The sequence below is a fragment of the Flavobacterium sp. WC2416 genome, from assembly GCF_041200095.1.
In the GTDB taxonomy this organism is placed as follows: domain Bacteria; phylum Bacteroidota; class Bacteroidia; order Flavobacteriales; family Flavobacteriaceae; genus Flavobacterium.
In genome coordinates this window covers 749,730-980,415 of the sequence record NZ_CP165626.1, presented here as the reverse complement: position 1 = coordinate 980,415, position 230,686 = coordinate 749,730, and the positions used below count along the sequence as shown (strand labels likewise).

The 230,686-nt window shown below is 34.4% G+C and carries 157 protein-coding genes and 2 tRNA genes (1 of these 159 running past the window's edge); 82 read left to right on the top strand and 77 right to left on the bottom strand.

The features are described from left to right. Positions 1–73: 73 nt before the first annotated feature. Both AB3G39_RS04015 and AB3G39_RS04010 read left to right on the top strand, forming a co-directional pair. Positions 74–907, top strand: coding sequence for an AraC family transcriptional regulator (locus tag AB3G39_RS04015; protein ID WP_369766083.1), 834 nt, complete (start codon positions 74–76; stop codon positions 905–907). 161 nt (positions 908–1,068) lie between these two features. Further along, entirely contained in the window at positions 1,069–2,109 is a 1,041-nt protein-coding gene (locus tag AB3G39_RS04010) for an ion channel (RefSeq protein WP_367772287.1), read from the top strand. Between the two features lie 49 nt (positions 2,110–2,158). On the opposite strand, the gene AB3G39_RS04005 is transcribed toward AB3G39_RS04010, so the two are convergent. Then, on the bottom strand, positions 2,159–2,602 hold the full coding sequence (locus AB3G39_RS04005; RefSeq protein ID WP_367774071.1) for a nucleoside deaminase: 444 nt from the start codon (positions 2,600–2,602) through the stop codon (positions 2,159–2,161). A 122-nt stretch (positions 2,603–2,724) separates the two neighbouring features. Between AB3G39_RS04005 and AB3G39_RS04000 the strand changes: the two genes are divergently transcribed. Both AB3G39_RS04000 and AB3G39_RS03995 read left to right on the top strand, forming a co-directional pair. Beyond that, entirely contained in the window at positions 2,725–4,506 is a 1,782-nt protein-coding gene (locus AB3G39_RS04000; protein ID WP_369766082.1) for a 1-deoxy-D-xylulose-5-phosphate synthase, read from the top strand. 35 nt (positions 4,507–4,541) lie between these two features. Next, a complete protein-coding gene (locus AB3G39_RS03995; protein ID WP_369766081.1) occupies positions 4,542–5,504 on the top strand; it encodes a DUF3078 domain-containing protein in 963 nt (320 codons plus the stop codon). A gap of 2 nt (positions 5,505–5,506) precedes the next feature. Here the strand turns inward: AB3G39_RS03995 and AB3G39_RS03990 are convergent, their stop codons facing one another. After that, complete coding sequence (locus AB3G39_RS03990) at positions 5,507–6,853, bottom strand: deoxyguanosinetriphosphate triphosphohydrolase (RefSeq protein WP_369752645.1); 1,347 nt, start codon at positions 6,851–6,853, stop codon at positions 5,507–5,509. 233 nt (positions 6,854–7,086) lie between these two features. Between AB3G39_RS03990 and AB3G39_RS03985 the strand changes: the two genes are divergently transcribed. Further along, the gene (locus AB3G39_RS03985; RefSeq protein ID WP_369769705.1) at positions 7,087–8,142 is read left to right on the top strand and encodes a flavin monoamine oxidase family protein; all 1,056 of its coding nucleotides are present in this window, start codon (positions 7,087–7,089) and stop codon (positions 8,140–8,142) included. A gap of 212 nt (positions 8,143–8,354) precedes the next feature. Here AB3G39_RS03985 and AB3G39_RS03980 read toward each other — a convergent pair whose 3' ends face one another. After that, on the bottom strand, positions 8,355–8,816 hold the full coding sequence (locus AB3G39_RS03980) for an Lrp/AsnC family transcriptional regulator (RefSeq protein WP_367755547.1): 462 nt from the start codon (positions 8,814–8,816) through the stop codon (positions 8,355–8,357). Positions 8,817–8,969: 153 nt separating this feature from the next. Between AB3G39_RS03980 and metE the strand changes: the two genes are divergently transcribed. After that, the gene (metE, locus tag AB3G39_RS03975; RefSeq protein WP_369769704.1) at positions 8,970–11,294 is read left to right on the top strand and encodes a 5-methyltetrahydropteroyltriglutamate--homocysteine S-methyltransferase; all 2,325 of its coding nucleotides are present in this window, start codon (positions 8,970–8,972) and stop codon (positions 11,292–11,294) included. Positions 11,295–11,340: 46 nt separating this feature from the next. Here metE and AB3G39_RS03970 read toward each other — a convergent pair whose 3' ends face one another. From AB3G39_RS03970 to AB3G39_RS03950, 5 genes are all read right to left on the bottom strand, one after another. Further along, positions 11,341–11,841: an RDD family protein gene (locus tag AB3G39_RS03970; protein ID WP_369769703.1), complete on the bottom strand. Its 501-nt coding sequence runs from the start codon at positions 11,839–11,841 to the stop codon at positions 11,341–11,343. A gap of 607 nt (positions 11,842–12,448) precedes the next feature. Next, a complete protein-coding gene (locus AB3G39_RS03965; RefSeq protein ID WP_369752649.1) occupies positions 12,449–13,087 on the bottom strand; it encodes an NYN domain-containing protein in 639 nt (212 codons plus the stop codon). A gap of 205 nt (positions 13,088–13,292) precedes the next feature. Continuing rightward, positions 13,293–15,710 (bottom strand): ribonucleoside-diphosphate reductase subunit alpha, encoded by a 2,418-nt coding sequence (locus AB3G39_RS03960; RefSeq protein ID WP_367755559.1) that lies wholly within the window; start codon positions 15,708–15,710, stop codon positions 13,293–13,295. A 179-nt stretch (positions 15,711–15,889) separates the two neighbouring features. Then, entirely contained in the window at positions 15,890–16,867 is a 978-nt protein-coding gene (locus AB3G39_RS03955; protein WP_187018179.1) for a ribonucleotide-diphosphate reductase subunit beta, read from the bottom strand. A gap of 343 nt (positions 16,868–17,210) precedes the next feature. Further along, a complete protein-coding gene (locus AB3G39_RS03950; protein ID WP_369766077.1) occupies positions 17,211–17,777 on the bottom strand; it encodes a DUF3109 family protein in 567 nt (188 codons plus the stop codon). A 289-nt stretch (positions 17,778–18,066) separates the two neighbouring features. Between AB3G39_RS03950 and AB3G39_RS03945 the strand changes: the two genes are divergently transcribed. The 4 genes from AB3G39_RS03945 to AB3G39_RS03930 all read left to right on the top strand — a co-directional run bounded on the left by AB3G39_RS03945 (position 18,067) and on the right by AB3G39_RS03930 (position 20,398). Beyond that, a complete protein-coding gene (locus tag AB3G39_RS03945) occupies positions 18,067–18,648 on the top strand; it encodes a MarC family protein (RefSeq protein ID WP_367772298.1) in 582 nt (193 codons plus the stop codon). A gap of 126 nt (positions 18,649–18,774) precedes the next feature. Then, entirely contained in the window at positions 18,775–18,978 is a 204-nt protein-coding gene (locus AB3G39_RS03940) for a hypothetical protein (protein WP_367755567.1), read from the top strand. A gap of 5 nt (positions 18,979–18,983) precedes the next feature. Continuing rightward, the gene (locus AB3G39_RS03935) at positions 18,984–19,589 is read left to right on the top strand and encodes an FAD-dependent oxidoreductase (RefSeq protein ID WP_367772300.1); all 606 of its coding nucleotides are present in this window, start codon (positions 18,984–18,986) and stop codon (positions 19,587–19,589) included. A gap of 137 nt (positions 19,590–19,726) precedes the next feature. Beyond that, on the top strand, positions 19,727–20,398 hold the full coding sequence (locus AB3G39_RS03930) for a lysophospholipid acyltransferase family protein (RefSeq protein ID WP_369752651.1): 672 nt from the start codon (positions 19,727–19,729) through the stop codon (positions 20,396–20,398). A 49-nt stretch (positions 20,399–20,447) separates the two neighbouring features. Here the strand turns inward: AB3G39_RS03930 and AB3G39_RS03925 are convergent, their stop codons facing one another. Genes AB3G39_RS03925 through AB3G39_RS03910 form a run of 4 tightly spaced genes read right to left on the bottom strand, consistent with a single transcriptional unit; the run spans position 20,448 to position 23,922 of the window. Then, on the bottom strand, positions 20,448–21,278 hold the full coding sequence (locus tag AB3G39_RS03925) for an alpha/beta hydrolase (protein WP_369766076.1): 831 nt from the start codon (positions 21,276–21,278) through the stop codon (positions 20,448–20,450). Between the two features lie 45 nt (positions 21,279–21,323). Beyond that, positions 21,324–22,892, bottom strand: a complete 1,569-nt coding sequence (locus AB3G39_RS03920) for a S41 family peptidase (RefSeq protein ID WP_367772306.1) — start codon at positions 22,890–22,892, stop codon at positions 21,324–21,326. Further along, the gene (locus tag AB3G39_RS03915; RefSeq protein WP_367774073.1) at positions 22,893–23,324 is read right to left on the bottom strand and encodes a cytidine/deoxycytidylate deaminase family protein; all 432 of its coding nucleotides are present in this window, start codon (positions 23,322–23,324) and stop codon (positions 22,893–22,895) included. It abuts the gene before it with no gap. 4 nt (positions 23,325–23,328) lie between these two features. Further along, complete coding sequence (locus AB3G39_RS03910; protein ID WP_369766075.1) at positions 23,329–23,922, bottom strand: HupE/UreJ family protein; 594 nt, start codon at positions 23,920–23,922, stop codon at positions 23,329–23,331. A 186-nt stretch (positions 23,923–24,108) separates the two neighbouring features. Between AB3G39_RS03910 and AB3G39_RS03905 the strand changes: the two genes are divergently transcribed. Beyond that, positions 24,109–24,546, top strand: a complete 438-nt coding sequence (locus AB3G39_RS03905; protein WP_367755578.1) for a TerB family tellurite resistance protein — start codon at positions 24,109–24,111, stop codon at positions 24,544–24,546. A gap of 46 nt (positions 24,547–24,592) precedes the next feature. On the opposite strand, the gene fbp is transcribed toward AB3G39_RS03905, so the two are convergent. Next, a complete protein-coding gene (fbp, locus tag AB3G39_RS03900) occupies positions 24,593–25,612 on the bottom strand; it encodes a class 1 fructose-bisphosphatase (RefSeq protein WP_367772310.1) in 1,020 nt (339 codons plus the stop codon). A gap of 168 nt (positions 25,613–25,780) precedes the next feature. Here fbp and AB3G39_RS03895 point away from each other — a divergent pair, with 168 nt between their 5' ends. The 4 genes from AB3G39_RS03895 to AB3G39_RS03880 all read left to right on the top strand — a co-directional run bounded on the left by AB3G39_RS03895 (position 25,781) and on the right by AB3G39_RS03880 (position 31,732). Then, positions 25,781–26,260, top strand: a complete 480-nt coding sequence (locus tag AB3G39_RS03895) for an N-acetyltransferase family protein (RefSeq protein ID WP_369766074.1) — start codon at positions 25,781–25,783, stop codon at positions 26,258–26,260. Between the two features lie 30 nt (positions 26,261–26,290). Continuing rightward, positions 26,291–27,547 (top strand): aspartate kinase, encoded by a 1,257-nt coding sequence (locus AB3G39_RS03890; RefSeq protein ID WP_367772314.1) that lies wholly within the window; start codon positions 26,291–26,293, stop codon positions 27,545–27,547. A gap of 84 nt (positions 27,548–27,631) precedes the next feature. Continuing rightward, a complete protein-coding gene (locus AB3G39_RS03885) occupies positions 27,632–31,063 on the top strand; it encodes a hypothetical protein (RefSeq protein WP_369766072.1) in 3,432 nt (1,143 codons plus the stop codon). Positions 31,064–31,147: 84 nt separating this feature from the next. Further along, complete coding sequence (locus tag AB3G39_RS03880) at positions 31,148–31,732, top strand: hypothetical protein (protein WP_369752654.1); 585 nt, start codon at positions 31,148–31,150, stop codon at positions 31,730–31,732. Positions 31,733–31,831: 99 nt separating this feature from the next. Here the strand turns inward: AB3G39_RS03880 and AB3G39_RS03875 are convergent, their stop codons facing one another. From AB3G39_RS03875 to AB3G39_RS03865, 3 genes are read right to left on the bottom strand one after another with little or no spacing between them, the layout of a single operon-like run. Beyond that, positions 31,832–33,772 carry an OmpA family protein gene (locus tag AB3G39_RS03875; RefSeq protein ID WP_369752655.1) on the bottom strand — a complete coding sequence of 647 codons (1,941 nt, stop codon included), beginning with the start codon at positions 33,770–33,772 and terminating at the stop codon, positions 31,832–31,834. Positions 33,773–33,782: 10 nt separating this feature from the next. Next, the gene (locus tag AB3G39_RS03870) at positions 33,783–34,709 is read right to left on the bottom strand and encodes a type IX secretion system membrane protein PorP/SprF (protein WP_369766259.1); all 927 of its coding nucleotides are present in this window, start codon (positions 34,707–34,709) and stop codon (positions 33,783–33,785) included. Positions 34,710–34,757: 48 nt separating this feature from the next. Then, a complete protein-coding gene (locus tag AB3G39_RS03865; protein ID WP_369769702.1) occupies positions 34,758–54,299 on the bottom strand; it encodes a gliding motility-associated C-terminal domain-containing protein in 19,542 nt (6,513 codons plus the stop codon). A 593-nt stretch (positions 54,300–54,892) separates the two neighbouring features. On the opposite strand from AB3G39_RS03865, the gene AB3G39_RS03860 reads away from it, so the two are divergent. Further along, positions 54,893–55,963, top strand: coding sequence for a glycosyltransferase (locus tag AB3G39_RS03860; RefSeq protein WP_369752663.1), 1,071 nt, complete (start codon positions 54,893–54,895; stop codon positions 55,961–55,963). Between the two features lie 61 nt (positions 55,964–56,024). Here AB3G39_RS03860 and phoU read toward each other — a convergent pair whose 3' ends face one another. The 9 genes from phoU to AB3G39_RS03815 form a co-directional block, all read right to left on the bottom strand. After that, complete coding sequence (gene phoU, locus AB3G39_RS03855) at positions 56,025–56,693, bottom strand: phosphate signaling complex protein PhoU (protein WP_367755595.1); 669 nt, start codon at positions 56,691–56,693, stop codon at positions 56,025–56,027. A 58-nt stretch (positions 56,694–56,751) separates the two neighbouring features. Further along, a complete protein-coding gene (gene pstB, locus AB3G39_RS03850; protein ID WP_367755597.1) occupies positions 56,752–57,504 on the bottom strand; it encodes a phosphate ABC transporter ATP-binding protein PstB in 753 nt (250 codons plus the stop codon). A 1-nt stretch (position 57,505) separates the two neighbouring features. Then, positions 57,506–58,384, bottom strand: coding sequence for a phosphate ABC transporter permease PstA (pstA, locus tag AB3G39_RS03845; protein WP_367772322.1), 879 nt, complete (start codon positions 58,382–58,384; stop codon positions 57,506–57,508). A gap of 1 nt (position 58,385) precedes the next feature. Next, positions 58,386–59,594 (bottom strand): phosphate ABC transporter permease subunit PstC, encoded by a 1,209-nt coding sequence (gene pstC, locus AB3G39_RS03840; RefSeq protein WP_367772323.1) that lies wholly within the window; start codon positions 59,592–59,594, stop codon positions 58,386–58,388. A 185-nt stretch (positions 59,595–59,779) separates the two neighbouring features. Next, complete coding sequence (locus AB3G39_RS03835) at positions 59,780–60,646, bottom strand: PstS family phosphate ABC transporter substrate-binding protein (RefSeq protein WP_367755603.1); 867 nt, start codon at positions 60,644–60,646, stop codon at positions 59,780–59,782. A 141-nt stretch (positions 60,647–60,787) separates the two neighbouring features. Then, complete coding sequence (locus tag AB3G39_RS03830; RefSeq protein WP_369766070.1) at positions 60,788–61,999, bottom strand: porin; 1,212 nt, start codon at positions 61,997–61,999, stop codon at positions 60,788–60,790. A gap of 564 nt (positions 62,000–62,563) precedes the next feature. Continuing rightward, complete coding sequence (locus AB3G39_RS03825; protein WP_369752665.1) at positions 62,564–63,574, bottom strand: hypothetical protein; 1,011 nt, start codon at positions 63,572–63,574, stop codon at positions 62,564–62,566. A gap of 221 nt (positions 63,575–63,795) precedes the next feature. After that, positions 63,796–64,863 (bottom strand): sensor histidine kinase, encoded by a 1,068-nt coding sequence (locus AB3G39_RS03820; protein ID WP_367772329.1) that lies wholly within the window; start codon positions 64,861–64,863, stop codon positions 63,796–63,798. Positions 64,864–64,930: 67 nt separating this feature from the next. Continuing rightward, positions 64,931–65,614 (bottom strand): response regulator transcription factor, encoded by a 684-nt coding sequence (locus AB3G39_RS03815; protein WP_367755611.1) that lies wholly within the window; start codon positions 65,612–65,614, stop codon positions 64,931–64,933. 177 nt (positions 65,615–65,791) lie between these two features. Here AB3G39_RS03815 and AB3G39_RS03810 point away from each other — a divergent pair, with 177 nt between their 5' ends. From AB3G39_RS03810 to AB3G39_RS03795, 4 genes are all read left to right on the top strand, one after another. Further along, positions 65,792–68,539, top strand: a complete 2,748-nt coding sequence (locus AB3G39_RS03810) for a TonB-dependent receptor domain-containing protein (protein WP_369766069.1) — start codon at positions 65,792–65,794, stop codon at positions 68,537–68,539. Positions 68,540–68,771: 232 nt separating this feature from the next. Further along, entirely contained in the window at positions 68,772–69,986 is a 1,215-nt protein-coding gene (locus AB3G39_RS03805) for a hypothetical protein (protein WP_369766068.1), read from the top strand. A gap of 109 nt (positions 69,987–70,095) precedes the next feature. Continuing rightward, complete coding sequence (locus AB3G39_RS03800; RefSeq protein ID WP_369766067.1) at positions 70,096–70,434, top strand: T9SS type A sorting domain-containing protein; 339 nt, start codon at positions 70,096–70,098, stop codon at positions 70,432–70,434. Between the two features lie 123 nt (positions 70,435–70,557). Further along, entirely contained in the window at positions 70,558–71,538 is a 981-nt protein-coding gene (locus AB3G39_RS03795) for an acyl transferase (RefSeq protein WP_369766066.1), read from the top strand. A gap of 44 nt (positions 71,539–71,582) precedes the next feature. On the opposite strand, the gene tyrS is transcribed toward AB3G39_RS03795, so the two are convergent. After that, positions 71,583–72,881, bottom strand: coding sequence for a tyrosine--tRNA ligase (gene tyrS, locus AB3G39_RS03790; RefSeq protein WP_369766065.1), 1,299 nt, complete (start codon positions 72,879–72,881; stop codon positions 71,583–71,585). Positions 72,882–72,974: 93 nt separating this feature from the next. On the opposite strand from tyrS, the gene AB3G39_RS03785 reads away from it, so the two are divergent. Beyond that, positions 72,975–73,979 carry an NAD-dependent epimerase/dehydratase family protein gene (locus AB3G39_RS03785; RefSeq protein ID WP_369766063.1) on the top strand — a complete coding sequence of 335 codons (1,005 nt, stop codon included), beginning with the start codon at positions 72,975–72,977 and terminating at the stop codon, positions 73,977–73,979. Here AB3G39_RS03785 and AB3G39_RS03780 read toward each other — a convergent pair. Genes AB3G39_RS03780 through AB3G39_RS03770 form a run of 3 tightly spaced genes read right to left on the bottom strand, consistent with a single transcriptional unit; the run spans position 73,971 to position 76,557 of the window. Next, on the bottom strand, positions 73,971–74,468 hold the full coding sequence (locus AB3G39_RS03780) for a DUF4296 domain-containing protein (RefSeq protein ID WP_367755625.1): 498 nt from the start codon (positions 74,466–74,468) through the stop codon (positions 73,971–73,973). The two genes, AB3G39_RS03785 and AB3G39_RS03780, sit on opposite strands and share 9 nt — an antisense overlap. A gap of 10 nt (positions 74,469–74,478) precedes the next feature. Next, positions 74,479–75,819: a dihydroorotase gene (locus AB3G39_RS03775; protein WP_367755627.1), complete on the bottom strand. Its 1,341-nt coding sequence runs from the start codon at positions 75,817–75,819 to the stop codon at positions 74,479–74,481. Positions 75,820–75,831: 12 nt separating this feature from the next. After that, positions 75,832–76,557 (bottom strand): polyprenol monophosphomannose synthase, encoded by a 726-nt coding sequence (locus AB3G39_RS03770; protein WP_367755629.1) that lies wholly within the window; start codon positions 76,555–76,557, stop codon positions 75,832–75,834. Positions 76,558–76,661: 104 nt separating this feature from the next. On the opposite strand from AB3G39_RS03770, the gene AB3G39_RS03765 reads away from it, so the two are divergent. From AB3G39_RS03765 to AB3G39_RS03755, 3 genes are all read left to right on the top strand, one after another. Continuing rightward, positions 76,662–77,333, top strand: a complete 672-nt coding sequence (locus AB3G39_RS03765; protein WP_367772342.1) for a DUF4271 domain-containing protein — start codon at positions 76,662–76,664, stop codon at positions 77,331–77,333. 13 nt (positions 77,334–77,346) lie between these two features. Next, complete coding sequence (locus AB3G39_RS03760) at positions 77,347–78,096, top strand: uroporphyrinogen-III synthase (protein ID WP_367755633.1); 750 nt, start codon at positions 77,347–77,349, stop codon at positions 78,094–78,096. Positions 78,097–78,258: 162 nt separating this feature from the next. Then, positions 78,259–78,729 carry an Lrp/AsnC family transcriptional regulator gene (locus AB3G39_RS03755; RefSeq protein ID WP_367755635.1) on the top strand — a complete coding sequence of 157 codons (471 nt, stop codon included), beginning with the start codon at positions 78,259–78,261 and terminating at the stop codon, positions 78,727–78,729. A gap of 66 nt (positions 78,730–78,795) precedes the next feature. On the opposite strand, the gene AB3G39_RS03750 is transcribed toward AB3G39_RS03755, so the two are convergent. Both AB3G39_RS03750 and leuS read right to left on the bottom strand, forming a co-directional pair. Then, on the bottom strand, positions 78,796–79,485 hold the full coding sequence (locus AB3G39_RS03750) for a zinc metallopeptidase (protein WP_367755637.1): 690 nt from the start codon (positions 79,483–79,485) through the stop codon (positions 78,796–78,798). Positions 79,486–79,659: 174 nt separating this feature from the next. Continuing rightward, positions 79,660–82,539 (bottom strand): leucine--tRNA ligase, encoded by a 2,880-nt coding sequence (leuS, locus tag AB3G39_RS03745; RefSeq protein WP_369766062.1) that lies wholly within the window; start codon positions 82,537–82,539, stop codon positions 79,660–79,662. A 166-nt stretch (positions 82,540–82,705) separates the two neighbouring features. Between leuS and AB3G39_RS03740 the strand changes: the two genes are divergently transcribed. The 4 genes from AB3G39_RS03740 (at position 82,706) to truB (ending at position 85,380) form a co-directional block, all read left to right on the top strand. Next, on the top strand, positions 82,706–83,581 hold the full coding sequence (locus AB3G39_RS03740; protein WP_367755641.1) for a cell division protein FtsX: 876 nt from the start codon (positions 82,706–82,708) through the stop codon (positions 83,579–83,581). Between the two features lie 78 nt (positions 83,582–83,659). Continuing rightward, entirely contained in the window at positions 83,660–83,902 is a 243-nt protein-coding gene (locus AB3G39_RS03735; RefSeq protein WP_369766061.1) for a DUF3098 domain-containing protein, read from the top strand. Next, the gene (locus AB3G39_RS03730) at positions 83,903–84,688 is read left to right on the top strand and encodes an undecaprenyl-diphosphate phosphatase (RefSeq protein WP_369766060.1); all 786 of its coding nucleotides are present in this window, start codon (positions 83,903–83,905) and stop codon (positions 84,686–84,688) included. After that, on the top strand, positions 84,688–85,380 hold the full coding sequence (gene truB / locus AB3G39_RS03725; RefSeq protein ID WP_367772348.1) for a tRNA pseudouridine(55) synthase TruB: 693 nt from the start codon (positions 84,688–84,690) through the stop codon (positions 85,378–85,380). Before AB3G39_RS03730 ends, truB begins: the two co-directional genes overlap by 1 nt. Positions 85,381–85,961: 581 nt before the next feature. On the opposite strand, the gene AB3G39_RS03720 is transcribed toward truB, so the two are convergent. After that, a complete protein-coding gene (locus tag AB3G39_RS03720) occupies positions 85,962–86,570 on the bottom strand; it encodes a thioredoxin family protein (RefSeq protein ID WP_369752674.1) in 609 nt (202 codons plus the stop codon). Positions 86,571–86,675: 105 nt separating this feature from the next. Here AB3G39_RS03720 and AB3G39_RS03715 point away from each other — a divergent pair, with 105 nt between their 5' ends. The 4 genes from AB3G39_RS03715 to AB3G39_RS03700 all read left to right on the top strand — a co-directional run bounded on the left by AB3G39_RS03715 (position 86,676) and on the right by AB3G39_RS03700 (position 91,479). Next, complete coding sequence (locus AB3G39_RS03715) at positions 86,676–87,455, top strand: patatin-like phospholipase family protein (protein WP_367755650.1); 780 nt, start codon at positions 86,676–86,678, stop codon at positions 87,453–87,455. 69 nt (positions 87,456–87,524) lie between these two features. Continuing rightward, a complete protein-coding gene (pyrH, locus tag AB3G39_RS03710; protein ID WP_367772350.1) occupies positions 87,525–88,232 on the top strand; it encodes a UMP kinase in 708 nt (235 codons plus the stop codon). Positions 88,233–88,300: 68 nt separating this feature from the next. After that, on the top strand, positions 88,301–88,864 hold the full coding sequence (frr, locus tag AB3G39_RS03705) for a ribosome recycling factor (RefSeq protein WP_367772352.1): 564 nt from the start codon (positions 88,301–88,303) through the stop codon (positions 88,862–88,864). Between the two features lie 116 nt (positions 88,865–88,980). Beyond that, on the top strand, positions 88,981–91,479 hold the full coding sequence (locus tag AB3G39_RS03700) for a DUF5686 family protein (protein WP_369769701.1): 2,499 nt from the start codon (positions 88,981–88,983) through the stop codon (positions 91,477–91,479). 4 nt (positions 91,480–91,483) lie between these two features. Here AB3G39_RS03700 and AB3G39_RS03695 read toward each other — a convergent pair whose 3' ends face one another. After that, positions 91,484–93,760: a cation:proton antiporter gene (locus AB3G39_RS03695; protein ID WP_369766058.1), complete on the bottom strand. Its 2,277-nt coding sequence runs from the start codon at positions 93,758–93,760 to the stop codon at positions 91,484–91,486. Positions 93,761–93,963: 203 nt separating this feature from the next. Here AB3G39_RS03695 and AB3G39_RS03690 point away from each other — a divergent pair, with 203 nt between their 5' ends. The 3 genes from AB3G39_RS03690 to AB3G39_RS03680 all read left to right on the top strand — a co-directional run bounded on the left by AB3G39_RS03690 (position 93,964) and on the right by AB3G39_RS03680 (position 100,487). Then, complete coding sequence (locus AB3G39_RS03690; RefSeq protein WP_367772357.1) at positions 93,964–96,375, top strand: RND family transporter; 2,412 nt, start codon at positions 93,964–93,966, stop codon at positions 96,373–96,375. A 327-nt stretch (positions 96,376–96,702) separates the two neighbouring features. After that, positions 96,703–97,533: a mechanosensitive ion channel family protein gene (locus AB3G39_RS03685; protein ID WP_369752677.1), complete on the top strand. Its 831-nt coding sequence runs from the start codon at positions 96,703–96,705 to the stop codon at positions 97,531–97,533. A gap of 320 nt (positions 97,534–97,853) precedes the next feature. Then, the gene (locus tag AB3G39_RS03680; RefSeq protein WP_369769700.1) at positions 97,854–100,487 is read left to right on the top strand and encodes a glucosidase; all 2,634 of its coding nucleotides are present in this window, start codon (positions 97,854–97,856) and stop codon (positions 100,485–100,487) included. A gap of 119 nt (positions 100,488–100,606) precedes the next feature. On the opposite strand, the gene AB3G39_RS03675 is transcribed toward AB3G39_RS03680, so the two are convergent. Further along, positions 100,607–101,380 carry a TlpA family protein disulfide reductase gene (locus AB3G39_RS03675; protein WP_369769699.1) on the bottom strand — a complete coding sequence of 258 codons (774 nt, stop codon included), beginning with the start codon at positions 101,378–101,380 and terminating at the stop codon, positions 100,607–100,609. Between the two features lie 81 nt (positions 101,381–101,461). Next, positions 101,462–101,920: an RNA methyltransferase gene (locus AB3G39_RS03670; RefSeq protein ID WP_369769698.1), complete on the bottom strand. Its 459-nt coding sequence runs from the start codon at positions 101,918–101,920 to the stop codon at positions 101,462–101,464. Between the two features lie 246 nt (positions 101,921–102,166). Between AB3G39_RS03670 and asnS the strand changes: the two genes are divergently transcribed. Continuing rightward, entirely contained in the window at positions 102,167–103,603 is a 1,437-nt protein-coding gene (asnS, locus tag AB3G39_RS03665; protein WP_369769697.1) for an asparagine--tRNA ligase, read from the top strand. Positions 103,604–103,664: 61 nt separating this feature from the next. Continuing rightward, positions 103,665–105,131, top strand: coding sequence for an RNA polymerase factor sigma-54 (rpoN, locus tag AB3G39_RS03660; protein WP_369766053.1), 1,467 nt, complete (start codon positions 103,665–103,667; stop codon positions 105,129–105,131). Between the two features lie 123 nt (positions 105,132–105,254). Here the strand turns inward: rpoN and AB3G39_RS03655 are convergent, their stop codons facing one another. Next, on the bottom strand, positions 105,255–105,848 hold the full coding sequence (locus AB3G39_RS03655; RefSeq protein ID WP_369769696.1) for a thymidine kinase: 594 nt from the start codon (positions 105,846–105,848) through the stop codon (positions 105,255–105,257). Between the two features lie 232 nt (positions 105,849–106,080). Between AB3G39_RS03655 and AB3G39_RS03650 the strand changes: the two genes are divergently transcribed. From AB3G39_RS03650 to AB3G39_RS03625, 6 genes are all read left to right on the top strand, one after another. After that, positions 106,081–107,178, top strand: coding sequence for a hypothetical protein (locus tag AB3G39_RS03650; RefSeq protein WP_369769695.1), 1,098 nt, complete (start codon positions 106,081–106,083; stop codon positions 107,176–107,178). A gap of 6 nt (positions 107,179–107,184) precedes the next feature. Beyond that, positions 107,185–107,907: a 16S rRNA (cytidine(1402)-2'-O)-methyltransferase gene (gene rsmI, locus AB3G39_RS03645; RefSeq protein ID WP_367755678.1), complete on the top strand. Its 723-nt coding sequence runs from the start codon at positions 107,185–107,187 to the stop codon at positions 107,905–107,907. Positions 107,908–107,917: 10 nt separating this feature from the next. Then, on the top strand, positions 107,918–108,262 hold the full coding sequence (locus AB3G39_RS03640) for a HopJ type III effector protein (protein ID WP_369769694.1): 345 nt from the start codon (positions 107,918–107,920) through the stop codon (positions 108,260–108,262). 85 nt (positions 108,263–108,347) lie between these two features. Next, positions 108,348–110,036 carry a single-stranded-DNA-specific exonuclease RecJ gene (recJ, locus tag AB3G39_RS03635; protein WP_369769693.1) on the top strand — a complete coding sequence of 563 codons (1,689 nt, stop codon included), beginning with the start codon at positions 108,348–108,350 and terminating at the stop codon, positions 110,034–110,036. A gap of 14 nt (positions 110,037–110,050) precedes the next feature. Beyond that, complete coding sequence (locus tag AB3G39_RS03630; RefSeq protein ID WP_369769692.1) at positions 110,051–111,325, top strand: MFS transporter; 1,275 nt, start codon at positions 110,051–110,053, stop codon at positions 111,323–111,325. Positions 111,326–111,460: 135 nt separating this feature from the next. Then, on the top strand, positions 111,461–111,817 hold the full coding sequence (locus AB3G39_RS03625) for a hypothetical protein (RefSeq protein WP_369769691.1): 357 nt from the start codon (positions 111,461–111,463) through the stop codon (positions 111,815–111,817). Here the strand turns inward: AB3G39_RS03625 and AB3G39_RS03620 are convergent. From AB3G39_RS03620 to AB3G39_RS03610, 3 genes are all read right to left on the bottom strand, one after another. After that, on the bottom strand, positions 111,814–112,572 hold the full coding sequence (locus tag AB3G39_RS03620; protein WP_369766049.1) for a UDP-2,3-diacylglucosamine diphosphatase: 759 nt from the start codon (positions 112,570–112,572) through the stop codon (positions 111,814–111,816). The genes AB3G39_RS03625 and AB3G39_RS03620 overlap by 4 nt on opposite strands. 23 nt (positions 112,573–112,595) lie before the next feature. Further along, positions 112,596–113,048: a 6-pyruvoyl tetrahydropterin synthase family protein gene (locus tag AB3G39_RS03615; RefSeq protein ID WP_367755698.1), complete on the bottom strand. Its 453-nt coding sequence runs from the start codon at positions 113,046–113,048 to the stop codon at positions 112,596–112,598. Positions 113,049–113,255: 207 nt separating this feature from the next. Continuing rightward, positions 113,256–114,029, bottom strand: a complete 774-nt coding sequence (locus AB3G39_RS03610; RefSeq protein ID WP_369766048.1) for an enoyl-CoA hydratase/isomerase family protein — start codon at positions 114,027–114,029, stop codon at positions 113,256–113,258. Positions 114,030–114,153: 124 nt separating this feature from the next. On the opposite strand from AB3G39_RS03610, the gene AB3G39_RS03605 reads away from it, so the two are divergent. Both AB3G39_RS03605 and AB3G39_RS03600 read left to right on the top strand, forming a co-directional pair. Next, positions 114,154–114,227 (top strand) — tRNA-Ala (locus AB3G39_RS03605). Between the two features lie 43 nt (positions 114,228–114,270). After that, the gene (locus tag AB3G39_RS03600; protein WP_367772392.1) at positions 114,271–114,519 is read left to right on the top strand and encodes a GIY-YIG nuclease family protein; all 249 of its coding nucleotides are present in this window, start codon (positions 114,271–114,273) and stop codon (positions 114,517–114,519) included. A 92-nt stretch (positions 114,520–114,611) separates the two neighbouring features. Here AB3G39_RS03600 and AB3G39_RS03595 read toward each other — a convergent pair whose 3' ends face one another. The 3 genes from AB3G39_RS03595 to AB3G39_RS03585 are packed head-to-tail and all read right to left on the bottom strand — an operon-like array spanning position 114,612 to position 117,403. Then, entirely contained in the window at positions 114,612–115,547 is a 936-nt protein-coding gene (locus AB3G39_RS03595; protein ID WP_369766047.1) for a lipid A deacylase LpxR family protein, read from the bottom strand. Further along, positions 115,548–116,291: a monofunctional biosynthetic peptidoglycan transglycosylase gene (gene mtgA, locus AB3G39_RS03590; protein ID WP_367772396.1), complete on the bottom strand. Its 744-nt coding sequence runs from the start codon at positions 116,289–116,291 to the stop codon at positions 115,548–115,550. Next, positions 116,291–117,403 carry an NAD(P)/FAD-dependent oxidoreductase gene (locus AB3G39_RS03585; RefSeq protein WP_369766046.1) on the bottom strand — a complete coding sequence of 371 codons (1,113 nt, stop codon included), beginning with the start codon at positions 117,401–117,403 and terminating at the stop codon, positions 116,291–116,293. The genes mtgA and AB3G39_RS03585 overlap by 1 nt, the downstream gene beginning before the upstream one ends. A gap of 156 nt (positions 117,404–117,559) precedes the next feature. Between AB3G39_RS03585 and AB3G39_RS03580 the strand changes: the two genes are divergently transcribed. After that, positions 117,560–119,461 carry an alpha/beta fold hydrolase gene (locus tag AB3G39_RS03580; protein ID WP_369766045.1) on the top strand — a complete coding sequence of 634 codons (1,902 nt, stop codon included), beginning with the start codon at positions 117,560–117,562 and terminating at the stop codon, positions 119,459–119,461. A gap of 78 nt (positions 119,462–119,539) precedes the next feature. Continuing rightward, positions 119,540–120,736 (top strand): aminopeptidase C, encoded by a 1,197-nt coding sequence (locus tag AB3G39_RS03575; protein WP_369752696.1) that lies wholly within the window; start codon positions 119,540–119,542, stop codon positions 120,734–120,736. Between the two features lie 86 nt (positions 120,737–120,822). On the opposite strand, the gene accC is transcribed toward AB3G39_RS03575, so the two are convergent. The 6 genes from accC to pdxA form a co-directional block, all read right to left on the bottom strand. Continuing rightward, complete coding sequence (accC, locus tag AB3G39_RS03570; protein WP_367755712.1) at positions 120,823–122,169, bottom strand: acetyl-CoA carboxylase biotin carboxylase subunit; 1,347 nt, start codon at positions 122,167–122,169, stop codon at positions 120,823–120,825. A gap of 90 nt (positions 122,170–122,259) precedes the next feature. Beyond that, complete coding sequence (accB, locus tag AB3G39_RS03565) at positions 122,260–122,736, bottom strand: acetyl-CoA carboxylase biotin carboxyl carrier protein (RefSeq protein WP_367755714.1); 477 nt, start codon at positions 122,734–122,736, stop codon at positions 122,260–122,262. A gap of 23 nt (positions 122,737–122,759) precedes the next feature. Next, positions 122,760–123,758: a beta-ketoacyl-ACP synthase III gene (locus AB3G39_RS03560; protein ID WP_367757876.1), complete on the bottom strand. Its 999-nt coding sequence runs from the start codon at positions 123,756–123,758 to the stop codon at positions 122,760–122,762. A 175-nt stretch (positions 123,759–123,933) separates the two neighbouring features. Next, positions 123,934–124,128, bottom strand: a complete 195-nt coding sequence (gene rpmF, locus AB3G39_RS03555) for a 50S ribosomal protein L32 (protein ID WP_007137315.1) — start codon at positions 124,126–124,128, stop codon at positions 123,934–123,936. Between the two features lie 9 nt (positions 124,129–124,137). After that, positions 124,138–124,683 (bottom strand): DUF177 domain-containing protein, encoded by a 546-nt coding sequence (locus AB3G39_RS03550; RefSeq protein ID WP_369752697.1) that lies wholly within the window; start codon positions 124,681–124,683, stop codon positions 124,138–124,140. 87 nt (positions 124,684–124,770) lie between these two features. Then, positions 124,771–125,817 (bottom strand): 4-hydroxythreonine-4-phosphate dehydrogenase PdxA, encoded by a 1,047-nt coding sequence (gene pdxA, locus AB3G39_RS03545; RefSeq protein ID WP_367755720.1) that lies wholly within the window; start codon positions 125,815–125,817, stop codon positions 124,771–124,773. 58 nt (positions 125,818–125,875) lie between these two features. Here pdxA and AB3G39_RS03540 point away from each other — a divergent pair, with 58 nt between their 5' ends. The 3 genes from AB3G39_RS03540 (at position 125,876) to AB3G39_RS03530 (ending at position 128,469) form a co-directional block, all read left to right on the top strand. Then, positions 125,876–126,463: a riboflavin synthase gene (locus AB3G39_RS03540; RefSeq protein ID WP_369766044.1), complete on the top strand. Its 588-nt coding sequence runs from the start codon at positions 125,876–125,878 to the stop codon at positions 126,461–126,463. 267 nt (positions 126,464–126,730) lie between these two features. Beyond that, complete coding sequence (locus AB3G39_RS03535) at positions 126,731–127,447, top strand: DsbA family protein (RefSeq protein WP_369766043.1); 717 nt, start codon at positions 126,731–126,733, stop codon at positions 127,445–127,447. Between the two features lie 35 nt (positions 127,448–127,482). Next, on the top strand, positions 127,483–128,469 hold the full coding sequence (locus AB3G39_RS03530) for a Gfo/Idh/MocA family protein (RefSeq protein WP_369766042.1): 987 nt from the start codon (positions 127,483–127,485) through the stop codon (positions 128,467–128,469). 49 nt (positions 128,470–128,518) lie between these two features. Here AB3G39_RS03530 and AB3G39_RS03525 read toward each other — a convergent pair whose 3' ends face one another. Then, positions 128,519–129,115 (bottom strand): T9SS type A sorting domain-containing protein, encoded by a 597-nt coding sequence (locus AB3G39_RS03525; protein ID WP_367772413.1) that lies wholly within the window; start codon positions 129,113–129,115, stop codon positions 128,519–128,521. Between the two features lie 186 nt (positions 129,116–129,301). On the opposite strand from AB3G39_RS03525, the gene AB3G39_RS03520 reads away from it, so the two are divergent. Further along, positions 129,302–130,174, top strand: coding sequence for an AraC family transcriptional regulator (locus AB3G39_RS03520; protein ID WP_369769690.1), 873 nt, complete (start codon positions 129,302–129,304; stop codon positions 130,172–130,174). A gap of 34 nt (positions 130,175–130,208) precedes the next feature. On the opposite strand, the gene AB3G39_RS03515 is transcribed toward AB3G39_RS03520, so the two are convergent. The 13 genes from AB3G39_RS03515 to AB3G39_RS03455 all read right to left on the bottom strand — a co-directional run bounded on the left by AB3G39_RS03515 (position 130,209) and on the right by AB3G39_RS03455 (position 155,668). Further along, the gene (locus AB3G39_RS03515; protein ID WP_369766041.1) at positions 130,209–132,614 is read right to left on the bottom strand and encodes a glycoside hydrolase N-terminal domain-containing protein; all 2,406 of its coding nucleotides are present in this window, start codon (positions 132,612–132,614) and stop codon (positions 130,209–130,211) included. 15 nt (positions 132,615–132,629) lie between these two features. After that, positions 132,630–134,135, bottom strand: coding sequence for a family 43 glycosylhydrolase (locus AB3G39_RS03510; RefSeq protein ID WP_369766040.1), 1,506 nt, complete (start codon positions 134,133–134,135; stop codon positions 132,630–132,632). 22 nt (positions 134,136–134,157) lie between these two features. After that, positions 134,158–136,107, bottom strand: coding sequence for a sialate O-acetylesterase (locus AB3G39_RS03505; protein ID WP_369766039.1), 1,950 nt, complete (start codon positions 136,105–136,107; stop codon positions 134,158–134,160). A 1-nt stretch (position 136,108) separates the two neighbouring features. Next, on the bottom strand, positions 136,109–138,340 hold the full coding sequence (locus AB3G39_RS03500) for a glycoside hydrolase family 3 C-terminal domain-containing protein (RefSeq protein WP_369766038.1): 2,232 nt from the start codon (positions 138,338–138,340) through the stop codon (positions 136,109–136,111). A gap of 42 nt (positions 138,341–138,382) precedes the next feature. Beyond that, positions 138,383–140,053, bottom strand: a complete 1,671-nt coding sequence (locus AB3G39_RS03495; protein WP_369766037.1) for a glycoside hydrolase — start codon at positions 140,051–140,053, stop codon at positions 138,383–138,385. After that, the gene (locus AB3G39_RS03490; protein WP_369766036.1) at positions 140,054–142,060 is read right to left on the bottom strand and encodes a glycoside hydrolase family 97 protein; all 2,007 of its coding nucleotides are present in this window, start codon (positions 142,058–142,060) and stop codon (positions 140,054–140,056) included. Positions 142,061–142,221: 161 nt separating this feature from the next. Continuing rightward, entirely contained in the window at positions 142,222–144,621 is a 2,400-nt protein-coding gene (locus AB3G39_RS03485; RefSeq protein ID WP_369766035.1) for an alpha-xylosidase, read from the bottom strand. A gap of 30 nt (positions 144,622–144,651) precedes the next feature. Continuing rightward, on the bottom strand, positions 144,652–147,132 hold the full coding sequence (locus tag AB3G39_RS03480) for a glycoside hydrolase family 2 TIM barrel-domain containing protein (RefSeq protein ID WP_369766034.1): 2,481 nt from the start codon (positions 147,130–147,132) through the stop codon (positions 144,652–144,654). Between the two features lie 111 nt (positions 147,133–147,243). Beyond that, positions 147,244–148,083, bottom strand: coding sequence for a hypothetical protein (locus AB3G39_RS03475; protein WP_369766033.1), 840 nt, complete (start codon positions 148,081–148,083; stop codon positions 147,244–147,246). A gap of 23 nt (positions 148,084–148,106) precedes the next feature. Beyond that, complete coding sequence (locus AB3G39_RS03470; protein ID WP_369769689.1) at positions 148,107–149,693, bottom strand: RagB/SusD family nutrient uptake outer membrane protein; 1,587 nt, start codon at positions 149,691–149,693, stop codon at positions 148,107–148,109. Positions 149,694–149,704: 11 nt separating this feature from the next. Continuing rightward, complete coding sequence (locus AB3G39_RS03465) at positions 149,705–152,752, bottom strand: SusC/RagA family TonB-linked outer membrane protein (protein ID WP_369769688.1); 3,048 nt, start codon at positions 152,750–152,752, stop codon at positions 149,705–149,707. Positions 152,753–152,843: 91 nt separating this feature from the next. Beyond that, positions 152,844–154,166 carry a xylose isomerase gene (gene xylA, locus AB3G39_RS03460; RefSeq protein ID WP_369766030.1) on the bottom strand — a complete coding sequence of 441 codons (1,323 nt, stop codon included), beginning with the start codon at positions 154,164–154,166 and terminating at the stop codon, positions 152,844–152,846. After that, positions 154,163–155,668, bottom strand: coding sequence for a xylulokinase (locus AB3G39_RS03455; protein ID WP_369766029.1), 1,506 nt, complete (start codon positions 155,666–155,668; stop codon positions 154,163–154,165). Before AB3G39_RS03455 ends, xylA begins: the two co-directional genes overlap by 4 nt. A gap of 338 nt (positions 155,669–156,006) precedes the next feature. Here AB3G39_RS03455 and AB3G39_RS03450 point away from each other — a divergent pair, with 338 nt between their 5' ends. The 3 genes from AB3G39_RS03450 (at position 156,007) to AB3G39_RS03440 (ending at position 158,535) form a co-directional block, all read left to right on the top strand. Continuing rightward, a complete protein-coding gene (locus tag AB3G39_RS03450) occupies positions 156,007–156,726 on the top strand; it encodes an NUDIX domain-containing protein (protein ID WP_367755736.1) in 720 nt (239 codons plus the stop codon). A 103-nt stretch (positions 156,727–156,829) separates the two neighbouring features. Continuing rightward, positions 156,830–158,104: a Y-family DNA polymerase gene (locus AB3G39_RS03445; RefSeq protein WP_369769687.1), complete on the top strand. Its 1,275-nt coding sequence runs from the start codon at positions 156,830–156,832 to the stop codon at positions 158,102–158,104. After that, positions 158,095–158,535, top strand: coding sequence for a LexA family protein (locus tag AB3G39_RS03440; RefSeq protein WP_367772419.1), 441 nt, complete (start codon positions 158,095–158,097; stop codon positions 158,533–158,535). The genes AB3G39_RS03445 and AB3G39_RS03440 overlap by 10 nt, the downstream gene beginning before the upstream one ends. A 57-nt stretch (positions 158,536–158,592) precedes the next feature. Here the strand turns inward: AB3G39_RS03440 and AB3G39_RS03435 are convergent, their stop codons facing one another. The 10 genes from AB3G39_RS03435 to AB3G39_RS03390 form a co-directional block, all read right to left on the bottom strand. Then, the gene (locus AB3G39_RS03435; protein WP_367772421.1) at positions 158,593–160,278 is read right to left on the bottom strand and encodes a sodium/sugar symporter; all 1,686 of its coding nucleotides are present in this window, start codon (positions 160,276–160,278) and stop codon (positions 158,593–158,595) included. Positions 160,279–160,645: 367 nt separating this feature from the next. Next, positions 160,646–161,665, bottom strand: coding sequence for a UDP-glucose 4-epimerase GalE (gene galE, locus AB3G39_RS03430; protein WP_369769686.1), 1,020 nt, complete (start codon positions 161,663–161,665; stop codon positions 160,646–160,648). Positions 161,666–161,699: 34 nt separating this feature from the next. Next, on the bottom strand, positions 161,700–163,922 hold the full coding sequence (locus tag AB3G39_RS03425; protein ID WP_367772425.1) for an alpha-galactosidase: 2,223 nt from the start codon (positions 163,920–163,922) through the stop codon (positions 161,700–161,702). A 90-nt stretch (positions 163,923–164,012) separates the two neighbouring features. Continuing rightward, positions 164,013–167,147, bottom strand: a complete 3,135-nt coding sequence (locus AB3G39_RS03420; protein ID WP_369766026.1) for a glycoside hydrolase family 2 TIM barrel-domain containing protein — start codon at positions 167,145–167,147, stop codon at positions 164,013–164,015. A gap of 382 nt (positions 167,148–167,529) precedes the next feature. Next, positions 167,530–169,047, bottom strand: a complete 1,518-nt coding sequence (locus AB3G39_RS03415) for a RagB/SusD family nutrient uptake outer membrane protein (protein WP_369766025.1) — start codon at positions 169,045–169,047, stop codon at positions 167,530–167,532. Positions 169,048–169,057: 10 nt separating this feature from the next. Continuing rightward, entirely contained in the window at positions 169,058–172,132 is a 3,075-nt protein-coding gene (locus AB3G39_RS03410) for a SusC/RagA family TonB-linked outer membrane protein (protein WP_367772430.1), read from the bottom strand. Positions 172,133–172,293: 161 nt separating this feature from the next. Further along, positions 172,294–173,346: a galactose-1-phosphate uridylyltransferase gene (galT, locus tag AB3G39_RS03405; protein WP_369766024.1), complete on the bottom strand. Its 1,053-nt coding sequence runs from the start codon at positions 173,344–173,346 to the stop codon at positions 172,294–172,296. A 1-nt stretch (position 173,347) separates the two neighbouring features. Continuing rightward, positions 173,348–174,517: a galactokinase gene (gene galK / locus AB3G39_RS03400; RefSeq protein ID WP_369752709.1), complete on the bottom strand. Its 1,170-nt coding sequence runs from the start codon at positions 174,515–174,517 to the stop codon at positions 173,348–173,350. A 115-nt stretch (positions 174,518–174,632) separates the two neighbouring features. Continuing rightward, positions 174,633–177,074: a DUF4982 domain-containing protein gene (locus tag AB3G39_RS03395; protein WP_369769685.1), complete on the bottom strand. Its 2,442-nt coding sequence runs from the start codon at positions 177,072–177,074 to the stop codon at positions 174,633–174,635. Between the two features lies 1 nt (position 177,075). Then, positions 177,076–178,101 (bottom strand): aldose epimerase family protein, encoded by a 1,026-nt coding sequence (locus AB3G39_RS03390; RefSeq protein WP_367772438.1) that lies wholly within the window; start codon positions 178,099–178,101, stop codon positions 177,076–177,078. A gap of 126 nt (positions 178,102–178,227) precedes the next feature. Between AB3G39_RS03390 and AB3G39_RS03385 the strand changes: the two genes are divergently transcribed. Continuing rightward, a complete protein-coding gene (locus tag AB3G39_RS03385; protein WP_367755762.1) occupies positions 178,228–179,226 on the top strand; it encodes a GntR family transcriptional regulator in 999 nt (332 codons plus the stop codon). Between the two features lie 32 nt (positions 179,227–179,258). Here the strand turns inward: AB3G39_RS03385 and AB3G39_RS03380 are convergent, their stop codons facing one another. Next, a complete protein-coding gene (locus tag AB3G39_RS03380; RefSeq protein ID WP_369752712.1) occupies positions 179,259–183,215 on the bottom strand; it encodes a two-component regulator propeller domain-containing protein in 3,957 nt (1,318 codons plus the stop codon). A 387-nt stretch (positions 183,216–183,602) separates the two neighbouring features. Between AB3G39_RS03380 and AB3G39_RS03375 the strand changes: the two genes are divergently transcribed. The 11 genes from AB3G39_RS03375 (at position 183,603) to fsa (ending at position 200,690) form a co-directional block, all read left to right on the top strand. Then, positions 183,603–186,614, top strand: a complete 3,012-nt coding sequence (locus AB3G39_RS03375; RefSeq protein WP_369752713.1) for a SusC/RagA family TonB-linked outer membrane protein — start codon at positions 183,603–183,605, stop codon at positions 186,612–186,614. A gap of 18 nt (positions 186,615–186,632) precedes the next feature. Then, positions 186,633–188,159, top strand: coding sequence for a RagB/SusD family nutrient uptake outer membrane protein (locus tag AB3G39_RS03370; RefSeq protein WP_367772442.1), 1,527 nt, complete (start codon positions 186,633–186,635; stop codon positions 188,157–188,159). A gap of 78 nt (positions 188,160–188,237) precedes the next feature. Further along, a complete protein-coding gene (locus tag AB3G39_RS03365; RefSeq protein WP_367772443.1) occupies positions 188,238–189,410 on the top strand; it encodes an endo-1,4-beta-xylanase in 1,173 nt (390 codons plus the stop codon). A 59-nt stretch (positions 189,411–189,469) separates the two neighbouring features. Continuing rightward, positions 189,470–190,525, top strand: coding sequence for a glycoside hydrolase family 43 protein (locus AB3G39_RS03360; RefSeq protein WP_369752714.1), 1,056 nt, complete (start codon positions 189,470–189,472; stop codon positions 190,523–190,525). A 4-nt stretch (positions 190,526–190,529) separates the two neighbouring features. Then, on the top strand, positions 190,530–192,281 hold the full coding sequence (locus AB3G39_RS03355; RefSeq protein WP_367772445.1) for a sugar-binding protein: 1,752 nt from the start codon (positions 190,530–190,532) through the stop codon (positions 192,279–192,281). Positions 192,282–192,456: 175 nt separating this feature from the next. Then, positions 192,457–194,277 (top strand): glycoside hydrolase family 2 protein, encoded by a 1,821-nt coding sequence (locus AB3G39_RS03350; RefSeq protein WP_367772447.1) that lies wholly within the window; start codon positions 192,457–192,459, stop codon positions 194,275–194,277. An 11-nt stretch (positions 194,278–194,288) separates the two neighbouring features. After that, positions 194,289–195,329 carry a family 43 glycosylhydrolase gene (locus AB3G39_RS03345; RefSeq protein ID WP_367772449.1) on the top strand — a complete coding sequence of 347 codons (1,041 nt, stop codon included), beginning with the start codon at positions 194,289–194,291 and terminating at the stop codon, positions 195,327–195,329. 33 nt (positions 195,330–195,362) lie between these two features. Continuing rightward, on the top strand, positions 195,363–196,544 hold the full coding sequence (locus tag AB3G39_RS03340) for an aldose epimerase family protein (protein ID WP_367755779.1): 1,182 nt from the start codon (positions 195,363–195,365) through the stop codon (positions 196,542–196,544). Positions 196,545–196,566: 22 nt separating this feature from the next. Beyond that, positions 196,567–197,568, top strand: a complete 1,002-nt coding sequence (locus AB3G39_RS03335; protein ID WP_367772451.1) for a glycoside hydrolase family 43 protein — start codon at positions 196,567–196,569, stop codon at positions 197,566–197,568. Positions 197,569–197,966: 398 nt separating this feature from the next. Further along, a complete protein-coding gene (locus AB3G39_RS03330) occupies positions 197,967–200,006 on the top strand; it encodes a transketolase family protein (protein WP_369766016.1) in 2,040 nt (679 codons plus the stop codon). 27 nt (positions 200,007–200,033) lie between these two features. Continuing rightward, positions 200,034–200,690: a fructose-6-phosphate aldolase gene (fsa, locus tag AB3G39_RS03325; protein WP_369766015.1), complete on the top strand. Its 657-nt coding sequence runs from the start codon at positions 200,034–200,036 to the stop codon at positions 200,688–200,690. 205 nt (positions 200,691–200,895) lie between these two features. Here fsa and AB3G39_RS03320 read toward each other — a convergent pair whose 3' ends face one another. Next, entirely contained in the window at positions 200,896–201,585 is a 690-nt protein-coding gene (locus tag AB3G39_RS03320) for an NUDIX domain-containing protein (RefSeq protein ID WP_369766013.1), read from the bottom strand. Positions 201,586–202,176: 591 nt separating this feature from the next. On the opposite strand from AB3G39_RS03320, the gene AB3G39_RS03315 reads away from it, so the two are divergent. The 12 genes from AB3G39_RS03315 to AB3G39_RS03260 all read left to right on the top strand — a co-directional run bounded on the left by AB3G39_RS03315 (position 202,177) and on the right by AB3G39_RS03260 (position 221,513). Further along, positions 202,177–205,224 carry a SusC/RagA family TonB-linked outer membrane protein gene (locus tag AB3G39_RS03315; protein WP_369766011.1) on the top strand — a complete coding sequence of 1,016 codons (3,048 nt, stop codon included), beginning with the start codon at positions 202,177–202,179 and terminating at the stop codon, positions 205,222–205,224. A gap of 30 nt (positions 205,225–205,254) precedes the next feature. Then, a complete protein-coding gene (locus tag AB3G39_RS03310; protein ID WP_367772459.1) occupies positions 205,255–206,817 on the top strand; it encodes a RagB/SusD family nutrient uptake outer membrane protein in 1,563 nt (520 codons plus the stop codon). A gap of 89 nt (positions 206,818–206,906) precedes the next feature. After that, a complete protein-coding gene (locus tag AB3G39_RS03305; RefSeq protein ID WP_367772461.1) occupies positions 206,907–208,451 on the top strand; it encodes an alpha-N-arabinofuranosidase in 1,545 nt (514 codons plus the stop codon). A gap of 11 nt (positions 208,452–208,462) precedes the next feature. Further along, positions 208,463–210,076, top strand: a complete 1,614-nt coding sequence (locus AB3G39_RS03300) for an arabinan endo-1,5-alpha-L-arabinosidase (RefSeq protein ID WP_367772463.1) — start codon at positions 208,463–208,465, stop codon at positions 210,074–210,076. A gap of 44 nt (positions 210,077–210,120) precedes the next feature. Beyond that, complete coding sequence (locus AB3G39_RS03295; RefSeq protein ID WP_369766010.1) at positions 210,121–211,116, top strand: glycoside hydrolase family 43 protein; 996 nt, start codon at positions 210,121–210,123, stop codon at positions 211,114–211,116. Between the two features lie 10 nt (positions 211,117–211,126). After that, on the top strand, positions 211,127–212,113 hold the full coding sequence (locus AB3G39_RS03290; RefSeq protein WP_369766009.1) for an arabinan endo-1,5-alpha-L-arabinosidase: 987 nt from the start codon (positions 211,127–211,129) through the stop codon (positions 212,111–212,113). Between the two features lie 20 nt (positions 212,114–212,133). After that, positions 212,134–214,098 carry a glycoside hydrolase family 127 protein gene (locus AB3G39_RS03285; RefSeq protein WP_369766008.1) on the top strand — a complete coding sequence of 655 codons (1,965 nt, stop codon included), beginning with the start codon at positions 212,134–212,136 and terminating at the stop codon, positions 214,096–214,098. A gap of 86 nt (positions 214,099–214,184) precedes the next feature. Continuing rightward, a complete protein-coding gene (locus AB3G39_RS03280) occupies positions 214,185–216,170 on the top strand; it encodes an alpha-L-arabinofuranosidase C-terminal domain-containing protein (protein ID WP_369766007.1) in 1,986 nt (661 codons plus the stop codon). A gap of 167 nt (positions 216,171–216,337) precedes the next feature. Continuing rightward, complete coding sequence (locus AB3G39_RS03275; protein WP_369766005.1) at positions 216,338–218,029, top strand: ribulokinase; 1,692 nt, start codon at positions 216,338–216,340, stop codon at positions 218,027–218,029. Next, positions 218,013–218,714 (top strand): L-ribulose-5-phosphate 4-epimerase, encoded by a 702-nt coding sequence (locus AB3G39_RS03270; RefSeq protein WP_367772475.1) that lies wholly within the window; start codon positions 218,013–218,015, stop codon positions 218,712–218,714. The genes AB3G39_RS03275 and AB3G39_RS03270 overlap by 17 nt, the downstream gene beginning before the upstream one ends. An 87-nt stretch (positions 218,715–218,801) precedes the next feature. Continuing rightward, entirely contained in the window at positions 218,802–220,310 is a 1,509-nt protein-coding gene (gene araA, locus AB3G39_RS03265; protein ID WP_369766004.1) for an L-arabinose isomerase, read from the top strand. A 21-nt stretch (positions 220,311–220,331) separates the two neighbouring features. Further along, entirely contained in the window at positions 220,332–221,513 is a 1,182-nt protein-coding gene (locus AB3G39_RS03260; RefSeq protein WP_369752726.1) for an aldose epimerase family protein, read from the top strand. Between the two features lie 379 nt (positions 221,514–221,892). Here the strand turns inward: AB3G39_RS03260 and AB3G39_RS03255 are convergent, their stop codons facing one another. Together AB3G39_RS03255 and AB3G39_RS03250 are read right to left on the bottom strand one after the other, a co-directional pair. Further along, the gene (locus AB3G39_RS03255; RefSeq protein ID WP_369769684.1) at positions 221,893–223,812 is read right to left on the bottom strand and encodes a glycoside hydrolase family 97 catalytic domain-containing protein; all 1,920 of its coding nucleotides are present in this window, start codon (positions 223,810–223,812) and stop codon (positions 221,893–221,895) included. 233 nt (positions 223,813–224,045) lie between these two features. Further along, positions 224,046–224,125: transfer RNA gene (locus tag AB3G39_RS03250), tRNA-Leu, on the bottom strand. A gap of 289 nt (positions 224,126–224,414) precedes the next feature. Between AB3G39_RS03250 and AB3G39_RS03245 the strand changes: the two genes are divergently transcribed. From AB3G39_RS03245 to pth, 3 genes are all read left to right on the top strand, one after another. After that, entirely contained in the window at positions 224,415–225,356 is a 942-nt protein-coding gene (locus AB3G39_RS03245; RefSeq protein ID WP_367755845.1) for a ribose-phosphate pyrophosphokinase, read from the top strand. A 42-nt stretch (positions 225,357–225,398) separates the two neighbouring features. Beyond that, positions 225,399–226,013 carry a 50S ribosomal protein L25/general stress protein Ctc gene (locus tag AB3G39_RS03240; RefSeq protein WP_369752731.1) on the top strand — a complete coding sequence of 205 codons (615 nt, stop codon included), beginning with the start codon at positions 225,399–225,401 and terminating at the stop codon, positions 226,011–226,013. 285 nt (positions 226,014–226,298) lie between these two features. Then, complete coding sequence (gene pth, locus AB3G39_RS03235; protein ID WP_369766002.1) at positions 226,299–226,973, top strand: aminoacyl-tRNA hydrolase; 675 nt, start codon at positions 226,299–226,301, stop codon at positions 226,971–226,973. A gap of 52 nt (positions 226,974–227,025) precedes the next feature. On the opposite strand, the gene AB3G39_RS03230 is transcribed toward pth, so the two are convergent. Then, complete coding sequence (locus tag AB3G39_RS03230; protein ID WP_369766001.1) at positions 227,026–229,701, bottom strand: reprolysin-like metallopeptidase; 2,676 nt, start codon at positions 229,699–229,701, stop codon at positions 227,026–227,028. Positions 229,702–229,919: 218 nt separating this feature from the next. Between AB3G39_RS03230 and AB3G39_RS03225 the strand changes: the two genes are divergently transcribed. Next, positions 229,920–230,686 carry the 5' portion of a bifunctional riboflavin kinase/FAD synthetase gene (locus tag AB3G39_RS03225; RefSeq protein WP_369766000.1) on the top strand. It continues 166 nt past the right edge of the window, so 767 of the gene's 933 nt are visible here — the first part of the coding sequence; the start codon lies at positions 229,920–229,922; its stop codon lies beyond the right edge, outside the window.

Below are 230,686 nucleotides of genomic sequence, written 5' to 3'. Positions count from 1 at the left end.
AGATTTTGCAAATTTATTTATTAAGCAATGGAATAAATTGTAGATTTACACTATAAACTTGTAGTTATCCGTTATGAAAAAGTTAAATCAATTTGAGTCATTAGTTATTGATGAATTTGAAGAAGAAAAGTTTCACCTCCCAACGCATAGTCACACCTATTACGAAATCATCTACATCTTAAAAGGAAACGGAATTCATCATTTAAACAAAAATCTATTACCCTATAGAGCTGGAGATTTATTTGTGATTTCACCTGATGATGAACATTATTTTGACATTAAAAAAAGTACTCGATTTGTCTTTATAAAATTCACCGACACTTATTTTAACTCAAACAAAAAACTTTCTTGTGACGAGTTTCTTTTAAACACACCAGAGAATTTCATGCGAGACCAATCTCTAAAAGAAAATGTTTTGAGATTCGATGAAACTTGCAAAATAATACTAAAAAATACAATCGAAAACATCACTAAGTACAATTGCAAAACAAACATTTCAAGTTCACCAATCATTTTCTATCAAATACTTTCTATTTTTGGGCTAATCAAGGAAACTATGCGCAGCATGAATATGCAAATCACAGGAAACGCTATTGATAACGATCAAATCATTTCCTATATTCATCAAAATATTTACAATCCAAAACTAGTTCAAATCAAAACAATTGCCAATCATTTCAATATATCCCATACGTATTTTGGTACTTATTTTAAACGCAATTTTTCTCTAACTTATAGAGACTATATCAATAACCTAAAAATACAACTAATTGAAAAAAGAATAATTCATAAACAAATGTCAATTAAACAAATTGCATATGAATTTGGTTTTACTGATGAAAGTCATCTCTCAAATTATTATAGAAAACAAAGAAATAGGAAACCCAGTGAGATTAAAAAGGATTAAATCACAAATCAAAGTCAATTTAATTTGAGTCTTTATTTTCACCTTCTAAGAACGACACTATATTAACTGTTTATTCCCTATATTAGTTGCCTAACTATAGCTAAACTACTAGACAAGACCAACATTAATGTTGAATTTTTGATAAGATTAAAATAAATACTATGAACTATTTTGTTTTTTTTCTAGGAATCATTCTCCTTTTGGTAACTACTTCCGATTTAATAAATACATCATTATCCGTTCGTGGAGCCGGTTTTATTTCAAAAAGGTTATCCAAATCTATTTGGAGTCTATTATTGGTCATTAATAAAAAAACAGGACGCAAAAAAGTTTTAGAACTTGGAGGAGCTTTTATTTTAGTTTCGATTCTGATTAACTGGCTTTTTCTTATATGGATATCGGCTAGCTTGTTGTTCATTAGTGATCCTAATTCAATTATGAATGTTGAAACAAATTCGAAAACGACAATTATTAATAAGATTTATTATACTGGCTATACACTATCTACTTTAGGTTTAGGTGACATGGAATCCTCAGGTGAATTTTGGGACATACTTACTGCCATACTTTCTTTTACAGGTTTGATTTTGATTTCTATAGCGATTACCTATTTAATTCCAGTGGTTTCAGCTGAAATAATGAAAAGAAAAATAAGTGTTTATATCAATACACTTGGTGGATCGGCAGAAGAAATTCTATTGAATTATTGGAATGGAAAAGATTTTAAAGAGCTGGAACAACCTTTTATAAGCCTCATAGATTCTATCATTTTACACGCCCAAAATCATAAAGCCTATTCTGTCTTGCACTTTTTTCATTCCTCAGACAGAAAAGAAGCCTTTGTTCTCAATCTTACGAACCTTGACGAGATGCTTACTATATTACTTTATAATATTCCAGTAGACCAACGACCTTCAAAAAACATTCTTATTAGATTGAGGAAAGCCATTTCTAGCTATCTCGTTACTCTTCCAGCCACTTTTATAGTACCTGGTAAAGAAATCCCACCCATACTAAAACTTACAGCCCTTGAGAATAAAGGAATAAAAATTATATCCGGTGAAAAGGTAGATTTAGAATATGAAAAACTAAAAACCAGACGTCAATTATTACTGTCACTTATTAAAGATGATGGCTGGGAGTGGGCTGATCTAAAAACCAGCGGCTATAATCATGCAATAAATACGGGAGAAACTTACTAAATACTTGTCTAACCTTTAATCAAATTATCGCTTTTGGGTTTTTAAAAAATCACTTCCTTTTTCCAGCAAAAAACCGCTTCATCAATTCGGCAGCTTCATCTGCTAGAACACTATGAACAACAGTTGTTTTTGGGTGTAGTTGCGTTCCCATTTTTTGAAAACCGCGCTGCAAATCACTGGCTCCAAAAACAATTTTAGAAATCTGGCTCCAATACAAAGCTCCGGCACACATCTGGCAAGGCTCCAGCGTAACATAAAGCGTGCAATCTTTCAAATATTTTCCCCCAAGATAATTAGCCGCTGCCGTTATGGTTTGCATTTCAGCATGTGCCGTCACATCGTTCAATAATTCTGTCAAATTATGAGACCGGGCTATAATTGTATTATTAATCACAATAATGGCACCAACAGGAATTTCTCCTTTTTCAAAAGCTATTTCGGCCTCATTCAAAGCCTTTTTCATAAAATATTCGTCGGTGAAAATGTTTTCCATAATAATAGCTACAAATTCACAAATTTTAAATTCTTTGTGAATCATCCTTATGTTTGTTAATCTTTATCTAACAACTTTTTTATCGAATGTAAAAATACAATTTCAAATCGTACATTTGCTTTATGTCAGCTAATTTACTTTCAAAGATAAATACCCCAACCGATTTACGCCAACTTGACGAAGCGCAACTTCCTCAGGTAGCTAAAGAATTACGTAATTTTATCATTGATATTGTATCCGTAAAAGAAGGTCATCTAGGGGCTAGTTTGGGCGTGATTGAACTTACGATTGCCTTGCATTATGTATTAAATACTCCAGAGGATTTATTGATTTGGGATGTAGGTCATCAAGCGTACGGACATAAAATATTGACTGGTAGAAGAGAAACTTTTCATACCAATAGGCAATTAGGCGGTATATCTGGCTTCCCTAAAAGAAGTGAAAGCATCTATGATGCCTTTGGCGTAGGTCACTCCTCTACTTCTATTTCGGCCGCATTAGGAATGGCAATTGCTTCAAATTTAAACGGAGACTTTGAAAAACAACACATAGCAGTCATTGGGGACGCCTCCATCGCCTCCGGAATGGCTTTTGAAGGATTAAATCATGCTGGCGTTACCGATGCTAATTTATTGGTAATTCTTAATGATAATGCTATTGGCATCGACCCTAGTGTAGGTGCTTTAAAAAACTATCTAACTGCTGTAAAAGAAGGAAAGAATCCAAGACAAAACAACATGATTAAGTCCCTGAATTTTGACTATTCAGGACCTATTGATGGTCATGATATTTTTGCAGTTATCAAAGAACTAAAACGATTACAAAAAATAAAAGGCCCAAAATTCCTTCATGTGATAACTACAAAAGGAAAAGGGCTAAAACAAGCTGAGGAAGATCAGGTAAAATACCATGCTCCTGGAAAATTTGATGCCAAATCGGGAGAAATTCATTTAAAGTCGGAAGAAAATCTTGCTCCAAAATACCAAGATGTTTTTGGTTTAACCGTATTAGATTTAGCCAGAAAAAATAAAAAAATTATAGGTATCACACCAGCTATGCCCTCAGGAAGTTCCCTAAAATTTATGATGGAAGCACTTCCTGAACGTGCTTTTGATGTTGGAATTGCAGAGCAACATGCAGTAACACTTTCAGCAGGAATGGCTACTCAAGGCATGATCGTTTTTTGTAATATATACTCGACCTTTTTACAGCGCGCTTACGACCAAGTGATTCATGATGTCGCAATACAAAACTTACCTGTTATATTTTGTTTGGATCGTGCTGGTTTAGTTGGCGAAGATGGCGCAACGCATCATGGTGTTTTTGATATTTCGTATTTACGCTGTATTCCAAATATGATTATTTATGCCCCTTTAAATGAAATTGCCCTTCAAAACATTTTATACACTGCCCAGTTAGGTCTAAAAAACCCTATCGCTATTCGCTATCCTAGAGGCCGTGGCGTAACACCTGATTGGCAATCCAAACATCTAGGAAATTATGAAGAAATCGAAATTGGAAAAGCAACTTGTTTAAAAAAGGGAAGCGAAGTAGCCGTACTTTCTAATGGAACCATCGGAAAAAATGTCATCGAGGCTTTGGATAATTTAAATAATCCAGAAACAATCTCCCATTTTGACTTTCCTTTCGTTAAACCTTTGGACGAAAAGGAACTACACATTATATTTAAAAAGCATAAATCAATCATAACGATAGAAGATGGGTCAATAACTGGAGGATTTGGATCAGCAGTTTTAGAATTTGCATCTCAAAACGAATATACTACTAAAATAAATACATTAGGAATCCCTGATCTATTTATTGAGCAAGGAAGTGTATTAGAACAACAACAAATTTGCAAAATTGACGTTAAAAGTTTGGAATTAATTTTTTCAACTAAATGAAAATAATTATTTTGCGCCCTTTAACGAATCGACCCATGACCAAACTACTTTCTTTCGCTTGTCTTCTATTTTTGTTCTCTATTAACACCTTTTCACAGAAAATTATAACCACTATACTTCCTGAACCTAAAGTAAAAGACACGATTACACATTGGGTTAAAAAAAACAAAATAGGTTTTGACATATCAGAGATTGCCTTTGTCAATTGGAACGCTGGGGGAACTAGTTCTATTTCCGGTTTATTGAAAACCAAATTTAACCGAATATACACCAAGGACAATTACAATTGGTCAAACGAACTGATTATGCGTTACGGGTTGAATAAACAAGATGGGGTTGAACTTCGCAAAACAGATGATGTCTTCCAGTTTAATTCTGCTTTTGGATATAGAAATGACACTATTTCAAACTGGTATCATACCGCCAAATTTAATTTTAATACTCAGTTTACGGATGGTTACTCCTACCCAAACAAAGAGATTTCTGTTTCAAAACCTTTTGCTCCAGCTTATGTATTTTTAGGTCTAGGAGCTGAATATGCTACAAAAAAGAAAGACAGAATGCTTTATCTATCCCCTTTTACTTCTAAAATGACTTTTGTTATGGATCAAAGATTAGCCAATCAAGGATCTTTTGGGGTTGAAAAAGCAATTTATGACATTAACGGAAATCTAATTAGACAAGGAGAAAAATCAAAAATTGAGCTTGGTTTTTTATTGACTGGATATTATAAACAAGAAATTTTAAAAAACATCACCCTTGAAAATCGTTTAAGTTTATATTCTGATTACATCCATCACTTTGGGAATATTGATGTAGATTACGATTTATCGCTGGATTTAGTCGTAAACGAACATGTGAGAACCAACATAGGGGTTCATCTTATTTACGACGACGATATTAAAGCTAAAGAAGATGTTGGTGGCGTACAAGTCACTGTTGGTCCTAAACTTCAATTAAAACAAGTATTAGGAGTTGGGATTGTTTATCTTTTCTAATACTAAATTCCTTTTTTTCCGTTAATGGTATTGAATAATTCTAATGCATTTCCGTCTGTTAATAAGGAAATATAATGACAGATATGCAAGAGTCTTTCGTACAGATTTTCTTTTTCTAAATGATGCTTTTCAGGTAACATCTTTAAAATAAGTTCATCATAATTAGACGCCTTCCCATTAAATTTATTATCATATGCAGTAATGAATTTATCTAGTAATGTTTGAATAATTTGGTAGCCTACAATTTCCTTTTCAATCACTTCGCGACTTTGATAAATATTATTCACACTGATTTTGATGATATCATCCATTTGTGCTTTGTATTTACTTTTATCGGTCAAAGCATGCGGGAATTTTCCATTTAAAATTGCTTCTTCATTATCCACAAAAACTTTTACAGCATCATTGATTAAACTACCAATAGCTAAAGCACGTAAATAACTGATTCGGTCTTCCTTTGTTTCTAATGTTTTGTATTTTGAAGTATCAATACTGTCTTTTACCAATTTGATTAAATATTCCAAGGCAAAATCCTCAGAAACTAATCCCAAATTAATTCCATCTTCAAAATCAATAATCGTATAACAAATATCATCCGCGGCCTCTACTAAATAAGCCAGTGGATGTCTTTCAAATCCAATATCACTGCCCGACTTATTAGGAATCATACCCATGTCTTTAGCCACATGTTCAAAAAACTTTTTATCCGTTTGGAAGAATCCGTATTTTTTATCAGCAATATTTTTGGTTGGTTTTTTAGGCAAACTTTCCTTTGGATATTTCATAAAAGCACCAAGTGTCGCAAACGAAATACGAAGTCCGCCTTCAATTCCTGGTCGGCTTGCTGTAAGCACCGAAAAACCATTGGCATTTCCTTCAAAATCAATTAAATCCTGCCATTCTTTGTTAGACAATTGGTCTTTGTATTGTTTACCCTTTCCAATTGAAAAATACTCTCCAATTGCTTTCTCTCCAGAATGACCAAAAGGAGGATTCCCTATATCGTGAGCCAATGAAGCTGCTGCTACAATAGCGCCAAAATCATTCATATGGTAGCCATGAACTTCTTTTAAATGTGGGTATTTATCAATTATTTTTTTACCTACTAATCGACCTAAAGAACGTCCCACAACTGAAACTTCTAAACTATGCGTCAATCGAGTGTGTACAAAGTCGGTTTTCGAAAGGGGAATTACCTGTGTTTTATCTTGTAAACTTCTAAAAGCGGCAGAGAAAATAATACGGTCGTAATCTACTTCAAAACCCAAACGGGTGTCATCTTGTTCAATACGTAATCTTTTGCTTGTGTCGCCTTGTCGTTTTAATGATAAAAGTTGTTCCCAGTTCATACTGTTTTTGTCGAATTTGAATATTTGGATAATTATTCAAAGATAGAGAAATACCAATAACTAAAAATAGGTTTATCTTGATTTATAAAAGAGCCCAAAGAAAACCTTGCCTTAAATGGAGTTATCATTTAAAAATGATTAAAAACAACAATAAGATTATTTAATAAATTGATACTACAAAACCATTTTTAAACAAACAGATTGTATTTTTACAACCAATAACTACTAGAGCAATGTCCAAAAAAATAATCATATTGGGAGCAGGATTAAGCGGATTATTAACTGCTTATCGCTTACAAAACAAAGGTTTTGAAATCGAAATTATCGAAGCCAGAGAACGCGTAGGCGGACGAATTCACACCATAAATACAGATACCGCTCAGGTCGAAATGGGCGCGACCTGGTTTAATGCTATTCATGTTAACTTTAGAAATCTTTTAAGCGAACTAGAATTGGATTATTTTGAACAATTCATGCAAGGCACTTCCTATTTCGAACCATTTTCGGCAGCTGCAGTACAAGAAATCCAGATTCCAGAAAATAGCCCAAGTTATCGTGTTTCGGGTGGCACAAGCCAACTTATTGACACCTTAAAAAACAAACTAACAACTGTTCCTATTCACTTAAACGAAACCGTTTCTAGTCTTGACTTTGAAAATGAAAAGATTCAAATTAAAACTCAAAATCAATCTTTCGAGGCTGATTATGTGATTTCGACTTTGCCACCAGCTTTGTTTACAAATGAAATTATCGTTACTCCTGCTCTTCCACAAAAACTAACTGATATCGCAAATAAAACGCATACTTGGATGCAAGATTCTATTAAAGTTGCTTTTGTCTATGCAGTACCGTTTTGGCGCAATAAGAATTATTCGGGTACTTTATTTAGCAATGTGGGTCCAATAACCGAGTTCTACGATCAATCAAATGTTTCCTTAGATAAATTTGCCCTTTGCGGTTTTATTAGTTCTGGAATGGAAATGTATTCTAAAACAGAACGTTTAGAAAAATTAAAAACACAATTGGTTAAGGTTTTTGGTAAGGATGCATTAGATTTTACGTCTTATCACGAAACAGTTTGGGCACAAGAAAAACAAACCAAAAGTACTAACCAAATTGGTTTTATGTATCCGCATCAAAACAATGGACATCCTTTATTTAGAGAATCTTACTGTGAAAATCGTTTGTTTTTTGCAGGGACAGAAACAGCAAATCAATTTCCTGGTTATATGGAAGGGGCTGTAATTGCTGCCGAAAATGCGGTTAATGCTATTTTAAAATTAAAATAAAGTCTTTTAATTAATGGATTTGGTTTTCACCAAATTGATACTTCCAATGGAAATTTACTTAAAAACTACCAATTGTAATCGCTAGCCCCGATTGTAGCGACATCCTCTAGTGTAAGCGAAAGCAAACACTAGAGATATAGCGAAAAGCGGGACCATTGTTGCTAAAACCAATAAACCGTCTGCTCCTAAAACGACAAAAAATATTGTTGCTATTAAAAATTCAAGGCCGTACTATGCTTAATTTCCCCCATTACAAAAATAGTTTGGGTATTCCCTATATTGTCAATCGTGGACAATTTATTCATTACAAAGTCCTGATAACTTGCCATATCCTTGACTAATATTTTCAGCATAAAATCATAATCTCCAGCAATATTGTACGATTCTATGATTTCAGGAAGTGCAACAATATCTTTAACAAAATTGCTACCTACATTTCGAGCGTGCTCTTTTAATCGTACGTTACAAAAAACAATCATACCCAAATTCATTTTTTGTTTATCCAATAAAGCGACATATTTCATAATATATCCTTCCCTTTCCAATCTTTTTATACGCTCGTAAACTGGTGTTGCGGTTAAGAACAACTTACTCGCTAGGTCTTTTATGTTGATATTAGAGTCTTCTTGAAGGTGTTTTAGAATTTGTATGTCGGTTGCATCTAGATTTTCCATAGTGTTTTTTACTGCTAATGTTATTTATTTAAATACTAAACAAAATTAAATACTGTATTTTTTACAATATACAGTTCATATTACTTAGTTAAAGGCCAAAATTAAGTATTTAATACTAAGCTTATACCTTTGTTTAGAAATAAATACTAAAAAATGAAAACAAACAATTTAGGTTATCCAAGAATAGGCAGCAACAGAGAATTAAAAAAAGCAAGTGAATTATACTGGTCTGGTAAAATCACAGCCGAAGAACTTATTTCTACAGGAAAAAACATCCGAAAAGAAAACTGGGCACTTCAATTTAATGCTGGAATTGATTTAATTCCGTCAAATGACTTCTCTTTTTACGATCAAGTACTTGATTTATCTTTAACGCTTGGCGTTATTCCCGAGCAGTATAAAGCTTTCGCAAAAGAGAATTCGGTGCTCGATTTATATTTTGCTATGGCAAGAGGCGCTCAAAAAGAAGGTCAAGATGTTGTAGCCATGGAAATGACCAAATGGTTTGATACTAATTACCATTATATTGTACCTGAATTTTCTAAAAATCAAGAATTCGAATTGTTTTCAGAAAAAATTATTGACGAATACAAAGAGGCAAAAGCAGCAGGATTTCAAACTAAACCTGTAATTATAGGACCCGTTTCTTATTTACTTCTTGGAAAAGAAAAGCAAGAAGGTTTTCATAGAATTGACCTCATCAATAAACTACTTCCTGTTTATTTTGACATTTTACAAAAATTACAAGAGGAAAAAGTAGAATATGTTCAGTTTGACGAACCTTTTTTGGCTTTAAATCTAACGGATATTGAAAGAGCCGCATTAGTGTATGTATATACTAAAATCAATGAAAAATTCCCAAACATCAAAATCATTCTTGCCAACTATTTTGATTGCTTCGGAGAAAATTTAGCAACTGCTTTATCCCTTCCAGTTCATACTTTCCACTTGGATTTAGTGCGTTGTTCATTGCAACTAGACGATATTCTAGAATCTAATTTATTAGCAAAAACAACTTCGCTTTCACTAGGAGTTATTGACGGTAGAAACATTTGGAAAAATGATTTCAAAAAATCGTTAGCACTAATCCAGAAAGCTAAGGATGCTCTTGGAACTGACCGTATTTTTATTGCTCCATCTTGCTCTTTAATTCATTCGCCATGTGACCTAGATTTAGAAACCAATGACGAAACGCTCACTCCAGAAATTAAACAATGGCTGGCTTTCGCCAAACAAAAAGTGGACGAGGTTGTTGTTCTAAGAAATTTAGCTTCGAACGAAATTACGGAGAACGATCAAGCTGTTTTTGAAGAAAATACATTGGCAAATAACAACAGAAAAAAAGCAACAATCATTCACAATGAGGCTGTAAAAAACAGAGTTGCTAGTATTGTCGAAGAAGATTCGAGAAGAAAAAGCCCTTTTTCGGTGAGAAGACAACAACAAATTGACGCTTTACAATTACCGTTGTTCCCAACCACCACTATTGGTTCATTCCCACAAACTCCTGAAGTACGTAGCTGGAGAGCCAAATTTAAAAAAGGAGACTTATCCCAATTGGAATATGACGACCTTCTTCGAAAAGAAACCGAAGAAACCATCCGTTTTCAAGAAGAGTCTGGCATTGATGTTTTAGTACATGGTGAATTTGAGCGTAATGATATGGTGGAATATTTTGGAGAACAACTCGATGGATTTGCTTTTACAAAAAACGGTTGGGTTCAAAGCTACGGAAGTCGTTGTGTAAAACCACCCGTTATTTATGGTGATGTATCTCGTCCAAAACCTATGACAGTCAAATGGGCCGAGTTTGCACAATCCTTAACACCTAAATGGGTTAAAGGAATGCTTACAGGACCCGTAACTATCTTGCAATGGTCATTTGTACGTAATGACCAACCAAGATCAGAAACCTGCACGCAAATTGCCTTAGCGATTCGTGATGAAGTGGTAGATCTAGAGCAAGCAGGAATCAAAATCATACAGATTGACGAACCAGCCATTAGAGAAGGATTGCCATTGCGCAAAGAAGAATGGGCAGCCTATTTAGATTGGGCCGTAAAAGCTTTTAGAATTTCGGCAAGTGGTGTAAAAGATGACACTCAAATTCACACACACATGTGTTATAGCGAGTTCAATGATATCATTCAGAATATAGCCGATATGGATGCGGATGTGATTACAATAGAATGTTCCCGTTCCCAAATGGAATTACTAGACGCCTTTGCTTATTTCAAATACCCAAACGAGATTGGACCTGGCGTATATGACATTCATTCACCACGCGTTCCATCGAGTCAAGAAATGGTTCATTTATTAGAAAAAGCAGCTGCCGTGATACCTATTGATCAATTGTGGGTCAACCCAGACTGTGGTTTAAAAACACGCCATTGGAATGAAACCAAAAAAGCATTGATCGAAATGGTTGCCGCAGCTAAAAAAATGCGAATTGCCGTTACCAATACCGCCACTATTTAATTGAAAGCAAAAACCCTAGTGTCTCATACGCACTAGGGTTTTTTGATTATTCGGCTCTACCAAATTCTTCTGGATGATTAAAGTACTGTATGCTTTTCGCTAATTTCCTTTTCTTAACTACATAAGTCCCTGAAAAGCGATCATGCCATCCCCAAGAAACGGATCCTAAGTAGGACAAGCCCTCAAAAGGGATAAAACGACAAATAGTTCGAATAAAAATCATATCGATTGTAGGCTTTAAACCATCACTTTTAACCACGATAGTTCTGGTAACTAATTTAGCTAGTGTTCTTGAGAAATAAACCTCGGTTAAAAAATAATAAAGAAACAGTATTAACAAGCCATAGGATAAAATTGCGGTCCAACTTAGGGTTTCAACCCAATCAGAGACCGTAAATTTATTAGCAACATCTGCTATCAAAATAATGGATGTCCCTACGCTTAAAATAATAATATAAATGAAAAGTAAGTCAAGTAGTAGATTCAAGAAACGCTGCCCTTGACTAGCAAGCAAATGATCTGTAATTGTAAATGTTTTATTTTTCATAATTGCTTTTTTTAAGAATTTAAAAAAGAATTTTAATAAACCATAACCTACTCAAATATAGTGAATTATTCTTAAAATATTAATCAGAATATTCACGATTATGAAGTATAATCAATCTATTTTATAAAAAATAAAGAATAGGCAGAACAAAAAAAAGCTACCTAAAAAGGCAACTCTGTATTTTAAAATATAATCCTCGATCTAGCAAAAGCCAACACGAGTTAGTCTTCAATTCATTTTTTAAACACATCCATGAAAAAACTGTCGGCAATAAAAAGACGATTGCATTCTATAAAAAAGGCTAAAATAAATATCTCGATATTACTAGCTTGTTTTGAATAAACAATCAATTCATTAGTACAAGTAGCATAAAATAAATGTATCATTTTTTTGCTTATTTCCTTAGTTTTTTCAATTGCTCTCATAATTCTGCCATTTGATATTACAAATATACCTCCTATGCAGCTCAATCATTTTATAGAATTATTTGTTAGTTTTATATAATTATACCTCACAAAAAGAACGGTTTAGCTTTTTGAGTTGCAATTAAAAACCGAAATAACTCCAAATAAAGAGCAGCTATCAAAATTGATAGCTGCTCTTTATATTATGACCAATGTTTTGGCTTTTTCAAAACATATCCATCTTTCTTTATAACTTCTAGTTGAAATTGACTATCTACAAGTTTTTTTCGACCAATAGTTAATGACCCTTTTGCAACCAATGAAACAGATTGATTATGCCTTTTTGGTGGAAAAGCAGCAAAAACTCTTTTGTTCTTAAAAATTTCATGTACTGCTCTCATTGGAGGAACTAAATCACTATCGCCAGAAATCAACATTGCCATATCATATTTATCTTGATAAGCGTCAATCAAAATTTGTGTTGCAATATTAACATCAGTCATTTTCTCGTTAAATTTAGGCCAAACATTTTGACATCTTTTACATTCAATTTTATCAGACTGATAATTTCCAAAAAAAATATTAACGCCGATAGCCTCAAGTGCTTCAATGTATGTATTTTGTCTTTTCTGCTTTTCAGGATTATTACTTACCCTACTAGTAAAATACTTAACCTCTACTAAAACCTGATTAGATTGCAATAAATTATTAGACAAAAGAATCAAATCCAGCCACTTACAATAATCAAGCCCAGCTTCTAACATCCCAAAATATAAGTTAAAACCATCTATATAAACGATAACTCTTTCTTTTTTTGTTAAAACATTTGTTTCACTCATCATTTTTTACTTATATTTGCAACACATAAACAACACTAAAGATAGCATCTTTAGTCCGACGCCTCTCTTGAGGCGTTTCTTTTTTTATACCCATAGTAATCTTATCAATTTCTCACAATAAGAATTGATGAAATCACATTTAAAATACATAAAGAACCCTTGCAATTAAATACTAATAAGCAAGGGTTTTGTTTTTTATAACTAAATATTAACTACCACACATTTCACAATCGTCTGGACCTGCATTTTTAGCCAGTTCAATCATTGCTCTGTATTCCTCGGCACTCATGGCCGCTGGTTCTACTGCTTCCACTGCAATTGCAACTTCTTGTTCTTTAATTTCTATTGGTTCTGTTTTTTTATCGTTGTTCAATGTAAATTTAATCGCATCCACTGCCGCTTTCGTTCTTAAATAATACATTCCTGTTTTCAATCCAGATTGCCATGCATAGAAATGCATAGAAGTCAATTTAGAATAGTTAGCATTTTGCATAAACAAGTTCAATGATTGAGATTGATCTACAAAATAACCACGTTGACGTGACATATCTATAATATCTTTCATTGACATTTCCCAAACAGTTTTATACAGTTCTTTCAAATCTTGCGGAATGTTTAAGTCCTGAACTGAACCGTTATTACGCATCAATTCTTGTTTCAACGTTTCGTTCCATAAACCACGTTCTACTAAGTCATGTAACAAATGTTTGTTCACTACAATAAACTCACCCGAAAGTACTCTTCTAGTATAAATATTAGACGTATAAGGTTCAAATGCTTCATTGTTACCTAAGATTTGTGAAGTAGAAGCTGTTGGCATAGGCGCTACCAATAAAGAGTTACGAACTCCATGTTCAACCACTTCTTTTCTTAAAGAACCCCAATCCCAACGACCAGATAGTTCTTCATCTTTCATTCCCCACAAATTGTGTTGGAATTCTCCTTGAGAAATTGGTGACCCTTTGAAAGTAGAATACGGCCCTTCTTCTTTGGCCATTTCCATTGAAGCCGTTACAGCTGCAAAATATAAAGTTTCAAAAATTTCTTGGTTTAGTTTTTTAGCCTCATCAGATGTAAAAGGCAAACGCAACATAATAAATGCATCCGCTAATCCTTGTACTCCAAGACCAATTGGTCTGTGACGCATATTAGAGTTTTTAGCCTCTTCAACAGGATAATAATTCCTATCGATTACTTTATTTAAGTTTCTTGTAACACGTTTGGTCACTTTATACAAAGCGTCATGATCAAATTTTCCATTCTCAACAAACATTGGTAATGAAAGTGAAGCTAGGTTACAAACCGCTACCTCATCTGGAGAGGTGTACTCCATAATCTCCGTACACAAGTTAGACGAACGAATCGTTCCTAAATTCTTTTGGTTTGATTTACGGTTAGCCGCATCTTTATATAACATGTATGGCGTTCCAGTCTCGATTTGAGATTCTAGAATTTTCTCCCACAATTCATGCGCTTTGATCGTTTTTCTACCTTTACCTGCTTTTTCATAATCAGTGTACATTTTTTCAAATTCTTCACCATACACATCATACAATCCAGGGCATTCGTTAGGACACATTAAAGTCCAATTCCCGTCTTCTTGTACACGCTTCATGAATAAATCTGAAGTCCACATCGCAAAGAATAAATCTCTAGCACGCATTTCTTCTTTTCCAGTATTCTTTTTCAAGTCTAAGAAGTCAAAGATATCCGCATGCCACGTTTCGATGTAAATAGCAAAACTTCCTTTACGTTTTCCTCCACCTTGATCTACATAACGTGCTGTATCATTAAACACACGCAACATAGGAACAATCCCGTTTGACGTTCCGTTAGTACCACGTATATAAGAACCTGTCGCACGAACATTATGAATAGAAAGACCTACTCCACCTGCTGATTGAGAAATTTTTGCCGTTTGCTTCAACGTATCATAAATTCCATCAATACTATCATCTTGCATAGCCAAAAGGAAACAAGAAGACATTTGAGGTTTTGGAGTTCCTGAATTAAACAAGGTTGGCGTAGCATGTGTAAAGAACTTTTTAGACATTAAGTCATACGTTTCTAAAACAGAATCTAAATCATCCAAGTGAATCCCCACAGAAACACGCATCAACATATGTTGTGGTCGCTCTACAATTTTCCCGTTTATTTTAAGCAAATAAGAACGTTCTAATGTTTTGAAACCAAAATAATCGTAGTTAAAATCTCTATTATATATAATATGTGAATTTAAAAATTCAGCATTTTCTTGAATTACTTTATGTACTTCTTCTGATAATAATGGTGCTTTTTGACCATTTCTTGGATTAACATAATGAAACATTTCGTTCATCGTTTCTGAGAACGATTTGTTAGTATTCGAATGTAAATTTGAAATGGCAATTCGAGCCGCTAATTGAGCATAATCAGGGTGTGCGATAGTCATTGACGCTGCTGTTTCAGCTGCCAAATTATCCAATTCTGATGTCGAAACCCCATCGTAAAGTCCTTCAATAACACGCATTGCCACTTTCACAGCATCTACCAAATCATTTAAACCATAGCATAGCTTTTTAATTCTATCCGTGATTTTGTCAAACATTACTGGTTCTTTGTGACCATCTCTTTTAATTACATACATAAGCTCAATTGTTTTTTAAAAAACAGAAAATCCCTTTTCTATTTTTTGGGTATTTGTTAATTTTTTTTGGGAAGCTAATCCCGCTCTCATTCCTATCTTTGTGTTTTTTAAAGAAAAAAACACAAAGGATATTCCCTTCCATCGGGGCTAGCTGCCACCGGTAACCTAAAAGCTAATTTCTAAAAATCAGCATCAAAAGATATTTTTTGAGCATCACCATCCGTGTTCATCACACCTGATTTTTGATATTCAGCCACTTTCTTTTCGAAGAAATTGGTTTTCCCTTGCAACGAAATCATATCCATGAAATCAAAAGGATTTGTAGTATTGTATTCTCTTTCACAACCTAATTCCACCAATAATCTATCAGCCACAAACTCTAAATATTGAGTCATCAAAACTGCATTCATCCCTATCAAACTCACAGGAAGTGATTCCGTAATAAATTCTCTTTCGATGTTTAACGCATCTACAATAATACTTCTAATTCTTTCTTTTGGCACTTTATTCACCAAGTGATGGTTGTGTAAATGCACTGCAAAATCACAATGAACTCCTTCGTCACGAGAAATCAACTCATTAGAAAAAGTTAATCCAGGCATTAATCCACGTTTTTTCAACCAGTAAATAGAACAAAATGCTCCCGAGAAGAAAATCCCTTCTACTGCTGCAAAAGCAATTAATCGTTCTGCAAATGAATCCGATTCAATCCATTGTAAAGCCCAATCTGCTTTTTTCTTAATGGCAGGGAAAACTTCTAATGCATTAAACAATTCATCTTTCTCAGCTTCATCTTTTACATAAGTATCAATTAATAAAGAATACGTTTCACTATGAATATTCTCCATCATGATTTGAAAACCATAAAAGAATTTTGCTTCCGCATATTGTACTTCGTTTACAAAATTTTCAGCTAAATTTTCATTTACGATACCATCTGAAGCAGCAAAAAAAGCTAAGATATGTTTTACAAAATAACGCTCGTCATCAGAAAGTTTATTATTCCAGTCATTTAAGTCTTGTGATAAATCTATTTCTTCAGCTGTCCAAAAACTAGCTTCCATACTTTTATAAAATTCCCATATATCATGGTGCTTGATAGGAAAAATTACGAAACGATTTTTATTCTCTTGTAATATTGGTTCAATTTGCGACATTGTAGTTGTTTATTTTTTGAAAATTTATGTATTCCGTGGATTACAAAGATTGGAAAATATTGCCATTATTAAAAGCCAAACTTATCCACAATCGGCACTAGTTTTTAACAAACATAAAAATTAGGATTCTTTTTTGACGTAAATACAATTGACTGAAAAACAGTATTTTAAAAATTTAAAAGTGTCGTTAAGCACCGTAATACATAGGATTTTTAAAATCCAAATACAATGATTTAACAATGTTTTTTTGTTAAATTTTTTCCTTCCAAATAAAAATTAATAGACAATTTGTTTCGGATAATCGAATCGAAAACAAAATACTTTAATCTAAGATGCAAATGAATTAAAGTTTCATCTCAAGAGCCACTTTTTCAAGCTCTAAATACCAATCCTCACCAAATTTTCGAACTAAAGCCTCTTTTACAAATTTATAAACAGGTACTTCAAGCTCTTTACCTAGTGAACAGGCTGGATCACAAATATCCCATTTGTCATAATTAACAGCGGCAAATTCAGTGAAATCTTTTACACGTATTGGATATAAATGACAAGAAACAGGTTTTTTCCAGTCAATTATTCCTTGATTGTAGGCTTGTTCAATACCACAAAGTGCCGTTTTACCATCAAAAATAACATAAGCACAATCTTTATTGTCAATCAGTGGCGTTTCAAGATCACCATCCGTTCCGTTTACCCAAACTCCTTGTGCCTCGATAGCTTCAATTCCTTGTTTACGAAGAAACGGTTTTACTTTTGGATAGATTTCTTCCAGAATTTTTGTCTCCTCTAAACTTAGTGGTGCACCAGCATCTCCGTCTACACAACAAGCCCCTTTACAAGCGGACAAATTGCAAACAAAATCTTTGCTTAATATATCTTCTGAAACGATGGTTTTTCCTAATTGAAACATGCTTTTTTTTATAACTATTGAGAATGCAAAGGTAGCATTAAAGTAATCAAGTTGCAAAGGAAAGCGTCATAAGCAATAAAACCACTGCGGTTTAAACCACTATTATTAAAGACCATAAATAAACCCGTACAGCAACTCTGTTTTTTATTTAGGAACAATTTCTTTTTTTAACACAAATAGTTCATTTTTAATCAATTTACATCAAAAAAAGAGAGAGAAATAGCTATCTCCGTAAAGCATTTAAAAATCAAAAATAATTGTACTTTTGTGCCCATAAAAAATTAAAAAAATGTTTGAGTTAAGTTGGAAAGAAATTGCTACCGTTGGAATGGTATTGTTTGCCGTAATTGATATTTTAGGAAGCATTCCTATTATTGTTGATTTACGTACTAAAGTAGGGCATATCCAGTCTGAGAAAGCCACTATTGTAGCCATGATCATTATGATTCTATTTCTTTTTGCTGGAGAAGAATTGCTAAACATAATTGGAATTGATGTCAATTCATTTGCAGTGGCTGGTTCTTTTGTATTATTTTTTCTAGCTTTAGAAATGATTTTAGGTATTCGTTTATATAAGGACGAAGAGGAATCTACAACTGCTTCAATCGTTCCCATTGCCTTCCCATTAATTGCTGGCGCTGGAACCATGACCACTTTGTTATCCTTAAAATCTCAATACCATACAATCAACATCATTATTGCCATTTTACTCAATATGATCGTCGTTTACCTAGTTTTAAAATCATCTTCAAAAATCGAGCAAATGCTTGGAAAATCTGGCTTAGGTGTCATCAGAAAAGTTTTTGGAGTTGTTTTGCTGGCAATTGCTGTTAAATTATTCGGCGCTAATGTTAAAGGTTTGTTTGTCTAATATTTTTTTTTATAAATTTACCCCCTAATGTACTCTGTAAATATAATCTGATTTTTAAGAGAAAAACATTTTTTAAAAAGAACACTCTCAATATTTTTTATATTTTCGGAACAAAAAAAAAACATTATGAAAATCTTTACTAACATATTAGTGTTTCTAGCATTGGCACTTATTGTTTTCAATATTACTTTGTTAGACTTCAAACACCCGTTTCAAGGAGATAGCGTAGTTGCTTTCATAGGAATTGCCGCTTCGTTTTGTGCTGTATTAATTCTTTTAATTTTTAGAATGTCTAAAAAGATAGAAGAAAAAATGAATGATAAGTTATAACACCTATGTTCGATGTATTAATTATTGGTGGTGGAGTTTCAGGGATATCTTGTGCACTTGTCTTAGGTTCTGCAAAAAACAAATCCTTTGTCACTGACAAGCAAATTGGAGTTATCACTCATCAAAAAGCATCTTCGCTTCAGGACGCCCTTTTTAATAATGCCTATGGAATTGCTCCAGGAACATTAGGGACTACTCTACTACAAGAAAGTACACAACATTTATCAGAGGCTTATCCTCATATAAAGCAAATACCAAACGAAAAAGTCCTTAAAGTTGAAGGGGTTTATCCAGAGTTTACTATTACTACAAATAAAAACACCTATACAAGTAAAATTGTTGTTATTGGTATAGGATCCGCAAATACGTTTGCTATTGAAGGATTAATGCAATATGTAGAACCACACCGAAAAGCACTACCCGAAAAACAACGAATCCAGCTACAAAATTCAGATCATAAAGTCGCTGATGGAATTTATGTTATCGGAACTTTGGCAGGATGGAGAAGCCAGCTGGCTATTGCTGCAGGAAGTGGCGCTGCGGTAGCTACAGATATTCTTACTTTATGGAATAACGGCATCCAAACCCATGCGCACGACAGCATTAGATAAATAGAAATTAGCATATTAGAAAATTAATAGTAGATTTACCTTTTTTATAAATCAACACTATGTTTTCATTTCTACTTGGCCTACTCAGACTTATCGTTTTTATCCTATATATTTCCTTTTTTTCATTAACCTTTTATTTGGCAAGTTTTTTTTGGAGTGAAAAAACTACAAATCGCAATGCCCTAATCCTACGTGATTTTATAATAAAAACAACAAATCAAATTTTAGGAATCCGCACTATTGTTTATGGTGAATTACCGAAAACTCAAGGGTTAATTGTAGCCAATCACCGTTCTTATTTTGATCCAATAGTAATTGTAAGTCATATTCATGCTTATCCTGTAGGCAAAAAAGAAGTAGCGTCATGGCCACTTATTGGCTATCTCTGTAAAATATCAGGAGTGATTTTTGTTGAACGAGAGTGCCAAGACAGCAGACAGAAAACGTGTGACATGATCAAGAAAACACTAAATGAAGGATCTTCAATAATTAATTTCCCTGAAGGAACAACTGATATTTTACCCACCACATTACCTTTTAATTATGGTTCGTTTAAAACTGCAACTCAAATAAAAGCAGCAATAATTCCTGTTGCAATAGACTATAAAGTAAAATCAGATGCCTTTGTAAATGACGACACTTTTATCCCTCATTTTTTAAAATGTTTTGGAAAACCAACTACCGAAATAAAGATTACTTATTTCCCACCAATCTATTCCGATGATGCTGAATTTTTATTAAATACATCTAAAGTAATGATTGACAAAGAACTTATTCGCTTTAGAAAAGATTGGGATAGTGAAAAATAAAAGACCTTAAAAAGAATCAATTTACTAAGAAACCGATACGGAATGAATCTTATTTCTTCTCCAAAATTTCCTTTGTAATAGCATTAACTTCTTTTATCAATAAAGGAAAAGCAGGCTCAGGCATGGAGACATGATCAAATCCTTCGAGCTTGTATAACGTAGTACGTTTGTGACCTGCAAGTTTCATCATACGCCACATATAGGCATTTTCTTCATAACGTCCCAACATTTCCAATTCAGGATCACCCGTAATAAGTACTAAGGGTGGCGCATCAGGACGAACAAAATAAAGAGGTGCATATTCATCTATTAAAGGCTGAATATCATTCATCCCTTTTTCTTTACGAATGGTAAAATGAGTAATTGTATGCCCACTAAAAGGAATGTTTCCTGCTATTTTATTGGCGTCAATGCCATACTTACTTAAATACTTTTTATCAAGACCTACCATCATAGTAAGATAACCGCCAGCCGAATGCCCCGATAAAAAAATTAAATTCGGATTCCCTCCATAATTACTAATATGTTGAAAAGCCCACGCTATCGCCGCAGCAGCATCCTCAATATACACTGGTGCTTTCACTTTGGGTGAAAACCTATAGCCTACTCCTATTACTGCGAAACCTTTTTCTAATAATGCAGTTGGTATTTCTTTATGTCCTCCAGTAAGTCCTCCTCCATGAAACCAAACCACTGTAGCGAAATTGCTCGTTTTTTTAGGATAATAAATATCCAAAGTACATTGAGAGTCTATATATTTATCACTTTTACTTAGTGAATCTGAATAATAATGAATGTCTTTTTCTAACGAATATTGTTGTTGTGCAATTCCCGAAAAAGTCGATAATAGTACCAGTAAAAAAAAGAGTTTCTTCATCATTATTTTTAAAATTAAAATCTTACCCTAGCACAAATTGAGATGTATTTATTTTAAGACTGCTTTTATCATTGCGTCTTCTTTTAAAATCACCTCATAATAACTGCTCTCTCCATAAAACTGTCTAGCTAGTTCGGCTGTAAGGTATCGCTTCACAATCGCCTTGTTTTTGACAAATTTTATATCCAACCCATTTTTGGAAAGAAACTTTTGGAAAGCATTAAAATACAAATCGGTTTCGTTCATTTTTGCAACAAATTGCTCTAAAGACAATCCTTTAAAAACAGTACGGTTTTTGTCTAATTGTTCGAAAACAAAATTTCCAACAATTCCAGATTGCATGAGATAAACAGTGTTCTCATTTCCGTGTTCTAAAGCAATAGGAACAAAAACATCAGGAACAATCCCTCCTCCACCGTAAACTAGTTTCCCTTTTGGCGTTTTGAATTTAAGACTATCCACTACTTTAATACTGTCTTTCTCGTACAATTCCCCATTAGCAAATCGAGATTCCGACTCCTTAAAATAGGATTCATTCCCTTTTGTGTACGGTTTTTGTATAGAGCGACCAGTGGGGGTATAATATCTAGCAACAGTTAATCTAACTGCCGAACCATCGTCAAAATCCATTTCACGCTGTACTAATCCTTTCCCAAAAGAACGACGTCCCACAATAGTTCCTCGGTCATTATCTTGTATAGCACCCGCTAAAATCTCACTTGCTGAAGCACTATTCTCATTAATTAAAACAAAAACATTTCCAGTTTCAAAGTCTCCTTTTTTTGTTGCATAGGTTTTATCAACCTTCCCTTTTTTATTTTTGGTGAAAACAATTAACTCTTTATCTTTCAATAATTCATCAGCAATTTCAATGGCTTCTTCCATGTATCCACCACCATTATCCCTAAGATCAATAACCAATGTTTGAGCACCTTCTTTTTTCAATTTCAACAAACCAACTTTAAATTCCTCATAAGTGGTTTCTGCAAATCGGTTTATTTTTATATATCCTGTTTTGGCATTTAGTAATAATGAAACATCCACACTTTTTAAAGGAATGACATCTCGGATAATATTTAATTTTAATTTTTTATGCTCCGATTTTCTATAAATAGTGAGTGATACTTCCGAGCCTTTCTCTCCTTTTAAATAGGAATATAAACTATCACTAGGTAATTTACGACCAAATAATTTTGTCTTATCGGCATATAAAATTCGGTCACCCGCTTTGATTCCCGCTTTTGCCGAAGGGCCATTTTCAACTGGTTTTATTATCGCTACTGAATCATTATACATGTAAAAATTAACGCCAATTCCCACAAAATTACCTTTCATGTTTTCTGCAACTTGCGCTTGCTCACTTGGCGGAACATATACAGAATGTGGATCTAGTTGTCCTAAAATATTATCAACTGTAATATTCACAATTGAATCCGTATTTACATCATCAACGTACTCATTATCAATGAAATCAATTAATTTATTGAGTTTGTTTTTAGAACTACTTTTTGCTACTAGAAAATCATCATTGGAATTATTAAAATACTTACCAAGAACGATCCCCAACGACAGCGTTGCACAAATAATTATAGGCAAATATATTTTATTGATGTTCATTTATTCTTCTAATAATGGAATATGTTCGACCACCACACCCGCTTTCTTTAAAAACTGAATTCCAGAATCATCTCGATATCCTTTGTGATACACTACTCTCTTTATACCCGATTGATGTATCAATTTACTACATTCTTTACAGGGTGAAAGTGTAATATACAAAGTTGCTCCTTCGCAGGATTGAGTAGATCTTGCCACCTTTAATATGGCATTAGCTTCTGCATGTAAAACATCCCAACGTGTTAATCCTTCTTCGTCTTCACAACAATTTTCAAAACCAGAAGGAGTTCCATTATATCCATCAGAAATTATCATTCGGTCGCGAACAATAATAGCACCTACTTGTTTACGCTTACAGTAGGACAAAAGCCCCCACTCTGTTGCAATTCTGAGGTAGGCTTTATCGTACTTATTTAACTTTTTATCTTCCATTTTATTATCTAAACCAAATTTCATTTTCAATAATCATAGGCAATACTACCCCTATTATAAATGCTGACATAACCAAAGTCCAATCTCTTTTAGAAAACCTAAAAATGGTTTGAACAATATATGACAAAACTAAAACAATAAAAACAACTACAATTTGTGCCGACTCAATACCTAAGGAAAATTCTCCTAATGGCAGTAATTTAGAGGTTGCCGTTCCGCCAAGAATGGATTTAAAATAATTTGAAAATCCCAAACCATGAACAATCCCAAAGAACAGTACAATAAAAAATACCAAATTAATGCTTTCTTTCTTGTTCGACTTACCAGCTGTAAAAAGGTTAAATAGCGCCGTTACTAATATGGTTATAGGAATTAATAATTCTACAACATTAACTTTAATAGCAATAATTCCAAATACAGAAAGAATCAAGGCCATAGTATGCCCAATTGTAAAAAGGGAAACTAAGAGTATAATTCTTTTCCAATCTCTAAAAGAGAATGGAACCGCCAAAGCGATTAAAAACAAAACATGATCATAAGAATGTATATCTAAAACATGTTTTAATCCTATTTGAAAATAAATCCAAAATTCTGACATAGGTTTTTTTATTAAATTGATAAAGGGGTTGTAAACTTACGATTTATTTTGAAAATGTTGGATTCGAAATCCCAATTCCAAGAATAATATTATAATTAAAACTAAGGTTGTTAAAGAAAAATTAAAAAGAAAATTAATAATTTAAAAATTGAATTATCTTTGTCGAATATAAATAAAAAATTAACTATGTCATTTTCAGATTTATTTGATAACGAATTCAAACAAAGAAACAAAGGTCACTTTGCTTCTATAGTAAGATTAGCATTAGCTGATGGTGTTTTTGCTCCAGAAGAAAAAGAGTTTCTAGACAAATTAGCCATAAGACTTGAAATATCTGCAGCAGAATACGAAGAAATTTTAGAGAACCCAACAAAATACCCAATCAACCCTCCTTACTTAAACTCTCAAAGAATTGAGCGTTTATTTGATTTGGCTCGAATCGTAAATGTTGATCACCATTTAGGTGACAACCAAGAAGTGATGCTAGAAAAACTTAGTTTAGGTATTGGATTCACACCCGAAAACGTAAAAGCTGTTGTTGCAACAGCACTTTCATTAGCAGATGAAAAAGCAGATTTAGATACTTTCATACTAGAAATAGAGAAAGCGGAAAAAATGAACTAATTATATAAAAAAAGCTTCCGAAATTTCGGAAGCTTTTTTTATATTTTTAATACTTACTCAATTTGGCTTCAAGCATAAACTCCTCTGCTTTTTCAACCATATTGTAACTCCCACAAAAGAAAGGTACTCTTTCATGCAATTCTGTTGGTTCAATTTCCATTATTCTTCCAAAACCATCAGACGCTTTTCCTCCAGCTTGTTCAACAATAAAAGCCATTGGATTACACTCATAGAGTAATCTTAATTTTCCTTTTGGAGCTTTAGAACTTGTAGGGTAAATATAAATACCTCCTTTGATCATATTCCTATGAATATCCGAAACCAAACTTCCTATATAGCGAGAAGTATAAGGCCTGTCTCCTTCTTCGGATTGACAATACTTAAGATAATTTTTTACTCCTTGTGGAAAATGGATATAATTCCCCTCATTTATGGAATAGATATTTCCATCTTCAGAAAACTTCATATCAGGATGTGATAAGTAAAACGTCCCAATAGCGGGATTTAAGGTAAAACCATTTACTCCATGACCTGTAGTATAAACAATCATCGTTGATGTTCCATAAATAACATATCCAGCAGCAACTTGATTTGTACCAGGTTGCAAAAAATCTTCTAAAGTAACAGGTGTTCCTATAGGAGTTATTCTTCTATAAACCGAAAAAATAGTTCCAACAGAAACATTTACATCTATATTAGAAGAGCCATCTAATGGATCCATGAGCACAACGTATTTATTGTTATGACTATGATCACTTCCTTCAACTGTTATAAATTCATCATTTTCTTCAGAAGCAATACCACAAACAATTTCCCTATTGATTAAAGTTTGAATAAAAACTTCATTGGCATATACATCTAATTTTTGCTGATCTTCTCCTTGAATATTTTGTTCTCCAGCTGCCCCAATAATATCAACCAGACCTGCTTTATTAACTTTGTAATTGACAACCTTGGCTGCCAAACGAATGGAATTGATAATCCTTGATAATTCACCTGACGAATATTGAAAGGCATTTTGGTTTTCAATGATGAATTCTCCTAGTGTTGTGTTGCGTTCTTTCATTACGAAATCGTTGTAGTTTTTTTGAAGTCACAAATATCGTTTTTTTTGTGAAAATGAATTGAATAAAATTTAGTTAGTTTGCGTCTATTGTATATTTGTGTAAAAAAAAGAAAAAACAAGTGTTTAAAAAGCTTTATTTTTAGCAAATAACCTAAAAAATAAGAATTCATGAAAATTAGAAAAGGAAAATCAGAAGATATGGTTGCGGTACTTGACCTTATTCAAGAATTAGCTATTTTTGAAAAAGAACCAGATGCGGTTTTAATAACTGCTGAAGATTTAGTAAGAGATGGTTTTGGTGCTAATCCCTTATTTCATGTTTTTGTAGCCGAAGTAGATTCGGAAATAGTAGGTATTGCTCTTTACTATTATCGCTATTCTACATGGAAAGGAAAAACACTTCATCTAGAAGATTTAGTGGTAAAGGATAAAATGCGCGGAACAGGATTAGGCTACGCATTATATTCTGAAATTATAAAACAAGGAAAAAAAGATAACGTTCGTAGAATTGAATGGAATGTTCTTGACTGGAATACACCAGCAATAGATTTTTATGAAAAATCAGGCGCTAAAGTATTAAGAGATTGGGATAATGTTCAAATGGATGAAGAAGGAATTAATGACTTTCTAGAAAACAAGTTAAAATAAAGTATAAGATTACATTTTTTAAAAATTATTATGAGAGTATTCAAATTTGGTGGAGCTTCTGTAAAAGATGCTGAGGGAATTAAAAATGTTTATGACGTTTTACAAAAAGTAGGTTACGAGGATGTTTTATTAGTAGTATCTGCAATGGGAAAAACTACTAATGCCCTTGAAATGGTTATCAAAAACTATTTTGATAAATCGGCTGAATTACAATCTTCTGTTCAAGAAGTAAAAAAATATCATAATCAAATCTTATTGGATTTATTTGAGGATGATAAAAATAATGTGTTTGAAGCTGTAAAATTACAATTTGCTGATTTAGAATTTTTCTTATCTCATAATAAATCACCTAATTACAACTTTGTTTATGACCAAATTGTAAGTTATGGTGAATTGATTTCTACTACCATTTTGAGTCATTTCATGAATTTCATGGGTATAAAAACGCAGTGGATAGATGTTCGAAATTTTATAAAAACAGATTCGAATTACAGAGATGCCGAGGTAGATTGGGAATTGACACAAAAAAATATTTCGAAAAATGTAAAAAGAAAAATTTTAAACATTACTCAAGGATTTTTGGGATCAGATGACAACAACTTCACAACAACATTAGGTCGTGAAGGGTCTGATTATACTGCTGCCATTTTTGCTTATTGCCTAAATGCCGAAAGTGTTACCATCTGGAAAGATGTTCCTGGTGTAATGAATGCGGATCCTAGGTATTTTGAAAATGCCAGTTTATTAAACCAGATATCGTATCGTGAAGCAATTGAGTTAGCCTTTTATGGAGCAACCGTTATTCACCCAAAAACATTACAACCTTTACAAAAAAAGGAAATTCCATTATATGTAAAATCATTTATCAATCCTTTACTAAAAGGAACAAGTGTTTCAAAAGGAGTTGCATTAGAACCTTACCTGCCTTGTTTTATTGTAAAAAGAAACCAATTGTTAATTTCTCTTTCTTCAATTGATTTCTCTTTTATCATGGAAGAAAATATCAGTGAGATTTTTGCTTTATTCCATCAGTTTAAACTTAAAGTGAACTTAATCCAGAATTCGGCTATTAGTTTCTCTGTATGCGTTGAAGATAAGTTTGATAATTTTACAGAAATGAATGCTATATTGTCTAAGAAATTTAAAGTTGACTTTAGCCAAAACGTTACTTTATATACCATTAGACATTTTAACGATGCTGCTGCACAAACAGTAGAACAAGGAAAAAAAGTAATTTTGAAGCAAGTCAGTACGGAGACGATGCAAATTGTAACTAGCGAAAATTAAATATCATTTCTTTTGCGCTGTCTTTTTACAAGACGAAAATTATATAGAATACACTACTTTTGACATATAGACGTTATTCTCTTTATGTTAAAAAAAGCACTGCTAATACTAATGATTATTTGTTTTTCTGGGATTTATGCCCAGGAAAACAAATCATTATATCAAAGCAAAAAAATTGCGCCATCTAAGGATACCATCCATATAGAAAACGAAAGTCTAAACTCCAGTTTTCTAAAACTACTGAACGCAAATAATCAACTCATTGATTCTAAATCTTACAAAGTAGATTTTAAAAAAGGAACACTAATTTTAAATGAGGAAGTCTACAACAAGACAGATTCCATCACTGTATATTATTTAAAATACCCAGAATTTCTAACCAAAGTATACCAGATTTACGATTCCAGCAGATTGGTAAGTACTGATATTGATTCGGAAAAACAGTATAGAATTGATCCAACTCCTATTCAAGAAAACGTGCCGTTTGATGGATTAAGTACATCCGGAAGTATTACGCGTGGCGTTACTATAGGAAACAATCAGAATACTGTTTTAAATTCAAATTTAGATTTACAAATTACAGGAAAAATATCCGAAAAAGTAAATTTAAGAGCTTCACTTCAAGACAGCAACATCCCTTTACAAGATGGGGGTTATTCTCAAAAATTAGATCAGTTTGACAATGTTTTCATGGAACTATATAGTGATAAATGGAATATAAGAGCTGGTGATGTATTTCTAGAAAATCATAAATCTCAATTCCTTAATTTCAATAAAAAAGTACAGGGACTTTCGACATATTTTGAATTTGGAAGTGACGAAAACAAAACTAATATTTTCACATCAGTAGCGCTTGTTAAAGGGCAATACGCCAAAAGTAATTTTATTGGTATTGAAGGAAACCAAGGTCCGTACAAATTGAAGGGTCAAAACGGTGAGCTGTATGTGCTGGTTGTATCTGGTTCGGAAAGAGTTTATGTCAATGGAACTTTGCTGAAAAGAGGAGAAAATAACGATTACACCATTGATTACAATGCCGGAGAAATAATCTTCACCCCTCTTTTTACAATAACTTCCGAGATGCGAATTGCAATCGAATATCAATATTCTGACAGGAATTACACTCGCCTTGTAACTTATGTTGGAGCAACTCATGAAAATAAAAACTGGAGTTTTGGCAGTTATATCTATTCTGAGAATGATATAAAAAATCAACCTCTACAACAAAATTTATCTACAGAACAAGCGCAAATATTAGTAAATGCAGGTGACAATACTAGTTTAATGGTAGCTCCTTCGGCATATGCGGATAGTTATTCGAATAATAAAGTACTCTATGCAAAAAAGATAGTAAATACTATTGAAATTTTTGAATACTCTACTAATTCAGAAGATGAATTATTCAATGTTCGATTTAGTTCAGTGGGCATAAATAAAGGAAATTATGTCTTAAAAGACGCATCTAACCTCAGTCGAATTTATGAATATGTTCCTCCAATAAATACTATTCCTCAAGGTGATTATGAGCCCATCATTCAACTAGTGGCACCTACTAAAATTCAAGTAGCAACATTTTTAGGAAAATATAATCCTTCTGAAAAAACTTTAGTTGATTTTGAACTTGGAATTAGCAACAACGATCTAAATTTATTCTCAACTATTGATGACTCGAATAACCAAGGTATAAGTGCTAAAATAAACACGAAGCAACGTCTTTTTTCAAAAAAATGGACAATAGATGCATTTGCAAATTATCAATTCACTCAGAAAAATTTTAAAACTGTCGAGCGTCTTTACACCATAGAATTTGACAGAGACTGGAACCTAGGCGGATCAACTATAGGAAATCAAAGTTTATTGGTCACGGGGTTAAATTTTAATTTAAGTCCAAATAATAAAAATCAAAGCAACGGCATTATCAATTATCAATTTGAAAAACTGGATTTCTCAGATAGTTTTTCAGGAAATAGAAATCTTCTAAAGGGTCAGTTTCAGCTTAAAAACTGGAGCTTTCAAAACCAAAGTAGTTACTTAAAAAGTGATGCAATAACTAATACTTCAAAATTCATTAGAAGTCAATCTCAAGTACGCTACCATTTTTATAAAAACTGGATTGGAAGTAGTCAACGTTTAGAAGACAACCAAGAAAAAAACAAATCAACAAATCAATTTACATCATTAAGCCAAAAATTTTCTGAATACGGTTTTTTTGCAGGACGTGGTGACAGCACCGCAGTCTATGTTCAATTCGGTTTTCTAAATCGGGTGAATGATAGTATTCAAAATAATCAATTGCAAAGAGTAAACAGCTCAAAAACGTATTATTTGAAATCTAAATTAATTCAAACTAACAAAAGTGATTTGTCAATTTATGCCAACTATAGAGTTTTGGATTATAACGAAGAATCCAAAAAAAGTGAGCCTTCCTTAAATTCACGCATACTGTATAATGACCGCTTTTTTAATCAATTAATTCAAAGTACCAGCTCGTACGAAACGAATTCTGGCACACTTCCTCAACAAGAATTCACTTACTTAGAAGTACCTGCCGGGCAAGGAGTCTATACATGGAATGATTACAATAATAACAATATTCAAGAATTACAAGAGTTTGAAATTGCCGCCTTTATTGATCAAGCAAAATACATTCGGGTTTATTTACCAAATAGAGTTTATATAAAAACACATCAAACTAAGTTTTCACAATCCTTGATATTAAATCCAAATCAATGGCAAAATGAGGATAACTTTAAACGAATACTCTCTTATTTTTATAATCAAACTTCTTATCTCATCGATCGAAAAACAAAAAATGAAGGAGATAATTTCGAATTTAATCCATTTAAATCTTCACAAGAAAATGTGTTGGGTCTGAGTTCGAGTTTCAGAAATAGTTTGTTTTACAATCGAGGAAAACAACAGCATTCCGTAACCTATACCTATCTTCAAAATCAAACAAAAAATCTACTTTCAATTGGATCACAACAATCCAAGAACAATTCTCATCAAATCCAATATTCCCATTTATACCAAAAAAGTTGGTTGTTTAGTACATTTGCAAAAACAATAAAAACTTCAATACTATCCGAAAACTTTTCTGAAAAAAATTATACCATTACCGGATATCAACTGGCTCCTAAAATCAGTTATTTATTTTCCAAAAATACAAGTTGGGATATATTCTATGAATTACAAAACAAAGAAAACACCATTGGAAATTTAGAAACGTTAAATCAAAATCGTTTTGGAACATCTTTTTCTTATGCCAATGATAAAAAAATCACGATGAATGGAGAAGTTTCCTTTTATCAAAATAAATTTACTGGTAATGAATTCTCCTCAGTAGGTTTTCAAATGCTCGAAGGACTACAAACAGGGCAAAATATTACTTGGAGATTACTCTTACAAAAAAACATAACAGAGTTCCTTGATATTAACTTGAATTACCAAGGAAGAAAGAGTGAGTCTAGTCCAGCAATACATACTGGAAACATTCAACTGAGAGCCTACTTTTAAATTAATTGGCTTAATTATTGTGATTTTATTTTCGTAATAATTAATTTATTACTTTTATTCTTTAATCTTAAAAAACAGACTATTATGAAAAAATTATTGTTGTTTTGTTTAGCATTTGTGTTGTCAAATAGTTTTTATGCACAAGAAGCGGTGGCTAAAAAGAAAGTCACTAAAGCTACAACAGAAAAGGTAGAAAAGGCAGACAAATCAGTGGCTAAAGCGGAAGCAGAAAAAGAGGCCAAAAAGCAAGCTGCTAACGAAAAAAGAAAGGCGACTATTGCTGCTAAAAAAGAAGCGGAAGCAAAGGCAAAGCTTGATGCAGAGAAAGAAGCAAAAAAGCAAGCAGCAAATGAAAAGAGAAAAGCTACAATTGCTGCAAAAAAGGAAGCTGTAAAAACAACTACAAAAATCGAAACTGAGAAAGAGACTAAAAAACAAGCAACTAGTGTAGCTAAGAAAAACCTTAGAGTTGCTACTAGCTCAGCAAATAAAAGTGCAAAAGCAACGACTAAAAAAGTAAAACCAAAAATTAAGGAAACTACAGAAAAAGCACCAAAAGTAGCTGATAAAATTACTGGTGAGTACAATGGTAAAAAAGTTTATACTGGACCTAGAGGAGGAAAATATTATATAAACAAAAACGGGAACAAGACTTATATTGAAGAGTAATATTCCATTTTTAATTAAAAAAAAGAGGCTTTTTCAAAATGGAAAAGCCTCTTTTTATATTAGTTCTATTACCAAAAGGCAATAAAAATATTTCATTTATTATTCCATCGAAATAACAACAAATTCACTGCGTCTATTCGCTTGATGCTCGGCTTCTGTACATTGAACACCATCTGCACATTTATTTACCAATTGAGATTCTCCATATCCTTTAGCTGTTAATCGACTTGCATCTATACCATTTTTAATCAACCAATCTCTAGTTGACTTGGCTCTTCTATCAGATAATGCTTCATTATATTGTGCTGTTTGTCGGCTATCAGTATGTGAGCGTATATCAATTTTAATTTTAGGAAATTCATTCATTACAGCAACTATTTTTTCTAACTCAAAAGCTGCATCTTTTCTTATGAAAGATTTATCTAAGTCAAAATAAATAATTGGAATATCTAAAGTTTTGGCAAGATCAGTGCCCACTCCTATTGGTTTGATTCGTTTTTCTAATTCAAGAGACAAATAACTTTCTCCATTTACTTTTTCAATAGAAATCGAACCTTCCTTCGTTTCATAATTACGTTTCTCAGCACGTACGTAATACGTTTTTCCACATTCAACTTCGAAACTATACTGCCCTCTTTTATTAGTTACATTTCCTTTTAACAACTGATATTTCTCATCAAACAAACTCATTTTTGCATCTTCAAGGAAATCTCCTGACTCTTTATCAGTGATTGTTCCTTTTAAGATTTGTTCACATGTCAGCTTCTTTGTTTCAGAAAATTTATAGATATCATCATATCCCTTTCCTCCTTCTCTATTAGATGTAAAAAAACCGATACGGCTTTTGCTATCAATAAAAAAACCAAAATCATCTTTAGGTCCATTAATTGGAGCACCTACATTTTGGACTTCGTTAAAACTTTTGTCCTTTTCAATTTTAGCAACATAAATATCTAACCCTCCAAGTCCTGGACGGCCATCAGTAGCAAAATACAACTCGTTATCATCACTGACGAAAGGAAATGTTTCTCTTCCTTCAGTATTGATTTTTGTGCCTAAATTCTCAGGAGTTGAATATGTTCCGTCTTCATTAATTGTTACTTTAAATAAATCAGACTGTCCAAAAGTTCCTGGCATATCTGAAGCAAAATATAACGTTTTATCATCATTACTTAGAGCAGGATGAGCAACACTGTATTGATTGCTATTGAATGGTAATTCGGTGACATCCTTCCACTCTCCGTCTTCTAAAGTTGCTTTATATATTTTTAGTAAAGTAATTCTTTTACTGTCTTTTCCTTTTTTGCCGTCTAGAAAATTATTTCTGGTAAAGTACATTGTTGAACCATCTTTTGTAAAAACGGGTGTAGATTCATGAAACTTTGAATTAATTCTGTTTCCAAAGCGTTTTGGTTCTTCTAATTTTCCATTTGATTGTACTTCAGAACTATACAAATTAGTAAAAGATTGATTGGTCCACTTAAAAACTTTTTTAGAAATCCCACCAGTATCACGAGCTGAAGCAAAAACCAATTTGTTACCTGAAAAAGAGGTCCCATAATCTGAAAATTCCGAATTGATTCCGGCATCCTCGACGTTAAATCGGCCCGAATTTGCTTTAATTTCTTCTAAATAATCTTTATGCTTTTCGTATAATTTAGCTCTTAAGTCATTTCCAGACTTCTTGTTAAACTGATCAAGCATTTTGTCTGCTTTAGCATATTCTCCAATTGACTTAAGTGCTTGTGAATACCTATAAAGATATTCTGGCTCTTGATTCTCATTCAGCAAAAAAAGTTCACCGTACCACTTGGCAGCCTTATCTAATTCTGCATTGAAATAATAAGCATTACCCAATTTTTGAAACATTTTTTCGTCTTTGTACCCTTTTTCTGCTACTCTTTCATAAGTTGAAATTGCATCAATGTAAGCATACTGCTCATATTTTTTATCAGCTGCAGCTACTTTGGCTTTTTGAGCATGTCCCTTAAGACTTAGCAGACTTAAAAGGACAATGTAAACGTAGGATTTAATTTTCATAATAAATTAATTAAAAGAATCTTGGAGATACTATTCTATCGTACTTATTGAACAATTCATATCTTAAAAAGATTTCATGTGAACCAGAATTATAATTAGCAAGTTTCGTAGTTTCTAAGTCATAACCATAACCGATAAACCAAGAATCACTAGCTTGAAAACCAACCATAGCACTTATAGCTGCACTCCATCGATAAGCAATCCCTGCTACAAATTTTTCGTTTATCAAAAAATTTCCTGATAAATCAACTTGTAAAGGAGCCCCTTGTACCACTTTAGTTAGGATCGATGGTTTGAATTTCACATCTCCGGTTAAGTCAAAAACATGTCCAGCTATTAAATAATAATGTATTTTTTCTGTAGCTATATGTGTATTTGAACCAGTCCCTGCATAACGATCAAAATGTTTCGTCTCTAACAAGTTAGGCGCAGAAATACCAAAATATGTATCGTCAGAATGATAATACAAACCAACTCCTATATTTGGCGAGAATTTATTATCCACATTAGCGGAAAAAATATTATCACCACTGTCATACTGGTTCAATTTGTTAAAATCAATGTTCAGTAAATTAGCTGTTGCCTTCAAACCAAACGACAACCTATATCGATCTGAAGTTTCAATACTATAGGAGAAATCAGCTGCAACATTGGTTTCATCAGACGGTCCTATTTTATCACTAATAATTGATAATCCTAAACCAATATTGCTTCCTTCAATAGGTGTGTTTATAGATGCTGTACTAGTAACCGGTGCGCCATCTAGACCAACCCATTGGGCTCGATGCAAAATAAACACATTCATCGACTCTCTTGATCCAGCATACGCCGGATTAATATTAATCGTATTGTACATATATTGGGTAAACTGTGCATCTTGCTGTGCATAAATCGATCCCGATAATAGAAGTAAAACTAATAATAACTTTATTTTCATCATTTTTTATTTTAAGCCTTGAGAAATTAAATTTCTTAGGGAATAGATTTATCTATTTAAATACAAATATCCAGCTTTTTCATGACCTATAGCATCGTTATCTTTATATTTCAAAATATAATAATAAGTACCTGTAGGTAATCCTTCTGATTGGCTAATAGTTACACGCCCTTCTGAGAAACCTTTAAATGATTTATCAGTGTTATTGTAACCAACTCTTTCAAATACAAGAACTCCCCAACGGTTATAGATCTCAACCTTATTTTCAGGATAACATTCTAGACCATCAATTCTAAAGAAATCATTATTACCATCGCCATTAGGAGACACTGCATTAAACACTTCTATAACACATTCTAAAGCTGGTAAAACAATTGGTTCTTCATTAAGTTTCGTTTCAATTTGTGTATCGTCTTTCACAATAGTTCCATTTAAAATTGACCCTGTTACATTCGCATAGTTTGTAACTAATCCAAGTTGAATATCTCTTAACGTTACAGGATAAACACCACTATATGCTGTGTTATTGGTTTCACCAGCACCTAAGCTAACTATTGGACTACCTGTTAAAATCAATCCTGTCAGATTATCTGTAACAGTGACATTAGAAAGAGCCATATTTCCAGTATTAGTGATAAGGAAACTATAAGATATTGTCTCTCCTACTTGAGCAAACCCATCATTATTGCTATCGTTGAAAACTCCAGTTTTTATAATTGAAATACTTGGTGACTCCGTTTGACCTGCAGCCACGGTTACAGTTACTGTAGCCGTATCACAATTCGTTGGGTTCAATACCTCACAGATAGTATATGTTACTGTATAGTCTCCCGCTGGTGTATTTGGTGCAATACTTACTGTTCCATCTGCATTTACTGTTAATGGTCCGTTTGGCGTGCTTGTCAATACAACATCTGATGGATTAACTGGTACCCCGTTTAAGGTATCGTTTGTCAATACACTTGGTACTGTTCCACCTGTTGTTCCATTGATTGGGCCTGCAACATCAGCTACTGCATCGATTGGTGCTGCAACTACATGTACTGTTACCGTAGCCGTATCACAATTCGTTGGGTTCAATACCTCACAGATAGTATATGGTACTGTATAGTCTCCCGCTGGTGTATTTGGTGCAATACTTACTGTTCCATCTGCATTTATTGTTAATGGTCCGTTTGGCGTGCTTATCAATACAACATCTGATGGATTAACTGGTACCCCGTTTAAGGTATCGTTTGTCAATACACTTGGTACTATTCCGCCCGTTGTTCCATTGATTGGACCTGCAACATCAGCTACTGCATCGATTGGTGCTGCAACTACATGTACTGTTACCGTAGCGGTATCACAATTCGTTGGGTTCAATACCTCACAGATAGTATATGGTACTGTATAATCTCCCGCTGGTGTATTTGGTGCAATACTTACTGTTCCATCTGCATTTACTGTTAATGGTCCGTTTGGCGTGCTTGTCAATACAACATCTGATGGTTTAACTGGTACCCCGTTTAAGGTATCGTTTGTCAATACACTTTGTACTGTTCCACCCGTTGCTCCATTGATTGGACCTCCGTTATCTGATACTGCATCGATTGGTGCTGCAACTACATGTACTGTTACCGTAGCCGTATCACAATTCGTTGGGTTCAATACCTCACAGATAGTATATGGTACTGTATAATCTCCCGCTGGTGTATTTGGTGCAATACTTACTGTTCCATCTGCATTTACTGTTAATGGTCCGTTTGGCGTGCTTGTCAATACAACATCTGATGGATTAACTGGTACCCCGTTTAAGGTATCGTTTGTCAATACACTTGGTACTGTTCCACCCGTTGCTCCATTGATTGGACCTCCAATATCTGATACTGCATCGATTGGTGCTGCAACTACATGTACTGTTACCGTAGCGGTATCACAATTGCTTGGGTTTAGTTTTTCACAAATCGTGTATTGTATCGTGTACTCTCCTGCTGGTGTTCCTGCAGCAACACTTACGCTTCCGTCGGTGTTTACGCTTAAGGCGGTAGTCGCTGTCGATGTTATTACTACATCTGCTGGAACTACTTTTACTCCATTTAAGGTATCATTAATCAATACATTGATCCCTGCGTCTCCTCCGTCTTTTCCATTGATTGGACCGGCAACCACATCGTCAATTGCATCGATTATCGCTTTTCCAACGGTTACTGTTACCGTAGCGGTATCGCAATTGCTTGGGTTTAGTTTTTCACAAATCGTGTATTGTATCGTGTACTCTCCTGCTGGTGTTCCTGCAGCAACACTTACGCTTCCGTCGGTGTTTACGCTTAAGGCGGTAGTCGCTGTCGATGTTATTACTACATCTGCTGGAACTACTTTTACTCCATTTAAGGTGTCATTATCCAATACATTGATCCCTGCATCTCCTCCGTCTTTTCCATTGATTGGACCGGCAACCACATCGTCAATTGCATCGATTATCGCTTTTCCAACGGTTACTGTTACCGTAGCGGTATCACAATTGCTTGGGTTTAGTTTTTCACAAATCGTGTATTGTATCGTGTACTCTCCTGCTGGTGTTCCTGCAGCAACACTTACGCTTCCGTCGGTGTTTACGCTTAAGGCGGTAGTCGCTGTCGATGTTATTACTACATCTGCTGGAACTACTTTTACTCCATTTAAGGTGTCATTATCCAATACATTGATCCCTGCATCTCCTCCGTCTTTTCCATTGATTGGACCGGCAACCACATCGTCAATTGCATCGATTATCGCTTTTCCAACGGTTACTGTTACCGTAGCGGTATCACAATTGCTTGGGTTTAGTTTTTCACAAATCGTGTATTGTATCGTGTACTCTCCTGCTGGTGTTCCTGCAGCAACACTTACGCTTCCGTCGGTGTTTACGCTTAAGGCGGTAGTCGCTGTCGATGTTATTACTACATCTGCTGGAACTACTTTTACTCCATTTAAGGTATCATTAGTCAATACATTGATCCCTGCATCTCCTCCGTCTTTTCCATTGATTGGACCGGCAACCACATCGTCAATTGCATCGATTATCGCTTTTCCAACGGTTACTGTTACCGTAGCGGTATCGCAATTGCTTGGGTTTAGTTTTTCACAAATCGTGTATTGTATCGTGTACTCTCCTGCTGGTGTTCCTGCAGCAACACTTACGCTTCCGTCGGTGTTTACGCTTAAGGCGGTAGTCGCTGTCGATGTTATTACTACATCTGCTGGAACTACTTTTACTCCATTTAAGGTGTCATTATCCAATACATTGATCCCTGCGTCTCCTCCGTCTTTTCCATTGATTGGACCGGCAACCACATCGTCAATTGCATCGATTATCGCTTTTCCAACGGTTACTGTTACCGTAGCGGTATCGCAATTGCTTGGGTTTAGTTTTTCACAAATCGTGTATTGTATCGTGTACTCTCCTGCTGGTGTTCCTGCAGCAACACTTACGCTTCCGTCGGTGTTTACGCTTAAGGCGGTAGTCGCTGTCGATGTTATTACTACATCTGCTGGAACTACTTTTACTCCATTTAAGGTATCATTAGTCAATACATTGATCCCTGCGTCTCCTCCGTCTTTTCCATTGATTGGACCGGCAACCACATCGTCAATTGCATCGATTATCGCTTTTCCAACGGTTACTGTTACCGTAGCGGTATCGCAATTGCTTGGGTTTAGTTTTTCACAAATCGTGTATTGTATCGTGTACTCTCCTGCTGGTGTTCCTGCAGCAACACTTACGCTTCCGTCGGTGTTTACGCTTAAGGCGGTAGTCGCTGTCGATGTTATTACTACATCTGCTGGAACTACTTTTACTCCATTTAAGGTATCATTAGTCAATACATTGATTCCTGCGTCTCCTCCGTCTTTTCCATTGATTGGACCGGCAACCACATCGTCAATTGCATCGATTATCGCTTTTCCAACGGTTACTGTTACCGTAGCGGTATCGCAATTGCTTGGGTTTAGTTTTTCACAAATCGTGTATTGTATCGTGTACTCTCCTGCTGGTGTTCCTGCAGCAACACTTACGCTTCCGTCGGTGTTTACGCTTAAGGCGGTAGTCGCTGTCGATGTTATTACTACATCTGCTGGAACTACTTTTACTCCATTTAAGGTATCATTAGTCAATACATTGATCCCTGCATCTCCTCCGTCTTTTCCATTGATTGGACCGGCAACCACATCGTCAATTGCATCGATTATCGCTTTTCCAACGGTTACTGTTACCGTAGCGGTATCGCAATTGCTTGGGTTTAGTTTTTCACAAATCGTGTATTGTATCGTGTACTCTCCTGCTGGTGTTCCTGCAGCAACACTTACGCTTCCGTCGGTGTTTACGCTTAAGGCGGTAGTCGCTGTCGATGTTATTACTACATCTGCTGGAACTACTTTTACTCCATTTAAGGTGTCATTATCCAATACATTGATCCCTGCGTCTCCTCCGTCTTTTCCATTGATTGGACCGGCAACCACATCGTCAATTGCATCGATTATCGCTTTTCCAACGGTTACTGTTACCGTAGCGGTATCACAATTGCTTGGGTTTAGTTTTTCACAAATCGTGTATTGTATCGTGTACTCTCCTGCTGGTGTTCCTGCAGCAACACTTACGCTTCCGTCGGTGTTTACGCTTAAGGCGGTAGTCGCTGTCGATGTTATTACTACATCTGCTGGAACTACTTTTACTCCATTTAAGGTATCATTAGTCAATACATTGATCCCTGCATCTCCTCCGTCTTTTCCATTGATTGGACCGGCAACCACATCGTCAATTGCATCGATTATCGCTTTTCCAACGGTTACTGTTACCGTAGCGGTATCGCAATTGCTTGGGTTTAGTTTTTCACAAATCGTGTATTGTATCGTGTACTCTCCTGCTGGTGTTCCTGCAGCAACACTTACGCTTCCGTCGGTGTTTACGCTTAAGGCGGTAGTCGCTGTCGATGTTATTACTACATCTGCTGGAACTACTTTTACTCCATTTAAGGTGTCATTATCCAATACATTGATCCCTGCATCTCCTCCGTCTTTTCCATTGATTGGACCGGCAACCACATCGTCAATTGCATCGATTATCGCTTTTCCAACGGTTACTGTTACCGTAGCGGTATCACAATTGCTTGGGTTTAGTTTTTCACAAATCGTGTATTGTATCGTGTACTCTCCTGCTGGTGTTCCTGCAGCAACACTTACGCTTCCGTCGGTGTTTACGCTTAAGGCGGTAGTCGCTGTCGATGTTATTACTACATCTGCTGGAACTACTTTTACTCCATTTAAGGTATCATTAGTCAATACATTGATTCCTGCGTCTCCTCCGTCTTTTCCATTGATTGGACCGGCAACCACATCGTCAATTGCATCGATTATCGCTTTTCCAACGGTTACTGTTACCGTAGCGGTATCACAATTGCTTGGGTTTAGTTTTTCACAAATCGTGTATTGTATCGTGTACTCTCCTGCTGGTGTTCCTGCAGCAACACTTACGCTTCCGTCGGTGTTTACGCTTAAGGCGGTAGTCGCTGTCGATGTTATTACTACATCTGCTGGAACTACTTTTACTCCATTTAAGGTATCATTAGTCAATACATTGATCCCTGCATCTCCTCCGTCTTTTCCATTGATTGGACCGGCAACCACATCGTCAATTGCATCGATTATCGCTTTTCCAACGGTTACTGTTACCGTAGCGGTATCGCAATTGCTTGGGTTTAGTTTTTCACAAATCGTGTATTGTATCGTGTACTCTCCTGCTGGTGTTCCTGCAGCAACACTTACGCTTCCGTCGGTGTTTACGCTTAAGGCGGTAGTCGCTGTCGATGTAATTACTACATCTGCTGGAACTACTTTTACTCCATTTAAGGTATCATTAGTCAATACATTGATTCCTGCGTCTCCTCCGTCTTTTCCATTGATTGGACCGGCAACCACATCGTCAATTGCATCGATTATCGCTTTTCCAACGGTTACTGTTACCGTAGCGGTATCACAATTGCTTGGGTTTAGTTTTTCACAAATCGTGTATTGTATCGTGTACTCTCCTGCTGGTGTTCCTGCAGCAACACTCACGCTTCCGTCGGTGTTTACGCTTAAGGCGGTAGTCGCTGTCGATGTAATTACTACATCTGCTGGAACTACTTTTACTCCATTTAAGGTGTCATTATCCAATACATTGATTCCTGCGTCTCCTCCGTCTTTTCCATTGATTGGACCGGCAACCACATCGTCAATTGCATCGATTATCGCTTTTCCAACGGTTACTGTTACCGTAGCGGTATCACAATTGCTTGGGTTTAGTTTTTCACAAATCGTGTATTGTATCGTGTACTCTCCTGCTGGTGTTCCTGCAGCAACACTTACGCTTCCGTCGGTGTTTACGCTTAAGGCGGTAGTCGCTGTCGATGTTATTACTACATCTGCTGGAACTACTTTTACTCCATTTAAGGTATCATTAGTCAATACATTGATCCCTGCATCTCCTCCGTCTTTTCCATTGATTGGACCGGCAACCACATCGTCAATTGCATCGATTATCGCTTTTCCAACGGTTACTGTTACCGTAGCGGTATCGCAATTGCTTGGGTTTAGTTTTTCACAAATCGTGTATTGTATCGTGTACTCTCCTGCTGGTGTTCCTGCAGCAACACTTACGCTTCCGTCGGTGTTTACGCTTAAGGCGGTAGTCGCTGTCGATGTTATTACTACATCTGCTGGAACTACTTTTACTCCATTTAAGGTGTCATTATCCAATACATTGATCCCTGCATCTCCTCCGTCTTTTCCATTGATTGGACCGGCAACCACATCGTCAATTGCATCGATTATCGCTTTTCCAACGGTTACTGTTACCGTAGCGGTATCACAATTGCTTGGGTTTAGTTTTTCACAAATCGTGTATTGTATCGTGTACTCTCCTGCTGGTGTTCCTGCAGCAACACTTACGCTTCCGTCGGTGTTTACGCTTAAGGCGGTAGTCGCTGTCGATGTTATTACTACATCTGCTGGAACTACTTTTACTCCATTTAAGGTATCATTAGTCAATACATTGATTCCTGCGTCTCCTCCGTCTTTTCCATTGATTGGACCGGCAACCACATCGTCAATTGCATCGATTATCGCTTTTCCAACGGTTACTGTTACCGTAGCGGTATCACAATTGCTTGGGTTTAGTTTTTCACAAATCGTGTATTGTATCGTGTACTCTCCTGCTGGTGTTCCTGCAGCAACACTTACGCTTCCGTCGGTGTTTACGCTTAAGGCGGTAGTCGCTGTCGATGTTATTACTACATCTGCTGGAACTACTTTTACTCCATTTAAGGTATCATTAGTCAATACATTGATCCCTGCGTCTCCTCCGTCTTTTCCATTGATTGGACCGGCAACCACATCGTCAATTGCATCGATTATCGCTTTTCCAACGGTTACTGTTACCGTAGCGGTATCACAATTGCTTGGGTTTAGTTTTTCACAAATCGTGTATTGTATCGTGTACTCTCCTGCTGGTGTTCCTGCAGCAACACTTACGCTTCCGTCGGTGTTTACGCTTAAGGCGGTAGTCGCTGTCGATGTTATTACTACATCTGCTGGAACTACTTTTACTCCATTTAAGGTGTCATTATCCAATACATTGATCCCTGCGTCTCCTCCGTCTTTTCCATTGATTGGACCGGCAACCACATCGTCAATTGCATCGATTATCGCTTTTCCAACGGTTACTGTTACCGTAGCGGTATCACAATTGCTTGGGTTTAGTTTTTCACAAATCGTGTATTGTATCGTGTACTCTCCTGCTGGTGTTCCTGCAGCAACACTTACGCTTCCGTCGGTGTTTACGCTTAAGGCGGTAGTCGCTGTCGATGTTATTACTACATCTGCTGGAACTACTTTTACTCCATTTAAGGTATCATTAGTCAATACATTGATTCCTGCGTCTCCTCCGTCTTTTCCATTGATTGGACCGGCAACCACATCGTCAATTGCATCGATTATCGCTTTTCCAACGGTTACTGTTACCGTAGCGGTATCACAATTGCTTGGGTTTAGTTTTTCACAAATCGTGTATTGTATCGTGTACTCTCCTGCTGGTGTTCCTGCAGCAACACTTACGCTTCCGTCGGTGTTTACGCTTAAGGCGGTAGTCGCTGTCGATGTTATTACTACATCTGCTGGAACTACTTTTACTCCATTTAAGGTGTCATTATCCAATACATTGATCCCTGCATCTCCTCCGTCTTTTCCATTGATTGGACCGGCAACCACATCGTCAATTGCATCGATTATCGCTTTTCCAACGGTTACTGTTACCGTAGCGGTATCACAATTGCTTGGGTTTAGTTTTTCACAAATCGTGTATTGTATCGTGTACTCTCCCGCTGGTGTATTTGGTGCAATACTTACTGTTCCGTCGGTGTTTACGCTTAAGGCGGTAGTCGCTGTCGATGTTATTACTACATCTGCTGGAACTACTTTTACTCCATTTAAGGTGTCATTAGTCAATACATTGATTCCTGCGTCTCCTCCGTCTTTTCCATTGATTGGACCGGCAACCACATCGTCAATTGCATCGATTATCGCTTTTCCAACGGTTACTGTTACCGTAGCGGTATCGCAATTGCTTGGGTTTAGTTTTTCACAAATCGTGTATTGTATCGTGTACTCTCCTGCTGGTGTTCCTGCAGCAACACTTACGCTTCCGTCGGTGTTTACGCTTAAGGCGGTAGTCGCTGTCGATGTTATTACTACATCTGCTGGAACTACTTTTACTCCATTTAAGGTATCATTAGTCAATACATTGATCCCTGCATCTCCTCCGTCTTTTCCATTGATTGGACCGGCAACCACATCGTCAATTGCATCGATTATCGCTTTTCCAACGGTTACTGTTACCGTAGCGGTATCGCAATTGCTTGGGTTTAGTTTTTCACAAATCGTGTATTGTATCGTGTACTCTCCTGCTGGTGTTCCTGCAGCAACACTTACGCTTCCGTCGGTGTTTACGCTTAAGGCGGTAGTCGCTGTCGATGTTATTACTACATCTGCTGGAACTACTTTTACTCCATTTAAGGTGTCATTATCCAATACATTGATCCCTGCGTCTCCTCCGTCTTTTCCATTGATTGGACCGGCAACCACATCGTCAATTGCATCGATTATCGCTTTTCCAACGGTTACTGTTACCGTAGCGGTATCACAATTGCTTGGGTTTAGTTTTTCACAAATCGTGTATTGTATCGTGTACTCTCCTGCTGGTGTTCCTGCAGCAACACTTACGCTTCCGTCGGTGTTTACGCTTAAGGCGGTAGTCGCTGTCGATGTTATTACTACATCTGCTGGAACTACTTTTACTCCATTTAAGGTATCATTAGTCAATACATTGATCCCTGCATCTCCTCCGTCTTTTCCATTGATTGGACCGGCAACCACATCGTCAATTGCATCGATTATCGCTTTTCCAACGGTTACTGTTACCGTAGCGGTATCGCAATTGCTTGGGTTTAGTTTTTCACAAATCGTGTATTGTATCGTGTACTCTCCTGCTGGTGTTCCTGCAGCAACACTTACGCTTCCGTCGGTGTTTACGCTTAAGGCGGTAGTCGCTGTCGATGTTATTACTACATCTGCTGGAACTACTTTTACTCCATTTAAGGTGTCATTATCCAATACATTGATCCCTGCATCTCCTCCGTCTTTTCCATTGATTGGACCGGCAACCACATCGTCAATTGCATCGATTATCGCTTTTCCAACGGTTACTGTTACCGTAGCGGTATCACAATTGCTTGGGTTTAGTTTTTCACAAATCGTGTATTGTATCGTGTACTCTCCTGCTGGTGTTCCTGCAGCAACACTTACGCTTCCGTCGGTGTTTACGCTTAAGGCGGTAGTCGCTGTCGATGTTATTACTACATCTGCTGGAACTACTTTTACTCCATTTAAGGTGTCATTATCCAATACATTGATCCCTGCGTCTCCTCCGTCTTTTCCATTGATTGGACCGGCAACCACATCGTCAATTGCATCGATTATCGCTTTTCCAACGGTTACTGTTACCGTAGCGGTATCACAATTGCTTGGGTTTAGTTTTTCACAAATCGTGTATTGTATCGTGTACTCTCCTGCTGGTGTTCCTGCAGCAACACTTACGCTTCCGTCGGTGTTTACGCTTAAGGCGGTAGTCGCTGTCGATGTTATTACTACATCTGCTGGAACTACTTTTACTCCATTTAAGGTGTCATTATCCAATACATTGATCCCTGCGTCTCCTCCGTCTTTTCCATTGATTGGACCGGCAACCACATCGTCAATTGCATCGATTATCGCTTTTCCAACGGTTACTGTTACCGTAGCGGTATCACAATTGCTTGGGTTTAGTTTTTCACAAATCGTGTATTGTATCGTGTACTCTCCTGCTGGTGTTCCTGCAGCAACACTTACGCTTCCGTCGGTGTTTACGATTAAGGCGGTAGTCGCTGTCGATGTTATTACTACATCTGCTGGAACTACTTTTACTCCATTTAAGGTATCATTAGTCAATACATTGATCCCTGCATCTCCTCCGTCTTTTCCATTGATTGGACCGGCAACCACATCGTCAATTGCATCGATTATCGCTTTTCCAACGGTTACTGTTACCGTAGCGGTATCACAATTGCTTGGGTTTAGTTTTTCACAAATCGTGTATTGTATCGTGTACTCTCCTGCTGGTGTTCCTGCAGCAACACTTACGCTTCCGTCGGTGTTTACGCTTAAGGCGGTAGTCGCTGTCGATGTTATTACTACATCTGCTGGAACTACTTTTACTCCATTTAAGGTGTCATTATCCAATACATTGATCCCTGCATCTCCTCCGTCTTTTCCATTGATTGGACCGGCAACCACATCGTCAATTGCATCGATTATCGCTTTTCCAACGGTTACTGTTACCGTAGCGGTATCGCAATTGCTTGGGTTTAGTTTTTCACAAATCGTGTATTGTATCGTGTACTCTCCTGCTGGTGTTCCTGCAGCAACACTTACGCTTCCGTCGGTGTTTACGCTTAAGGCGGTAGTCGCTGTCGATGTTATTACTACATCTGCTGGAACTACTTTTACTCCATTTAAGGTATCATTAGTCAATACATTGATCCCTGCATCTCCTCCGTCTTTTCCATTGATTGGACCGGCAACCACATCGTCAATTGCATCGATTATCGCTTTTCCAACGGTTACTGTTACCGTAGCGGTATCACAATTGCTTGGGTTTAGTTTTTCACAGATTTGGTAAACTAAACTGTAGTTTCCTGCTGGTGTTCCTGCTGCTACAACTACATTAGTTCCTGATAAGGTAATTCCTGTATTGGTTGCTGATACAAATGTTGTAGTCACTTTAGTTGGATCAACCAAAGATCCGTTTAAGGTATCGTTAGAAAGTACATTTGTTAATGATGTTCCGCCTATGAAGCCGTTTACACTTGCTCCTGCATCATCAATTGCATCGATTATCGCTTTAGTTACTGTTACCGTTACTGTAGCTTGATCACAATTCGTTGGGTTTAATTTCTCACAGATTTGGTAAACTAAACTATAGTTCCCTGCTGGTGTTCCTGCTGCTACAACTACATTAGTTCCTGATAAGGTGATTCCTGTATTGGTTGCTGATACAAATGTTGTAGTCACTTTAGTTGGATCAACCAAAGATCCGTTTAAGGTATCGTTAGAAAGTACATTTGTTAATGATGTTCCGCCTATGAAGCCGTTTACACTTGCTCCTGCATCATCAATTGCATCGATTATCGCTTTAGTTACTGTTACCGTTACTGTAGCTTGATCACAATTCGTTGGGTTTAATTTCTCACAGATTTGGTAAACTAAACTATAGTTCCCTGCTGGTGTTCCTGCTGCTACAACTACATTAGTTCCTGATAAGGTGATTCCTGTATTGGTTGCTGATACAAATGTTGTAGTCACTTTAGTTGGATCAACCAAAGATCCGTTTAAGGTATCGTTAGAAAGTACATTTGTTAATGATGTTCCGCCTATGAAGCCGTTTACACTTGCTCCTGCATCATCAATTGCATCGATAACTGCTTTAGTTACTGTTACCGTTACTGTAGCTTGATCACAATTCGTTGGATTTAATTTCTCACAGATTTGGTAAACTAAACTGTAGTTTCCTGCTGGTGTTCCTGCTGCTACAACTACATTAGTTCCTGATAAGGTGATTCCTGTATTGGTTGCTGATACAAATGTTGTAGTCACTTTAGTTGGATCAACCAAAGATCCGTTTAAGGTATCGTTAGAAAGTACATTTGTTAATGATGTTCCGCCTATGAAGCCGTTTACACTTGCTCCTGCATCATCAATTGCATCGATTATCGCTTTAGTTACTGTTACCGTTACTGTAGCTTGATCACAATTCGTTGGGTTTAATTTCTCACAGATTTGGTAAACTAAACTGTAGTTCCCTGCTGGTGTTCCTGCTGCTACAACTACATTAGTTCCTGATAAGGTGATTCCTGTATTGGTTGCTGATACAAATGTTGTAGTCACTTTAGTTGGATCAACCAAAGATCCGTTTAAGGTATCGTTAGAAAGTACATTTGTTAATGATGTTCCGCCTATGAAGCCGTTTACACTTGCTCCTGCATCATCAATTGCATCGATTATCGCTTTAGTTACTGTTACCGTTACTGTAGCTTGATCACAATTCGTTGGGTTTAATTTCTCACAGATTTGGTAAACTAAACTATAGTTCCCTGCTGGTGTTCCTGCTGCTACAACTACATTAGTTCCTGATAAGGTGATTCCTGTATTGGTTGCTGATACAAATGTTGTAGTCACTTTAGTTGGATCAACCAAAGATCCGTTTAAGGTATCGTTAGAAAGTACATTCGTTAATGATGTTCCGCCTATGAAGCCGTTTACACTTGCTCCTGCATCATCAATTGCATCGATAACTGCTTTAGTTACTGTTACCGTTACTGTAGCTTGATCACAATTCGTTGGGTTTAATTTCTCACAGATTTGGTAAACTAAACTGTAGTTCCCTGCTGGTGTTCCTGCTGCTACAACTACATTAGTTCCTGATAAGGTGATTCCTGTATTGGTTGCTGATACAAATGTTGTAGTCACTTTAGTTGGATCAACCAAAGATCCGTTTAAGGTATCGTTAGAAAGTACATTCGTTAATGATGTTCCGCCTATGAAGCCGTTTACACTTGCTCCTGCATCATCAATTGCATCGATAACTGCTTTAGTTACTGTTACCGTTACTGTAGCTTGATCACAATTCGTTGGGTTTAATTTCTCACAGATTTGGTAAACTAAACTGTAGTTCCCTGCTGGTGTTCCTGCTGCTACAACTACATTAGTTCCTGATAAGGTGATTCCTGTATTGGTTGCTGATACAAATGTTGTAGTCACTTTAGTTGGATCAACCAAAGATCCGTTTAAGGTATCGTTAGAAAGTACATTCGTTAATGATGTTCCGCCTATGAAGCCGTTTACACTTGCTCCTGCATCATCAATTGCATCGATAACTGCTTTAGTTACTGTTACCGTTACTGTAGCTTGATCACAATTCGTTGGATTTAATTTCTCACAGATTTGGTAAACTAAACTGTAGTTCCCTGCTGGTGTTCCTGCTGCTACAACTACATTAGTTCCTGATAAGGTGATTCCTGTATTGGTTGCTGATACAAATGTTGTAGTCACTTTAGTTGGATCAACCAAAGATCCGTTTAAGGTATCGTTAGAAAGTACATTCGTTAATGATGTTCCGCCTATGAAGCCGTTTACACTTGCTCCTGCATCATCAATTGCATCGATAACTGCTTTAGTTACTGTTACCGTTACTGTAGCTTGATCACAATTCGTTGGGTTTAATTTCTCACAGATTTGGTAAACTAAACTGTAGTTCCCTGCTGGTGTTCCTGCTGCTACAACTACATTAGTTCCTGATAAGGTGATTCCTGTATTGGTTGCTGATACAAATGTTGTAGTCACTTTAGTTGGATCAACCAAAGATCCGTTTAAGGTATCGTTAGAAAGTACATTCGTTAATGATGTTCCGCCTATGAAGCCGTTTACACTTGCTCCTGCATCATCAATTGCATCGATAACTGCTTTAGTTACTGTTACCGTTACTGTAGCTTGATCACAATTCGTTGGGTTTAATTTCTCACAGATTTGGTAAACTAAACTGTAGTTCCCTGCTGGTGTTCCTGCTGCTACAACTACATTAGTTCCTGATAAGGTGATTCCTGTATTGGTTGCTGATACAAATGTTGTAGTCACTTTAGTTGGATCAACCAAAGATCCGTTTAAGGTATCGTTAGAAAGTACATTCGTTAATGATGTTCCGCCTATGAAGCCGTTTACACTTGCTCCTGCATCATCAATTGCATCGATAACTGCTTTAGTTACTGTTACCGTTACTGTAGCTTGATCACAATTCGTTGGATTTAATTTCTCACAGATTTGGTAAACTAAACTGTAGTTCCCTGCTGGTGTTCCTGCTGCTACAACTACATTAGTTCCTGATAAGGTGATTCCTGTATTGGTTGCTGATACAAATGTTGTAGTCACTTTAGTTGGATCAACCAAAGATCCGTTTAAGGTATCGTTAGAAAGTACATTTGTTAATGATGTTCCGCCTATGAAGCCGTTTACACTTGCTCCTGCATCATCAATTGCATCGATTATCGCTTTAGTTACTGTTACCGTTACTGTAGCTTGATCACAATTCGTTGGGTTTAATTTCTCACAGATTTGGTAAACTAAACTATAGTTCCCTGCTGGTGTTCCTGCTGCTACAACTACATTAGTTCCTGATAAGGTAATTCCTGTATTGGTTGCTGATACAAATGTTGTAGTCACTTTAGTTGGATCAACCAAAGCTCCGTTTAAGGTATCGTTAGAAAGTACATTCGTTAATGATGTTCCGCCTATGAAGCCGTTTACACTTGCTCCTGCATCATCAATTGCATCGATAACTGCTTTAGTTACTGTTACCGTTACTGTAGCTTGATCACAATTCGTTGGATTTAATTTCTCACAGATTTGGTAAACTAAACTGTAGTTCCCTGCTGGTGTTCCTGCTGCTACAACTACATTAGTTCCTGATAAGGTGATTCCTGTATTGGTTGCTGATACAAATGTTGTAGTCACTTTAGTTGGATCAACCAAAGATCCGTTTAAGGTATCGTTAGAAAGTACATTCGTTAATGATGTTCCGCCTATGAAGCCGTTTACACTTGCTCCTGTATCATCAATTGCATCGATAACTGCTTTAGTTACTGTTACCGTTACTGTAGCTTGATCACAATTCGTTGGATTTAATTTCTCACAGATTTGGTAAACTAAACTGTAGTTTCCTGCTGGTGTTCCTGCTGCTACAACTACATTAGTTCCTGATAAGGTGATTCCTGTATTGGTTGCTGATACAAATGTTGTAGTCACTTTAGTTGGATCAACCAAAGATCCGTTTAAGGTATCGTTAGAAAGTACATTCGTTAATGATGTTCCGCCTATGAAGCCGTTTACACTTGCTCCTGCATCATCAATTGCATCGATAACTGCTTTAGTTACTGTTACCGTTACTGTAGCTTGATCACAATTCGTTGGGTTTAATTTCTCACAGATTTGGTAAACTAAACTGTAGTTCCCTGCTGGTGTTCCTGCTGCTACAACTACATTAGTTCCTGATAAGGTGATTCCTGTATTGGTTGCTGATACAAATGTTGTAGTCACTTTAGTTGGATCAACCAAAGATCCATTTAAGGTATCGTTAGAAAGTACATTCGTTAATGATGTTCCGCCTATGAAGCCGTTTACACTTGCTCCTGTATCATCAATTGCATCGATAACTGCTTTAGTTACTGTTACCGTTACTGTAGCTTGATCACAATTCGTTGGATTTAATTTCTCACAGATTTGGTAAACTAAACTGTAGTTTCCTGCTGGTGTTCCTGCTGCTACAACTACATTAGTTCCTGATAAGGTGATTCCTGTATTGGTTGCTGATACAAATGTTGTAGTCACTTTAGTTGGATCAACCAAAGATCCGTTTAAGGTATCGTTAGAAAGTACATTTGTTAATGATGTTCCGCCTATGAAGCCGTTTACACTTGCTCCTGCATCATCAATTGCATCGATAACTGCTTTAGTTACTGTTACCGTTACTGTAGCTTGATCACAATTCGTTGGGTTTAATTTCTCACAGATTTGGTAAACTAAACTGTAGTTCCCTGCTGGTGTTCCTGCTGCTACAACTACATTAGTTCCTGATAAGGTGATTCCTGTATTGGTTGCTGATACAAATGTTGTAGTCACTTTAGTTGGATCAACCAAAGATCCGTTTAAGGTATCGTTAGAAAGTACATTTGTTAATGATGTTCCGCCTATGAAGCCGTTTACACTTGCTCCTGCATCATCAATTGCATCGATAACTGCTTTAGTTACTGTTACCGTTACTGTAGCTTGATCACAATTCGTTGGGTTTAATTTCTCACAGATTTGGTAAACTAAACTGTAGTTCCCTGCTGGTGTTCCTGCTGCTACAACTACATTAGTTCCTGATAAGGTGATTCCTGTATTGGTTGCTGATACAAATGTTGTAGTCACTTTAGTTGGATCAACCAAAGATCCGTTTAAGGTATCGTTAGAAAGTACATTCGTTAATGATGTTCCGCCTATGAAGCCGTTTACACTTGCTCCTGCATCATCAATTGCATCGATAACTGCTTTAGTTACTGTTACCGTTACTGTAGCTTGATCACAATTCGTTGGATTTAATTTCTCACAGATTTGGTAAACTAAACTGTAGTTCCCTGCTGGTGTTCCTGCTGCTACAACTACATTAGTTCCTGATAAGGTGATTCCTGTATTGGTTGCTGATACAAATGTTGTAGTCACTTTAGTTGGATCAACCAAAGATCCGTTTAAGGTATCGTTAGAAAGTACATTCGTTAATGATGTTCCACCTACAAATCCGTTTACTGAACTTCCTGTATCATTAATCGCGTCAATCACAGCTGCAGAAACAGGTACAGTTACTGTAGCTGGGTCACAATTTGTTGGATTCAATACCTCACAAATTTTGTAAACTAAACTGTAGTTTCCTGCTGGCGTTCCAGCTGCTACCAATACATTTGTTCCTGATAAGGTGATTCCTGCGTTAGTTGAAGATACGAAAGTCGTATTCACTTTAGAACCAACAACCGCTACTCCATTTAAAGTGTCATTGGACAAGACATTAGTGAATGAAGTTCCACCTACAAATCCGTTTACTGAACTTCCTGTATCATTAATCGCGTCAATCACAGCTGCAGAAACAGGTACAGTTACTGTAGCTGGGTCACAATTTGTTGGATTCAATACCTCACAAATTTTGTAAACTAAACTGTAGTTCCCTGCTGGTGTTCCTGCTGCTACAACTACATTAGTTCCTGATAAGGTGATTCCTGCGTTAGTTGAGGACACGAAAGTCGTATTCACTTTAGTTGGATCAACTAATACTCCGTTTAAGGTATCGTTAGAAAGTACATTAGTGAATGAAGTCCCACCTACAAATCCGTTTACAGTTGTTCCTGCATCATCAATAGCGTCAATTGGAGTGTTTATCGGTACAGGTGTAGAGGTAGAAGTATTATTATATGGATTCGGATCTATATTGTCAGTCGTAATTGTTGCTGTGTTAGCATAATTCCCTGTAAGGTTAACAGTGGCAACTATTGTTAACGTTTCCGTTTTATTTTTGTTTAAAGTTCCTATAGTCCAAGTAGATGACGACGAAATAGTCCCAGCTGAAGGAGTTGCACTAATTAGCGTATAACCAGATGGGATAACATCACTAACAACTACATTTGAAGCATTATTAACTGTACTTAAATTTTGTGCAGTTATTGTAAAAGTGATAGTACCTCCTTTATACGGAGTCTCATTACTTGCTACTTTTATAACAGCAATATCAGTAGTACATAAGTCAACATTAACAGGAGGAGATTCAACAACTTCTCCACAAGATAATGTGGCTGCAACAGTATAAGCTCCAATTTGTGATGCTGTGTATGTATTTGATGTTGCTCCAGATATAGCTACCCCATTCAAATACCATTGATATGGTCCAAAACCAGCATCAGCAGTTAAGAGTGCTTCACCATTTGAACAACCATTTTTTGTTTTGTATGTTACCGTTGGCGTATTAGGTTGTTCCACAAAGTTTGAAAAGAATGCGGACATTGAAAATCCACCACCTTGCTGAATTAGCGAAACAACAATTCTACTAGTTGATGATATCGTTATTTTATTGGGCGTATTAATTTGAGCACTGGTGAAATCAATAAGATACCAACCAGTATTTCCTAACTGTCTTCTAGCACCAACTGCTGCTGTCTCTATATTACTACCGTTTAAATTAACCGGAGCTGTAGCACTTTGAATTAAAACATATCCAAAATAAGTTAAATCAGTATCGTCGTATTTTTTAAACTTTGATGTTTCAACAAAGTAAGAACCTCCACAGGCAGATGTTGGAGAAATGGCACTAATATCCACTTCACATAATTGAGCTGATCCAGTGAATACGGCTACTTTTTTATCACTAAGGATACGATTCGCTGAATAGGGAGTAGAACCATCACCATTATAAAAAGTATAAAAATCTCCTGCATTAACTAAGGTTATATTGCTGGAGCTAATAAAACTTCCACTAAGAGCATATTTGCTTATTGTAACAACGGTATTAGCTTCACTCGCTACAATAGTTGATTGCTCTGATGTAACTGGAATCCCATTAGTTGTATTAGAACCTTGGGTTCTTACAAGGAAATATTCCTTACCTAAAACACTTACTGGAGGAATTTGACATAATGTACCATCACCACATGTATCAGGATTATCAAGTATAGCCCCTGTATTCATAACGACACCTGCAGATGTTTCAACCAAAGACCCAATTGCTGCTTTAAATAAATAACTTTGACCCGCTTGCAAAGTGGTTAAAGTAGTACCATTTAACTTTACAACAGTGTTGTTTACAATGGCCATAACACTGTATGTAGGCAATTGATTTTGTATGCTCGTTTCCCATTGAAATGGACCTAATGTCCCATTTCTATAGTACCCGACTCTGAACTTAATACCAATTCCAGGATTACCATAACTTGTCAAAGAAGCATTTCCTTTAATGTATTTATCGGGATTATTCCCATTAACATTAGGAATATTATCCGAAGCTATATTTCTCAAATTAACAAGTGTTGGAGCACTACTTGTAATTATTAATCCAGCATTTGTTAAAACTGTATTTAGACTTAAATAATTTAACCCAACAGGATTTCCTGCAAACCTATATACTGCTGGACTCCCACTAATTGTACTTATAGTAGCAACAGTAGTTCCATCACTCTTTTTAATAGTGACATTAACCGTAGAAGTTGATTGTGTCGAAATTACAAGAGCATTTGCATCCGAATAATAATTCCAAGGAGCAGGTGCAATATAATGCGTAGTGTAAAATTGCGAATATGAATTTATGGAAACCAGAAGACAGATAAGAAAAAATATTATTTTCCTTAAAGTCACTATCTTTAAAGTAGTTTTGTACATAATTTATAGTAGGTATTTAAATTATTCTAATGATAAATTGGGGCAAAATAATAAAATAAAACAGCTTTTTTTTTACGTACAAAAAGCACGATACAAAATGAAGGAATTTTATTAACAATATATTGTGCAAAACTAAAAAAAATAAATTAAAAAAAAATTAAATTCCTTAAAATACATATATACCCGATTAAATGTAAATAAAAGCAGGTGTTTGATTACACGCAAAATAGCAATTAATACGGGACTAACTCATTATTAACTTTCTTACAAAAAACCGATCTGAGAATTCCTTAAAATTTATGCCTTTATAATGCAAATACAATAAAAATATCCATATTAAAAAACTGAATTTTGTAAGAAAAAAAGCTAAGGATTCATTACAATCCCTTACATTTTACATTATTCCATCTTAACTTACCATCATCTGTTAAATTAAAAAGCCAAAAATAAAAATTCGAGTCGCTATTACCTTTCATTTCCTAAAACACTAATCCCAAATGACTGCTTCCTTAATCATTTGGTAATATTTAAATCAATTCAGAAGTAATTCACTTTATGTACCTTTAAAAAAGCAAATAAAATGATTTTAAAAAATGATTGACTACTCTTCAGCTTCCCATAAAACAATATTAATCACACCTCTAAATTGGGGTTTAGGACACGCATCAAGGTGTATACCAATTATAAAAGCGCTGCAAGAAAACAACTATATCCCAATTATCGCTTCAGATGGGGCAGCATTGCACTTATTGCGTAAAGAATTTCCCTATTTAAAAATGCTTGAATTACCTTCTTACCAAATAGAATACCCTAAGAATAGTACTTATTTTAAATGGAAGCTTTTTCTTAATTCTCCAAAAATGATGGTAGCAATTTGGAAAGAAAAAAAAATAGTTGCAAAATGGATTGACCAATACGAAATTGATGGAATTATATCAGATAATCGATTAGGGTGTTATTCGAAAAGAATACCTTCTGTTTACATTACACACCAAATAAATGTATTGACAGGCAAAACAACTTGGATAACTAGTAAACTGCATCAGAAAATAATCAAAAAATATTCAGAATGTTGGATTCCAGATGTAGAAAAAATACCAAATTTAGCAAGTAAATTAAGTCATTTAAAAAAATCAAATCTAAATTTGAAATATATTGGCCCACTTAGCCGAATGATAAAAAAAGAGCTTCCAACTAAATATGATTTAATGGTGATCCTTTCTGGTCCTGAACCTCAAAGAAGTTTATTGGAAGAAAAAATAAAAGTCGAACTTAAACGATATAAAGGAGAAGTTATATTCATTAAGGGAATTATTGAAAAGGAACAAACAAAGGAGAAGATTAAAAACATACTCTTTTATAATTTCATGAATAGTCGCCAATTAGAGCAAGCTTTCAATGAAAGTGAGATCATTCTTTGTCGTTCTGGCTACACAACAATTATGGATTTAGTAAAACTTGGAAAGAAAGCTTTTTTTATTCCAACACCAGGACAATACGAACAAGTTTATCTAGCACAAAAATTAAAAGAGGAAGGGCTCGCTCCATTTGCCAATCAAGACGAATTCAAAATCGAAAACTTATTCGAATTAAACAAATATAGCGGACTTCAAACTATTAATAATAAAATAGATTGGGAGAACTTATTTGAAGTTTTTCAATAAAAAAAGCTGACTTTTACATCTAAGATTGATACAAAAGTCAGCTTTCAATTATAAAAATAAATTATTTTTTGTCGTTTAATTTTTCATGCTTAATGGTTTTAGCATTAATCATAAAGTAAACAGACTCAGCAATATTAGTACAATGATCTGCAATTCTTTCAAGATGTTTTAAAGCCATGATAAGATTGGTCCCAGATACAACTGTTTTAGAATTGTTCTTCATTTCACCAATAATATTTTCAATAGCTTCCCCACTTTTATCTTTGATACTATTATTCAAGAAGAATATATCATCAATTTTAGACTCATCCAAAACTTCAAAACATTGATTCGTTTTCAGTATTATCATTTCAACTTCACCAGTAATTTCAGCAATATTAAATTTAGATATTAATTCATGCTTTTCCTTTATACTTTTTGACAACTTAATGATACTCATCGACAAATCACCAATTCGTTCAATCTGATTGCTCATTTGCATTGCAGACATAATAAATCTTAAATCAGAAGCAACTGGTTGTTGTAACGCAAAAACACTTTGACAAATATCATCAATTTTGACATCTAGTTTATCAATTTTACTTTCCGTTTTTTTTACTTCTTTACTTTCAGAACCTGGTTCAGATAGTAATGATTTTACAGCTTCACTCACTTGAGACTCCGCTAAATTTCCAATTTTTATTATGATGCTTTTAAGCTTACCTAATTCTGTTTCTAAGTGTGATGCCATTTTTTAAAGATTTAAAGATTTAAAGTTAAACGATTCTGAAATCAAATCAAAATCAATCTTATCCAAATCTTCCTGTTATATAATCTTCTGTTTGCTTAATTGCTGGTTTAGTGAAGATTGTCTTTGTTTTATCATACTCAATCAATTTACCCATATAGAAAAAAGCAGTATTATCACTAACACGACCTGCTTGTTGCATGTTATGGGTAACAATAACTATAGTATATTTATTTTTTAATTCATAAATAAGCTCCTCAATTTTTGAAGTCGAAATTGGATCTAATGCAGACGTAGGTTCATCCATTAACAAAACCGAAGGTTGAATAGCTAAAGCTCTAGCAATACAAAGGCGCTGTTGTTGTCCTCCTGAAAGTTCAAAAGCAGACTTTTTAAGTTTATCTTTCACTTCATCCCAAAGTGCTACTTGCTCAATAGATGTAATTACTCTTTCTTCAATTATTTTTTTATCCGTAATACCATTAACTCGTAATCCATAAGCAACATTTTCAAAAATTGTTTTTGGAAAAGGGTTTGGTTTTTGAAAAACCATTCCAACATTTTTACGCAAATCATCTACGTTTGTTTGTTTTTCATAAATATCAACTCCATCAATAAGAATACTCCCTGTCATATGAGTATTATCAATCAAGTCATTCATTCTATTTAATAGACGTAAATAGGTAGATTTCCCACAACCTGAAGGACCGATTAATGCTGTAACGGTATTTTCCTTCATTGAAATTGTAATGTCGTGCAACGCTTGAAATTCCCCGTAATTAAAATTTACGTTTTTTGATTCTATTTTATGCATGTTAATTCGTTTTTACTTTTTTTCCATAATATTTACGAAGTGCATTCGCTAATAAATTAGAAATTAATACAATTATAATTAAAACAAGTGCTGTACCATATGCCATAGCTCTTGAAGCTTCTATATTAGTTCCACTAGTTGAAATCACATATAAATGATAAGGCAAAGCCATTGCTTGGTCAAAAATTGACGTTGGTAATTTTGGTAAAAAATAGGCTGCTACTGTAAATAAAATTGGAGCAGTTTCTCCAGAAACTCTTCCTATAGATAAAATTAATCCAGTAATAATGTTTGGGAATGCTATAGGAAATACAATCTTACTTGTCGTTTCCCATTTACTTGCCCCTACTCCATAACTCGCTTGTCTAAAAGTATCTTCAACTGCTTTCAATGACTCCTCAGTAGTTCTAATAACAATTGGTAAAACTAACAATCCTAACGTTAATCCACCTGCTAAAATAGAATCCCCAAAACCCATTTTATTTACAAATAATGACATTCCAAAAAGTCCAAAAACGATTGACGGTACACCTGCAAGATTGTTTGTCATTTGTTTGATTATTTTCTTTATCCAGCCATCTTTTACATATTCATTCATATAAATTGCTGCCAAAACACCAACTGGAAAAGCAAATACCATACTTACTAAAACTAAGCAAAGCGTACCAACTATTGCTGGAAAAATTCCGCCTTCTGTCATTCCATTTTTAGGCATTTCAGTAATAAACTCCCAACTGATTACACCAATGCCTTTTACCACAATAAAAGCTAATATTACGAATAAAAGAGCAACTATCGCATAACTAGTAACACTAAATATACCAAAAGCAATATTTTGATTTCTTCTTTTCCTCTTTGCTAAACTACTTTGTTGACTCATTTTAATGTTTTTTATGAGATTTTCTATTTGTAACAACCTCTACTAGCATATTTATTATAAAAGTGATAATAAATAAAATACAACCCAAAGCAAATAAAGCCTCATAATGCAAACCACCATTTGGAGCCTCACCTAATTCAGCAGCAATAGTTGCAGGGATAGTACGTACTGGTTCAAGAAGCGTATGAGGAATTACAGCTGCGTTACCTGTAACCATCAAAACAGCCATCGTTTCTCCAATGGCACGACCAATACCTAATATTGCGCCCGCAGTTATTCCCGAAGCGGAATTTGGAATTACAATTTTATAAATGGTTTGCCACTTGCTTGCACCCAAAGCTAAACTCGCTTCTTTCATAGCACGAGGCGTATTGCGCATAGCATCTTCAGAAATAGTAATAATAGTTGGCAAAGCCATAATAGCTAGAACTACACTACCTGCCAGTCCTGTTTCTCCAACAGGTAAATTAAAAGTACTTTGAATTAACGGAACAATGATTACCAACCCAAAAAAACCATAAACAACTGATGGAATCCCTGCAAGTAACTCAATAAGTGGCTTTAGAAGACTACGTGTTCTTTTCTTAGCAATTTCACTTAAGTAAATAGCTGCCGCTAATCCTATAGGCAAAGCCAATAAAATAGCACCAAAACTAACCCACAAAGTACCGTATATTAATGGCTTTACTCCCATTTGTGCTATAGGCTGTGCCGTAGGAAACCACTCTTCCCCTGATAAAAATTCAGAAACTTTAATTTTATCAATATCTAACTCTCTTCCCTTAAAATCTTTTGCTTTATACTTATCAGAAAAAAATGCAATTATACCTGGTGTTTTTGCTATAAGTTCATTGATTTTATCAGGAAAGAATTCAAAGTTTTTCCCTAATTCTTCATCAGTATAATAATCAGTTATATCTCCCGCTCTAAATAAAACAATTGGTTCATTCTTGCCTCCAAGCTGACTCCAATTGGTGATTTTTTGATCATAAATATCTTTTATCTCTGAAGGTTTTAGTTTTTTAACTGGATTATCAACTGACACTGCTAATAAAAATCCATCATCAATGGGTTTTTTACTAAAAACTCCAGCTCCTTCAATAAATAGAAAAAAGACAATCAAAATAACTGTAATACTAGTAGCAGCACTACTTAGCATTAAAATTGTTTCAATAACCTTTTCTTTAATCTGTTTAAAATTTGTTTTCAAATCAGTATATTTTATTTTTAGCAAAACTACGCTAGGTAAACGTCCCTAATGTTTTCACATCATTATCCTTATGTTAACTTAATGTTAAGCGATTGTAATGGCTTTTAAAAGTACAACTCTTTTTTTTAATAAAAAAAGGCCGTCTTAAATAAGACGGCCGTTCTTCATTTATAAATTAACCTTTATTAATTCAATGGTACATAACCTACTTCTGAAACCACTTTTTGTCCTTCAGGTGAAAGTGCAAAATCAACAACAGACTTTACTTTTGCTGCATTAGTTTTATCAAACATATAAAACAATGGTCTAGAAATTGGATATGATTTATCTTTCGCACTTGCTACAGATGGCTCAATAAAAGTTTTACCTTGGTCATAAGAAACAGCCAATTGTTTTACTTCTTTAGTCTCATAAGCTAATCCAATATACCCAATAGCTCCCTTAGTTTGACCAACCGCTTGAACGATAGCCCCAGTAGCTGGTAAACTTAAAATGTTAGTTGCGTAATTTTTCTTTTCCATTACTTCCTCCTTAAAGAACTCATACGTACCAGAAGAAGATTCTCTTGAATAAGCTACAATTTTCGCATCTTCACCACCTACTTCTTTCCAGTTTTTAATTTCACCTGTAAAGATTTTTTCTAATTGCTCACGTGTCAATTGAGAAACTTTGTTAGCTGGATTTACAATAACAGTTAATGCATCATAAGCAATAACCACTTCTTCAATATCTTTTTTTAATTCAGCGAATTTTAATTTCTCTTCTGTTTTCATGTCTCTTGAAGCCATTGCAATATCAGTAGTACCATCAATCAAAGCTGTCAAACCAACACCTGAACCACCACCTACAACAGTAACACTAACGTCCGAATTTGATTTCATCAAATCTTCAACTTCTTTTTGAGCCAAAGGTAAAACAGTATCGCTTCCTTTCATCGTAATAGACACACTAGCTGCTTTAGCTTCAGTTCCTTTATCTTCAGTTTTTGCTTTACCGCAACTTAACATCCCTATTAAAGGTAACATTAAAAATAATTTTGTGTTATTTTTCATAATGGTTTTTTAAATTTTTGACAAATGTACTAACTCTATGTTAAGCTAATATTAAGTAAGTATTATCCAATCTTTATTTTTTTTCTAAAAATACAATTGAAAACTAAAAAACCGCTTAAAAACGGTTCTTTATTAAAATAGCTATATTCCTATCTCCACTTGTACACGAGCATACCAGCTACCAGAAGTATTTCCTGTATAAAACTTTTCATTTTCATACGAAAATTCAGTCTGAATTTTTAATTTGTGATCTAAAATATATTTAGACAAACTGATTGCATACTCATCTACATTAGGACTTATTGTTTCAATATCTGCACCCAGTTTTTGAGTAGAATACCTACCCGCTAATGAATATTTAGAAGGAAACACATAACTTAATTGCGTATCAACTCCATGACCTACAAAAACTGCTTGTTTTTTAGTGACATCTAAAGGATTCACAGTAATTGCATTATCCGTCATTCTAGACATATAAGCTGTTGATGCCGTCCATCCATTGTATTTAAACATCGCGTCAAAAAATACTGATTGTAATGTTCTCGCTTCAAATAGATCATTACCTAATTGGCCTTGAGATCTACCTGCATTATTGTTTTGACTAAAAGCCCCTGATAGCATTAATTTTGGCGTTTTCTCTCTCATTAAATCCCCTTCAAAATGAGATCCGTTTTTTGTAAAAGAACCTAGAGGAAACAATTCAACTTTACCTGTTAAGGAAATACCATCATTTAAACTTTTAGTATAATTTCTACCTTCCCCTTTTGTAATAGCTCCTTTTAATGCATACGAAAAGTGATTTGCATCTTCTTTTGAATAATCAAGAAACAAACCAAAATCACGATCTATGTTAAACTTTGAATTGTTAATTGTACGATCTGTAAATTCTAAAGATCCTGATGAAACTACCCTTTGATTGTTTCCTGGTAACTTTGTTTGTCCAAATCCAATTGTCCAATTTTTTGCAGGTTTGTAAAAAAGCACCCCGTCCAGAATTACATTTCCACTATTTCCAGATAATGCCATGTCTCTTGCAGAAAATCCAAGTTCCACCTTATACCCGAACTTAGGATTATACACAAAACCATCTAGTTTTAATCTCATTCTTCTAATTTCTCCCTCAACAACACCCGTTTCTCCTTCACTTTTATGAAACCCTGCTCTACTTTGAATTCTAAAGCCTATATTCACCTGAAACAAACTATCTTTTGCGGTAAACCCTAGTTTTTTACCCGAATTTAGGTATTGTGTAGACTCTGTTTTTTTGTCTGTTATCTTTTTTTCAACTGTACCTTCCTGAGCTGATGCAATAAAAGAAAACACCAGCATGATACTTAATAAAAAATTTTTCATTTTAACAATTTGTTATTTTATTATTATTTTGGTGCAAAACTAATGTTAATTAAAGCCTCAGATATTAAGACAAGGTTATCATAATGAAAAGTAATCGTGATATAACTAATAAAAAACAATGAAAATCAGCAATAAAACAACTCCATATAACAAAAAAATCTAGTAAATACAGTGCTTTACAACCTATATTTTAGTTAACATTATATTAACATTGGTAAAAAAAACACTTGATTTACCAGTTTTCATTTATAAGTATTTTCTTTAATAAACCTAAAAAACAAAAAAAGTGTGTCGTTTTAAACAACGACACACTTTTTTTAAGTAGTAAAAATCTTATTATTTTATTGTTTCCATTAATTTCACAAAGGTCAATTTAAACAACACTACGCTTTCTTTTTAAATAAATAGAATTTTAAATTTCTTTGCAACTTCTCCATTGCAGAAATAAATTTAAAAAGTCACCAACAGCATTTTATAAATTCTGTTGGTGACTTTTATATAAAACTAAATTTAAGCAACCCTAATTTAGCATCCCTAAAAAAATATAATTTTTATAAAAAAGACTTATAAATTAAACTCTGCATTTATAAATACTTTTGACTGAGAAGGTACACCAGATTGCTCAAAATTATACCCTTGATAATCTAATGCCAATTTCAATCCTTTAGAAGGAGCATATTGAAAACCCGTAATCATTAAATTACCATCTTTAGCTGCATTCCAAACAGTTGTTGCTCCAGATAACATATTTGATTTCTCGTGATCAAAACGACCAAATATTTCGATTTTCTTGTTTATTACATAAGTTGAATAAAAAGACACAACTCTTAATTCATGGTCAACAGCAGGAACTGCAAAAGATGTACCGTTTAACAATTGATTGTATTCCGCACCAAATCTAAATTTACCCGTATTATATCCTGCAAATAACGCCATTGTTGTAACTGCTTTAGATCCAGTTGCGCTTTGAGTATCGAAATATACTTTTGTTATCAAACCTTTTATCGGAGTATAAACTAAACTACTCCCAATTCTTTGATTACCATTAGTATCCTGTATGTTTCTAAAACCTTCACCATTGACAACAAGAACATTCCATTTCAAATTTTTAGTTAAAGTAAATTCAGCATTAACACCTAAATCAGCACTACTACCTATTCCGTCTAGATCATCAGAAACTCTATATATATAACGGTAACCCCAAAAATCTTCTTGATCATTAAATTGTTTCAAACCAATCATACCCATACTCAGTTTTACACCAGTGGCTACTTTCCAGTCTAATTGTGCTATTTTCAAAAACGCAGTATAAGCACTACCTGCTGTATTATTTCCTACATCAAATATAACTTTAGCAGCTATTTTATCGCTAAAATCATATTTATAACCCAAATAGGCTCTGTCTAATGCAAAGGCACTTTTTTTGACTGCATTAGGAGTAAAATCTTGGCTGTAATTCCAAAATACTTTGAAAATAGGTGCGCCACTTGGGACAAAATCTTTATCAGCAGTTTGAGCCATTAATGACAATGACGAAATAAAGAAAACACATAAAAATAACGAGATATTTTTCACAATAATTTTTTTTGATTTTATTGTGCAAATATCCTATTTTATGTTAAGCTAATTTAAAATTTATGTTATTTTATTACGTCCTAAATGTTATTAAATTGTTACCAAATTTTTATAACATACTTACGTACAAAAATTTAGCACACATTAAAAAATTTAGATCAAATAATAAAACCCAATGTTTATACTAATTAAGTGACTAAATATTTCATTATGAAAAGGGATTATTTAACCTGTTTTACTACTTTTTCAAGGGTAAAAGAAAATTCAGATCCAATACCAAATTCACTTTCCACATAAATTTTTTCTTTATGTGCTTCTATGATGTGTTTTACTATTGCTAAACCTAAACCGGAGCCACCCTCTGAACGAGATCCACTTTTATTCACTCTATAAAAACGTTCAAAAAGTCTAGGGATATTTTGTTTTTCAATACCTTCTCCATCATCACTAACACGAACCAACACTTTTTCTTTAGTCAAGTTTACTACTGCAACTTCGGTGGTACCATTTACTTTTCCGTATTTAATTGAATTAACAATTAAATTTTCAATGATTTGTTGAATTCGATCTTTGTCTCCTCTAACTAAGTTAGGTAAAATATGATAGTTTTCGAAAGCCAAAGTAATCTTCTTCTTTTCAGCTTTCATTTCTAATAAGTCAAAAACATTTTGAATTAATTCTACAATATCAAATTCAGAATATTCAAGATTAAGATCCCCAACTTCCAATTTGGTAATCATATCTAAATCTTCTACAATATAAATAAGACGTTCCACTCCTTTTTCGGCACGCTTTAAATATTTTTTTCGAATCGCTTTATCATCCATCGCTCCATCCAGCAATGTAGATATATAACCCTGTACTGTAAATAATGGTGTTTTAAGCTCGTGCGATACATTTCCCAAAAATTCTCTTCGGTATTCCTCTCTCACTTGAAGTAATTCTATCTCCAATTTTTTATCGGTGGCAAATTTTCGTACTTCCCTAGTCAGGGTTTCCATATCTGTGGTGATGGGCTGATTGATAAAGCTGCTGGACTCTAATAATGACACTTCATCATAGATCTTTTTTACACGTCTATATATAAAACGTTCTACCCTATATTGCAAAACAATAAATGAAAAAACATAAAGGATTAAGGTAAAAATAAAACCAAACAACCACAGCTTTTGTATAGTATAATTAAATATAGAAGTCACCAAAAGCATTACAAATCCTGTTGAAAAAAGACTGATATATAAAGCAGATTTTACGGCAAACTTATAGGTTTTTTTAAAACTTAATTTCATTTATTACTTGCATTGTTTTTTTAACTAAGAATAGAATTGAGATTATTCGAATTAATAATCACTCTAACTATACTTCAAACTTGTATCCAACTCCTTTTATTGTTTTAAAAAGATCTTCTCCAATTTTTTCTCTAAGTTTTCTAATATGTACATCTATTGTTCTACCACCTACTACAACTTCATTTCCCCAGACTTTATCCAGAATTTCGTCGCGCTTAAATACTTTTCCAGGTTTAGAAGCTAATAAATAAAATAATTCAAATTCTTTTCTAGGCAAAGCAATTTCAATATTGTCTTTAACTATTTTATATTCTTCTCGATTTATTTCGATTCCACCTACATTAAGTGTTTCGCTATTTTGCTCTTTTTCTTTCAATCGACGCAATAAAGCTTTCACTTTACTAACCAATAACTTTGGTTTTATGGGTTTTGTTATATAATCATCAGCTCCTGCGTCAAATCCAGCAACCTGAGAATAATCTTCACTCCTTGCTGTTAAGAAAGTAATGATTACATTAGATAATTCTGGAATCTTTCTAATATTCTCACAAGCTTCCATTCCATCCATTTCAGGCATCATCACATCCATTATGATTAAGTCTGGTAATTCTTTTTTTGCTTTTGCAATTGCTTCTTTACCATTTGAAGCGGTAAAAATTTGATACCCTTCTTGATTCAGATTATATCCTACGATTTCTAAAATATCCGGTTCGTCATCAACCAATAAAATCTTTGTGTGTTTTTTCTTCATTTGAGCAAATTTACGCTTACGAATGTAAATATAACAATAAATGAATTGTTAAAAATAACTATTAACCGTAATTTAATTTGGTAACTATTTAGTAATACTGTGGAAACAAAATCTTAATAACCCAGTAACACGAACTTTACAAAGACACTATTACTTTGCAAAAAATTAAACACAATTATGAAACTGAAATTATTCATTTTAACGCTTTTTATCAGTACCCTAACTTTTGCACAAACTAAAGGTACTATTTCTGGAGTACTAACTGATAAAGATTCAAACAACGAAACATTACCTTTTGCTAACGTATTATTAAAAGGCACATCTATAAATGCAACGACCGACATTGATGGAAAATACACTGTAAATGCACCAGCAGGAAATTATGTAATACAATTTAGCTTCATTGGCTATGAATCTATAGAAATTCCAGTTATCGTTAAAAGTGGCGAAACTATTGCACTTAATCAAGCACTTGGTTCTTCTAGTTACAAATTAGACGATGTTGTTATTACAACAAATGTAAACAAGCAAAAAGAGACCGCTCTATTATTAGATCAAAAGAATGCTGTTGAGATAAAACAAAGTATTGGCTCTCAAGAACTAGCTAGAAAAGGCGTTAGTGATGTTGCTACAGCTGTCACAAAAACTACTGGAATAACTAAACAAGAAGGATCTGGAAATATTTTTGTAAGAGGATTAGGAGACCGTTATAATTCAACTACAATGAATGGATTACCTATACCATCAAACGATCCTGAAAAGAAAAACTTAAATCTTGAAATTTTCTCCACTGACATCGTTGAGTATATTTCAATAGACAAGGTATACAATGGTAAAATCTACGGAGATTTTGCGGGTGGAAACGTAGATATTATTTCAAAAGATTACAAAGGAAGTGGTTTTTTAAAATTAGACATTGGAACAAAAGTAAATACGAATGCTTTAGCCGAAAACAATTTTAAACTTCAAGGTGGAATGAGCAGAACGGGGTTTACAAAAAAAGGAATCCCTACCAATGCATTAACACAATATAACTACAGCTCTCTAAAAATGCAAGACTATACTCCAATTGCAAGTTCATTTGGAATTTCTGGAGGAAAATCATTTGATGTAGGTTCAGAAGGAAAACTTAGCTTTTTTGCAACAGCATCATTCAATAACGATTTCTCATCTAAAAGTAATGGAACTGCAAAGGCAAGTGTAAATGGTAACGGAATCACTAATAAAAACTTCGAAAAATATAGCGAAATGAAATATGAAACCAATACTACTGGAATGGCTAATATTGGTTACAAAATAAACAATAATAACAAAGTAAGTTTCAATACACTTTATATCAATACTTCTACGCAGTCAAAAGAAGAGTATTATGGGTACATTGTAGATATCGCTAACGATGGAAACGGTTTAATTCGTCGTTTCAATTATGAGAAAAATAGTTTATGGATTAACCAAATATTAGGAGACCACAAGATTGGGGATCGTTCTAAATTAAATTGGGGTGTTTCATACAACATCATTGACGGAAGCATGCCAGACAGAGTTCAAAATATTTTCAGAAAAGAAGCTACTGGATATCAATTATCAAGTATTTCAGCTCCAGACAATCACAGGTATTTTCAAAAATTAAAAGAAGACGAACTAGCTGCAAACGCTTCATATGATTATAAATTCAGTAAAAATGCATCAGGTGATTTTCTAGGAAAAATTACAGTGGGTGCAAATGAAAGAATTAAATCAAGAGGTTTTCAAGCAACTCAATTCAACTTTAAGGCTAACAATGGGTACACCAATACTGTTGTAGATCCAAATAACCTAGATTTGTTTTATAACCAAGATAATTTCAATAATGGCTATTTTTCTATAGCAACATTTCGTGGTAATTCACAAGTATTTAATGCATTAGATCCTCAAACTTACGGTGGCGACCAGATAATCCATGGTGCTTTCTTAAATACGGAATATACATTCAATAAGTTAACTGCAATAGTAGGCTTAAGAGGAGAACAAATTACTCAAAAAGTAAATTGGTACACTCAGTTAGGTGGTATTGGTAATGATAAATTGGAAAAAACAGCGTTTTTACCAAGTGTAATCATGAAGTATGAATTAAACGATAAACAAAATTTACGTTTAGGAGCAAGTAAAACGTACACTTTACCTCAGTTTAAAGAAAGAGCATTATTTGTTTACGAAGAAGTATTACAAGTAAAAGTAGGAAATCCATTCTTGTATGAATCTGATGATTATAACTTAGACCTTAAATGGGAAATGTTCCCTAAAAGTGATGAACTAATTTCGGTTACTGCTTTTGGAAAATATATTTTGAACCCAATGAACGAAGTAACAATTTCTTCTTCTTCAAATGATATCTCATTTATCAATACAGGAGATTATGGATATGTTGCGGGTGGAGAAATTGAGTACAGAAAACAACTTTTTAATTTTGACACTGAAAATTCTAAAAAACTATCCGCTGGTATTAACGCTTCTTATTTATATAGCAACCAAGAACTAAATGCTGGAAAGGTAAATAGTGAAACCAACTACCAAGTTGACTTTACAAATAAGAAAAGTAAATTTACAGGAGCATCTGATTTACTATTAAATGCCGACTTAACTTTATTTAACGAATGGAATAATAAAAACAGCAACCTAAACACAACTTTAGCTTACTCTTACTTTTCAGACAGAGTAAATGCTATTGGAACAAATGGTAAAGGAGATTTAGTAGACAAAGCATTTGGCTCATTAGACTTTATCGCAAAATCTAAACTTACTGAACAATTAGGACTAGGATTAGTAGTGAAAAACATTTTAGACCCGTCAATCAATAGAGTACAAGAAAATGCTACTGGTGATGTAAATGTACTTTCATATAAAAAAGGGATGACATTAAGTCTAAGTCTGAACTATCAATTTTAATTAAAAAATCAAAATAAGGAACTTATAAAGAACAGCTAATTGCTGTTCTTTTTTTTTACTCAATTCTTTAAGAAATCACAAAAGCAACAAACCATAAGGTTACTTAAATAACATTGGCTTAATGTTCAATTGTCCTTTTATTAAACAAACAATTACATTTAGATAACATCCAAAAAAAGTTCTTATTGCATCTTTGTACCAACAAAATAACTAAAATATTATTTAAAGAATCATGAAAAAAACAACTTTAAAATTATTCGGATTTTTAGCATTAACTGCAGGTTTAATGACTAGCTGTTCATCTAATGACACTCCTACACCTACTACACCTCCTTCTTCAACTTTTGTTGCTGACGCAACAAATTTCCAAGGAACGATATCTGACGGTGAAGTAACTTTAGACGCGACAAAAACATACAAATTAACAGGTAAAATTCAAGTAAACAGCGGAGCAACATTAATTATTCCTGCTGGAACAGTTATCGAAGGTACAGGTGGAACTTCTGCATATATAGCAATTGCTCAAGGTGGAAAACTAAATGTAAACGGTACAGCTGCTAAACCAGTTGTTATGACTAGTGGATTAACTACTAAAAAAGCTGGAGACTGGGGTGGATTAGTTATCTGTGGTAAAGCACCAATCAACCGTGTAACTGGTGGAACAAGTACTGCTCAATCAGAAGTAGCTGACTTAAGTTACGGTGGAACTGTTTCTAATGACAATTCAGGATCAATCAAATACCTTAGAATTGAATATGCTGGAGCTGCTTTTAACAGTGAAAAAGAATTTAACGGACTTTCATTATTTGGAGTTGGTTCAGGAACTACAATTGACTATGTAGAATTTTTCCAAGGAGCTGATGATGGAGTTGAATTTTTTGGAGGAACAGTAAATACTTCAAACTTAATTTCTATCGGAAATGAAGATGATCAATTTGACTGGACTGAAGGATGGTCTGGAACAAACACAAACTGGTACGGAAAATTAGATTTTGGAAAAGGGAATAGAGGAATCGAAGCAGATAACTTTGAATTAGGATATTCTAACACTCCTATCGCTAACCCTTCTATCACTAACTTAACTCTTGTAGGACCTGGTAGCACTCCAACAACTGGAACATGGTTAGAAAATGATGCAATGAAATTAAGAAGAGGAACTAAAGGGATTTTTACAAACTTAGTATTTAGCGGATGGGCTGTAGGTTTCAACGTTGAAAATGACGAAACTATTGCTTGGATTCCTACTGCTTTAAAAGCAGTTAATGTTAACTTCATCGCAGATGTTGCTGTAAAAACTAAAGGAAAATTAAATGCTGTAGCACCTGCAACTAGCGGAGTTAGTGTTGATGTTTCTGCAATTGTAACTGCAGAATCTACAACTGCAACTGGAGCTGGAAATGGAGTTGGAATGCCAGCTTGGGCTGCTGGATGGTCTGTAGGTTTCTAATCTAAAAAGAACCAAATTTATATTAAAAACACCTTTCAATATGAAAGGTGTTTTTTTTTGGTATAGTATTTGTATTTTTTTAGTATATTTACTAAACAAAATTAAGCTGATGGCAAAAAATTACTTTTATACTATACTCTTATTGGTTTTTTTCTTTTCCATGAGCACTAACGCTCAAGATGTAAAGCAACAACCAAAAACTCAAGAAACTTCTGTTATTGAAGGTTTGAACTTGTACCCAAACCCTGTGAGCAATGGTAAAGTATACATTTCTACAAAAAATGACTTAGAGAAAGAAGTTATCATTTTTGACCTCCTTGGAAAAAAAGTACTTCAAACTACGATCAGCTCAAGAGAGTTAAGCATCCCAAACATTTCACCTGGTGTTTATATTATCAAAATAAATGAAAACAATGCTTCGGCAACAAGGAAGCTCATCGTAAGATAAAAATTACTTAAAAAAACATAATTTAAAAGCTTCAATTGAAATTGAAGCTTTTTTTATTTTATAGCCTTACTCATTTAGAACTATTAAAGCGTTTTTAAAATTTATACCTTTGTAAAAAAAAACTTGATTACAACTGACACTATATTTGCAATTTCTGGTCAAAAGCAATTTGAAAAAATAGCTTTAAAAGTATTCCGTTTTCAATATGAGAATAACTTGGTCTATAAAGAATTTTGTAACTTATTGAATGTTGAAGTTTCAAAAGTAAAATCAATACAACAAATTCCATTTTTACCTATTCAATTTTTCAAAAGCCACCAAGTTCTATCCAACACAAATGCTATTGAAGAAACATTTACAAGTAGTGGTACAACAGGAATGATCACTAGTAAACATTTAGTGACAGATGCTTCCATATATGAAGAAAGTTATCGAAAAGCGTTTTCGGAATTTTATGGAAACATTGAAGACTATGTTGTCTTAGCTCTATTACCTTCTTACCTAGAAAGAGAAGGCTCTTCATTGATTTATATGGTCGAAGATTTAATTCAATTATCAAAACATCCTGAAAGCGGTTTTTACCTTCATAATCATGATGAATTAATCCAGAACCTCATCACATTAGATCAATCAGGTCAAAATGTCATCTTGATTGGTGTTACCTATGCATTATTAGACTTAATAGAAAAACAGTCCTTTCAATTACAGAATACAATTATCATGGAAACGGGCGGGATGAAAGGGAAACGCAAAGAAATGATTCGCGAGGAACTTCATGAACAACTGTGCAATGGTTTTGGAGTACCTGCAATCCATTCTGAATATGGTATGACTGAATTACTCTCTCAAGCTTATTCGTTGGGTAACGGAGTCTTTGAATGCCCTTCTTGGATGCAAATCCACATTCGTGATACCGAAGATGCTTTGACTTATATTGAAAACGGAAAAACTGGCGGAATCAACGTCATTGATTTGGCTAACATTAATTCCTGTTCCTTTATTGCCACACAAGATTTAGGCAAAAAAAATCCCAACAACTCTTTCGAGGTATTGGGACGTTTTGATAATTCGGATATTCGAGGTTGTAATTTAATGGTTTTGTAAAAGTTGATGCGGTTATTTGTTTAATCGGTTATCCGAATAAACAGTTAAACAATCCTTACCACAAAATAATTTTTCTTCCCACTTTGCAACAATACAAATTGATTGTTAATTAAATCTTTTGAAGACAAAACAAAGTCCTCTTTTACTTTTTCTTTATTTACTGAAATTGAATTTGCCGTTAAAGCGCGTCTGGCTTCCCCATTCGATTTAAAAAACCCTGTTTTATCATTTAAAACAGTGATAATATCAATTCCAGCGTCCATTTCATTTCTCGCAATTTCAGCTTGAGGAACCCCGTCAAAAACTTCCAAGAAAGTAGCTTCATCTAGTTCCTTCAAATCATCAGCAGTCGCGTTTCCAAATAAAATAGCCGATGCTTTTATCGCTTTCTCTAGGTCTTCTTGAGAATGAACAAAAACGGTTAACTCTTCAGCTAATTTGCGTTGTAATACTCTTAAATGAGGCGCTGTTTTATGTTCTTCAATTAAGCTATCGATTGAATCTTTATCTAAAAATGTGAAGATTTTAATATATTTCTCCGCATCAACATCAGTCGTGTTCAACCAAAATTGGTAGAATTTATAAACCGAAGTTTTATCAGTAGTCAACCAAACATTTCCACCTTCAGATTTTCCAAATTTAGAGCCATCTGCTTTCGTAATTAAAGGGCAAGTCATCGCATACGCTTTAGCTTCCTCCCCTACATTCATACGACGAACTAATTCCGTTCCAGTTGTGATATTTCCCCATTGATCAGAACCTCCCATTTGTAACAAACAGTTGTACTCTTTATGTAAATGGTAAAAATCATACCCTTGAATCAATTGATACGTAAACTCGGTAAATGACATCCCTTCTCCTTCACCCGCTAATCTTTTCTTAACAGAATCCTTAGCCATCATGTAGTTTACCGTAATTCTTTTACCCACATCACGAGCAAAATTAATAAAGGATAAATTTTTCATCCAGTCGTAATTATTTACTAAAACTGGAGCATTTATCTCATTCGAATTAAAATCCAAAAACCGTGATAAAACACTTTTTATACCTTCAACATTATAGTTTAATGTGGCTTCATCTAATAAGTTTCGCTCATCCGATTTTCCTGATGGATCTCCAATCATTCCAGTTGCGCCTCCTACTAAAGCAATAGGTTTATGTCCAAAGTTTTTTAAATGAACCAAAAGAATTATAGGAACTAAACTCCCAATATGCAATGAATCTGATGTGGGATCAAATCCGATGTAAGTCGTAGTCATTTCTTTCAAAAGTTGTTCTTCTGTTCCAGGCATGATATCGTGAACCAATCCACGCCATTGTAATTCGGAAATAATATTTTTCATTTTCTAAAAATCAATTTTCACAAAGATAGTTTTAATTGCATAATTTGAAAATCAATCGGTCTAAAAATCAAACAATCTATTTATCTTTACAAAATGGTATTAGTAACAGGAGGAACAGGGTTAGTAGGAGCGCATTTACTGCTGCATTTAATAGAATCTGGAAGCACAGACAATAAAAAAATACGCGCCACTTATCGTGAACTAAAAAGCATCCAAAAAACAAAATCTTTATTTGAAAGTTACAATAAAGCCCCTTTATTTGATGCTATCGAATGGATAAAAGCTGATATTATAGACGTTCCTTCGTTAGAAGAAGCCTTTCAAGAAATTGAATATGTATATCATTGTGCTGCCGTAATTTCATTTGACCCAAAAGACGAAGCCCTTTTACGAAAAACCAATATCGAGGGGACTGCAAATGTGGTTAACTTATGTCTTGTCAATAAAATTAAAAAATTATGTCATGTAAGTTCTACAGCTGCACTTGGTGATTTAACTGGAAATGAATTAATTATTACTGAAGAAACGGAATGGAATCCCGAAAAACCCCATAGCGATTATGCTATTTCAAAGTATGGTGCCGAAATGGAAATTTGGCGTGGGCAACAAGAAGGACTAAACGTTATAATAGTCAATCCAGGCGTCATTATAGGTCCTGGTTTTTTAAATCAAGGAAGCGGACAATTATTTGAAAAAATAAGAAACGGATTGTCATTTTACACCACCGGTTCCACTGGATTTGTCGCCGTAAGTGATGTGGTTAAAATCATGACACAATTGATGAAAAGTACTATTACAAACCAACGGTTTACAGTAATTTCTCAAAATATAATTTTTAGAGATCTACTAAATATGATTTCGGACGCTTTGAATACAAACAGACCTAAACATCATGCCAATCCTTTTTTATTAAGTCTTGCTTGGAGAGCAGATTGGTTTTTATCAAGTATTTTTCAGAGCAAAAGAAAAATCACTAAAGCAACTGCCAAAGCATCTTATTCCATAAATGAATATTCGAATGAAAAGGTAAAAACTGCCTTAGAATATCATTTTCAAGAAGTGGAAGAGTATATTAAAAAAATTACCCCTTTATTTTAAAATGTGATAATCCGTTAAAACAGTATCTCTTCGAGTGTTATTTTTATTAACGGTACTGATTTTCTTTTTCAAGGAATCTCCTTTTTTAGACAAAGGATTCGTTATGCCTTTTATGGAATCTAATTTTATTTTATTCTTGTTCTCCACCTTTACTAGTGAATCTACAATCACTTTCCTACTGTCAATTCGCTTAATTACTTGATCAAACATCCCTTTGTATTCCACATAATTTGAGGCATAATAGACATTACTTTGCGCAAATTGAAGACTGTCAATTTTATATTTTTTATAAATATAATCTGGAGCGTTTATTTTATTAGTGTTTAAAGACGTCGGGTTTTGGTACTTAATCGCTTCTAAAAGTGCCAAATCATACATAATATTCACCATCTTCCCTTTTTCAATAAGACCCTCCGGTTTAGTAATCACTTCCTCTTTACAACTCAGAAATGTGACTACAATTAATAAAAATGACAGCAGCTTTTTCATCTATTTTCTTTTAACGATCAAATAACAATCTTTTTCCAGCACGAATCTCTTTCACTTTAAAAGCGGCATAAACTAATCTTCCATTTACAAAAGTATGGGTAACTCTTGACTTAAAAGTAAAGCCCATAAACGGAGACCAACCACATTTAGCCAAAATATTTTCTTTCTTTACACTCCAAGGAAGGCCAGCATTTACAATAACTAAATCCGCATAATATCCTTCTTTTATAAATCCGCGTTTCTCAATTTTGAAAATTTTTGCCGGATTATGGCACATTTTTTCCACAATCTTCTCCACACTTATTTTTCCTTGATGAAACGCTTCAAACATAGCCACGACAGCATGTTGAACTAAAGGACCTCCCGAAGGTGCTTTTAAGTACGATTGTTTCTTCTCCTCCAATGTATGTGGTGCATGATCCGTAGCAATCACATCAATTCTATCATCGAGTAACGCTTCCCAAAGTACTTTTCTATCATTAGCAGTTTTTACTGCAGGGTTCCATTTTATAAGATTTCCTTTGGTTGCATAATCATCATTGGTAAACCACAAATGATGCACACAAACTTCGGCAGTAATTTTCTTTTGTTCTAATGGAATTTTATTGGTAAATAAATCCATTTCTTTTGCAGTCGAAAGATGAAAAATATGCAAACGAGCACCCGTTTTCTTGGCTAAAGCAACTGCTTTAGAAGAAGAAATATAACAAGCCTCTTCTGATCGAATAAGGTGATGTGCCGTAACAGGTACATCGTCGCCATACTCTGCTATATATTTTTCCAAATTATTCTTAATTGTCGCCTCATCTTCACAATGAACAGCAATAAGCATCGGAGTACTTGAAAAAATCTTTTCTAAAGTAGCTTCGTTATCCACCAACATATTTCCTGTTGAAGAACCCAAAAATATTTTTATTCCAGCAACATTCTTAGGATTTGTTTTTAAAACTTCTTCCAAATTATCATTGGTAGCCCCCATCATAAACGAATAATTCGCATAGGACTTTTCAGCAGCAATTTGGTATTTTTGTTCTAATATTTCTTGAGTAACTGCATTAGGAACCGTATTAGGTTGCTCAATGTAAGAGGTGATTCCTCCCGCAACAGCTGCTCTGGATTCCGATTCAATATCCCCTTTGTGAGTCAATCCTGGCTCTCTAAAATGAACTTGATCATCAATAGCTCCAGGCATCAAATAGTTACCTTCAGCATCGATAATAACATAATCAGATGACTTGGCACTTATGCTTTCTGAAATCTCAACAATTAAGTCATTCTCAATTAAAACATCGCCTTCAAAAATTACCCCTTCATTTACTATTTTGGCATTCTTAATTAAAACCCTATTCATTGTATATTTTTCTTATAAACTATTAACTAATTTTTTTAATCGCAGAGAAATCACTCCAAACACAGCTTCAACAATAATTGAATTACTCATTTTGGATTCTCCTTTTGTTCTATCTGTAAAAATTATCGGCACTTCAACGATGCTGAATTTTTTACAAAAAGTACGGTATTTCATTTCAATTTGAAAGGCATAACCAACAAATCGGATTTTATTGAGGTTAATTCCCTCAAGGACTTCTCTTTTATAACAGACAAAACCCGCAGTAGCATCATGAATTTTCATTCCCGTGATAATACGCACGTAAACAGAGGCAAAATAAGACATTAAAACTCTGTTTAAAGGCCAGTTAACCACATTTACTCCAGTAACATATCGAGATCCTATAGCTAAATCTGCATTGCCAAAATGGCAAGCATTATATAACTTTTCTAAATCGTTAGGGTTGTGAGAAAAATCAGCATCCATTTCAAAAATAAAGTTGTATTTTCTCTCCAATGCCCATCTAAAACCATGAACATAAGCAGTTCCTAAACCTGATTTCTTTTTTCTGTTTTCCAAAAATAATCGACCATCAAACTCTTTTTGCAGTAAAACAACCTTGTCTGCAGTTCTATCTGGAGAATTATCATCAACAATAAGAATATGAAAAGGCTTGTGCTGTGAAAGCACCGATCTGATAATGCTTTCGATATTTTCAATTTCGTTATAGGTTGGAATTATAACAATACAATCGTTCATATATCTCGTAATTTCACCGCAAAAGTAACCTTTTTATGCGATTTGATTCATAATAAATTTATAATAAAAAGATTGATATAAAAAATTAGTAATTTTGCACCATTATGATTGATCACTTACTTCATCCAAGGATAACTGAAAACAAAGATTGGGCAACTGCTTTGTTTGTTTTGGCTTTTGCTATAATTGCCTTTACCAAATCTGTTTATGAAAACCGTTTTGAGGATTTTATGAATTTAATCTTCTCTGATAAATACTCAAAGGTTTACAGAGATAGTAGCAACTTAAATAGCAGCTTTACCATTTCATTATTCTTTGTACAAGTAATTTCGTTTGCTTTTTTCATACAGCTCTCATTAAGCGTTTTAGGCAATGCCTCAAAGACGGATTGGCTCCTGTACATCCAAATAGTTACTTTTTTAATTTTCTTTATTTTAGCCAAATATTTGATTGAAAAAATCATTGCTACCGCATTCAATATTGAAGAGTTTGTCGAACAATTTAACTTGCAAAAAGTAACTTATAGGACCTATATTGGCTTAATTATACTTCCTATCAGTGTTATTCTGTTTTATTACGATACAATCTCTAGAAATATTTTACTAATAATAATACTCATTTTCTTGATTTTCAATGTATTAGCTTATTTGATTTCAATAAAAAACTATCAAAATTTAATATTCGGTAAGTTGTTTTATTTTATTTTATATCTTTGCACTCTCGAAATAGCCCCTTATTTTTTTATGTATTATTGGTACACTAAAGGGGGCGCTTAGAAAACGTTAATATATGAAAGTGAAAACAATTTTGGTGTCACAACCCGAGCCTAAAGTAGAGAATTCTCCTTACTTTGAACTCCAACAAAAGCATAAAGTTAAAATTGATTTCAGACCTTTTATCCATATAGAAGGAGTTAATGCCAAAGAGATTAGACTTCAAAAAATCGATCTCAATCATTATACTGCAATTATTTTAACTAGTAGAAATGCGGTTGATCATTTTTTCAGAGTTGCTGATGAAATGCGTTACAAGGTACCTGAAGGATTGAAATATTTTTGTCAATCAGAAGCCGTTGCTTTTTACCTACAAAAATATGTCGTTTATAGAAAACGTAAAATTTATGTTGGACCTAAAGATTTCGCAGATTTATCTCCATTGATTAAAAAATATAAAGACGAAAAGTTTTTACTACCTGCTTCTGATCAATTGAATGCTGACGCGCCTATCACTTTAAACAATTTAAAAGTGGATTGGACTCAAGCTGTTTTTTACAAAACGGTAATGAGTGACTTATCTGATCTTGCTGATGTTTATTATGATGTATTGGCCTTTTTTAGTCCAACAGGAATTAAATCATTATATAAAAACTTTCCAAGCTTCGAGCAAAACAACACAAGAATTGCTGTTTTTGGTAGCACAACTCAAAAAGAAGCTTTGGATCACGGATTAAGAATTGATATTCTTGCTCCTACACCTGATACCCCTTCCATGACAATGGCCTTAGAAAAGTACATCATCGAAGCCAACAAAGGAAAATAAGATACTTTTATTTTACATACTACAAAAAGCCGCTATATTTGCGGCTTTTTGCATTTTAAATTTTAAATTAAAACCGAGCTAACACGAAACATATTCTTTTTTTATTTAATTTTGATTTACAATTATAACTAAAAATCATTTTTTGGTTCTAAAATTAAACTTATGAAAATAAATTCCCTTCAAGTTGAAATAGACGGTATAGACAAAGAGATTCTTAGAGATTTAATGAATGACGCCCGCAAACCCATTCTTCAAATCGCTAATAAAATTGGGATTTCAGGAGCAGCCATTCATCAACGATTGCGAAAATTAGAGCAGTCTGGTGTAATATCTGGTTCTAAATTTACAGTGAACCACAAAATATTAGGATATAACACTATGGCCTTTGTCGGAATATACCTTGATAAAGCGGCACGCAATCCAGAAGCCGTAAAAGATTTAAAAAAAATTCCCGAAGTACTAGAATGTCATTACACGACAGGAAACTGGTCCATACTAATAAAAATGATTTGCAGAGATAACGAACACTTAATGCAATTATTAAATACTAAAATTCAAGCTATCGAAGGGGTTTCAAGAACAGAAACCTTCATCTCCCTTGACCAACAAATCGACAGACAGATTCAACTTTAAATTAAATTACAGCAAAAAGCGCCTTGTTTAATAAACAAGGCGCTTTTTTTATTTTCGAGAAAGACATTAATTCCTTCTACTTCCTCCCATATAAATGGAGACATAATATAATAAAGTTGCAATAGAACCTAAAGCTGCTACCACATACGTTCTCGCAGCCCATTTTAACGCATCTTTTGCCCCTGCTTGTTCTTGTTGTGTAAGCATTCGTTTGTTCTCCAACCAAGCTAAAGCTCTATTACTCGCATCATACTCAACTGGCAATGTAATTATCGAAAATACAGTGGTTGCCGCAAACAATACGATTCCAACCAATAATAATTGTGGAAAGGTTTTCATCATTAAAATCCCTCCTAGTAAAATCCACTGCATATAGCTTGATGCCACATTTACAAATGGAACCAATTTAGAGCGCATGGTTAACCATTGATATCCTACAGCATGTTGTACCGCATGCCCACATTCGTGAGCAGCAACAGCTGCCGCAGCGGCATTGCGCTGATTGTAAACTGCTTCGCTTAGATTCACTGTTTTATCCATCGGGTTGTAATGATCTGTTAAACGACCCGAAACCGATATTACTCTCACATCACGAATTCCGTTATCAGCTAGCATTTTCTCAGCAATCTCAGCACCTGACATTCCGTTTTGCAAATGCAATTTTGAATATTGTTCAAATTTACTCTTTAGTCTTGAACTTACTAACCAGCTGAAAAGCATAATAGCTCCCGCAAGAATTAAATAACCCATTCCCATATTTTAGTGTTTTAGTTTTTATAAATTTACTAATGAAATAGCAAAATCTGAACCAAATTTAAAGAATGTCAATTTGACATCCGTTAAATAAAATCTAAATAAAAAAATCCAAATTCCAGCAGATGTGGAATTTGGATTTTGATATACAATCAATTTATGTAACGTAATAATAATTTACCCAACCAAATTAATAATTTTACCCGGAACAATAATCACCTTGTTTGGCGTTCTCCCTTCTAATTGCTTTATTGTTCTTTCGTCTTTCATAACGATTTCTTCAATTTGCTCCTTAGTTAAATCTAAAGGTAATACGATTGTGAAACGCATTTTCCCATTGAAAGAAACGGGATATTCTTTTTCTGATTCTACTAAATGTTTCGGCTCGAAAACAGGAAAAGGAACCGTAGCAATAGAACCTGTATTTCCTAATAATGACCATAATTCCTCCCCAATATGCGGCGCATAAGGCGAAATTACAATTGCTAATGGTTCTAGAATCGCACGAGAATGACATCCTTGAGTAGACAATTCATTCACACAAATCATAAATTGAGAAACCGAAGTGTTGAAAGAGAAATTCTCAATATCATCTGCTACTTTCTTAATGGTTTTGTGCAAGGTTTTTAAGTTGTCTTTTGTTGGTGCTTCATCAGTAACAATCATGTTGTGCTCATCAAAATACAAACGACACAATTTTTTCAAGAAACCAAAAACTCCCGAAATTCCTGCAGTATTCCAAGGCTTAGCTTGTTCAAGCGGTCCTAAGAACATTTCGTACAAGCGCAAAGTATCAGCACCATATTCATTACAAATATCATCCGGAGTCACGACGTTGTATTTCGATTTAGACATTTTCTCTACTTCGCGACCTACAATGTACTTACCGTTTTCATCACAAATGAATTCAGCATCTTTATAATCTTCTCTCCAAGCTTTGAATTTTTCAACATCTAATTCATCTGAAGAATTAACCATTGAAACATCTGCATGGATTGGTTGCACATTTTGTCCTTCGATTTTATTTTTAGAAACAAAGGTATTCGTTCCCTCCACTCTATAAACAAACGCACTTGTTCCCAAAATCATTCCCTGATTGATCAGTTTTTTGAATGGTTCTTCGGTAGGTGCAAAACCTTTGTCTTTTAAAAATTTATTCCAAAAACGAGAATACAATAAATGTCCTGTTGCATGTTCGCTTCCGCCAATATATAAATCAACGCTTTCCCAATACGCCAAGGCTTCTTTGCTTGCAAACTCCTTTTCATTGTGTGCATCCATATAACGCATCCAGTAAAATGAACTTCCTGCCCAACCTGGCATGGTGTTCAATTCTAATGGAAATATCGTTTTATGATCTACTAAATCCGTATTAACTACTTTATTTGTTGTTGTATCCCAAGCCCAAACCAAAGCATTTCCTAAAGGCGGCAAACCATCTTCAGTTGGTAAATATTTCTCTACTTCTGGCAAAACAATAGGCAAATGTTGTGCATCAATCATTTGCGGCAAGCCATTTACATAATAAACTGGAAAAGGTTCTCCCCAATAACGCTGACGAGAGAAAACGGCATCACGCAAGCGGTAATTGATTTTTCCGTATCCTTGATTTAATTTTTCTAAGGCTTCAATTGCTTTTTTAGTCCCTTCCTTATACGTCAACCCGTCTAAGAAATCAGAATTAGCAATAATCACATTGTCTTTGGATCCATAGGCCACTTCTGAAATATCAACATTTGCAAAAATATTTTTGATTGGCAACATTCCGCTTTGCCCTTTGAAGAAATTAGCAAAAGCATAATCTCTTTCGTCTCCGCAAGGAACGGCCATTACAGCTCCGGTTCCATATCCTGCCAAAACGTAATCCCCAATCCATACTGGAACCGGTTCTTTGGTAAACGGATGCTCCGCATAGGCACCAGTGAACACACCTGAAATGGTTTTCACATCCGCCATACGCTCTCTTTCGGAACGTTTTGATGATGCTACTATATATTCGTTTACTTTATCTGCATATTGTGTAGTGGTGATTTCTTGAACCAAAGGATGTTCTGGAGCTAATGTCATAAACGTTACTCCAAAAATAGTATCAGGACGCGTTGTAAAAACTTCGATCCCTCTTTCTTCTTGGCTCTTGTCTCCTGCTATCACCTTGAAAGTAACCATTGCTCCTACTGATTTTCCTATCCAGTTGCGCTGACTTTCTTTGATGCTTTCACTCCAATCGATATCATTTAATCCTTGCAACAAACGTTCTGCATATGCTGAGATTCGCATGCTCCATTGTGTCATTTTTTTACGAACTACAGTAAAACCACCACGCTCTGAAACACCATTTACAATTTCGTCATTAGCTAGAACTGTTCCTAATCCTGGACACCAGTTTACTTCGGTTTCTGCTAAATAAGTTAATCTATATTGTAATAGGATTTTTTCTTGTTCTTCTTTTGCTAAAGCATTCCATTCACTTCCAGAAAAAGGAACAATTTTATCATCACAAACGGCATTGACAGTTGCATTTCCTTCTTTTTCGAATATAGCAACCAAAGTCGAAATGTCTTCTGCTTTATCCGATGCGTTATTGTACCAAGAATTGAATAATTGGATGAAAATCCATTGCGTATGTTTGTAATAATCCGGATTTGAAGTTCGCACTTCACGACTCCAATCGAATGAAAAACCTATTTTATCCAATTGTTTTCTGTAACCTGCAATTTGATTTCCTTCTTTATCAAAACCACCGTCAATATTAACGCGAGTCGTATCTTCTGGACGTTGACCCGTTTGAATTGCATATTGTTCCGCTGGTAATCCAAAACTATCATAACCCATTGGGTGCAACACATTAAAACCTTGATGTCTTTTGTATCTTGAATATACGTCAGAGGCAATATAACCTAAGGGATGTCCTACGTGTAATCCTGCACCAGATGGATAAGGAAACATGTCTAAAACGTAATACTTTGGTTTTACAGAATTATTTGAAGCGGCAAATGTTTGATTTTCTGCCCAATACTTTTGCCACTTGGCTTCTATTTCGTTCGGATTGTATTTCATACTAGGAATTACTGAGTTACAAAGTAACTGAGTTATATTTTTTTGTTATTATGAATCTTTTCAGGTGCCAAATTTACGTTTATTGTACGAAAGTTGAAACTTTGGGCGTTATTAACTTCAAATAAAGAAATTCTTTATTATTTTTACCCCATAATTAAAGTAAACTATGAGTTCTTCATTTGATAAGTTTCAAAAACGCAGGTTAATCTCCTCTTATTTTTCGGTAGTGCTAAGTGTATTCTTGGTTTTATTTCTACTAGGAATTTTAGGATTGTTCATTATAAATTCTCAAAAATTAGCCAATGATTTTAAGGAGAAAATTGCCATGACGGTCTTCTTTAAAAATGAAGCTAATGACAGTATACTAAAATCTTTTGGAGGTGAACTGAAAAAAGCACCTTATGCAAAAACGACTGTCTATGTTACCAAAGAGCAAGCTGCAAAGCAACATACGGATATCATTGGAGAAGATTTCATGACATTCCTAGGTGAAAATCCTTTACAAAACTCGTATGACATTCACCTTAAAGCGGATTATGTAGAGAAAGATAGCATTGCAAAAATTGAAGCCAAACTGCGAAAAAATCCTATGATTTCTGATATTGTTTACGACAAACAGCTAGTAAACCTTGTTAATGACAATATTAAAAAAGTGAGTATGTGGATTTTAATAATCAGCGGATTCTTGACTTTTATTGCTGTGTTACTAATCAATAGTTCATTACGCCTTTCAATTCATTCTAATCGATTCATCATAAAAACCATGCAAATGGTAGGAGCTACAAAATCATTTATTAGAAAACCATTTGTGATGCGTAGCATTAAACTAGGTATGATAGGTGCAGTACTAGCCATTTTATCATTAATTGGCGTATTAATTTATGTAGAAACGAGTTTTCCTGACTTAGGAATTCTTGACAACAAAGTGCTTATTGCGCTTGTTTTATTAGGCGTTTTGGGAATTGGTATTTTAATCACTTGGTTAAGCACCCATTTTGCCACACAACGCTTCTTAAACTTAAGAACAGACGACCTTTATTAATTTAAGATTGCTCACCAGTTTGCCTTTTAGGCTCGGGACAGATTAACGATTTTTGATTCTAGAATTTAAAAAAACAGCATGAAAGATAACAGCCCAAAACACGAATTCCTTTTTGAAAAAATAAACTACAAAATTCTATTAATTGGAATTGGAGTAATTGCACTTGGATTCATCCTAATGTCAGGTGGCGGAAGTGACGATCCAAATGTGTTCAGCGAAGCAATTTTTGATTTTAGAAGAATTCGTCTAGCTCCAACAACCGTTTTAATTGGTTTTGGAATTACTGTATATGCCATATTAAAAAATCCAAAAAAAGCATAAATGAATACATTACAAGCTATTGTTCTTGCCATAATTGAGGGAATTACGGAGTTTTTGCCCGTTTCTTCTACAGGACATATGATTATCGCTTCTTCCTTTTTCGGAATTGCTCATGATGACTTTACTAAACTTTTTACTATTGTCATCCAGTTGGGAGCAATTCTTTCAGTAGTAGTTTTGTATTTCAAACGCTTTTTTCAAACTTTTGATTTTTATTTTAAACTTCTAGTTGCTTTTATACCTGCAGTAGTTTTAGGACTACTATTAAGCGACAAAATAGATGAATTATTAGAAAGTCCACTGACTGTTGCTATCTCCCTTTTGATTGGAGGAATCGTTCTTTTAAAAGTGGACGATTGGTTCAACAATTCTGAAGATACTGAAATCACTTACATGCGAGCTTTAAAAATTGGGTTTTTCCAATGTTTAGCGATGGTTCCTGGAGTTTCACGCTCTGGAGCAAGTATCGTAGGTGGAATGTCACAAAAACTTGCTCGTACATCAGCAGCTGAATTTTCGTTCTTTTTAGCTGTTCCAACAATGCTAGGAGCTACTGCAAAAAAATGCTATGATTATTATAAAGCTGGCTTTGTAATAAGTCACGATCAAATTAATTTACTAATCATTGGGAATGTTATTGCTTTTATAGTAGCACTTTTGGCTATAAAAAGTTTTATTGATTTTTTAAGCAAAAAAGGATTTAAAATATTTGGCTACTATAGAATAGCAGCCGGAATTATTTTATTGATTATCCATTATTTCATACATCCCTTGACAATTATTTAATGACTGAAGAAGACTACTTAAACGGACAAATTTTATTGATTGACAAACCCTTGACATGGAGTTCTTTTCAGGCGGTGAATAAATTAAAATATGCTCTAATCAACAAACTAGGTCTTCCAAAAAAATTCAAAATTGGTCATGCAGGCACTTTAGATCCGTTAGCAACTGGATTATTATTAGTATGCACCGGAAAATTCACCAAACGAATTACGGAACTTCAAGGTCAAGCCAAAGAATATACAGGAACATTCTTTATAGGAGCTACTACTCCATCTTATGATTTAGAAACTGAAGTTGACGCCACTTTCCCAATAGAACATATTGACGAGGCTTTAATTCACGAAACTGTAAAACAGTTCCTTGGCGAAATTGACCAAAAACCACCCATTTATTCGGCTATAAAAAAAGACGGAGTTCGCTTATATGAACACGCTCGTGCTGGAGAAACAATTGAAATCGCCTCAAGAAAAACGACTATACACGAATTTGAAATTACTCGAATTGCGCTTCCTGAAATTGATTTTAGAGTAGTATGTAGTAAAGGAACTTACATACGTTCCTTGGCTTTTGATTTTGGTTATGCTATGAAATCTGGCTCTCACTTGACCGCTTTAAGAAGAACGAAAATTGGTGATTATAATGTGGATGATGCTATAGATGTCACTTTATTTGAAGAAAGCTTAGAATCCTAAATGCTATAAAAAGCAAAAACACATGACAAATACATAAAAGAATTTGCGATGTGTTTTTCTTAAAAGTAAAGTACTTTTATTCCATACTTTTTTTGTCTAAATGGCTTTCACCATTGGTTTAATAATTAGTTATATTTTCTCCACCAAAAAGTAAAGTTGACAAATAATCATAAAACCTTTCAAATAGCTTTTTCATAAGGATGTTTTTTAAATTGTGATACAATATTTAAACACCAATAAAAAAAGTAAATCAAATAATAGACCTGGGTTGGCACTGGCCAAAATACGAATTTTTTATTAAAACACAAAAAAAATAAAGTTAATTATTACCCTAAAATGATGTGTAAGTTCTTGTGCTTTAATTCATAATAAAAAAATTGATCAAGCTAATGTTTTCAAGTACTGTGAGAAAAATTACTTTGTAAAAAATAAAAAAAAAGATACTATTCTACATTATTTTTAGCTTATTTTCAACCCACAAAACTTTGTTTTTACTTTTAATACCTTCACAAAAGTGTCGTCAACTTTCATTTAATAATTTTTTTTCCAAAATAAAACAGCAAGTATTGCTTTCAAAAATCTTATTGATCTAAATCTATCATCATATCAATAATTTCAGATTGAGTAGATAATCCTTTATCATGCAAATACCACAATTGCAAATCAGCTTTAGCAGTTTCATCTATTGCTCCATGTTCTTTTTTATAATTAGCGATTAAATCCGTGGCACCCTTAGGCCTTGGCCCCCAATGCGCAAGTGCCGAACCCGTTTCTCTATTTATCAAAATTAATTTTGGAATTGCTTTTGCTTTATTAGTTAAAAACAAATTCATTAACTCTTCATTTTCATCACGCAAAACGATTCTTAGCTCAACGTTCCCTTCGGAAGCTACTGCCATTTTATCAAAAATAGGAAGCAATTGTGCTGCATCACCGCACCAACCTTCGGATATAACCAACCAAAGGTATTCTCCTTTTAATTCTTTTAATTTAATCGAAACTTCTGTTAGTATTTTCAATGTTTTTTCTAATCGATTCATTCGAGTTTCATTCAAAATACTATAATGTGTCAATTCTTTGGATTGCTCATTACCTGTAGATTTTTCTTCTCGTAATAAATCAGTAACTAACTTTCTATATTCTAAATAAGAATGACTATTAAATAATGCTTTAGCTATTGTGGATTTCATAATTCTTTTGTTTACGTAAAGTTACCATAATTTACTTGTTATAAATAATACAATAAACCTTTTTTAGAAGGCAAAAAGTGTATTTTTATATCAAATAAAAAAAGAATGAATTTAAAAACACAATCACTTGGTCTTGTCCTTTCTGGAGGCGGATCAAAAGGATTAGCACATGCTGGCGTTATTAAATTTTTGGAAGAAAAAAACATTCGACCTAATCGCATAGCAGGTACAAGCGCAGGATCTATCGTAGGGGCATTATACGCTTGGGGCAAAACACCCGAAGAAATACTAGAATTTTTCAAATCAATATACTTATTTCATTGGCGACACTTAACTTTTACAAAGCCCGGTTTCATAGACTCAGAATCTTTTAAATCTGATTTTCAAACCATCTTCGAGGACGCCGCTATTGGAGATATGAAAATTCCAATTCAGATTACTGCAACTGATATGGTAAAAGGAAGGTTGAAAATTTTTGAACCAGAAACAAAAATTATTGATGCCATTTTAGCATCATCTGCATTTCCAGGAATAATATCACCTTACATCATCAAGGGAGAGCCGTATAGCGATGGCGGTATATTGAATCATTTTCCTTCAGACATTTTACAAGGGCAGTGCGAAACCATCATAGGTGTTTATGTGAGTCCTATTCAAAAAATCGTAGCTAGTGACCTTCATTCGATAAAAGCTGTTACTACAAGGGCTTTTGATATCCTTTCGGCAAATTCAAATGTTCATAAATTCAACAACTGTGATTGGGTCATAGAGCCCGAGGAATTAAGCCTGCATAGTACATTTGAAATGAATAAAATAAAAATGGATACTATTTTCAACATAGGATATGAAGCTGCAAAAAGTTCTTACGAGAAACTTAATTTATAAAATTTAAGCCACAGTATTTCAAAAAAAAAAGTATATGACTATATTTGCACCAAATAACTCAACAAACACATGAAATATAAAAGAATTCTTCTGAAATTAAGTGGCGAAGCATTAATGGGAGATAGACAATACGGAATTGATCCTGTAAGACTTGCTGAATATGCTGAAGAAATCAAAAAGATTCACGATAAAGGAGTGGAAATTGCCATTGTAATTGGTGGTGGAAATATTTTTAGAGGAGTTGCTGGAGCCAGTAACGGAATGGATAGAGTTCAAGGTGATTATATGGGAATGCTTGCTACTGTAATTAACGGAATGGCGTTACAAGGCGCATTAGAAGATAAAGGAATGCTTACTCGTTTACAAACAGCATTAAAAATTGAAGCTATTGCAGAACCTTATATCAAAAGAAGAGCAGTACGCCATTTAGAGAAAGGTAGAATTGTAATTTTTGGTGCAGGAACTGGAAACCCTTATTTTACAACTGATACCGCTGCTGTACTTCGCGGTGTAGAAATTCATGCCGACGTAATCCTAAAAGGAACACGTGTGGATGGTGTTTATGATTCAGATCCTGAAAAAAACCCTTCAGCAGTAAAATTTGACACTATCTCTTTTGTTGATGTAATTAAAAAAGGGTTAAATGTAATGGATTCGACAGCTTTCACTTTAAGTCAAGAAAATAAATTACCAATTGTAATTTTTGACATGAACAAAAGCGGGAATCTGGAAAAAATCTGTGAAGGCGAAAACATAGGAACCGAAGTAAATATATAAGTTAATGGTTCGACATTTTACTTTTAGAAAATCTAAATGTTAAAACTTGAATCCCAAAACCTAAAAAAATGACTGAAGAAATTGAATTTATATTAGATAGTGCCAAAGAATCCATGACGGGTTCTATTGCTCATTTAGAAAAAGAATTTTTGAATATCCGTGCTGGAAAAGCATCTCCAGCAATGCTTGGAAGTGTTTTTGTTGATTATTATGGATCAGCAACGCCACTTTCTCAAGTGTCAAAAATCAGTGTTCCTGATGCACGAACAATTACACTGCAGCCTTTTGAAAAAAACATGTTGCATACCATTGAAAAAGCAATTATGATTGCTAACATAGGCTTTAACCCAATGAATAATGGTGATTTAATCATTATTAGCGTTCCGCCTTTAACAGAAGATAGAAGACGTGATCTAGCTAAACAAGCCAAAGTAGAGGCTGAAGATGCAAAAATTGGTATTAGAAATGCTCGTAAAGATGCAAATACAGATATTAAAAAATTAGAAAAAGACGGAACATCAGAAGACATTTGTAAAAGTGCTGAAGAAGAGGTTCAAAACATCACTAATAGTTTCATAAGAAAAGTAGACGAACTTCTTGTAACAAAAGAAGCTGAAATCATGAAGGTATAAGCTTACCTAATATTAAAAATTAAATCCGTCTTGTTTCTAGAAATAAGACGGATTTTTTATTACTACTTTTGCTCTAATAAAAAAGGATAATATCCGTTTTTAAATAAACCGTTTTTATGAGGCAAATTTGTTTTCTTTTTTTCTTTATTAGCATATCACTTCATGCGCAATTTCAAGCAAATGGAATTGTAAAAGACTTTTCAACAAACAAACCTTTGCCTTTTGCTACTATTACAACTAATGACGGAATCAATTTCATTTCGGATGTAGATGGCAAATTTAGCATTTCATCGAAAAAAGAAATTAGTAGTTTTACCGTTTCTTATATTGGGTATTTAAAAACTTCGGTTGCAATTGTAAAAGATAAAAAATACTATGCAATCTCACTTTTGCAAAAAGCAAATGACCTCAGTGAAGTAATTATAGGTTACGAAAACCCTGCACTAGCCATTATAAGAAAAGTCATTGCCAATAAAAGAAACAATAATCCCCAAGAAAAACTAAGCAGCTTTGAATTTAAATCTTACAACAAACTAGTTGTGACAGCAAATCCTGATTCCATTTCGGGAAAATTAGACTCTGTTTTTGTACAAAAATCAATTGGGAAAGAATTTACTAAAATCGATTCATCCAATTATAAATTTAAAGAACTAATAAATAAACAACACCTTTTTCAAACCGAAAAAGTATCACAATTACAATTTAATAACAATACACTAAAAGAAACGGTTTTAGGCACAAAAATGGCTGGTTTCAAACACCCAATTTATGAAATCCTTGCTTTCAACCTGCAATCTTTTTCTATCTACGACAATAGCTATGAACTATTTGAAACTAAATACAACAGTCCAATAGCAACTGATGCATTACTAGATTATAATTATAGACTATTAGATACTGTAGCTATAAATGGTCGACAATCCTACGTGGTTTATTTTAAAAATAAAAAAAGAAGTAAAGCTACTGGACTTGAAGGCGTATTGTACGTTGACCAAAATAGTTTTGCCATATCTAAAGCCATTATGCGTATAAAAGGAGTTCTTGATATTAGTGGTATCCATGAATTTCAATATATTCCTGAAGAAAATATATGGTTTCCCATTCGTAAAACTTTTAAAATTGTAAAAGGAAAAAACGACGATGATATAAAAATCCTGGGAGGAACCATTCAATTTAATGGTGATGACGAGAAAGATTCCAAAGCTAGAAAAAAAGTAGCTTCAGACTATACGTACTTAATTTCAAATACTAATAATTTTGACATTAAATACAATGTTCCTATTACTATTACGAAGCCTTTTATAGCCGTTGAGATCAATGACGAAGCAATTCATAGACCTGAAACTTTTTGGGAAAATTACAGAAAAGACAGTTTAGACATTCGAAGCCAAAAAACATATTTAGCTTTAGATAGTATTGTAATAAAAAAGCGGATTGAAAGTCGCCTCCGTTTTGGTCGAAAAATCATTAATGGGTACCTGCCACTTGGTTTTTTTGATATGGATTTGCGAAAAATAATTAGCTATAACAACTACGAAGGATTCCGATTGGGGTTTGGAGGCATAACTAACGAACAGTTTTCTAAAAAATTCAGAATAGAAGGTTACTCTGCTTATGGAACTAAAGATGGAAATTTTAAATATAAAATAGGAATGGCTACGCGTGTTGATAAATCGTCGAATTCGTGGATTGGTGCGTCCTATACTGATGATGTAAAAGAAATTGCTAGCACTTCTTATTCTATTGAGAAAAGACCTTTTAAACTCTATGATCCCAGACCAATTAATATTAGTACTTTTTACAATTATGTGAGCTGGAAAACTTTTTTAGAAACAAACCTCCTTCCTAAAACCGAAAGTATATGGGAAATATCACATTCGGTTGTGGAACCAAAATTCAATTATGTTTATAATTTAAACAGCAATTTATATACTCAATATGTAATGACTACAGCTATGGTTTCCTTGCAATGGAATCCATTTAGTGATTACATGCAAACCCCTACCGGTAGAATTGAAATCGAAAAACGTTTTCCTAAATTCACTTTTCAATACACGCAAGCTTTACCGAAAATATGGGGAAATGATTTTGAATTTAGTAAGATTGATTTCAAAACAGAATTCGAAAAAAAATATCTGAATGGTCAAAAAACAAATTTACTTCTGGAAGCAGGATATGCCATGGGAGATGTACCTATAACGCATTTATACAACACATCCCCTAACAACATTACTAAAGAAACTATTATTCAACGAATTACTTTTGCAGGTAAAAATAGTTTTGAAACCATGTATTTCAATGAGTTTTTCTCGAATGAATTTGTTTATTTTCAATTCAAACATGGTTTTAACAGAGTGAAATTGTTTAAAAAAGTCAGACCCTCATTAGTTCTAGTTTCTAGAATGGCATGGGGGAACTTACAAAAACCTGAGCAACATGTTGGTTTAGACTATAAAACACTAAACAAAGGATATTTTGAGTCAGGCATAGAACTCAACCAAATATTTAATGGGCTTGGCTTAACTGCATTTTATCGTTATGGGCCCAACCAGCTTCCTAAATTTGAAGATAATATTGCCATAAAACTAAGCTTCGTGCTGAATTTAGGTCTTTAAAAAACTACGGTTTAATAATTAATACCGAAGGTACCCCAATCAACCAATCATGATCAGAGTCTAATAATGTTTTCCAACTTTCTAGACTAATTAACATTAAATCCTGTTTGGCTAAAAACGCTAAACTAACCGTTCTTTCAATTAATACCTCAAGGTTATTTGTATGTTTTTGTTCTAAAGAATGCACGGCACTTTGAAGTACAAAATTATTTTGTACATGGCCATTAACATCTAAAATTGTGATTTTTGAATTGTTATTCTTTATTAATTTTTGAGCATAATCAATTAAAAAGGAATCTTCGGATCTGAAAATTGGAATAAAAACTTGATCAATATCCTGAAACTCTTTATCAATCAGAATCCCCAAAGGCATTCTTGTTTTTGAAACAATCTGTCTGGTTCTTTCATCAAAAGGAGAGTTTTCAAACAAGCCTTCTTTACCCGTGAATTTATCTAGCAGGCGATCCGGATTTATAATCCTGGAGGTAAACCCAACTACTTTTCCTAATAAGGTTCCTTCAAAAATAGATTTACCTAAACCTACCAATAATAAATCATAGTCTCCTTGATTGGCTACATCAGCAATTTCAGTTTCTATATCATTAGTCACCTTAAATATGGTATTAATTTCCAAATTTAATTGCTCTGATTCCTCAAAAATAGGTTCAAAACTATTTCTCTCCTTATCTTCCATGTTAAAAGAATGCAACTCATCGCTTAACGATAAATGTAGTGCCGTAATTGAAGAACTGTTTTTTTGTTTTTTGGTTAAACTGTTAGCTAATCGCAAAAGTGATTTTCCTTTTTCATTATTCCCAAAAGAAATCAGAATTCGGTATTTAGTGTGAAGAATCAGCTCCTCTTCTTCAGAAACATTTTTACTCTTAAAAAGAAAATCAATTAGATCTAATGCTGGTCCAGTCATAAAAGTAGTCACTAAAGCCATGATAACCATCATTGTAAATACTTCTGGAGTTAACACTTTTAATTCCAATCCAATATTTAAAACAATCAACTCCATCAACCCTCTTGTATTCATCAGTGCTCCAATAGTCAAACTGTCTTTCCAGTTTTGGCCCACAAATTTTGCAGCTAATGCACTTCCTAAAAATTTTCCGACAACAGCAACTAGAATAATCGCTCCAGTAACCTTCCATAAATAAGGATCATTGATTAAGCCTACTTCGGTTTTTAGACCTGTGAAAACAAAAAACAGAGGCAGTAAAAGAATCACCGCAACATCCTCTACTTTATCAATAAAAATCATTCGAAATTTAGCAGCATCAGGCATAATAGAACCCATCATAAACGCACCAAAAAGGGCATGAATTCCAATAACCTCAGTTGCATACGACGACAGAATTAAAAAAAGAAAGAAAATAGCCATTACAGGTTTCCCAATATTATCTTTTGAACTGTATAAATCTCCTATCCTTTTCAAGAAAGGTTTTACAATAAAAATCATAACAATCACATAAACCGCTGCAAGAGAAATTACATATAATGAACCTACAAAGTCCCCAGCTTTAACTATGGCAATAACTACTGCAAGTAAACACCAAGCCGTAATATCATCTGCAGCAGCACAAGTTATGACTATGGCTCCAAGTTTTGTTTTATGAATTTCTCTTTCTTGAACAATTCGAGCCAAAACCGGAAATGCAGTAATGCTCATCGCAATTCCCATGAACAGACTGAAAGACAAGAATTCTACTCCTTGAGGAGCAAATTTATTATATACAAAATAAGATAAGCCAATTCCTAAAGCAAATGGAATAACAATACTGGCATGACTAATTACAACCGCTTCACTGGCTTTGTTTTTTAACACTTTAATATCAAGCTCCATACCAATTACAAACATAAAAAGTATCAACCCTATTTGACTTAAAAACTTTAAATTCCCTAATGAAGCTTCTGGAAATAGTGCTGCAGAAAATTCTGGAAAATACATTCCTACTAATGAGGGGCCCAAAACGATACCTGCGATAATTTCCCCAATTACTGTAGGTTGTCCAATTTTTTTAAAAACCCATCCAAAAAGTCGCGCTACAAGAATGATCATTACAATCTGGGCCAAAAGAATTGCTAAAGGATCCTGAAAATTATGTTTCATAGAAACAATGAAGTCATTCCAAGAACTGTGTTTTTCATTTGGAGCAACTAGACTTTGTATTTTTTCTAGCTCTTTTCCTCTTTTAATTATCCAATAAATCAAAGCTGAAAACCCTCCAGTTACACCTAAATAAAATAAGCTGTTTTTGTATTTTTTTAAATCCATTTTACAGTACCATTTTCGTTCTTAAAATCACACAAAGATGTAAAATTCTACCATATGATTTACAAGACGAAAATTAATTTTTTGCAAAGAAAAAAAAGGAAAGAAATAACTTTAAAAATAGGATGTTACATTTAAAAAGATTTAAATAAACTTATTCTTTTACTGCGGTTTTCACTACATTTGCACCCATTTTTAATACATTTATGAAAAAGAAATTAAAAGTAGGTTTTTGGGAATTCATTGCTCGAATCGTACTTAAAAACAGACTCTTTATACTCGGTGTTATTCTTTTAATGACCGTCTTTTTAGCCTTGCAATGGAAAAATATTCGTTTTTCATTTACAGAAGCGAACTTACTTCCCGACAACAACATTATAAATACAGAATATAATGCGTTTTTAGAAAAGTTTGGCGAAGAGGGAAATTTAATTGTTGTCGGTGTAAAAGACGATGCCTTTTTTACTCCAAAAGCCTTTGCAGCTTGGGATAAATTAATGGCAGATTTTAAATCAAATAAAGAAGTAGATTTAGTTGTTTCAGTAAGTGACTTAAAAAAGCTTCAAAAAAACGACTCTATTCAGTCCTTTGAATTAGTTCCGTTTGTAGATCAAAAGAAAATTACAAGCCCAGAATATCTTAAATCAATTCAGAAAGATTTATTTCAAAACATGCCTTTTTATGAAGGGTTGCTTTTTAATAAAAAAAACGGAACTATCCGTTCAGCCATTTATTTAGATAAGAAAATAGTCAACACACCACACAGAAAAGATTATATTTTAAATGATTTTATTCCAAAAATAGAAGCGTTTGAAAAGGAAACCGGCATCGATTTAAGAGTTTCTGGTATGCCATATATCCGAACATTGAATGCCAAAAGTATAACGGACGAAATTAGTTTATTTATTGGAGCATCTCTTCTAGTTACCTCACTAATTTTCTTTTTCTTTTTCCGTTCGTTCAGAGCAACATTAATATCAATTGTTATTGTTATTGTTGGTGTGATGTGGACCTTTGGACTCCTTGGATTATTTCATTATGAAATTACCGTATTAACAGCACTTGTTCCATCATTAGTTATTGTCATTGGTATTCCAAACTGTATTTTCTTGACGAATAAGTACCAACAGGAATACAGCTCTCATGGAAATAAAGCAAGAGCATTACAACGCGTAATTACCAAAGTGGGAACGGCAACCTTGATGACTAACTTAACTACAGCAGCTGGTTTTGCTACGTTTGTTATAACAAATAGTGAGTTACTAAAAGAATTTGGTATCATTTCTTCTTTGAGTATTATTTCCTTGTTTTTCCTATGTCTTATTGTAATCCCTATTTATTATAGCTATCAACCCGTTCCAAAAGCTAAACATTTAGAACATTTGAGTCGAAATTACACTCGTGTTTTTATGAATTGGATCGAAAAAACAGTAAAATACAACAGACGTTACGTTTATGTTGTGGCAATCTTTTTATTTTTAGTAAGCACCATAGGCGCTTTTAAAATAAAAACGTCGGGGAGTTTGATTGAAGACATGCCTAAAAATACTGGATTCTATAAAGACATTCTTTTTTTCGAAAAAGAATTCGAAGGAATAATGCCTCTTGAGATAACCATAGATACGAAACGAAAAAAAGGAGTTATGAAACTGTCCACTTTGAGAAAAATGGATGATTTTCAAAAAACAATTGAGGAAATTCCAGAACTTTCAAAACCTATTTCCATTCTTAATTTGGTTAAATATTCGAAACAAGCCTACTACAATGGGAATCCTGAATATTATGACTTGCCAAGTTCACAAGAACAAAGTTTCATCTTGAGTTATGCTAAAAATGCAACAAAAAACTCAAAAAACAACTTGATGAAAAGCTATGTAGACAGCACGGGTCAAGTAGCTCGAATTACCACATTCATGAGGGACATTGGTACTGGAAACATGGCGAAAATCGAAACTAAACTTTGGGATAAAGCGAATAAAATATTTCCTAAAGACCGCTACAAAGTCGTGATGACGGGAAAAGCATTGGTTTTTGAAAAAGGAACAAAATACCTTTTAGATAACTTAGTGAGCTCCTTACTATTTGCAGTGTTGTTAATTTCTTTATTAATGATTTTTATGTTTCGTTCCTTCAAAATGGTCGTTATTTCATTAATTCCTAATTTACTACCATTAATGATTACAGCTGGGTTGATGGGTTATTTTGGAATACCGTTAAAACCTTCAACGATTCTGGTCTTTAGTATTGCTTTTGGACTTTCAGTAGATGATACCATTCATTTCTTAGCTCAATACCGTCAAGAATTAACAAGAAATAACTGGAAGATAAAAAAATCGGTTTTTGCGACACTAAAAGAAGCTGGAATCAGTATGTTTTATACTTCGGTTGTTTTATTTGCTGGATTCTCGGTATTTATGCTATCTGATTTTGGAGGTACAGTCGCTTTAGGTGGCTTGGTTGCAATTACATTGGCATTTGGAATGTTATCTAACTTAATGTTATTGCCTTGTTTGGTATTGACTTTGAACAAATCATTGGCCAACAAACAAGAATTTATCGAACCAAAAATTGACGTTTTAAGTAACATGGAGGAAGAAGATGAAAATTTAGACAAATAAACTCTTCTTTTTATAACCTTGTTTTTAACTATACACTTAAAAAAATCCTGTCTTCAAAGACGGGATTTTTTTTGCTCCACCCCTGTATTTATTACGATTTATTTTAAAATATGTATATTTGAAAATACATACTTTTTAAATTGAGCTAGTCTCAATCAAGAAAGATTGAGTTCGAAATTTTTTTAAAATGAGATTTACCTATACTTTTAATAAACTTAGTAGACTCAACAAAAGAGTATCAATCCTAAAAGTGGAGCCCGGCAACCACTAAAATAAACGGGGCGAAATCGAAAAGCCTAATGAGTAGAAAAATAAAAAAGAATGAAAATGGAACAACAAGTTACGGTTGTAAACAATTACCTTGAAAAAATAACAGATTTTGGTTTTGAATATGCGCCCAAGTTAATAGGTGGTATACTAGTCCTTTTAGTCGGGCTATGGGTTACCAAAATAATCACTAAAAGTGTTGGAAAATCATTAGGGAAATCAAAAATCGACCAATCTCTCGTCCCTTTTTTAAGAAGTTTAACAAACATCATATTAAAAGTATTAGTTGCCATTACAGTAATGGGAATGATCGGAATCCAAATGACTTCCTTTGTCGCTATCATTGGTGCGGCTGGTTTGGCAATTGGAATGGCCCTATCAGGAACACTTCAAAATTTTGCAGGAGGAGTAATTATTTTGATTTTAAAACCCTTTAAAATTGGAGATTTTATCGAAGCCCAAGGCTATGTAGGTACTGTAAAAGAAATTAGCATTTTTGCTACGATGCTGAACACACCTGACAAGAAATTAGTAATCATCCCTAATGGGCCCCTTTCAACAGGACCACTTACTAATTTTTCTGCGGAACCGCTACGAAGAGTGGATTGGACTTTTGGAATAGCTTATGGAGATGACATTGAAAATTTCAAGAGAGCAATGAATGATTTTATTACCGAAGACACTAGAATTTTGAAAGATCCTGCTCCTTTTATAGGTCTTGCAGCTCTTGCTGACAGCTCTGTTAATTTCACCGTAAGAGTATGGGTGGATGGCCCTGATTATTGGAATGTGTTTTTTGGGATGAATGAAAAAGTATATACGAAATTTGCCGACTATAAACTTAATATTCCTTTCCCCCAAATGGATGTTCACGTTCACAATAATAATTAATTTGACTATAATTGACTACACAATCCTTAGTCTTTATAAAGCAATCAAAACTTCCGTCTTTCATGATGGAAGTTTTTTTTATAAACTACGCCATAAATTTCAATGTGAGTTAGTCAATTAATATTATATTTTTTTACGAGAAACCAAAAGAATCCTGACAATAACTACAATTAAGCAATAGTACTTAATTGCGCACCTACTTATAAAAAATAAATCTTATTTTTACCAGTATTTTTTTAACGAAAAAAACAGCACTAGAATATTTTAAATAATCCAGCTGTTTGGGTTTAAATCTAAAATTAACTATTACACCACGATATATGACTCATAAAATTTCTGAGGCTGAAAAATTAGCCGTTTCTGATAACTATAGAAACTGGAAAAAATGGGGGCCTTATTTAGCCGAAAGACAATGGGGAACCGTTCGCGAAGATTATAGCGATAACGGAGATGCATGGGAATTTATCAACCACGACAAAGCACGTAGTAATGCGTATCGATGGGGGGAAGAAGGTATTGGCGGTTTTTGCGACTCTCGTGAGATTTTATGTTTGGCTCCCGTTTTTTGGAATGGAAAAGATCCAATTTTAAAAGAACGCCTATTTGGCCTTACTAATAATCAAGGAAATCACGGAGAAGACGTTAAAGAACTTTATTTTCATCAAGTTTCCACTCCTACACACTCTTACAACAAATACCTCTACAAATACCCGCAAAACGAATTTCCGTATGAGGAAATAATAAGAATCAACAGTCATAGGAATAGAGAAGAATCAGAATTTGAACTATTAGATACTGATGTTTTTAAAGACAATGCTTATTTTGATTGTTATATCGAATATGCAAAAGCCGGTATTGATGATATCTTGATGAAAGTTACTGTAGTCAATCGAGGAAAAGATACCGCTGAAATTCATGTACTTCCACATCTATGGTTTCGTAATTTCTGGAAACACAATAACAGGCATCCACGACCTAAGTTGGAATCGGTATCCGATGGTACCATTTTATCAAAAAGTACTAGAAATGACGACTACTACTTATATCATAATAAAGGCAAACAATTATTCTGTGAAAACGAAACCAATAACGAGCGCATTTACAACTCGCCTAATGATTATGATTATGTAAAGGATGGTATTAACAACTATGTCATCAATGGCGAGCCAACTGTCAATCCAAAAAAACACGGTACTAAAGCTGCTATTTGGCATCAATTAGAATTAAAAGCTGGCGAAGAAAAAAGCATTAAAATACGCCTAAGCAATGTAGCATTAGAAAATCCTTGGGTCGATTTTGACGCTCAATTTGAGCAAAGAAAAAAGGAATGTGAAACGTTCTATAACGAAATCATAAATAAAGACATCCCTAAAGCCCAGCAAGCAATTGCTAAGAGTGCTTTTTCAGGTTTATTATGGACGAAGCAATTCTATTATTATGATGTTCACAAGTGGCTTTTTGGTGGTGTTGACGAAACATCAACAACCTATAGAAGAAAGGACTCACGTAATTTTAACTGGCAACATCTTACTAATCGTCATGTAATATCCATGCCTGACAAATGGGAATATCCTTGGTATGCAGCTTGGGACCTTGCTTTTCACATGGCAGCATTTGTAGAAATAGATCCTTATTTTGCTAAACAACAATTGTTATTAGTATTGCAAGAAAGCTACATGCATCCCAATGGTCAAATTCCAGCATATGAATGGAATTTTAGTGATGTAAATCCGCCGGTTCACTCCTGGGCGGTTTGGACTGTTTATGACAAAGACAAAAAACGCACTGGCAAAGCTGATACTGAATTTCTGGAAAAAGCATTTCAAAAACTCCTCATCAATTTTACGTGGTGGGTGAACCAAAAAGACACTACTGGTACTGATTTATTTGAAGGAGGGTTTTTAGGTTTGGACAACATTGGTGTTTTTGACCGTAACCACATGCCGGAGGGAATTAAAAAAATGCAACAGGCAGATGCCACGAGTTGGATGGCAATGTTCTCTTTAAACATGTTGCGCATGTCACTGGAATTAGCGAAAACCAACAAAATTTACGAAGAAATATCGGCTAAGTTTTTCAGGCATTTTTTAAACATCGCTTGGGCAATGCACCATATTGGGAAAAAAGACATTTCACTTTGGGATGACCAAGACAATTTTTATTATGATGTTGTCGAAATGTCCGATGGAAGTGCTGAACGTTTAAAAGTACGTTCTTTAGTGGGTGTTATTCCAATGTTTGCTGTCGAAATCATGAATAAAGAATTATTTGAAGGATTAAAAGACTTTCAAAAAAGAGCAAATGAAATAATAAGAACACGACCCGATTTAGCATCCTTAATTTCAAATTTAGAGACTGCCAATAAAGATGGTAATTTTCTATTCTCCATTATGCGCGGTTTTAGATTAGAACATCTTCTAGTGCGCTTACTGGATGAAAAAGAGTTCCTATCTGATTATGGGATTCGTTCGCTATCTAAATACCATGAAGAACATCCTTTTGAATTTGGAAATAAAGGACATCATAAAATTCAATACGAACCTGGCGAAAGTCGTTCAGGAATGTTTGGAGGAAATTCAAACTGGCGTGGTCCTATATGGATGCCTTTGAATTATATGATCATCCAATCATTGCGTAAATACTATACTTTTTATGGACCTACTTATGTATATGAATTTCCAACAGGCTCAAAAAACAAACTGAACTTAAACGAAATTGCGAATGAATTAACAAAAAGATTAATTAAACTTTTTGAACGAGATGCTGAAGGTAAATTCCAATACCATTCTGATGACTCTGAAAATCATTTTGCTAAGGACGAACATTTCAGAAACGAACATATGTTTTATGAGTTTTTTGATGGAGATAGTGGTAAAGGGCTTGGTGCCTCTCACCAAACAGGATGGACCGCTCTAATTGCCAATTTAATAATGGATATGGAGAATAACAAATAAAATTATCTTTACAGTTAAGTTATATTAAACTTCCCGTCTACAAAGGCGGGATTTTTTATATACAATAGTATATAACCGTGAAGCAGAAAAAAAAACACCCCAATTGTACAATTTTATATTTATTCTCTACTAGCTTTCTCTAAACTAACTTCTAAACCAGCATAATTAGAAACCACTTTTTCCATAAACCCTTCTTTATTAATGATAATATGAGTAGGAAACGCATTAAGCTGCAAGGTTAAATTCATGTACGTTTTCATATTAGGAACAACGGAATAGGACAGCGGTTTTCTAGCTAAAAAAACGGTTAACTGTTCTGGAGTATCCTCAGCCAGACTTATAAAAACAATGTCTTTTCTATCTTTATATTTCTCCACTAATTGATTTACTTGTGGAAATTCTTTAATGCAAGCAGCACAATGAATGTACCAGCATTTTATGACAACAATTTTCCCTTTAAGATTTTCATTTGTAATCAAATTACCATTTAAATCTGAGAATGAAAATGCAGGAAATGGCTCCCCTTCTTTCTTTAGATTTTGAATTTCATTGAAAGCGGTTTCAACAATGGTTGCTTTTATACTTGTATCGGATTTTGGGTCAATCTTGAAAAGCTTGTAATAAAAAAGTGCTGAATCGGATTCTAATCGAATTGGGATGTAACTTCCTTCGCTTAATTCTTTTAAAAATTGATCTTTGGTAATTTCTTTTGAATTGGAATCTAATGCAATAAAATCTCTAGAAAGCATGATGTTATTGTATTGATAGGTCCACCAATCCATAAACTGAGTTTGAATTTCAACTGGACTTACTTCTGGTTTCCCAAAAGGAGTTTGTCCAGAACAGGAGGTGAAGATCACAACTAAAAAAAGGGTATAAAACAATTTTTTCATGACAACTAATTAAAGGTGCAAATAACGTTATAATTTACTGTTTATGAATCTAATAAAGGTACTAAACAATAACAACTTATTTTATGAACGGGGCTTATTAAGACCTCTATCATAAAGAACAATACTTCCCGCAACAGATACGTTTAAGCTTTTTTCGGATTTGAATTTTACTAAATGATGACATTTTTCAATGGCTTTTTTTGAAAGACCATGATCTTCAGCACCTAATAGATACACGCAACGCCTTGGATGTTCGAAGGTTTCTAAATCGGTGGCTTGTTCATCTAGCTCCACTCCTACTAAACGAGCCCCTTTGGGTAAGTTTTTATAGAAGTCTTCAAACGATTCATAATGAAAATAAGGTATCGATTTTACGGCATTATGGGTATCGCAAGCTTGTTTTGCATACCGATTCCCAATGGTGAAAATAAAGCTTGCACCTAAGTTTTGTGCAGATCTCCATAAAACGCCTAAATTTTCAGGAGTTTTTCCGTTTTGTATGCCTATCCCGAAATACTCGGTTATAAAATTATCATTCATCTGACAAAAATACAAACTGTTAGGGCGTTTGTCAAATTTTTAATTTATTTAAAGTGTCGAATTCCACTATTCCCTAGCCCCGATAATAGCGACATCCTTTTACTTTTTCCTTTAAAAAGTAAAAGATATAGCGAATAGCGGGAAATAGCTCCTAAATGCATCATTCCTCGCAATGACATTTAAAACAAATGATTTATATTTGCAGTTCGAATATGAGACAATTTTAAATTCAACTATACACCTAAAATGAGACATACAAAAGTTAAAGACTTACTAAACAGTACAACGACACTACATGAAGTAAATGCAAAAGGATGGGTAAGAACTTTTAGAAACAATCAATTTATTGCTTTGAATGATGGTTCAACCATCAATAATATACAATGTGTAGTCGATTTTGAGAATACTCCTGACGAAACTTTGAAAAGAATTACGACTGGAGCAGCGATATCTGTTACAGGAACTTTGGTTGAAAGTAAAGGTGCGGGACAACAATTTGAAATTCAAGTTAAAACATTGGAAATCCTAGGAGATTCTGATGCTGAGAAATTCCCAATACAACCTAAGAATAAACCGAGCTTGGATTTCTTGCGTGAAAATGCGCATTTAAGAGTGCGTACCAATATGTTTGGTGCTATTATGCGTGTTCGTTCTGTATTATCATACGCAGTACACAGCTATTTTCAAGAAAAAGGATTTGTATATGTCAATACGCCAATCATCACAGGATCGGATGCTGAAGGTGCTGGTGAAATGTTTAAAGTTACCGCTTTGCCATTTGATGGAACGCCAAGAACAGAAGACGGAAAAATAAATTATAAAGAAGACTTCTTTGGGAAAGAAACGAATCTAACGGTTTCTGGACAACTAGAAGGAGAGACTTTTGCTATGGCATTAGGACAGATTTATACTTTTGGACCTACGTTTAGAGCAGAGAATTCAAATACGTCTCGTCACCTTGCGGAGTTCTGGATGATTGAGCCAGAGGTTGCTTTTAATGATTTGAATGACAATATGGATTTGGCTGAAGATTTTATTCAGTATGTAATTAAATATACGCTTGACAAATGTCCTGAGGATTTAAAATTCTTGGAAGGACGATTATTGGACGAAGAAAAATCAAAACCACAGGCGGAAAGAAGCGAAATGGCTTTGCTGGACAAATTGAATTTTGTTTTAGAAAACAATTTCAAACGTGTATCGTACACGGAGGCAATTGATATCTTGAGAGACTGTACTCCAAATAAAAAGAAAAAATTCAACTACATCATTAACGAATGGGGTGCTGATTTACAGTCAGAGCACGAGCGTTACTTGGTAGAAAAACACTTTAAATGCCCTGTAATCTTGTTTGATTACCCAGCCAATATCAAAGCGTTTTACATGCGTTTGAACGAAGACGGAAAAACGGTTCGCGCCATGGATATTCTTTTCCCAGGAATTGGAGAAATTGTAGGAGGATCTCAAAGAGAAGAGCGTTTTGATGTTTTAGTCGAAAAAATGAAAGCCTTAGGAATTGACGAAGAAGAATTGTGGTGGTATCTTGATACTAGACGATTTGGATCAGCAGTTCACTCTGGTTTTGGTCTTGGTTTTGAAAGATTAGTGCTGTTTGTAACAGGAATGACAAACATACGTGACGTAATTCCTTTTCCAAGAACGCCAATGAATGCTGAATTTTAGAAAAAAAGTTTAATCGGTTAATCGATTAAACAAATAAACAGTTAACCGATTAAACAAACAAATGCTAAAGCAATTCTTAAATTTAAAATTATCGCAGAAATTATCTCCTCAACAAATTCAGTTGATGAAGTTAATTCAATTGCCTACGCAAGCCTTTGAACAACGTTTACTGGAAGAGATGAATGAAAATCCAGCTTTAGAAGCAGGTAAAGAGGAAGACGATTATGAAAAGGATGAATTTGAAAACGAAGACTACGATGATTATGATGAGGCGGAATCTGACAGGAATGACGCCGAAGACATCAATATCGACGAATATTTAAATAGCGACGATAGCCCCGATTATAAAACACAAGCCAATAACTACAGTGATGACGATGACGATCGAGAATCACCATTGGCAGCACCTATTAGTTTTCACCAAGATTTAATTAATCAATTGAATACGTTTATTCTCGATGATGAAGAACGTGATATTGCTGAATTTCTAGTAGGAAGTATTGACGACATGGGCTATATCCGTAGAAGCATTCCTGATATTGTGGATGATATGGCGTTTACCCAAGCCTTATATACGGATGAAGCTACGGTAGAACGGATGCTGCATGTAATTCATGAACTAGAACCCTCTGGTGTAGGTGCGCGCGACTTACAAGAATGCTTGTTGTTGCAGTTGAAACACAAAACCCCTACGGAATACGTGGAACTAGCAACAGATATTATCGAAAATCAATTTGATGCTTTTACCAAAAAACATTACGATAAATTAATTCAGAAATACAATGTTTCCAATGAGCAGCTCAAAAAAGCAGTTCATGAAATTGAAAGACTGAACCCAAAACCGGGAGGCTCTTTTACAGGAAATAATAAAATTACAGAGAACGTAGTTCCTGATTTTGCCATTAGAATTGTTGATGGCGAACTGGAATTAACTTTAAACGGTCGAAATGCTCCTACCCTGCACGTTTCCAAAGATTATCAGGAAATGATGCAAACCTATAAAGTTTCTACCGATAAATCAGGGCCACAAAAAGATGCGGTTCAGTTTATCAAACAAAAACTGGATTCGGCTAAGTGGTTTATTGATGCGATTCGTCAACGTCAAGAAACCTTATTTGTAACCATGAATGCTATTATGCATTATCAAGAAGAATATTTCTTAGATGGCGATGAAACCAAATTGAAACCAATGATCTTGAAAGACATTGCGGATATGGTAGGACTTGACATCTCAACGGTTTCCCGTGTAGCCAACAGTAAATATGTAGAAACACCTTACGGAACAAAACTGATTAAAGAATTCTTCTCAGAAGCCATGAAAAACGATCAAGGGGAAGATGTTTCCACGCTTGAAATCAAAAAAATATTACAAAATATTATTGAAGAAGAAGACAAGAAGAAACCTTTACCAGATGATCAATTAGCCGAATTGCTGAAAGAAAAAGGATACCCAATTGCAAGAAGAACTATCGCTAAATACAGAGAGCAGCTGGATATTCCTGTGGCTAGAATGAGGAAAAAAATATAAGATTGTTGAAATCAGATTGCTGATTAACGATTTTTGATTTAAAAAGACAAAACCCTATTTCGTTTTGTCTCCCTCTCCTTTGGCTTGCTTCATTCTTCGCAATGACTGGCCGGGGACAGAATTTTATTTATTCTCCTGATCTTTTTTCATGGCGTGATAATAAGCTGCACGACTCAAGGGTTCGTATTCTTCTGTTTCACCTAACATGACCAATTTATCATTATCTGTTTTTCTAAAACTATAATTAGCCAGATTACCTGTTCGAGTGCATACAGCATGCACTTTAGTCACATATTCTGCTGTCGCCATTAATGCAGGCATAGGTCCAAAAGGATTACCCTTAAAATCCATATCTAACCCGGCAACAATAACACGAATACCTTGGTTTGCTAAATCATTGCAAACCCTTACTATTTCGTCATCAAAAAACTGCGCTTCATCAATTCCCACCACATCACACCCTTGCGCCAAAATGGCGATATTGGCAGCAGCTGGAACTGGTGTAGAACGAATTTCATTAGCGTCATGCGACACTACCATATCTTCATGGTAGCGGGTGTCAATTTCTGGTTTAAAGATTTCTACTTTTTGTTTGGCAAATTGTGCTCTCTTGAGACGACGAATTAGCTCTTCGGTTTTACCCGAAAACATTGAACCACATATGACTTCGATCCAACCAAACTGTTCTTTATGATTTACTGTATTTTCGAGAAACATTTTATATTTTTCTAACTTAAAAAATGAATAGTTTTTATTACTTTGTACCGTAATAAACCAACATAAGATTTTATACTTTTACGTTGTCTCAAAAGTAGAAAAATTTTATCAATTCGAGGATTTGTAAACAGTTATTTAAAATTAAATCTTCTGCCCCTACAGCCCTTGAATTTCTTTTGGTAAAAAATAAAATGAGAAACACATACGCCATATATACTATAATTTAAACGTTATGAAAAAAAAATTGGAAGCCGATTTAATCAGCATTGCACATAGAATACTACAACTTAAGAACAAGTCTGATATCAATCAACTGTATTTGGAATCTCAAAAACTATACGAAAAGCTATCCGTTTTACGATTTATTGACGAACATTATGGCGATGTAAAACCAACAATTGGCCATGCTGAGATCGAAAAAGAAGTGCAAGCCTTTTATGACAAAAGTGCCGAATTGCCAGCTGAGACTATCATTGAAATAACTGAAAGTAAACTTCCCCAAGAAGGAACAACTTCTGAAACTATAAAAGAAGAGAAATCAGAACAAGAAATTGCATCTCCTACAATAGTAGCACATTTGGACGAAGTGCTAGTAGAAGAAAATACAATCGAAGATTCTAAAACTGAGGAAAGCTCCCCAGAAGTAGAAGAAGAGGTTTTAGAAGACAATACATTAGGCGATTTTGAAGCTGATATAAAAGAGCAACCGGTAACTGAGGAAATGCCAACAGACGATGTCGTCATTAGCGAAAATGAAGCTGAAGAAGAGATTCTTGTTGCTTCTGAAGAAAAAGAAGAACAAGAAGAAGAACCACAACATAAATTCAAAGCTGCTTTTGAATTAACTGACGATTCAGAAACAGAAGAAATCGAAATTGAAACACCTAAAAAACCGGAGGCCGTACAAATTTCTTTCGAAGATTTATTAGGTGGAAATTACAATGACACTCTTTTTGTCAAAGTAGATGATGTACCTGCATTACCTCCAGAAATTGTTTTTGAAGCCAAAGAAACTATAGTTGAAAAAGCTCCAGAACCGATAATAGAAGAAAAAAAGGAAAAAGCCGAACCAAAAATTGTATCCCTAAATGACAAATTATCCAAAGGCATTGATATTGATTTAAATGATCGAATTGCATTTGTAAAACACCTTTTTGGTAATAACAGTGAAGATTACAACCGCGTATTGAATCAATTAATCACATTTGACAATTTTCATGAAACACGAAACTTCATTGAAGAAATGGTAAAACCTGATTACAACAACTGGAAAGGGAAAGAAGATTATGAAGAGCGTTTTATGGATATCATCGAGAAAAAATTTCTTTAATAAACTATGTCAAAATTATATATTGTTCCCACGCCCATAGGTAATCTTGAAGACATGACTTTTAGAGCCATTCGGATTTTAAAAGAAGTCGATTTGATTCTGGCCGAAGATACCCGTACTAGTGGCAAACTCTTAAAGCATTTTGAGATTGGCACCCATATGTACAGTCATCACATGCACAATGAGCACAAAACCGTAGAGAATTTGATCTCCCGATTGAAAGCTGGGGAAAACATTGCCTTAATTTCGGATGCTGGTACTCCAGCCATATCTGATCCAGGCTTTTTATTAACTCGCGCTTGTGTTGAGAATGGAGTTGAAGTAGAATGCTTACCTGGTGCGACCGCTTTTGTTCCCGCCTTAGTAAATAGTGGTTTACCTAATGATAAATTTGTTTTTGAAGGATTCTTACCTGACAAAAAAGGGAAACAAACCCGTTATTTGGCTTTAGCCGAAGAAACCCGTACGATGATATTATATGTTTCCCCACATAAATTACTAAAAACATTAACGGAATTTATTACTTATTTTGGTGAAGACAGACCTATTTGTGTTTGCAGAGAATTATCAAAAATGCATGAAGAAAATGTTCGTGGAACGGTTCGTGAAGTGTTAACCCATTTTGAAAAAACAGCGCCAAGAGGTGAAATTGTTGTTGTCGTTGGCGGAAAACCATTCGTTAAGGAAGTTAAAAAAAATAAATTCTCAAAAGAAGAAGATCAAGAATAAAAACCATATTATGACGATAGCATCTTATATCTCTATATTAAAAAATACGCCACAAGAAATAACATTTCCAGAAACTATTGCTGCAATTGAAGCCAATTATACCTTTACTCCTACTACTTTTCAAAACGGAAATCAACATAATGCAGCGGGAGAAAACTCAGGTTCATGTAAATTGTTTGCTTTCGCCAAATTGCAAAACTTAACTCCTGAAGAAACCTTATCATGTTTTGGAGCTTATTATTATGAAGACGTTTTGAAAAATCCTGAAGGAACGGATCATCAAAACATTCGTAATTTCGTACTTCACGGTTGGGATGGAATCCAGTTTGAAGGCGAAGCATTGGAACTAAAATAAATTATATAGAATTGAAGATTAACGATTTTTGATTGCAGATATTAAATCACAAATCGTTAATCGACATTCATAAATCACAAATCAAATGCGTTGGACCATAAAACAAAAACCTTCTGAGGATAAGATTAGGCATTTATCCACAACCTTGGGTGTAGAAGATTTTGTCGCCACTTTACTGGTGCAGCGCGGTATTGAAACTTTTGACCAAGCCAAAGCTTTTTTTCGCCCTTCGCTAGACCATTTACATGATCCCTTCTTAATGAAAGACATGGCTAAAGCCGTGGAAAGAATCGAACGTGCCATTGCAAATCAAGAAAATATTTTGGTTTTTGGGGATTATGATGTGGATGGAACTACCGCTGTTTCCCTAGTTTCTTCTTACCTTAAATCCTATTATCCTAATATTGCTACTTATATTCCAGATCGTTATTTGGAAGGATATGGCGTTTCCTTTAAAGGAATTGACTATGCCGATGACAATGGGATTTCATTAATTATCGCTTTGGATTGTGGTATTAAGTCCATTGATCATGTCGCTTACGCAAAAGAAAGAAATATTGATTTCATCATTTGCGATCACCACAGACCAGGAGACTCTTTACCCGAAGCAGTCGCTGTCCTTGACCCAAAAAGATCTGATTGTTCATATCCATACGATGAATTGTGTGGATGTGGTGTGTGTTTCAAATTAATACAAGCTTTAGGAAGTAATAGAGGGCAAACCATTGATGATTTTATTCCGTATTTAGATTTAGTAGCAACTGCAATCGCCGCCGATATTGTACCTATGACCGGTGAAAATCGAGTGTTAGCTTATTTTGGTTTACAAGTTATTAATGAAAATCCAAGGCCTGGAATTAAGGCTTTAATTCACCAAATAAAGAAACAAACCCTTGACATCACCGATGTCGTTTTTATCATAGCGCCTCGAATCAATGCAGCTGGCAGAATAAAACACGGAAATCATGCTGTGGAATTATTAACCGAATTCGATTTTGAACAAGCACAACAATTTGCTTCCGAAATTGAACAATACAATTCCGACCGTAAGGATTTAGACAAACAAATTACCAAAGAAGCGCTTTCGCAAATAGAAGAAAATCAGGAAAAAGAGCGATTTACCTCTGTAGTCTTTCAAGAAGATTGGCACAAAGGTGTAATTGGGATTGTCGCTTCAAGACTGATAGAAACCTATTATCGTCCCACCTTAGTATTTACAAAAAGTGGTGATAAATATGCCGCTTCGGCACGATCTGTCAAAGGGTTTGATGTGTATAATGCACTCGAAGCTTGCTCGGAACATTTGGAACAATTTGGTGGACATATGTATGCCGCAGGAATGACATTGGCTGCAGAAAACTATGCTGTTTTTAAACAAGCATTTGAGCAGCAAGTACAAGAAACGATTCATCCGGATATGCGAACACCCGAAATCGAGATCGATGCCGAAATTAATTTTACTGACATTAGCCCAAAACTAACTCGGATTTTGAAACAATTTGAGCCTTTTGGACCACAAAATATGACTCCCATTTTCCTCACTCAAAACATAAAAGATACGGGTTATGGAAAACCAATGGGACAAGAAGACGAACATATAAAATTGTTTATCAAACAAAACAATTCCGAAGGAATTCCAGCCATTGGTTTTGGACTAGGAAATAAAATGGATTTAACAACACATCAAAAACCATTTCAAGCCGTTTACTGCATTGATGAAAACGAATGGAATGGTAAAGTAAGTTTACAGTTGCGATTAAGAGATATTAAATAATTGAGATTACCCAAATGAAAAAAACACACGACCCCTACGCAGCCTTACGTTATAAGGAATTCAACACTTTTTTATTATTGCGATTTGCTATGGTTTTTGCCTGGTCCATGCAATTTATTGTTATCGAATGGCAGGTTTATAGTTTAACGAAAGACCCCCTTTCACTAGGAATTATAGGCTTAATGGAAATCATACCTGCGGTTGCTATGGCTTTATTTGCAGGACATATTGTTGATCAAAATGAGAAAAAAGGCCTTCTCGTTAAATGTATTTTAGGTTTTTCAGTAATTAGTTTTGGTTTGTTTTTATTGACCTGGCCCACAATTGTAAGTGACTATTCAACAAGAGCTATTTTGTATGGTATTTATTTTATGGTCTTCTTGGGCGGAATTGTACGTTCCTTTCTTGGCCCAACGATATTCTCCCTTTTATCCTTATTGGTTCCTAAAAAAGTGTATCCTAATGCTGCTACTTGGAGCAGTTCCGTTTGGCAAATTGGGTCTGTTTTAGGACCAGCTGTAGCTGGTTTTTCTATTACTTTGATTGGCGTGCACTGGTCGATGTGTTCTGTTTTTGCTTGTTCTGTTTTTGCACTGATTGCTTTAACTCAAATTGGTGCCAAGCCAATTTTGAACCCAAAAATTGGGGAACCTATTATGGAAAGTTTGAAAGAAGGGGTAAAATTTGTTTTCAATAATAAAACCGTTTTGGGCGCATTATCACTGGATATGGTGGCGGTTCTATTTGGTGGAGCGGTTGCACTTTTGCCTATTTTTGCTCAAGATATATTAAAAGTGGGTCCCGAAGGTTTTGGTGTGCTGAGAGCAGCACCAGCTGTAGGTTCTTTTTTGACATTAATAATTTCTGCTTATGTTCCCATGAATAAAAATGCGGGATTAAAGCTACTGGCAGCGATTTTTGCCTTTGGACTTTGCATCATTACTTTTGGACTTTCTACCATTTTTGCTCTATCCGTATTTGCATTATTTTTGAGCGGTGCTGTAGATGGAATTTCGGTAGTGATACGACAAACTATTTTACAATTAAAAACTCCAGATCACATGCGAGGTCGAGTTTCGGCAGTGAATTCTATTTTTGTAGGTTCTTCTAATGAGTTGGGGGCTTTTGAAAGCGGATTAACAGCCAAACTGATGGGAACAGTAACTTCTGTAGTTTTTGGTGGAAGTATGACTTTAATGATTGTTCTAGGAACTGGAATATTCTCTCCTTCATTCAGAAAACTAGATTTACAAAAAGACATTGACGAACATGAAAAGGAGGAGTCTTAAACTCATTTTAATATAATTTAAAAAAGTCGGTAATTAATCTCAGGATTCATTACCGACTTTTTTTATGACTTTTTTAATTCGTTTTATTTAGAATTAATCTAAATAATTATTATATTTGTTTCAAATGAATGAATTATGCAAGAAATGAAACAGATTTATTATAACGATTCAGGGACTTCTTTTTTTTGGAGAAAAGAGAGTGAACTATTAACGGATAAAGTGCAATTGATTTTTAGAGAAACGGGGTTTTATTTCAGTCGACACGAACTGAAACTGTTTCAATGCTGTATTGACGAAAGTTATCTTTTAAATAACTGTTGTGATGATTGTAGCTTGAAAAATAATTGTCACAAATTTTTACTAAAAACACCTTGTTCTCAAATTGATTTGGCTGTTTCTATGCAAGAATTAATCGCAGTCAAAGACCTAGTAGAAGGCACTTTATTTAAAATAAATATGGATGAATATTTGAACGGGGAGGGAATGAATTAATTCTCGTACTTTTTTAACTCAAAAGTTTCTCCATCAAAAACACCGTAAGTAAAATACGTAATCCAGTCGCCTAAATTCACGTATTCTGAATTTTCACCAACAGAAACTTTCATAGGCAAATGACGGTGCCCAAAAACGAGATAATTGTAATGTTTGGTTTCTAGTTTTCTTTTGGAATACAAAATCAACCATTCGTTGTCTTCACCCAAAAAAGTAACATCTTCATCCCCAGAAATGAGTTTGTTTTTAACCGAAAGGTATTGCGCCAGTCCTACTCCAATATCAGGATGCAACCAGCGAAAAAGCCATTTAGAAAACGGATTGGTAAATACTTTTTTCATGCGTTTGTAACCTAGATCACCAGGTCCTTTCCCGTCACCGTGACCTACTAAGAAGGTTTTGTCCCCAAAAGTATATTCTTGATTGTCATGATAGACTGGAATATTTAATTCTTTTTGAAAATAATCATCCATCCATAAATCGTGGTTTCCTACGAAAAAATAGATTGGGATTCCGCTGTCGCGAATTTCGGCCAGTTTGCCTAAAACACGTACAAAACCTTTAGGGACTACGGTTTTATATTCGAACCAAAAATCGAATAAATCACCTACTAAAAAAATAGCTTCGGCATCTTTTTTCACTTCGTCGAGCCAAGCCACAAATCGCTTTTCTCTAGGAAAACTCAATTCGGCTGTTGGCGCTCCAAAATGTTGATCAGAAGCAAAATATACTTTTTTATTATTAGGTAATTTCATCAAACTAAGATATCAAAATTGAATTATAGGTTATCACTTGCAAACCATTCTGCAAAAGAAGATTCGGTTTCTTGTAATTTCAAAGAAAATAATTTAATTCCATCAGGTAATCTAGCAATAATTCTTTGAGAAAAATCAACTACCATGTTTTCACTAGTTGGCTGATAATCGACTAAGATGACGTGGTGTCCGCGGTTAATTAATTCGTTAGCCAACTCAATATGTGGGGTAGTTTCATTAAAAACAGTGGCGTGATCAAACTGATCTACAATTTCCTCTTTTACAATTTTTTTTAAGTCCGAAAAATCGATTACCATTCCGAATTTTACATCGTTACGGTTTACAATCGGTTTTCCTATTACGGTTACTGATAATTTATAACTATGTCCGTGAACATTTTTACATTTACCATCATAACCATATAAGGCATGCCCTGTTTCGAAATTAAATTGTTTTGTAATTCTGATATTGCTCATCGAAGTATAATTTTGAATGCAAATTTAGTAAATTGGCATGAGAAATAGGTGGGAAATAATGGGTTTCCTACTCTACGGGTTTTTAGCCCTGATAGAAGCGGCATCTCCCGATAAGAAAAACAAGGCTTTTTTTAGCCGTAGTTTTTCTATATCGGGAATATAGCGGATAGCAGGAAATAGCTCCTAAAACAAAACTAGCTTAGAGAATTATTTCTTTTTTTTGAATTGTTCCAAGGCATTTTTGGCATAATTAGACAGGACTAATTGACCTGTAACTGCAGCTCTTTCTAGTAAAAGAGTATCCCAATCTTGGGTTCCTTCCCAAATGATTTTTTTCATTTCGAATAAAGCGTCAGGATTATAAGAAGCTAATTTCGATGTGAAATGATCGATGTCAATATCCAGTTCTACTTGGTCTTGTGCTAGTTTGGCATACAACCCTTTTTCTAGCGCCCAATCGGCCGTTTTCCATTCGTGAGCAGCCAAAGTCATTTGGGTCATGGCCGTTTTACCAATTTTACGACTTACTGCAGGTTCTATCACAAAAGGACCAATCCCGATGGCTAATTCAGAGAGTTTTATGCTGGCATCAGCAGTGGCAAAAGCATAGTCACAAGCAGCCGCAATCCCAACTCCGCCACCTACGGCTTTGCCATGAATGCGCCCCACAATGATTTTTGAACAAGTACGCATCGCATTTATCAAATGAGCAAAACCCGAGAAAAAGTGAACCCCTTCTTCCTGATTCGACACTGCCAAAAGCTCATCAAACGAGGCTCCAGCACAAAATGCTCCAGTACCAACACTCTTTAAAACAATTACAGAAACCGCTGAATTCTCACTTAAATTATTCAATTCTTGAGTCAAAGAATCCAACAATTGACGTGGAAATGAATTGCTTGCCGGATGACCAAATTGTACGGTTGCAATCTTATTTTCTATTTTTGTTGATAATGAACCATTGGATTCAAGTAGTGCCATAGCAGTAGTTTTTATGTAAAGTTAAAAATATAAATAGGAAACTATACTTTTTTAAAAAATTTGGAAGTTGTTTTTTGAAAAATGCTATTTGAATACTTTAAAATATTATATTTGCGCCACTATTGGGGGATTAGCTCATTTGGCTAGAGTGCTTGCCTGGCAGGCAAGAGGTGACCGGTTCGAATCCGGTATTCTCCACAAAGACCCAAACAAAGTTTGGGTCTTTTTTATTTGTATCCTTATGTTTTACACCTATATCATTTATTCAAAAACTATCAATAAGTTTTATGTCGGCTCTTGCCAAGATGTCCAAGATCGACTTCGAGATCATTTGAATGGCAAAAGCAAATACACTAAACAGGTTAAAGATTGGGAACTAAAATATTTTGAGAGTTATTCTTCAAGAAGCGAAGCATACCAAAGAGAAATGAAAATTAAAAAAATGAAAAGCAGAAAATATATTGAAAGTCTAATTGAAAATAAGAACTAGAGTGTCCCGATGACAATCGGGAAGGTGACCGGTTCGAATCCGGTATTCTCCACAAAGACCCAAACAAAGTTTGGGTCTTTTTTATTTGTATTCTACTTTAGCAAATAGGAAACACCAATAGAGCCATAAAAATATCCCGAAATCGTTCTACTATGTAATTCCTTTCCTCTGTAGACAAAAACATAAAATAAATTCAGATTGTTTTTGCGGTATTTAAAACCCGCTTCGCCATTAAAACGAAAAGGTACCAAATCGAAAGTTACAGTACTGTTACTATTAAAAAGACTGCCTTTAATGGTGGCATCATACAACAGATAGTTAATACTAGGCGCTATATAAAAATAAAACTCGCTTTCATTACTCCCCATTGCCCCTCCATGAAGATTAGAATCGAATAATGGGACTAATTTTTTTAATCCTATTCTAGTTAAAAAACCAGTAGATGCACCCGTGAAAATGGTTCCTAAGTTGGCTTCGGATTGAAAATGAAAATCTATTTTTTTACTCTCAGATCTCGGAAACAACTTTTTTGAATAAAAGAAATGCGTTTGGACAGCCAGTGCATTTTGAATTTGATATCCCCAACCCTGAACTGCTTTATACCCCACTAAACTATGAAAGCTTTTTTGCATTTCTCTACCATAGGAATTGGGTCCAACATATCCTATTTGAAAATTTGCTTTAAATACGGATTCGTTTTTATAAAATATATTTTCTCCAATTTCTCCAAAAAGATATCCCGCATAAGGACGGTCCATTATTTCTTTTTCAGGAGAGTCTATAAACCGAGGTGTATAAATATATTGTCCTATTGTAAATTCTACACTTTTTTTAGAGATATCTAGCTTACTATTTTTAATTAAATGACGGTAAAAAATTGCTAATCCATTCGTATAATACATGTCATTCTTGGAGGATGTATAAAGATCATTATCTGTTATAATGCCAATTTCAGATTTCCTACTTTGTCCATAATTGAAAACGGAGAACAAAATTAAAAAGAAAAAAACATTTTTATTAATTAACATTTAATATTCTATTTTTCCAATAGTACGCATCACTCGCAAAATCTTAGTTTTTCTATTATTAATATAAGAAGAAGAACTAGTCGCTGTGAATTTTCTTGGATTGGGTAAAATTGCGGCAATTCCTGCAGCTTGAAGTGGTGTAAGATTTGCAGCATCTTTTCGGTACCAATGTTCTGCAGCCGCTTGTGCTCCATACACTCCATCACCCATTTCAATACTATTTAAGTACACTTCCATAATACGTTCCTTACCCCAAATCACTTCAATAAGGACAGTAAAATAAGCTTCTAGTCCCTTACGAATGTAGCTTCTTCCTTGCCAAAGAAATACATTTTTAGCTGTTTGTTGTGAAATCGTACTTCCTCCTTTTATTCTGCGACCTCGCTCATTACTTTTATACGCTTTTTGCATCGCGACGAAATCAAATCCATTATGAATAAGAAAAGTTCCGTCTTCACTGGCGATAACTGCCTTTTGCAAATTGACCGAAATATTCTCTAATGGCTCCCAGTCATGACTAAAATAAATTTCTTTTCCAGCCACTTTATTCTCGATAACTCTTATCGCCATAAGTGGTGTAATAGGTACTGGTACAAATTTAAAAAATACTACTAAAAATACGGACAGTCCGATGAACCATAAGAATGTTTTAAATAAAATAACTCTTAGTTTATTCATAAAAGAGGCTGATTCTTTTTTTACTGGTTTTTTTGCGGTTTTCTTAGGTGTAATTTTTATTCCCATTATACTAAATCTGCTAATTCTGTTCCTATTAAACTTCCTATTGCTACTCCCATTCCTCCTAATCGCACTCCACAATAAACGTTTTCAGACAATTGTGAAACTATGGGTTTCTTACTGTTACCAATACCCATAATACCGCTCCAACGGTGTTCAATTTTAAAATCTCGGTTGGGCAAAATTACTTCTTTTAATAATTGTTCCAATTTATTTTGTACAATTTCTGTCTGCGCAAACTCCGTTGTGTTTTCTGCCTCAAAATCAAGATTTCTTCCACCACCTAATAATATACGATCTCCAATATTTCGGAAATAGTAATACCCTCTGTCTAAATGAAATGTCCCTTTTATATCTAAATCTTTTATTGGCTCCGTTATTAAAACTTGGGCTCTCGCTGGCTTTACAGCTCCATTAGTAAGCTGGTTGGCAAAACCATTGGTTGCAAATAAAACTTTTTTAGAACTAAAACTAAAATTACCAAGGTTGATCTCAACTTCATTTCCTTTATCCAAAAAAGAAGTGACTGTTTGTTGGTTCAAAATCAATATATTTTCAGAATACGCATTTTTCAATAATGCCTGCATCATATTACCTGTATCAATCTGACCTTCAAAAGGGTTGTAAACTAAATAATCTTTTGTGCCGTTAAAACTAAAACGGTCTACTTGCTTGGCAAAAACGTCGGCTTTAAATAGTGGTTTTAGGATTTCATTTATAAAAGGCAATTTATTAATACATTCCGTATAACAACTATCATCAGAATTTAAAAAAACTTCATATCCCCCAAATGGTTTAAAATCAATCGCGGTATCTCCTAATCGTTTCCTTAACAATTGCAACCCTTGCCACCGTTTTTCAATAAGACCTACTACCTCTTCTTCCGAATGGGATTTTAAATCATCTATAATTTCAGAAATGCTCCCAAAACAAGCAAAACCAGCATTCTTAGTACTGGCTCCATGCGGCAACATTCCTTTTTCAAGAACTAAAATTTTACTATCAGGGAACCTTTCGCGCAAGCGCAACGCAGCGTGTAAACCTACAATTCCGCTTCCTACAACAGTATAATCTACATTTGTAAACCAATTTTTTAATTCCCAATAACTTAGTTGCATGTTCTAATTTTTCTATAAAAATAATATTTTTAGTGAATTAAACACATGCTTATCGCTGTTTTAAACAAAATAACATTTTGAAAGAGTTAACATAATCCTGATTCTCATTTTAGAATAAAATTGTACTTTTAGGAACCCAAAATAATTTAATTTTATATGAAAAAAATACTCCTTACAACCCTAACTATGATGAGTTTAAGCGCAATTGGTCAAAATGTAATGACCCCAGAAAAACTCTGGAAATTAGGAAGAGTAACTCCTATAGGAATATCTACCGATGCAAAAAATGTAGTTTATAAAGTAACTATCCCTTCTGTTGAGGAAAATAAATCGGATTCTAAATTCTATACTGTTCCTGTTAATGGCGGAAAATCAACTGAAGTAGTTGATTATAAAACTTTGGTAAAAGACAAAAACATTTCGCCAGATGGGAAATACATTGTTTACAATGAAGAGGTAAAAATCAACAATGTACTTGGGAAAGATTTTTATCCCGAGCTTGAAAATTCAGATGTTCAAATTTATGATGGTCTAGACTATCGTCATTGGGACACCTGGAATGAAGGTAAATTCAATCATGTTTTTTATAAAGAAACTAGCGAAGGAGCTGTTGGTGTAGATATTCTAAGTTCAGAAGCATTTGATAGTCCGCAAAAACCTTTTGGTGGAGACGAAGATTACATTTGGTCTCAAGACAGCAAACACATTTTATATGTTTCTAAGAAAAAAGTAGGCACACAATATGCCATTTCGACCAATACCAATATTTTTGAATACAATATTGAAACTGGAAAAACGGTAAATAGAACCGAAGATAATCTTGGTTATGATGTAGCACCTAAGTTTTCGCCTTCAGGAAATCTTACTTGGCTACAAATGAAACGAGATGGTTATGAAGCCGATAAAAATGACATTATTGTTGATTTTAAAGGAATGAAAATAAATTTAACAGCAAACTGGGATGGAACTGTAGATAGTTTTACTTGGAGCACTGATGGAACAAAAATCTATTTTATTGCTGCCGTTGATGGAACGAAACAACTATTTGAAGTAAACTTCCCTGGTTTTACAAAAATCGCCGTGCATGTAGACCAAGTTACAAATGGTGATTTTGATGTAAACGAAATCGTAGGGTTCTCTGGAAACAATGTTATTGTTACAAGAGCGGATATGAATCATGCTTCGGAATTATTTTCTTATGATCAAAAAAAGAAAACATGGAAACAATTGTCAAATGTAAACACAGCTACTTATAATTCTTTGGCGCTAAGCAAAACAGAAAGAAGGTATGTCACCACAACTGATGGTCAAAAAATGTTAGTTTGGGTAATTTTGCCTCCTAATTTTGATGCATCAAAAAAATACCCAACCCTTTTGTATTGTCAAGGTGGACCTCAAAGTGCTTTAACTCAATTTTATTCGTTCCGTTGGAATTTTCAATTAATGGCCGCAAATGGTTATATCGTTGTAGCGCCAAATCGTCGCGGAATGCCAGGACATGGAGTAGAATGGAATGAGCAAATTAGTAAAGATTGGGGTGGACAAGTGATGGACGATTACCTATCGGCAATTGATGATGTAGCCAAAGAAAGTTATGTTGACAAAAATCGTTTAGGATGTATAGGTGCAAGTTACGGTGGGTATTCGGCCTTTTATTTGGCTGGGATACACAACAATCGTTTCAAAACTTTTATCGCACACGATGGCGTATTCAATACTCAAAGTATGTTTGGAACTACTGAAGAGGTTTTCTTTAATAATTGGGATTTTGGTGGTGCTTATTGGGAAAAAGACAATGCTGTTGCCCAAAAAACATATACTACTTTCAATCCTGCCAGTTTAGTAGAAAAATGGAATACTCCAATATTAATTTTTCAAGGAGGTAAAGATTTCCGTGTACCAATAGGACAAGGTCAAGAAGCATTTCAAGCGGCACAATTACGCGGAATAAAAAGTAGATTTATCTATTTCCCAGAAGAAAACCATTGGGTTCTAAAACCTCAAAACGCTCAAGTATGGCAAAAAGAGTTTTTTAAATGGTTAAAAGAAACTTTGTAAATTAATGTTAAAAAACAAGCTTATACTGTAACAATTGTTATAAATACACACCAATAGTAAACATCAAAAAATTAAACAATGTATACATTTCAAGTAAAAAATCTGTTTATAGCCTCTACACTAGTATTAGGTATGAGTGTCGCTTCTGCACAAGATGGGTTAGTAAATTCTCTAAAAGTTAATGCCAGTGAAAAAAGTGTTGAAAGTTTTAAATTTACTGACGTAATTAATCTTGCAAATACTTCCATAAAAAACCAAGGTTCATCAGGAACTTGCTGGAGTTATTCTACCAATTCTTACTTAGAATCAGAAATGATCCGATTAGGCAAACAACCTGTCGAAATATCACAAGTATTTTCGGCTCGTAATGCTTATGTGGAAAAAGGCAAGAATTATGTACGTATGCATGGAGCTGTTACCCTAGGTGACGGTGGAGAATTACATGATGTAATTAATATGTACAAAAAATACGGAGCAGTGCCACAAGAAGTTTATAGTGGACTAAATTACGGTACTACAAAAAACAAATTTGCTGAAATGTCAGGAATTACCGAAGCATTATTAGCCGCAGTGGTAAAAAATCCAAACGGAGAATTGACCCCAAACTGGGAAAAAGCATATGCAGCAGTTATTGATTCTTATTTAGGTGAAGTACCAAAAACCTTTGCTTATAAAGGAAAAAATTACACTCCCCAAACATTTGCAAAAGAATTAATAGGGATTAATCCTGATGAATATGTTGAATTTGCTTCTTATTCTACTGAGCCTTATTATAAAAAAACAATGATGATGGTTCCAGATAACTGGTCATTTGATTTGGTTTACAATGTAAAAATGAATGACATGACTGCCATCATTGATAACGCATTAAAAAATGGATTCACTGTAGCTTGGGCAACAGATGTAAGCGAAAAAAGTTTTAGTTGGAAAAATGGTGTTGCTTATGTTCCAACAAAGAACTATGATGACATGACCAAAGAAGAAAAGGAAAATATGTTTAATGGTCCAAAAGAAGAACCAGAAATTACTGAAGAAATGCGTCAAAAAGCATTTGATAATTATCAAACTACAGATGATCATGCGATGCATATTGTTGGAATTGCTAAGGATCAATTGGGTAAAGAATATTATATTGTTAAAAATTCTTGGGGAGCTACAAATGACTACAAAGGTTATTTATACGTAACTAAGGATTTCGTAAAATACAAAACAACCTCTTTTATGGTAAACAAAGCTGGAGTTCCTGCTGCCATTTCAAGTAAATTAGGAGCATAAAAAAAATCCCGAAATAAAATTTCGGGATTTTAATATAAAAAAGCATCACTGAAAAGTGATGCTTTTTTTATTTGATCTTTTTCCTTTTATTCAGGACTAATCATTTTAAAAGTATCCATGAACGCAGTAGTATAATCACCAGCAATATATCTAGGATCATCCATTAATTGTCTATGAAATGGTATTGTAGTTTTAATTCCTTCGATAACGAATTCATCTAATGCTCTTCTCATTTTACTAATTGCTTCCTCACGAGATTGGGCAGTAGTAATCAATTTAGCGATCATTGAATCGTAATTTGGTGGAATGGTATAACCTGAATAAACGTGAGTATCTAAACGAACTCCGTGTCCACCTGGCATATGTAATGTTGTTATCTTTCCTGGTGAAGGTCTAAAATCATTGTATGGATCTTCAGCATTAATACGACATTCAATAGCGTGCAATTGTGGCAAATAATTTTTACCAGAAATAGGCACACCAGCAGCAACTAAAATTTGCTCTCGAATTAAATCATAATCAATAACTTGTTCCGTAATTGGGTGTTCCACCTGAATACGTGTATTCATTTCCATGAAATAGAAATTACGGTGTTTGTCCACTAAAAATTCTACCGTTCCTGCACCTTCGTATTTAATATACTCTGCTGCTTTTACTGCTGCTTCACCCATTTTCAAACGCAATTCGTCTGTCATGAATGGAGAAGGAGTTTCTTCAGTTAATTTTTGATGACGTCTTTGTACAGAACAGTCTCTTTCAGAAAGGTGGCATGCCTTTCCATAAGAATCACCAATTACTTGAATTTCAATATGACGAGGCTCTTCAATTAATTTTTCAAGATACATTCCGTCATTTCCAAAAGCGGCAGCCGACTCTTGACGAGCACCTTCCCAAGCTTTTAATAAGTCTTCTTCTTTCCAAACTGCACGCATTCCTTTACCACCACCTCCAGCAGTTGCTTTAAGCATTACTGGGTAACCAAAAGATTTTGCAATTTCTTGAGTTTGTTCGAATGATTCCAAAATTCCAACTGAACCAGGTACACATGGCACACCAGCTTCAATCATAGTAGATTTAGCAGAAGCTTTATCACCCATTCTATCAATCATTTCAGGAGCAGCACCAATGAATTTGATTCCGTGCTCTTGACAGATTTTAGAAAATTTAGAATTTTCAGATAAGAATCCGTATCCTGGATGTATTGCATCTGCATTTGTAATTTCTGCAGCGGCAATAATATTTGACATTTTCAAATAGGACAAGTTGCTTGGAGGTGGTCCAATACAAACCGCTTCGTCAGCAAACCTTACGTGTAAACTCTCTGCATCAGCAGTAGAATAAACAGCAACAGTTTTAATGCCCATTTCTTTGCAAGTTCTAATTACACGAAGTGCAATTTCTCCCCTATTTGCAATTAATATTTTTTTAAACATCTTGTTTTAAATTTTAAATTATGAATTTTAAATTTTAAATTATTTCAAAACAACAAATTTGTTCGCTCGAAATATATAATTTAAAATTAATTAAGATGGATCAACTAAGAATAAAGGTTGGTCAAATTCTACTGGTGACATATCATCAACTAATATTTTTACAATTTTACCAGAAATTTCAGACTCAATTTCATTAAATAATTTCATTGCTTCAATAACACAAAGCACGTCCCCTTTACCGATAGTAGTACCAACTTCAACAAACATTGGTTTATCTGGAGATGGTTTTCTATAAAAAGTACCAATAATTGGCGATTTTATAGTAACATATTTAGAATCCTCAGCTACTGGTACTGGAACCGCTGCAACTGGAGCAACTGGCTGTGGAGCTAAAGCTTGTTGTAGTGTGTTTTGAGCAGGCATTTGTTGTACATACGTGGTCTCTGTAACATTACCTTCTAAAGTTGTACGAATGGTGATTTTAACATCATCCATTTCTAATTTAACTTCTGCAACTCCTGAATTTGCTACAAATTTGATTAGGTTCTGAATTTCTTTTAAATCCATAATTATTTGTTTTTAGTTTAAATTTATTGTTTGTCGTATGCCCATTTTAAATAAATAGATCCCCAAGTGAATCCCCCTCCAAAAGCAGCCAAAATAATAGTATCTCCTTTTTTAAACAAATGTTCAAAATCGTTAAGCACTAAAGGTAAAGTTGCCGAAGTAGTATTACCATACTTCTCTATATTCATTAAAACTTTAGAATCTTCTAAATTCATTCTACTTGCAGTAGCATCAATTATACGCTTATTTGCCTGATGTGGCACTAACCAATCTACATCCTCATTCGTTAAATTGTTTCTCTTAAGAATTGTCTCACTTGCATCAGCCATATTAGTAACCGCATATTTAAAAACGGTTTTCCCGTCTTGAACAATATTATGTCTGTTTTCTTTTATGGTATCCAAAGAGGTAGGGTGAAGTGATCCACCAGCATCAATTTTCAAGAAATCACGACCAATTCCGTCGCTTCTTAAGTATTCATCTTGCAAGCCTAGACCTTCATAATTAGGTTCAAATAAGACAGCACCAGCACCATCTCCAAAAATAATACATGTGGAGCGGTCCGTATAATCTACAATTGATGACATTTTATCGGCACCTATAAGAAGTACTTTTTTATATCTTCCTGATTGAATATAAGCAGCTGCTGTAGACATTCCATATAAAAAACTGGAACAAGCAGCTTGTAAATCATACGCAAATGCATTTGTCGCACCAATTTGGGTTGCAACATATACCCCAGTTGAAGCAACTGGCATATCAGCGGTAGCGGTGGCCATTATGACCATATCGATTTCCAAAGGGTCAATTTTTGCTTTAGATAATAAATCTTGGGCAGCTTTAATGGCTAAGAAAGAGGTTCCTTTATCATTATCTTTAAGGATTCTTCTTTCTTTAATTCCTGTACGAGAGGTAATCCACTCGTCATTTGTGTCAACCATTGTTTCTAGAACCTTGTTTGAAAGCACAAATTCTGGAACATAAGCTCCAACAGCGGTAATTGCGGCTGTAATTGTATTCATTGTATTCGAATATTTTACATCAAATGTTGCCATTTGAAAAAACGTTTAAAAGAGTTGAAAATTACAAAAAAAATTCTAAACCCATTGTCTTAGAACTTCTTATTTAATTAAAATTATAAACAACAAAAAAACTCTCACTATGTGAGAGTTCAAATATCATTTGTAAAAAAATGCATTAAGCAACAGCTACAGACTTATCTATAACAACTTGCCCTCTGTAGTACATTTTCCCTTCATGCCAGTAGGCTCTGTGGTATAAATGCGCTTCTCCTGTGATAGGACAAGTAGCGATTTGAGCTACAGTAGCTTTATAATGTGTTCTTCTTTTATCTCTTCTTGTTTTGGAGATTTTTCTCTTAGGATGTGCCATTTTACTATATTATTTATCCGTTAATAGTTGCTTTAATTTGTCCCAACGCGGGTCAATATTCTCTTCTTTATTCTTTTCTTCTTCTTTTGATTCTTTTAATGTAAGTTCCTTCAGTTTATCAAGAGCTTCCGTTTTTAAACTTCCATCTTTGACTCCTGGATGAACTCGCCTTAGAGGAACAGACAGCACAATCATTTCATATATATACTGCGCAACATCTATTTCAAATTCCCCAAATGGCAGTATAAGCAATTCTTCATTGTCATTATTATACTCCTCTCCAAAACGGACAATCAACTTCATTTTACCTTTAATAGGCAAATCAAAATCTTCACTTGTAAGATCACAAGGTACATTTACCGTCCCTTTGTGCTTAAAAGCCAATTCAAGCATTGTGCTTTTTTTCTCTAAAACTACATTTACTTTGATGTCTGAATTTTGAAATTCGTCATAATCAAAGATTTCAAAGAACGCATTACTTAATTGATATTCAAAATGATGTTTCCCTAGCTTTAATCCCACAAAAGGAATTAAAAATTCTTTTGTATTCTTCATTTCAACATAATTTTACCCCAAACTTCGGGAGTGCAAAGATATAAAATTATTACAAAACTAATAATCTTATTTATCTTTTTTTATTTACTACTGTTTTTCTTTAATCTTCAGTGGTTTTTGACTGATTTCTTCGTATTGAATTCTAGAACGATAAATATCTAAAGCAAGATAAACCGCTTCTTTAAATGAGTTGTAATCCGCCACCCCTTTCCCAGCAATATCATAGGCAGTACCATGATCCGGCGAGGTTCTTACTTTATTTAAACCAGCCGTATAATTCACTCCTTTTCCAAATGACAATGTTTTAAAAGGAATTAAGCCTTGGTCATGATATGTAGCTATTACAGCATCATATTTTTCATATTGACCACTTCCAAAAAATCCATCAGCTGCAAAAGGCCCAAAAACCATAGTTCCTTTTTCAAATATCTTCTTTAATGTCGGCTTCAAAATCACATCTTCTTCATTACCAATTACTCCCCCGTCTCCACAGTGTGGATTTAATCCTAAAACTGCAATTTTTGGCTTATTTATACTAAAATCCTGAATAAGTGACTGTCTTACTGTTTCTATTTTTTGTTTTATCAAATCTTCTGTAAGATGAGATGCTACCTCACTCAACGGAATATGATCCGTCAATAAACCAACTCTCAAATTATCCTGAACCATCAACATTAAGGCATTCCCTTCTAGTTCTTGATTTAAATAATCAGTATGTCCTGGAAATTTAAACTCTTCCGATTGAATGTTATATTTATTTATAGGAGCTGTAACTAAAACATCTACTACTCCTTCTTTTAAAGCCTTAGTTGCTGCGATAAACGATTTTACTGCATATTCTCCTACTTTATCGTCATTTACTCCTAAATTTAAATCTACACCTTCTTTCCAAAGATTAAAAACATTGATTTTCCCTGGAAGAATTTGATCTAGTTTATCGATTCCATGAAGTGAAACCGTAGCATTTAAATTCTTTTTTATAAAAGACATTATTTTCACATTGGCAAAAATAACTGGCGTACACAGTTCTAACATACGGGAATCCTCGAATGTTTTTAGAACAACTTCGCTTCCAATACCGTTTAAATCTCCTATTGAAATTCCAACAATTATATTTTCTGCTTTTTTCATCATGACCTCACGTTATTTATTGCTAATTTTGAAGTGCAAATTTAGTAAAATAAAATAAGAAATGTTTACAGGAATCATAGAAACCCTTGGTACTATCCAAGAAATAAAAAAAGAAAAAGACAATATTCACGTAACGGTGGACTCTTCTATAACAGCGGAGCTCCAAATTGATCAAAGTGTCTCTCATAATGGCATTTGCTTAACTGTAGTAGCTATAAACAATAATAGCTATACCGTAACAGCAATTGACGAAACGATAAAAAAAACAAATCTTGGTGACTGGAAGGCTGGAGATAGTGTCAATCTTGAAAGAGCTATGAAATTAGGTGATCGACTCGATGGCCACATCGTTCAAGGTCATGTAGATCAAACTGGTATATGCATTTCAACGGAAGAAACTAATGGAAGTTGGTCTTACACATTTGAGTACGACGAGACTCTAAACAACCTTACTATCGAAAAAGGTTCGATTACCGTTAATGGAGTAAGTTTAACCGTAGTAGACTCCAAGAAAAATCAATTTAGTGTTGCCATTATTCCTTATACCCACGAGCATACTAATTTTAAAGATTTTAAAGTAGGTACTAAAATAAATCTTGAATTTGATGTAATTGGAAAATATGTATCTAAATTATATGCTTCAAGATAGCTATTAAAATCTCTTATTTTAAAGTATAAAACAGAAACAGTACTTAGTTTAGATTATACAGTTGTCATTTTTAGTATTGATTTTATTTAATTCGAAAATAACCCCGTTTAACCCATCAATATCCGTTTGATGGGTTTTTTATTAAAAAAAAACCTTTTTCTTATCATCCTAATTTCCCAATAAAAAACTAAAACAAATTATTGATCAAGAGGAAATCACTACATTTGTATATACAAATTAAGAACTTACTACAATACTTAAAACACAATGGAAAATAAATTAAAAGTACAAATCTGGTCGGATATTATGTGCCCATATTGTTATATAGGAAAAAGAAGAATTGAAGGCGCTTTGGCACAATTTAATCATAAAGAATCAGTAGAAATCGAATGGAAAAGTTTTCAACTGGACGCAAATTTTGTGGCCTCAGCTGACGATAATATGGCAGAACATTTAGCTGAAAAATATCGAAAAGATAAAGAATGGGCACAAGAAATGATGGACAGCATGACGCAAAACGCAAAAAACTCTGGACTAGATTTTCATTTTGAAAAAGCAATTATGGCCAATTCATTTAATGCCCATCGTTTATTGCACTTAGCTAAGAAATACAACCTATCTAATGAATTAGAAGAGCTTTTGTTTAAAGCTTATTTAACAGATGGCAAAAATGTAAATGATTTAGAAACACTTACTCAATTAGGACAACAAGCGGGATTAGATACTAAAGAAATTGATGCTGTCTTACATTCTGATGCTTACGCAAAAGAAGTAAAGGAAGATATTGACATGGCACAAAAAATAGGAGTTCAAGGCGTTCCGTTTTTTGTTTTTGACAATAAGTACGCTGTTTCTGGAGCACAACATGTCGAAACTTTTGTAAAAACGTTAGAAAAGGTATGGGATGAGGGTCAATTTGATTCTAAAATAACCGTACTGAATACAACCGAAGGAGAAAATTGTGGAATAGACGGATGTAATTAATTCATACCTTGGTCTAAAATCAATTATTACAAAATATGGAAAACAGCAAAACAACAATCCGATGGGGAATACTAGGATGTGGTAATGTTACCGAAATAAAAAGTGGTCCTGCTTATCAAAAAACAGACGGATTTGAAATAGTAGCCGTAATGAGAAGAGACACTGAAAAAGCGGCTGATTATGCTAAAAGACATTGGATAAGCAAATATTACACTAATGCTGATGACTTAATAAATGACCCTGAAATAGATGCTGTTTACATAGCTACGCCACCTGATACCCATAAATATTATGGTCTAAAAGTAGCCATTGCAGGAAAAAGTTGTTGCATTGAAAAACCGCTTTCGCCAAATTACCAAGATAGCTTAGCAATCTATGAAGCCTTCAAAGAAAAAAACATCCCTTTATTTGTTGCTTATTACAGACGAACATTACCTCGTTTTCTGCAAGTAAAAAAATGGATAGACAATAAAACCATAGGCGAAATAAGACATATAAGATGGCATTTAAGCAAACCTACAACTGATCAAGATTTATCAGGAAATTACAACTGGAGAACAGATGCCAAAATCGCAACAGCTGGTTATTTTGACGATTTGGCCAGTCATGGACTGGACCTATTTACTTTCCTTCTAGGAAATATAAAAGAAGCATCTGGAATAAGTATAAACCAACAGGGATTATATTCAGCCAAAGATGCCGTAGCAGCAAGTTGGGTACATGAATCAGGCATTACTGGATCGGGAAGTTGGAATTTTGGTTGTTTTACAAGGGAAGATACCGTTGAAATTTATGGGAGTAAAGGTAAAATTGCCTTTTCTATATTCGAAAACGATCCTTTACTTCTAACAAATGAACAAGGTGAAACGAAACTTCATATTGAACATCCCGAAAACATTCAACTGTACCATGTTCAACAAATGAAAGACAGTTTACTCCATAACGGCAAACATCCTTCTGATGGAAAAACTGCAACTCACACCAATTGGGTAATGGACAAAATTATCGGAAATATAATATAAAAAAAACAGCTCTATAAAATAGAGCTGTTTTCATAAATTCTGTTGTTAATTATTTTTTAGCCGAAACTGTCTCCATGAAAACTTTATCACCATACGTCATAACGAATGTATATTTTTCATACGGTAAGTTTTTGATATCAAAAACCTTTTCAACATTTTGATCTACTAAAACTGGAGATGTATACACTTCCTCGTCAGCTTGATTATAAATTTTAATGCTTACAGGGTTTTTGTACAAATTAAAAATGCTTAGAGAAACTAAACCATTTTTGTTTGTAAACACTGGCTTGTACACCTCCGAAACTGGACTTGAAGCAAGAACTGCAGTTTTCCCAATCACAGAAATCTCATATTTCGCGATTTTCGTATCTGATTCTGCTACAAGAAAATATGTTCCTTCTGGCAAAGCTTTTAAATCATACGTTCTGTTAATACTTCCTTTAGAGTTAACATTTTCAGTGTGAATCAATTTATTGTCTAAATCATAAATTGACAATTCTACTTTATTTGACTCATTAAGAGCAAAAGTTACCGTCTTACCTTCTCCTTTTTTTACATCTAACGAAAAATCTTTTTCTGATGCACTTACATTCATAGCGGTCAATACAGCTGCTACTACCAAACTAAATTTTAAAATCTTTTTCATAATTTAAGTTTTTAGATTTATAATCCTTTTAACTATTACAAATCTACGGCAACCATTTCATTGAATATAATGCAGGATTTTCACGATTCTACGCTATTTTACCTTTTACGAAATCGATAAAGGTTAAAAAAGCTAACAATTCCGCAATGTTTACTAAATTTGCATACTAAATCAATAAAAAAGAATATGAGACCTATACACCTCAACTTAGAAATCATAGTCCCCTCTTTTGGAAGTTCATTTTCTATAGCGAAACATGAACAAAACAACAACGTACATACAAATCACTGGCATTATCACCCTGAAATAGAATTAGTTTATATAAATGGAGGCTCCGGTAAAAGACAAGTAGGCAGTCATGTCTCGTATTATAATGATGGTGATCTAATTCTTATAGGTAGTAATTTACCTCATTGTGGTTTTACAGATGAAGAAACAGGGAATAAAAAAGAAACGGTAATACAAATGAAACCTGACTTTCTTGGAAACAGTTTTTTTGAAATTTCAGAAATGACAAATATTAAAAACTTATTCAGCCAAGCCAAACAAGGAATCTCGTTTGTTGGAAAAACGAAAAAAATAATTGGAGAACGAATAGAAGCACTTGATGAACAAAATCAATTAGAAAGATTACTAAGCATGTTGTCTATCTTAAATGAATTAGAGTTATCAAAAGAAAGCGTCATATTGAATGCCGAAGGATTTTCGATGGAAATGCAAATGCAGGACAATGACCGCATGAATGTGGTATATAATTTTGTGAAAGACCATTTTCAAGAAAGCATAAGCCTAGAAGAAATATCAGATCTTGTTGCAATGACTGTCCCATCCTTTTGTAGGTATTTCAAAAAGATAACCAACAAAACATTTACTAAATTTGTAAATGATTATCGATTGGTGCACGCATCCAAATTATTAGCTGAAAAACAAATCAGTATAACTGACGTTTGTGATGAAAGTGGCTTTAACAATTTAGGACATTTTAATAAATCGTTTAAAGAATTCACTGGGAAAAGTGCCTATCAATACCGTCAAGAATTAAGAACCTTTTTAGAATAAAAAACAATATTTGAGACTATACTTTATTACATTCTTACCAGTTTAAAGTTATCTCCTGGCCTTTTTTTAAAGTTATCCTTTTACTTTTACCTCCGAAAATCAATTCTGTTTTACCTCCCTTTTTAGAAAGAACAGACACTTTTTCTAGTGTTTTACCATTCCATTCCATGGAAATTTCAAATCCGCCTCTAGCACAAATTCCTTTTATAGATCCGCTTTCCCAGGCATCTGGCAACGCAGGAAGCAATCTTATTTCGGTTTCGTTAGACTGTACCAACATTTCAGCAACTGCGGCAGCACCACCAAAATTACCGTCAATTTGAAACGGTGGATGTGCATCAAATAAATTTGGATACGTCCCTCCTTTTCTAGATTTATCTGATTTCTTTAAATCCGGCTCAACATAATGAAGCAACTCTCGGAACATTTTATAAGCATGATTGCCATCCCAAAGCCTTGCCCAAAGATTAATACGCCAGCCTTTTGACCAACCCGTTGTTTCATCTCCTTTTATTTCAAGTGTTCTTTTACTGGCAGCGGCCAAATCAGGAGTTTGTAATGGTGCTATATGATTGCCTGGGAAAAGCCCGAATAATTGCGATTGATGACGGTGCTTAGGGTCTTCGTCATTCCAATCAAAATACCATTCTTGTAAATTTCCTTCTTTTCCAACTTGATATGGATGTAATTTAGAAAGTGCGGTTTCTAGTTTTTCTCTAAAATAGGCATCAACATTTAATACTTTTGAAGCTTTAATCGTTTTATCGAAACATTCGCGTATCATCGCTAAATCAGCCGTTCCACCATACAGTGTAGCGCCAATAAAACCATCGGGAGCGATGTAACGATTTTCTGGCGAAGTGGATGGTGAAGTAATTAAATTCCCGTTTGTATCTTCAATCAACCATGCTAGACAAAACTGTGATGCGCCTTTCATTATTTCGTAACCTTCCGTTTTTAAGTAATTTTTGTCTTGGGTAAATACATAATGTTCCCAAATATGAGTACTCAACCAAGCTCCAGCCATGTTCCAACATGCCCACATAGGTTCTTCTTTTCCAAAAACCCCCACAGGATTTGTCATAGACCAAATATCCGAATTGTGAGCAGCTGCCCAACCCACATTAACACCATAAAATGTCTTAGCGGCTACTTTACCAGTTACCGACAGGTTTTTTATAAAACTCAAAAGTGGTAAATGCATTTCAGAAAGGTTGGTGTTTTCGGCAAGCCAATAATTCTCTTCCAAATTTATATTCATCGTATAGTTACTACTCCAAGGTGGATTTAAGTATGGGTTCCAAATTCCTTGTAAATTAGCAGGAACTCCTAGAGTTCTAGAACTGCTGATCAGTAGATACCTACCGTATTGGAAATACAATACTTCTAGATTTTTATCTTCATTTCCATCTGAATAGCGCAACAAACGTCTGTCTGTAGGCAAATTTGGAGCAGTAGTTTGTCCCAAATTTAAAGCAACTCGATTGTAAAATTTTTGATAATCAGCAATATGAGTTTGTTTTAATTTATCAAATGATTTAGAAAATACTTTGTTTAAATTGGCAAAAGCTATCGCTTTATCATTCAAGCCTTCGTAAGCTGGATTTTTATCAAAACCATTAAAACTAGTTGCAATCGAAACATAAATCAAGGCTTCAGTGCCGTTTATTAAGCCTAAACTGGTATTAGAACTTATAATTGTTCCATCTGTGTTTTTAATTTTAATCAAGCTTGTAAAACGTGTTCCTCTTCCTTTTTCCGATAGAAATGCCGGAATAACTTTATAATCTGGGTTTTCGTGAATAGGTGCCACTCCATTCATTGAAAGTAAATTGCCATTTACCTCTGTTTTGAACTGCAACAAACTAGTCGCATTAATATCAAAACTTAAGGCTCCTTTTTGACTGCTTGTCAATTTAATTACCATGATTTGGTCTGGTGCTGAGACAAAATATTCACGGTTGAATTTTACACCATTAATTTCGTAACTTACTTTAGAAATAGCATTTGAAATATCTAGTTCACGGTAGTAATTACTTACTTTTCCAGTGTTCTGGTGGTCAATATACACGGTACCGAGTGGCGCAAAAGACTCCGAGTTTTTACCTTGAATCTTTTTATTTAATTCTTCTGCCAGTTTATAATTATCGTTTTTTAATGCCTCACGAATAGCGGGTAAATTTTTATACGCTTCGGGATTCATATTTGTATTTACTGGTTCTCCTGACCAAAGGGTAGCATCATTCAAATAAATTTTATCAGAATCTACACCTCCAAAAACAGTTGCTCCCATTTTTCCATTTCCTAAAACCAAACTTTCTTCAAAATATTCCGCTGGTTGATTGTACCAAAGAACATGGTCAGATTGGGCGGAAAGTATTCCACAAAAGGAGAAAAAAATAAAAACTAAAAGTTGTTTTTTTAAGAGGTTTGAGTTCATCTGTAGAAATTCTAGCTAATTAATAAGTGGTTTATATATAAAATTTTTAAAAATAACTTTGCCTTCACCAACAGCAGAAAGCCCTAGACGTAGACTCATAAAACCGCTTAATACATTATGATTGAAAGAGGAAACTTCTGCCGAATTTTCGATTTTTATCCATTCTTTCCCATCTAAACCATAATACATGTTTACAAGTTGTTCCTTTTTTTCTAAGCGAAGAAAGAGATGTCTCTTATTTATATTTTTTTGGGTAGGAAATTGCCATGATCTAAGTATAGCAAGTATATTATTTTTATCAGCTGCAATTCCTGTATAAAGTTTACTATCATAGAAAAGCATAAGTCCTGCTGTAGCATTTCCCTCAATTTCAACTTCGACTTCCGCTATATAAGAATGGTCAGAAGGAGTACATAAAAGTGGTGAGCTTTCGCCAATACTCTTTCCTTTTCCTTCAATTTTAATTCCATCTTTAGTAAGTTTAAACCTTTCCGTTTCAAACTCGTTAAAGAATTGCCATTGCCAACTAAGTATTGTAGTTGAAAAAGTATCGGAAAGTGAAAAATCACTTTTAGAGGTCTGACCTGCTGGTTTTTTAATTTGTTCTTCCGTTTTTATTCCTTCAGGGCTTTTATACCAACCATCATTAGTCCATTCTACTGGTTGCAGAAGTGTTTGACGTCCCATATTATAATTCCCATTTTCATAACCATGAAAAACCATCCACCATTTTCCATTAACATCGTCAATTAGCGTTGCATGACCTTTAGACCACCATTTTTCAGAACTTTCTTTTGTTCTCACTATCGGGTTATACGGTGAGTTTTCCCAAGGCCCAAAAGGTGATTTGGATCTTGCGGAAATTACCATGTGACTTGTAGCTGGCCCGGCAGTTCCTCCTTCAGCAACAGTAAGGTAGTAGTAATCTCCGTGTTTAAAAACTTTTGGTCCCTCCATACAAAAACATTCTAAAGACCATTCCGTTGGTATTTCCCACCCATCATACACGTGTTTACCAGTACCAATGACCGAAAGTCCATCTTTGGATAACGGGACATAATTACCATTACTAAAATAAAGGAATCGGTTTCCATTTTCATCTTCAAAATGTCCAGGATCAATATTGCCAATTTTCAAATCTATCGGCTCGCTCCAAGGACCGTTTATAGTATCTGCCCAGACCACAAAATTGGTTTCATTGGCAGGAAAGTAGATATAAAATTTGTTATTGTATTTTACTAAATCTGGTGCCCAAACTGAACCTACACTTTTTTTAAGGGCATTTATAACCGGCTTCCAATTTATTAAATCTTTAGAAGTCCAAATTAATAATCCTGGATAATAATTGAACGAAGAATGCACAATATAGTAATCTTCTCCATTCCTTATTATTGATGGATCTGGGTAATCTCCCGCAAATATAGGATTTTGGTAAAATCCACTGTTTTCTTTAGTTCTTTGGTTCTGTGCATTAATTGCAAGCGACAAAGAAAGTAATAATAATAGAATGGATTTTTTCACAATTTTAAATTTCAATAATTAATTATTTACTGACTTGATACTTCTCAATTGCTGTAATCAGTTCCCAATCATCAGTTCTAAATGGGGAAGCAGGAAATTTTTCTTTATTGAATAGATTAATTTCCGTATCATCATCTGCCCAACCGTAATGAACTGCTACAGGATTTGGCACATTTTTACTAAAAAGAGTTACTTTATTGTCTTTAATAATGGCCTTTGCCACATAAAAAATCTTGTCAACTCCAGCAATTTCAAACCCTTTTAGACTATTATTTTTATCCAAAGTAGTCAATCCATTTCCAATATTATCAAAAGTCAAAATAACTTGGTTTCCTTTTGTTTCTTTAGAAGTATACATTGGTCCACTACAAACCATTTTTTTACCGTAAACATTGTTCAAAGCAATTGCTGCTAATCGTTTCCCTACAACCTGTTTGTTCGTTGGATGAATGTCTTTTGCGTTACCAATATCAGTCGTTATAGCCATTCCTGTATTAGACAATGATAGGGTTTGAGTTTGAGCTTCACGAAGTTCAGCCCATTTACTGCCTTTTTTACTATTCCCACCAAATTCATCAAAAGTGGATAACTGAACAAAATAAAACGGAAAATCACCTTGATTCCATTTGGTTCTCCAATCCTTAATTATCAATGGGAAAGCTTTTTTGTATTGTTCAGCTCTGCTAACATTAGCTTCTCCTTGGTACCATAAAACGCCTTGAAAAGCATACGGAATTAATGGATTGATCATAGCATTGTACAATAATGAAGGATAACTATTGGGCGATAAAGACGTTTTTACAACAATTACTTTGTACTTCCATTTTCCTTCTAAGGGAACTATTATATTGCCCAAGATCAAATTCAAATCAGAAGATTCTCCATATATTCCACCACCACCACTGTTATCAACAATTCTTATGGCAATGACATTTTTTCCTTCTTTTAATAAATTGTCTGGAATTGCATATACTCTTTTAGCATCCCACATGGTAATTCGACCCACTTCAATTCCGTTAACATAAGTAATGTCTTCATCATCAATTTTAGACAAACTTAAAGTTGCTTTATTTTTAATATCTGCTGCAGAAAGTGTAATTGTTTTTCGCATCCAAACTACACCGTCTAAATCTCCCAATGGTTGATTCTCCCATAATCCAGGCACGTTAAGTTCGGCCCAACTGTCATCGTTAAATTCAAATTTTTTAAAAGTATTTTCGTTAGCAGTACTTACATTTGTCCCTTGAATTCTTTCGACCCTTTCTTTCATGGCTATGGCATACCTTTTTGAAATAGAATCGGTATTTAATGCGGGTACATTAGCAATCATGTCCTTAAAATCTTCACTTTTTTCGAATGCTTGACGGCTTGTCCAAGTTTCCACACAGGTTCCACCCCAAGAAGTATTTATAATCCCGATTGGGATTTTTAATTCGGTATATAATTTTTTAGCAAAAAAGTACCCTACCGCCGTAAAATCCCTAACGGTTTCTTTACCACAAACAGCCCATTTTCCTGCTTTTAAATCTTCTTTTGGTGAACCACTCAAATCTTGCGCAACACCAAAATGACGAATCATTGGATAATTTGAATCTTTGATTTCATTTTCGAAATTCAATGTTTTATACATTTGAAATTCCATATTTGATTGTCCGCTACAAATCCACACTTCCCCTACTAAAACATCAGTGATTGCAATTGCATTATTTCCTTTTACAGAAAGTAGGTAAGGACCTCCTGCTTTTTCAGCATCTAATTGAACCATCCATTTTCCCGAAGCATCGGCTTTAATGGTTTTGGTTTGTTTATGGAAGTGGATCTCTATTTTTTCATTGGCATCAGCCCAACCCCAAACCGGAATTTCCTTGTTGCGTTGCAAAACCATTCCGTCTGAAAACAATAGAGGCAATCGCACATTGGCATTTACCATTATGGTTGAAATCAGAAAAAGAAATACGCTACTTTTTTTCATTTTATTTAATAATTATATTAACTTCTTTCTTAATATCACGAGAAGAACTTCCTAATTTTAAAGTATAATTACCTGGTTCAACAGTCCAACTTTTCGATTGAACATTATAATATGCTAATTCTTTTACTGGAACTTTAATCGTAACTATTTGCGAATTTCCTGCTGTCACCAATACTTTTTGAAACCCTTTTAATTCTTGGGTAGCACGGGTAATTTTTGAATCTGATTTGGAAGAATACAATTGAACTACCTCTTTACCATCCACTTTTCCTGTGTTTTTAACCGTTACAGCAACTTCAATTGTCTCATCAGTAGTATATTCTTTTTTATTTGTTTTTGTATTTTCGAATGCAAAAGTGGTGTATGACAATCCAAATCCAAAAGGATAAAGAGGGACAATGTTTTTAGTGTCAAACCAACGGTAGCCTACTAAAATTCCTTCAGCATAATTTACTGTTTTGTCACCTGGAAAACTGCTCGTGGCGTGTGCGGGTGAATCCATGATTTTTTTAGGCATCGTCCAAGGTAGTTTTCCTGATGGATTTACTTTTCCTAATAATACATCAGCCAAAGCATTTCCTCCTTCAGAACCATTAAACCAACTCCAAACTAAAGCCGATGTTTTTTTACCTATTGCGTCGATATCAAAAGGTGCTCCAGCAATCATGACCACAATAGTTTTTGGGTTCACTGCTAATACTTTTTTAATCAATTCCTCTTGTCCAAAAGGTAAGTTTAAGCTTCTGCGATCAGAAGCCTCGGTTTCATAATCACGGTTTGAACCAGCAAATACAATAGCTACATCAGAATTCTTAGCAGCTTCTAAAGCTTCTAGCAATTTAACAGGATCTAATTGATCAATAGTGACAGGGCCATTCAGTGTAATATCCCCTAATTTTCCTTTATTTTTCTCATCATAACGTTCTAAATAGCCTTCGGCATAATTGATTTTGATGGATGCTGGCAATCTGTTTTTTAAACCTTCTAAAGGGGTAATCTCTCTTTTGGTTTTCACTCCTGCGCCAAAACCGCCCAATGCATTTTTCTTTGTAGCATTGTTTCCAATTACAGCAATTGATTTTATTCCATCTAATTTTAATGGCAATGCGTTGTTTTCATTTTTCAACAAAACCACAGATTCCGCAGCAATTTTATAAGCATCTTGATAGTGCGCTTCGGTTGCAATGCTTCCTTTAACTCGATCTTTTCCCCCCATTGCTTTTACTTGAAACAATACGTTTAATATTCGTTTTACATGTTTATCAATTTCTTTTTCTGAAATTTGGCCAGCTTTAGCAGCCGCAATTAGTTTATCTGCCAAGAAAAATTCATTGAAAGGTTTTGGAGTTCCCATTTCGATATCCAAACCGTTTTTCAAGGTCTTTACCGTACTATGTACCGCTGCCCAATCAGAAACCACAACTCCTTTAAAACCCCATTCATCCCGTAAAATTTTATTGAGCATGTAATCATTTTCACACAAGTATTCGCCTCTAAACTTATTATAAGCTCCCATAATACTGTAAGCATGAGCCTCAGTTATAGCCGCTTTGAATGCTGGTAAATAAATTTCACGAAGAGTACGTTCATCCATTTGAACATCATAAATATCTCGATTTGTTTCTTGATTATTAGCAGCAAAATGTTTTACGCAAGCCATAACATCATTGTCCTGTAATCCAACGATTAACGGCACTGCAATTTTTTTGTTTAAAAAAGGATCTTCAGACATGTATTCATACGTTCTGCCTCCAAGTGGTGTTCTTACGATATTAATGGCAGGTGAAAGCAACATATCTTTATCTCTAGCACGCAATTCCTGACCCAAACTATTCCCAAATGTATACGCTAAATCAGCATTCCAAGTAGCCGCCAAACCTCCACCTGCCGGATAGTAGGTAGCAAAATCATTATCTAAGCCTGCGGGAGCCCAATTGTCACGAGAGATTTCTTCACGAACGCCCAATGGACCATCAGCCATTTTTAATTCTGGAATACCCAAACGTTCTACAGCACCTGTTGAAAACATACTATTTCCATGCAGCATTCCTATTTTTTCCTCCAATGTCATTTGAGCAACTAATTTGTCAATTTGCTCACCAAATTCAGTGCTTATCTCTTTTCCTTGATCGATTTTTGTATCAGTCGAAGTAACAGATTGCATCTCATTTTTACAAGAAGTAAAAACGACAAAGACCATTGCTACAGACAGGTATATTATTTTATTTTTCATACTTATTATTATTGTTGTTTTTTGAAATATTATTTTGATTATCTATTGTTTAACAAAATTTAGAAGTAAAACATCATTTTCATTTAAATTAAAGTCTTTACTATAGATTCCATTTGAATCAACTGTCACTTTTTCTGTTATAAGTGGTGCACCATTATTGTGTTTTTTTAGTGTATTTACTTGTTGAAGAGTTAACTGATTTGGTTTGTTCATTCCAAGAAATTCGGTATAAACGTCATTCTCTTTGTACCCTACTTTGTAAATCTCTAAAATATAAGTGCCTTTTTGAAGTCCTAAAACTTCAATTTTTACACTTCCTTTTAATTTGGATGGTAAATCCTGAACATAATATTGTTGATTATTTATGGAGTTTGAAGGAAGTGTATAGGTAAAATCCCAAAATAAAACCTGTACATCCCCATTTGCATTTTTGGTTGCCCAAGAGGATTTGTCACTGTTTTGAAGTTCTGTTTTTCCTAATTTGTTTAATAAATAATAAGAGAAATAGGCTGGCTTCTTAATTCCTTGAGTATTCAACAAGCCAAATCCGCCGTGAAAAGGCGTAAATCGCGGGCCTGCTTCTTCAAAAATATCGGTGAAAACCCAATACGACATTGAGTTCGCAGCATTACCTACTTGTTTCAGTTTTTGAAGAATATAAGCTGCAGAATGGTAACTGTCATGAACGGGATCAGCAGGAGTGTATGATGAACTCCATTCCGTATAATGCAATTCCAGATTGGGTTTTGCCGAATTTGAAATTTGCTCACGTGAAGTTATTACCTCTCCACTCACACTAGAATTATCTTTATTTAAAACGGTTCCCGTGGTCCCAAATTCATCTAAAAATCCCTGTTTTACTCCATAGGTGTGTGTAGAAATAAAATCCAATGGCACATTATTTTTACTACAAAATTCAATTATTTCCGGAACCCAAGCTGCTCCAGCTGTAGCTGGACCACCTACTTTGTAAGCTATATTTACACTTTTAATGGCTCGAGCAGTATATTCATACAATTTAAAATATTCGGCTTGCGTACCCGACCAAAAACCTGGTGATAAATTGGGTTCGTTCCAAACCTCGAAATACCATGTTTTTACTTCTTCAGCTCCATAACGTTCTGTAAAATGTTGTGTCAAATTACGAATTAGATCTTCCCATTTATTATAATCTTTTGGAGGTGTAACATTCCCTTTCCACCAAAAAATAGTTTCACTTCCACTAGCCAAAGCTGATGGCATAAACCCTAATTCAATGAAAGGCTTCATCTTGATGCTCAAAAGAAAATCGTACAAAGCATCAATATATTGGTAATTGTATTCCGGATTTCCTTTAGCATCTTCATGATAAACTCCCATATCGTCTGTTAATAAACCATGCATCCGAATGTATTTAAAATCACACTCTTTCTTAACCATAGCCAATTGTTGCTGCCAATCAGCTCGTAGTCCTTCATTGGCTCGTCCCGCTCCAATGCATTCTTTAAACATGGTATTCAATTCCCCTACTGATTTATTATAATCGACTTTTATAATCCTGCTGTAAGTTGCTGATTTTTTAGAATTGGTATCTTGTCCAAATACTACAGAATTATTTAGACAAAATAAGATCGTAAGAAATAATAGAATTCGTTTCATGTATTCTGATTTATATTTTTGAATACTAAAAAGGGAGTAAGGAATTGTAAAAACATCACTTTCTCTAAATAGCAATTATAATTTTTTAAATCGGACAGCCGTTCCACCAGCTCCACCTAAATGCAATTTCAATACATCTGAAGCTTTTACTCTTTTTTTAGAAATGCTAACTACTTCTGGATTATGAGTTTGATCTGTTCCTGCAGCATCAGCATAAATTTGGGCTTCATAAGTGGCATTCGAATCTAAAAATGATAAAGAAATGGTTAAATCCCTACTTTTCTCATTGGTTATACTTCCCAAATACCAATCGGCACTATTCTCATCTTTACGAACGGTCGTGATGTATTCGCCAATTTCACCATTTATAACTTTCGTGTCTTCCCAATCCGTTGGAACGTCTTTCAAGAATTGAAATTCTGGCCTTCCTTCGTAATTTTCAGGGAGATCAGCCATCATTTGTATTGGAGAATAAAACACTACATATAATGCTAATTGTTGTGCCGTAGTTCCGTGTATTCTTTTTCCTGGATATCCTTGTTTGATTTCCACATCCAAAACTCCCGGAGTATAATCCATTGGACCTGACAACAATCTAGTAAAAGGTAAAATAGTTACGTGACTTGGTGGATTTCCTTCACTCCAAGCATTGTATTCTTGTCCACGAGCTGCTTCTCTGGCTAACATATTAGGATATGTTCTACGTTCTCCTGTATCTTTTATTGGTTCGTGAAAGAAAACGGCTAAATCATATTCGGCAGCTTTTTTCAATACATATCTAAAATAGTTTACCCCAAATTGTCCGTGATGCCATTCTTTCATATTTAACTTGGAACCTACATGACCAATTTTTACGGTATGAATTCCTAACTTTTTATATAAAGCAAAACCAGCATCAATTTCTTTCAAATAGTTAATTAAGTTAGATCCCGTTTCATGGTATCCAATTAGTTCAACCCCTTTTTGATTTCCATATTCCACTACTTTATCCAAATCAAAATTATCAGCACTTTTAGTAAAACTGAACATGTACATGTGGTTTTCATACCAAGCGGGCGTCCAACCTTTGTTCCAACCTTCAATTAATAAATGATGAAAACCTTCTTTGGCAGTAAAATCAATATATTCTTTAGCATGAGCTGTAGTTGCTCCTTGAATGTCACTTTCCCAAAATGAATATTTCCCAATGTGCATTCCCCACCAAATTCCGAAATATTTATATGGTTTTACATAATCTGGTTTTCCCATTTTATTGGGTTCGTTTAGATTTAAAATCAAATAGGAATCTATTAAATCACCCGCTTTTTCACCAATTTGAATGGTTCTCCAAGAAGAAGTAAAAGTATCTTTCACTCTTACTTTCACTCCATCGGCCCAAGGCACTAAATCTGATTTTAGCTCAGTTCCTTTGGTTTTTACCAAAGTCATACTTGCAAAATCGATTAAGTTTGCTTCGTGAAAACTCAATTTTAATCCACTTTTACTTTCGATTGTAAGTGGAGTGTGAACCGTATCTAAAGTACTTACTGGAGAGTTTTCATATAAATATTCATAGCGATTTTCTCTATAAGCAGGAATCCACCATGCTTTCCCATCTTCTTTTAGGTTGAAAGTCGTCTTTTCATCCATGATAAAAATACTGTCTTTGGTTCCTTGTTCTGGATACACATATCGAAAAGCGACTCCATCATCAAAAGCACGAAACTGAATTTCCAACTTGCGGTTTTCTTTGTTTTTTTGCTGCAATTGCACCACCATTTGATTGTAGTGATTCCTGATTTTTTTCTTTTCTCCCCAAACTTGCTCCCAAGTTTCATCGAAAGTAGAATTCACCACTTTAACAACTTTAAAGTTTTTGCTAAAATCATCATTGTTTTTTAGCATAAAACCCATGTCAGAAGGGGTAATCACCTGCGTTTTCCCATGGGATATTGCATATTTTGGTGCATTCCCAACGAGTTGAAACTGAATTGTGTTTTTCCCTTCCGGAGATACCAATTCATAGGATTTTGTTTTTTTGCCTTGAGCAACACCTATACTTACGGATAGTAATAGAACGGAAAGTATTAGTTTATTTATCATTTGAAGGTACTGTTTTTTATAGAAAAATGTAATCGGTATTGTTTATCAAAATTTGATTTTTTTGAATAATTCGATTTCATTTTATTATTTCTTAATCGTCTTTTATAAATCGGGAAATTAGGCAAACCTCAACTTCCCGATCTAAACCAAACTCAACTTATTTATTTTATCCACTCGGTTTTTAAAGTGGTTTTTCCATTTAATGGGTTTTGTGTTACTTCAAAATTATTTCCTTTTTTAGAAACTGTAATTGTTTGTACTGTATCTGAATCCGGTAAGAATACTTTGGCACTGGCAGTTATAGTTGCATCTGTAGCATACACTTTTAAGGTCAATTTACTCCAATCCATGTCTTTTGTTGATTGTGCCAATCCAATATGTGGAATTGCCGAACCATCTCTAACCAATACTACGATTGGAATAGCGCCAGCTTTTATTTTATGCCATCCCCCTTGGTATACTTTTTTAGTTTGGTAGTCAATCCAAGTTCCTTCTGGAAGATAAACATCTCTTTCAGTTACTTCTTCAAATAAAGGTGCTACTAACATACTTGAACCAAATAAATATTCATTATCCACCAACCAAGCTCCTGCATCATTTGGATATTCAAGAAATAAAGCACGCATCATAGGTAATCCTTTTTGAGAACTTTCTTTGGCTTGTGCATAGATATAAGGCATCAATTCGTAACGCATATTATCGGCGTTTCTAAACCCTTCCAAGAAATCTTTGCTGTACAACCAAGGTTCACGAGGAGGCTCTCCATGGCTTCTTACATGTGAAGTTAACATCCCGAATGGTGCCCATCTGCGGTATAAATTCTCAGGGGATTTAGTGGCAAATCCACCCACATCATGACTCCAAAAACTGAATCCGCTTAATCCTAATGAAAGCCCTCCTCTTAATTCGGCAGACATTGCGCCATTACTAGTTTCAGCATCGCCTCCCCAATGTAATGGATAACGTTGACTTCCTGCCCAAGTGCTTCTTGCCCAGATTAAAGTATATCCTTTTTCTTTTTGAGTTATTTCGGCAACGGCTTTGTTGTAACGCAATGGGTATAAATTGTGTTCATAAAATCCGGTACGTCCTGAATGGTAAATTCCGTCTGGTGGTGCTGCTTCTCCAAAATCTACTTTAAATACACTTACTCCTTGGTCAAACAAATGTTTCAATTTAGCCTGGTACCAAGTCACTGTTTCTGGGTTTGAAAAATCCAGTACAGCATCTTCATAAGGAAGATTTCCTTTGCGGTCTTTTACGGCTAAATTTTTGTCCATTATTTCATTGAACAACGTATTTTTTGGAGAGAAATAAGGCAATTGCCATAGAGAAACATGGAAACCATCGTCTTTCATATCCGACATCATTTTTACAGCATCTGGAAAACGTTCTTTAGAAAACTCATAGTTGTTTCTCCAGTCTACATCAAACCAACCGGTATCAAAATGAATTACATCCGTTGGAATTTTGTATTTACGTAAATCTTTAGCCACTTGACGACCTTCTTTTTCAGAGAAATAAGTGATACGGCTCATCCAAAAACCAAATGACCATAAAGGTGGCATGGCTGCTTTTCCTGTTAAATTAGTATATTCATCTAATATTTCTTTTGGTTCTCCAATGAAGAAAAACAAATCGGCTTCATCATCTCCGATATACATTTCATTGGCACTTCCAAAATATTTTCCAAAATCTACAGTGATTGGAGTCGAATGATGCATAAAAACGCCATACCCACGGCTACTCATATAAAAAGGTACAGGTTTATACATCGTTTCGTTTTGAATACCATTAGCATCATCGGTCCATAAAACTACTTTTTGCCCACGTTTGTTGAATTGGGTAAATGATTCACCACACCCAAATATTTTTTCGTCAGGTTCTAAGCTGAAAGCCGCTCCCATACTTCTAGAATAATCACTATTTCTGCGCACAAATGAGAACGGAAGTGTTGGAGTATAGGTGTTTTTAAAATCAGAATCGTGTAGCGTACTTGTTAGTAATTTACCTGTTTCATCATAGATTTTTACATGCCAAGGCTTTAATAAAATTTCAACCGAACCGTGCTTACTAGTATATTTGTGACCCCCTTCAATTTTAGAATACTTCCATAATTCTGGGTGACTTGGTGCTACTCCGTCTACTAACATCAAGGACTCTTTTTCTGGCTGAAATTGTGGTCCTGAAGTTGTTTTTATTCTTAAAGAACGATCAGACACAAACTGAATTTCGAAAGGCAATTCAGGAGAAGCTGCATACTCTGTTGCTGGGAATTCATTAGCTACAACTGGACTCGGCTTCATCATCATATTATTGAATGCCTGACGTGTTTGGTAATTGTAACGTAAATATTTTATAGTTCCTTTTCCTGTTGCAGGATCAAAAGCAGTAAGCTCGTCTGCAAAATAAAAGGTATTCAGATAGTTCTGAAAATCTTTACTGATATCCATCGGTGCATTCAAAACATCTGCATTTTGAATTTGTGCAGACGCTTTTGGCGAAAGCAACAAGCCAAAACCGATGAATAGTGACAAGGACGCTATTTGTATTTTTTTCATTGTGGTTTTATTTAGTATTTTTATTGTGTTTTATTCTGCTGTAATTATAATTGTTGTGGATTTTAATCCATTTGCATTAGCAGTCAATTCCAATCTTCCTTTTTTATTACTTGATTGAACAACAACTAAACATTTCCCATTTAGGGCTGTATGTTTAGTTCCTTTATACGATTCATGACTAACAGGATCTCCGCTGCAAACCCCTACAATTTTTCCATTCCCTTTTAAAGAAAAACTAATTTCGTTATTGGCATTTGGAGCTAAAACTCCTTTTTTATCCAAGATATCAACCGTTACAAATGACAAATCATTTCCGTCAGCATTGATGCTACTTCTGTCAGCCGTTAATTTTAAATTTGATGGGTTCCCAGCAGTTTGAATTTCGGTTTCTAAAACTGTTTCTCCGTTTTTCCTTGAAATGGCTTTAAGTGTTCCAGGTTGAAAAGGAATTCTCCACATTACATGTAAATCTTCTCCTTTTTTACTTCGAACACCAACCGATTTTCCGTTTAAAAAAAGTTCTACCTCATCGGCATTATTATAGTATGCCCAAACATCAACGGTTTGTCCTGCTTTCCAATTCCAATGTGGAAAAAGATGTAATACCGTTTTATCTGTCCATTCGCTTTGGTACATATAATACACATCTTTAGGGAAACCCGCCAAATCTACAATTCCAAAATACGAACTGATTGATGGCCATTCGTAAGGAGTTGGTTCTCCTATATAATCAAAACCAGTCCAGATGTACATTCCTGCAAGGAAATCGTATTTTTTTATCACTTTCCAAGTGGCTTCGTGGGTCGAACCCCAAGGCGCTCTTACTTGGTCAAATGCAGATACGGTATTGTTTGGATTTCCCGTTGTGAAAGGTAAATCCCAACGAACAGGCCATACTTTGATGCTATCTGAAGGAAATTCATAATACCCTCTGGTTTCTAATGCCGAAGTAGTTTCGGTGGCTATGAAAGGAACATTAGGAAAGTTTTTTTGATGGTATTCAAAAGTTTGATGCGCATAATTATAGCCTATAATATCCAAAGCTCCCGAAGTCGCTAATTTGTTGAAATCTGTTTTAGCCTTTTCAAATTGTAACGTAATATCACCAATATTCATATTAACTGCAGGATTCATTGCTGCAGTAACCAACCTTGTAGTGTCTAATTTTTTTACAATTGCTGATAATTCTTTGGCAATTACTACGCCTTCATCACTCCATTGTTCTGGAATTTCGTTACCGATACTCCACATAAAAATGCTGGGATGGTTGCGGTCTCTAAGGATTTGATCCTGTAAATCTTTGGCGTGCCATTTATCCCAATATTGACTGTAATCGTATTTGGTTTTGGCTTTTTTCCACATATCAAATGCTTCGTCCATCACAATAAAACCCATTTTATCGCAAAGATCCAAAAGCTCTGGAGCAGTTGGATTGTGTGAAGTTCGGATGCCGTTTACACCCATTCCTTTCAGAATTTCCAATTGACGCTCAATCGCTCTGGTGTTGATGGCAGATCCCAATGGTCCTAAATCATGGTGCAAACAAACCCCTTTTATTTTTACCTGTTTCCCGTTTAGAATAAACCCTTTGTTAACATCAAATTTAAAACTTCTGATTCCGAAATTGGTTTTGTATTGATCTACTATTTGGTCATCCACCAAAATTTCAGTTACGGCAGTGTATAATTCCGGTTTTTCAATAGACCATAAAATTGGTGTTCCCACTTGAACGTCTTGTTTTATCGTTTGATTGGCATTGGCACCAATGGTTATATTTTGAGTGGTTGATGTTACTATAGTATCTTCTTTAAAAATAGTAGTGATTACTGTTGCCTTTTTTGAAGCTGTATATTGATTTTGAATCGTAGTTTCAATTTGAATAGAAGTTTTTTGGGCAGTAACTTTTGGAGTTGTAATGTACGTCCCCCATTGTGCAACACGCAGTTTATCAGCGGTTTCTATCCATACATTTCTAAATATTCCTGAACCAGAATACCAACGTGAGTTGGGTTGTTTTGAATTATCAACTTTAACAATAATTTCATTGCTTTTATCTCCATAATTCAAATATGGAGAAATTTCGTATTGAAAACCAATGTATCCGTTAGGACGTTTTCCTAAATAATGTCCGTTAATCCAAACTTCGCTGTTTTTATAAACTCCATCAAAAGTGATTGAAGTTACTTTTGTGCTGTCTTCGGCAGCAACTTTAAATGTTTTTTTATACCAGCCTAAACCACCAGTAAGTGCTCCACCTCCAAATCCTGCGGGGCTTTTTTCATCAAATTTACCTTCAACACCCCAATCGTGAGGAACATTTAGCGTTCTCCATTTTGTATTTGCCTCAATGGTGTCTTTATCAACAATACTATCATTTAAATGAAAGCTCCAATCTGAATTGAAAGAAATTTTTCGGGAGCTAAAAACTTCTTCTTTTTTGCTACAAGCCACAAGAAGGACAATTAGCATTAATAAGGAAAGTACGCTATTTATATATTTTCTCAAATTCATAATGCGGATAAATTTTAATAGAAAGAATTTTATTGTTGTGAAAAACAAATATAAACATACCGATAAGCGACTTTATAAATCACCTACCGGTAGTTTAAAATTATTTATAAATTAAGGCTTTGGTTTAAAATGGTAAACTATTAAACAAACTCCTTGACCAGTTCTGTCCTGATCACGAATAACACCTAATCTCAAAGATGTTGCCGTTAGCTCTATCACTTTAACATTTGCCCAATTACTCGCATCTTCATAATAGTTCCCTCCATGAAGCATTTCTGCTCCTCCGTTAAAAATTAGTCTATGATTTGCAATATCAAACGTATAGCTTTTGGTTTTGCTTGTTTGATCATTCGTATTAAGTGCCGTTTGTTTAACCGTTGTATTATAACTTCCATTAAGATCAAAAGACATTTCACCCCAGTTTTTATTTGCCATTATCCATTCATTTCCAGAATAGTCAGGCAACCAAGACCAATTATCACCCGTTGCACCAGGATAATCTAATCCCGCCCATCCTTGTGGGCTACTCATGTCTAACACCCATGTTTTTCCAGTTGTACCGTTGGCAAGTAATGCCCATTCTGGAGCACTGAAATAACTTGCGTCATTTTGTGCTATTGTTACTATTTTGGTAGCAGTTACTGAACCTCCTTTAGTATATGCTGAGAAATTAACTGTATAATCCCCCGCAAAAGGCATGGCGATAGTCATTTCATTTAAGTTTGAATGTCCTAATTCATCTCCTTTGGCATTTGTATAACTCCAATACGGAATTACATCTGGAGTAAGGTTTTTTAATACTAAAGTATTTCCTGTTGCTATTGCTGTAAAATTAAGATCTGAGGTAGCCAGAGTCATTGCTGGAAGACTATTACGGTCTTCTGTTGGTTCACAGGAAAATAAAGAGCCTATTGCTATAACAGTTATTAAAGTGAGAAATATACGTTTCATAATTATCTGTTTTTTTAAATGAATTACCATCCTGGGTTTTGTTTTATTGATCCGTTAGAAAGTATAATTTGTGATTGAGGCAATGCGAACCAACCCAAGGTTTCAGTTCTAAATGTAACATTGAATTGAGAGTCACTATTAACATTGTCAATAGCTGCTTTGGCAACTTCAGGACTTTGTCTAATTAAATCAAAGTAACGTTGTCCTTCTAAAGCAAGTTCTAAGCGACGCTCATTCATAATACTTGTAATCGCTACTGGAACTCTATGTGCTGCATTTTTGAAAGCACGATCACGAACTCTATCAAGACAAGTTTTAGCATAACCAACATTTGTTCCTAGATTAAGTTCAGCAGCCATTAGCAATACATCAGCAAAACGAATTACCGCATAATCTTCGTAATTATCAATTTGAAAATTTCCTCCATTAGCCGTTACGATTGCTTCTCCAGCTGCATTAGTAATTGGGCAGTATTTTTTCCAAGAGTAACCTGTAAATTGACGTTGGTCTCTTTTATTTGGAGCTGGATCAAAATCCAATCCTTCTCCTGCAAAATTGATTATGGTAGCATCTCTACGCGTGTCTCCATTTTCATAAGCATTATAAAGACTTGGCGTAACAGGACATCCACCCCATCCACTTGCATATGGACCGATGTTACCCCCACGTGGTGCAATTAGAACTGACAAACGGTTTCCTTCGTGAAGACCCCAGTCACCCTTTCCTGAACTATTGTAACGTACTGCCCAAACCATTTCAGTATTGCCTTCTCCTGCATAATTAGCCAGAGAAGCCGCAAGCCATAAGCGAGAATAATCAGCAATTAAAGCATGTCCACTCGTATTTACTACATCATTAATACTAGTCACTGCTTCAGCTTTAGTAACAACACCTGCTAAATCTGTTTTGTTATAATAATCCGTGTAGAATAAAAATGCTTTGGCAAGATAAGCTTCGGCAGCCCACTTTGTAATGCGACCGTAATTTGGATTTTCTGGTTGGGAGTAATTTTCTGTTCCTAAGTTTGCGGCTGCAAATTTTAAATCATTAGCAATTAAAGCATAGGTAACTTCCGGAGCTACTCGTGGAGAATACAATTCTTCCGTTTTAATGGTATGATCTAATGCTACAATATCACCAAAAATCCTAGCTAATTCAAAATGAAAGTGCGCTCTTAAAAAACGAGCTTCAGCTTCATATTTTGTCTTAAGTGCCGTATCTGTTCCCCAGTTTACTTTATCTAAATTTTCTAATAAAATATTGGCTCTATAAATCCCTTTGTAGCATGTTTGCCAAATTGGATTGTTCATCTCTAAATCAGAACCATAAAGAAAACGATCCCAGTCTAATGCTCCTGCTCCATCGGCAGTTCCAAAACCTCCGAAGCAATTATCTGATGCTTCTTCGGTAATCATTTGCAAATCGGCCCAGCCTCCTACTTGTTGTAATACATCATAAACGGAAACAAGTCCTTCAAAAGCATCTTTTGGTGTTTTATAGAAATTTTCAGTTACTTTTTCAGTTACAGGTGCTGTTTCTAAAAAATCATTCGAGCAAGAACTTAAAATTAATAGGGTTGATGCAGTAAATAGTTTTATATAATTTTTCATTTTTTTAGCTTTTAAAAGTTAACATTAAGACCCACCATGTAAGTTCTTGGTTGTGGGTAATACCCAACATCAATTCCTCTAGCCCATGATTGGTTTGCATTTCCAAATCCAATTTCTGGATCCATTCCCTGATATTTTGTAAAAGTGAATAGATTGTTTGCGGCAACATACAGTCTTAATTTTGTAAAGAAATCTAGCTTTGTTGTAAGTTTCGTTAAATCACAACCTAGAGTAGCGGACTTAATTCTAAAGAAGCTGGCGTCTTGAACATATAAATCTGAAAATTTAGAATAATTCCCATTTGCATCTGTACCATAAGTAACTCTTGGAATTGTTGTAGAACTTCCTTCTGTAGTCCAACGATCTAAAATTGTAGTGGTGAAATTGCTATAAGGACGTTCATTCACACGAACTCCAAAAACGTTTTGATTCCCTGAAACTCCATAAGTATAAATAGAGAAATCAAAAGCTTTATAAGACACTTCCATACTTAAACCATAAGTAAAATCAGGGTTTGGATCTCCAACTTTAGTCTTATCATTTTGATCTATTTTTCCATCTCCATTCAAATCTACAAAACGAACGTCACCAGGTTTAGCATTGGGCTGAACTGCAGTAAGCTCTGATTGATTTTGAAAAATCCCATCTGTTTTAAGTCCATAGAAATATCCTATTGGCTGACCTACTTCAACACGATTCATTTCATCTAAACCTTGAAAAAGCAGATTTGAATCCCCGTGGATTATCCCTTCAGAGTTGGCAACACGTAATACCTCATTTTTATTATATGACAAATTCCCATTGATTGAAAATGACCAATCTTTTCCAAAATTTGTTGTATACCCAAGTCCTAATTCAACTCCTTTGTTATTCACATCACCCCCATTAATATAGGGCGCTTGTGCACCAGCAATTTCTGGAACTGAAGCTTGTACTAACCAGTCCTTTGTTGTTTTATCATAATAATCGAATGTTAAAGTAAGGTTTGAAAATAAAGTGGCATCAAAACCTAAATCCGTTTGCTCCGATGTTTCCCATTTTAAATCTGGATTTGCAAGAGCATCCGGACTAGAACCGGTATAAAGTATTTCTCCATCTCCAGTACCAAAATGATAGTTTTTATCATATGAACTTACCGTAGACATATATGCAAATCGTTTAGAAAATTGGTCATTCCCGTTTTGTCCCCAACTGGCTCTTATTTTTAAACTTTTTACAACTCCATCTTTTGGAAAGAAGTTTTCACGATCTACATTCCAACCTCCAGATACCGCAGGGAAATACGCATATTTATTATTGGCTCCAAATTCTGAAGAACCATCTCTTCTGATTGTTGCAGTAAATAAATATTTATCATCATAATCATATAATAATCTACCAAAATAAGATTGAAGTCTATAATCATAACTTCCACCAGAAACCGTGTTTAATGTCTTGTCAGTTGCATTACTTAAATAGGCATGTGAGAAATCATCAAAAGTTAGATTCTTACCCGTAGCGCTCATGTACTCAGAGTTAGTTGATTTTGCCGAAGTTCCTAATAATACATCAAAATGATGAATGTCATTAATTGATGCTTTGTATTGTAATGTGTTTTCCCATAGCCAACCTAAGCCCTTATTTGAACTTTGCGTAACTGCTGAAATTGGATTAACATCAAAAGTAGAAAGGCTATAAATTGGGGCAAAAGAACGATAATTACTATCCGTCATATCTACACCAAAACTAGTTTTGAAAGTGAAGTTCTTTAAGAATTTTGCTTCTGCAAAAACATTTCCTACATATCGGTTTATTTTATTTTCTTTAAAATTATTATAATAAAGAGACCCTAGCGGATTGCTGACATCTGCAGCAATTGTTGAGTGGGCAAAATTACCATTAGCATCATAAGCGGCATCCAAAGGAGAGGCATTTAAAAAACTTCTAATACTATTATTGTAAATCCCTTGATCAGATACACCGCTTCCTTTTATATTTGCAAAAGAGAAGTTTTCTCCAATTTTTAAATGATTTTCTATTACTTCAGATGTAGTATTTACATTAAATGTGATACGGTCGTACTGAGATTGATTCGTTTGACTACCTATAATACCATCCTGTCCATAATACGACAAACCTGTTGCTATAGTTGATTTTTTATCTCCACCCGTAATCATTAAAGAATGATTTTGTTTAAGAGCGCCATCATTAAACAAGTCATTTTGCCAATCGTGATTAGGAAGTGTAGCTATTTGTGAATTTGAATATAATGGCGAAAATCCAGAATTTACTCGTGCTTCATTCATTATAATAGCATATTCATTTGAATTCAACATGTCTAATTTTTTGGCAATTTGTTGGTATCCTGTATAACTGTTAAGTGACACACTCATTTTGCCATCTTTCCCTTTTTTAGTAGTGACAAGTATAACTCCATTGGCAGCTCTGGCTCCATAAATAGATGCTGCCGATGCATCTTTAAGAATATCAACCCTTTCAATAGAGGATGGGTCTAAATATCCAATACCATTATCCACAACCACTCCGTCTACTACATATAGAGGAGAACTATTTCCTGCCGTTCCTACACCACGAATATTTACAACCATTCCAGCTCCTGGTTGTCCAGATGTTGAAGTGATTGATACTCCAGAACTTTGTCCTTGTAAGGCATTCACAACATCAAGGCTCGCTACTTGTTGAATGTCTTTTCCTGTTACCAATGAAGTAGCTGCAGTAGATACTTTTTTCTTTTGAGAACCATATCCTATTACAACAACCTCTTTCAAATCTGCTGATTCTACTTGTAAGGCTACATTAATATTTGATTGATTTTTTACTGCTACTCGTTGCGTTTTAAAACCCATAAAACTAATTTTTAATACGGCATCATTGGTTGTATTGATTTGAAACTTCCCGTCAAAATCAGTGATTATTCCTTTATTAGTTCCTTCTACCGCAATACTTGCTCCGGGAATACCCATGCCGTCGGTGTTAGATGTTATTTTTCCGCTTACAGCATGAGATTGCTGTTGTGCAAAACTAATATTCAGCATAAAAACACTGAATATAAGTGACATACAAAACGGAAGCATTGTTGGTTTACAATATTTTCTTTTCATAATAATTAAGAATTGGTTAATTTAGTTAGTTAATGGTTGTTTTAATAGACTAATATGCGTTGGCAATAATTTGTTCAAATAATTCTTGTTTTCCACTTATTTGTTGAGGTTCTCCATTTGCACGAGCAATTTCACTAAGTGCTTCCAAAGAGAGCTCTCCTTTTTCATACTTCGCTCCATTACCACTGTCAAATGATCCGTAACGTTGTTCACGTAAATTTTTATAATTTGTATTTTGTAAAATATGGTCCGCATAGATAAGACCGCGTGCAAAAACATCCATTCCAGCTATGTGAGCAATAAATTTATCGTCTAAATCAGTTGAGTTTCTGCGTACTTTTGCATCAAAGTTGATTCCGCCACCTTGAATTCCACCACCTTCTAAGATGATTAACATAGCTTGAGTTATTTCATAAACATTTATTGGAAACTGATCAGTGTCCCAACCGTTTTGATAGTCTCCCCGATTTGCATCAATGCTTCCTAACATTCCTGCATCTACCGCAACTTGTAACTCATGCTCAAAAGTATGTCCAGCAAGGGTAGCGTGATTTACTTCTAGATTCAACTTGAAGTCATCTTGAAGTCCATATTTATGTAAAAACCCTAATGTTGTTGCCGCATCAAAATCATACTGATGTTTCATGGGTTCCATAGGCTTTGGTTCAATAAGAAAAGTTCCTTTAAAGCCTTGTTTGCGTGCATAATCTCTACAAATAGTCAAGAATTGTCCCATATGATCTAATTCTCTTTTCATATCGGTATTTAAAAGACTCATGTAGCCTTCACGACCTCCCCAAAAAACATAATTTTCACCACCTAAAGCAATGGTAGCATCAATAGCAATTTTGGCTTGAGCACTTGCATAAGCTACAACATCAAAATTAGGATTGGTTGAAGCTCCATTCATATAACGAGGATTACTAAACAAGTTTGAAGTTCCCCACAACAGTTTAATCCCCGTTTCATCTTGTTTAATTTTAGCATAAGCAACTAATTCTTGCACTCGGTTTTCAAACTCTGATAAAGTTGGTGCTTCATCCACGATATCTAAATCATGAAAACAATAATATGGAATCCCTAATTTGCTCATGAATTCAAAAGCCGCATCCATTTTGTCTTTGGCTCTTTGAATTACATTTTCGTTTTTATCCCAAGCAAGAATTTCTGTATTAGCACCAAAAGGATCTCCCCCTTTGTTACATAGCGTATGCCAGTATGCCATGGAAAAACGCAGGTGTTCTTTTAAAGTCTTTCCTGCTACTACTCGGTTCTCATCATACCATTTAAAAGCAAGTGTGTTAACACTTTCTCTTCCTTCAAATTTTATGATATCAATGTTTTTAAAATAAGTTTGTTTAGTTGTATTCATGATTGTTCTATTTTAATATGATTTTTCCATTCTTGATAAATATCTTGATACTGTGAAGTCAGCGATTGATTGGGTTCAATTCGTTCTATACATTTTAACCCTTTAAACGCCTCATCAAGTGAGTCATAAAATCCATAACCATAGGCTGCACCTCGCGCTGCACCTTCGGCCCCAGAAGTATTATAGAGTTCTAAAGTAGTTTGTGTTGTATTGGTGAAAATTTCTCTAAAAACGGGACTCAGGAATAGATTGGCATTTCCAGCTCTCACTACTTCGCCAGAAGCTCCCACGGATTTCATCACATCAAACCCATAATTCATGGCAAACACGATTCCTTCGCAAGCTGAACGGATAAGATGCCCAGATTGATGGATGTTAAAATTGAGATTCTGAATTCCTGAATTGGCATTTTTATTATTAAAAATACGCTCTACTCCATTCCCAAAAGGATAGAAACGAAGTCCTTTACTTCCTGCTTTCACTTTAGCAGCTTCGGCATTCAACGTTTCATATGCGATTAAATTTGATTGGTCAACAGACATGATTTTGCGCAACCATTGGTACAAAATACCAGAACCATTGATGCAAAGCATTACCCCATTTTTTTTATCTGTTTCAGTATTATTTACATGTAAAAACGTATTGATTCGATTTTCTTTGTCATAGATATCTTTGTCACTTACTGTATAAATTACGGCCGAAGTTCCAGCTGTAGTAGCTATTTCCCCTGGTTTTAATACATTTAGAGATAATGCATTATTGGGTTGATCACCGGCACGATAGGTTATTTTAGTGTTTCTGTCAAGGCTTAACTCTAAAGCGATATCTGGGTGAATTGTTGCTTGATAGCCAAAGTTGGGTACAATTTCTGGGATCATTTCCTCAGGAAGATCCATTTCTTGGAGTACTTCAGTAGCTAAACCCCCTCTTGAAAAGTTCCATAATGCAGCTTCTGATAGTCCAGAAGTACTAATTTGTGGAATCCCTGAAAGTTTTGCAGCAATAAAATCACCAGGAAGCATCATGTAGACCGCTTTATTAAAAACTTCTGGCTCATTTATTTGAACCCATTTCAATTTAGAAGCAGTAAAATTTCCTGGACTTCCTAAAATTTGTTGCTGGCAATATTCTTGTCCCATACGATCGTATGTTTCATTCCCTATAGTTGCTGCTCTACTGTCACACCAAATAATCGAAGAACGAACAGGATTTAATTTCTCATCCGTTAAGACTAAACCATGCATTTGATAGGCTATCCCAATCCCTGCAATTTTTTTTAAGTCAACATCCTGTTTTGTTCCCAAAACTTGTATGCCCTTTTTAACATTTTGCCACCAAGAATTAGGATCTTGTTCAGCCCAGCCAAATTTCGGAGCAATAATATCCATCTCCATTTCTGGAACAGTCACTGCGCCAACAGTAGTTCCTTTTTCCGGATCAAATACTGTTAGTTTAATTGAAGAGCTTCCTAAATCTATTCCTAAAAAATACATATTCTTCATTTTAAGAGGTTGCTTTTACTTTTATGTTTGCATCTCTACAAACTTCTAGTCATAAAAACCATATCCTTATGGTTAATTTGACTACAAGTGTAATGCATTTATTTCATATTAACAAAAAATTGTGTTTAAAAATTTGTAATTGATAATTAATCATGCGTATTATTACGTATTTATACTAATGAAGGCTCCCGACAGCAGGTGAAAAAAAATAAAAAAATATGCTTCTAATTCCATGATTTTTTTTAAATATTTGCAAAAACATTCGCCTCATAAAAAACATATAAATTAAATACCCTCGCTTTTTAATTTTTCATATATTTCATTCAAATTTCCAAACCATGGTTGATAAAAAAACTACTGAAGACTCTTTAAAAACTGTTGAACAATCAGCCATGAATGCCATTACAATTGACTGTGTGATTTTTGGTTTTGACAACGGAATATTAGAAGTCCTATTAGTCCAACATGCTGAAGGTATTAGTAAAGGAAAATGGGGGCTTCCCGGTGGGTGGATAAAGAAAAAAGAAAGTATAGATAATGCTGCTCATCGATTGTTAGGAGAACTAACAGGATTAGATAATATATTCCTAGAACAATTAAAAGCTTTTGGGGATCCCGACCGTTTTCCATTAAGACGGGTAATTACAATAGGTTATTATGCTTTAATAAAAAGAGAAGATTATAATGTAACCGCAGGTTTTACAGCATCTGATGCAAAATGGTATAAGATTAATGAAATTCCAGATTTAATATATGATCATAATGAAATATTAGATTATAGCTTAAAACAATTGCGTAATCGGGTGCGTCAAGCTCCAATAGGTTTTAATCTTTTACCCGAAAAATTTACTTTATTGGCACTTATGCATCTTTATGAAGAAATTCTAGGTATTGAGATGGATAAATCCAATTTCCGTAGAAAAATTCTTCATATGAAACTGTTGGTTGCCTTGGATGAAAAACAACAAGACGTTTCTCACAGAGCAGCACAATTGTATAAGTTTGACTCTAAAATTTATGAAAAACTAACTAAAAAAGGATTTAATTTTGAATTTTAGCTCTTAAAGTTTTCGAAAAAAAACCTATTTTTACTTATCAACAATCCCTAAAATTAACTTTTGTTATTTACAAGCATAAGTACATATTGAGTAATTTTGTACTATGTATGCCTTAGTCGACTGTAATAATTTCTATGCTTCCTGCGAACGTGTTTTCCAACCAGAATTCAACGGAAAACCGGTTGCTATATTATCAAATAATGACGGTTGCGTAATTTCCCGAAGCAATGAAGCTAAAGCTGTTGGAATACCAATGGGTGCTCCTGCTTTTCAAATTAAAGATTTAGTACGAGAAAAGAATGTCAAATTATTTTCTTCTAATTATGCACTATATGGCGATTTGAGTAATCGAGTAATGTCAATTTTGGCACAATTTACTCCTAATGTAGAAATCTACAGCATTGATGAAGCGTTCTTAAATTTTGACGGACTAAACGTTTTAGATTACCACGATTATGGTATTCAAATGAAAAAAAGAGTTCAAAAATGGATTGGAATCCCCGTTTGTATTGGTTTTGCAGAGACCAAAGCATTGTCAAAAGTGGCCAATAAAATAGCCAAGAAATTCCAAGAAAGAACTGGTGGTGTTTATGTAATTGATACGGATGAAAAACGCTTTAAAGCACTCAAATGGACCAAAATTGAAGATGTTTGGGGCATAGGTCATCGAACAACCAAAAAAGCAAAACTACGCAAGATCAACACCGCATTAGACTTCATACAACCACAACATGAAGCTTGGATAAAAAAAGAAATGGGTGTAATAGGAATGCGTTTAAAATATGAATTAGAAGGGAAGCAAGTATTGGACTTGGACCCCTTTCCAGACCAAAAGAAAAGCATTTCCACCACTCGGAGTTTTCCAAAACAAATCTCAGATTTCGATTTATTGCGAGAACGCATAGTTACGTTTGCCTCTGTTTGTGCCGAGAAACTACGAAACCAAAAATCATGTTGTCATACTATCATAGTACTATTAGTGGTTGATAAACATACTGTTCATACCTCTAAATACTATTTTAATATGGTTATGAACTTACCCTATGCAACAAATTCAAGCTTAACAATTGCTAACGCCGCAGTTGCCATGCTGAAGCAAATGCACAAAGGGAACGAGGGTTTGAAATTTAAAAAAGCGGGAGTAATTGTTAGTAGCCTTATCGATGAAAACAAAAAACAGTTTCAATTGTTTGAAGATGAAAACCCAAAACATTTAGCACTTATGAAAGTCATGGACGACCTCAACAAAAAAATAGGCTACACGCAGGTAAAGCTAGCCACACAAAACCTAAGTTTGACTTGGAATATGAATCAGAATCATTTGTCACCCAAATTCACTACCAGTTTTAAAGATATACTTGAAATAAAATGTCAATAAAAAAAGAACAAAAACTTACTTTTTTCCAACCCGATTTTGAAAGTGAAATAAAAATTCCATTCATGACCGAAGGTGTTTCAGCAGGATTCCCATCGCCTGCAGCGGATTTTATGGAAAATAATATTGACCTCAATAAAGAATTAAGCGAAAACCCTCTGGCTACTTTTTATATCAAAGTAAAAGGAAATTCTATGATTGATGCTGGGATTAATGATAAAGATGTGCTTGTTGTTGATCGAAGTCTAGAGCCACAAAATCATAAAATTGCAATTTGTTTTATCGATGGAGAATTTACCGTAAAACGCATTCAGTTAGAAAAAGAATGTTTGTATCTCATGCCTGAAAATGAAAACTACCCTCCCATAAAAGTTACTGAAGAAAATGAATTAATTATTTGGGGGATTGTAACCTATGTAATAAAAAAAGTGTGAAACCAACGTTAAGTTAGCTTCACACTTTTTAATTTATAATGAGCTTAAAATTACTTTCTACCAGAACTTAGCATACAAAGCAAAAATAGTCAATATCGTTATTACAATCAAAACAGTAGTTTGCGGTTTCAATTTGAACATTTCAGTATCTAATTCAAATGCTTTTGGATTCACTTTAGGCCCAGCAAAACTGATGGCAATCATTAAAAGCATTGTAAATGCAAAAGACAATCCCATACAAATGTGAAATGGAATTTCAAATCCCCCATTACCGTTAGGAAAAGCAGTATATAATAACGTCTCATTTCCAAATAATGCTGGAGCAAATTCATTAAACAAAACGGATAATAAGAAACCTGCAATTACCCCTACAATTGCTGCAGTACCTGTAGTTCTTTTCCAAAACATCCCAAGGAAGAACATGGCAAATACACCAGGACTAATAAAACCTGTATATTTTTGAATGTAAGTAAATCCACCTACACCACCAATTCCAAGTAAATCATTCCAAGTAAATATAACAGCAAGAAGCATGGCACCAAATACTGCGATCCTTCCAATATTAACTTGTCCTCTATCAGTAGCGTCTTTTTGAATGTATTTTTTATGAACATCAAGCGTATAAATAGTTGAAATACTATTTACTTTCCCTGCTAAAGAGGCCACAATAGCTGCCGTTAATGCCGCTACAGACAATCCTTTTAAACCAGTTGGTAGGAATGTCAACACTGCAGAATAAGCACCATCTTTTCCTCCTACTAATTGAGGTAAATGTCCGTTTTCATATAAAACAAAAGCTGCAATACCAGGCAACATAACGATAAGTGGCATTAATAATTTTAAAATTCCTGCAAACAAAATACCTGTACGAGCCGTTTGTAAATCAGCGCCTAAAGCTCTTTGTGTAATGTATTGGTTACAACCCCAATAATTAAGATTAATAATCCAAATACCAGCCAAATACGACATTACACCTGGAAAAGTAAGGTATTTATTAATCTCTAATTGTGTAGATGTAGCTGTAGGTCTTGGAATAATCATTTTGAAATGTTCTGGAGCTTCTCTCATCAATACTTTGAAACCTTCAATAGCATTTTCACCCACTCCAAAATAGCGTCCAACGGTTGTTAAAGCAATATATGAAGTAACTAATCCTCCAATAATTAATACAGCAACTTGAATTACATCTGTATAAGCCACTACTTTCATTCCTCCCAAAGAAATTAATAAAGCAAAAAGAGCCAATCCAATCATAATTATATGCAAATATTCTCCACCAGCCAATCCATTAATGGCAACAGCTCCTAAATATAAAATAGAAGTTAAGTTTACAAATACGTATAAGAACAACCAAAATACGGCCATAATTAAAGCAGTAGATTCGTTATACCTTGTTTTTAAAAACTGAGGCATGGTATAAATCTTGTTTTTCAAATAAACAGGAATGAACCAAACGGCAACAATAATTAAAGCAATAGCAGCAATCCACTCATAAGCGGCAACAGCAATTCCTAAAAAGAAACCTTCTCCACTCATTCCAATAAACTGTTCAGCAGAAATGTTTGAAGCAATCAATGAAGCACCAATAGCCCACCATGTCAATGTCCCTTCTGCAAGGAAATAAGCTTTGGCATCGTGTTCGTTTTTTTCGCGTTTGCGATAAACGGTATATCCATAAGTGGATACCACGATAAAATAAATAATAAATACTGCGTAATCCGCAAAAGCAAGGTGTTGGTTCATGGGTAATTTGTTTTTTAGAAATTAATATAAATGCATACGGTTATTGTCCTGTGCTATTTTTCTTTTTTATAAATAGTTCCTATTTATAAATCATTTTGCATATCTACAATAATTTATAGAAATCCATTACAGAATTAGTTATAAAATGTGATATGTGTTTTAATTTAATTGATATTTTATGAAATTATGAAAGTCAAAAGTAAAATAAAAATATTTATTTACATAGTTTATAAATGTGTTTTTTACATTTATTACAGATGAATCTGTTAAATTTTATTTTATTATTCCGTAAACAACTATAATACAATGTTTTATAATTTATTTTTATGTTGATTGTATCTTGTTATAAATGACACAATCACTATTATTAGTTTTTATTCCTGATCTTCTGCTCCCATTTCCAAGCACTTGCTATCCCTTCTTCAAGTGTAGCTTGTGTTTTCCATCCAAGAATAGTATTTGCTTTATCTGTATTGGCATAAGCCGAAACAACGTCTCCTTCTCTTCTACCAACAATGGTATAAGGCAATTTTTGACCGCTTACTTTTTCGAATGCTTGAATCACCTCCAAAACCGAGCTTCCAGTTCCTGTCCCCAGATTAAACGTTTCTATTTTAGCCGAATTTTTTTTGTTTACTAATCGTTGCAAAGCAATAACATGTGCTTTAGCTAGGTCAACAACGTGGATATAATCCCGAACGCAAGTACCATCAACAGTTGGGTAATCATCCCCATAAACCGAAAGTTCTTTTCTCAAACCCATTCCAGTTTGTGTGATAAAAGGGACTAAGTTTTGTGGTACTCCAACGGGTAATTCACCAATTTCGATTGATGGGTGCGCCCCAATAGGATTAAAATAACGCAACAAAATAGCAGTTATACCACTTACTTTTGTAACATCAGTGATGATTTCTTCCCCAATTTGTTTGGTGTTCCCATAAGGAGACATGGCGGGCTTAACTGATGCGTTTTCATTAATAGGCATTACATCTGCTTGACCATAGACAGTACACGAAGAACTAAATATAAAATGTGACTCTTCTTTTTGTTGCAATTCCTGAAGCAAATAGATTAACGAACTTATGTTATTTTCATAATACAATAAAGGATTCCCCACACTTTCACCTACTGCTTTTGATGCCGCAAAATGAATTACGCCAACAACATCAGGATGTCTTTTAAAAAAATCTTGAACAGCTATTTTTTCTCTTAAATCTAACTTTTCAAAAAGGGGCTTTTTACCTGTTATAGCAACTATACCATTTAAAACATCCTCAGTAGCATTAGAAAGATTATCGATAATGACAACTTCAAAACCTTCATTTTGTAATTCAACAACAGTATGCGAACCAATAAATCCTAATCCGCCAGTAACTAGTATTTTCATATTTTACAATTTTATAATATGCTTTTTCTAAATTTTATTTCACTTCTGTTATTTCAAGAACTACACTTGTTCTTCTCAAATTCACATTTGGATTGATCCCTGCTTTCATCAAGAAATCACCACTATACACCTTGTCAGAAGCAATTGAGGATGTTGTTCCTGGAAACAGGTTAATTTCTTTTACCGTATATTTTTTCTTTGGATCCAAACCGTTTAATACAACTGGTCGCTCAGTTGCTGTAATACTAAACCTATTATTCACTAAGTAATTAAAAACGACAGCTTTGCTTTTCTCTGGATTTACATACATTAACGCTGCGATATCATTTTCATGAGGATTAACCAAACGAAACATATCTCCATGCCAAACGACATCTTTAAATGAATTGTAATTTGAAATAGCTTGTTTGCAAAATGTTTTATCATCGGGATTTAATTTGCTTGCTACAATATCAAAACCTAATTTTCCCATACTAGCCACATCAACTCTAAATTTTAGTGGTTGTTTACCCCAATCCGTTACGTGGTTGCAAGTTGTAATCGAAGGAAAGAAATAGGAATAATCCCATTGAACAAATATTCTTTCTAAAGGTTCCGTATCATCCGTAGGCCAAAATTCTGTAAAATACTTCAAGAATTCATAATCGCCACGACCACCTCCGCCAGAGCATAACATCATTGGCACTTTTGGGTATTTAGCTCTAATCCGCTGTAGTACTTTATACAATCCTTTAGTATAATCAACGTACAAATTAGATTGTGGCAATCCCTTTTTATTAAGATATGCCGAATAAGCGTTATAAATTGTCGCATTACAATCCCATTTTATAAAGGCTAATTCGGGATTTTTTACAAATAAATCATCTACAACACCAAATACAAAGTCCTGTACTTCGGGATTTGACAAATCTAAAACAAGTTGGTTTCTATAATAAATCTCAGGTCTTTCTGGTTGACGAATTACCCAATCTAAATGTTTTTCATACAACTCACTTTTAGGATTTACCATTTCAGGCTCTATCCAAATACCGAATTTCACCCCTTCTTTTTTGGCTTCTTTAACCAAATAACCTAAGCCACTTGGTAATTTCTTTTTATTTTCTTGCCAATCACCAAGCCCAGCATTGTCACCATTTCTTGGATATTTATTTCCAAACCAACCGTCGTCTAACAAGAACATATCGACACCCAAGTCTTTAGCGTCTTTAAATAAGTCTTTTATTTTATTTTCATCAAAATCAAAGTAGGTAGCTTCCCAATTGTTCAACAAGGTAAGTCGTTCTCCTTCGCCATCTAAAACTCTATATTTTCTTGCCCAATCGTGTAAATTCCTACTAGCATCTCCTGTTCCATGATTTGAAAGCACATAAATTAAAGAAGGCGTTTTAAAAACTACATTTGGAGCCAATAAATATTCCGAAGCAAAAGGATTGATTCCTGCAATTAGCCTAAGATTTTTATTAGAGTCGACTTCAAATTCCAATTTAAAATTACTACTCCAAGCTAATTGTCCTAGCAATACCGTTCCTTCATTTTCTGATGCAGGTTTTCCAAACGAGACCATAAAATTAGGACTTTGCGTAAGCATCGCTCTAGTTCCCAATTTGCTGTCCAGAGATCTCATTCCTTGTACAAGCTTAGTCTCCGCAGGTTGCATTTCTTTTAGATATTCTCCTTGAAAACTGGTGAGATAGAAGTTTTTTCCTCCAAAAAATAAATTTGCCGAAGCGTATTTTTGTAACAATACCGCTTTCTTTTCATTGTGTTTTATTTCAGTCCATTGTTCGATTACATTTTCCTTTGGCCAAACTTTATAAAACAAAGTTACCTCAAATGGATAAACGGGATCTTTAAGAACGATACTTGTAAGAGCGCTATTAGCGTCAATTTTTTCCGTTTTATGACTTACATATTTCAGTTCTAAAGAAGTGTTTCCATCAGCATGTTTGACCTGGATTGCTGGTTCACTAAGATTCCAAGTACCAGATGGTGTATATGCTGAATTGTAAATTCCCTGATTAGAATAATCATAATTATATCCAGCTGAAACCGCTGCGAATTCATTTTCGTTTTCAAGTGGTTTACCAAAATAAACGGTCATCAAACGGTTGTCATTATCTGTTTGCAACAGCATCATATTGCTATTAGTAGCAATAGGTATTGTCACTTTCTGGGCCCATAAACTAATTGCGCCAAACATAAAAAACAATGTAAAAACACCTTTTAAATGGAAACAGCATTTTAATTTTTCTTTCATAATAATTATTTTAAGTAGCAACCTCTTGCAACAGTTTCGATTATATAGCAGTCCTATTTTACAACATATAAAATAGGACTGCTAATCTATTTATTTTTTTATTGGCTTAATAACGAAACCGTAACTATATTCTTTGTTTCTCAATTGGTATTGTTCGTGTGGTATAGCACCCCAGCTATTGTCTCCTCCAAGACCTCGTTGTGCTAAATCTACACAAATTACCACTTCATTACGTGGAGTAATATCATTTGTATGACGGTATTTTTTGGTTAAACCTGCATCAAAATCTTCAGGATAATTATTCAAAGCACTAACTCCTAGTGGTTGCAAGCCTTGAATCTCAATTCCGTTTCCAGAGTTATTTGTCAACGTTATCCAGCGAATATCTGTTTTATATCCATTTTCTTGAGGACGAGTATAAGGAACATATTGATCAGCAACTTTGCTTTCGTAAATTCCTTTCAAAGAAGATGTATTCCTATCTTGATAATTTTCCCAAGGACCTCTTCCATAATAACTAAAGTTATCCAACTCTTTTTTTAGTGAGAATAACATCCCAAAACGAGGCATTTCAGATAATGGGTTATCTCCGGCTTTGAATGAATTTTGTAATGTTAAGCTTCCATCGGCATCCATAGTGTAAGTAATCGTATAGGTCGAAGCAATATCTTTCAAGAAAAGATGTGCTACAACAGTTGTTTTACCAGACACTTCTTTGACTTCAATGCTATTCAAACTACTGAATCTTCCCACAGTTCTCCATACATTACTACTTACCTGCATGTAGTTACCAAAATCATTATCTGTTGGTGCTCGCCAGAAATTAGGAACAGGCATTTGATTAAAATAATTTTCCTCTCCAGATGTATATTTCTGCATTAAACCCGTTTTTTTATTTATGGTTACTTCAACCCCATTTGCACTTAAAGTAATCGCATCCTTAGTGTCTTTAACTGTTGCATTTGTACTAGCATTTACAACTTTAGCAAAATACTTGCTTTCTCCTATAGAAAATTGCTCCCTTGCGATTTCAAAATTTTGAGGTAATAATTCAGTACCTTCTTTTGTATACGCAAAAACATTTAAAAGATACTCAACTCCATCTTCTGCATTTAGTTTTGGCAATTCAATTTGAACTTGTTTTTTAGATTGTGGAGCAAGACTAATATTAATTACACCTGATTTTATAACTAACCCATTTTTCAAAACTTCATATTTGAAAAGGTATTTATCAAGATTAGTATAACCAAAACCATTTTCGACTTCGATAATTCCTTTCTCTAAATTTATCCCCTTGAAAAGTATGTCTTGATACACTTTTTTTACTTCAAAAGCACCAGGGTGCGGCGTGCGATCTGGCCAAACCAATCCATTATGACAAAAATTCTCGTCGTTAGTGTAGTTTTGACCTCCCATATCACCACCATAAGCCCAGTATTTTCTACCAGCTTCATCTGTTTGTTCAAAGCCTTGATCAACCCAATCCCAGATGAATCCACCTTGCATGTTAATACTACTGTGAATAATGTCCCAATACTCTTGAAAGTTACCGTTACTGTTACCCATTGCATGTGAATACTCGCACATGATGAAAGGACGTTTTACATCTTTGCGATTAGCATATTCCTTCATATATTCCATACTTGGATACATTGGACAAACAACATCAGTGTTTTCTTGTTCCCCAGCTTGCTCAAATTGAACTAATCTCGTTTTATCTCTATTTTTTATCCATTCGTAAGCCTCGTGAAACACAGGTCCATTTCCACATTCATTACCTAGTGACCATAGAATAACCGAAGGTTGATTTTTATCGCGCTCCACTAAGCTATAAATACGATCCATATGAGCTGCTTTCCATTCTGGGAGATACGCTGGATGCTTTGTTTTATCAAATGAACCTTGAAGTTCAGCTCCCATTCCATGCGTTTCAATATTCGCCTCGTCAACTAAAAACAAACCATATTTATTGCACAGTTTTACCCACAATAAATTATTTGGATAATGGCTGCAACGCACCGCATTAATGTTTAGTTGTTTCATTAACTTGATGTCCTTCATCATGGTTTCTTTATCTTGATAATGACCGGTTTTTGGGTTATGCTCATGAATATTCACCCCGTGAACCATGATTCGGATGCCATTAACTAATAATTGTCCGTTCTTCAATTCTACTTTTCTAAAACCGATAGAAGTGGCAACCGTTTCTACAAATTTGCCGTTTTCATCCTTTAACGTAAGTACTAAAGTATAAAGGTTAGGTGTTTCATTATTCCATAATTTAGGGGAACTAACATTTTGTACAAACGTGGTTGATGAAGCCGCATTGGCACCTAAATTCATTTTAATTGTTTTTACAAAAACTTCTTTTCCTGTAGCATCAACTAATTTAGCTACAACAGTTTGATTGTTCTTGGCAACCGAATTGGTATTTTTAAGTTTAATATCTACAGATAAACTTCCGTTTTTATAAGTAGCGTCAAGATCAGGACGAGCAAAGAAATCAGCAATACGCGTATTTGCTGTACTATAAAGATAAACGTCTCTGTCAATTCCAGATAGGCGCCAAAAATCTTGATCTTCTAAATAAGACCCATCGCTCCAACGATAGACCTCAACGGCAACCTGATTTACGCCTGCTTTTACATACTTCGTAATATCAAATTCAGTTGGGCTTTTAGTATTCTGGCTGTAGCCCACTTTTTCTCCATTTATCCAAATATACATGGCAGATGTTCCCGCTTCAAAATGAAGGTAAACACGACGTCCGTCCCAGTTTTCTGGCAACTCGAAAGTACGGCGGTAAGACCCAACAGGATTATCGGCATGATCAATGAATGGTGGATTTTTGACAAATGGATACGTAATATTAGTATAAATAGGAATTCCATATCCCACTAATTCCCAGTTGGAAGGCACTCCAATCTCTTTCCAGTTGGTCGTATTAAAATCGGGTTTAAAGAAATCTTTTGGTCTTTCATCCGGTGTAGGAGACCAATTAAACTTCCATTTCCCGTCTAAACTCATATACCATGGTGAACGAGTATAGTCATCCGCAATTGCTGATGCTTCATCTGCAAAAGGTAAAAATGCAGCTCTAGCTGGCTCACGATTAATCTGAAATACTTCAGGGTTTTCCCAGTCATTGCGACTTGGTTTTTCCTGGGCAAAGACAATTAAAGATATAACAGCAAAAATGCTAGTTAAAATTGTTCTTTTTTTCATATTCACTATTTTTTTAGGTAACTATTTTCTCATTTAGTTCTTTAATTTACAATGAATTGGCTTGCATTATAAAAGTAAAGGAACCCTGTTTTGTTTAAAAATAGCACAAATGATTAATTGCAGTACTACTGCAATTAACCATCTGTCACTATTTATTCTTATCAGTTATTGGGTGTGATTATTTTGACATTAATTTTAGCTCTATTTTGTTTTTTAACAGTGTAAGCCAATGTCTCTATCCAATAAATGGATTAAAAACGTTTTTCAACAACATCCCAAATTTCATTTAGTATCAAAATTTGCTACATCATTAAACCATTAAACTTCTGTAGCCGTTTTTTTTATAAAATAATAACACCCGAGAACTAATTATTGTACTCTATTACCAATTGGCATTTTGAGTCATCTTAGGATTATTGTTTAATTCACTTTCTGGAATAGGAAAGTAATTGTATTTGGCTGAGTAATTATTGTAGCCTTCTCTTAAACTTTCTTTAATCACTTTTTCTAATGTACCCCATCTTCTTAAATCATACCAGTGAAGTCCTTCACGAGCAAATTCAACATTTCTTTGATGCATAATTTCATCCATCATTTGAGTTTGAGTCCATCCTGTCATTACAATGCTAGTTAGCTTCGCTCTGTCTCTAATTCTTTTAACTAAAGGGATTGCACTTGCCACTTTTCCTTGCATAGTTTGCGCTTCAGCAAGCATTAAAAGTACATCGGCATAACGCATAGCGTATTCATTCAATTCTGATTTCCAATCTCCTTCATCGTTATTCCACCAGTTTTGATTTTTTCTAATCCAAATAGCATTTGCTCCAAATTTTGTTGCAAAATCAGCATTATAATACATGCTTCCTGGGTAGTTCCATGCCAAAGTAGCCGTCGCTCTTGGATCAAAACCTCCATCTACCGTTTTCTCTTTGGTCAGTGCATTCAATAATGTTTTTGAAGGCAATAACTCAAACCATCCACCTACTTCACCAGGAGCACATTCTTGAGCCATTGTTGTAGCTCTAGTTCTTTGTGCTGGTTCTCCTCCCCAAATAGTTGCTCCACCTACTCTACTAAACTGAATTTCAAATACAGATTCTTTACTGTTCTCATGCTTACCATCAAATAATTGAGCATAATCATCCAAAAGACCGTATCCATTTGTCCCTTCGTTATTTACTAATTTAGCAAATTGCTCTTCGGCTTTTGCCCACTCTTTTCTATATAAATACGCTTTTCCAAGATAAGCAATAGCAGTATTTTTAGTTACTCTCCCTTTTAAAGCCGCAGGATATATTTCTGGTAACGGACTAGTAGCTGCTAATTGAAAATCAGCAATTATTTGGTTCCAAACTTCATCTTCAGTCGACTTTTCTTTAAAGTAATCGGATGGGTCTTTTACTAAATCAGTAAATATTGGCACACTTCCAAATTCAATTACTAAATTAAAATAATTCAATCCTCTTAAAAAACTAGCTTCGGCAACTAATTGCGCTCTTTTAGTTTCATCAATATTTTTGATTTGTGGAGCATAATTTATCACCTGATTGGCACGAAATATCCCTATGTACATTGCTTTAAACATCCCTGTAGTTTCTGCCGTACTAGGACTATTTTTATAAGTAGCAACTGCAAAACGTCCAGGAACGTCATTTCTAGCAATAAAGTTTTCTGTTCTATTCTCTTTTAATTGCATGGCTTGAATTTCCCAATACCCTGCATTATTATTATCTACTAATGTATTATATACCGTAGCTAATCCAGACTCCAGATCGGCTGGTGTTTGCCAGAAAGATTCTGTTGTTAATTTATTTGGGTTCCCAAATTCAAGGTTGTCTGAACAAGAACTTAGCGTTACAAGTCCACCCATAAAAAATACTATGATTAATTTCTTTTTCATTTTTGTCGATTTAAAAGTTAAGTTGAATTCCAAATGTAATTGTCTTGCTTAACGGATAAGATTTATAATCTATCCCTCTACCTCCAAGTCCATCACTTGAAACATCTGGATTATATCCTGTATACTTAGTAAAAGTATGCAAGTTGTCTCCGGCAACATATAATCGGCATCTGTCAATCGCTAATTTTTGACTTAAGCTATTCGGGATAGTATACCCAACTTGGACCGTTTTGATTCTAAAGTAAGAACCGTTTTCAAGAAAACGATCAGAATAGTCTGCTCCATTATCATTTAAATCGTCAATGTCCAATCTTGGGAAATTTGAATTTGGATTAAATGTATAAGAGTTTAAAGTTGCACTAGAATAATTAATGTTTGATCTTACAGTAGCGATATCCGTATTATTACCATTATAAATCATATTTCCTTGCGTCCCTTGAGCTGCTATTGTAAAGTCAATTCCTTTCCAATCAGCTGTAAGACGTAAACCATATTCAAAATCTGGGAAAGCACTTCCTCTATACTGTCTATCAGCACCATCAATTTGCCCATCACCATTAAAGTCAACATATTTTATATCTCCTACTTGTGCTCTTGGTTGGATTGGATTTCCATTTAAAGTATAAGCATCAATTTCTTCTTGAGATCTGAATAAACCATCCGTTTTAACAAGAAAAAAAGAATAAATAGGATATCCTACTTTACTATACGTTACTGCTGCTCCGTGGAATGATCCACTAGAACCTGCTAGAATTTGACTTCCTGTACTTAAATCTTCTACACGATTTTTTACACTAGAAATATTAGAAGAAACAGAGAAATTAACTTCTCCTACTTTTTTATTATAAGTCAATCCTAATTCAAAACCTTTGTTAGACACTTTACCAGCATTCGTATAAGGGTCATTGCTAGAACCTACTGACAATGGAATTGGCACACGCAAAAGTAAATCTGTCGTATTTTTTTCAAAGTAATCAGCAGTAAAGTCTAATTGACCATTCCACATTGACAAATCAACCCCTACATTTGCAGTTGCAGTTGATTCCCATTTTAAACCAATTGCAGGATATTCTTGTTGAATATTACCAATCCATAATGAATTTGGCTCGCCCACTGCATAGCTGATTCCTGGAGAAATCAAACCAAGATACTGGTAGTCTCCAATTTCTTGATTCCCTAATACACCATAACTAGCACGTAATTTTAACTCAGATACAGGTAAGTTTAACTTGGTGAAAAAATCTTCTTTTCCAATTCCCCAAGCTGCAGAAATAGATGGGAAATTCCCCCATTTGTTTTCTGGGCTAAAACGAGAAGAACCATCACGTCTAAATGTTGCAGTAAAAATATATTTATTGTCATATGAATAAATAGCACGACCAAGGAAAGACATTAATTTACTTTCACTTGCTAAACCAACAATTGAAGGATCTTCTGCTCCAGCAAGAACATAAATACCATCAGGTAATCCTGAAACTGAACCTGAAATTGAACGAAATTTATTTTCATAAACCGTATGTCCAACTAATAAATTTACAGAATGTTTTCCAAAAGTTTTAGAATAATTCAACGTATTTTCTATTTGATAATACTGATTCATATCACTTCCTTCAGCTAAAGTATTCTTTAAATTCTTAAAGAAACCACCCACTTCGTAACGAGGTGTATAATTATAAGCTTTATGCTCAGAAATAGTTGCCCCTACGTTTAACTTATATTTAAAACCATCAAAAAAACTTGCTTCAGCATAAGTGTTTATCAATGCTTGGTAATAATCATTCTTTACATCAAAAAGATTCAAAGCAGCAACTGGATTAAATATATCCGTTACTGAACCAGATGCACCTCCATAACCTCCGATGGCGTTTTCGTCATAAATGGCAAAACCAGGAATCATTGATATTGCTGATCCTACAACATTTCTTCCTTGTCCAGGAACACCTGGTAAATCTTTTCTTTTTTCTTTGGTCAACATTACTGTTTCACCAATTTTAAAGATCCCTTTTTTATAATCCGATTTAACTCTTAAATTAACACGGTCATAATTAGTCTCTTTAACAACTCCTTCTTGATTAAAGTAGCTTAATGACATACTATACTTCACATTATCAGAACCTCCTGAAAGTCCCAATGAGTAATTTTTAGTTGGAGCCGTTCTGAATATTTCATTTTGCCAGTTTATACCTGCACCCGAAACTTCTGGGTTTAGAGCAATATCCAACGGCTGTTTTCCTGCTGCGGTATAGGCCGCAGTACTTACTTTTGCCCATTCCTCTTGATTTAACAAATCTAACTTTTTAGCTACGCTTGCAGACCCAAAAGAAGAATTGAAAGATACTTTCATATCTCCCTTTTTACCACTCTTTGTTGTAATTAAAATAACCCCATTTGCAGCTCTAGACCCATAAATGGCGGCAGCAGATGCATCTTTCAATACTTGAATAGACTCAATGTCATTTGGATTCAAATTATTCATTGATGCTACTGCAATATCATCAACTAAAATCAACGGATTATTATTGTTTAATGATCCAGCTCCTCTAATCTGGATTTTAGTTCCAGAACCTGGAGCACCTCCACCTGATTCTACTGTTACACCAGCAATTTTTCCCTGAATTGCACTACCTAAATTCGTGTTACTTTGAGCGTCTAATTGTGATGCTTTTAAGCCTCCAACAGCTCCAGTCATATCACTTTTCTTGATAGTACCATATCCAATAATAACAACTTCATCTAAAGTGTTATTTTCTTCATTTAATACTACATTAACGATTTTTCTGCCTTTAACAGCCTCTTCCACTTTACCATATCCAATGTAAGAGAATACTAAGGTTACATTAGAATCACTTACATTTAATACATAATTTCCATCAACATCAGTCATGGTACTATTGGTAGTCCCTTTGACAAGTACAGAAGCTCCAATAATAGTTTGAGATGTCTTTTGATCTATAACAGATCCCTTTATCGTATTTTGAGCTTGCAAACTAATACAAGAAATCAAAATAAAAAGAGATAAAGTGAGTTTAGAAGTTAAGAAAGTTTTAATCCTTAACATCTGATTTACGTTCTTCATGGTTTTCATAAATTCATGTTTTTAATAATTGGTTGGTTAATAATTTTTTTTTTTTTGCTTAATCATTCTTAAAAAAAAACACAAAAGTTTTGCAACCCTACTTAAAAAGAAGGAAATTTAAATTGAGCTCTAATTCAATTTTTAAGTGTATATTTTAAAAGATTTTTTTACTATAGGCGCGTCTTATAATGAACTTCTGATTGGTTTTTCAGAAGTTCCGCACTTTTTTCAGGGGTAATATCTCTTTGTGATTCTCCCATCATTTCATATCCTACCATGAATTTTTTTACGGTTGCAGAACGTAATAATGGTGGGTAAAAATGCATATGAAATTGCCATTCTGGATGTTCCTCACCATCAGTTGGAGCTTGATGAATTCCTGAGGAATAAGGGAATGACGTTTCAAAAAGATTGTCGTATTTAATTGTTAATAGTTTTAAAATGGATGCAAAACCAGTTACCTCATCAGTTGTAAAATCAGTAATTTTTGTCAAATGACGTTTACTGATAATCATTGTTTCATAAGGCCAAATAGCCCAAAAAGGAACCAATGCTACAAAATGATCATTCTCGATTACAATACGCTCATTTAGTTTTAGCTCTTCTTGCAAATAATCCTGCAATAAATTACTTCCGTTTTTGTCTAAATACCCTTTTAAATTATTTTGCGTTTTCTCTACTTCTGTTGGTAAAGAGGATTGTGCCCAAATTTGTCCATGCGGATGCGGGTTACTGCATCCCATAACACTTCCTTTATTTTCAAAAATTTGAACGTGATTGATGTAATCTACAGCACCTAAATCCGTATATTCTTTTTGCCAAGTATGAATAATGTTTTCAATACCTTCCACTTCCATTTCAGGCAATGTCAAATTGTGTGTTGGTGAAAAACAAACCACACGAGAAATACCTCTTTCCGGTTGTGCTTTAAAAAAAGTGTTGTTTTTGTTTTCTTCAAAAGCAATCTCTTCTTGCTTTAAAGCGGCAAAATCATTTTCAAAAACAAAGGCATTTTCATACGATGGATTTACTTCTCCATTCGCACGCACATTTCCTGGACACAAGTAACAAGTTGGGTCATATTCTGGCAAAGAATCTGAGGTGACTTTTTCATTTTGACCTTGCCAAGGACGTTTAGCACGGTGTGGCGAAACCAAAACCCATTCGTTGATTAATGGATTATAGCGTCTGTGCGGATCTTCGTTGATATCAAAATTTTTCATTCTAATTGTTTTTATAAAGTGTTGTTCCGTTTCCGATTTTTACATCATAAATTTTTAATTCTATTCCAAAAGTCTCAAAATAAAGTGCCGAAAGCTCCTTTTTGATTCGGTCTTCATGTCCTTTTTTAATTAAGTTAATGGTGCAGCCGCCAAAACCACCACCCATTAATCGAGAACCTACAACTGCTTCCTCGTTTTTAAGGGTATTGACAATCATGTCTAGTTCAGCACAACTTACTTCATAATCTGACGACAATCCTTCATGTGTTTCAAACATTAACTTCCCAAGAGTTTCAATATTTCCTTTGTCTAATGCTTCACATGCTAGGATAACCCGATTGATTTCTTTTACTACAAAAAGACTTCTTTTAAAAACATTAGGACTCATTACATTTTGTAATCCTAAAATATGTTGCTCTGTACAATCTCTAAAACTTGATATCTCAGGAAAATTATTTTTCACAATTGCAATCCCTTCTTCACACTGTTCTCTTCTTTCATTATATGCCGATGTCATTAAGGAATGCTTCACATTTGAATCAAATAAAATCAAAGAATAATCATTAAAATCAGCATTATGATATTCGTATTCCAATGTTTTGCAATCAATTTTTATTACCTTATTTTCTAAACCCATCACACTAGAAAATTGATCCATGATTCCACAATTAATCCCTACCCAATGTTCAGCACTTTGCCCCATTAGCGCCATATCAACTGGTTTTATATCCAAATTAAAAAGTTCATTTAGTCCAAATAAAAAACCACACTCTAAAGCTGCAGAGGATGATAACCCAGAACCAACTGGAATATTACTGCTAAAAACACAGTTGAAACCTTCAAACTCAAAACCTTTTATTTTCAATTGATTGATAACCCCTCTCACATAATTAGTCCAAACATTGTCGGTCAATTCAACTGAATCTGCAAGGTTAATTTCAAATTCATCATTAAGATCAATTGCAACTATTCTTGATTGATTTGTATTGTTTTTCTCGAAAGCAAAACAAATAATTTTATCAATTGCCGCTGGCAAAACATAACCATCATTATAATCAATATGTTCTCCAATAATATTAATCCTTCCTGGAGAAAGCACAATTTTTTCTGCAGTTGAACCAAAGGTTTCCTGAAAAAAATTGGTAGTATTTTTAATTAAAATATCATTCATTATTTTGAAATTATTATTCTTAACTGTATTAGTTTTCGAGGCTTGAACCACTTTTTCCCTTTTAAAATCCTTCTCTTTATAAGGTATCACTGCAATTCTTGCTTCGACTTTTTATTTATTTTGTAGATACTAAATTTAATTTACCACTCTTAAGCCCTGCTCCATTTACTTCGAGCTTTACATCCCCAGCTGTTGTTGTCGATTTTACAAGTACTACTAACTTTCCACTAAAAAGTTTCATAGTATCTTTATGAAACATTTCGAGCGAAGTAGCATCCCCATTACAAGCCGCCCTGTAAGTACCCGCTCCTGTAACTTTAAATTTTAATTGGTTTGTTGCCGTAGGGCACGGAATTCCATTTTTATCAACTACTGATACGGTGACAAAAGATATATCTTCGCCATTAGCAGTGATTGTTTTTCTGTCCGCGTCTAAAACTATTTGGTATGGCTTACCAGCAGTTTTCACTTCTTGTTCAGCAACGGCTTTTCCATTGTCGTCATAAGCCACCACTTTCACCGTTCCTGGCTCATATTTCACATCCATCCACATTAAACGGTAGCGGTTTTGTGGAGTACTGCTATCTTTTTTCTGTACTCCCATACTTTTACCATTTATAAAAAGTTCCGCGCTGTTGTAGTTCGTATAGACAAAAACAGGAGTAATTTCTCCTTCACGGCCTTCCCAGTTCCAATGTGGCAAAATATGAAGAGTTGATTCCTTCGTATTCCAACGGCTTCTGTATAAATAATAGCGATCCTTAGGTAAACCCGCTAAATCGTTAATTCCAAAATAAGAACTTCGAGACGGCCAGCTTTCATCATAAGGTGTAGGTTCACCCAAATAATCAAAACCTGTCCAAACAAATTCACCAATAACCCAAGGTTTATCATCTTGAAGAACAAAATCTTCATCGGGTACATTAGACCAGCTACACGCTTCTAAATCATAAGATGAAGACTGAAAGTCAGGATATTGCTTCATTTTTTCTTGAACCACAGGAAATTTATAAATCCCTCTAGAACTTACAGTTGAAGCAGTTTCTGAACCTAAAATAAAACCTTGTGGAAATTTCGCAAAGGCTTCATCATATAAATGCACACGATAGTTTAAACCTGGAACATCCAACACTGCTCCAAAACCAGATTCCATAGTCGCTTTTACTTGATCCATACCCACAGTTACTGGGCGTGTTGGGTCTTCTCTATGAAATATTTCTTGCAACCATTTGGCTCTTTTTACACCTGCTTCTCCCCATTGATCAGGCACTTCGTTTCCAGCACTCCACATTACAATAGAAGGATGATTTCTTGTTGCACGCACCAAATTCACGATGTCTTTTTCGGCATAATCCTCAAAAAAACGATGATAACCATTCTCTACTTTCGGTTTTGCCCATTCATCAAAACTCTCTGCCAAAAACAAAAAACCCATTTCATCAGCCAATTCCAGTTGTTCAAAAGAGGGCATATTGTGTGAACTACGGATCGCATTGCAACCCATATCTTTTAATATCATCATTTGTCTGCGCAAAGCAGCTTTATTTACTGCAACTCCTAGTGGACCAAGATCGTGGTGCAGACAAACGCCTTTAAATTTAGTTACCTTCCCATTTAGACTAAATCCTTTATTGGGTTCGTATTTTATTTCTCGAATTCCAAAAGGAGTTGACATCACATCTTTCAGTTCTTTACCAACATACAATTGGGAAACCGCTTTATATAAATAAGGGGTTTCAGGGCTCCATAATTTTGGATTTTCAACTTTTATATTTTGATCAAACTCATTTCCGAATTGTATCGTCGACTCCTCAGAGTTTAGTTTATGTCCTTCGGCGTCAAAAATAGTGGTAACTAAACGGGTGTTTTCCCCAGAAGTTTTTGTCTTAATATTAACTTTAGCAACTTCGTCATTTATAAAAGGTGTCGTTACAAACTGTCCCCATTGGTCAATACTTTCGTTATTTTTTATAATAACACTTACATTTCGATATAAACCAGCACCAGGATACCAACGTGAAGCAAATTCTTTATTGGTTAGTTTTACTGATAAAGTGTTCTCTCCTTCTTCTACAAATTGGGAAACATCAAAATAGAAATAACTGTAACCATACGCCCATTCTCCTACTTTTTTTCCGTTCAAATACACTTGAGGTTCGCTCATTGCCCCTTCAAAAAGTAAAATTATTTTCTTCCCTTTTGAATCTTTAGGTAATGTAAATTTATTGCGATACCAGGCCGTTCCTATGTGAGGTAAAGCTCCTGTGCGCCCAGTTTTTTCGGTAGCTACATTTTCTCCGTTTTGAACAATGGCAACACTCTGCTTATCTACATTTTTATCAAATGGCCCGTATATTGCCCAGTCATGTGGAACAGTTACAGATTCCCATTTCGAATCATTAAAATTTATTTTTGACGCCTCTTCAAAATCTCCTTTTTGAAATTTCCAATTCGTATCTAATTTTATTTTTGATTGTGACTGTGCTTGAATTTCTCCAGAAGAAAAACCCAATACAATTAGCAATAAAAAAAGTATGTTGTTTATAATTTTAATCATTTTAAAAAGATTGAAATTTATAAATTGTTTTATGATGATATAATTCTTCTTTTCTCAAAATTGAACTTGGAAAATGTTCGTGATTTGGAGCATCTGGGAAATTTTGTGTTTCAAAACAGATGCCACTTAAAGGATGATAATCGCAATTTTCTTTGCCTTTTACTTCATTAAAACAATTGCCTCCAACATAAATATGAACTCCAGGTTGATCTGTATAAACAGTCATTTTTAGCCTATTCTTTTTGTTGAAAAGTGAAGCTGCAAACTCCTCTTTATTATCCAAAACAAAGGTGGTATCAATTTCCGATGGACATTTTTTGGGACTACTAAAATCAAATGAAGAACCGGCAATGTTCAAAAATTTTCCTGTTGGAATATTTTCATTTGTAGTTTCCAGAGTTCTTTTAGAATTAACTATTAACTCTTGCTCTAATATGTCTGATTTGTGACCATCAAGATTAAAATAACTGTGATGTGCTAAATTCACAATAGTGTCTTCACTTGAACTTGCTTGGTATTCTATAATTAATTCATTTTCTTCCGATACCGTATAAGTCAACTTAACCGCAAGCTCTCCAGGATAATTTTCTTCTCCATTAGGGCTTAAACAACTTAATGTAATCGATGGGTTTTTACCTTCAGTCCAATTTTCTACAGTCCAAATTTTTTGGCTAAAGTTCTCAATACCTCCATGAAGAGAATGATTATTGTTATTTTTATTTAATAAAAATGCTTTCCCATTCAAATTAAATAAACTGTTATTTATTCTTCCAGCAAATCTCCCCACTGTTGCTCCAAAATAAGGAGGACTTTTCAATTGAAAAGATTTTAGATACGCTTCTAAATTATCGAACCCTAAAACAACATCAATGACTTCGCCAGTTTTTAATGGCATTTTTAATGAGACTACGGTAGCTCCATAGTTTATAACGGTTAATTTCATACCGTTTTTGTTACTTAAATCAAAAGACTCAATAACCTCCTCGGTAGTTGTTAAACCAAACAATTTCATTATATAATTAGTCATAAAATATGATATGTGTTTTATTTCTATTCTTTTTTTATCAATATCAAAAATCAAAATTAGAATAATAATTCACTTTTACATACCAGTACCTACCAGTTTTTGTATATTGCAAAAAAAATCAGTCTCATGAAAACAATTTCCATTAAAAACAATCTTGGGATACCCAAATACAAACAGATCATCTCATCAATAGAAAAAACTATTGAAGATGGCAAACTAAAAAAAGATGAAAAATTACCTTCTATAAACAAAGTATGCTTAGAATTCTCATTGTCCCGCGACACTGTTTTACAGGCGTATGAAGAATTGAAAAAAAGAGGAATAATCTATGCTATTCTCGGAAAAGGGTACTACATAAAAAGCACTGAAATAAGCACTAAACAAAGGATTTTCTTATTATTTGAAGAGCTAAATATCTTTAAAGAAGACATCTACAACTCTTTCTTGGAAAACATAGGAAAAGAGGCCCAAGTTGACATCTTTTTTCATCATTTTAACATCCAAGTTTTTAAAAAACTAATAAATGAAAGCAATGGAAACTATACTAAATATATTATAATGCCAACCAATTTAGTGGAGGCAGCATCCGTTATAAAAACCCTACCGGTTAACGATGTTTACATATTAGACCAAACAAATCCTGATTTAAAATTGTATCCTGCGATATATCAAAACCACCTTAAAGACATCTACAATGGCTTACTTAAAGGAAAATCAAAATTAAATAAATACAAAAAAATTATCTTAATATTTCCTGGGTTTCGAGAACCATTAGGAATGAAAATAGGTTTTGAAAATTTTTGTAAAGACCACAATTTCAACTACGAAATAACACCCGACTTTAAAAATAGAGAAATAAAAAAGGGAGAAGTCTACATCATTCCAACGGATCGAGACCTCGTAAGTGTAATTGAAAAGTCAAAGTCTCAAAACTTAAAATTAGGCAGTGATTACGGTATTATTTCATATAACGAAACTCCATTGAAAAAGATTGTAGAAAATGGAATTACGACCATTTCTACCAATTTTGAAGCTATGGGAAAAATTCTTGCACAAATGATTCTACAAGGAAAAAAAGAGCAAATTGAGAATAAAAGCGCATTGATTATTCGAAATTCTTTGTAAAATAATTTGAGATTTGAAACAAAACATCCCTATTAATTTTTCATTGAAATATAATCTGATGGAGACATTTTAAAATGTTTTTGAAAATTTCTACCAAAACTGGTTTGCGATTTATATCCTACCATTTCAGCAATTTCATACATTTTATAATCTCCATTAAGCAACAATTCAGCCGCCTTTTTTAATCGGACAATATTGATTAATTCATTTGGACTCAAATTAGAAATATCTTTGATTTTTCGATACAAAGTTGACCTGCTCATATTCATAATCTCCGATAGGGATTCTACACTTAAATTTTGATCTGTAATATTTTTAATAATCTCATCATCTAATTTTTTCAAAAAAGCTTCGTCCGTTTTATTGTGAGCAATACTTTTGATGTGCGAAAGGGGAGAGCTGGCATAATATTTCATTATTTGCTTTCTGTTTTCAATTAAATTTGAAGACTGAACTTTTAAATATTCCATAGAAAAAGGCTTGGATATATAGGAGTCAGCACCTACTTCAAGTCCGTCAATTTGTGATTTAAGTGAATTTTTTGCCGTTAACAATACTACTGGAATATGGCTTGTTTCAAGATTAGTTTTAATTTTTTTACACAACGTAATTCCATCCATCACAGGCATACCAATATCACTGATAACTAATGAAATATTTTCATTATGAATTATTTCCAGAGCTGACTCTCCATTATTTGCAGAAAAAACAATGTAAGAAGAAATAAGTTCTTTTGTAATAAAATCCAACAAATCTTCATTATCTTCTACGACAAGAATAGCAGTTTTTTCGCTCTTTCCTTCCAACTCTTTTATTACACTTTCATTATTGCCAGAGTCTTTAGGAAACTCATCATATAACATAAATTCTTCTTCCTGATGCAGCGGAACAATAAGTTCAAAAACATTTAATTCCGACTCTATAAAAACCAATTGTAAGCTCCCATGATGAAGTTGTGTTAAAGACTGTGCCAAGGACAATCCGATGCCAGTTCCTGAATTATTACCCATATTTTCTACTCTGAAAAAGGGTTCGAAAATTTTATCTTTTAAATAACTAGGAATCAAATTTCCATCATTTTTAACCAACAGTTTTAATTTTTTTTCGTCCCTAGTTAAACTTACAATCACCTTATTATTGGAGTATTTAATTGCATTATTAAACAAATTACTGAGTATTTTTTTTAAAGCTTCTTTATCAACAAAAGCATAAATATCTTTATCACTTAAATCGAGTTCAAAATCAATGTTTTTTTCCTCTATTAGCTGACTAAAACGCAGGTGCAAGTTTCTCATAACAGCAGAAATATTTGTCTCTACAAAAGTGAGTTTTAAGCCTCCAATTTCTGTTTTTCTAAAATCCAAAAGTTCATTTACCAGCTTGAGTAATCTGGAGGTATTTTTTTTCATTATTAAAAGATTCTGAGGAATCTCTGGTAATTCATAATCAAAATTCAATAATTTTTCTAAAGGACTTTTAATAAGCGTTAAAGGCGTTTTTATTTCATGAGCCACATTGGTGAAAAACTCTATTTTCGCATGATAAATTTCTTTCTCTTTTTCATCATTCAGATGCTTAATTTTTCGATTGTTTTTCTCTTGAGTCACATTATTTGAATATCTAATAATTGCAAATAACCCGCAACATAATACTATAAAGTAAAATACATATGCATAAATACTAGCCCAAAACGGCGGGAGTATTTTTATAGTTATAGTAGCTTCTTTACTCCAAACTCCAAAACTATTTAATGATTTTACTTTAAAAGTATAAGTACCAGAGGCAAGAGCCGTAAAAAAAACTTTATTATTCCTTCCTAAATACACCCAGTCTTTATTAACGTTTTCTAGCTTATACCAATATTCAGTCAGTTGCGCACCAGTATAATTTAAAGCTGCAAACTCAATATTAAATGATGACTGATCGTATTCCAACTCTAACTCATCTAGGTATGAAATGGATTTTTTTAGAGGTGAATTTTCCTCATTTGTCAAAACCTCTTTGTTATTTATTTGCAAACTGGTTATAAATATTTCCGGTTTATATTTATTTTTAGTGAAGTTTTTAGGATTAAAACTAATCATCCCGTTCAGGTTACCAAAATACATATCTCCATTACTATCTTTAAATGCAGAGTTATAATTAAACTGGTCACTTAACAATCCGTTTGCAGTGGTGTAAATTTTAATACTTGTGTGATCTGAACCAAAATTCACTAATCCCTTGGAAGTTGTTATCCATAGATTTTTCAAGTCATCTTCTACTATAGAATAGAACACATTACTAGGAAATCCATTTGTTGTGTCGAATTTAGTAAAGCTTTTCGTTTTTTTATCATAAAGATTCAATCCATTCTCTGTAGCAATCCATAAATTATTGTTACTATCTTGAAAAATACAGTTTATAGAACTGTTGCTAATCCCCTTTTTGTCTTTATAATTGTATCTAAAGATCTCATTTTTCTTGTTTTTAGAATCATAAAACAATAATCCTTCTCTATAAGTTCCAGCCCAATAATTACCATCAACATCCTCCATAAAAGTAGTATAATGCATGGTTTCAGGAAATATACTAAAGAGATCAAAATTATCTTCGAGTTCATTGTATTTGTAAATCCCTATTGAAGTCAGTATTAAAAAATCCTTGTTTCTTGTTTCATAAAAGCTAAATACAAAGTTGCTTTTAAGCGCCCCTTTGGCGCTACTAGCTTCATAATGTTTAATTACTTTTCCTGTATTTCGATTTAAAACATCTAAACCATGCTCAAAAGTTCCTATCCAAATATTGTCCTTTCTAGGCAATAAAGCATGAATATTATAATAGGACACTGAACCTGACCTTCCATTTGGTTTAAACGAAGTGAATACCTGTGTTTTTGTATTAAATTTATTCAAACCAGCATCTTCAGTACCTATCCAAAAATCACCTTTATCATCTTTATGAATTTCTCTTACCGCACTTCCGCTAATGGAGTTTTGATTGTTTTTGGGGAAATATTTTTTAAATTGTGTATACTGTTTTTGATGGTAATTAATGCCCCCAAAATAAGTTCCTATCCAAACACCCAATTCCTTGTCAATAGTTATAGAATAAGCCGCATTATCTGAAATACTAAAGGGATCGTTAAAATCTTTTTTAAGATTAGTGTATTTATTTGTTTTGATATTATAAATAAACACACCCGATTCACTAGCTATCCAAATTTCATTATTTGTTTTTTTATTGAACTGACGAACAAACAAACATTCATTTTTGGCAAATGGCAATGCTACTGTTTTTTTAGTGATAGGATTGTACGAAAGAACACCATGTTCTTGTGTCCCAATTACTATATTATTAGTATCTACAGCATAAATAACAGTTATCCTATAAGGAGTTTTACTTACAGCATCATAATTCAACACAACATTCTCAAATGACAAACTTTCATCTGAATAGTGGTACAGCTTGTTTAAAGACGAAACCCATATTTCCCCTTTTGCATCTCTAGTTATTGATGTTGCAATAAAATAACTATTAGGATTGAATGTCGTAGTTTCATTTTTTAGTATTGAATATTTATAGAGAATGTTACCTGAAATAAACCATATATTACCATGTTCATCATGCTCTATTGTCGCAATTCTATCATTAATGGCCTCATTTAGAATACTAAACCGATCTGCTATTTTATCATATTTATACAACCCCTTATCAGTTCCGATCCAAATAATTCCTTTGTATTCATGCAGCGATTGAATATAGTTACTACCCAAACTATGAATAGGATCACCATTCCCGCGGTAGGTCTTAAATCCATAGCCGTCAAATCTATTTAATCCATCTTTTGTACCAAACCACATAAAACCATCTTGGTCTTGTAACGAAGTTAAAACGGTATTATTCGAAAGTCCTTCTTCTACTTTATAGTGCTTAAAATAATAGTCTTGAGCATATAAAAAATTAGTAAAAAAACAAATAAGAATTACAAAATATAAGAATTTACTCATGTTTTTAAATTTGATGTTAATCGACAACTTCTACAAATCGTCTCAATTGTATTCCAAATGTTGCAACAACATAATTTTTTAGCATTAAAAAAGAAATCTGCATCATTTACAAGTAATATTGACACAAATGAATTGATTTTTTTCGAATAAAAAAGGCCTAATTTGAATTTTGAAATAAAACATATTGATATTTTTTTAGCTTAAAAATTATTACATGTGTAAAAAAAACAAATTAAAAATACACAATAATTAAAATTTAGAAAAATGAAGCAACAGATTTTAAAAAACAATATTAACTATTTTTTTGATCGAATAAGAGACGATTAAAATAATAAAGGAACTATCCAAAAAACCAAAATCAATGAAAACTTTTTAAACGAAAAATCAATGAAAACAAAAATCAACCAAATTTTAAAGCAGAGATACTACCTCTTACTTTTTTTTAGTTTATTACTTCAACAAACGTATGCGCAAGACCAAATTCAAATTACTGGGAGAATAACTTCAGCTCTTCATGGAGATGCTGTTCCATTTGCAAATATCTTAGTGAAAAATACTACAAATGGTACTGTTACAGATCTTGAAGGTAAATTTTCAATTACTGCAAAGACAAATCAAACTCTTGTTATCTCTTATCAAGGATATAAAACAAAAGAAGTTTCAATCAATAATCAAAAAACAATTAACGTTTCGCTAGAAGAAGGGGCAGTTGCTCTAGATGAAGTGGTGTTAATTGGTTATGGTTCACAACAAAAGAAAGATCTAACTGGAGCTATTTCAGTGGTTAAAGCCGATGAAATTCAAAAAAGACAAGTTACTACAATGGCCGAAGGATTACAAGGCTTAGTAACAGGAGTTAAAGTTAGAGGTGGCGGAAGACCCGGACAAGAAGCCAGTATTGAAATTCGAGGACTTAAAAACCTACAAAATGCAAATCCGCTGTATGTAGTTGACGGATTAATTACATCAGCCAATAGAGATTTTAATCCAAATGACATTGAAACTATCCAAGTTTTAAAAGATGCCTCTGCTGCTGCAATTTATGGCTCTAGAGCAGCAAATGGTGTAATTATAATTACTACCAAAAAAGGTAAAAAAGGACCACTAAAAATAGAAGTTTCCTCAAAAACCAGCTTTACATCTATGCCTACCTATGATTTAATGGGAACTGAAGAGTTTTCGAAATTTAATTTTCAAGCATACGATAATGCAGGTATTCCAAGACAAAACTTAAATCTTGGCGTAAACACTGATTGGCAAAAAGAAGTTTTTAAACAAGGCTTAATTCAAGATTACAATGCTAGTTTTTCAGGTGGAGGAGACAATTCAACATTCTTTATGTCAGCAAATTATTTTGGAAATAAAGGAACTGTAGTTTCAACTGATTTCAACCGAGTTTCATTTAGAGTGAACACAAGTGGTACAAAAGGAATTTTCAGTATTGGGGAGAACTTAGCCATCAGTAATTCAAAAACAGATGAAATGTCAGGCAACCCAATCATAGATACGTACCGATTATTCCCTACAATTCCAGTTTATGATGAAGATAACCCAGGCGGATATGGTTATGGAAAACAAGGTGTTGCAAATACTTTTGGGACAAACCCAATTGCTATTGCCAATTTATTAGATACAGAAAATCAAAATTTTAGAATAAGAGGGAACTTATGGACGGAATTGAAACTAGCTTCTTTCCTAAAATACCGATTTAATTTTGGTTATGAAACCAGTTTTGATAGTTACAACTTTATTAGAAAACTAGGAAATTGGACTTTAAATCAACCCTATGAGCAGTCATTTATTAACCAAAATAAAGGCCGTTCACAAACTAAATTATTTGAAAATACATTGACATTCAAAAAGGAGTTTGGTAAACATGAAATTACTCTTTTAGCAGGTCAAACCTTTCAAAAAGACAATTACGACCAAATTTATGGTACAAAAAGAAATCTTTTGATTAATCCAAGTACAGGAAATTATTTTGATGTTTTGGATCTAGGTGATCAAGCTGAAGTTGGTGGATTTAGAAATGAATCTGCATTAGCGTCTTATTTGGGAAGACTGGAATACAACTATGATGATCGTTATTTATTTAATGCTGTTTTCAGACGTGATGGCTCTTCAAAATTTAGTGATGCTAATAAATGGGGTAATTTCCCATCCGTTTCATTAGGATGGAGAGTGAGCAACGAATCCTTTTTTAAAGTGGATTTCATAAATGATTTAAAAATGAGAGCCAGCTATGGTGAATTAGGAAGTGGAAACATTGGAAATTATGAATACCAAGGATTTATAAACACTTTTGGTGCCATTGTATTGGGAGATGGACAAACTTTATATCCATCAGCCACTCAAGTTAGATTAGCAAACGAAGAATTGCGTTGGGAAAAATTAAAACAAACCAATGTTGGAATCGATTTAGGAATGCTAAATAACTCATTACGCTTAACTGCAGATTATTTTATAGCGCGTACAGAAGATGTTTTGTTTGGATTCCCAATTTTAATGACAACTGGAAATGATGGTGGAAATCCAATTTCAAATGCGGCAACTATCGAAAATAAAGGATTTGAATTGGATTTAAGTTACAATAAGAAAATAAACGACTTCTCCTTCAATGCTTCTATCAACTTTACTAAACTAAACAACAAGTTAGTCTCTCTGGGTAATGGTCAAAATGAAAGTATTCAAGGGAATACAATAACAAGAGCTGGTGGTGCTGTAGGAATGTGGTACATGTTACAAACGGATGGGTTATTCCAAAATCAAGAAGAAATTCAAAATTATGTAAACTCAACTGGGACCGTAATAATGCCAAATGCACAACCTGGAGACATTCGTTTTAAAGATGTAAATGATGACGGACAAATTACAAATGAAGACAAAGACATTGTAGGCAGTCCATGGCCAAAATTCGAAATGGGATTAAATGTAGGAGCTTCATATAAAAACTTTGATTTTTCTATGAACTGGATTACCTCACAAGGGGCAACCGTTTATAACGGATTTCGAAGTACAGTAGACCGTTTTGATGACGATAGTAACTATAGATCTGGAATTCAACCTTGGACACCTGAAAACCCAAATACAGATTTTCCTAGAATTGTAAAAGGAACTACTTTGAACTCAAGAGGGGATAGTGATCGATTTTTAGAAAGTGGTGATTTTATCCGACTTAAATATGTTGGAATTGGTTACAACCTACCTGAAAAAACAATACAAAAAGCTGGTTTTACTAGTGCTAGATTTACTTTGTCTACACAAAACGTGATTACAATTACAAAATATCTTGGATTAGATCCTGAATTCAGTAATGGTAATATTTTTCAAAGAGGGGTAGATGTAGGTTCATTTCCAAATCTAAAAACCTATTCACTAGGTGTAGAGTTTAGTTTTTAATTTTAAAAAAATAGTATAATGAAAAAAATATTTTTAATAACTGTAGTTTTTCTCAACCTCCTTTCCTTATCATCATGCGATAATGAGCTTGAACTTAACAACCCAAATACATTAACAACAGGTCAATATTGGGCTACAGAAAGTGATGCACAAGCAGGAATAAATTCTGCATATGCTATGTTTTATAAAGATGGAATGTGGGCGAGATGGATTTATTTCCGTCTTGATTTAACATCTGATGAAGGTTTTAGCCAAAGCCCATGGATTGAATTAGCCGATTGGACCCGATTTAATTATATCAATTATAACTTCTGGGAAGGGAATTCAGTTACTTGGAGAGATACATACAAAGCTATTTTTAGATGCAATCAAGTGCTAGCCAATGTTCCCAAAATTGAATTCAAAAATGAAGTGGATAAAAAGAACATTTTAGCTGAAGCAAAGTTCCTAAGAGCACTAAACTATTACTATGCAGCGATACTTTGGGAAAATATTCCAATCGTTTTAGAGCCTTCAACACCAAATGATCGTCCAGAACAAAAAAATATCACTGAAGTTTGGAAACAAATTGAATCAGATCTAAATGATGCTTACGCCGATTTACCAACAGAATGGTCGTCAAGCCAAACTGGAAGACCTGACAAAGGTGCTGCAAAAGCAATGCTCGCAAAAGTGTATATGCAACAACGCAAATGGCCTGAAGCTAAGACGGCTTTAGAATATTTAATAACTGGATCTGGCGCAAAATATAGTTTAGTAGCTAATTACAGAGATAACTTTACTGATGTAAATGAAAACAACAATGAATCTGTTTTTGAAATTCAGTTTGGAGATCAAAGAAAAGGGGGAACTGGTGAAGATCCTAGTGCGGCCGTTTCTAGTAACCGTGCTCAGTTTTTTGCTCCAAGAAGTATTGGATGGTCTGATGGACAAGCAAGATATTGGTTAGTTGAGGCTTTCAAGAAAGAAAAAAATAAAGACGGTGGTTTAGATATTCGATTAAGATATACCTTGTTTTATCCTGATTTATTAGCTGATTTTGGAGACAAAACCTATAATAAAACTTGGCAATGGGGAGCTGATGAGGCATGGTTTAGAAAAGGGAGTAGAGATTACTATAGAGACAATGAAGATTATTACAGTCAAGTAAACTACCGATTAATTCGCTATGCAGATATTTTATTGCGTTATGCCGAAGTGTTGAATGAAACAGGAAATACCGCTGGTGCCTACCAATATGTAGACAAGGTAAGAGCTCGTGTAAACATAGGCACTTTAGCCGCTGCTCATCCTGAAATTGGAAATGACAAAACCAAATTCTTAGAACAATTAAAAATGGAACGAGTTTTAGAATTGGCTGGCGAAAGTGTTCGTTGGGAAGATTTAAAACGTTGGGGAGATTTAGATTCTCAAGCTGCTGTAGATAAAATTGCAGCCCGTGATCCTGATTTTAAAAACTTCGTTGTTGGCAAACATAAAAGATTGCCAATTCCTCAAGTAGAGGTTAACAACAACCCCAATTTAATTCAAAATCCAGAATATTAAGCTATAATTTTTAAGGGAATGATTCCTGAATCACTCCCTTAAAATTAGCAAACATTTGTCCCAATAAAATAAATTATAATGAAAAACACAAAACTATATCTGGCGCTTGTGCTAGTAGGGATGTTATTACTTAGTTGTAACAAAACTAAATCAAGTAAAGAAAAAGAGAATAATACAGTAACAACCACGGTTGAAAAAAGAGAGATCTGGACAAAAGAACAGGCCAATTTCTGGTACGCAAAACAGCCGTGGCTAGTAGGGGCAAATTATTGCCCAAGTACTGCCATAAATCAATTAGAAATGTGGCAAGAAGCTACTTTTGACCCCAAAAGAATTGATCAAGAACTTGGTTGGGCAGAACAAATTGGAATGAACGTAATGCGTGTTTATTTACATGATTTGTTACACAAACAAGATGCCGAAGGGTTATATAAAAGAATGAATAGCTTTTTAGAAATTGCCAACAAACACCATATAAAAATTTTATTTGTGCTTTTTGATTCTTGTTGGGATCCCTTTCCAGAATTAGGAAAACAAAGAGACCCAAAACCATTTGTTCATAATTCAGGATGGGTACAAAGTCCAGGGAAAAAAGCATTATTAGACGAAAAAGAATATCCGCGTTTAGAAAAATACGTTAAGGAAACGGTAGCGCATTTCAAAGATGATGATAGAATATTAGGCTGGGATGTGTGGAATGAGCCTGATAACATGACAGGTCCTTCTTATGAAAAAGTGGAAATTGCTAATAAAGTTGATTTTGTATACCCTCTTTTAGAAAAAGCATTCCAATGGGCTAGAGAAAGTAACCCGTCACAACCATTGACTTCAGGTGTCTGGGCTGGCGATTGGACAGAGGTGAATCTAAAACCAATTTTTAAATTACAGTTAGAACAATCGGATGTAATCTCATTTCATTGCTATGATAAACCTGTCGATTTTGTAAAACGCATTAATGAATTAAAACGTTATGGAAAACCAATGTTGTGTACAGAATATATGGCTCGCCCTAATGGAAGTACATTCGAAGGTTTTTTACCAATTGCAAAAGAAAACAAAATTGCAATGATCAACTGGGGTTTAGTTGACGGAAAAACACAAACAAAATTCCCTTGGGATAGTTGGACAAAAAAATACACTGCAGCTCCTCCAGTATGGTTCCACGAGGTTTTTAATACAGATGGCTCTCCTTATATTGTTAAGGAAACTGAACTAATAAAGAAATTAACCTCTGAGGCTGTTTCTAAATAAAATAAGCTGAAAACTAACCCTATTTTAATGAATTAAAATAGGGTTATAATACCAATCACATGAAAAAAAGGATATTAAATACACTTTTTCTAATAGCCGTTTTATTTTTAGAAACGGCATTATTTGCGCAACAACCTAATCCACCGGGACAAGTAGAAAATGGTTCAAAACCAAAGAACGAAGCCTACTTATTTGCTCATATGACCCATACAGATTACGGGAGGTTATACTATTCAGTAAGTCTTGATGGCTTGCATTGGACTAATTTGAATGATGGAAAAAGAGTGTTTCCAGAATATCAAGGTCATCCTGATATTTGTAAAGGGCCAGATGGAAAGTATTATATAGCAGGAAATACCAGCGATGAATCACCAGAAATTAATATATGGGTTTCTGATGATTTAATAACTTGGAAAAAACATGCTGTTTATACACCTGACCTAAAAAGCACTCCTGATTATGCAAATGCATTACAAAGAATAGGTGCTCCAAAATTGTATTATGACAAAGACTCAGTAAAATTTATGCTAACATGGCACACACCACACAAACTAGGCTCAAAAGAAGATCCAGAAGCTTATTGGGCAAGTCAAAGAACACTTTATGTGTTATCTAAGGATTTAAAAACTTTTGAAGGCACACCCAATCGATTGTTTGATTGGGATATGGGAACAATTGATGTATTTATTAGAAAAGTGGGAGATTCCTATTATGCTGTTTTAAAAGATGAAACTTACCCCTCTTTATATTGGACCACGGGAAAAACCATCCGAATTGCTAAATCAAAATCGCTTTTAGGCCCTTACTCCTTACCACAAGAATCGATTAGTCCTAATTTTAGAGAAGCACCGATGTTGATTGCATCTCCTGATGATAAAATTTGGTACCTGTATTACGAACAATACCCAGGAGTTTCTTATGGATTATCTATTTCAGATAATTTAAATGGCCCTTGGTTTCAGGCCTCAGGATATACTTTTTACAGTGATTGGGATAAATATAGTTTACCCGAAAAAGCAAGACATGGCTGTATGATTTCCATTTCCACCAAGGAGTATAACAATTTGGTGCAAAAATTTGGTTTAAGTAAAACGGAATCAAATTCAAAAAAGTAAAAAAATGAATAAAATAAATCATTTATTTCTACTCTTTATTTTCATCCCATTACTTTCTTGTAGTGATTCTTCAAATGTGGTTGATGAAAAACCGATAGTAGAAAACATTCCATCTAAACCCGCTGTTGAAGGCATCCGAATTGCTTGGGATTATAACACTTTAATTCAGGTTTCGGATAAAAATAGTCCGGATTACAATGGGTACGCGAGATTAATACAATTAAACGATAAAAAACTAATTTGTACTTACGAATCTGGAGGAGCCATATTAGTAAAGACAAGTAATGATTTTGGAAATACTTGGAGTGCATCTATTAAAGTAGCATCTGGAAATACTGCGGTGAATATGACCACGCCTGATATTTTACAGTTAGAAGATAATTCTATTTTGATTTGCTATAATCCAAGACCAATTAGTAATGGAAATAGCAACGAAAAATTTTCTATCAACACTATTAAAAGTTATGACGGAGGTTTGACTTGGAAAGAAAATCAAATTGTTTATGAAGCCAGTTCCGATTTTGAAAACGGCTGTTGGGAACCTTCTGCACTACAAATTCCGAGTGGAGAAATTCAATTGTTTTTTTCCAATGAAAACGTGTACCGCACTTCTACTGAACAAAACATTTCTCTTATTCGCTCTTCAAATAATGGTTTAACATGGTCAACAACACCTGAAATTGTGAGTTTCAGAGCTGGGAAAAGAGACGGAATGCCTTCTCCTATTCTATTAAAAAATCAAACAGAAATTGTTTTTTCTATTGAAGATAATGGTGTTGAGAATCAATTCAAGCCCTATATTATTCGAAATTCAATTACAGAAAACTGGAAACAAACCATTGATGCAAACAGCAATAATCGAAATTATGCTTTGGAAGAGGTATTGAGTAACTCTGTTTATGCGGGTGCTCCTTACCTATCGCAACTGAGTACAGGAGAAGTGCTACTGTCCTATCAAGGAACAGAAAACAGAACTTCAAACGACATTAATAATGCCGATATGAAAGTGGTAATTGGGAATAATGAAGCCAAAAATTTCAATAGAAAATCTACTCCTTTTCTACTTTCAAATGGAAAATCAGCATTGTGGAATAGTATTTCTGTTTTGGAAGATGATACCGTAATTGCTTTAACAACCACAAACCAATTTTCCAACTCATCACAAATTTGGATGATAAAAGGGCATGTTTTACGCGATATTAATGCTGTCAGGGAAACTGCTACAATTGACGGACTGAGCAATGAAGGAGTTTGGCAGAAAGAAAGCCCAATTTTTATTGGCCAAAAAAGTGCCACACAATTAGAAGCTAATTTTACGTATGATACCGAGTTTTTATATGTTTTTGCACAAATAAAAGACAGCCAAATTATAAGCACGGATGCAATAACTGGAAGTGATGGTTTGGATTTGTATTTAGATCCTAAAAATAAAAAATTAATCGTTCCTGGAAGTTCCATCTTTAAACTCGAATTAGGACAATCCAATCAATTTTCACTTTATGAAGGCGAAAATAGCAAATGGAAAAAATTAGATGGTTCTCAAGGAATTCTAACGACTACAGTTAAAACCACAAATGGCTATCGAATAGAAACCAAAATTCCTTGGACAACACTAGGTGGAATCCCATCAAAAGACATGAGAGTACGCTACAACATAGCCCTTAGAGAGAAAGGAACAAATGATTATACAGAAGATATTGCAACCAATATAAATAACAAACCCTATTCTTGGTCGACTTTAAAGTTGGTTAATTAATAGGAACCATATATAAAAAACTAGTGAATTTTTAGTGGTTAAGAAATTCACAAAGTTGGTTAGTTAGTTTTTTTTTTAAAATTACCGGACTATTTAAAATAGTCTGGTAATTTATTTAATGACAAAAAAATAACAAGTCAATTTAAATGATGTGTGCTTACAAATAAATAATATAATGATGAAAAAAAATGTACAGGTAATCCTATTTTTATTTTTAGGGTTATCACTATCCGCACAATGGAAACCTGCTGGAGAAAAAATTAAAACAGTATGGGCAAGTAAAGTAGAACCTAATCATGTACTTCCTGAATATCCTCGCCCAATTATGGAACGAAAGGAATGGAAAAACCTAAACGGATTATGGAATTATGCGATTCTAGAAGTTGGAAAAGCAGCTCCTGAGAAATATGACGGTCAAATTCTTGTTCCTTTTGCAGTCGAATCCAGTTTGTCTGGTGTGATGAAAGATGTTGGCGCTAAAAATGAGCTTTGGTATAACACTAGCTTCACTATAGAATCCAATTGGAAAGGCCAGAATATTTTACTGCATTTTGGTTCAGTTGACTGGAGAACTGAAGTTTGGTTGAATGGCGTAAAAATAGGTTCCCATACTGGTGGATATACTCCGTTTTCTTTTGATATAACACCTTTCATAACTGGAAAAACGCAGCAATTAACGGTAAAAGTTTGGGACCCCTCTAATGAAGGACCACAACCAAGAGGAAAACAAGTTAGGAGCCCAGAAGGAATCTGGTACACACCGGTTACGGGAATTTGGCAAACCGTTTGGATAGAGCCTGTAAATAAAAAGAATATTACAACGATTAGAACCACGCCAAATATTGATCAGAATGTGATTAACATAAAACCTGAAGTTGCAGGAGCAAGTTATGGAGATCTAATTGAAGTAACTGTTTATGAGGATTCAAAAGCACTTGTAACTGTTAAAGCTTCGGCTGGAGAAAATATAGAAATTGTTTTAAATAATCCAAAACTATGGTCACCAGAATCTCCATTTTTATACAAAACCAATGTGAAATTAATTAGCAACAGGAAAATGGTTGATGAAGTAAAAAGCTATTTTGCCATGCGGAAAATTGGATCTAAAAGAGATTCAAATGGTGTTCTTAGAATGCAACTGAATAATAAAGACTATTTCCAATACGGCCCATTAGATCAAGGTTGGTGGCCTGACGGACTATATACCGCTCCTACTGATGAGGCTTTAAAATATGACATTGTTAAGACAAAAGAATTGGGTTTTAATATGATTCGGAAACATGTTAAAGTAGAGCCAGATCGCTGGTATACGCATTGTGATGAAATAGGAATTTTAGTATGGCAAGATATGCCAAGTGGTGATGAGCAACCTATATGGCAAAACAAAAAATATTTTGAAGGTAATGAATTACAAAGAACACCTAAATCTGAAGAAATTTATAAAAAAGAGTGGAAAGAAATTATGGATCATTTGTATTCCTATCCAAGTATTGTCGTTTGGGTTCCTTTTAATGAAGCTTGGGGACAATTCAAAACCGTTGAAATTACAGACTGGACCAAGAATCACGATCCAAGTAGATTAGTCAATTCATCTAGTGGAGGAAATCATTTTCAAACAGGCGATATCTTAGATTTACACAATTATCCTGGTCCCGAATTGTATCTTTATGATGCTAGAAGAGTAACTGTATTAGGGGAATATGGGGGAATTGGATTACCTGTCGAAGGTCATTTATGGAGAGCAAATGACAATTGGGGGTATGTAAAATTCAAGAATAATGCTGAAGTAACCAATGAATATATTAAGTATGCAACCGAATTAAAGAAATTAGTTAAAACAGGATTTTCTGCAGCAGTATATACCCAAACTACTGATGTTGAAGGTGAAGTTAATGGGTTTATGACCTATGATAGAAAAGTAGATAAAATGGATTTTGAAAAAGTAAGCACAATCAATAAAGAAGTTATTGATGCTCTAAATAACAAATCTAACTAACAGTCGTCACAATGAAAAGATATTTAATGTTGATGTTAATCGTAATTATTTCTGGTTGCAATTCCGAAACCTATTCGCAAAAAGAAACCTTTACTAATCCTATTTTACCTTCTGGCGCAGACCCATATAGTACGTATTACAATGGATATTATTATTATACACATACGTTGCAAAACAGGTTGGTTTTATGGAAAACTAAAAATCTAGCCGATTTGAAAAATGCAGAGAGCAAAACCATTTGGATAGCACCAAAAAATACTGCCTATTCTGGGGACATCTGGGCACCCGAATTTCATATTATAAATGGAAAGTGGTACGTGTATTTTGCCGCAGATAATGGAGACAATAATACCCATCGAATGTATGTATTAGAAAACAAATCAGACGATCCTTTTAAAGGGGAATGGGAATTTAAAGGAAAAATAGCTGCAAAAACAGATAAATGGGCCATTGACGGAAATGTATTTTCCTATAAAAATAGCCTATATATGATTTGGGCAGGATGGGAAGGAGATACTAATGGACAACAGAATATCTATATCGCAAAAATGAAAAATCCTTGTGAAATAGAGGGAGATCGAGTACTAATTTCATCACCAACTCTGGAATGGGAAAAGCACGGAGCCTTAAATGATCCGTCTAATCCACCACAAGTGAATGTCAATGAAGGACCACAGTTTTTATCAAATGGAGGCCAAGTTTTTATAGTGTATTCAGCAAGCGGTTGTTGGACTGATTTTTATGCTTTAGGCTTATTGCATTATAAAGGAATTGGCAATTTACTGGATGCTTCTTCTTGGATAAAATCAGAGCAACCCTTATTTCAACAATCGGTAAAAAACCAAGTTTTTGCACCAGGACATAATTCGTTTTTCAAATCCCCAAACGGAAAAGAAGATTGGATTTTATATCATGCCAACTCTAATCCTGGGGAAGGTTGTGGAAATAAAAGAGCTCCAAGAATGCAAAAAATAAACTGGGACTCAAACGGATTTCCTGTGTTTGGAGAACCCCTTAGTGCTGGAACGATACTAAATATTCCTGCCGAATAGTTTTCTTTAAAAACGATATAAAAATTAAAAAAAATGAAAAAAATTCAGATTTACACCGCTATAATTCTTACTGTAATTCAAGTTTCATGCAAAGAAAATAAAAATAATAATTCAACTCAAAAAGATATGAATCAAGAATCGACTACTCAATTGGCTAAAAATTCTTTAGAAAATAAAAATTTTGAAACAGTAATAGACAATAAAAAGACGAGCTTATATTGGATCGAAAATAACGGTTTAAAAGCGGCTTTCACCAATTACGGAGGAAGATTAGTAGGATTATGGTTAATAGATAAAAATGGAAAAGAAACTGATGTTGTAGTTGGAATGAACAGTGTCATTGGGTTTCAAAAATCGACAGAACCCTACTTTGGAGCTACAATAGGTAGAGTTGGAAACCGAATTGCAAAAGGGAAGTTTACCCTTGAAGGTAAAGAATACAATGTTCCTTTAAATAACGGAGAAAATGCATTGCATGGTGGTAAAAAAGGCTTTCAAGATGTAGTGTGGAGTGCGGATAAAACGGATGAGCATACTTTAATTTTGACCTACATTGCTGCTGATATGGAACAAGGATTTCCTGGAAATCTACACGTAAAAGTAACCTACAGTATTACTGCAGATAAAACTTTAAAAATGGAATATGAAGCCACCACTGATAAAACTACCATTGTTAATTTAACCAATCATGCTTTTTTTAATTTAAATGGAGAAGGTAGTGGTACTATTTTGAACCATGAATTACAATTATTTGCACAACAATATACACCAGTAGATTCTGGTTTAATTCCAACTGGTAAATTAGAAAATGTTGCTGACACCCCTTTTGATTTTCTTGAAAAACACACTATTGGAGAGCGCATTGAGACTAAAAACGAACAGCTAGAGTTTGGAAAAGGCTACGATCATAATTATGTCCTAACTGGAGATATTAAAGATGGAATGCAACATGCGGCTACAATTACTGGAGACCTTTCGGGGATTTCTATGGATATATATACAACCGAACCTGGAATTCAGTTTTACAGTGGCAATTTTATGCAAGGTAAAAACACATTTAAATCAGGTGCAAAAGATAATTTTAGAACCGCATTCGCTTTAGAAACACAACATTTTCCAGATGCACCAAACCAACCAAATTTCCCATCGATAACCTTAAAACTGGGTGAAAAATATCACACAATCTCGTATTACCACTTTTCAATTCGTAAATAAAATGATCTCTAATTAAACTCAAATGAAAAAAATTTATATAATTCTATTTTTAGGACTAAGTTTAAGTTCTTGTTCTCAACCAAAAGGAGAAGATAAAATAACCCCTGCCCCCCCAGTAGCATTAAAAGATATTTTTCTAGCAGATCCTACCATTTTTTATAACGATGGAACCTATTACTTATACGGAACAACTACTGGAAACACAACTGTTATTGGAGAAGGCTTTCAGGTGTATACCTCAACTGATCAAAAAAATTGGAAAGGACCCGTAGGTGCTCAAGGTGGTCTTGCACTCAAAAAAGGAGATGCATATGGAACAACCGGATTTTGGGCTCCACAAATAATAAAGTATAACAATCTATTTTATATGATTTATACTGCCAATGAAAATATTGCCGTTGCAACAAGTAATAACCCGATTGGACCATTTAAAAATACAACAAAAGAACCTCTAGTAGCTCTAGTAAAGCAAATAGACCCATTTGTATTTATAGATGATGATGGCAAAAAATATTTATATCATGTTAGACTTACAAATGGAAACCGAATTTTTGTAGCCGAAATAAATGATGACCTTTTAAGTATAAAACCAGAAACACTAACAGAATGTATCTCTGCACAACTACTATGGGAAAACACCCAAAATGTAAACTGGCCAGTTGCCGAAGGGCCTACAGTGATAAAAAAAGAGGGCTTGTATTATTTAATTTATTCAGCAAATGATTTTAGAAATCCTGACTATGCCGTAGGATACGCTACCAGTAAAAGTCCCTTAGGACCTTGGGAAAAGGCAGCAACGAGTCCTATTATTTCTCGAAATTTAATTGGAGAAAATGGAACCGGTCATGGTGATTTATTTTTGGACAAAGAGAACCAGTTGCAATATGTTTTCCATACGCATTTCAATGGTGCTCAGGAAGCACCCAGAAAAGCAGCAATTATTGAAATGAATTTTACTAAAAAAGAAAATGCATTTCAATTAGAAGCAAAAAAAGAGACTTTCCGATTCTTGAAGACTAATTAAATAATACCTCAACACAAAGGGGATTTAACCTTTCTATCGTTTTTCAATAACACAGTCTTACTTTGGCAATACTATCAAAAAAATAGTATTGCCATTTTTTATTGGCTAAAAAAATAAGATTCTTATTTAAAAAAGTTATAAAAATAATTTATTTGTTATTGTAGAATAAATTTGCATACATTTGTAAATGTATTTTTTACACTTATTATTTTTCAACAATTTTCAATACACAATTTCTCAAGTTTGGTTGATTTTGTTTTTAACTAATTAGTGAAAAAAAACACTTAATCTACTTTAATTCAATCGCTAAAAACGACAACAAATTTTGTTTTTATTATAAAATTGAATTGACAGTTTGGATTTTTAATTAATTACAATAAAAAAATAGAACTATAATTATGAACCAAAAAATTGACCAATTAGCTACAGACAACATAAGAGCGCTTTCCATTTCAATGGTAGAAAAAGCCAATTCAGGACATCCTGGAGGCGCCATGGGTGGTGCCGATTTTATGCATCTTTTATATACGGAATACCTCAACTTTGACCCAACCGAAATGGATTGGCCATACAGAGACCGTTTCTTTATGGATGCTGGACATTTATCAGCATTAATGTATTCTCAATATTATTTATTAGGAAATTACAAAAAAGAAGACCTTCAACAATTTAGACAATGGGGCTCCGTAACGCCAGGACATCCCGAAGTGGATGTTTTGAGAGGTATTGAAAATACCTCGGGACCATTAGGACAAGGTCATGCTATGGGTGTTGGAGCAGCTATTGCCGCCAAGTTTCTTGATGCAAGATTCAAAGGGCTTTTTGAGCATAAAATATACGGTTTCATCACTGATGGTGGTGTTCAAGAGGAAATTTCTCAAGGGGCAGGTAGAATTGCTGGACACTTAGGATTGAATAATTTCATCATGTTTTATGATTCTAATGATGTGCAACTTTCGTCAATGACAGATGAAGTAACATCCGAAAATACCGCCATGAAATATGAGGCTTGGGGTTGGAACGTAATCACAATTGATGGTCATGATCATACTCAAATAAGAAAAGCACTTAGTGAAGCACACGAAGAAGTTGAAAAACCTACTTTGATCATTGGGAAGACAATTATGGGAAAAGGTTGTGTTACAGCAACTGGGGCGATGTATGAAGGAGAATGTGAATTGCATGGAAAACCTATTGGTGATACAAAAGCAGATTACGTAAAAACACTTTTAAATCTAAAAGCAAATCCCGAAGATCCATTTGCTATTTATGAAGAAGTCGCAAAACATTACGCTAACATCCTTGAATTAAAAACAGCAACATCTGCTAATAAAAAACTCCAAATCGCTTCTTGGAAAAAAGAAAATCCAGCACTTTCTTTAAAACTAGAATCGTTTTTATCTGGTGAAATTCCTGATTTAGATTTAAGCAGTGTTGTTCAAAAACCAAATGTAGCAACAAGAGAAGCTTCTTCTGCTGTACTTGCCTATTTAGCAGAAAACGTAGAAAATATGATTGTTTCATCGGCAGATTTATCGAACAGTGACAAAACCGATGGATTCCTTAAAAAATCATCGATTTTACAAAAAAATAATTTTAATGGTGCCTTTTTACAAGCTGGAGTGGCTGAATTAACAATGACTTCCATCGCAAACGGAATTGCGCTTCATGGTGGTGTAATCCCTGTAGTAGCGACATTTTTTGTATTCTCCGATTATATGAAACCAGCTATTCGATTAGCAGCTATTCAAGAATTACCTGTAAAATATGTTTGGACACATGACTCGTTTCGCGTTGGTGAAGATGGACCTACGCACCAACCTATCGAACAGGAAGCACAAATTCGCTTAATGGAAAAAATTAAAAACCATTCAGGGAATCAAAGTTTATTGGCCTTACGCCCTGCCGATGCGATAGAAACATCAGTAGCTTGGGATATGGCATTAAAAAACACTAAAACTCCAACTGGTTTAATTCTTTCGAGACAAAACATTCAAGATATTCCTGCACAAGGAACTTCAAGATACGAAGAGGCTACAGAAGCGTCAAAAGGCGGATATTTAGTAAAGTCAACTCAAAATCCAGATATCACATTAATCGCAAATGGTTCGGAAGTGGCAACCCTTTTAGCTGCTGCAGTTCTATTGGAAAAAGAAAAAAATCTAAAAATAAATGTAGCCTCCATCATTTCTGAAGGATTATTCAAAGAGCAATCTAAATCGTACCAAGAAAGTATAATTCCAAAAGGAAAATTAGTTTTTGGCCTTACTGCTGGACTACCCGTAAATCTTGAAGGTTTGATAGGAGATAGCGGAAAAGTAATTGGGCTAGACCATTTTGGATATTCGGCACCAGCAACAGTTTTAGATGAAAAATTTGGATTTACAAGTGCACATGCTTGCGAAGAAATCCTAAAATATATTGAACAAAGTAAATAAACAAACAAAAAACTAAATAATAAAGACATGAAATTTTTTATAGATACAGCAAATTTAAAAGACATTAAAGAGGCAAATGATTTAGGAATCCTAGATGGTGTAACTACTAACCCATCATTAATGGCAAAAGAAGGAATTACTGGTGCAGCTAATATCATTGCTCATTATGTAAAAATATGCGAATTAGTTGATGGCGATGTTAGTGCCGAAGTAATTTCAACTGACTTTGAAGGAATGGTTGCCGAAGGAGAAAAATTAGCTGCCTTGCATCCACAAATTGTAGTAAAAATCCCAATGATAAAAGACGGGATCAAAGCAATAAAATACTTTTCGAACAAAGGAATAAAAACCAATTGCACTTTGGTGTTTTCGGCAGGTCAAGCTTTATTGGCAGCCAAAGCAGGTGCTACTTATGTTTCTCCTTTTATAGGAAGATTAGACGATATATCTACTGATGGATTATCCCTAATTGAAGATATCAAATTAATTTATGACAATTACGGTTATGAAACCCAAATTCTAGCAGCTTCTGTGCGTCACGTCATGCATATTTTAAATTGTGCTAAAATTGGTGCCGATGTAATAACTGGACCATTAAGTGCTATTGAAGGCTTGCTAAAACACCCACTAACAGATAGTGGTTTGGCTACATTTTTAGCCGATTATCAAAAAGGAAATAAGTAAAACAAAAAAACAGAGCTAACTTATTTTAGCGATTTTATTTCACTAAATAGTTCTTAATTGATACCGAATAATCAAATCTCTTGAAATTGTAGTACGTCAAAGGCGATGCGATAAATTCTATATCTCACGATTTAACTATCCAAAAAAAAGGAAGCCTCAATAAAGAGACTTCCTTTTTTATTTTAAGTAACGAACTACTAAATTATTAAAGATTCAGTACAAAATCATTCAATAATTTCGCATCGTATTTTTCTTTGTCAAAAGTATACAGATACGACCCTTTTCTAGAAGACATCATATCTTTCTCCTCTAATTTTATCAAAATATCCAATGAATTTATTTTACTGATAAAATTCCTTTTATCCAGCTCTTTGCTTAAAATTGCTTCATACAATTCTAACAATTGACGCATCGTGAATTTTTCAGGCAAAAGTTCAAATCCTATTGGTTTAATTGAAGTTCTATAACGCAATCTTCTTATAGCATGCCTCAACATAGAATCATGGTCAAAAATTAATTTTGGCACATTCGAAACACTAAACCATTGTGCATGATAATTTTGAATCAACTCTGCATTATGATTTTCAATATTAATCAAAGCATAATAAGCAACCGAAATAGTTCTCTCTACTGGGTCACGATCAATCTCACTATAAGCATGCAACTGTTCCATATAGATATCCTGAAGTCCAGTATAACTATTCAGTATTCTTATAGCAGCTGTATCCAATACTTCCTCTTTTTTAAGAAAGCCTCCTATTAAAGACCACTTCCCCTTTTCTGGTTCAAAATCCCTCTTTATCAAAAGTATTTTTAAACCTTCATCATCAAAACCAAAAATGATACAATCAACTGCTAATAAAACTTTGTCAGCAGAACTATAACTATTAAGCATACTCCTTTTTTAGGGTAAATATATAAACTTCCTCATCCGATTCATAATTTATTAATGTGGTTTTTACACTTAGTGAATTATTATGATGAAATTACAGTTTAGGTAAGGCTGTAAATAAGAATAGTAGTTATTTAAAATTTAAATGTCTTTCTAATTATTAATAAAAGAAGATTACTATAGGTTTTTTATAAAAAATCGATTTATGGAACACTTTATTAATGATTTAACATTTCCAAAAATGTACTTTTTATTAAAAAAGCACCCAAAAAAAAGCTTTTATCACACAATATTGCCCTGATTTATAGTTAAAAACAAAATAAATTCCGTTTTCACAAAAATATATCTACCACTTATTTTTTGATTAAATAATCGCTTTTTTAATGAAAACACTACCTTTTATATAAATAAATTGTAAAAACGTTATGGTTTTTTAAAAAAAATACAATTTTTAAATGTTGTTTTTACACTTAATTTGCAATATGTGTTTTTTTTCGATATTTTTTTTACCATATTAATTTGTTTTTATAGTTTTTTTTTAATTAAATTTACAAATGTAAAATATACACTTATAACTAACCAAAACAAATTAGAATGAAAACAAACCAACGATCATTTTTCTATTGCAATTTTGAATTGCCGAGAAAAGAATGGCTATTAGTAATAATAGTTATGTTATTTTCTTCTTATACTCTTTCTGCCCAAGAAGATAAGACTATAAAAGGGGTTGTCAAATCGGCAAAAGATGAAATGCCAATACCAGGAGTCAATGTTTTAGTAAAAGGAACCAATACCGTTACTGTTACAGGACTAGATGGGGAATATTCAATAAAAGCATCACCAAAAGATATTCTTGTTTTTTCCTATTTAGGATATTCAAATCAAGAAATGATCATTGGTAACAAAACTCAACTAAACATCGCATTAAGTGACAATTTAAATAAATTGGATGAAGTAGTTGTTATTGGGTATGGTACTCAAAAAAAATCAGACCTTACAGGATCTGTTAGTGTGGTAAACATGGATAATGCTAAGAAAACGGTAACTTATGATGCTGCAAAAATGCTTCAAGGTCAAGTAGCAGGAGTTACCATGCAAACCTCAGGAGAACCAGGTGGATTCGTTAACATTAAAATTAGAGGTATTAACTCTTTTAGTAACAACAATCCTCTTTTTGTAATTGATGGTATGATTGTAGACAGTCCTTATGACTTTGCAACTGGTGAAATTGAATCTATGCAAGTTTTAAAAGACGCTTCTTCTGCTGCAATATATGGGGTTCGTGGTGCAAATGGAGTAATCATTATTACTACTAAAAAAGGAAAAGCAGGTAAATTTGACATTAAATACAAATCACTTGTTGGTTTTCAAAACGTAGCCAAAAAATGGGACCTTACTGATAGAGTAGGATATCAAAATATTACTAGTGCTGCAGAGGTTAATGCTGGATTAACTATTGCTCCAGGTAATGATCCTAATAGCCCTTATTACATCAACAATGTAGATACAAACTGGCAAAATGCAGCTTTTAAAACTGGAATTATAGAAAACCATTCTCTTACTTTTAGTGGTGGTGCCGAAAGTTTAGGATATAATATGAATGTGGACTATTTTAAAAATAGTAGCTATATCGATTCCCCACAAGATTATAAAAGAGTATCTACTACTTTGAATTTAACTGGTAAAAAAGGAAAATTTAAATACGGTTCAAAATTAGGATTTACACAATCAGGTAAAGAAAATTTTAACGAGTACAACGCTGGTGAATCTCCAATTAGTGATTTATTAGGTGCTATTCCAACAATGCCTGTTTATGATGCGAACCGTTTAGGTGGTTACGGTGGAACAACAAACTTAACACAAAGAGCTATTTCTATGAACGTTATTGGTTACAACAACTTGATAACTAATACTGGAAAAAGAAATCGTTTTATTGGAGATATTTGGGGAGAATATGAAATCGTTAAAGGTTTAAAATATAAAATTGACGCTAGTTTTGACAGACTGGATTGGCAAAATAGAAAATTCATCCCGCCAAGTGATTTAGGATGGTACTATCTTACTACAAATGATGAAGCTTCATTAGATGTTTCTACAGGAAGTCAATCTAGAACTTTCTTAAACAACTTACTTACTTACGAAAAAGAAATTGGCAAACATAAATTTGATGCTTTAGTAGGTTGGGTACAAGAACGTAGTGATAACTACAATCACTGGTCAAGAGGAGTTGGATATACTCCCGGAGAAATTAGCCATTTAGAATATGCTGATAACACTAGTGCTGGAGAATATGAAAACACAATTACTGGTGTATCGTATTTAAGCAGATTAAATTATGCGTATGATGACCGTTACTTGTTGCAAGCTAACTTTAGACAAGACAAAACTTCTCTTTTTAGTCAAAAATACAATAAAGGTAATTTTTACTCTTTCTCAGGAGCATGGAAAATCAGTAATGAAAAATTCATCCACTTGCCAGAATGGGTAAGCAATATTAAATTAAGAGGAGGTTACGGTATATTAGGTAACAACACAATCCCAACTTACTTTTTCGCAACTACTACCAATAGTTTTGCTGGTTATGATTTTAATAACGGATTGGCACCAGGAACAACAGTAGTAAGTGCTTTAGATCCAAATGTGCACTGGGAAGAAACAAGAACTACGAACGTCGCTCTTGAATTAGGATTACTTAATAATGACCTACAATTTACAGCTGAATATTATGTTAAAAAATCAACTGACCTTTTAATTGGAGTGCCATTACCGTTTTCAACTGGTGCCTTTCCTGCAAGTGTAACAACAAATGCAGGTGCAGTTAGAAACAATGGTTTAGAATTTTCAGCTACCTATAATAATGATCATAATGCTTTCAAATATAGTATCTCAGCTAACTTAGGTACTTTGAATAACAAAGTATTACAAATAGGTCTTGATGGAAACCCAATTTACGGTGCTGCTTCAAAAACAGAAGTAGGTAGATCAATAGGTGAAATTTACGCATACGAAACTGCTGGAATTTTTCAAAATGCTGCAGATCTGGCTGCATCACCAACACAAACTAATGCAGGAGTTGGAGATGTAAAATTCAAGGATGTAAACGGTGACGGAATGATTACAGATCTTGATAGAACGTACCAAGGAACTACAATTCCTAAATACAGTTATGGTTTTAACTTTAGTAGTTCATACAAAAACTGGGACTTCTCTATGTTTTGGCAAGGAAGCGGTGGAAACAAAGTGTTTGATGGAATGTATCGCAATTTAATGGCTGGACAATATGGTAACCATAGTATAGATGAACTAAATTACTGGACACCTACAAATACAAATACAAACGTTCCTCGTCCAATTATAGGTGATCCAAATGCAAACACAAGAGACTCTAATCGTTTCATCGAAAAAGGAGACTACATAAAATTGCAAACAATGCAAATTGGTTACGAAATTCCACTTAAAAATATAAGCTTTATTCAAAAAGCAAAATTATTTGTAAACGGTCAAAATTTATTAATAATCAGCAAATACAGAGGATATGACCCTGATTTTAATAGCAATGATGGTTTGTTCTCAAGAGGATACGATGGTGGTTCATTCCCAAATCCTAGAACTTTTTCTTTAGGACTTGAAGTGAATTTTTAAAAATAACCAAACAATTTAAAACGAATCAAAATGAAATATAAAATATTTAATTACCTAACTGTTTTCTTCTCAATAGCAGTCGTAACAACGAGTTGCGTGAATGATGAAGATTTAATTCAAGTTGACCCGAACAACAATGCGGTAGATTCTTTCTGGAAAACGGATCAGGATGCTATCCAAGGTGTAAATGCTGCTTATGGTAGTTTGTTAACTGATGGAACGTACATGAGAAGTACTCCTTTATTATTAGACTTAAAAGGAGATGACACAAGAAGTAACAGTCCTTGGGATGCCATGTACAATGTTGGGCGTTTCAACTCTAATGTATCAAATTCAGCAATTTATGGTTGGGCTTACGAAACGTATTACCAAGGTATTTATCGTGCGAATCAAGTACTTACGAATGTTCCAGCTATTGAAATGGCAGATGCAGGACTTAAAAACAGAATTTTAGGTCAAGCCTATTTCTTAAGAGGATTGTATTTGTTTCATGCCGTAAACATGTTTAAAAACGTACCATTACCTACAGACATTGCTGTTTATTATCCACAAAAAACGCAAGAAGATGGATGGGCACAAGTAATTGCCGACTTTAAAGCAGCTGCAGATTTGTTACCAACAACTTATGATAATGTTACAGGATTAGATGCAGGTCAAAAAGGACGTGCTACAAAAGGAGCTGCTTTAGGATATTTAGGAAAAGCCTACTTATTTACTAAAGATTTTGCCAATGCTAAAATTGCATTTAAACAAGTAATCGATTTAGGCGTTTATTCATTAGTCTCTAACTACCGTGATAATTTTACAGACAGTAATGAAAACAATTCGGAGTCATTATTTGAAGTACAGTTTAGTAGAGATGCAGGTGGAGTTGACTTAGGTTGGGGTGGTGCTCCTGCTTCTGGATGGGGAAAAACATCTGCTAGAGCAATTACTTATGGACCAAGAGCATTTGGATGGACAGATGTTCAGCCAACAAGAACATTGTTTGATGAATTTCATGAAGAAACAACCACTACTGGTGGTGTAGATCCACGATTGGATGCTACAATGTTCTATAACAAACCTGGTGGAATGCAATTGTACGGACAAGATTTCGCCACTTTTTATGCAGCAAACCCTGGAGATTTGAATGATTTGTTTTGTAGAAAATATGAAAATTCAGATGGAAACTATGCTAATGAATACGACTGGCGTTCAGGAATCAACGAGCGTTTGTTACGTTATGCTGATATCTTGTTAATGTATGCTGAAACTTTAAACGAGACTGGCGATACTCCAGGTGCTTATACTTATATTCAAATGGTTAGAACTAGAGCTGGATTACCTAATTTGGCTACAGCAAAACCCGGATTATCACAAGCAGGTATGAGAGACCAAATAGGTCACGAAAGATTCTTAGAGTTCCCTCTTGAAGGACACCGTTTTGATGATATTCGCCGTTGGGGTTGGTTGCAAGATCCCGTAAAGCTTGCTTGGTTAAAATCAAGAGATGTTGAATTTAATTCTTACGCATCAGGAAGAGAATATTTCCCAATACCACAATTAGAAATGGATAACAATCCTGGTACCGTTCAAAATGATGGGTATTAATACAATTTGATTGAATTAGTTAGAAATTTTAATATCACATGCTAGGCCTTAAAAAAGTTTACCATGTGATATTATTACTTAAATAAAATATGAAAAAAGCGTTATTATTATTAGTTTTTATTTTTTGTAACCAAAGTATTTTTTCTCAAAAAGAGACTACCGTGCTTACTATAAAAAGTAATGAAAGTGCACCTACTATCAACAAAAACATCTACGGCCATTTTGCCGAGCATTTAGGACGTTCTATCTACGGAGGTTTTTTTGTGGGTGACACATCCAAAATTCCAAATACAAATGGAGTACGAAATGACATTGTTGAAGCACTAAAAAAATTAAAAATCCCTAATTTAAGATGGCCAGGTGGTTGCTTTGCGGATACTTACCACTGGAAAGATGGTATTGGACCAAAAGAAGAAAGACCAACAATGGTAAACAAATGGTGGGGAGGAACAACTGAAGACAATAGTTTTGGAACCCATGATTTTTTAAACCTATGTGAATTACTAGGAGCAGAACCTTACTTATCCGGAAATGTAGGAAGCGGAACTGTTCAAGAACTTTCAGACTGGGTACAATATGCCAACTTTGGAGGTAAAAGCCCAATGAGTGATTTGCGTAAAAAAAATGGTCGAATAGAACCTTGGAAAGTAAAAATTTGGGGAATTGGTAATGAAGCTTGGGGTTGCGGTGGCAATATGACACCTGATTATTATGCTGGCGAATACCGTAAATATGCCACTTTCATGTCTGATTGGGAAAACACTGGTGGCTTGATGCGTATAGCATCTGGTGCAAGTGATGCCGACTATAACTGGACTGAAACTTTGATGAAAAATATCCCAGCAAACATGTTGGGTGGTGTAGCAATGCATCATTACTCAGTGATTGAATGGAACAAAAAAGGAGATGCAGTTGATTTTACCGAAGGGCAATATTTCACAACAATGAAAGAAGCCATAAAAATGGATGAATTGATCGTTAAACATGGGGCTATCATGGATAAATACGATCCAGAGAAAAAAATTGCTTTGGTTGTAGATGAATGGGGCGGTTGGTACGATGTGGAAAAAGGAACTAATCCTGGATTTTTATACCAACAAAATACTATGAGAGATGCGGTTCTAGCAGGAGCTACTCTTAATATTTTCAACAACCATGCGGATCGTGTTCGAATGGCAAACCTAGCACAATGTGTAAATGTTTTACAAGCTGTTATCCTTACAGATAAAGCCAAAATGATTTTAACACCAACCTATCATGTGATGCAAATGTACAGTGTACATCAAGATGCAAAACTATTACCAATAACTTTAAATTCTCCACTGTATACCTATAATGGCGAATCGCTTCCTGCTTTATCGGCTTCGGCTTCAAAAGATAAAAACGGATTAGTTCATATTTCATTGGTAAACGTAGACACTAAGAAAGATCATAAAATAGAAATTGATCTAAACGAACTTGGAATCAAAGCAATTTCTGGAAACATATTATCATCATCAAAATTGCAGGATTACAATTCTTTTGATAATCCAAACAAAATACAACCAGTAGTTTACAAAGGATTTGACGTGAAAAAAGGAAAGTTATCTATTGTGGTCCCTCCTTTTTCTGTAATAATGTTAGAAAGTAAATAAAAAAGGATACAATGAAAAAATTTAATTCTATTTTAAAATTAGTCCCATCACTAGTACTGTTGCTGGTTGTGGCTTCTACCAGTAGTTGCTCAAGTAGTGATGCCCCTACTCCAGATCCAACTCCTACACCAACTCCCACTCCCACTCCAGTTACCTTTCCAGGACCAAGCTATGCAGATAATTATACGTCTATAGCCGCTTGGGGAACTAATTCACAATGGAATTTAGCCAATGTTCACGACCCTACAGTAGAGAAATGTGGCGATTATTACTATATGTATCAAACGGATGCATCCTATGGAAACGCTACTGATGGACACGGTCATTTTTTTTATAGAAGATCTAAAGATCTTGTCAATTGGGAATTCATGGGGTCTTCGATGACTACTGCTCCTACTTGGGTTTTGGATTCTGTAAATAACAAAAGAGCTAGAATGAATCCAGTTTTGCCTCCAATTACAAGTCCTAACTACGGTTTTTGGGCACCTTGTGTGAGAAAAGTAGGTAACAAGTATCGTATGTACTATAGCATAGTAGTTGATAATCCAATAATTGGTTCTGATTTTACCTACTCATGGAGTGAAAGAGCATTTATTGGACTGGCTGAAACCGACGATTTGGCTTCGAATGTTTGGGTAGATAAAGGGATGGTTGTATGCTCAGAACCAGACGGATTAAAACCGTATTCCTTTACGGGTGCTAGAAATTGGGAAGATGCCTATTTCAAGTTCAATGCAATTGACCCAAGTTTTATTGAAACTCCTGCAGGAGAACAGTATTTAATTTATGGTTCATGGCATTCGGGTATTGCTGCCTTAAAATTAGACCCAACAACAGGGAAGCCATACCAATTAAAAACTTTAAGCGATTATGGAACCCGTATCGCTAGTCGTAGTGCAATTAGTCGTTGGCAAGGTTCCGAAGGACCAGAAATTATATACAATACAGACACCCAATATTATTATTTATTTATGGCGTATGACGGACTAGATGTACCGTACAATACTCGTGTCGCTCGATCAAAAAACATCACAGGTCCTTATCTAGGAATAAACGGAGCCAATGTTACAAACGGAGCCGATTGTTGGCCGATGCTAACACATCCTTACGGTTTTAACAATCATACGGGCTGGGTTGGAATTTCACATTGCGCCATTTTCCAAAACCCAGATACAAAACAATGGTTTTATGCCTCACAAGCGCGTTTACCAGAAGGTGTTCCTGGAATTAATGTTTCAAATGCAATAATGATGGGACATGTACGAGAAATTCAGTGGTCGGAAGATGGATGGCCAGTAATAGCACCTGAGCGCTATGCTGCAGTACCAAAAACTACATTAACCGAAAGCTCTTTTATAGGTCAATGGGAACAAATCACAATGAATTACCAATACAAAGTCATTCAAAAATCGGTTACTATATACTTAACAGCCGATAAAAAAGTGAGCGGTGGACTTACCGGAACTTGGTCTTATGACAGCACAAACGCAGTACTTACCGTAAACGGAATAAAATGTAAAGTTAGTGATGCTTGGGATTGGGAAAGTGCCACACGAAAAGTAACAATAACTTACTCCGGACTTACGACAGCAGGATTACCTGTTTGGGGTAAAAAAACAAACTAATTTATTCCTTCTTATTATAAGATTGAATAAAAATAAAACATAAAATGAAAAATATATTTTTAATCCTATGTACTGTTGTACTATTCTCCTCTTGTAAAGCAATAAAAATAGATAAAAATAACGCTTCCGCAAATGGAGAAATAAACAGTGGTACAACAACCTTTAACAATCCAATCATAAAAGGAAAGTATACTGGTGATCCAGCTGCGCTTGTTTACAAAGACAAAGTGTACTTGTACGCTGGCCATGATGAAGCACCAAATGATTTCAATTTTTATAAAATGAACGAATGGCTGGTTTATTCCTCATCCGATATGATTCATTGGGAGGAACATCCAGTACCTCTTAAAGTAACTGATTTTGCTTGGGCAAGCTCTGATGCTTGGGCGGCACAAGTTATTGAACGCAACGGTAAATTTTATTGGTATGTTACTGTTTCTCATGGAGCCATCAACGGGAAAGCCATTGGAGTTGCAGTTTCGGATAGTCCAACAGGTCCTTTTAAAGATGCATTAGGAAAAGCTCTTGTTACTAATGACATGACCACACAAACCAAGATTGATTGGGATGATATTGATCCAACGGTTATGATTGATGATGATGGACAAGCCTATTTATTTTGGGGAAACTCAGTTTGTCATTATGCTAAATTAAAAGAAAACATGCTCGAATTAGATGGCCCAATTAAAACCATCTCCTTACCAAATTACACTGAGGCGCCTTGGATTCACAAGAAAAAAGATTGGTATTATTTATCTTATGCATATCAATTTCCCGAAAAGATAGCTTATGCAATGAGTAAATCAATCAATGGTCCATGGGAATACAAAGGCATTTTGAATGAAATCGCTGGAAATTCAAATACCAATCACCAAGCTATAATTGAATTTAAGGGAAAAGACTATTTCATCTATCACAATGGATCTACTCAGCCAGACGGCGGAAGTTTTAGAAGATCCGTTTGCATCGATCGATTGTATTACAACGAAAATGGCACAATGAAACGAGTAATTATGACTTCAGAAGGAATTCAAAAATAAAATAAGTATAATGAAAATACATAAAAAAATACAATTCTTACTTTTACTAATAATCGCTACTAGTTCATCATGGGCGCAAGATATTACGGTTCATGATCCAGTGATGATTAAACAAAAAGATACTTACTATATCTACTGTACAGGACAAGGTATCAGTGTTTTTAGTTCTAAAGATTTAAAAAAATGGAAACCAGAACCAGCAATATTTAATGAAAAACCAACCTGGGTGGATGCAGTTGTACCTGATTTTAACAATCACATCTGGGCACCAGATATTTCTTTCCACAACAATACTTATTACTTGTATTATTCGGTTTCTGCTTTCGCAAAAAATACTTCGGCAATTGCGGTAACAACTAATACTACTTTGGATCCAAAAGACCCTGCTTACAAATGGGTCGATCAAGGAATTGTGATTCAATCCATCCCAAATCGTGATTTGTGGAACGCCATAGATCCCAACTTGACATTTGATGAAAACAATGTTCCATGGTTGGCTTTTGGTTCTTTTTGGAATGGCTTGAAAATGGTAAAATTAAATCCTGATTTAAAATCAATTGCTCAACCTCAAGAATGGTACACCATTGCAAAACGCAAAAGAACATTTGAACTAGCTGACACTGATCCTGGCGATGGCGCACTTGAAGCTCCTTTTATTTTCAAAAAGAACGGGTATTATTACCAATTTCTTTCTTGGGATTTGTGCTGTCGAGGAGAAAAAAGCACCTACAAAGTAGTGGTAGGAAGATCCAAAAACATTACCGGACCTTATGTTGATAAAGAGGGAAAAGCATTAAACGAAGGCGGAGGAACGCTACTTATTCAAGGCAATGAAAACTATTATGGTGCAGGACACAACGGCGCTTATACTATGGATGGAAAAGATTATATCATTTTTCACGCCTATGATGTCAAACAAAAAGGAAGACCTGTCTTAAAAATAAAACAAATGCAGTGGGACAATGCGCTTTGGCCTATTTTGGACCCACTGAATTAATAAAATAAATAGCAGTTAAAATGACATTCAAAAAAACAATAATAGTAGTCGCCAGTTTAGCAATGACCATTTCTGGACAGGCACAACAACCAATCAAAAAAACAACTGCTTCAACTTTAGGTTATTCAATTACACCTGTCAATATTCAGAATGTAAAACTTACTGATAATTTTTGGTTACCCATTATAAAAAAGGTTCAAGAAAAAACAATTGAGTATGCGATTCAAAAATGTGAGGAAGAAGGTCGCATGGATAACTTTTTGATCGCAGGTGGTATAATGACAGGAGAGGTAAAAGGTCAAATGCCTTTTGACGATACCGATGTCTACAAAATTATCGAAGGAGCATCAAACACCTTGATTAGTGAACCCAACCCAAAACTAAGTACATTATTAGATTCCCTTATTAGTATTATAAAAGTAGGTCAAGAAAAAGATGGTTATTTAACCACTTGGAGAACAATAAATCCAGCGAAACCACCAGCAACTTGGGTCCCTGTTATAGAGGGAAAGCGTTGGGAATCGTTACAAATCAGTCATGAATTATATAATTCGGGCCATATGTTTGAAGCTGCAGTAGTACATTATGAAGCGACTGGAAAAAGAAACTTCCTAGATATTGCGATAAAAAATGCCGACTTATTGGTTAAAACTTTTGGTGATAATGCCAATCAAGTTCACGGAGTTCCAGGACATCAAATTGTAGAAACAGGATTGGTGAAACTATATCAAATTACAAAAAACAAAGCCTATTTAAATTTGGCTAAATACTTTTTAGATAATAGAGGCAACCCAAAAAATCATGCTTTATATGGAGCCTACTCCCAAGATGATATCCCTGTAATCCAACAAAAGGAAGCAGTGGGTCATGCTGTAAGAGCCGTTTATATGTATGCTGGAATGACCGATATTGCTGCGATCGAGAATGACAAAGAATACCTTAATGCAGTGAATGCTTTGTGGACAAACATGGTCAACAAAAAAATGTACATCACTGGTGGAATTGGTGCCATACATGATGGAGAAGCTTTTGGTGCAAACTATGAATTACCGAACCTTACGGCTTATAATGAAACTTGTGCTGCTATTGGTGATGTGTATTGGAACCATAGATTACACAATCTAACTGGAAGTTCTGATTATTATAATGTTATTGAACGCACTTTGTATAATGGCTTAATTTCTGGAATTTCATTAGACGGAAAACAATTTTTCTATCCTAATGCACTAGAATCAGATGGAGTTTATAAAAACAACAGAGGTTCTTGCACTCGTCAATCATGGTTTGATTGTTCTTGTTGCCCAACAAATTTAATTCGTTTTATTCCTTCAATTCCGGGATTAATTTATTCGTCAAGCAAAGAGGTACTGTATGTGAACTTATATGCTTCGAATAATGCAAAAATTACATTAGATAAAACTGAATTAGAGATTGCTCAACAAACCAATTATCCTTGGGATGGTAAAGTTGCAGTTACTGTTTCACCAAAAAAAGAAAGTGAATTCACTATAAAATTAAGAATACCAGGTTGGGCAACTAACCAAGTATTACCTGGAGATTTATACAGTTATAAAAATGTTTCATCTGCAAAAACAACCGTTTCTATAAACGGAAAACCAATAAATTACCAAGTAGATAAAGGATATATTACCATTACTCGTAAATGGAAAAAAGGCGAAAAAATAACCCTTAATTTTCCTATGGAAGTAAAGGAGGTAGTGACTAATAGTAAAGTAGAAAGTAATATTGGAAAAGTAGCATTAGAATATGGTCCAATAGTGTATGCGATTGAAGAAATTGACAATGCAACTGCATTCGATAAAATTACTGTCGATGCCAATGACAGCTTCAAAGTTCAAAAAGAAAATAACCTTCTAGATGGGGTGAATACGATTCAAAATAAAAAATTAAAAGCCATTCCTTATTATTCCTGGTCTAATAGAGGCGTTGGAAAAATGAAAGTTTGGATTGATTATAAAGAATAAAGCAATATCCATAGAGAAAATAAACAAATCATTAAAGTTTAAATTAACCCCCAACTTTAAACTTTAAACCTTAAACAAATGTAAAAATGAAACCAAATTTAATTACCAAAATTACGCTATGCGGGCTTTTACTTAACGGCTTTTATGGTCAAGCCCAAAAGACGACGCTTGAGGTGAACACCACAAATACTGTTACTAAAATTCAACCTACAATGTACGGTGTGTTTTTTGAAGACATCAACTTTGCTGCCGATGGAGGTCTTTATGCCGAAATGATCAAAAACCGTTCATTTGAATTCGACACGCCACTTATGGGATGGGAACAACCCAACAGTGACACTCATTCATTCAATAACGAATCAGGAATTGCAACCACTATTAAGGCATTAGAAAACAAAACAAATCCTAGTTTTTGTAGAGTTCTGGTAAAAAATGACAAAGGATTTGAAATGATCAATGTTGGATTCAGAGGAATGGGGATTAAGAAGGATGCAAAATACAATCTTTCTTTAAAAGCAGCTAATCACAATGGTGCTATTAAAAAAATCATAATCCAATTTATTGATAAAGACAAAAAAGTATTAGGCGAAACTAGCATTGTTCCTACATCAAACGATTGGAAAGGATATTCAGCACAATTAACCGCTACTCAAACCGAAGCCAAAGCACAACTGAAAATTACGTTTGAAGGAACAGGTACTATTGATTTAGACATGATTTCGGTATTCCCAGAAGACACTTGGATGCATCGAAAAAACGGAATGCGTAAAGACATCGTTCAGTTACTTTATGATATGAAACCAGGATTTCTAAGATTTCCAGGAGGTTGTATTGTAGAAGGTAGAACTTTGGCACAACGCTACCAATGGAAAAAAACAGTGGGTGATGTAGAGAAAAGAGAAACATTAATTAACCGTTGGAATACCGAATTTGAACACAAACCAGCACCCGATTATTTCCAAACTTTCGGATTGGGATTTTTCGAATATTTCCAACTTGCCGAAGATTTGGGAGCACAACCCTTACCTATTTTAAGTTGTGGAATGGCTTGTCAATTTAATACGGGCGAGTTGGTTCCTATGGAAGAATTAGATCCTTATGTTCAAGATGCTTTGGATTTGATCCAATTTGCCAATGGTAGTGTTGAAACTCCTTGGGGTAAAGTTCGTTCAGATATGGGACATCCAAAACCATTTAATTTAAAATTCATTGGTGTAGGTAACGAACAATGGGGACCAGATTATATTGCTAGATACAAAGTTTTTGAAAAAGCTATTAAAGACCAATACCCAAATATGACAATTGTCTCAGGTGCAGGTCCATTTCCAGAAGGAGATTATTTTGACTACGGAATGGAAGAGTTAAAGAAATTAAATGCCGAAATTGTAGATGAGCATTATTATAAAAACCCACAATGGTTTAGAGAAAACGCTACTCGTTACGACAATTATGATCGAAAAGGACCTAAGATTTTCGCAGGAGAATATGCTGCACAAAGTGTTGCTATTGCAAGTCCTGACAATAAAAACAATTGGGAATGTGCTTTTTCTGAAGCGGCTTTCATGACTGGATTAGAAAGAAATGCCGAAGTAGTCAACCTAACTTCATATGCTCCATTAATGGCACACGAAGAAGCTTGGCAATGGACACCAGATTTACTTTGGTTCAATAATTTAGAAGCCTACGGATCTGCTAATTATTATGTTCAAAAATTATTTGCAACCAATAGAGGAACCGATTTAATCAACATAACCAAAGATGGAAAAGCAGTGACAGGACAAAATCATTTGTTTGCCTCTGCTGTAAAAGACGTGGTGAGTAAAGACGTAATTGTAAAATTAGTCAACACTTCGTCTTCAGCACAAGAAGTTAATATTGATTTAAAAGGAAACAAATTATCGTCTAAAGGAACATTGACTACCCTTACTAGTGCAAACTTAGAAGATGAGAACTCTTTTGCCAATCCTAAAAAAATTAGCCCAACAGAAAGCGAAATTAAAGTGAAAAATAACAAAGCAATAACAAGTCTACCACCCTATTCTGTTACTGTTTTAAAAATTAAAATGAAGTAATCGTAACAAAATAAAAGTGAATTATACATTTATTAGCTAATACTTTCATAAACAACAGTTTTTATGTCATTTTAATAAAAATTAGAACCCTTAATTAAATTAAGTGTTTTTTATACACTTATAATTTATTTATACTATATTTGTCATTACAATTTAAAGAATCTAGAATGAAAAATTATGTTATTGGATTAGATTACGGAACAGACTCTGTTCGAGCAGTCTTAATAGATACAGAAAACGGACAAGAAATAGCATCTAATGTTTGTCATTATTCCCGTTGGAAAAACAAAGAATATTGCAATGCATCTATCAATCAATTTCGCCAACATCCACTAGATCATATCGAAGGTCTAGAGGCTACAATAAAATATGTTGTTCAAACTAGTAATGTAGATCCTTCATTAATACGAAGCATTTGTATTGATACTACAGGATCATCTCCAGTACCCGTTACCGAAGATGGAACACCACTAGCTTTGACCAAAGGATTTGAACACAATCCGAATGCCATGATGGTATTATGGAAAGATCATACTTCAATAAACGAAGCCAACGAAATCAACGAATTATCAGCTAGCTGGGGTGGAGAAAACGTCACCAAATATGTTGGAGGAATCTATTCATCAGAATGGTTTTGGGCAAAAATTCTACACATTGCACGACAAGATGAAGCCGTAAAAAATGCCGCTTACACTTGGATGGAACATTGTGATTTAATGACCTATTTATTGGTTGATAATAAAGACTTAAAATCATTTAAAAGAAGTCGTTGCGCTGCAGGTCATAAAGCAATGTGGCATGAAGACTGGAATGGATTGCCACCAGAGGAATTCTTAGGGCAATTGCATCCTTACCTAGCCGCTCTTCGTGGAAGATTATATGATGAAACGTATACATCAGATATTGTAGCTGGAAAATTAAGTCAAGAATGGGCCACTAAACTTGGACTTACAACGGATACAGTAATTGCGGTTGGAACATTTGACGCACATTCTGGAGCTGTAGGAGCAAAAATTGAAGAAAACACTTTGGTTCGCGTAATGGGAACCTCAACTTGTGATATTTTAGTAGCTTCAGAAGAAGCAGTTGGAACTAAAACTGTACGTGGAATTTGTGGTCAAGTACATGGTTCAGTAATTCCAGGTTATGTAGGTCTTGAGGCAGGTCAATCTGCATTTGGAGATTTATTAGCTTGGTACAAAGAACTATTACTATGGCCCACCGATAATTTAATTGCTACTTCTACCCTTTTGACTGCGGAACAAAAAGAAAAACTACAAGAAGAAATTAGCGATAATCTAATTATAAAATTAACAGAAGAAGCAGAGAAAATTCCTGTTTCCGAAAGTATTCCAATAGCATTAGACTGGATCAACGGAAGAAGAACTCCAGATGCCAATCAAGAAATCAAAAGCGCCATTTCTAATTTATCATTAGGGACTAAAGCACCTCATTTATTTAAATCATTAGTAAATGCAATTTGTTTTGGATCAAAGAAGATTGTAGATCGTTTTGAAGAAGAAGGGGTAAAAATCGACACTGTTATCGGAATTGGTGGTGTTGCTAGAAAATCGCCTTTTATCATGCAAACTTTGGCCAATGTATTGAACAAACCAATAAAAGTAGCTGCATCTGATCAAGCACCAGCACTTGGAGCTGCTATATATGCAGCCGTTGCAGCAGGAATTTACGATAACGTAATTGAAGCCAGCAAAAAAATGGGAAGTGATTTTGAAAGCGAATATTTTCCTCAATTAGATAAAGTTGCTGCTTATAATAAATTGCTTTTGGGTTACGAACAACTGAGCTTTTTTGCAGATCCATCACTTAAAAAATTACAAGATGAGCTCTATGTATAACGATTTAAAACAAGAATGCTACGAAGCAAACATGCAACTAAATGCGTTGAATTTAGTAGTATATACTTTTGGAAATGTTAGTGCTGTAGATAGAAAAAACGGTGTTTTTGCCATAAAACCAAGTGGCGTTCCTTATGAAGATTTGAAACCTGAGGATATTGTTATCGTTGATTTTGACAATAATATCATTGAAGGAAACATGCGTCCGTCATCGGATACTAAAACACATGCCTATTTATATAAAAATTGGCCTAATATAGGTGGTGTAGCACACACGCACGCTACATATTCTGTGGCTTGGGCGCAAGCGCAAAGAGACATTCCGATTTTTGGAACTACACATGCAGATCACTTAACTTCTGATATTCCTTGTGCGGCTCCTATGGCTGACTCCCTTATCGAAGGAAATTATGAGCACAATACTGGAATTCAAATTTTGGATTGTTTCAAAGAAAAAAACCTTTCTTATGAGGAAGTAGAAATGATTTTAATAGGAAATCATGGCCCATTTGCCTGGGGCAAGAACGCAGCAAAAGCAGTATATAATAGTAAAGTATTGGAAGTGGTTGCCGAAATGGCCCATCTTACATTACTAATAAATCCTAATGCTCCAAGATTGAAAGATTCGTTAATAAAGAAACATTACGAACGCAAACACGGAAAAGATTCGTATTACGGACAATAGTCAAATCGTTTATTTGTTGAATCGTTTAATCCATTCAACAAATAAACAGTTAAAAAAACAAACAGTTAAACGATTAAACAAAAAGAAATGATAGATATATCTCAAAAAGAAATTTGGTTTGTAGTAGGAAGCCAAGAATTATACGGTGAAGAAACACTACGAAAAGTAGCAGAACATTCACAACACATTGCAAAAGGTTTAGATGCTTCATCACTTGTTCCTCTGAAAATTGTTTACAAAGATGTGGTAAAATCACCAGCTCAAATTACAAATGTATGTTTAGAAGCCAATTCAAATAAAAACTGTATTGGTATCGTGGCTTGGATGCATACCTTCTCCCCAGCCAAAATGTGGATTGGTGGTTTAAGTATTCTTAAAAAACCTATCTGCCATTTACACACACAATACAACGCCGAAATTCCTTGGGGTTCAATAGACATGGACTTTATGAACTTAAATCAATCAGCTCATGGAGACAGAGAGTTTGGTTTTATCATGTCTAGAATGCGCAAAAAACGTAAGGTAATTGTAGGACACTGGGAAGACGAACGTGTTCAGAAAAAAATAGGGAACTGGACAAGAGTAGCTTTGGGTTGGGATGAATTACAAAATTTAAAAGTAGCTCGTATTGGTGACAATATGCGTGAAGTTGCCGTTACCGAAGGAGACAAAGTAGAAGCTCAAATTCGTTTTGGCGTTTCAGTAAATGGTTATGATTCATCTGATGTGACTAAACATATCGAAAAAATTACAGACCAACAATTAAACGATTTATTAGCTGTTTACGAAGCTTCTTATAATCTAACTCCATCATTAAAAGAAGGTGGCGCACAAAGACAATCACTTGTTGATGCGGCAAAAATCGAATTAGGATTAAGAGCATTCTTAGAAGAAGGTGGGTTTGGAGCATTCACAGATACCTTTGAAAATCTAGGTGCATGGAAACAACTTCCAGGAATCGCAACCCAACGTTTAATGGCGGATGGATATGGATTTGGTGGGGAAGGAGACTGGAAAACAGCAGCAATGGTTAGAGTTTTAAAAGTAATGAACGTAGGTTTAGAAGGCGGTACATCATTCATGGAAGATTACACCTACCATTTTACTCCTCAAAAATCGTATGTATTAGGATCACATATGCTTGAAATTTGCCCTTCAATTGCTGATGGAAAACCTTCATGTGAAGTACACCCATTAGGAATAGGTGGAAAAGAAGATCCAGCACGTTTGGTATTTAATTCTCCAGCTGGTGAAGCAATCAACGTATCTTTAGTAGATATGGGAACTCGTTTTAGATTAATTGTAAACGAAGTTGTTGCGGTTAAACCAATGGCTGATTTACCTAAACTTCCTGTGGCGCGTGTGTTATGGGATTGCAAACCCAACTTAGATATAGCAGCTACAGCATGGATTCTAGCAGGTGGAGCACACCATACTGTATATAGCCAAGCAGTAACTACGGAATTTATGGAAGATTTTGCCGATATTGCAGGCATCGAATTGCTTGTTATCGATGATAAAACAACAATCCGTGAGTTTAAAGACACAATAAATGCCAATGAAGCATATTATCATTTGTTCCAACATGGAATGTAATTTCTAAAAAAACCTAAAGTTATGAATATAGTAAAACGTTGTATTTATGGATTTTCCATAGTAAGTTTGGCCTGTATGAATGTTCAATGTAAAGGCGATAAAAAAATGGAAGAAACTACCGTTGACACAAAAGCTACAGATTCTGTATCTATAGTAAAATCAGAATATGGAACTACACCAAAAGGGGAAAAAGTAGATCAATATACGCTTACTAATCAAAAAGGGATGGAAGTAAAAATCATCACTTTTGGAGGTATTATCTCTTCTATGAAAGTACCTAACAAAGAAGGAAAATCAGAAGAAGTGGTAATTGGTTTCAATTCATTGGACCAATACATGAAAGACAATCCTTATTTTGGAGCACTTATTGGACGATATGGAAACCGAATTGCGAAAGGTAAATTTACCCTAGACGGAAAAGAATATTCGTTGGCTATTAACAATGCACCAAATGCATTACATGGTGGACCAGAAGGTTTTCATAGAGTTATTTGGACTGCCGAAGAAGCAAAATCAGGCGATAGTGCAGCTTTAAAATTGAAGTATGTAAGTAAAGATATGGAAGAAGGTTATCCAGGAAACTTGACTGTTTTTGTAACCTACACTTTGAATAATGACAATTCATTAGACATTCTTTATGAGGCAACAACCGATAAGAAAACCGTGGTAAACTTAACAAACCATTCTTATTTTAATTTATCATCTGATTTTTCTAAACCTATTTTAGATCATGAAATTACGATTGATGCAGATAAATTAGTTCCTGTTGCAGCAACACTTATTCCTACTGGTCAATTGACAGATGTGACTAATACCCCTTTCGATTTTAGAAAACCTAAAAAGATTGGAGCTGAAATTGAAGCCAAAAACGAACAATTGAAAAACGGATTGGGTTATGACCATTGCTGGGTACTTAATAATCAAGACAAAGGAGAACGTTTTGCAGCTTCGGCATATGATGCAGGAAGCGGAAGATTGCTTGAAGTATTCACAGATCAACCTGGTATTCAATTTTATTCAGGTAACTTCCTAGACGGGACTTTGCCAATGAGAAATGGAGGAACTTATGCACGTAGAACTGGTTTTTGTTTAGAAACACAACATTATCCAGATTCTCCAAATCAAAAAGATTTTCCTACTACAGTATTAAACCCTGGAGAAAATTACAAAACACAAACAACGTTTAAGTTTTCAGTAAAATAATTGAAATAGAAATACTAACTATTATAGATTAATTTTCTATACCTATAAATAAGTTAAGTGGTTTTGGTTTAAATATGGAACTAGTTAGTAACCCCAGAAATAGTACTTCTGGGGTTTTTTATGACCTAATTTTATCAAACAAAACGGAATAAAGGTTATTAACTATAGATGAAATGCCTGTAGCTAGTTACATTCAGCCTAGTTGATTTAAAATTTCAAATGACGCACCCTTTTCTAGCCCTGATCGAAGCGGCATCCTTTCCTGCCATTTTTTGGCAGGAAAGATATAGTGTAGAGCAGGAAATAGCTCCTAAAAACAGAAAACCTCGAAAGCACAAACTCTCGAGGTTTTTTACAAATTAAAACTAATTAAAAGAACCTAAATCTTCACTACAAATCCTCCATTTGGTTTCATGGTTATTTTGAGTTTAGTCTTTTTGGATACTGGATTTTGTTGAAATCCTTTTTCGTTTTCGCTAATAATAAAACCATTCACATTGGTCACAAAAGACAAATCAATTTCAATTTCCTTGGCTGTATTCTCCCCGTTAATCCCCACAATATGCCAAACGTTATCTTTTTCTCGAGCCATTATAACATACTTCCCTGGGTATCCATCAATGAATTTAGAGTCGTCCCAATTCGTTGGGATATCTTTTAAATAATCGACTACATATTTTGGCATTTTGGCCATTCCTTCCGGAATTTCGGCAATATGTTGCACTCCTGATAAAAATAAAACGGGCAATGCTAGTTCGAATGCTGGAGTTGTTTTTCTAGTTATATTAGGAATGGAATCCAAAACCATCGGCGTGAAATCCATGGGGTCAAAAACATTACGAGCAAAAGGAAGCATGCTACAATGGGAAGGTGCTAAGTCAGCAATATCTTGAAAGAAAGTAATGTATTCGTATCCTTTAACGGCCTCCGTAGAAACTAAATTGGGATACGTACGTTGCCATCCTCTAGGCAACGTAGCGCCATGAAAATTAACCATTAGATGATGAGTGGCAGCATCCGTAAGCATATCGTGATAATAATTAATCATAGATTGACCGTCACCTCCAAAAAAATCAACTTTGATACCGGCAATTCCCATATCGGCCAGTTTTGTGAATTCACTTTCCCTGTCGCGATGCGTCAACAACAAACTTTTAGGATGATAATCGGTACTGTTCCAAGAACCAGATGAGTTGTACCAAACCATTAGTTTTACGTTCTTCCCTTTGGCGTAAGCCACTAATTCTTTCATTTTAACAAATCCAATTCTGGTATCCCAGTCGGCATCAATTAAACAATACGGCCAATGCATTTGCGAAGCGTAATCTATAAATTGTAAAGTAGTATCAAAGTTCACCGAATCATCTTTTAGCAAAACCCAACTCCAAGAAGACAATCCACTTTTTATAAAAGAAGTATCCATGGGTATAGACGGCTCAGCAAGATCCGTCCCCATCGTACTTTCGGTAATTGTTTTTAAGGAGCCAATTGTTAGTGTTCTCCAAGGAGTGAACCATGGCAAGGTAGATTGTGGATTTAGAGCACCGTCAGGAAAAACTTCTTCTTTTTGAGGGAAGGTAAGTTGCATTGCTTTTGAGGTATCATTATAGACCAATCGGCTACCACAATAATTTCTTGGTAAACCAACTTCGGAAACTAAAACCCATGTAGCATTAGATTGAAATAAAGCGGGGTACACCCAGCCTTCGCCAATTTCAGGTTTTGTATTAACAGGTACACCCATTGCATAATGCTCTTCATAGGAAGGATTGGTTTCTTTCCAACCCGTCTTGGCTTTAGACATGGGTTGCAACCAGGCTTTAGTAGTGGCATCAAAATTATAGCTGGTTTTTTCCTCTACAATTTTTTTAATCTCATTTAACGTTTCTGGAAAATGGTAACGAAAAGCAATTCCATCGCTTGATAGCTTGAAAATGATATCCATCGCCTCTCCTTTATTATTTTGGAAACTCACCGTATATTGATTTGCGGTGTATGAGATTTGTTTTCGTTTCCCTTGCAACATAGTATAATTAGATTGAATAGGTATGGGCTTAGAAACAGACACTATTTGTAAACCCGTATAAAAATTAGCATCTTCTCTAATAATGCCAAGTTCCGATGTATTGATAACCACCTTATCTTTAAAGAAGACCTTATAAGAAGGCGTATTTTCTGAATTTAGATTAAATTCGATTTTTACTGTTTTATCTGAATTGACAAAATAATAAGCAGTTGGTTTCAGTACGAAAGAGGTCAATGAAACGAACAACAAAGACAAGAAAATTATATTTTTCATTTTTAAGTGTTTTATTTACACTTACAAGAATACGAAAATAAATTTATATATAAAACGATGTAATTAAAATAGTATGGTATTGGGAATTAAATATATAAAGGTGACTTAACCTGAATATTGACTGTGTTCCATAGAAAATTGGAATTAGAAAATTATTGAGAAAAATTTAAATTTAGCCTAAAATTTAGAAAAGTATAAAACCAAAAAAACCGCTTCTTTCGAAGCGGTTTTTGTACCCGGAGCCGGAGTCGAACCGGCACGGTTTCCCACAGGTGTTTGAGACCAGCGCGTCTACCAATTCCGCCATCCGGGCTTAGCTAGACATGAAATAACAACAGTTATTTCAACGCAATAAAAGAGGAGATTGTAATAAATCAACCATCGATTCCTTTAACACGGTGCAAATGTAAAAAATAATATTAAAAATTCTACTAAAAATACTTAATTTTTTCCTTTCAGAGTTGAATAAATTTTATAAATTTGCACCTCGTTAAAAACGCAACACACAACTAACTACACCCGAGGCGCATACAAACATCTGGCTTAGACAATTGACGAAGCCGAACAGTATGGAGCGTAGCGGAATAAAAACAACAAATTAAATGTCACACCTAGAACCAGAAGCTAAAATTTTTGCTTGTTCACAAAGTGTCTATCTTGCTGAAAAAATTTCTGCAGAATACGGAATACCACTAGGAAAGGTTACGATGTCACATTATAGTGACGGTGAATTTCAACCTTCTTACGAAGAGTCTATCAGAGGGTTACGTGTGTTTATTGTTTGTTCTACATTCCCAAATTCAGATAATTTGATGGAATTATTACTAATGATAGATGCTGCAAAACGGGCTTCGGCTAGACATATAACTGCAGTAATTCCTTACTTTGGTTGGGCTAGACAAGATAGAAAAGACAAGCCAAGAGTTCCGATAGGAGCTAAACTAACAGCTAAGTTGCTAGAAACTGCTGGAGCAACAAGAGTAATGACAATGGATTTGCATGCAGATCAAATTCAAGGATTCTTTGAAAAACCAGTAGATCACCTTTTTGCCTCTACTATCTTTTTACCGTACGTAAAAAGTTTAGGATTGGACAATTTGACAATCGCTTCTCCTGATATGGGAGGTTCTAAAAGAGCGTATGCGTATTCTAAGTTTTTAGAATCGGATGTAGTTATTTGCTACAAACAAAGAAAAGAAGCCAATATTATCGACACCATGGAATTAATTGGTGAAGTAAAAGGTAAAAATGTAATCTTAGTAGATGACATGATTGATACCGGAGGGACTTTGGCGAAAGCCGCTGATTTAATGATGGAAAAAGGAGCATTGAGTGTAAGAGCAATATGTACACACGCCATCTTATCAGGAAGCGCCTACGAAAAAATAGAAAATTCTAAATTATTAGAATTAATTGTTACCGATTCTATTCCATTAAAGAAAGAATCAAAGAAAATAAGAGTGTTGAGTTGTGCCCCTCTTTTTGCTGAAGTTATGCACATGGTACATCATAACAATTCCATTAGTGGAAAATTTATTATGTAACCACAAACAAGTAGAATATTTAATAACTATATAATTTTTACAATGAAATCGATTACAATTAAAGGATCAGAAAGAGAAAGCGTGGGAAAAGTTGCGACTAAAGCCTTACGTAATGCTGGAGCGGTTCCTTGCGTGTTATACGGAGGAGATCAACCAGTACATTTTTCAGCAGAAGAAAAAGCATTCAAAAGCTTGGTTTACACTCCAAACGCTCACACAGTTGTGATTGAACTTGGTACTGGAAAATCATTCAATGCAATTCTTCAAGACATTCAGGTTCACCCTGTGTCTGACAAAATTTTACATATTGACTTCTTTCAAATTTTTGAAGACAAAGAAATCACTATTGAAGTTCCAGTTAAAATCATTGGTAACTCTAAAGGAGTTATGGCAGGTGGAGATTTACGTTTAAACAACCGTAAATTAAAAGTAAGAGCATTACCTAAAAATCTTCCTGATTTTGTTGAAGCTGACATTACACCACTTAACATGGGTAACAAATTATACGTTACTAAAGTGCCATCTGAAAACTTCAAAATCATGCACCCTGACAATACAGTAATTTGTCAAGTGAAGATTTCTCGTGCTGCTATGAAAGCGGCTCAAGAAGCTGCAAAAGCTGCAAAAGCAGGACCTGCAAAAGGAAAGAAAAAATAATATTTTCTCTACAAATTCAAAAAGCATCAGTTTTACAACTGGTGCTTTTTTTTGTTCTTGACTTTTTATATTTTTTGAAGCACAACTACCTACTTTCATAAACATTTTACCCGCTATTCATTTCAATCTTTTTGCCCGCCAAAAAAGGCGAACAAAAAGGATTTCCATTACTATCGGGGCTATTTTACCACTTTTATTTATCCTTAGAAAACTACTCCAACCTACTCCATAAAATTATCTAATTATCTAATTGACAAATTATCTAATTAAGTTTACTTTTGCATAATGATAAAATGGATACACAGCCTGTTTTCATCACCAAAAACAGAAGAAAACACAGATCATATAAAACCAGAGGTTCACGAACACCACAAAAACAATATAAAAAGCATGAGTAATAAGTTTTTAATTGTAGGACTTGGCAACATTGGTGCTGAGTATGTAAACACAAGACACAACATCGGTTTTAAAATACTGGATCACCTAGCCAAAAAAGAAAGTCTCTCCTTCGAAACCGTAAAACTAGGCGCACTTGCTCAATACAAATTTAAAGGAAGAACCTTTTTACTGCTAAAACCTAATACGTACATGAATCTTAGCGGTAAAGCAGTACAATATTGGATGGATAAAGAAAATATTCCCTTGGAAAATTTATTTGTCATCACCGATGATTTAAATTTATCTTTTGGAACCATCCGCATTAAACCAAAAGGAAGTGATGGGGGTCATAACGGACTTAAAAACATCAACCTAGTTTTAAACACCAATCAATATACCCGATTCCGTTTTGGAATCAGTGATGAGTTCAAAAAAGGAAAACAAATAGATTATGTCCTTGGAGATTGGGATGACGAAGAGAAAGTAGCTCTGCCTGAACGCTTAGAAACTGCATCCGAAATTATAAAATCATTTGGAACCGCAGGATTAGAAAATACTATGACAACCTATAATGGTAAATAAAAAAAGGGAAACGCACTTAGTACGTTTCCCTTTTTTGCTTAGATTAAAATAATTATTCTATCACCAATTTTTTTATTTCTTTTCTATCACCATCAACAACCGTTAACAAGTAAACTCCTGATTGAATGTTTTGTAATTGAATGTTTTTATTAAAAACGGTTTCGTTTGTAAATGCTTTTTCAAATAATTTTCTGCCTAATAAATCATGAACGTATACTTGTACCCCATTTGAAGATTGGCTTGTAAACTGAATATTAAAATTTCCTTTATTTGGATTTGGATACATCACAAAATCACTAATCTCAAAATCAGCTGCTGAAAGCGTATAGGATTGAGCGCAAATCGCAATGGATGCTGAATTTAAAGTACCCGTATCATTCTTATAAGCATCACGGATTCTAAAGGTCCAAGTTCCTGATGGGTTTTCGCCATTAAACGCTGCTAAAGCTTGAAAAGGAGTTACTGTTTGTAATGTAGTTGTACCACATACTAAATCAATGCCTGAATCATCATAAATTAAGTCCAAAGTACTGTTTGTATTTCCACAACTTTTGTCAAATAACTTCACGGTTGTTCCAAGAGGGCTTACCACCTCCATTTCGAGATCCGATAAAAAAGTATGAGTGAAATTGACTTTAAAATTCACATCAGAAACAGTTGCTGAAGTCGCTGGAACAGTAATAGTTCTTGTTGTATAAGCAGCTTGTTCTGGAATTGCAAATGGAGCTGTAAAAGGATAGGTATTACAAGTAGAACTTACAGAATATCCTATAGAAAAAGCTTTACTATTTATAGCATAAAAAATACTGGCTGTTGGTTCTACTAGAATTCTACAGTTTTTAGCTGTAATATTAGGAACCGTAATAATTTGCACACCATCATTTGGAGTATTTGCAACCAACACTGTTGGAAAAGTTAATCCTCCATCAGTAGATAGTTTTATATTTACATTTGCAGATCCTGCTAATGCATTGGCACCATTTACATCCCAATTAACAACTTCACTAGTTCCTTGAAACCAACTCAAATTCTCCGTATTTTGTGAGGTCACCGCGAATGGTCCAGCTGTTCCACTTACTGAAATTATAGCTTCATCCGAATTTGTTTGGGCAGTGCCCGCGGCCGCACTGTCTCTTCCTGTCAAAACAAAATGGAGTGTTCGCGCCACTGTTGCAACCGATTCCCATTTACTGGTTAGTTTATTCGACAAAACATTAGCATAAGCAGGCATGTACCTTGTAGCACTACTGCTTGGAAGTAATGATCTGAACAAGGGGCCATCTGCTTTAGACGAAACAGCTAAACTATTTGCTTTATCAGCAGTTACTGCAGAGTCGTTTTGTTCCCAAGTATAAGTAACTGTATCCCCATTGGAATCTGAACCAGTACCTTTCAAAATAAAGGCAGTACCTTTAGGAATAGTATAATCCAAACCAGCGTTAATCGTTGGTGGACTGTTCGTAATTGTTGTACTTGTAGGACATGTTTTTGTTAATAAATTATCTTGTATTTGCTTAATACTTGCATAAGCAAAATAATCATCTGAATAAGCTTGCACATCATAATCCGTTGTAATACCAGCATAACCCATTATTGTAGAGCCACTTCCTGGCTCCACATTTACCCCCGTTCCCTCAAGTTCATAAGAAAAAGTATGATTTGCCCCTAATTGATGTCCCATTTCATGTGCTACAAAATCGATGTCAAAAGTATCACCTTCGGGTTTATTATCAGATGGAGAAGTATAAGCACTTCCTTTTCCTAAAGGAACCGCAACTGATGGCGGCACACACACACAACCAATACAACCTGCATTTCCCCCACCTCCAGATGCTCCAAATAGATGGCCAATGTCATACCCCCCATTAGTAATTGTGCTACTTAAATTATCTTGTACCTCTTGAGCCCACGCCCCTCCTGCTCCTGCCGTTGCATCTGAATAAGGATCCGTTGCTGCATTGGTGTACATTATTAGATTATTATTGCTAATAATCACTAATTTCACTGCCAAGTCTTTATTAAAAACTCCGTTAACCCTTGTCATTGTCGCATTCATAGCAGCTAAAGCTAAAGCAATAGTTCCTCCATGATAAGCCGTATACTCACCTGTACAGGATAATGCTAATCGTAATGTTTTAAAAACTTTATTATTGGCAGAAATCTTAGCGGTTCTGTTTAGTAATTGTTTGTCTATACTTACATCTTCTGTTTTACAATTTAAAGGCAATTTCCCTGTTTCTCTGTTTGTATTTGAAATAATTGTATATATTGATTCTCCTGAGATGGGCTCGATAAACTCAGATCCGCTATCACCCCTTAAAACCATAGTTTGAATTCCTTTTGGAGAAATACTAAAACTTAGAGATGCTTTTTTATCTGTAATCCCTACACCAACATACGCTCTAATCTCTGGATATTTTGCTTGCAATTCAGGCTCAAAATTAGAAGATTCTCTAACTAAAAATTTTTCTAATTCCCCTTTTGCATTTGGAACTGTAATTTCAATCCCGCTTACTTCATCCGTTTTATTGTCAGTTTTTGTTAATAGTTGTTTTAAAAAGCTATCATTCAACTGAAATGCCATTTGTTTATTAGCATTTGGGCTATTGCTGTTTTTATCTAATGCAGACGCAACACTAGAATCCATTTTTTTCCAAAGTAATTGATTTTGGGCATCAACCGAGGAATAGAATAGAATAATTAATAGAATTGTAATGTATTTTGTCATGGGTACAAAAAATTTATGTCTCAAAATTAAAGTATTTATTACTAACTTATAAAATGTAATCTCACAATTTTGATTGAAAAATAAGATTCGACGCATACTTTTGTAAAAAACTCCCTCATTTTAACGAAACTAATGCCTTATTCAAAGAAAATCAGCTCCTCATCGCTTCACAATTAAAATAGATTAGCATAAATTTGCAATATTATAAAACTTACGCTTTGAAGATTTTTCATTCTATAAAAGATTTCAGTTCTCCAAAAAAAACAATCCTAACGCTAGGTACCTTTGATGGAGTTCATGTTGGTCATAAAAAAATTCTGGAGAGAATAATACAAAATACCGCTAACAAAAAATACGAAAGCCTTGTACTCACTTTCTTTCCTCATCCAAGAATGGTTTTGCAAGAGCAATCCGAAATAAAACTACTGAATACTATCCCCGAAAAAATAAATCTATTAGAAAAAATAGGAATTGAAAACTTAGTCATTCATCCATTTGACGAAACTTTCTCGAGATTAACAGCTGAAGAATTTGTAAGTACTGTCCTTGTGGATCAATTTCATATCCATAAAATCATTATTGGTCACGACCATCGTTTTGGTAGAAACCGAACGGCAAATATTGATGATCTCATTAATTTTGGCAAACAGTATGGCTTTGAAGTAGAACAAATATCTGTTCAGGAAATAAATGATCTTTCAGTTAGCTCAACAAAAATTAGGAATGCCTTATTGGAAGGAAATATGAATTTGGCAAATGAATACTTAGGCTATGATTATTTTTTAACGGGTACAATATTTAAAGGAAAACAACTGGGAAGAACAATTGGGTTTCCCACTGCAAATTTAAAAATAGAAGAAAACTATAAGCTTATTCCGCTAAATGGTGTTTATATTGTTAAAAGCACAATCGCCCAAAAAACAGTATATGGAATGATGAACATAGGCTTTAATCCAACAGTTAAAGGAGAAAGCTTATCCATCGA

Bases quoted from the DNA above. Each gene is read 5' to 3' on its own strand.
- AB3G39_RS03770 (WP_367755629.1), bottom strand. From the start codon at position 76,557: ATGAACGATTGTATTGTTATAATTCCAACCTATAACGAAATTGAAAAT.
- AB3G39_RS03540 (WP_369766044.1), top strand. From the start codon at position 125,876: ATGTTTACAGGAATCATAGAAACCCTTGGTACTATCCAAGAAATAAAA.
- pstB (WP_367755597.1), bottom strand. From the start codon at position 57,504: ATGCATAAAATAGAATCAAAAAACGTAAATTTTAATTACGGGGAATTT.
- AB3G39_RS03740 (WP_367755641.1), top strand. From the start codon at position 82,706: ATGAGTTCTTCATTTGATAAGTTTCAAAAACGCAGGTTAATCTCCTCT.
- AB3G39_RS03700 (WP_369769701.1), top strand. From the start codon at position 88,981: ATGAGGCAAATTTGTTTTCTTTTTTTCTTTATTAGCATATCACTTCAT.
- AB3G39_RS03895 (WP_369766074.1), top strand. From the start codon at position 25,781: ATGAAAATTAGAAAAGGAAAATCAGAAGATATGGTTGCGGTACTTGAC.
- rsmI (WP_367755678.1), top strand. From the start codon at position 107,185: ATGTCAAAATTATATATTGTTCCCACGCCCATAGGTAATCTTGAAGAC.
- AB3G39_RS03970 (WP_369769703.1), bottom strand. From the start codon at position 11,841: ATGAAAAATAAAACATTTACAATTACAGATCATTTGCTTGCTAGTCAA.
- galK (WP_369752709.1), bottom strand. From the start codon at position 174,517: ATGAATGATATTTTAATTAAAAATACTACCAATTTTTTTCAGGAAACC.
- rpmF (WP_007137315.1), bottom strand. From the start codon at position 124,128: ATGGCACATCCTAAGAGAAAAATCTCCAAAACAAGAAGAGATAAAAGA.
- AB3G39_RS03295 (WP_369766010.1), top strand. From the start codon at position 210,121: ATGAAAAATATATTTTTAATCCTATGTACTGTTGTACTATTCTCCTCT.
- AB3G39_RS03345 (WP_367772449.1), top strand. From the start codon at position 194,289: ATGAAAAGATATTTAATGTTGATGTTAATCGTAATTATTTCTGGTTGC.
- AB3G39_RS03230 (WP_369766001.1), bottom strand. From the start codon at position 229,701: ATGACAAAATACATTACAATTCTATTAATTATTCTATTCTATTCCTCG.
- rpoN (WP_369766053.1), top strand. From the start codon at position 103,665: ATGCTAAAGCAATTCTTAAATTTAAAATTATCGCAGAAATTATCTCCT.
- AB3G39_RS03380 (WP_369752712.1), bottom strand. From the start codon at position 183,215: ATGAGTAAATTCTTATATTTTGTAATTCTTATTTGTTTTTTTACTAAT.
- AB3G39_RS03505 (WP_369766039.1), bottom strand. From the start codon at position 136,107: ATGAAAAAAAGTAGCGTATTTCTTTTTCTGATTTCAACCATAATGGTA.
- AB3G39_RS03985 (WP_369769705.1), top strand. From the start codon at position 7,087: ATGTCCAAAAAAATAATCATATTGGGAGCAGGATTAAGCGGATTATTA.
- metE (WP_369769704.1), top strand. From the start codon at position 8,970: ATGAAAACAAACAATTTAGGTTATCCAAGAATAGGCAGCAACAGAGAA.
- fbp (WP_367772310.1), bottom strand. From the start codon at position 25,612: ATGAAAGAACGCAACACAACACTAGGAGAATTCATCATTGAAAACCAA.
- AB3G39_RS03585 (WP_369766046.1), bottom strand. From the start codon at position 117,403: ATGCAACTAAGTTATTGGGAATTAAAAAATTGGTTTACAAATGTAGAT.
- AB3G39_RS03765 (WP_367772342.1), top strand. From the start codon at position 76,662: ATGATTGATCACTTACTTCATCCAAGGATAACTGAAAACAAAGATTGG.
- pth (WP_369766002.1), top strand. From the start codon at position 226,299: ATGATAAAATGGATACACAGCCTGTTTTCATCACCAAAAACAGAAGAA.
- AB3G39_RS03785 (WP_369766063.1), top strand. From the start codon at position 72,975: ATGGTATTAGTAACAGGAGGAACAGGGTTAGTAGGAGCGCATTTACTG.
- AB3G39_RS03315 (WP_369766011.1), top strand. From the start codon at position 202,177: ATGAAAACAAACCAACGATCATTTTTCTATTGCAATTTTGAATTGCCG.
- AB3G39_RS03410 (WP_367772430.1), bottom strand. From the start codon at position 172,132: ATGAAAACCATGAAGAACGTAAATCAGATGTTAAGGATTAAAACTTTC.
- AB3G39_RS03865 (WP_369769702.1), bottom strand. From the start codon at position 54,299: ATGTACAAAACTACTTTAAAGATAGTGACTTTAAGGAAAATAATATTT.
- AB3G39_RS03805 (WP_369766068.1), top strand. From the start codon at position 68,772: ATGAAAAAAACAACTTTAAAATTATTCGGATTTTTAGCATTAACTGCA.
- AB3G39_RS03875 (WP_369752655.1), bottom strand. From the start codon at position 33,772: ATGAAAATTAAATCCTACGTTTACATTGTCCTTTTAAGTCTGCTAAGT.
- AB3G39_RS03280 (WP_369766007.1), top strand. From the start codon at position 214,185: ATGAAACCAAATTTAATTACCAAAATTACGCTATGCGGGCTTTTACTT.
- AB3G39_RS03285 (WP_369766008.1), top strand. From the start codon at position 212,134: ATGACATTCAAAAAAACAATAATAGTAGTCGCCAGTTTAGCAATGACC.
- AB3G39_RS03655 (WP_369769696.1), bottom strand. From the start codon at position 105,848: ATGTTTCTCGAAAATACAGTAAATCATAAAGAACAGTTTGGTTGGATC.
- AB3G39_RS03530 (WP_369766042.1), top strand. From the start codon at position 127,483: ATGGAAAACAGCAAAACAACAATCCGATGGGGAATACTAGGATGTGGT.
- AB3G39_RS03925 (WP_369766076.1), bottom strand. From the start codon at position 21,278: ATGATGAAGAAACTCTTTTTTTTACTGGTACTATTATCGACTTTTTCG.
- AB3G39_RS03915 (WP_367774073.1), bottom strand. From the start codon at position 23,324: ATGGAAGATAAAAAGTTAAATAAGTACGATAAAGCCTACCTCAGAATT.
- AB3G39_RS03615 (WP_367755698.1), bottom strand. From the start codon at position 113,048: ATGAGCAATATCAGAATTACAAAACAATTTAATTTCGAAACAGGGCAT.
- AB3G39_RS03905 (WP_367755578.1), top strand. From the start codon at position 24,109: ATGTCATTTTCAGATTTATTTGATAACGAATTCAAACAAAGAAACAAA.
- AB3G39_RS03595 (WP_369766047.1), bottom strand. From the start codon at position 115,547: ATGTTAATTAATAAAAATGTTTTTTTCTTTTTAATTTTGTTCTCCGTT.
- AB3G39_RS03685 (WP_369752677.1), top strand. From the start codon at position 96,703: ATGGAACAACAAGTTACGGTTGTAAACAATTACCTTGAAAAAATAACA.
- AB3G39_RS03730 (WP_369766060.1), top strand. From the start codon at position 83,903: ATGAATACATTACAAGCTATTGTTCTTGCCATAATTGAGGGAATTACG.
- AB3G39_RS03255 (WP_369769684.1), bottom strand. From the start codon at position 223,812: ATGAAAAATATAATTTTCTTGTCTTTGTTGTTCGTTTCATTGACCTCT.
- AB3G39_RS03420 (WP_369766026.1), bottom strand. From the start codon at position 167,147: ATGAAAAAAAGAACAATTTTAACTAGCATTTTTGCTGTTATATCTTTA.
- AB3G39_RS03560 (WP_367757876.1), bottom strand. From the start codon at position 123,758: ATGAATACAATTACAGCCGCAATTACCGCTGTTGGAGCTTATGTTCCA.
- AB3G39_RS03735 (WP_369766061.1), top strand. From the start codon at position 83,660: ATGAAAGATAACAGCCCAAAACACGAATTCCTTTTTGAAAAAATAAAC.
- AB3G39_RS03920 (WP_367772306.1), bottom strand. From the start codon at position 22,892: ATGAACATCAATAAAATATATTTGCCTATAATTATTTGTGCAACGCTG.
- AB3G39_RS04015 (WP_369766083.1), top strand. From the start codon at position 74: ATGAAAAAGTTAAATCAATTTGAGTCATTAGTTATTGATGAATTTGAA.
- AB3G39_RS03870 (WP_369766259.1), bottom strand. From the start codon at position 34,709: ATGAAAATAAAGTTATTATTAGTTTTACTTCTATTATCGGGATCGATT.
- tyrS (WP_369766065.1), bottom strand. From the start codon at position 72,881: ATGAAAAATATTATTTCCGAATTACAATGGCGTGGATTGGTTCACGAT.
- AB3G39_RS03330 (WP_369766016.1), top strand. From the start codon at position 197,967: ATGAACCAAAAAATTGACCAATTAGCTACAGACAACATAAGAGCGCTT.
- AB3G39_RS03755 (WP_367755635.1), top strand. From the start codon at position 78,259: ATGAAAATAAATTCCCTTCAAGTTGAAATAGACGGTATAGACAAAGAG.
- AB3G39_RS03835 (WP_367755603.1), bottom strand. From the start codon at position 60,646: ATGAAAAATAACACAAAATTATTTTTAATGTTACCTTTAATAGGGATG.
- AB3G39_RS03310 (WP_367772459.1), top strand. From the start codon at position 205,255: ATGAAATATAAAATATTTAATTACCTAACTGTTTTCTTCTCAATAGCA.
- AB3G39_RS03480 (WP_369766034.1), bottom strand. From the start codon at position 147,132: ATGAATTTGAGAAAATATATAAATAGCGTACTTTCCTTATTAATGCTA.
- AB3G39_RS03910 (WP_369766075.1), bottom strand. From the start codon at position 23,922: ATGTCAGAATTTTGGATTTATTTTCAAATAGGATTAAAACATGTTTTA.
- AB3G39_RS03425 (WP_367772425.1), bottom strand. From the start codon at position 163,922: ATGAAAGAAAAATTAAAATGCTGTTTCCATTTAAAAGGTGTTTTTACA.
- AB3G39_RS03820 (WP_367772329.1), bottom strand. From the start codon at position 64,863: ATGAAATTAAGTTTTAAAAAAACCTATAAGTTTGCCGTAAAATCTGCT.
- frr (WP_367772352.1), top strand. From the start codon at position 88,301: ATGACTGAAGAAATTGAATTTATATTAGATAGTGCCAAAGAATCCATG.
- AB3G39_RS03485 (WP_369766035.1), bottom strand. From the start codon at position 144,621: ATGAAAAAAATACAAATAGCGTCCTTGTCACTATTCATCGGTTTTGGC.
- AB3G39_RS03675 (WP_369769699.1), bottom strand. From the start codon at position 101,380: ATGAAAAAATTGTTTTATACCCTTTTTTTAGTTGTGATCTTCACCTCC.
- AB3G39_RS03355 (WP_367772445.1), top strand. From the start codon at position 190,530: ATGAATAAAATAAATCATTTATTTCTACTCTTTATTTTCATCCCATTA.
- AB3G39_RS04005 (WP_367774071.1), bottom strand. From the start codon at position 2,602: ATGGAAAACATTTTCACCGACGAATATTTTATGAAAAAGGCTTTGAAT.
- AB3G39_RS03670 (WP_369769698.1), bottom strand. From the start codon at position 101,920: ATGAATGATAATTTTATAACCGAGTATTTCGGGATAGGCATACAAAAC.
- AB3G39_RS03830 (WP_369766070.1), bottom strand. From the start codon at position 61,999: ATGAAAAATTTTTTATTAAGTATCATGCTGGTGTTTTCTTTTATTGCA.
- AB3G39_RS03945 (WP_367772298.1), top strand. From the start codon at position 18,067: ATGTTTGAGTTAAGTTGGAAAGAAATTGCTACCGTTGGAATGGTATTG.
- phoU (WP_367755595.1), bottom strand. From the start codon at position 56,693: ATGGCATCACACTTAGAAACAGAATTAGGTAAGCTTAAAAGCATCATA.
- AB3G39_RS03535 (WP_369766043.1), top strand. From the start codon at position 126,731: ATGGAAAATAAATTAAAAGTACAAATCTGGTCGGATATTATGTGCCCA.
- AB3G39_RS03600 (WP_367772392.1), top strand. From the start codon at position 114,271: ATGTTTTACACCTATATCATTTATTCAAAAACTATCAATAAGTTTTAT.
- AB3G39_RS03385 (WP_367755762.1), top strand. From the start codon at position 178,228: ATGAAAACAATTTCCATTAAAAACAATCTTGGGATACCCAAATACAAA.
- mtgA (WP_367772396.1), bottom strand. From the start codon at position 116,291: ATGGGAATAAAAATTACACCTAAGAAAACCGCAAAAAAACCAGTAAAA.
- AB3G39_RS03960 (WP_367755559.1), bottom strand. From the start codon at position 15,710: ATGTATGTAATTAAAAGAGATGGTCACAAAGAACCAGTAATGTTTGAC.
- AB3G39_RS03800 (WP_369766067.1), top strand. From the start codon at position 70,096: ATGGCAAAAAATTACTTTTATACTATACTCTTATTGGTTTTTTTCTTT.
- AB3G39_RS03300 (WP_367772463.1), top strand. From the start codon at position 208,463: ATGAAAAAATTTAATTCTATTTTAAAATTAGTCCCATCACTAGTACTG.
- AB3G39_RS03475 (WP_369766033.1), bottom strand. From the start codon at position 148,083: ATGAAACGTATATTTCTCACTTTAATAACTGTTATAGCAATAGGCTCT.
- AB3G39_RS03680 (WP_369769700.1), top strand. From the start codon at position 97,854: ATGACTCATAAAATTTCTGAGGCTGAAAAATTAGCCGTTTCTGATAAC.
- AB3G39_RS03435 (WP_367772421.1), bottom strand. From the start codon at position 160,278: ATGAACCAACACCTTGCTTTTGCGGATTACGCAGTATTTATTATTTAT.
- AB3G39_RS03995 (WP_369766081.1), top strand. From the start codon at position 4,542: ATGACCAAACTACTTTCTTTCGCTTGTCTTCTATTTTTGTTCTCTATT.
- AB3G39_RS03370 (WP_367772442.1), top strand. From the start codon at position 186,633: ATGAAAAAAATATTTTTAATAACTGTAGTTTTTCTCAACCTCCTTTCC.
- xylA (WP_369766030.1), bottom strand. From the start codon at position 154,166: ATGAATACAACTAAACAAACTTATTTTAAAAACATTGATATCATAAAA.
- AB3G39_RS03860 (WP_369752663.1), top strand. From the start codon at position 54,893: ATGATTGACTACTCTTCAGCTTCCCATAAAACAATATTAATCACACCT.
- AB3G39_RS03955 (WP_187018179.1), bottom strand. From the start codon at position 16,867: ATGTCGCAAATTGAACCAATATTACAAGAGAATAAAAATCGTTTCGTA.
- AB3G39_RS03340 (WP_367755779.1), top strand. From the start codon at position 195,363: ATGAAAAAAATTCAGATTTACACCGCTATAATTCTTACTGTAATTCAA.
- accC (WP_367755712.1), bottom strand. From the start codon at position 122,169: ATGTTTAAAAAAATATTAATTGCAAATAGGGGAGAAATTGCACTTCGT.
- AB3G39_RS03450 (WP_367755736.1), top strand. From the start codon at position 156,007: ATGGTTGATAAAAAAACTACTGAAGACTCTTTAAAAACTGTTGAACAA.
- AB3G39_RS03375 (WP_369752713.1), top strand. From the start codon at position 183,603: ATGAAAACAAAAATCAACCAAATTTTAAAGCAGAGATACTACCTCTTA.
- AB3G39_RS03305 (WP_367772461.1), top strand. From the start codon at position 206,907: ATGAAAAAAGCGTTATTATTATTAGTTTTTATTTTTTGTAACCAAAGT.
- AB3G39_RS03640 (WP_369769694.1), top strand. From the start codon at position 107,918: ATGACGATAGCATCTTATATCTCTATATTAAAAAATACGCCACAAGAA.
- AB3G39_RS03810 (WP_369766069.1), top strand. From the start codon at position 65,792: ATGAAACTGAAATTATTCATTTTAACGCTTTTTATCAGTACCCTAACT.
- AB3G39_RS03550 (WP_369752697.1), bottom strand. From the start codon at position 124,683: ATGAAGAATACAAAAGAATTTTTAATTCCTTTTGTGGGATTAAAGCTA.
- AB3G39_RS03365 (WP_367772443.1), top strand. From the start codon at position 188,238: ATGAAAAACACAAAACTATATCTGGCGCTTGTGCTAGTAGGGATGTTA.
- AB3G39_RS03270 (WP_367772475.1), top strand. From the start codon at position 218,013: ATGAGCTCTATGTATAACGATTTAAAACAAGAATGCTACGAAGCAAAC.
- AB3G39_RS03320 (WP_369766013.1), bottom strand. From the start codon at position 201,585: ATGCTTAATAGTTATAGTTCTGCTGACAAAGTTTTATTAGCAGTTGAT.
- AB3G39_RS03260 (WP_369752726.1), top strand. From the start codon at position 220,332: ATGAATATAGTAAAACGTTGTATTTATGGATTTTCCATAGTAAGTTTG.
- AB3G39_RS03580 (WP_369766045.1), top strand. From the start codon at position 117,560: ATGAAAAAAATACTCCTTACAACCCTAACTATGATGAGTTTAAGCGCA.
- AB3G39_RS03245 (WP_367755845.1), top strand. From the start codon at position 224,415: ATGTCACACCTAGAACCAGAAGCTAAAATTTTTGCTTGTTCACAAAGT.
- araA (WP_369766004.1), top strand. From the start codon at position 218,802: ATGATAGATATATCTCAAAAAGAAATTTGGTTTGTAGTAGGAAGCCAA.
- AB3G39_RS03885 (WP_369766072.1), top strand. From the start codon at position 27,632: ATGTTAAAAAAAGCACTGCTAATACTAATGATTATTTGTTTTTCTGGG.
- AB3G39_RS03940 (WP_367755567.1), top strand. From the start codon at position 18,775: ATGAAAATCTTTACTAACATATTAGTGTTTCTAGCATTGGCACTTATT.
- leuS (WP_369766062.1), bottom strand. From the start codon at position 82,539: ATGAAATACAATCCGAACGAAATAGAAGCCAAGTGGCAAAAGTATTGG.
- fsa (WP_369766015.1), top strand. From the start codon at position 200,034: ATGAAATTTTTTATAGATACAGCAAATTTAAAAGACATTAAAGAGGCA.
- AB3G39_RS03780 (WP_367755625.1), bottom strand. From the start codon at position 74,468: ATGAAAAAGCTGCTGTCATTTTTATTAATTGTAGTCACATTTCTGAGT.
- AB3G39_RS03470 (WP_369769689.1), bottom strand. From the start codon at position 149,693: ATGAAAAATTATATAAAACTATTTACTGCATCAACCCTATTAATTTTA.
- AB3G39_RS03240 (WP_369752731.1), top strand. From the start codon at position 225,399: ATGAAATCGATTACAATTAAAGGATCAGAAAGAGAAAGCGTGGGAAAA.
- AB3G39_RS03415 (WP_369766025.1), bottom strand. From the start codon at position 169,047: ATGAAAAAGAAATTAATCATAGTATTTTTTATGGGTGGACTTGTAACG.
- asnS (WP_369769697.1), top strand. From the start codon at position 102,167: ATGAGACATACAAAAGTTAAAGACTTACTAAACAGTACAACGACACTA.
- AB3G39_RS04000 (WP_369766082.1), top strand. From the start codon at position 2,725: ATGTCAGCTAATTTACTTTCAAAGATAAATACCCCAACCGATTTACGC.
- AB3G39_RS03750 (WP_367755637.1), bottom strand. From the start codon at position 79,485: ATGGGAATGGGTTATTTAATTCTTGCGGGAGCTATTATGCTTTTCAGC.
- AB3G39_RS03880 (WP_369752654.1), top strand. From the start codon at position 31,148: ATGAAAAAATTATTGTTGTTTTGTTTAGCATTTGTGTTGTCAAATAGT.
- AB3G39_RS03950 (WP_369766077.1), bottom strand. From the start codon at position 17,777: ATGTTTCAATTAGGAAAAACCATCGTTTCAGAAGATATATTAAGCAAA.
- AB3G39_RS03290 (WP_369766009.1), top strand. From the start codon at position 211,127: ATGAAAATACATAAAAAAATACAATTCTTACTTTTACTAATAATCGCT.
- pyrH (WP_367772350.1), top strand. From the start codon at position 87,525: ATGAAATATAAAAGAATTCTTCTGAAATTAAGTGGCGAAGCATTAATG.
- AB3G39_RS03715 (WP_367755650.1), top strand. From the start codon at position 86,676: ATGAATTTAAAAACACAATCACTTGGTCTTGTCCTTTCTGGAGGCGGA.
- AB3G39_RS03465 (WP_369769688.1), bottom strand. From the start codon at position 152,752: ATGTCACTTATATTCAGTGTTTTTATGCTGAATATTAGTTTTGCACAA.
- AB3G39_RS03695 (WP_369766058.1), bottom strand. From the start codon at position 93,760: ATGGATTTAAAAAAATACAAAAACAGCTTATTTTATTTAGGTGTAACT.
- pstA (WP_367772322.1), bottom strand. From the start codon at position 58,384: ATGAGTCAACAAAGTAGTTTAGCAAAGAGGAAAAGAAGAAATCAAAAT.
- AB3G39_RS03990 (WP_369752645.1), bottom strand. From the start codon at position 6,853: ATGAACTGGGAACAACTTTTATCATTAAAACGACAAGGCGACACAAGC.
- AB3G39_RS03965 (WP_369752649.1), bottom strand. From the start codon at position 13,087: ATGATGAGTGAAACAAATGTTTTAACAAAAAAAGAAAGAGTTATCGTT.
- AB3G39_RS03360 (WP_369752714.1), top strand. From the start codon at position 189,470: ATGAAAAAAAGGATATTAAATACACTTTTTCTAATAGCCGTTTTATTT.
- AB3G39_RS03440 (WP_367772419.1), top strand. From the start codon at position 158,095: ATGTCAATAAAAAAAGAACAAAAACTTACTTTTTTCCAACCCGATTTT.
- AB3G39_RS03395 (WP_369769685.1), bottom strand. From the start codon at position 177,074: ATGATTAAAATTATAAACAACATACTTTTTTTATTGCTAATTGTATTG.
- galE (WP_369769686.1), bottom strand. From the start codon at position 161,665: ATGAAAATACTAGTTACTGGCGGATTAGGATTTATTGGTTCGCATACT.
- AB3G39_RS03445 (WP_369769687.1), top strand. From the start codon at position 156,830: ATGTATGCCTTAGTCGACTGTAATAATTTCTATGCTTCCTGCGAACGT.
- AB3G39_RS03525 (WP_367772413.1), bottom strand. From the start codon at position 129,115: ATGAAAAAGATTTTAAAATTTAGTTTGGTAGTAGCAGCTGTATTGACC.
- AB3G39_RS03335 (WP_367772451.1), top strand. From the start codon at position 196,567: ATGAAAAAAATTTATATAATTCTATTTTTAGGACTAAGTTTAAGTTCT.
- AB3G39_RS03775 (WP_367755627.1), bottom strand. From the start codon at position 75,819: ATGAATAGGGTTTTAATTAAGAATGCCAAAATAGTAAATGAAGGGGTA.
- AB3G39_RS03935 (WP_367772300.1), top strand. From the start codon at position 18,984: ATGTTCGATGTATTAATTATTGGTGGTGGAGTTTCAGGGATATCTTGT.
- AB3G39_RS03690 (WP_367772357.1), top strand. From the start codon at position 93,964: ATGAAAAAGAAATTAAAAGTAGGTTTTTGGGAATTCATTGCTCGAATC.
- AB3G39_RS03980 (WP_367755547.1), bottom strand. From the start codon at position 8,816: ATGGAAAATCTAGATGCAACCGACATACAAATTCTAAAACACCTTCAA.
- truB (WP_367772348.1), top strand. From the start codon at position 84,688: ATGACTGAAGAAGACTACTTAAACGGACAAATTTTATTGATTGACAAA.
- AB3G39_RS03275 (WP_369766005.1), top strand. From the start codon at position 216,338: ATGAAAAATTATGTTATTGGATTAGATTACGGAACAGACTCTGTTCGA.
- AB3G39_RS03720 (WP_369752674.1), bottom strand. From the start codon at position 86,570: ATGAAATCCACAATAGCTAAAGCATTATTTAATAGTCATTCTTATTTA.
- galT (WP_369766024.1), bottom strand. From the start codon at position 173,346: ATGAAAAATTTTGATATCAACGAAGATCCGCACAGACGCTATAATCCA.
- AB3G39_RS03630 (WP_369769692.1), top strand. From the start codon at position 110,051: ATGAAAAAAACACACGACCCCTACGCAGCCTTACGTTATAAGGAATTC.
- AB3G39_RS03500 (WP_369766038.1), bottom strand. From the start codon at position 138,340: ATGAAAAATAAAATAATATACCTGTCTGTAGCAATGGTCTTTGTCGTT.
- AB3G39_RS03625 (WP_369769691.1), top strand. From the start codon at position 111,461: ATGCAAGAAATGAAACAGATTTATTATAACGATTCAGGGACTTCTTTT.
- AB3G39_RS03515 (WP_369766041.1), bottom strand. From the start codon at position 132,614: ATGAACTCAAACCTCTTAAAAAAACAACTTTTAGTTTTTATTTTTTTC.
- AB3G39_RS03490 (WP_369766036.1), bottom strand. From the start codon at position 142,060: ATGATAAATAAACTAATACTTTCCGTTCTATTACTATCCGTAAGTATA.
- AB3G39_RS03815 (WP_367755611.1), bottom strand. From the start codon at position 65,614: ATGAAGAAAAAACACACAAAGATTTTATTGGTTGATGACGAACCGGAT.
- AB3G39_RS03650 (WP_369769695.1), top strand. From the start codon at position 106,081: ATGAAAAAAAAATTGGAAGCCGATTTAATCAGCATTGCACATAGAATA.
- AB3G39_RS03520 (WP_369769690.1), top strand. From the start codon at position 129,302: ATGAGACCTATACACCTCAACTTAGAAATCATAGTCCCCTCTTTTGGA.
- pdxA (WP_367755720.1), bottom strand. From the start codon at position 125,817: ATGATGAAAAAAGCAGAAAATATAATTGTTGGAATTTCAATAGGAGAT.
- AB3G39_RS03890 (WP_367772314.1), top strand. From the start codon at position 26,291: ATGAGAGTATTCAAATTTGGTGGAGCTTCTGTAAAAGATGCTGAGGGA.
- AB3G39_RS03350 (WP_367772447.1), top strand. From the start codon at position 192,457: ATGATGAAAAAAAATGTACAGGTAATCCTATTTTTATTTTTAGGGTTA.
- AB3G39_RS03575 (WP_369752696.1), top strand. From the start codon at position 119,540: ATGTATACATTTCAAGTAAAAAATCTGTTTATAGCCTCTACACTAGTA.
- recJ (WP_369769693.1), top strand. From the start codon at position 108,348: ATGCGTTGGACCATAAAACAAAAACCTTCTGAGGATAAGATTAGGCAT.
- AB3G39_RS03390 (WP_367772438.1), bottom strand. From the start codon at position 178,101: ATGACTAATTATATAATGAAATTGTTTGGTTTAACAACTACCGAGGAG.
- AB3G39_RS03620 (WP_369766049.1), bottom strand. From the start codon at position 112,572: ATGAAATTACCTAATAATAAAAAAGTATATTTTGCTTCTGATCAACAT.
- AB3G39_RS03760 (WP_367755633.1), top strand. From the start codon at position 77,347: ATGAAAGTGAAAACAATTTTGGTGTCACAACCCGAGCCTAAAGTAGAG.
- AB3G39_RS03610 (WP_369766048.1), bottom strand. From the start codon at position 114,029: ATGGCACTACTTGAATCCAATGGTTCATTATCAACAAAAATAGAAAAT.
- accB (WP_367755714.1), bottom strand. From the start codon at position 122,736: ATGGATTTAAAAGAAATTCAGAACCTAATCAAATTTGTAGCAAATTCA.
- AB3G39_RS04010 (WP_367772287.1), top strand. From the start codon at position 1,069: ATGAACTATTTTGTTTTTTTTCTAGGAATCATTCTCCTTTTGGTAACT.
- AB3G39_RS03455 (WP_369766029.1), bottom strand. From the start codon at position 155,668: ATGAAGAATATGTATTTTTTAGGAATAGATTTAGGAAGCTCTTCAATT.